This window comes from Amycolatopsis stemonae, from assembly GCF_054781455.1.
On record NZ_BAAGUJ010000005.1, the window covers coordinates 489,207 to 682,165 of the forward strand.

At 72.7% G+C, this 192,959-nt stretch carries 184 protein-coding genes, 2 tRNA genes and 1 pseudogene (1 of these 187 only partly in view); 103 read left to right on the forward strand and 84 right to left on the reverse strand.

Features of this window, described 5'->3' with window-relative positions; genetic code table 11:
- From ACYVLJ_RS21745 to ACYVLJ_RS21755, 3 genes are all read left to right on the forward strand, one after another.
- Window positions 1-811: the 3' portion of a hypothetical protein gene (locus ACYVLJ_RS21745; protein WP_460440045.1), read on the forward strand. Its footprint begins 650 nt before the window's first position; only the last 811 of its 1,461 coding nucleotides appear in the window; its start codon lies beyond the left edge, outside the window; its stop codon occupies window positions 809-811.
- 22 nt (window positions 812-833) lie between these two features.
- Window positions 834-1,700: an amidohydrolase family protein gene (locus ACYVLJ_RS21750; RefSeq protein WP_460440046.1), complete on the forward strand. Its 867-nt coding sequence runs from the start codon at window positions 834-836 to the stop codon at window positions 1,698-1,700.
- A gap of 92 nt (window positions 1,701-1,792) precedes the next feature.
- Window positions 1,793-2,440 (forward strand): GTP pyrophosphokinase, encoded by a 648-nt coding sequence (locus tag ACYVLJ_RS21755; RefSeq protein ID WP_451981224.1) that lies wholly within the window; start codon window positions 1,793-1,795, stop codon window positions 2,438-2,440.
- A 1-nt stretch (window position 2,441) separates the two neighbouring features.
- Here the strand turns inward: ACYVLJ_RS21755 and ACYVLJ_RS21760 are convergent, their stop codons facing one another.
- Window positions 2,442-3,083 (reverse strand): TetR/AcrR family transcriptional regulator C-terminal domain-containing protein, encoded by a 642-nt coding sequence (locus tag ACYVLJ_RS21760; RefSeq protein WP_451981227.1) that lies wholly within the window; start codon window positions 3,081-3,083, stop codon window positions 2,442-2,444.
- Complete coding sequence (locus ACYVLJ_RS21765; RefSeq protein WP_460440047.1) at window positions 3,080-4,381, reverse strand: cytochrome P450; 1,302 nt, start codon at window positions 4,379-4,381, stop codon at window positions 3,080-3,082. Before ACYVLJ_RS21765 ends, ACYVLJ_RS21760 begins: the two co-directional genes overlap by 4 nt.
- Before the next feature lie 75 nt (window positions 4,382-4,456).
- Here ACYVLJ_RS21765 and ACYVLJ_RS21770 point away from each other — a divergent pair.
- Window positions 4,457-4,822, forward strand: a pseudogene (locus ACYVLJ_RS21770) (ester cyclase); the annotation flags it as partial.
- A 49-nt stretch (window positions 4,823-4,871) separates the two neighbouring features.
- Here the strand turns inward: ACYVLJ_RS21770 and ACYVLJ_RS21775 are convergent.
- On the reverse strand, window positions 4,872-5,843 hold the full coding sequence (locus tag ACYVLJ_RS21775) for an EamA family transporter (protein WP_460440048.1): 972 nt from the start codon (window positions 5,841-5,843) through the stop codon (window positions 4,872-4,874).
- Between the two features lie 68 nt (window positions 5,844-5,911).
- Between ACYVLJ_RS21775 and ACYVLJ_RS21780 the strand changes: the two genes are divergently transcribed.
- On the forward strand, window positions 5,912-6,769 hold the full coding sequence (locus ACYVLJ_RS21780) for a LysR family transcriptional regulator (protein WP_460440049.1): 858 nt from the start codon (window positions 5,912-5,914) through the stop codon (window positions 6,767-6,769).
- Here the strand turns inward: ACYVLJ_RS21780 and ACYVLJ_RS21785 are convergent.
- The gene (locus ACYVLJ_RS21785; RefSeq protein ID WP_460440050.1) at window positions 6,757-7,407 is read right to left on the reverse strand and encodes a DUF998 domain-containing protein; all 651 of its coding nucleotides are present in this window, start codon (window positions 7,405-7,407) and stop codon (window positions 6,757-6,759) included. The genes ACYVLJ_RS21780 and ACYVLJ_RS21785 overlap by 13 nt on opposite strands.
- A gap of 209 nt (window positions 7,408-7,616) precedes the next feature.
- Here ACYVLJ_RS21785 and ACYVLJ_RS21790 point away from each other — a divergent pair, with 209 nt between their 5' ends.
- A complete protein-coding gene (locus ACYVLJ_RS21790; protein ID WP_460440051.1) occupies window positions 7,617-10,076 on the forward strand; it encodes a M14 family metallopeptidase in 2,460 nt (819 codons plus the stop codon).
- Window positions 10,077-10,138: 62 nt separating this feature from the next.
- On the opposite strand, the gene ACYVLJ_RS21795 is transcribed toward ACYVLJ_RS21790, so the two are convergent.
- The 6 genes from ACYVLJ_RS21795 to ACYVLJ_RS21820 form a co-directional block, all read right to left on the reverse strand.
- Window positions 10,139-10,759 carry a LysE family translocator gene (locus ACYVLJ_RS21795; protein ID WP_451981244.1) on the reverse strand — a complete coding sequence of 207 codons (621 nt, stop codon included), beginning with the start codon at window positions 10,757-10,759 and terminating at the stop codon, window positions 10,139-10,141.
- 292 nt (window positions 10,760-11,051) lie between these two features.
- Complete coding sequence (locus tag ACYVLJ_RS21800; protein WP_460440052.1) at window positions 11,052-12,146, reverse strand: J domain-containing protein; 1,095 nt, start codon at window positions 12,144-12,146, stop codon at window positions 11,052-11,054.
- Window positions 12,147-12,559: 413 nt separating this feature from the next.
- Window positions 12,560-14,143, reverse strand: a complete 1,584-nt coding sequence (locus ACYVLJ_RS21805; protein ID WP_460440053.1) for an acyl-CoA synthetase family protein — start codon at window positions 14,141-14,143, stop codon at window positions 12,560-12,562.
- 170 nt (window positions 14,144-14,313) lie between these two features.
- Window positions 14,314-15,030 carry a type 2 periplasmic-binding domain-containing protein gene (locus ACYVLJ_RS21810; RefSeq protein ID WP_460440054.1) on the reverse strand — a complete coding sequence of 239 codons (717 nt, stop codon included), beginning with the start codon at window positions 15,028-15,030 and terminating at the stop codon, window positions 14,314-14,316.
- A 48-nt stretch (window positions 15,031-15,078) separates the two neighbouring features.
- Window positions 15,079-16,077, reverse strand: coding sequence for an aldose epimerase family protein (locus tag ACYVLJ_RS21815; protein WP_460440055.1), 999 nt, complete (start codon window positions 16,075-16,077; stop codon window positions 15,079-15,081).
- Between the two features lie 68 nt (window positions 16,078-16,145).
- Window positions 16,146-17,384 carry a helix-turn-helix domain-containing protein gene (locus ACYVLJ_RS21820; RefSeq protein ID WP_460440056.1) on the reverse strand — a complete coding sequence of 413 codons (1,239 nt, stop codon included), beginning with the start codon at window positions 17,382-17,384 and terminating at the stop codon, window positions 16,146-16,148.
- Between the two features lie 222 nt (window positions 17,385-17,606).
- On the opposite strand from ACYVLJ_RS21820, the gene ACYVLJ_RS21825 reads away from it, so the two are divergent.
- From ACYVLJ_RS21825 to ACYVLJ_RS21855, 7 genes are all read left to right on the forward strand, one after another.
- On the forward strand, window positions 17,607-19,601 hold the full coding sequence (locus tag ACYVLJ_RS21825) for an MMPL family transporter (protein WP_460440057.1): 1,995 nt from the start codon (window positions 17,607-17,609) through the stop codon (window positions 19,599-19,601).
- Window positions 19,598-20,977, forward strand: coding sequence for an MFS transporter (locus ACYVLJ_RS21830; RefSeq protein ID WP_460440058.1), 1,380 nt, complete (start codon window positions 19,598-19,600; stop codon window positions 20,975-20,977). The genes ACYVLJ_RS21825 and ACYVLJ_RS21830 overlap by 4 nt, the downstream gene beginning before the upstream one ends.
- 92 nt (window positions 20,978-21,069) lie before the next feature.
- Complete coding sequence (locus ACYVLJ_RS21835; RefSeq protein WP_460440059.1) at window positions 21,070-22,773, forward strand: fatty acyl-AMP ligase; 1,704 nt, start codon at window positions 21,070-21,072, stop codon at window positions 22,771-22,773.
- Window positions 22,770-28,892 carry a beta-ketoacyl synthase N-terminal-like domain-containing protein gene (locus tag ACYVLJ_RS21840; RefSeq protein ID WP_460440060.1) on the forward strand — a complete coding sequence of 2,041 codons (6,123 nt, stop codon included), beginning with the start codon at window positions 22,770-22,772 and terminating at the stop codon, window positions 28,890-28,892. The genes ACYVLJ_RS21835 and ACYVLJ_RS21840 overlap by 4 nt, the downstream gene beginning before the upstream one ends.
- Window positions 28,892-30,460 carry an acyl-CoA carboxylase subunit beta gene (locus ACYVLJ_RS21845; protein WP_460440061.1) on the forward strand — a complete coding sequence of 523 codons (1,569 nt, stop codon included), beginning with the start codon at window positions 28,892-28,894 and terminating at the stop codon, window positions 30,458-30,460. Before ACYVLJ_RS21840 ends, ACYVLJ_RS21845 begins: the two co-directional genes overlap by 1 nt.
- Window positions 30,461-30,471: 11 nt before the next feature.
- A complete protein-coding gene (locus ACYVLJ_RS21850; RefSeq protein WP_460440062.1) occupies window positions 30,472-31,440 on the forward strand; it encodes an alpha/beta hydrolase in 969 nt (322 codons plus the stop codon).
- A gap of 31 nt (window positions 31,441-31,471) precedes the next feature.
- Window positions 31,472-32,683 carry a lipase family protein gene (locus tag ACYVLJ_RS21855; RefSeq protein WP_451981281.1) on the forward strand — a complete coding sequence of 404 codons (1,212 nt, stop codon included), beginning with the start codon at window positions 31,472-31,474 and terminating at the stop codon, window positions 32,681-32,683.
- 51 nt (window positions 32,684-32,734) lie between these two features.
- On the opposite strand, the gene ACYVLJ_RS21860 is transcribed toward ACYVLJ_RS21855, so the two are convergent.
- Together ACYVLJ_RS21860 and ACYVLJ_RS21865 are read right to left on the reverse strand one after the other, a co-directional pair.
- Entirely contained in the window at window positions 32,735-33,379 is a 645-nt protein-coding gene (locus ACYVLJ_RS21860; protein WP_460440063.1) for an alpha/beta hydrolase family protein, read from the reverse strand.
- A 132-nt stretch (window positions 33,380-33,511) separates the two neighbouring features.
- Entirely contained in the window at window positions 33,512-34,177 is a 666-nt protein-coding gene (locus tag ACYVLJ_RS21865) for a TetR/AcrR family transcriptional regulator (RefSeq protein WP_460440064.1), read from the reverse strand.
- A gap of 69 nt (window positions 34,178-34,246) precedes the next feature.
- Here ACYVLJ_RS21865 and ACYVLJ_RS21870 point away from each other — a divergent pair, with 69 nt between their 5' ends.
- On the forward strand, window positions 34,247-35,413 hold the full coding sequence (locus ACYVLJ_RS21870) for a helix-turn-helix domain-containing protein (protein ID WP_460440065.1): 1,167 nt from the start codon (window positions 34,247-34,249) through the stop codon (window positions 35,411-35,413).
- Window positions 35,414-35,417: 4 nt separating this feature from the next.
- Here the strand turns inward: ACYVLJ_RS21870 and ACYVLJ_RS21875 are convergent, their stop codons facing one another.
- Both ACYVLJ_RS21875 and ACYVLJ_RS21880 read right to left on the reverse strand, forming a co-directional pair.
- Window positions 35,418-36,464, reverse strand: a complete 1,047-nt coding sequence (locus ACYVLJ_RS21875; RefSeq protein WP_460440066.1) for a hypothetical protein — start codon at window positions 36,462-36,464, stop codon at window positions 35,418-35,420.
- Between the two features lie 42 nt (window positions 36,465-36,506).
- Entirely contained in the window at window positions 36,507-37,361 is an 855-nt protein-coding gene (locus ACYVLJ_RS21880) for an SDR family oxidoreductase (RefSeq protein ID WP_460440067.1), read from the reverse strand.
- A 118-nt stretch (window positions 37,362-37,479) separates the two neighbouring features.
- Here ACYVLJ_RS21880 and ACYVLJ_RS21885 point away from each other — a divergent pair, with 118 nt between their 5' ends.
- The 8 genes from ACYVLJ_RS21885 (at window position 37,480) to fgd (ending at window position 44,086) form a co-directional block, all read left to right on the forward strand.
- The gene (locus tag ACYVLJ_RS21885; RefSeq protein ID WP_460440068.1) at window positions 37,480-37,884 is read left to right on the forward strand and encodes a winged helix-turn-helix transcriptional regulator; all 405 of its coding nucleotides are present in this window, start codon (window positions 37,480-37,482) and stop codon (window positions 37,882-37,884) included.
- 175 nt (window positions 37,885-38,059) lie between these two features.
- Window positions 38,060-38,827: an SDR family oxidoreductase gene (locus tag ACYVLJ_RS21890; protein WP_451981302.1), complete on the forward strand. Its 768-nt coding sequence runs from the start codon at window positions 38,060-38,062 to the stop codon at window positions 38,825-38,827.
- Window positions 38,824-39,702 carry an SDR family oxidoreductase gene (locus ACYVLJ_RS21895; RefSeq protein WP_451981305.1) on the forward strand — a complete coding sequence of 293 codons (879 nt, stop codon included), beginning with the start codon at window positions 38,824-38,826 and terminating at the stop codon, window positions 39,700-39,702. Before ACYVLJ_RS21890 ends, ACYVLJ_RS21895 begins: the two co-directional genes overlap by 4 nt.
- A complete protein-coding gene (locus ACYVLJ_RS21900; protein WP_460440069.1) occupies window positions 39,702-40,442 on the forward strand; it encodes an enoyl-CoA hydratase/isomerase family protein in 741 nt (246 codons plus the stop codon). The genes ACYVLJ_RS21895 and ACYVLJ_RS21900 overlap by 1 nt, the downstream gene beginning before the upstream one ends.
- Entirely contained in the window at window positions 40,432-41,295 is an 864-nt protein-coding gene (locus tag ACYVLJ_RS21905; protein WP_460440070.1) for a CoA transferase subunit A, read from the forward strand. The genes ACYVLJ_RS21900 and ACYVLJ_RS21905 overlap by 11 nt, the downstream gene beginning before the upstream one ends.
- Window positions 41,292-42,023 carry a CoA-transferase subunit beta gene (locus tag ACYVLJ_RS21910; protein ID WP_460440071.1) on the forward strand — a complete coding sequence of 244 codons (732 nt, stop codon included), beginning with the start codon at window positions 41,292-41,294 and terminating at the stop codon, window positions 42,021-42,023. The genes ACYVLJ_RS21905 and ACYVLJ_RS21910 overlap by 4 nt, the downstream gene beginning before the upstream one ends.
- Window positions 42,020-43,075 carry an NAD(P)H-dependent flavin oxidoreductase gene (locus ACYVLJ_RS21915; protein WP_460440072.1) on the forward strand — a complete coding sequence of 352 codons (1,056 nt, stop codon included), beginning with the start codon at window positions 42,020-42,022 and terminating at the stop codon, window positions 43,073-43,075. Before ACYVLJ_RS21910 ends, ACYVLJ_RS21915 begins: the two co-directional genes overlap by 4 nt.
- 6 nt (window positions 43,076-43,081) lie before the next feature.
- The gene (gene fgd / locus ACYVLJ_RS21920) at window positions 43,082-44,086 is read left to right on the forward strand and encodes a glucose-6-phosphate dehydrogenase (coenzyme-F420) (protein WP_451981320.1); all 1,005 of its coding nucleotides are present in this window, start codon (window positions 43,082-43,084) and stop codon (window positions 44,084-44,086) included.
- On the opposite strand, the gene ACYVLJ_RS21925 is transcribed toward fgd, so the two are convergent.
- The 3 genes from ACYVLJ_RS21925 to ACYVLJ_RS21935 are packed head-to-tail and all read right to left on the reverse strand — an operon-like array spanning window position 44,087 to window position 47,150.
- Window positions 44,087-45,238 carry an acetyl-CoA C-acetyltransferase gene (locus tag ACYVLJ_RS21925; RefSeq protein ID WP_460440073.1) on the reverse strand — a complete coding sequence of 384 codons (1,152 nt, stop codon included), beginning with the start codon at window positions 45,236-45,238 and terminating at the stop codon, window positions 44,087-44,089. It abuts the gene before it with no gap.
- Between the two features lie 8 nt (window positions 45,239-45,246).
- Entirely contained in the window at window positions 45,247-46,008 is a 762-nt protein-coding gene (locus tag ACYVLJ_RS21930; protein ID WP_460440074.1) for an SDR family oxidoreductase, read from the reverse strand.
- Window positions 46,005-47,150 (reverse strand): acyl-CoA dehydrogenase family protein, encoded by a 1,146-nt coding sequence (locus ACYVLJ_RS21935; RefSeq protein ID WP_460440075.1) that lies wholly within the window; start codon window positions 47,148-47,150, stop codon window positions 46,005-46,007. Before ACYVLJ_RS21935 ends, ACYVLJ_RS21930 begins: the two co-directional genes overlap by 4 nt.
- An 82-nt stretch (window positions 47,151-47,232) precedes the next feature.
- Between ACYVLJ_RS21935 and ACYVLJ_RS21940 the strand changes: the two genes are divergently transcribed.
- From ACYVLJ_RS21940 to ACYVLJ_RS21965, 6 genes are read left to right on the forward strand one after another with little or no spacing between them, the layout of a single operon-like run.
- Window positions 47,233-48,762 carry a FadD3 family acyl-CoA ligase gene (locus ACYVLJ_RS21940; protein ID WP_451981332.1) on the forward strand — a complete coding sequence of 510 codons (1,530 nt, stop codon included), beginning with the start codon at window positions 47,233-47,235 and terminating at the stop codon, window positions 48,760-48,762.
- Window positions 48,759-49,601, forward strand: a complete 843-nt coding sequence (locus ACYVLJ_RS21945; protein WP_460440076.1) for an enoyl-CoA hydratase — start codon at window positions 48,759-48,761, stop codon at window positions 49,599-49,601. Before ACYVLJ_RS21940 ends, ACYVLJ_RS21945 begins: the two co-directional genes overlap by 4 nt.
- Window positions 49,601-50,731: an acyl-CoA dehydrogenase family protein gene (locus ACYVLJ_RS21950; RefSeq protein ID WP_460440077.1), complete on the forward strand. Its 1,131-nt coding sequence runs from the start codon at window positions 49,601-49,603 to the stop codon at window positions 50,729-50,731. The genes ACYVLJ_RS21945 and ACYVLJ_RS21950 overlap by 1 nt, the downstream gene beginning before the upstream one ends.
- Window positions 50,728-51,645 carry an acyl-CoA dehydrogenase family protein gene (locus ACYVLJ_RS21955; protein WP_460440078.1) on the forward strand — a complete coding sequence of 306 codons (918 nt, stop codon included), beginning with the start codon at window positions 50,728-50,730 and terminating at the stop codon, window positions 51,643-51,645. Before ACYVLJ_RS21950 ends, ACYVLJ_RS21955 begins: the two co-directional genes overlap by 4 nt.
- Window positions 51,642-52,658 (forward strand): acyl-CoA dehydrogenase family protein, encoded by a 1,017-nt coding sequence (locus ACYVLJ_RS21960; protein WP_460440079.1) that lies wholly within the window; start codon window positions 51,642-51,644, stop codon window positions 52,656-52,658. The genes ACYVLJ_RS21955 and ACYVLJ_RS21960 overlap by 4 nt, the downstream gene beginning before the upstream one ends.
- Window positions 52,659-52,713: 55 nt before the next feature.
- Entirely contained in the window at window positions 52,714-53,799 is a 1,086-nt protein-coding gene (locus ACYVLJ_RS21965; protein WP_460440080.1) for a hypothetical protein, read from the forward strand.
- Between the two features lie 42 nt (window positions 53,800-53,841).
- Here the strand turns inward: ACYVLJ_RS21965 and ACYVLJ_RS21970 are convergent, their stop codons facing one another.
- The 3 genes from ACYVLJ_RS21970 to ACYVLJ_RS21980 all read right to left on the reverse strand — a co-directional run bounded on the left by ACYVLJ_RS21970 (window position 53,842) and on the right by ACYVLJ_RS21980 (window position 57,732).
- On the reverse strand, window positions 53,842-55,656 hold the full coding sequence (locus tag ACYVLJ_RS21970) for a flavin-containing monooxygenase (protein WP_460440081.1): 1,815 nt from the start codon (window positions 55,654-55,656) through the stop codon (window positions 53,842-53,844).
- Between the two features lie 90 nt (window positions 55,657-55,746).
- Window positions 55,747-56,922, reverse strand: coding sequence for a sigma-54-dependent transcriptional regulator family protein (locus ACYVLJ_RS21975; protein ID WP_460440082.1), 1,176 nt, complete (start codon window positions 56,920-56,922; stop codon window positions 55,747-55,749).
- A 66-nt stretch (window positions 56,923-56,988) separates the two neighbouring features.
- Window positions 56,989-57,732: a sigma-70 family RNA polymerase sigma factor gene (locus ACYVLJ_RS21980; RefSeq protein WP_451981357.1), complete on the reverse strand. Its 744-nt coding sequence runs from the start codon at window positions 57,730-57,732 to the stop codon at window positions 56,989-56,991.
- An 83-nt stretch (window positions 57,733-57,815) separates the two neighbouring features.
- Between ACYVLJ_RS21980 and ACYVLJ_RS21985 the strand changes: the two genes are divergently transcribed.
- Both ACYVLJ_RS21985 and ACYVLJ_RS21990 read left to right on the forward strand, forming a co-directional pair.
- On the forward strand, window positions 57,816-58,496 hold the full coding sequence (locus ACYVLJ_RS21985) for a TetR/AcrR family transcriptional regulator (RefSeq protein WP_460440083.1): 681 nt from the start codon (window positions 57,816-57,818) through the stop codon (window positions 58,494-58,496).
- A gap of 81 nt (window positions 58,497-58,577) precedes the next feature.
- Window positions 58,578-59,573 (forward strand): TerC family protein, encoded by a 996-nt coding sequence (locus tag ACYVLJ_RS21990; protein WP_460440084.1) that lies wholly within the window; start codon window positions 58,578-58,580, stop codon window positions 59,571-59,573.
- Here ACYVLJ_RS21990 and ACYVLJ_RS21995 read toward each other — a convergent pair.
- A complete protein-coding gene (locus ACYVLJ_RS21995) occupies window positions 59,553-59,969 on the reverse strand; it encodes a VOC family protein (RefSeq protein ID WP_460440085.1) in 417 nt (138 codons plus the stop codon). The genes ACYVLJ_RS21990 and ACYVLJ_RS21995 overlap by 21 nt on opposite strands.
- A gap of 22 nt (window positions 59,970-59,991) precedes the next feature.
- Here ACYVLJ_RS21995 and ACYVLJ_RS22000 point away from each other — a divergent pair, with 22 nt between their 5' ends.
- Window positions 59,992-60,639, forward strand: coding sequence for a GntR family transcriptional regulator (locus ACYVLJ_RS22000; protein WP_460440086.1), 648 nt, complete (start codon window positions 59,992-59,994; stop codon window positions 60,637-60,639).
- Here the strand turns inward: ACYVLJ_RS22000 and ACYVLJ_RS22005 are convergent, their stop codons facing one another.
- Window positions 60,640-61,362: a TetR/AcrR family transcriptional regulator gene (locus ACYVLJ_RS22005; RefSeq protein WP_460440087.1), complete on the reverse strand. Its 723-nt coding sequence runs from the start codon at window positions 61,360-61,362 to the stop codon at window positions 60,640-60,642.
- 94 nt (window positions 61,363-61,456) lie between these two features.
- On the opposite strand from ACYVLJ_RS22005, the gene ACYVLJ_RS22010 reads away from it, so the two are divergent.
- The 3 genes from ACYVLJ_RS22010 to ACYVLJ_RS22020 all read left to right on the forward strand — a co-directional run bounded on the left by ACYVLJ_RS22010 (window position 61,457) and on the right by ACYVLJ_RS22020 (window position 65,251).
- Window positions 61,457-62,971, forward strand: coding sequence for an FAD-dependent monooxygenase (locus ACYVLJ_RS22010; protein WP_460440088.1), 1,515 nt, complete (start codon window positions 61,457-61,459; stop codon window positions 62,969-62,971).
- A gap of 388 nt (window positions 62,972-63,359) precedes the next feature.
- Window positions 63,360-64,178 carry a DUF427 domain-containing protein gene (locus ACYVLJ_RS22015; protein ID WP_460440089.1) on the forward strand — a complete coding sequence of 273 codons (819 nt, stop codon included), beginning with the start codon at window positions 63,360-63,362 and terminating at the stop codon, window positions 64,176-64,178.
- 59 nt (window positions 64,179-64,237) lie between these two features.
- Complete coding sequence (locus ACYVLJ_RS22020) at window positions 64,238-65,251, forward strand: zinc-dependent alcohol dehydrogenase (RefSeq protein ID WP_460440090.1); 1,014 nt, start codon at window positions 64,238-64,240, stop codon at window positions 65,249-65,251.
- Here the strand turns inward: ACYVLJ_RS22020 and ACYVLJ_RS22025 are convergent.
- Window positions 65,248-66,798 (reverse strand): adenylate/guanylate cyclase domain-containing protein, encoded by a 1,551-nt coding sequence (locus ACYVLJ_RS22025; protein WP_460440091.1) that lies wholly within the window; start codon window positions 66,796-66,798, stop codon window positions 65,248-65,250. The two genes, ACYVLJ_RS22020 and ACYVLJ_RS22025, sit on opposite strands and share 4 nt — an antisense overlap.
- Before the next feature lie 172 nt (window positions 66,799-66,970).
- Here ACYVLJ_RS22025 and ACYVLJ_RS22030 point away from each other — a divergent pair, with 172 nt between their 5' ends.
- Window positions 66,971-67,876 (forward strand): AurF N-oxygenase family protein, encoded by a 906-nt coding sequence (locus ACYVLJ_RS22030; protein WP_460440092.1) that lies wholly within the window; start codon window positions 66,971-66,973, stop codon window positions 67,874-67,876.
- A 1-nt stretch (window position 67,877) separates the two neighbouring features.
- Window positions 67,878-69,338 carry an FAD-dependent oxidoreductase gene (locus tag ACYVLJ_RS22035; RefSeq protein ID WP_460440093.1) on the forward strand — a complete coding sequence of 487 codons (1,461 nt, stop codon included), beginning with the start codon at window positions 67,878-67,880 and terminating at the stop codon, window positions 69,336-69,338.
- 3 nt (window positions 69,339-69,341) lie between these two features.
- On the opposite strand, the gene ACYVLJ_RS22040 is transcribed toward ACYVLJ_RS22035, so the two are convergent.
- The 10 genes from ACYVLJ_RS22040 to ACYVLJ_RS22085 form a co-directional block, all read right to left on the reverse strand.
- The gene (locus tag ACYVLJ_RS22040; RefSeq protein WP_451981392.1) at window positions 69,342-69,869 is read right to left on the reverse strand and encodes a pyridoxamine 5'-phosphate oxidase family protein; all 528 of its coding nucleotides are present in this window, start codon (window positions 69,867-69,869) and stop codon (window positions 69,342-69,344) included.
- Window positions 69,870-69,871: 2 nt separating this feature from the next.
- Entirely contained in the window at window positions 69,872-70,372 is a 501-nt protein-coding gene (locus ACYVLJ_RS22045; RefSeq protein ID WP_460440094.1) for a winged helix-turn-helix transcriptional regulator, read from the reverse strand.
- Between the two features lie 74 nt (window positions 70,373-70,446).
- Entirely contained in the window at window positions 70,447-71,586 is a 1,140-nt protein-coding gene (locus ACYVLJ_RS22050) for a M20 family metallopeptidase (protein ID WP_460440095.1), read from the reverse strand.
- Complete coding sequence (locus ACYVLJ_RS22055) at window positions 71,583-72,569, reverse strand: ketopantoate reductase family protein (RefSeq protein WP_460440096.1); 987 nt, start codon at window positions 72,567-72,569, stop codon at window positions 71,583-71,585. The genes ACYVLJ_RS22050 and ACYVLJ_RS22055 overlap by 4 nt, the downstream gene beginning before the upstream one ends.
- Window positions 72,562-73,338: an SDR family NAD(P)-dependent oxidoreductase gene (locus ACYVLJ_RS22060; RefSeq protein ID WP_460440097.1), complete on the reverse strand. Its 777-nt coding sequence runs from the start codon at window positions 73,336-73,338 to the stop codon at window positions 72,562-72,564. Before ACYVLJ_RS22060 ends, ACYVLJ_RS22055 begins: the two co-directional genes overlap by 8 nt.
- On the reverse strand, window positions 73,338-74,624 hold the full coding sequence (locus ACYVLJ_RS22065) for an MFS transporter (protein ID WP_460440098.1): 1,287 nt from the start codon (window positions 74,622-74,624) through the stop codon (window positions 73,338-73,340). Before ACYVLJ_RS22065 ends, ACYVLJ_RS22060 begins: the two co-directional genes overlap by 1 nt.
- Window positions 74,621-75,505, reverse strand: coding sequence for a polysaccharide deacetylase family protein (locus ACYVLJ_RS22070; RefSeq protein ID WP_460440099.1), 885 nt, complete (start codon window positions 75,503-75,505; stop codon window positions 74,621-74,623). Before ACYVLJ_RS22070 ends, ACYVLJ_RS22065 begins: the two co-directional genes overlap by 4 nt.
- On the reverse strand, window positions 75,502-76,509 hold the full coding sequence (locus ACYVLJ_RS22075) for an Lrp/AsnC family transcriptional regulator (RefSeq protein ID WP_451981415.1): 1,008 nt from the start codon (window positions 76,507-76,509) through the stop codon (window positions 75,502-75,504). The genes ACYVLJ_RS22070 and ACYVLJ_RS22075 overlap by 4 nt, the downstream gene beginning before the upstream one ends.
- 71 nt (window positions 76,510-76,580) lie before the next feature.
- Window positions 76,581-77,519: a carbohydrate kinase family protein gene (locus ACYVLJ_RS22080; RefSeq protein WP_460440100.1), complete on the reverse strand. Its 939-nt coding sequence runs from the start codon at window positions 77,517-77,519 to the stop codon at window positions 76,581-76,583.
- On the reverse strand, window positions 77,516-78,187 hold the full coding sequence (locus ACYVLJ_RS22085) for a class II aldolase/adducin family protein (RefSeq protein WP_451981421.1): 672 nt from the start codon (window positions 78,185-78,187) through the stop codon (window positions 77,516-77,518). Before ACYVLJ_RS22085 ends, ACYVLJ_RS22080 begins: the two co-directional genes overlap by 4 nt.
- Window positions 78,188-78,240: 53 nt before the next feature.
- Here ACYVLJ_RS22085 and ACYVLJ_RS22090 point away from each other — a divergent pair, with 53 nt between their 5' ends.
- The 4 genes from ACYVLJ_RS22090 to ACYVLJ_RS22105 are packed head-to-tail and all read left to right on the forward strand — an operon-like array spanning window position 78,241 to window position 80,602.
- The gene (locus ACYVLJ_RS22090) at window positions 78,241-78,849 is read left to right on the forward strand and encodes a TetR family transcriptional regulator (RefSeq protein WP_460440101.1); all 609 of its coding nucleotides are present in this window, start codon (window positions 78,241-78,243) and stop codon (window positions 78,847-78,849) included.
- A 10-nt stretch (window positions 78,850-78,859) separates the two neighbouring features.
- Window positions 78,860-79,657: a thymidylate synthase gene (locus ACYVLJ_RS22095; protein WP_460440102.1), complete on the forward strand. Its 798-nt coding sequence runs from the start codon at window positions 78,860-78,862 to the stop codon at window positions 79,655-79,657.
- Window positions 79,654-80,112 carry a dihydrofolate reductase gene (locus ACYVLJ_RS22100; RefSeq protein WP_460440103.1) on the forward strand — a complete coding sequence of 153 codons (459 nt, stop codon included), beginning with the start codon at window positions 79,654-79,656 and terminating at the stop codon, window positions 80,110-80,112. Before ACYVLJ_RS22095 ends, ACYVLJ_RS22100 begins: the two co-directional genes overlap by 4 nt.
- 1 nt (window position 80,113) lies before the next feature.
- Window positions 80,114-80,602, forward strand: coding sequence for a hypothetical protein (locus ACYVLJ_RS22105; protein WP_460440104.1), 489 nt, complete (start codon window positions 80,114-80,116; stop codon window positions 80,600-80,602).
- On the opposite strand, the gene ACYVLJ_RS22110 is transcribed toward ACYVLJ_RS22105, so the two are convergent.
- Window positions 80,577-81,641 carry a DmpA family aminopeptidase gene (locus ACYVLJ_RS22110; protein ID WP_460440105.1) on the reverse strand — a complete coding sequence of 355 codons (1,065 nt, stop codon included), beginning with the start codon at window positions 81,639-81,641 and terminating at the stop codon, window positions 80,577-80,579. The two genes, ACYVLJ_RS22105 and ACYVLJ_RS22110, sit on opposite strands and share 26 nt — an antisense overlap.
- Entirely contained in the window at window positions 81,638-82,240 is a 603-nt protein-coding gene (locus ACYVLJ_RS22115) for a TetR/AcrR family transcriptional regulator (RefSeq protein WP_460440106.1), read from the reverse strand. The genes ACYVLJ_RS22110 and ACYVLJ_RS22115 overlap by 4 nt, the downstream gene beginning before the upstream one ends.
- 120 nt (window positions 82,241-82,360) lie before the next feature.
- Between ACYVLJ_RS22115 and ACYVLJ_RS22120 the strand changes: the two genes are divergently transcribed.
- A complete protein-coding gene (locus ACYVLJ_RS22120; protein WP_460440107.1) occupies window positions 82,361-83,740 on the forward strand; it encodes an APC family permease in 1,380 nt (459 codons plus the stop codon).
- Window positions 83,741-83,792: 52 nt separating this feature from the next.
- Here ACYVLJ_RS22120 and ACYVLJ_RS22125 read toward each other — a convergent pair whose 3' ends face one another.
- The 4 genes from ACYVLJ_RS22125 to ACYVLJ_RS22140 all read right to left on the reverse strand — a co-directional run bounded on the left by ACYVLJ_RS22125 (window position 83,793) and on the right by ACYVLJ_RS22140 (window position 86,862).
- Window positions 83,793-84,338 (reverse strand): snapalysin family zinc-dependent metalloprotease, encoded by a 546-nt coding sequence (locus ACYVLJ_RS22125; RefSeq protein WP_460440108.1) that lies wholly within the window; start codon window positions 84,336-84,338, stop codon window positions 83,793-83,795.
- Between the two features lie 152 nt (window positions 84,339-84,490).
- Window positions 84,491-85,048 (reverse strand): TetR/AcrR family transcriptional regulator, encoded by a 558-nt coding sequence (locus tag ACYVLJ_RS22130; protein ID WP_460440109.1) that lies wholly within the window; start codon window positions 85,046-85,048, stop codon window positions 84,491-84,493.
- A 1-nt stretch (window position 85,049) separates the two neighbouring features.
- Window positions 85,050-86,537 carry an MFS transporter gene (locus ACYVLJ_RS22135; protein ID WP_460440110.1) on the reverse strand — a complete coding sequence of 496 codons (1,488 nt, stop codon included), beginning with the start codon at window positions 86,535-86,537 and terminating at the stop codon, window positions 85,050-85,052.
- Between the two features lie 73 nt (window positions 86,538-86,610).
- On the reverse strand, window positions 86,611-86,862 hold the full coding sequence (locus ACYVLJ_RS22140) for a hypothetical protein (protein WP_460440111.1): 252 nt from the start codon (window positions 86,860-86,862) through the stop codon (window positions 86,611-86,613).
- A gap of 237 nt (window positions 86,863-87,099) precedes the next feature.
- Between ACYVLJ_RS22140 and ACYVLJ_RS22145 the strand changes: the two genes are divergently transcribed.
- Window positions 87,100-87,330: a hypothetical protein gene (locus ACYVLJ_RS22145; protein ID WP_451981456.1), complete on the forward strand. Its 231-nt coding sequence runs from the start codon at window positions 87,100-87,102 to the stop codon at window positions 87,328-87,330.
- Window positions 87,331-87,475: 145 nt separating this feature from the next.
- Here ACYVLJ_RS22145 and ACYVLJ_RS22150 read toward each other — a convergent pair whose 3' ends face one another.
- Window positions 87,476-88,645, reverse strand: a complete 1,170-nt coding sequence (locus ACYVLJ_RS22150; RefSeq protein WP_460440112.1) for an ROK family protein — start codon at window positions 88,643-88,645, stop codon at window positions 87,476-87,478.
- A 137-nt stretch (window positions 88,646-88,782) separates the two neighbouring features.
- On the opposite strand from ACYVLJ_RS22150, the gene ACYVLJ_RS22155 reads away from it, so the two are divergent.
- From ACYVLJ_RS22155 to ACYVLJ_RS22165, 3 genes are read left to right on the forward strand one after another with little or no spacing between them, the layout of a single operon-like run.
- Window positions 88,783-90,225, forward strand: coding sequence for an APC family permease (locus ACYVLJ_RS22155; protein WP_451981462.1), 1,443 nt, complete (start codon window positions 88,783-88,785; stop codon window positions 90,223-90,225).
- Entirely contained in the window at window positions 90,222-93,092 is a 2,871-nt protein-coding gene (locus tag ACYVLJ_RS22160; protein WP_460440113.1) for a glycoside hydrolase family 2 protein, read from the forward strand. Before ACYVLJ_RS22155 ends, ACYVLJ_RS22160 begins: the two co-directional genes overlap by 4 nt.
- Window positions 93,089-93,979 carry an ROK family protein gene (locus tag ACYVLJ_RS22165; RefSeq protein WP_460440114.1) on the forward strand — a complete coding sequence of 297 codons (891 nt, stop codon included), beginning with the start codon at window positions 93,089-93,091 and terminating at the stop codon, window positions 93,977-93,979. Before ACYVLJ_RS22160 ends, ACYVLJ_RS22165 begins: the two co-directional genes overlap by 4 nt.
- Before the next feature lie 47 nt (window positions 93,980-94,026).
- Here ACYVLJ_RS22165 and ACYVLJ_RS22170 read toward each other — a convergent pair whose 3' ends face one another.
- The 6 genes from ACYVLJ_RS22170 to ACYVLJ_RS22195 form a co-directional block, all read right to left on the reverse strand.
- Entirely contained in the window at window positions 94,027-95,238 is a 1,212-nt protein-coding gene (locus tag ACYVLJ_RS22170; protein WP_460440115.1) for an MFS transporter, read from the reverse strand.
- A gap of 61 nt (window positions 95,239-95,299) precedes the next feature.
- Complete coding sequence (locus tag ACYVLJ_RS22175; RefSeq protein WP_460440116.1) at window positions 95,300-96,295, reverse strand: LacI family DNA-binding transcriptional regulator; 996 nt, start codon at window positions 96,293-96,295, stop codon at window positions 95,300-95,302.
- A 57-nt stretch (window positions 96,296-96,352) separates the two neighbouring features.
- Window positions 96,353-97,390 carry a hypothetical protein gene (locus ACYVLJ_RS22180; RefSeq protein ID WP_460440117.1) on the reverse strand — a complete coding sequence of 346 codons (1,038 nt, stop codon included), beginning with the start codon at window positions 97,388-97,390 and terminating at the stop codon, window positions 96,353-96,355.
- Window positions 97,387-99,669, reverse strand: coding sequence for a hypothetical protein (locus ACYVLJ_RS22185; protein WP_460440118.1), 2,283 nt, complete (start codon window positions 99,667-99,669; stop codon window positions 97,387-97,389). The genes ACYVLJ_RS22180 and ACYVLJ_RS22185 overlap by 4 nt, the downstream gene beginning before the upstream one ends.
- The gene (locus ACYVLJ_RS22190; protein ID WP_460440119.1) at window positions 99,666-100,934 is read right to left on the reverse strand and encodes a hypothetical protein; all 1,269 of its coding nucleotides are present in this window, start codon (window positions 100,932-100,934) and stop codon (window positions 99,666-99,668) included. Before ACYVLJ_RS22190 ends, ACYVLJ_RS22185 begins: the two co-directional genes overlap by 4 nt.
- Before the next feature lie 31 nt (window positions 100,935-100,965).
- Entirely contained in the window at window positions 100,966-101,706 is a 741-nt protein-coding gene (locus tag ACYVLJ_RS22195) for a Crp/Fnr family transcriptional regulator (protein ID WP_460440120.1), read from the reverse strand.
- A gap of 213 nt (window positions 101,707-101,919) precedes the next feature.
- Between ACYVLJ_RS22195 and ACYVLJ_RS22200 the strand changes: the two genes are divergently transcribed.
- Entirely contained in the window at window positions 101,920-102,414 is a 495-nt protein-coding gene (locus ACYVLJ_RS22200; RefSeq protein ID WP_460440121.1) for a hypothetical protein, read from the forward strand.
- A 13-nt stretch (window positions 102,415-102,427) separates the two neighbouring features.
- On the opposite strand, the gene ACYVLJ_RS22205 is transcribed toward ACYVLJ_RS22200, so the two are convergent.
- Window positions 102,428-103,114 (reverse strand): Crp/Fnr family transcriptional regulator, encoded by a 687-nt coding sequence (locus ACYVLJ_RS22205; RefSeq protein WP_460440122.1) that lies wholly within the window; start codon window positions 103,112-103,114, stop codon window positions 102,428-102,430.
- A gap of 112 nt (window positions 103,115-103,226) precedes the next feature.
- On the opposite strand from ACYVLJ_RS22205, the gene ACYVLJ_RS22210 reads away from it, so the two are divergent.
- The gene (locus ACYVLJ_RS22210) at window positions 103,227-104,879 is read left to right on the forward strand and encodes a peptide-N4-asparagine amidase (protein WP_460440123.1); all 1,653 of its coding nucleotides are present in this window, start codon (window positions 103,227-103,229) and stop codon (window positions 104,877-104,879) included.
- A 130-nt stretch (window positions 104,880-105,009) separates the two neighbouring features.
- Window positions 105,010-106,287, forward strand: coding sequence for a cytochrome P450 (locus tag ACYVLJ_RS22215; protein WP_460440124.1), 1,278 nt, complete (start codon window positions 105,010-105,012; stop codon window positions 106,285-106,287).
- 38 nt (window positions 106,288-106,325) lie between these two features.
- On the opposite strand, the gene ACYVLJ_RS22220 is transcribed toward ACYVLJ_RS22215, so the two are convergent.
- A complete protein-coding gene (locus ACYVLJ_RS22220) occupies window positions 106,326-106,952 on the reverse strand; it encodes an alpha-ketoglutarate-dependent dioxygenase AlkB family protein (protein ID WP_460440125.1) in 627 nt (208 codons plus the stop codon).
- Between the two features lie 33 nt (window positions 106,953-106,985).
- Window positions 106,986-107,561 (reverse strand): dihydrofolate reductase family protein, encoded by a 576-nt coding sequence (locus ACYVLJ_RS22225; RefSeq protein ID WP_460440126.1) that lies wholly within the window; start codon window positions 107,559-107,561, stop codon window positions 106,986-106,988.
- Between the two features lie 216 nt (window positions 107,562-107,777).
- On the opposite strand from ACYVLJ_RS22225, the gene ACYVLJ_RS22230 reads away from it, so the two are divergent.
- The gene (locus tag ACYVLJ_RS22230) at window positions 107,778-108,380 is read left to right on the forward strand and encodes a hypothetical protein (protein ID WP_460440127.1); all 603 of its coding nucleotides are present in this window, start codon (window positions 107,778-107,780) and stop codon (window positions 108,378-108,380) included.
- Between the two features lie 21 nt (window positions 108,381-108,401).
- On the opposite strand, the gene ACYVLJ_RS22235 is transcribed toward ACYVLJ_RS22230, so the two are convergent.
- Window positions 108,402-109,337 carry an RluA family pseudouridine synthase gene (locus ACYVLJ_RS22235; protein WP_460440128.1) on the reverse strand — a complete coding sequence of 312 codons (936 nt, stop codon included), beginning with the start codon at window positions 109,335-109,337 and terminating at the stop codon, window positions 108,402-108,404.
- A 16-nt stretch (window positions 109,338-109,353) separates the two neighbouring features.
- Window positions 109,354-109,746: a DUF5313 domain-containing protein gene (locus ACYVLJ_RS22240; RefSeq protein ID WP_460440129.1), complete on the reverse strand. Its 393-nt coding sequence runs from the start codon at window positions 109,744-109,746 to the stop codon at window positions 109,354-109,356.
- A 56-nt stretch (window positions 109,747-109,802) separates the two neighbouring features.
- On the opposite strand from ACYVLJ_RS22240, the gene ACYVLJ_RS22245 reads away from it, so the two are divergent.
- Window positions 109,803-110,240, forward strand: a complete 438-nt coding sequence (locus tag ACYVLJ_RS22245) for a MarR family winged helix-turn-helix transcriptional regulator (protein ID WP_451981498.1) — start codon at window positions 109,803-109,805, stop codon at window positions 110,238-110,240.
- 35 nt (window positions 110,241-110,275) lie between these two features.
- Window positions 110,276-111,157 carry an LLM class oxidoreductase gene (locus ACYVLJ_RS22250; RefSeq protein WP_460440130.1) on the forward strand — a complete coding sequence of 294 codons (882 nt, stop codon included), beginning with the start codon at window positions 110,276-110,278 and terminating at the stop codon, window positions 111,155-111,157.
- Between the two features lie 7 nt (window positions 111,158-111,164).
- Here ACYVLJ_RS22250 and ACYVLJ_RS22255 read toward each other — a convergent pair whose 3' ends face one another.
- A complete protein-coding gene (locus ACYVLJ_RS22255) occupies window positions 111,165-112,679 on the reverse strand; it encodes an MDR family MFS transporter (RefSeq protein ID WP_451981504.1) in 1,515 nt (504 codons plus the stop codon).
- 125 nt (window positions 112,680-112,804) lie between these two features.
- On the opposite strand from ACYVLJ_RS22255, the gene ACYVLJ_RS22260 reads away from it, so the two are divergent.
- Window positions 112,805-113,965, forward strand: coding sequence for a DUF1015 domain-containing protein (locus ACYVLJ_RS22260; protein ID WP_460440131.1), 1,161 nt, complete (start codon window positions 112,805-112,807; stop codon window positions 113,963-113,965).
- Here the strand turns inward: ACYVLJ_RS22260 and ACYVLJ_RS22265 are convergent.
- Together ACYVLJ_RS22265 and ACYVLJ_RS22270 are read right to left on the reverse strand one after the other, a co-directional pair.
- The gene (locus ACYVLJ_RS22265) at window positions 113,962-114,885 is read right to left on the reverse strand and encodes a squalene cyclase (protein ID WP_460440132.1); all 924 of its coding nucleotides are present in this window, start codon (window positions 114,883-114,885) and stop codon (window positions 113,962-113,964) included. The genes ACYVLJ_RS22260 and ACYVLJ_RS22265 overlap by 4 nt on opposite strands.
- Window positions 114,885-115,391: a DinB family protein gene (locus tag ACYVLJ_RS22270; protein WP_451981513.1), complete on the reverse strand. Its 507-nt coding sequence runs from the start codon at window positions 115,389-115,391 to the stop codon at window positions 114,885-114,887. The genes ACYVLJ_RS22265 and ACYVLJ_RS22270 overlap by 1 nt, the downstream gene beginning before the upstream one ends.
- Before the next feature lie 55 nt (window positions 115,392-115,446).
- Between ACYVLJ_RS22270 and ACYVLJ_RS22275 the strand changes: the two genes are divergently transcribed.
- From ACYVLJ_RS22275 to ACYVLJ_RS22285, 3 genes are read left to right on the forward strand one after another with little or no spacing between them, the layout of a single operon-like run.
- Window positions 115,447-116,526, forward strand: coding sequence for an ATP-dependent DNA ligase (locus ACYVLJ_RS22275; protein WP_451981516.1), 1,080 nt, complete (start codon window positions 115,447-115,449; stop codon window positions 116,524-116,526).
- On the forward strand, window positions 116,523-117,527 hold the full coding sequence (locus tag ACYVLJ_RS22280) for a DNA polymerase domain-containing protein (protein WP_460440133.1): 1,005 nt from the start codon (window positions 116,523-116,525) through the stop codon (window positions 117,525-117,527). The genes ACYVLJ_RS22275 and ACYVLJ_RS22280 overlap by 4 nt, the downstream gene beginning before the upstream one ends.
- Before the next feature lies 1 nt (window position 117,528).
- Entirely contained in the window at window positions 117,529-117,975 is a 447-nt protein-coding gene (locus tag ACYVLJ_RS22285; protein WP_460440134.1) for a GNAT family N-acetyltransferase, read from the forward strand.
- 1 nt (window position 117,976) lies between these two features.
- On the opposite strand, the gene ACYVLJ_RS22290 is transcribed toward ACYVLJ_RS22285, so the two are convergent.
- On the reverse strand, window positions 117,977-118,258 hold the full coding sequence (locus ACYVLJ_RS22290; protein WP_460440135.1) for a hypothetical protein: 282 nt from the start codon (window positions 118,256-118,258) through the stop codon (window positions 117,977-117,979).
- A 67-nt stretch (window positions 118,259-118,325) separates the two neighbouring features.
- Window positions 118,326-119,336, reverse strand: coding sequence for a CobW family GTP-binding protein (locus tag ACYVLJ_RS22295; RefSeq protein ID WP_451981528.1), 1,011 nt, complete (start codon window positions 119,334-119,336; stop codon window positions 118,326-118,328).
- Between the two features lie 442 nt (window positions 119,337-119,778).
- Between ACYVLJ_RS22295 and ACYVLJ_RS22300 the strand changes: the two genes are divergently transcribed.
- The 3 genes from ACYVLJ_RS22300 to ACYVLJ_RS22310 all read left to right on the forward strand — a co-directional run bounded on the left by ACYVLJ_RS22300 (window position 119,779) and on the right by ACYVLJ_RS22310 (window position 122,920).
- On the forward strand, window positions 119,779-120,930 hold the full coding sequence (locus ACYVLJ_RS22300) for a nitric oxide synthase oxygenase (protein ID WP_460440136.1): 1,152 nt from the start codon (window positions 119,779-119,781) through the stop codon (window positions 120,928-120,930).
- 110 nt (window positions 120,931-121,040) lie between these two features.
- Window positions 121,041-121,547: a flavodoxin domain-containing protein gene (locus tag ACYVLJ_RS22305; protein WP_451981534.1), complete on the forward strand. Its 507-nt coding sequence runs from the start codon at window positions 121,041-121,043 to the stop codon at window positions 121,545-121,547.
- Window positions 121,548-121,624: 77 nt separating this feature from the next.
- Window positions 121,625-122,920 carry an MFS transporter gene (locus tag ACYVLJ_RS22310; RefSeq protein ID WP_460440137.1) on the forward strand — a complete coding sequence of 432 codons (1,296 nt, stop codon included), beginning with the start codon at window positions 121,625-121,627 and terminating at the stop codon, window positions 122,918-122,920.
- Window positions 122,921-123,077: 157 nt separating this feature from the next.
- Here the strand turns inward: ACYVLJ_RS22310 and ACYVLJ_RS22315 are convergent, their stop codons facing one another.
- The 3 genes from ACYVLJ_RS22315 to ACYVLJ_RS22325 all read right to left on the reverse strand — a co-directional run bounded on the left by ACYVLJ_RS22315 (window position 123,078) and on the right by ACYVLJ_RS22325 (window position 126,034).
- Window positions 123,078-123,599 (reverse strand): STAS domain-containing protein, encoded by a 522-nt coding sequence (locus ACYVLJ_RS22315; protein ID WP_451986164.1) that lies wholly within the window; start codon window positions 123,597-123,599, stop codon window positions 123,078-123,080.
- 566 nt (window positions 123,600-124,165) lie between these two features.
- Window positions 124,166-124,825, reverse strand: a complete 660-nt coding sequence (locus tag ACYVLJ_RS22320) for a response regulator transcription factor (RefSeq protein WP_460440138.1) — start codon at window positions 124,823-124,825, stop codon at window positions 124,166-124,168.
- Between the two features lie 9 nt (window positions 124,826-124,834).
- Window positions 124,835-126,034 carry a sensor histidine kinase gene (locus tag ACYVLJ_RS22325; protein ID WP_460440139.1) on the reverse strand — a complete coding sequence of 400 codons (1,200 nt, stop codon included), beginning with the start codon at window positions 126,032-126,034 and terminating at the stop codon, window positions 124,835-124,837.
- 157 nt (window positions 126,035-126,191) lie between these two features.
- Here ACYVLJ_RS22325 and ACYVLJ_RS22330 point away from each other — a divergent pair, with 157 nt between their 5' ends.
- Complete coding sequence (locus tag ACYVLJ_RS22330; protein WP_451986158.1) at window positions 126,192-126,803, forward strand: MmpS family transport accessory protein; 612 nt, start codon at window positions 126,192-126,194, stop codon at window positions 126,801-126,803.
- An 83-nt stretch (window positions 126,804-126,886) separates the two neighbouring features.
- On the opposite strand, the gene ACYVLJ_RS22335 is transcribed toward ACYVLJ_RS22330, so the two are convergent.
- Entirely contained in the window at window positions 126,887-128,383 is a 1,497-nt protein-coding gene (locus ACYVLJ_RS22335) for a sialidase family protein (protein ID WP_460440140.1), read from the reverse strand.
- A gap of 569 nt (window positions 128,384-128,952) precedes the next feature.
- On the opposite strand from ACYVLJ_RS22335, the gene ACYVLJ_RS22340 reads away from it, so the two are divergent.
- Window positions 128,953-129,438 (forward strand): PadR family transcriptional regulator, encoded by a 486-nt coding sequence (locus ACYVLJ_RS22340; RefSeq protein WP_460440141.1) that lies wholly within the window; start codon window positions 128,953-128,955, stop codon window positions 129,436-129,438.
- A 62-nt stretch (window positions 129,439-129,500) separates the two neighbouring features.
- Window positions 129,501-130,532, forward strand: a complete 1,032-nt coding sequence (locus tag ACYVLJ_RS22345) for a class I SAM-dependent methyltransferase (protein ID WP_460440142.1) — start codon at window positions 129,501-129,503, stop codon at window positions 130,530-130,532.
- Window position 130,533: 1 nt separating this feature from the next.
- Here ACYVLJ_RS22345 and ACYVLJ_RS22350 read toward each other — a convergent pair whose 3' ends face one another.
- Window positions 130,534-131,853: a M14 family metallopeptidase gene (locus ACYVLJ_RS22350; RefSeq protein ID WP_460440143.1), complete on the reverse strand. Its 1,320-nt coding sequence runs from the start codon at window positions 131,851-131,853 to the stop codon at window positions 130,534-130,536.
- Between the two features lie 196 nt (window positions 131,854-132,049).
- On the opposite strand from ACYVLJ_RS22350, the gene folP reads away from it, so the two are divergent.
- The gene (gene folP, locus ACYVLJ_RS22355; protein ID WP_460440144.1) at window positions 132,050-132,919 is read left to right on the forward strand and encodes a dihydropteroate synthase; all 870 of its coding nucleotides are present in this window, start codon (window positions 132,050-132,052) and stop codon (window positions 132,917-132,919) included.
- Window positions 132,916-133,656: a pyrimidine reductase family protein gene (locus ACYVLJ_RS22360; protein WP_460440194.1), complete on the forward strand. Its 741-nt coding sequence runs from the start codon at window positions 132,916-132,918 to the stop codon at window positions 133,654-133,656. Before folP ends, ACYVLJ_RS22360 begins: the two co-directional genes overlap by 4 nt.
- 63 nt (window positions 133,657-133,719) lie before the next feature.
- On the opposite strand, the gene ACYVLJ_RS22365 is transcribed toward ACYVLJ_RS22360, so the two are convergent.
- The gene (locus tag ACYVLJ_RS22365; RefSeq protein ID WP_460440145.1) at window positions 133,720-139,188 is read right to left on the reverse strand and encodes an ATP-binding protein; all 5,469 of its coding nucleotides are present in this window, start codon (window positions 139,186-139,188) and stop codon (window positions 133,720-133,722) included.
- Window positions 139,189-139,482: 294 nt separating this feature from the next.
- The gene (locus ACYVLJ_RS22370; protein ID WP_451986144.1) at window positions 139,483-139,722 is read right to left on the reverse strand and encodes a hypothetical protein; all 240 of its coding nucleotides are present in this window, start codon (window positions 139,720-139,722) and stop codon (window positions 139,483-139,485) included.
- Between the two features lie 530 nt (window positions 139,723-140,252).
- On the opposite strand from ACYVLJ_RS22370, the gene ACYVLJ_RS22375 reads away from it, so the two are divergent.
- The 3 genes from ACYVLJ_RS22375 to ACYVLJ_RS22385 all read left to right on the forward strand — a co-directional run bounded on the left by ACYVLJ_RS22375 (window position 140,253) and on the right by ACYVLJ_RS22385 (window position 143,073).
- Window positions 140,253-140,579 (forward strand): hypothetical protein, encoded by a 327-nt coding sequence (locus ACYVLJ_RS22375; protein WP_460440146.1) that lies wholly within the window; start codon window positions 140,253-140,255, stop codon window positions 140,577-140,579.
- 100 nt (window positions 140,580-140,679) lie between these two features.
- A complete protein-coding gene (locus ACYVLJ_RS22380) occupies window positions 140,680-142,197 on the forward strand; it encodes a CehA/McbA family metallohydrolase domain-containing protein (protein WP_460440147.1) in 1,518 nt (505 codons plus the stop codon).
- An 87-nt stretch (window positions 142,198-142,284) separates the two neighbouring features.
- On the forward strand, window positions 142,285-143,073 hold the full coding sequence (locus tag ACYVLJ_RS22385) for a hypothetical protein (protein ID WP_460440148.1): 789 nt from the start codon (window positions 142,285-142,287) through the stop codon (window positions 143,071-143,073).
- Window positions 143,074-143,219: 146 nt separating this feature from the next.
- On the opposite strand, the gene ACYVLJ_RS22390 is transcribed toward ACYVLJ_RS22385, so the two are convergent.
- The 3 genes from ACYVLJ_RS22390 to ACYVLJ_RS22400 are packed head-to-tail and all read right to left on the reverse strand — an operon-like array spanning window position 143,220 to window position 145,925.
- Window positions 143,220-144,239, reverse strand: coding sequence for an NAD(P)-dependent alcohol dehydrogenase (locus ACYVLJ_RS22390; protein WP_460440149.1), 1,020 nt, complete (start codon window positions 144,237-144,239; stop codon window positions 143,220-143,222).
- Window positions 144,236-144,910 (reverse strand): iron-sulfur cluster assembly protein, encoded by a 675-nt coding sequence (locus ACYVLJ_RS22395; RefSeq protein WP_460440150.1) that lies wholly within the window; start codon window positions 144,908-144,910, stop codon window positions 144,236-144,238. The genes ACYVLJ_RS22390 and ACYVLJ_RS22395 overlap by 4 nt, the downstream gene beginning before the upstream one ends.
- A gap of 1 nt (window position 144,911) precedes the next feature.
- Window positions 144,912-145,925 (reverse strand): amidohydrolase family protein, encoded by a 1,014-nt coding sequence (locus ACYVLJ_RS22400; RefSeq protein ID WP_460440151.1) that lies wholly within the window; start codon window positions 145,923-145,925, stop codon window positions 144,912-144,914.
- Window positions 145,926-146,089: 164 nt separating this feature from the next.
- On the opposite strand from ACYVLJ_RS22400, the gene ACYVLJ_RS22405 reads away from it, so the two are divergent.
- The gene (locus ACYVLJ_RS22405; RefSeq protein ID WP_460440152.1) at window positions 146,090-147,562 is read left to right on the forward strand and encodes a sigma-54-dependent transcriptional regulator family protein; all 1,473 of its coding nucleotides are present in this window, start codon (window positions 146,090-146,092) and stop codon (window positions 147,560-147,562) included.
- Here ACYVLJ_RS22405 and ACYVLJ_RS22410 read toward each other — a convergent pair.
- Window positions 147,537-148,754, reverse strand: a complete 1,218-nt coding sequence (locus ACYVLJ_RS22410; RefSeq protein ID WP_460440153.1) for an MFS transporter — start codon at window positions 148,752-148,754, stop codon at window positions 147,537-147,539. The two genes, ACYVLJ_RS22405 and ACYVLJ_RS22410, sit on opposite strands and share 26 nt — an antisense overlap.
- Before the next feature lie 81 nt (window positions 148,755-148,835).
- Here ACYVLJ_RS22410 and pdxR point away from each other — a divergent pair, with 81 nt between their 5' ends.
- Window positions 148,836-150,248, forward strand: a complete 1,413-nt coding sequence (gene pdxR, locus ACYVLJ_RS22415; protein WP_460440154.1) for an aminotransferase-like domain-containing protein — start codon at window positions 148,836-148,838, stop codon at window positions 150,246-150,248.
- On the opposite strand, the gene ACYVLJ_RS22420 is transcribed toward pdxR, so the two are convergent.
- A complete protein-coding gene (locus tag ACYVLJ_RS22420; protein ID WP_460440155.1) occupies window positions 150,173-151,606 on the reverse strand; it encodes an MFS transporter in 1,434 nt (477 codons plus the stop codon). The genes pdxR and ACYVLJ_RS22420 overlap by 76 nt on opposite strands.
- A gap of 81 nt (window positions 151,607-151,687) precedes the next feature.
- Window positions 151,688-152,158, reverse strand: a complete 471-nt coding sequence (locus tag ACYVLJ_RS22425) for an SRPBCC family protein (RefSeq protein WP_451986122.1) — start codon at window positions 152,156-152,158, stop codon at window positions 151,688-151,690.
- A gap of 160 nt (window positions 152,159-152,318) precedes the next feature.
- Between ACYVLJ_RS22425 and ACYVLJ_RS22430 the strand changes: the two genes are divergently transcribed.
- Together ACYVLJ_RS22430 and ACYVLJ_RS22435 are read left to right on the forward strand one after the other, a co-directional pair.
- Window positions 152,319-152,834, forward strand: a complete 516-nt coding sequence (locus ACYVLJ_RS22430; protein ID WP_460440156.1) for a bifunctional nuclease family protein — start codon at window positions 152,319-152,321, stop codon at window positions 152,832-152,834.
- Window positions 152,835-152,875: 41 nt separating this feature from the next.
- Window positions 152,876-153,817, forward strand: a complete 942-nt coding sequence (locus tag ACYVLJ_RS22435; RefSeq protein WP_460440157.1) for a sigma-70 family RNA polymerase sigma factor — start codon at window positions 152,876-152,878, stop codon at window positions 153,815-153,817.
- On the opposite strand, the gene ACYVLJ_RS22440 is transcribed toward ACYVLJ_RS22435, so the two are convergent.
- On the reverse strand, window positions 153,814-154,293 hold the full coding sequence (locus tag ACYVLJ_RS22440) for a DUF2087 domain-containing protein (protein ID WP_460440158.1): 480 nt from the start codon (window positions 154,291-154,293) through the stop codon (window positions 153,814-153,816). The two genes, ACYVLJ_RS22435 and ACYVLJ_RS22440, sit on opposite strands and share 4 nt — an antisense overlap.
- Before the next feature lie 131 nt (window positions 154,294-154,424).
- Here ACYVLJ_RS22440 and ACYVLJ_RS22445 point away from each other — a divergent pair, with 131 nt between their 5' ends.
- From ACYVLJ_RS22445 to ACYVLJ_RS22480, 8 genes are read left to right on the forward strand one after another with little or no spacing between them, the layout of a single operon-like run.
- Window positions 154,425-154,868 carry a MarR family winged helix-turn-helix transcriptional regulator gene (locus ACYVLJ_RS22445; RefSeq protein ID WP_460440159.1) on the forward strand — a complete coding sequence of 148 codons (444 nt, stop codon included), beginning with the start codon at window positions 154,425-154,427 and terminating at the stop codon, window positions 154,866-154,868.
- The gene (locus ACYVLJ_RS22450) at window positions 154,865-156,253 is read left to right on the forward strand and encodes an MFS transporter (RefSeq protein WP_460440160.1); all 1,389 of its coding nucleotides are present in this window, start codon (window positions 154,865-154,867) and stop codon (window positions 156,251-156,253) included. Before ACYVLJ_RS22445 ends, ACYVLJ_RS22450 begins: the two co-directional genes overlap by 4 nt.
- On the forward strand, window positions 156,246-156,842 hold the full coding sequence (locus tag ACYVLJ_RS22455) for a cysteine hydrolase family protein (protein ID WP_451986110.1): 597 nt from the start codon (window positions 156,246-156,248) through the stop codon (window positions 156,840-156,842). The genes ACYVLJ_RS22450 and ACYVLJ_RS22455 overlap by 8 nt, the downstream gene beginning before the upstream one ends.
- 10 nt (window positions 156,843-156,852) lie before the next feature.
- Window positions 156,853-158,472, forward strand: a complete 1,620-nt coding sequence (locus ACYVLJ_RS22460) for a fatty acyl-AMP ligase (RefSeq protein ID WP_460440161.1) — start codon at window positions 156,853-156,855, stop codon at window positions 158,470-158,472.
- The gene (locus ACYVLJ_RS22465) at window positions 158,465-158,722 is read left to right on the forward strand and encodes an acyl carrier protein (RefSeq protein ID WP_451986106.1); all 258 of its coding nucleotides are present in this window, start codon (window positions 158,465-158,467) and stop codon (window positions 158,720-158,722) included. The genes ACYVLJ_RS22460 and ACYVLJ_RS22465 overlap by 8 nt, the downstream gene beginning before the upstream one ends.
- A gap of 1 nt (window position 158,723) precedes the next feature.
- On the forward strand, window positions 158,724-159,041 hold the full coding sequence (locus tag ACYVLJ_RS22470; protein WP_451986104.1) for a hypothetical protein: 318 nt from the start codon (window positions 158,724-158,726) through the stop codon (window positions 159,039-159,041).
- Window positions 159,041-162,193: a WXG100 family type VII secretion target gene (locus ACYVLJ_RS22475; protein WP_460440162.1), complete on the forward strand. Its 3,153-nt coding sequence runs from the start codon at window positions 159,041-159,043 to the stop codon at window positions 162,191-162,193. Before ACYVLJ_RS22470 ends, ACYVLJ_RS22475 begins: the two co-directional genes overlap by 1 nt.
- Window positions 162,194-162,201: 8 nt before the next feature.
- Window positions 162,202-162,585, forward strand: coding sequence for a hypothetical protein (locus tag ACYVLJ_RS22480; RefSeq protein WP_451986100.1), 384 nt, complete (start codon window positions 162,202-162,204; stop codon window positions 162,583-162,585).
- Between the two features lie 19 nt (window positions 162,586-162,604).
- Here the strand turns inward: ACYVLJ_RS22480 and ACYVLJ_RS22485 are convergent, their stop codons facing one another.
- Window positions 162,605-163,429 carry a class I SAM-dependent methyltransferase gene (locus ACYVLJ_RS22485; protein ID WP_460440163.1) on the reverse strand — a complete coding sequence of 275 codons (825 nt, stop codon included), beginning with the start codon at window positions 163,427-163,429 and terminating at the stop codon, window positions 162,605-162,607.
- Between the two features lie 40 nt (window positions 163,430-163,469).
- Between ACYVLJ_RS22485 and ACYVLJ_RS22490 the strand changes: the two genes are divergently transcribed.
- A complete protein-coding gene (locus tag ACYVLJ_RS22490) occupies window positions 163,470-165,038 on the forward strand; it encodes a glycoside hydrolase family 13 protein (protein WP_460440164.1) in 1,569 nt (522 codons plus the stop codon).
- Between the two features lie 87 nt (window positions 165,039-165,125).
- Window positions 165,126-165,308, forward strand: coding sequence for a hypothetical protein (locus tag ACYVLJ_RS22495; protein ID WP_460440165.1), 183 nt, complete (start codon window positions 165,126-165,128; stop codon window positions 165,306-165,308).
- 5 nt (window positions 165,309-165,313) lie between these two features.
- On the opposite strand, the gene ACYVLJ_RS22500 is transcribed toward ACYVLJ_RS22495, so the two are convergent.
- Window positions 165,314-166,234, reverse strand: coding sequence for a carbohydrate kinase family protein (locus ACYVLJ_RS22500; RefSeq protein ID WP_460440166.1), 921 nt, complete (start codon window positions 166,232-166,234; stop codon window positions 165,314-165,316).
- A gap of 218 nt (window positions 166,235-166,452) precedes the next feature.
- Here ACYVLJ_RS22500 and ACYVLJ_RS22505 point away from each other — a divergent pair, with 218 nt between their 5' ends.
- The 4 genes from ACYVLJ_RS22505 (at window position 166,453) to ACYVLJ_RS22520 (ending at window position 168,131) form a co-directional block, all read left to right on the forward strand.
- Window positions 166,453-166,836, forward strand: a complete 384-nt coding sequence (locus tag ACYVLJ_RS22505; RefSeq protein ID WP_460440167.1) for an STAS domain-containing protein — start codon at window positions 166,453-166,455, stop codon at window positions 166,834-166,836.
- 59 nt (window positions 166,837-166,895) lie between these two features.
- Complete coding sequence (locus ACYVLJ_RS22510; protein WP_451986088.1) at window positions 166,896-167,636, forward strand: ANTAR domain-containing protein; 741 nt, start codon at window positions 166,896-166,898, stop codon at window positions 167,634-167,636.
- A gap of 267 nt (window positions 167,637-167,903) precedes the next feature.
- Window positions 167,904-167,976 (forward strand) — tRNA-Leu (locus ACYVLJ_RS22515).
- Between the two features lie 84 nt (window positions 167,977-168,060).
- Window positions 168,061-168,131, forward strand: a tRNA-Cys gene (locus tag ACYVLJ_RS22520).
- A 59-nt stretch (window positions 168,132-168,190) separates the two neighbouring features.
- On the opposite strand, the gene ACYVLJ_RS22525 is transcribed toward ACYVLJ_RS22520, so the two are convergent.
- Complete coding sequence (locus ACYVLJ_RS22525; protein ID WP_460440168.1) at window positions 168,191-168,412, reverse strand: hypothetical protein; 222 nt, start codon at window positions 168,410-168,412, stop codon at window positions 168,191-168,193.
- 59 nt (window positions 168,413-168,471) lie between these two features.
- On the opposite strand from ACYVLJ_RS22525, the gene ligD (ACYVLJ_RS22530) reads away from it, so the two are divergent.
- The 7 genes from ligD (ACYVLJ_RS22530) to ACYVLJ_RS22560 all read left to right on the forward strand — a co-directional run bounded on the left by ligD (ACYVLJ_RS22530) (window position 168,472) and on the right by ACYVLJ_RS22560 (window position 172,618).
- Window positions 168,472-169,395, forward strand: a complete 924-nt coding sequence (gene ligD, locus ACYVLJ_RS22530) for a non-homologous end-joining DNA ligase (RefSeq protein WP_451986084.1) — start codon at window positions 168,472-168,474, stop codon at window positions 169,393-169,395.
- Window positions 169,396-169,630: 235 nt separating this feature from the next.
- Window positions 169,631-170,035, forward strand: coding sequence for an STAS domain-containing protein (locus ACYVLJ_RS22535; protein ID WP_460440169.1), 405 nt, complete (start codon window positions 169,631-169,633; stop codon window positions 170,033-170,035).
- Between the two features lie 56 nt (window positions 170,036-170,091).
- Entirely contained in the window at window positions 170,092-170,511 is a 420-nt protein-coding gene (locus tag ACYVLJ_RS22540) for a DUF6292 family protein (protein ID WP_451986080.1), read from the forward strand.
- A gap of 32 nt (window positions 170,512-170,543) precedes the next feature.
- The gene (ligD, locus tag ACYVLJ_RS22545) at window positions 170,544-171,536 is read left to right on the forward strand and encodes a non-homologous end-joining DNA ligase (RefSeq protein WP_451986078.1); all 993 of its coding nucleotides are present in this window, start codon (window positions 170,544-170,546) and stop codon (window positions 171,534-171,536) included.
- A complete protein-coding gene (locus ACYVLJ_RS22550) occupies window positions 171,533-171,721 on the forward strand; it encodes a hypothetical protein (RefSeq protein WP_460440170.1) in 189 nt (62 codons plus the stop codon). The genes ligD (ACYVLJ_RS22545) and ACYVLJ_RS22550 overlap by 4 nt, the downstream gene beginning before the upstream one ends.
- Entirely contained in the window at window positions 171,718-172,182 is a 465-nt protein-coding gene (locus ACYVLJ_RS22555) for a GNAT family N-acetyltransferase (RefSeq protein ID WP_460440171.1), read from the forward strand. Before ACYVLJ_RS22550 ends, ACYVLJ_RS22555 begins: the two co-directional genes overlap by 4 nt.
- A 94-nt stretch (window positions 172,183-172,276) precedes the next feature.
- Window positions 172,277-172,618: a DoxX family protein gene (locus ACYVLJ_RS22560; protein WP_460440172.1), complete on the forward strand. Its 342-nt coding sequence runs from the start codon at window positions 172,277-172,279 to the stop codon at window positions 172,616-172,618.
- Here ACYVLJ_RS22560 and ACYVLJ_RS22565 read toward each other — a convergent pair.
- Together ACYVLJ_RS22565 and ACYVLJ_RS22570 are read right to left on the reverse strand one after the other, a co-directional pair.
- Window positions 172,576-173,433 (reverse strand): alpha/beta fold hydrolase, encoded by an 858-nt coding sequence (locus ACYVLJ_RS22565; protein WP_460440173.1) that lies wholly within the window; start codon window positions 173,431-173,433, stop codon window positions 172,576-172,578. The two genes, ACYVLJ_RS22560 and ACYVLJ_RS22565, sit on opposite strands and share 43 nt — an antisense overlap.
- The gene (locus ACYVLJ_RS22570) at window positions 173,430-174,452 is read right to left on the reverse strand and encodes an alpha/beta hydrolase (protein WP_460440174.1); all 1,023 of its coding nucleotides are present in this window, start codon (window positions 174,450-174,452) and stop codon (window positions 173,430-173,432) included. Before ACYVLJ_RS22570 ends, ACYVLJ_RS22565 begins: the two co-directional genes overlap by 4 nt.
- 151 nt (window positions 174,453-174,603) lie before the next feature.
- Between ACYVLJ_RS22570 and ACYVLJ_RS22575 the strand changes: the two genes are divergently transcribed.
- From ACYVLJ_RS22575 to ACYVLJ_RS22585, 3 genes are read left to right on the forward strand one after another with little or no spacing between them, the layout of a single operon-like run.
- Window positions 174,604-175,254 carry a hypothetical protein gene (locus ACYVLJ_RS22575; protein WP_460440175.1) on the forward strand — a complete coding sequence of 217 codons (651 nt, stop codon included), beginning with the start codon at window positions 174,604-174,606 and terminating at the stop codon, window positions 175,252-175,254.
- Complete coding sequence (locus ACYVLJ_RS22580; protein WP_460440176.1) at window positions 175,254-175,805, forward strand: DUF6529 family protein; 552 nt, start codon at window positions 175,254-175,256, stop codon at window positions 175,803-175,805. Before ACYVLJ_RS22575 ends, ACYVLJ_RS22580 begins: the two co-directional genes overlap by 1 nt.
- 10 nt (window positions 175,806-175,815) lie before the next feature.
- The gene (locus ACYVLJ_RS22585) at window positions 175,816-176,247 is read left to right on the forward strand and encodes a Rieske (2Fe-2S) protein (RefSeq protein ID WP_451986062.1); all 432 of its coding nucleotides are present in this window, start codon (window positions 175,816-175,818) and stop codon (window positions 176,245-176,247) included.
- Here ACYVLJ_RS22585 and ACYVLJ_RS22590 read toward each other — a convergent pair.
- Entirely contained in the window at window positions 176,244-177,779 is a 1,536-nt protein-coding gene (locus ACYVLJ_RS22590) for a hypothetical protein (protein ID WP_460440177.1), read from the reverse strand. The two genes, ACYVLJ_RS22585 and ACYVLJ_RS22590, sit on opposite strands and share 4 nt — an antisense overlap.
- Window positions 177,780-177,917: 138 nt before the next feature.
- Here ACYVLJ_RS22590 and ACYVLJ_RS22595 point away from each other — a divergent pair, with 138 nt between their 5' ends.
- Window positions 177,918-178,832 (forward strand): DUF3800 domain-containing protein, encoded by a 915-nt coding sequence (locus ACYVLJ_RS22595; protein WP_460440178.1) that lies wholly within the window; start codon window positions 177,918-177,920, stop codon window positions 178,830-178,832.
- Here the strand turns inward: ACYVLJ_RS22595 and ACYVLJ_RS22600 are convergent.
- Entirely contained in the window at window positions 178,822-180,186 is a 1,365-nt protein-coding gene (locus ACYVLJ_RS22600) for a serine/threonine-protein kinase (RefSeq protein ID WP_460440179.1), read from the reverse strand. The genes ACYVLJ_RS22595 and ACYVLJ_RS22600 overlap by 11 nt on opposite strands.
- Before the next feature lie 87 nt (window positions 180,187-180,273).
- Between ACYVLJ_RS22600 and ACYVLJ_RS22605 the strand changes: the two genes are divergently transcribed.
- Entirely contained in the window at window positions 180,274-181,176 is a 903-nt protein-coding gene (locus ACYVLJ_RS22605) for a bifunctional helix-turn-helix transcriptional regulator/GNAT family N-acetyltransferase (RefSeq protein ID WP_460440180.1), read from the forward strand.
- A complete protein-coding gene (locus ACYVLJ_RS22610) occupies window positions 181,176-182,081 on the forward strand; it encodes an SIR2 family protein (RefSeq protein ID WP_460440181.1) in 906 nt (301 codons plus the stop codon). Before ACYVLJ_RS22605 ends, ACYVLJ_RS22610 begins: the two co-directional genes overlap by 1 nt.
- Here the strand turns inward: ACYVLJ_RS22610 and ACYVLJ_RS22615 are convergent.
- The 3 genes from ACYVLJ_RS22615 to ACYVLJ_RS22625 all read right to left on the reverse strand — a co-directional run bounded on the left by ACYVLJ_RS22615 (window position 182,053) and on the right by ACYVLJ_RS22625 (window position 184,210).
- Window positions 182,053-182,619, reverse strand: a complete 567-nt coding sequence (locus ACYVLJ_RS22615) for a TIGR03086 family metal-binding protein (RefSeq protein WP_451986050.1) — start codon at window positions 182,617-182,619, stop codon at window positions 182,053-182,055. The two genes, ACYVLJ_RS22610 and ACYVLJ_RS22615, sit on opposite strands and share 29 nt — an antisense overlap.
- Window positions 182,620-182,781: 162 nt before the next feature.
- On the reverse strand, window positions 182,782-183,237 hold the full coding sequence (locus ACYVLJ_RS22620) for a group II truncated hemoglobin (RefSeq protein ID WP_451986048.1): 456 nt from the start codon (window positions 183,235-183,237) through the stop codon (window positions 182,782-182,784).
- Between the two features lie 40 nt (window positions 183,238-183,277).
- A complete protein-coding gene (locus tag ACYVLJ_RS22625; RefSeq protein ID WP_460440182.1) occupies window positions 183,278-184,210 on the reverse strand; it encodes an NAD(P)/FAD-dependent oxidoreductase in 933 nt (310 codons plus the stop codon).
- 77 nt (window positions 184,211-184,287) lie between these two features.
- Between ACYVLJ_RS22625 and ACYVLJ_RS22630 the strand changes: the two genes are divergently transcribed.
- The gene (locus ACYVLJ_RS22630; RefSeq protein WP_451986044.1) at window positions 184,288-184,872 is read left to right on the forward strand and encodes a helix-turn-helix domain-containing protein; all 585 of its coding nucleotides are present in this window, start codon (window positions 184,288-184,290) and stop codon (window positions 184,870-184,872) included.
- Here the strand turns inward: ACYVLJ_RS22630 and ACYVLJ_RS22635 are convergent.
- Window positions 184,869-185,864, reverse strand: coding sequence for a sigma-70 family RNA polymerase sigma factor (locus ACYVLJ_RS22635; RefSeq protein WP_460440183.1), 996 nt, complete (start codon window positions 185,862-185,864; stop codon window positions 184,869-184,871). The genes ACYVLJ_RS22630 and ACYVLJ_RS22635 overlap by 4 nt on opposite strands.
- Before the next feature lie 5 nt (window positions 185,865-185,869).
- Window positions 185,870-186,355, reverse strand: a complete 486-nt coding sequence (locus tag ACYVLJ_RS22640) for a GNAT family N-acetyltransferase (protein WP_460440184.1) — start codon at window positions 186,353-186,355, stop codon at window positions 185,870-185,872.
- An 18-nt stretch (window positions 186,356-186,373) separates the two neighbouring features.
- Here ACYVLJ_RS22640 and ACYVLJ_RS22645 point away from each other — a divergent pair, with 18 nt between their 5' ends.
- The 3 genes from ACYVLJ_RS22645 to ACYVLJ_RS22655 all read left to right on the forward strand — a co-directional run bounded on the left by ACYVLJ_RS22645 (window position 186,374) and on the right by ACYVLJ_RS22655 (window position 190,061).
- Window positions 186,374-186,946, forward strand: coding sequence for a cupin domain-containing protein (locus ACYVLJ_RS22645; RefSeq protein WP_460440185.1), 573 nt, complete (start codon window positions 186,374-186,376; stop codon window positions 186,944-186,946).
- 234 nt (window positions 186,947-187,180) lie between these two features.
- Window positions 187,181-188,374: an elongation factor Tu gene (tuf, locus tag ACYVLJ_RS22650; RefSeq protein ID WP_451986034.1), complete on the forward strand. Its 1,194-nt coding sequence runs from the start codon at window positions 187,181-187,183 to the stop codon at window positions 188,372-188,374.
- A gap of 196 nt (window positions 188,375-188,570) precedes the next feature.
- Complete coding sequence (locus ACYVLJ_RS22655; protein ID WP_460440195.1) at window positions 188,571-190,061, forward strand: rhamnogalacturonidase; 1,491 nt, start codon at window positions 188,571-188,573, stop codon at window positions 190,059-190,061.
- Window positions 190,062-190,152: 91 nt separating this feature from the next.
- Here ACYVLJ_RS22655 and ACYVLJ_RS22660 read toward each other — a convergent pair whose 3' ends face one another.
- Window positions 190,153-190,368 (reverse strand): hypothetical protein, encoded by a 216-nt coding sequence (locus ACYVLJ_RS22660; protein WP_451986032.1) that lies wholly within the window; start codon window positions 190,366-190,368, stop codon window positions 190,153-190,155.
- An 82-nt stretch (window positions 190,369-190,450) separates the two neighbouring features.
- A complete protein-coding gene (locus tag ACYVLJ_RS22665; protein WP_451986030.1) occupies window positions 190,451-190,834 on the reverse strand; it encodes an OsmC family protein in 384 nt (127 codons plus the stop codon).
- A gap of 75 nt (window positions 190,835-190,909) precedes the next feature.
- On the opposite strand from ACYVLJ_RS22665, the gene ACYVLJ_RS22670 reads away from it, so the two are divergent.
- On the forward strand, window positions 190,910-191,809 hold the full coding sequence (locus ACYVLJ_RS22670) for an acetaldehyde dehydrogenase (acetylating) (RefSeq protein ID WP_460440186.1): 900 nt from the start codon (window positions 190,910-190,912) through the stop codon (window positions 191,807-191,809).
- Window positions 191,806-192,831, forward strand: a complete 1,026-nt coding sequence (gene dmpG / locus ACYVLJ_RS22675) for a 4-hydroxy-2-oxovalerate aldolase (RefSeq protein WP_460440187.1) — start codon at window positions 191,806-191,808, stop codon at window positions 192,829-192,831. The genes ACYVLJ_RS22670 and dmpG overlap by 4 nt, the downstream gene beginning before the upstream one ends.
- Window positions 192,832-192,959: the final 128 nt, after the last annotated feature.

The following is a 192,959-nucleotide window of genomic DNA, read 5'->3' on the forward strand; positions in this document are numbered from 1 at the left end:
CGCGGCGAACCAGAACGCCGCCGACCAGAATGCGGCAGCCGAGCAGGCGTGCGCGGTGGTCCAGAAATGCCTGACCCAGGCCACCGGCGCCAACGGCATGGCCGACCAGCAGGGCATGGCCAACCAGAACGGTGCATCCGACCAGAACGGCATGGCGGCGCAGAACGGCATGGCCGACCAGAACGGTATGGCGAACCAGAACGGCATGGCCAGCCAGAACGGCGCGGCGGACCAGAACGGTATGGCGAACCAGAACGGTATGGCCAGCCAGAACGGCGCGGCGGACCAGAACGGTATGGCGAACCAGAACGGTATGGCCAGCCAGAACGGCGCGGCGGACCAGAACGGTATGGCCAGCCAGAACGGCGCGGCGGACCAGAACGGTATGGCGAACCAGAACGGCATGGCCAGCCAGAACGGCGCGGCGAACCAGAACGGCACGGCGGACCAGAACGGCACGGCGGACCAGAACGGCACGGCGGACCAGAACGGCATGGCGGACCAGAACGGCATGGCCAACCAGAACGGTGCATCCGACCAGAACGGTATGGCCAACCAGAACGACATGGCCGACCAGGGCAACGCGGCCCAGAACCAGGCCGCCGAGCAGAACTGCGCGTCCGTCCTCGACTGCGTCTCCCAGGCGTCCGCCGATCCGAACGCGGCCGCCGGCCAGCAGGGCATGGCCACCGAACAGAAGCAGCAGAAAGCCAAGGGCAAGGCCGACAAGAACGCAGCCGCAGCGGCCGCGGTCAAGTGCGTCGCGGCGGCCTCGGCCTCGGCCACCGCGACAGCCACTGCCGGCAAGTAAGCAAGCAGGCACACTAGGCGGCGTGGAATTCGCCCCCGAGCGGAAGTACGCCCGCTGCCCCGGCCCGGACCCGCGGCCTCGCGCCCCGGTCCGGGTCGTGGTGCCGCCCGGCTCCGTCGACACCCACGCGCACGTCGTCGGGGAACGCGGGTTCGTCGAAAACCGCAGCTTCACCCCGCCGGCCGCCGCCGAAGCCGACTACCTCGCGATGCTTGACGCCACGAGCATGACCTACGGCGTCCTCGTGCAGGTCAGCGTGCACGGCACCGACAACTCCCTCCTGCTCGCCACGCTCCGGGCGAACCCCCGCCGGCTGAAGGGCGTCGCGGTCGTCGACCCCGGTGCCGGTGACCGTGAACTGGCCGAACTCCACGACGCGGGCGTCGTCGGGCTGCGGATCAACACCCTGACCGGCGGCGGCGTCGGGTTCGCCGCGCTGGATCGGCTCGAAGCCGTCTGCCTGGAGCACGGCTGGCACCTCCAGCTGTTCACCGACCCCGAGACGCTCGAACCCCACGTCCGGCGCCTGGGCCGGCTCCGCGTGCCGTACGTGCTCGACCACCTCGGCGCGCCCGACCCGGCCAAGGGCACCGGCGTGGTGCGGGACCTGGTCGCCGACGGTGCCTGGGTCAAGCTCTCCGGCGCCAACCGGCTCGCCGACCCGCCCTACGCCGAGACCGTGCGCCTCGCCTGGGAGCTCGTCGAGGCGGCGCCGGACCGGTGCGTCTACGGCTCCGACTGGCCCCACGTCGGCTTCTGGGGCCCGATGCCGAACGACGGCGACCTCGTCGACCTGCTGGCCGACTGGGTCCCCGACCCCGCCACCCGCGACGCGGTCCTCGGCGCCAACGCGCGCCGGCTCTACGGCTTCCCTGACCCGATCCGGTGACGGGCGGGAACTCGCGGCCGCCGGTGATCGTTGACCGGAGGGAGCGCAGTAACCTGGTGCGCGCCCACGACCGACGACAGCACGAGGCTTCAGTGACCACCGATCCGGCGGCCGAGGACCTGCGGGAGGCGGCCGACGAGCTCGCCGTCGCCGGACAGCTCCCGCGGTTCCTGCTGATGTACAAGTTCGCCATCGAAGAGCTGATGACGAAACTGCGGATCCTCAGCGAGGAGTTCGACTTCGTCCACCGGCACGACCCGATCGAGCACATCACGAGCCGGGTCAAGCGACCGGAAGCGATCAAGGAGAAGGTCCACCGCCGCGGCCTCGGCGACGACTGGATCGCCGCCGCGCACGTCCTCGACGACATCGCCGGCATCCGCGTCGTCTGCCCGTTCGTCTCCGACGTGTACGAAGTCGCGCGCATGCTCACCGCCCAGGACGACGTGGAACTGTTGCGCACCAAGGACTACATCGCGCGCCCGAAGCCCAACGGCTACCGCAGCCTGCACCTGATCGTCCGCATCCCGGTGTTCCTGTCCGACCGCGTGGAGAAGGTCAAGGTCGAGGTCCAGCTGCGCACCATCGCGATGGACTTCTGGGCCGCCGTCGAGCACAAGCTGTCGTACAAGTACGCCGACAGCGTCCCGGAGGACTTCGCGGGCGAGCTGGCCGCGGCGGCGAAGACCGCGGCGGACCTCGACGCCCGCATGGCCGCGCTGCACGAACGCATCCGCTGAGTCACGGCGCGAGGGCGTCCAGCAGGATGGCCAGCCCGAACTCGAACTCCGCCTCGTGGTCGCACACCGCGAGGTACGGCGCCGCCGCGGAAACGGCCGGCAGCCCGGACCCCTCGAGGTCGGCGAGCCGGCCCCGGTCGCCGGTGCCGCTGAACGTCGGCGCGGCGTCGACCTCCCGCATCAGCGTCCCGATCAGGAACGCCAGCACCGCCCGCAGCCCGTGCACCGCGCGCTCCGGCGGGTAGCCCGCCGCCAGCAGCGGGCCGAGCACGGCTTCCACCGGCGCCAGCGCCGTCATCGACGCGAGCCGTCGGGTCAGCACCAGCTGGGCCGCGCGCGGGTGGTCGAGCATCGCGGCCCGGAACCCGTGCGCCAGCGCGGACATCGTCTGCCGCAGGTCCGTCCCCGGTGCGGGCGCGGGGATCGCGGCGAGCAGGACCTCGGCGATGCCGTCCAGCAACGCGTCCTTGCCGTCGACGTGGTTGTACAGGCTCATCGGGTCGACGCCCAGCCGGCGCGCGAGCTTGCGCATGCTCACCGCGGCAAGGCCTTCTTCGTCGACGAGCGCGAGCGCTTCCCGCAGGATGCGGTCCCGGGACAGGACGTCCGCGTCCTTGGGCGGGCGCCCCCGCCTGGTCGTCACGAGGTGAGCACCGCGGGCAGGCTTTCGTAGCCGCGCAGGATCCGCGTCTCACGGCGGCGGCCGCCGGGCAGCACGCGCAGGCCGGGGAACCGCTCGAAGATCGTGCGCAACCCGATCTCGCCCTCCATCCGGGCCAGGGAGGCACCCAGGCAGTGGTGCCGTCCGGCGCCGAACGACACGTGGTCGCGCGCGCCGGAGCGGGTGACGTCGAAGACGGCCGGTTCGGTGAACACCCCCGGGTCGCGGTTCGCGCCGGCCAGCACGGTCGTGACCAGGGCTCCGCGCGGCAGCGGCACCCCGGCGACCTCGGTGGCGCGCGTCGCCAGCCGGCCGGTCAGCAGCACCGGCGGGTCGTAGCGCAGGACCTCCTCGACCGCGTTGCCCCACAGGTCCGGCCGCTCGCGCAGCACGGCGAGCTGCCCGGGGTCGCCGGCCAGCAGAGCGATGCCGCTGCCGAGGAGGTTGACCGTCGTTTCGAAGCCGGCCGCCAGCACCAGGCCCGCGGTGGACTTCAGCTCGGTTTCGGTGAGGCCGACGCCGTCGTCGCGGGCGGCGACGAGCTTGCTGAACAGGTCGGTGCCGGGGTGCCGGCGCAGGTGCTCGAGGTGTTCGCCGAGCCACGTGTCGAACTCGGCCAGCGCGACCTCGACGTCGCGGAAGGTGCGCCAGCCCAGGCCGAGGTCGAGGCTGGGGGCGGCGGCCCCGCCCAGCGAAAGCACCTTGCCGAGGTCGGACGGCGGCACGCCGAGGATTTCGCTGATCACCGTCACCGGCAGCAGGCCGCAATAGGACTCGACGAGGTCGAGCGGCTGCCCGGGATCGAGCGCGTCGAGCAGGCCGTCGGCGATCTCCTGGACCCGCGCGCGCAGCTGCTCGACGGCCCGGACGGTGAACACGCCGGTGACGAGCTTGCGGTACCGCGTGTGCTCGGGCGGGTTGACGGCCAGCAGCGACGGCGGCCGCACCGGGTGCAGGTGCTCGCCGGCCGACCACTCGATCAGCCGGCCGAGGGGCGAGCCGTCGGAGCCGACCACGCCGACGCGGAAGTCCTCACTGGACAGCACTTCCCGGACCGCGGCGTGCGTGGTGGTCATCCAGCCGAAGCGGGTGCGGGCGAGCGGCCCGGCGGCGCGGATCTCCTCGAACAGCCCGGTCAGGTCCCGGCCGTCGGCCGCCGCGACCACCATCCGGCCCTGCAGGTCGCCGCGCTTGGCCTCGCGGCGCAGGACGGCCCGGGGGAGCGCGTGGCCGAGGCTCCACCGGACGACGGGCTTCACCCTGGTCAAGGCTCCGGTCATGGCTTCCCCTCCGGTCGGCGTGTCTACAGTGTAGGTTATCGTCGGTTACCTACACCGTAGATTTAAGGGAGTGCGATGACCGAGTTCGACATCCCCGCCCCCGAGGTCCTCGCGGCGCGGCAGAAGCTGGTGCTCGACCACTTCCGCGACGAGGTCGCCCAGGACTGGGACGCGACGCTCTCGACGTTCCCGCACCCGCACTACGAAGTGATCGCGACCATGACGGTGCACGACGGCGACCGCGCCGTCCGCGGCTACTACCACGACACCCGCGTCGCGTTCCCCGACCAGCACCACGAGCTGATCGCGCTGCGCCACAGCGCGGACGCGGTCGCCGTCGAGTTCTGGCTGCTGGGCACGCACCTCGGCCCGCTCGGCGCGATCCCGCCGACGGGCTCGGCGTTCCGCGTGCGCATGACGGCCTACTTCGTCTTCGACGGCGACGAGAACCTCGTGTGCGAGCGCATCTACTTCGACACGCTCTCGATGCTCAAGCAGTTGATCGGCGGGGTGGACAAGAAGAACCCGAAGAACTGGCCGTTGCTGCTCCGGGTCGCGCGCGGCTTCCTGGCGATGTCGGGGGAACGGCCGGACCCGCGGCTGACGGAGACGACGGAACCGGTCCTGCGGCAGGTCTGACCACCGCGACGACGTTGACCACGACGATCACGCCGGTCGCCGCCCAGGAGAGCGCGTCGAGGCGCTGGCCGAGGACCACCCAGCCGACCAATGCGGCCAGTACCGGGTTCACGCTCATCACCGTGCCGAACACCGAGGCCGGGACCTGCCGCAGCGACAGCAGGTCGGCGAGCATCGGGACCGCCGACGACAGGACGCCGGCGGTCACCGCGGCCAGGACCGCGCCCACGCTCGGGCGGTGCGCGACCATCGCGAAGACGCCGACCGGCAGGTACGCCAGCCCGGAAGCGCCGGCGGCGGCCGCCGAGCCCGCGACGCCGGGGATGCGGGCCCCCACCGCGCGGTTGAGCAGTATGTAGCTCGCCCAGCACGCCGCCGCGAGCAGCGCCAGGCCGATGCCGAGGTAGTCCGTGCTCGGCCGCGGCCGCACCAGGACCACCACCGCGGCCGCCGCGACGAGCGCGCAGAGCAGGTCGCCGCGGCGCCGCGACCCGGCGAGCGCGACGCCCAGCGGGCCGAGGAACTCCAGCGTCACGGCCAGGCCGAGGCCGATCCGGTCGACCGCGCTGTACAGCGCCAGGTTCATCGTCCCGAACACCAGCGCCAGGGTCAGCACGAGCCGCCACTGGGCCGCGGTGAACCCGCGCAGGCGCGGTCGCCCGGTCGCCAGCAGCACCACGGCCGCGACCCACTGGCGGACCGCGACCACCCCGGCCGGCCCGAGCTGCGGGAAGGCCAGGGCCGCGACGGACGCGCCCACCTGGTTGGCCAGCCCACTGCCCGCCATCAGCGCCGCACCGCGCCACCGTCCTTCGTTCGCCATGCCCCGACTATCAGCCCGGTTCATGCATACGCAAAATGCATCCGACACGTCGGCTATACGCTGGACGTATGGATGCCTCGCTGGAGCTGCGCCACCTGCGGCACTTCGTCGCGGTCGTGGACACCGGGAGCTTCACCGACGCCGCGATCGAGCTGGGTGTCTCGCAGGCCACGGTGTCGCGGACGCTGCTCGCGCTGGAGCGGGTCCTCGGGGTGCGGCTGCTGCACCGCACGAGCCGGACCGTCGAGCCGACCACGGCCGGCGTGACGGTCCTCGCCCGGGCCCGGGTGCTGCTGGCCGACGCCGAAACGCTCGTGCACGAGGTCACGACCGGCCACGCCCGGCTCCGGCTCGGGCACGCGTGGTCGGCGGTGGGGCGGCACACCACGGAGTTCCAGCGGCGCTGGCAGGACCGGTACCCCGACGTCGAGCTGCAGCTGGTCCGGACCAACACGGCGACCGGGGGACTGGCCGAGGGACGCTGCGACCTGGCGGTCGTCCGCACCGCCGTGGACAGCCACAGGTACGCGCACGTGCTCGTCGGCCGCGAACGCCGGTACGTCGCCCTCGCCTCGGACGACCCGTGGGCGCGGCGCCGCGTCATCCCGTTCGCCGAACTCGGCGAACGCACGCTCGTCGTCGACCGGCGCACCGGGACGACGACGCCCGACCTGTGGCCCGAAGGCGCGCGCCCGGCGGTCGAGTACACCCACGACATCGACGACTGGCTGGCGGCCATCGCGACCGGGCGCTGCGTCGGCGTCACCCCCGAGGCGACCGCGGCGCAGTACCGCCGCGACGGCATCCGCTACCGGCCGCTGCGCGACGCGGACCCGGTGCCGGTCCGGCTGATCTGGCGCCACCGCGACGCGCACCCGGCGACGCACCTGGCCGCCGCGTTGCTGACGGAGCTCTACCGCGGCTGAGCGCGGGCCGGCGCCACCAGGGTGCCCAGCGCCACCAGTTCCGTCAGCGCCATCCCGCGTTCCACCAGGCCCAACGGGATGAGCGTCCACCAGCGGCCGCCTTCGACCGCGGCCACGACGACCGCGCCGAGGATCACCGCGAACCAGCCCAGCGACGCGACCGCGAGCACGCGGGCCAGCAGCCGGCGGCCGGGGGAGTCCGGGAACGCCGTGCGCGAAGCGACCAGCACCGCCAGCGGGAGCGCGACGAACGCCACCACGCTCGCGATCCGGTGCAGTGTGCCGCCGAAGTCCGCGCGCGAGACCGTCGCCCAGTCCGGTTTCGGGAAGGCCACGATCACCAGCAGCCCGACCGTCCACAGTGCACCCAGGACGGCGGCGGCCGCCGGCAGCCGCCGCTCGTGGTGCAGAGCCGCGAGCCCCGCGGCCGAGCCGAGCGCGACCAGCACCACGGCGAGGTCGAACACCCACTTGTGGTCCGACAGCCCGTATTCGCTGATGGTGCGGCGGGTCGCGCTGATCTCGTCGGTCGGCGGGATCACCTGCAGCAGCAGCACCAGCGCGGCGCCGAGCACGAGCGCCGCGATGCCGCTCAGCGAGACCGCGACCGGCGTCCGTCGCGCAGGGACCGTGACCATGAACCGACAGTAGCCGACGCCGGGTTGAACTCCCGGTGAAATGTCCTTTTGGGTGGCCAAAGGTGTCAAGACGGGGTGAAGGCTGTACGACTTACGGCGGTTACCGGAGCCGGTTTTCGTCCATTACGGTCACTCGCTACCGGTACGTCCGTGCTGTGCCGGCCTCGTCAAGGAGGTCTTTGCCTGTGGGGAATTCACCAAGAAGACTGGTGCTGACGGCGTCCGCCGTCGCACTGGCCGCGGCGTTCGTCGCGTTGCCGTCCGGCACCGCCGGCGCGGCGCAGAACATCCTGCGCGCCGACAAGTCGGTGCCGCGCTCGTGCTTCGCGAAAGTGCTGCCCAAGGGCACCTCGGGCACCGACCAGCGCGAAGTGACGTCCACTGTGGACGGCCTGGTCCAGGCCCGGCTCATGGCGGCGTCGGGCGTCGAAGGCGACTGGGACATCGCCGTGTTCGACAAGGCGACGGGCGGCGTGGTCGCCGCTTCCGCCGCGTTGCGCACCCACGAACTCGCCGAAAGCTTCGTGAAGAAGGGCCAGCAGCTGGTCGTCCAGGGCTGCCGCTACGGCGGCTCGGCCGACCGGGCCCAGCTCGGCGTCGACTTCCTGGCGCTGACCCCGCAGGGCACGCCGACCAGCGCGCAGAAGGCGCAGCTGGTCCGCGTGCAGACCCCGACCCGCGCCGACAAGACCAAGCTGACCGGCCTGGGCCTCGACGTCACCGAGAAGGGCGACGCGACCGGCGTCGAGGTCGTGCTGGCCGATGACACCGACCGCGCCACGCTCGCCAAGAGCGGCCTCAAGTCGACCGTCGTCACGGCCGACCTCTCCGCCAAGTCCGTCGCCGACGCGAAGGCCGACCGCGCGTACGCGGCCGCGACGCCCAAGTCCGTGCTGCCCTCGGGGCGCACCAGCTACCGCCACCTCTACGACTACGAGTACGAGATGAAGGAGCTGGCCCGGGCCAACCCGAACCTCGTCTCGGCGTTCACCATGCCGGAGTCGACCTGGGAAGGCCGCGACGTCATGGGGCTGGAGATCGCCACCGACGTCAAGAACCTCACCGACGGCAAGCCGATCGACTTCACCATGGGCGTGCACCACGCCCGGGAGTGGCCGGCCGGCGAGCACGTCATGGAGTGGGCGTACGAGCTGATCAACGGCTACTCCCACGACAACCAGATCCGCGGCTTGGTCGGCAGGACACGCAACATCGTCGTGCCGATCGTCAACCCCGACGGCTTCGACATCTCCCGCGAAGCCGAGCCCAAGGGCGACTTCACGCGCTTCGACTACGAAATGAAGCGCAAGAACTGCAACGTCAGCGACTCGCCGCCGCAGTACGCCACCGGCGTCTGCAAGGCCAACCCCGCCGGCCGTGTCCGCGGCACCGACCCGAACCGCAACTACGCCGGGTTCTGGGGCGGCAGTGGCGCCGAGATCGCCTGGAGCGGCGACACCTTCCGCGGCTCCGCGCCGTTCTCCGAGCCGGAGTCGCGCAACATCCGGTCGATCGTGTCGAACCGCCAGGTGACGAACCTGATCACGTGGCACACCAACGCGGCCCTGGTGCTGCGCCCGCCGGGCGTCGCCGACGTGCGGCCGCCGCTGGAGGAGCCGGTCTACAAGGCCCTCGGCGACAAGATGGCGTCGCGCAACGGCTACACCAGCGAGCCGAGCTGGGCGCTCTACGACACGACCGGCACCACCGAGGACTGGTCGTACTGGGCCACCGGCGGCTGGGGCTTCACCATCGAGGTCGGCGGCGCCGGCTTCCACGAGGCCTACGAGACGGCCGTCGTCGCCGAGTACGCCGGGCTGGCCCCGACGACCGGCGCGGGCAAGGGCGGCAACCGCGCCGCGCTGCTCGACATGCTGGCCAACACCGCCGACCCGCAGGCGCACTCGACGCTGATCGGCTCGGCGCCGAAGGGCTACCAGCTGAAGCTCCACAAGACGTTCCAGACGCCGACGTCACCGGTGATCCAGGCCGACGGCACCACCAAGCCGCCGATCTACGTCACCGACAACCTGAACTCGACGTTCACGACGACCGGCGGCCGGTTCGCGTGGTCGGTCAACCCGTCGACCCGGCCGTACGTGGCGGGCCGCTACGGGCGCGACCCGCAGGGCCCGGCGCAGCAGGGCTTCGGGGTGACCAACCCGGCCGGGGTGCCGCCGATCAACCAGAACTACCCGGCGGACCCGGCGGGCGACACGTTCACCTTCCACGTGAACGGCCTGCCCCAGGTCGACAACGGCAAGTTCAGCGTGAACATCAACTGGAAGAGCAGCTCGACCGACTGGGACCTGTTCGTCTACGACTCGGCGGGCAACCTGGTCAGCTCGTCGGCCAACGGCGGCACGACCTCCGAGCACGCCGTGCTGTTCGACCCGCCGGCCGGCGACTACAAGGCGGTGGTGGTCAACTACGACCAGGCCGACCCGAACGCCGTCGACGACTGGACCGGCGACGTGTCGTTCGCCTCGCCGATCCCGCCGACGTACGGGCCGAAGGAGGCCTACCAGCTGACCTGCACGTCGCCGAAGGGCAAGCTGGTCGGCGTGGCGGACGTGTACGCCGACCGCGGCCAGACGGTCGACGTCGGCGAGGTCTGCACGGCGTCCGCGCACGCGCAGAAGCAGCGCGCCTCGGGCGGGGCTCGGTAGCCGGTTTCTCGTTCGTGAAGGCCTCCTCGCTCGCGCGGGGAGGCCTTCACGGCGTTACGGCGTTACGGCGTTACGGCCAAGGCGACGCCGAGGACGACGAGAACGGTGCCGACAACGCGGTTGAGGGCGGGCTTGGCGCGGGCGTACCAGCGCTGGGTCGCGGGAGAGGAGAAGAGCAGGGCGACGCTCAGGTGCCAGCCGGTCGAGGCGACGACGATGAGCCCGACGGCGGCGGCTTTGACGGCCGCGGGTTCGGCCGGGGGCAGGGTCGCGGTGAGCACGCTGCCGAAGAACGCCGCCGCCTTCGGGTTGGTGAGATTGCTGACCACGCCCCGGCGGAAGAGCGCCGCGGGCCGCCGGTCCGGCGTGCCGTCGTCGCCCGGCTCCTCCGGTGCCCGGGCGCGCCACCACAGCCGAACGCCCAGCCAGGCGAGGTAACCGCCGCAGACCACGCGAAGAGCCGTCGCCAGCCAGGGTGCTCCGGCCAGCACGGTTCCGAGCCCGAACACGGCAACGGCGGCCAAAGCCCCACCGGCGGCGACCACCCCGAGGGCAACGGCCACGGCAGCGCGCCGCGTCCCCGCGGCGGCGGTGTGCGCGATGAGGACGAAGTTCGGCCCCGGCGAGATCGCTGCCGGGAGGTAGGCGAGCAGCACGGTGCCGAGGGTGGCGACGGAGTTCACAGGGCCTGGCCGGGCACGCAGGTGGGGGACACGCACCCCAGCCTGACACGGCGGCCGGAGTGTCCTGTCGTGGCCTGCACCTCTAGCGCGCGGGCACGGCCGCCGAAGAGTTCGCCCGCAGCCCGCAGCCCGCAGCCCGCAGCCCGCAGCCCGCAGCCCGCAGCCACTCTGCCCGCCACAGCTGCCGGAGCGCCGTCCCGCGGCCTGCGTCGGAAGCTGCCCTGCCTGGCACGGCCGCCGAAGTGCGAGCAGCCCGCACCTCAAGCCGCGCGGGTACCGACGAGCGCGCACCTCAAGCCGCGCGGCCGCCTCCGCCGACTACCTGGTCGCGCATGGTCCGCAGCGCCGCGTGGTCCACAGTGGACGGTTCCGCCGCGAGCCATTCGCCGATCTCGTGCAGGAACTCCTCCGGGGTCATCGGGGCGGTCGGCAGGTCGGCCGGGTCGGCCGTGGTCAGCTCGCCGCTGCGGCTCGGGTACACGATCATCGCGCCGCGCAGGGACACTCCCGGCAGCAGCTCGCGGTAGGCCGCGAGGCTCTCCGCCAGCCGGCTGCCGCCGCCGCGGAAGGGGCGGCCGTTGCGCAGCAGGCGGCCGTCCTCCGCCGTCTCGTAGTGGCCTGGCAGCCACAGCTTCGACTCGATGAGGACCAGGCGCTTGCCGCACAGCACCGCGTGGTCGACGTCGGCGAACACCGAACCGGGCCAGGCCAGGCCGTGGAAGATGCGGGCGCCCGGCAGCCGGGTCAGGTAGGTCTCGAGCAGGTCGGCCGTCAGCCGCTCGGCCAGCTCGTCGCGCTCGGTGCCGGGCGCGCCGAACACGGTGCGGCCGCCGAACTCCTCGGCGTACGCGTCGCGCGCCTTGCTCGCGCGCAGGTACCCGCGGGCCAGCCGTTGGACGAGCACCGCGGTCCCGGCGGTGAGCAGCAGCCAGACGATGAGCACCGGGGTGCTGAACCCGACGCCGGTCACCAGCGGCAGCAGCACGAGCACCATCCCGCCGACCGCGGCGACCACCGGCGTGTGCCCGGGCCCGCGACGGCGGCCGTGGCGCATCCGCGTGTCCTGGCCGGCGAAGTGCCACCAGCTGAGGTCTTCGGCGTCCAGCTCCGGCAGGTCGGGGACGAAGCCGGGCTCATCGCCGAAGCGCCGCCGGGGCCGCGGCCGGACCGGGACGGGCACGACGGTCGCGCCGCCGGAGTCGTACCGCGCGCGGGCGACCGGGTCGCTCAGGACGTCGTAGGCCTCGCGGAGCAGCCGGAACGTGCCGACCGTGCCGCCGCCGTCCGGGTGCATGGTCTTGGCCAGCCGGCGGTAGGCCGTCTTGACGTCGGCCGCCGTGGCATCCCGGCGGACGCCGAGCACCTCGTAGTAGTCGACCTCGGGCACGCTGGCGTTCACCTCCGGATGGCTGCGCGAAGACTTTATGGGGTCGCGGCGCGGGGTTCTCCACCGGCTCCGCGGCGCGTCGGGGTGATGCTCCTCCGGTCCAGGTCAGGGCGGTGTCCGGAGTTTTACCGCTGACCGCCGGAGGTTCCGGCCGACGCCCGGGTCGGCGGTCACGGAGAGGCCAGGGGGCGGTTTCCGTGGTCCGTGAGTGTCCATTGAGGACGGAATGTCGCCCGGAAGGGGGTAACGGGCGGGGTTACCGCGGTCGCTGTGACGTTCCGTAGCCGGAATTCAGCCGAAGAGACGCGAACAAGTGTTCGAATACACGGCTACGATGGAGACATGTCCCCGGCACCCCACGAACGTGACGGGCCCACCGCCACCCCACCTCGGCAGCGGGCCCGTCACCCCCGTCACCGCTCGCGCAGCAGGTATCGCTGCAGCTTGCCGCTCGCGTTGCGCGGCAGGGCGTCGATGAACCGCACCCGGCGCGGGTACTTGTACGGCGCCGCAACGGCTTTAGCGTGCTCCTGCAGGGTGTGCACGAGGTCCGGGCCCGCGGTGGCGCCCGGCCGCGGCACGACGAAGGCGGTCACGACGGCACCGCGGTCCGGATCCGGGGTGCCGACCACCGCGCACTCCTCGACGTCCGGGTGCGTCAGCAGCACCTCCTCGACCTCCGGGGCTGCGATGTTGTAACCGGAGGAGACGATCATGTCGTCGCTGCGCGCCACGAACCGGAAGTAGCCGCCGGGCTCGCGGACGTAGGTGTCGCCGGTCAGGTTCCAGCCGTCGCGCACGTAGTCGGCTTGCCGCGGGTCCTCGAGGTAGCGGCAGCCGGTGGGGCCCCGCACCGCGAGCAGCCCGGGCGTGCCGTCGGGCACCGGCGTGCCGTCGAGGTCCAGCACGGCGGCGCGGAAGCCGGGCACGACGGTGCCGGTCGTGCCCGGGCGGACGGCGTCGTCGGCCGCGGAGATGAAGACGTGCAGCATCTCCGTGCTGCCGATGCCGTCGATGAGCGGCCGGCCGACGACTTCGCGGTACTGCTCGGCCACGGCGGCGGGCAGGGCTTCGCCGGCGGAGACGGCGCGGCGGACCCCGGCGAACAGGGGGCCGTCGCCGGAGCCGAGGATCGCGCGGTAGGCCGTCGGCGCCGTGAAGAGCACCGTCACCGCTTGCTCGGCGACGATCGCGGCCAGTTCCCGGGGCGTGGCGCGCTCGAGCAGGAGCACGGACGCGCCCGCGTGCAGCGGGAACACCAGCAGCCCGCCCAGGCCGAAGGTGAAGGCCAGGGGCGGGGTGCCGCAGAAGACGTCGTCCGCCGTGGGCCGCACGACGTGCCGGGAGAACGTGTCGGCGATGGCGAGCAGGTCGCGGTGGAAGTGCATGGTCGCCTTGGGTGTCCCGGTGGTGCCGGAGGTGAAGGCGAGCAGGGCGACGTCGTCGGCGGCCGTCGGCACGTCGGCGAAGGCCGCCGGGTGCCGCGCGCAGCGTTCGGCGAGTTCGGTGCCGTAGGCGACGACGGGCAGCCCCGGCGGCAGCTCGCCGAGCAGGTGCTCGTCGCACAGGGCGACGGCCGGCTGCGCCCGGTCGGCGATCTTGTCGAGCTCGCGGCGGCGCAGCATCGGCATCGTGGAGACGGCGACCGCGCCGGCCTTGAGGACGCCCAGCCAGCACGCCGCGAGCCACGGCGTGTTGGTGCCCCGCAGCAGCACGCGGTTCCCGGGCACGACACCGAAGTCGGCGGTGAGCACGTGCGCGATCCGGTTGGCGCGCGCGAGGACTTCGCCGTACGTCCAGGTCTCGGCGGGCGAGCGCAGGCACGGCCGGTCGGCGCCGAACCGCTCGACGGCGCCGTCCAGCAGTGCGGTGGCGGCGTTGAGCCGGTCGGGGTACCGCAGCTCGGGGAGGTCGAAGACGAGCCGCGGCCACTGTTCGAAGGGCGGCAGCCGATCACGGCAGAACGAGTCGGTGTGCGCGCTGGCGGTAAGCCTCATCGCAACTCCTCGGGTCGGCATCGCCCTGCACCAGGAGAAACGTAGCACTCGTTGCGACCGTCGAGAAGACGCGATAGCGCATCCATGACGGCGGCGACGAGCAAGCGAGACCGCTCCGTCGGCGGGAGACCGCGCACAGTGACAGGGGCGCCCCTGCCGGTCCGGGAGGCTCAGTCGGTCGCGGGCGGGGCGACGGTCGCGCCGGCCTGGCCGGCCCGGCGCAGGGAGTCGGCGACGAACCCGGCGGCCTTCAGCTCCTCGACCAGGTCACGCAGGAACGCGACGGTCTCGGGCTGCCGGGCCGGCGTCGTCGCGACGGCCTGCTGGATCTGCATGAACCGCTCGTCGATCACCCGGGTGCCCGGGTGTGCGGCGGCGTAGGCGGTCATCGGCTGCCGGATCCCGGCGGCCACCTCCAGGCCCTGTTCCTCGAACGCGACCACGCCGTCCGCGCCGCGCACGACCGTCGCGTGCGCCAGCGTCCGCGTGAGGAACAGGTCGTAGGCGGACCCCTCCTTGACGCCGACCCGGACACCCGGCTGGTCGACCTCGGCCGGGGCCGACAACGCGGAGCCGTCCGGGACGACGTACACGCCTTCGATGACCACATACGGCGCGGTGAACGCGACCTGCGCCGCCCGTGCCGGTTCGATCGCCAGGAAGCAGAGGTCGGCGGCGCCCGACGTCAGCGCCTCGAACGACTTCCGCGCCGCGTCGAAGCAGGCGAACTCCACCGGCACGCCGAGCCGCGCGGCCACCTCGCGCGCGAGGTCGACGGTGACGCCGCCGGGCGCCGCGGGCGTCCCGTTCGCGAGCACCGGGTTCCCGAGGTTGATCGCGGCGCGGAGCACCCCGGTGGGCGCGAGGTCGGCAACAAGGTTTCCCATGATCGGCGAGGGTAACGGCGAACGCCGCGCTCCCGGGCCGGGTGTTGCTCACGCCACCGGCGGCTCGTCGGCCGTGGTCAGCTCGAACTCCGTCTCCTGGTGGTAGACCTCGCCCGGGCGCAGGACCGTGCTCGGGAAGTCCGGCCGGTTCGGCGAGTCCGGGAAGTGCTGGGCCTCCAGCGCGAACCCGGCGCCGCGGTGCGGCAGGCTGCCGCCCGCGTAGAACTGCAGTCCCGGCTCGGTCGTCCGCATCGTCAGCAACCGGCCCGACGTCGGCTCCCACGCCCGCGCGGCGTACGGCGCGCCGTCGTCGAGCACCCAGTTGTGGTCGTAGCCGTACTCGCCGATCCGGGCGCCGCGGCGGAAGTCGAACGGCGTGCCCCCGACCGGCGCCGGGTCGCCCTCCGGGATGAGGTCCGGGCCCGTGGGGCAGTAGCGGTCCGCGGCGATGGACAGCCAGTGCGCGGAGACGTCGCCGGTGCCGGCCAGGTTCCAGTACGTGTGGTTGGTGAGGTTCACGACCGTCGGGGCGTCCGTGGTCGCGCGGTAGGTGATGCGCAGCCGGTGGTCGAGGCGGTAGGTGACCTCGGTGGTGAGCCGGCCGGGGAAGCCCTGGTCGCCGTCCGGGCTGACGAGCGTGAGCCGCAGGCCGCCGGGGACCGGGGCCGCCGACCACACCCGCGTGTCGAACCCGGCGGGGCCGCCGTGCAGGCAGTTCTTCCCGTCGTTCGCCGGGACCCGGTGGAGGACGCCGTCGAGGACGAACGCGCCGCCGGCGATCCGGTTCGCGAACCGGCCGATCAGCGCGCCCAGGAAGACGCGGGCCGCGCCCGGCCGGTTGCCGGCGACGTAGTCGTCGAGGCCGGGGTGCCCCAGGACCACGTTGGCGGCCCGCCCGGTGCGATCGGGTGCTTCGAGCGACTGGACGACACCGCCGTAGTCGAGGACGCGGACGGTGAGCCCGCCGGGCCGGCTGAGCGTGTAGCGGTGGACGTCGGTGCCGTCGACGCGGCCGAAGGGCTCCCGCGTGACTTCGGTCTGGGTCATCCGCGCATCCTCCCGCGCTGTTAGCGCTAACAGCATGCGGGAGCGCGTGTCGCACGGTCAAGACCCGGTCAGTGGCCGGCTTCCCGCGGCTGCGTGCCCAGCAGCTGGTGCGCCCGCAGCGCCATCTGGATCTCCAGGCGCTGCGCCGGATCCGCCAGCCGGTCGCCGAAGAGCCCGCTCAGCTGGCTCACGCGGTACCGGACCGTCTGCGGGTGGATGCCCAGCGCCTGCGCGATCTCCGGCGTGCTCCCGTTGTGCTCCAGCCAGCTCAGCAACGTCTCGGCCAGCCGGACCTGCTGCTTCACCGTCAGGCTCGCGAACGGCGCCAAGGTCTTCGCCGACAGTTCGTCGAGCAGGAACCGGTCCAGCAGCAGCCAGTGCGTCGCCAGGTGGTCGGCCGTGTGCGTCACGGCCCCGTCGCCGGCCACGCCGCGGCGGACCAGGCCGAGCGTCCGGCGCGCCCACAACGCCGACGTCGCCGCGTCCGCCGGCCGCACCCGCGGGCCGACCGCCGCGCGCCAGCCGCCGAGCCGGCCTTCGAGGCCGCGCAGGTCGCGCTCCGGGTTCGGGGTCAGCAGGCACGGTTCGGTGCCTTCCAGGTCGAGCAGCACGTCGTCGGCGACCTGGGGCGCCGGGGCGAGGTGCTGCTCGGTGCGCGGGTCGAGCGCGACGACCGTGACCCACTCGGGCATCGTCCACTTCGCGGCCTTCGCCATCGTCGCGATCGTCGCGGGCGACGACGGCGGCGTGGCCAGCAGCAGTTCGAGCAGCCGGCGGCGACGGCGTTCGAGCGTGCCGGTCGCCATCGCCTGCGCGAGTGTGTACCCCTCCACCGAGTAGGACGAAATCTCTTCCACGTAGGCGAAAATCGCCTCCGCGCCGACGCACAGGACGGCCGCCGGGAAGCGGTGGGCCTGACCGAGCTCGGCGATGTACCGCCACGCCGCCCGGCCGCCGGCGCGGTAGGCGGCCTGCAGCGAGTTGAGGCTGCCGCCGTCGTGGTGAACGCGCTTTCCCACGTCCAGGAACAACTTCGGCCAATCGTCCTCTGTGGACCCGACGTCGTCGATGCTGTCGATGCAGCTGACGACCGCCTGCTCGATGGCCAGCACGATCATCTTCCCGAACTCGCCTTCGAGGGGCTTGGCGTATTCGGGCACGGCCCGCTGGATCTCCTCGAGGATCCGCCGCGCGAGGGGGTCGGCGTGCGGCCGGAACCGCCGCGCGAGCTCGGCCGGCAGCGAGCACCACAGCTGCCGCGCCCGGCCGGTGCCGCGGGGGTGGGGGACGGTGATCGTCCAGGTCATGGCCACCCCTTTCCGCATCGGCGCGAAGGTCATGTACGCACACGGAAACGAGATCCGCAACCGCCGGACGCCGTTCTGTCATCTGCGGACCAAGGGGTGCGCGCGGATTTGTCACGTGGCCGACAAGCGGCGGAACACTCACCGCCGCAAGGGTTTTCGCGATTCGATTTGTGAAGCCGGACGGTATCTTCGCCGCCCTTTTCGTTGTTAGCGTGATCAACCATGACGTCGGTCGTTGCGTGGTGTTTCCGCCGGTCCGGGGCGGTCGTCGCGCTGTGGCTGACGCTCCTGGCCGGGCTCGGTTTCGCCGTGCTGCACACCGGCGCGGCCTTCCGCGACACCGTCGACCTGCCCGCCGCGGACAGCACCGCGGCGGCGAATCTCTTGCGCGGCACCGGCACCGAAGAACACGTCGTCGTCCGGGCGCCGGACGGCCCGGTCGACACGGGCCCGGGACGAGCCCGGCTCGACGCGCTGGCCGCCCGGCTCGCGGCGCTCCCGCACGCCGTCGCGGTCGGCCCGCCGCCCGGCCGGGTGTCGGCCGACCGGCGGACCGCCGTGCTGCCCGTGCGGTTCGACGCCCCGGCCGCGGACCTCGGCCAGGGCACCGCGGACGCCTTCGCCGACGTCGTCCGCGACGCCGGCGGGCTGACCGCCGGCGCGTCGGGCGAGCTCGCCGCGATGACGGCGGTCGCGCCGGACCTGGGCAACGCCGGGATCGGCCTGCTCGCCGCGGCCCTGGTGCTGCTGGTGACGTTCCGGTCGCCCGCCTGCGTCGTGCTCCCGGTCGTCACCGCCTCGGTTTCGGTCGGCTGCGCGCTCGCGGCCGTCACGCTGTTGTCGCACGTCATGACCGTGCCGAAGATCAGCACCGAGATCGCCGCGCTGCTCGGGCTCGGCGTCGGCGTGGACTACGCGCTGTTCGTGCTCACCCGCTACCGGCAGGGCCGCCGCGAAGGCGCGGAACCGGCGTCGGCGCTGGTCATGGCCGCGGCGACATCCGGCCGCAGCGTCGTCTTCGCGTGCGTGACCGTCTGCGTGTCGCTGGCGGGCATGCTGACCGTCGGCCTGTCGTTCCTCGACGGCATCGCCGCGGCCGCCGCGGTTTCCGTGCTGCTGACCGCGTCGGCCGCGCTGACGCTGCTGCCCGCGTTGCTGCGCCCGGCCGCGCACCGGATGCGGGCCGGGACCGACAGGCCCGGTGGCCGCTGGGCCCGGCTCGCGCGCTCGGTGACCGGCCGGCCGGGCCCGTACACCCTCGCCGCGCTGGCGGTCGTCGGGGTGCTCGCGCTGCCGGTGACCGGGCTGCGGCTCGGCGTCCCGGACGCCGCGCTCGACCCGCCCGGGAGCATCACGAAGACCGCCGCGCACCTGCTGGACGAGGGGTTCGGCCCGGGCGCCGGGGCTCCGCTGCTGGTGACCGGCACCGGCGACGCGTCGCTGGGCACGCTCCGGGAAGCGCTGCTCGCCCGCGCCGACGTCGGCCCGGCCACGGCCCTGCCCGGCGGTGGCTGGCTGCTCACGGTCACCCCGCGCACCGCGCCCGGCGACCCGGCCACCGACGAGCTGCTGACCTGGACCCGGGCGATGGCCACCACCGTCGGCGGCCCGGACACCCACGTCGGCGGGCTGGTCGCCGCGCGCGCCGACTTCTCCGCCGCCATCACCGCGCGGCTGCCCCTGTTCCTGCTCAGCGTGGTCGGCATCTCGGTGCTGCTGCTCGCGTGGGTGTTCCGCAGCGTGCTGATCCCGCTGACCGCGGCGGTGATGAACCTGCTGACCGCGGCCGCGACGACGGGTGCGGTGGTGGTCACCTTCGGCGGCCCGGTCGAGCCGTACCTGCCGGTGTTCCTGTTCGCCGGGCTCTTCGGGCTTTCGATGGACTACGAGGTCTTCCTCATCGCCCGGATCCAGGAGGCGTGGCGCCGCCACGGTGACACGCGGGCCGCGGTCGTCGACGGCGTCGCGGCGACCGGGCGGACCATCACCGCGGCCGCGCTGATCATGGCGCTGGTGTTCGGGGCGTTCGCGTTCGTGGACGCCCGGGTCGTGCGCGAGGCCGGGGTCGGGCTGGCCGTCGCGGTGCTCTTCGACGCCGTCGTCGTCCGGTGCGTGCTGGTCCCGGCCGTGATGGCCCGCCTCGGCGAAGCCAACTGGTGGTTCCCGCGCCGCCGGCCGGCCGCGGCCGCGCGCGAGCCGGCGGGGAGCGCGCGATGACGCGGCGGACGCTGGTGGTGATCGCGCTCGGCGCGTTCGTCACGACCCTGGACAACACGATCGTCGCGGCGGGCGCGCCGTCCATCGCGCGGGACCTGGGCCTGGACCTCGGTTCGGTGCAGTGGGTCGCGCTCGGCTACATGCTCCCGTTCGCCGGGCTGCTCCTGGTGGCGGGCACCCTCGTCGACCGCTGGGGCCGCCGCGCGACGCTGGTGGCCGGGCTGCTCGCGTTCGGCTTCGGCGCGGTCGTCGGCGGGCTGGCGGATTCGGCCGGCCTGCTGGTCGCGGCGCGGGTCGTGCAGGGCGCCGCGGCCGCGTTCCTGGTGCCCGGCCTGCTGAGCCTGCTGCGCTCGAACCTCGACGCGCGGGGCCGGACGCTCGGGGCCGCCGTCTGGACGGCGTGCCTGGCCGCCGCGCTGGCCCTCGGCCCCGCACTCGGCGGGCTGCTGAGCGAATACCTCGGCTGGGGCTGGATCTTCTTCGTCAACCTCCCGTTCGTGGCGGCGATGCTCGTCCTGCTGCCCGGAACCACCCCGCGCGGCCGGAGCCCGGGCGGTCCCCGTCCGCCCGTCGCGGCGATGGCGGTCGTGACGGCGAGCTCGGTCCTGCTCACCGCCGCGCTCGTCGAGCTGGGCTCGCACCCGGCAACCGGAAGCGCGCTGCTCGCCGCCGGTGCCGCGCTCGGTGCGGGTTTCGTGGTCCGGGAACGGCGGGCGCGGGCACCGCTGGTGCCCATGGCCCTGACCGGCAACCGGGTGTTCGCCGGTTCCCTCGTCGTCCAGGTGCTGTGGGGCCTCGGGGTCTCGGGGATCGTGTTCTTCACCCCGGTGCTGCACCAGGAGTTCCTGGGCCTCGACCCGGTCCGGGCCGGGCTGCCCCTGGTGCTGGTCGCGGTCGCCGTGGTGGCCGCGACACCGGTGGTGCCGCGGGCGGTGTCGGCCCTCGGTCCACAACGGACGGTCGGGGCCGGGCTCGCCGTGGTCGCCACCGGGCTGCTCGCCCTGGCCGCGGTGAACCACATCGCGGCCCTCGCACCGCGCGCGCCCGCCCTGGTGCTGATCGGCGCCGGGTCGGCGTTCACGACGCCGCTGACGTCGCACGCGCTGGACGTCGTGGCCGAAGGGCAGTCGGGCACGGCTTCGGGGCTGCTCACCGCGTCCCGCGAGCTGTCGAGCGCGCTGGGTGTCGCGCTGGTCGGCGCCGTGCTGACCACCGTGCGGACGCTGCGGCTCGACGCGGGCGCACCGCCCGGCCAGGCGCTGGCCGGGGGTTACACGGCGGGCCTGCTCGCCGCGGCCGGACTGACCCTCGCCGGGGCGCTGCTGGCCGTGCGCGGCACAACTTCGTCGCCGCGTGACAACCGTGCGGTGCCGTAATCCGGTTGCCGGTGAGTACCGGAAGCCGCTCGATTGACAACCCGCCGGGCCCGGCTCTTCACTGCGCCGGTAAACGCTATCTGCGAGGAGCCATGGAAACCCTTTCCCAGCCGGTTCCCGTCACGGGAGAAACCGCCGAAGAACGTGCTTCGTTCGCGACTCTGCTCGGCCATTGGGCGCGCGTTCTCGGCGACGAAACCGCGGTGACCCACCTGGACCACCGCGCCGCCGCGGACGGCCGGGCGGTCACGCTCACCTGGCGCGAACTCGACGAGCGGGTCGGCTCGGTCGCCGTCCGGCTGGCCGGACTGGCCCGGCCGGGGGAGCGTGCGGCGGTGCTGGCCGGGCAGTCCGCCGACTACGTCGTGGCGTTCCTCGGCGCGATCCGCGCGGGCCTGGTCGCCGTGCCGCTGTTCGCGCCCGGCCTGCCCGGCCACGAAGGCCGGCTGACCGCGGTCCTCGCCGACTGCGCACCGCGCGTGGCGCTCACGACCACCGGCGCGTTCGACGCCGTGCGCGCGTTCGCCCCCGGGGTGCCGGTGGTCGCCGTCGACGCGGTCGCGCCCGCGGCAGCACGGGAATGGCCCTCGCCGGACCCGGACGCCCCGGCGTACCTGCAGTACACCTCCGGCTCGACGCGCTCGCCCGCCGGAGTCGTGCTGACCCACTGCAACGTCCTCGCCAACGCGCGTCAGGCGTGCGCCGCCTACGGTGCCGAGACCCGGACGACCTCGACCGTCAGCTGGCTCCCGTTGTTCCACGACATGGGCCTGATCCTCGGCATCGGGGCACCGATGGCCGGCGGGCTGGCGTCGGTGCTGATGGACCCGCTGGCGTTCCTCGAACGGCCGTCGCGGTGGCTGCGCGCGCTCTCGGCCAGTCCCGGCGCGATCAGCGCGGCGCCCAACTTCGCCTACGCCTACTGCGCTTCCCGCGTGTCCGAGGCCGAAAAGAGCTACCTGGAGCTGAGCCGGGTCGTCTCGCTGATCAACGGCAGCGAGCCGGTGCTGCCGGCGACGATCGCCCGGTTCCAGGACGCGTTCGCCGAGTGCGGGCTGCGGCCCGAGGTGCACCGGTCGTCCTACGGCCTGGCCGAGGCGACGGTGCTGGTGTCCGTGACCGACGCCGGAAAACCAGCCCGGCAGGTGACCTTCGACCGCGACCGCTTGGCCGCCGGGGTCGCGGTTCCGGCGCCGTCCGGCACGACGCTCGTCTCGTGTGGACGGCCGGCCGGGCAGCGGGTCCGGATCGCCGACCCGGCGACCGGCGAACCGGCCGTGCCGGGCGAGGTCGGCGAGATCCGGGTGAGCGGCCCGAACGTCGGGCGCGGCTACTGGGGACGGGACTCGACCGGGACGTTCGGCCTGCCGCCGCTCGACCCGGACACCGGCGAGGGCTGGCTGGCGACCGGGGACCTCGGCGTGCTCTTCGACGGCGAGCTGTTCGTCACCGGCCGGCTGAAGGACCTGGTCGTCGTCGACGGCCGCAACCACTACCCGCAGGACATCGAGCAGACGGCCGAAGCGCACCCGGACGTCCGCCCGCATTCGGCGGCGGCCTTCGCGATCGCCTTGCCGGACGGGGAAGCCGCGGTGGTTTTCCTGGAGCGCGCGAAGAACTCCGACGCCGACATCGCCGCGATCGCCGGGGCGGTGCGGGCGGCGGTGTCGGCGGGGCACGGCCTCGGCCTGCACGACGTCGTCGTCCTGGCACCCGGTTCCGTGCCGCGGACCTCCAGCGGGAAGATCAGCCGGGCGCGCTGCCGGGAGTCCTACCTGGACGGACGGCTCGGATGAAGCGCGCCGGCGAGATCCGCGCGTGGCTGCTCGACCGGCTCGGCCCGGTGGACCTCGACCGGCCGCTGCACGAAACCGGACTGTCCTCACGGGACGCGACGGTGCTGGCCGCCGACCTGGGCCGGTTCGTCGGCCACCCGCTGGAACCGACGCTGGTCTGGCAGTACCCGACGATCACCGCGCTGGCCGGTCACCTGTCCACAGTGGAGTCGACCCAGGCGTCGGTACCGGAGCTCCCGGCCGGGGAACCGATCGCGATCATCGGACTCGGCTGCCGCCTGCCGGGCGGGATCGACTCGCCGGAGTCGTTCTGGCGGTTCCTCGACTCCGGTGGCGACGCCATCGGTGAGGTGCCCGAGGGACGCTGGGAGACCGTCGCCGACGTGCCGTCGCGGGGTGGTTTCCTCGACGACGTCGCCGGTTTCGACGCCGCGTTCTTCGGCATCACACCCCGCGAAGCCGAGGCGATGGACCCGCAGCAGCGGATCCTCCTGGAGGTCACCTGGGCGGCGCTGGAGCACGCGGGCATCCCGCCGACCGGGTTGCGGGGCAGCCGGACCGGGGTGTTCGTCGGGTTGTCGGCCACGGAATACGGCTCGCTGACGATGACCGATCTCGCGGGCGTCGACGTCTGGTCGGGCACCGGCGCCGCGGCGAGCATCGCGGCCAACCGGCTGTCGTACCTGCTCGACCTTCGGGGGCCCAGCCTGACCCTGGACACGGCGTGCTCGTCGTCGCTGGTCGCGGTGCACCAGGCGGTGCAGAGCCTGCGCCGCGGCGAGAGCGACGTCGCACTGGCGGCCGGGGTCAACGTGCTGGTGTCACCCGGCATCACCGCGGGCTTCCACCGCGCGGGCGTGCTCGCCGCGGACGGCCACTGCAAGCCGTTCGACGCGGACGCCGACGGCATCGCCCGCGGCGAGGGGTGTGGCGTGGTGGTCCTCAAGCCGTTGCGCGCGGCCCGCCGGGCGGGGGACCGGGTGCTGGCGCTGATCCGCGGCAGCGCGGTGAACTCCGACGGCCGGTCCAACGGCCTGACGGCCCCGAACCCGTTGGCCCAGGCGGACTTGCTGCGATCGGCCTACGCGGTGGCGGGCGTCGATCCGTCCTCGGTGGACTACGTGGAGGCGCACGGGACGGGCACCCCGCTCGGCGACCCGCTGGAAGCGGGAGCGCTGACGGCGGTGCTCGGCCGCGAACCCGGCCGGCCGCTGCTGCTGGGCTCGGTGAAGAGCAACCTGGGCCACCTCGAAGGGGCGGCCGGGATCGCGGGGCTGCTGAAGGTCGTGCTGGCCATGACCCACCGGCGGCTGCCGGCGAGCCTCCACTTCCGCACGCCGAACCCGCACATCGACTTCACCGGGTTGCGGGTGGTGACCGAGCCGGCCGACTGGCCCCGCTACTCGGGAACGGCGCGCGCCGGGGTGTCGGCGTTCGGCTTCGGCGGGACCAACGCGCACGTGGTGGTCGAAGAGTGGCCCGCCGCGTCGTTCCCGCCGCGGGGCGTGGACGGGCCGCAGGTGTTCGCGGTGTCGGCCCGATCGCCGGAGGTGCTGCGGGCCCGGGCGGGCGAGCTGGCGGACTGGGTGGCGGCGTCGGAGGTGCCGTTGGGGGCGGTCGCCTCGACGCTCGCCCACGGGCGGGACCACCTGCCGGTCCGGGGCGCCGTGGCGGGGGAGGGACGCGACGAGGTGGTGGCCGCGCTGCGGGAGCTGGCCGCCGGCCGCGGGCCGCTCGGCGCGCCGGCCCCCGAATCCGGGATCGTGTTCGTCTTCTCCGGCTACGGCTCGCAGTGGCCCGGCATGGGCCGCCTCCTCCTGCGGACCGAACCCGCCTTCCGCGCCGAGGTCGAGACGCTCGATCCGGTCTTCCGCGAGGAAACCGGCTCCTCCCTGACCGACATCCTCGCACCCGAAGACCTCGCCACCACGCAACTCGCCCTCTTCGGCATGCAGCTCGCGCTGGCCGGGCTGTGGCGCGCCCACGGCGTCATTCCGGCGAAAGTCCTCGGGCACTCGATGGGCGAAGTCGCCGCGGCCGTGGTCGCCGGGGCGCTGTCGGTCGTCGATGGGCTGCGCGTCATGACGACTCGGGCCCGGCTGCTCGCCGAACTCGACGAGACGGGCGACGGCGCCATGGCCGTCGTCGAGTTGAGCGCGGCCGAGCTGGCGCAGTTCCCCGACGTCACCGTCGCCGTCTACGCGTCGCCGACCCAGTGCACCGTCAGCGGTGCCACCGACCAGGTCGAAGCCCTCGTCGAGCACGCCGAACGCCTCGGCAGGCTGGCCCGACGGCTCCCCGTCGGCGGGGCCGGGCACTCCGCCGCCGTCGACGCCGTCCTCGGCCGGTTCCGCGCAGCACTCGACATCACGCCCGGGGAACCGGAAATCCCCTGCTACACCACCGTTCTCGACGATCCACGCGAGACGCCCGCCTTCGACGTCGAGTACTGGGCCGCGAACCTGCGCCGCCCGGTGCGGTTCAGCCACGCCCTCGCCGCCGCGGCCGCGGACGGGCACACCGTGTTCGTCGAGATCTCGCCGCACCCGGTCGCGGCGGCGGCGATCGAGCAGACGACCGGCGTCGCCTGCCTGCCCTCGGCGAGCCGCCGGACCGACGAGCGGACCGCCTTCCTGACCAGCCTCGCCCGGCTGTACGTCCAGGGCCGCCCGGTGCTGGCCGCCCGGCCGCGGACCCTGCCGGTCGACCTGCCGGGGCCGGTCTGGCAGCACCAGCGGTTCTGGCCGAAGCCGCGGGCGCACGCCCGAGGCGTCCACCCGCTGCTGGGTGTCCACATCGACCACCCGGGCGGCCACCTCTGGCGCGGGGACGTCGGCACCGCCGCGCTGCCGTGGCTCGCCGACCACACCGTCGCCGGGAAGCCGGTCTTCCCGGCCACCGGCTTCCTCGAACTCGCCCTCTCCAGCGGCAACCGGATCCGCGACCTCGAACTGCGCGAGGTCCTGACCCTCGACGAGCACACCGAAGTGACGACCGGCCTCAGCGGCACCGAGCTGACCGTGCACGCCAAGTCCGCGCAGGGGGAGTGGGTCCGCCACGCCACGGCACGGGTCGAGGCGGGCGGCACGCCGTCGGAGCCCTTCGGCGAGGTCACCGGCGAACCCTTCGACCTCTACCGCGTCCTGGCCGAGCTGGGCCAGGACTACGGTCCGGCCTTCCGCGGCCTGCGCCGGGTCGTGGCGGCGGACGGCCGCGCCTCGGCGTCGATCGCGCTCCCCGAGACCGACCACCCCGCGTACGTGCTGCACCCCGCGCTCGCCGACGCCTGCCTGCACGCGCTCGCCGCGGCCGTCGGCGCGTCGGACGCCCTCTACCTGCCGCTCACGATCGGCGAAGTGCTCGTCGCGGGCGAGCCGCGCCGCGGGGTGCGGGTGGACGCCGTCCTCACCGAAACGGACCCCTCCGGAGACGGCCTGCTCGGCAGCGTCCAGCTCGTCGACGCCGACGGCGTCGTCCTGGTCGAGTTCCGTGACGTCTACTGCCGGCGGTACCGGGACGCGGCCCTCGAGCGGCTCCTGTTCGAAGGCGCCTGGCAACCCGCCGACCTGCCCGCGGCGCCGGACCACACCGGCGACTGGGCCACGGTGTCCGAAGAGGACAGTGCACCGCCCGGTGCCGGCGGTGCGGTGGCCGTGGTGTTCGCCGCCGGGTCCACTCCGGACCCGGCGCGGGCCGCGCGACGCGTCACCCGGCTGTCCGAGATCGTCGCCGAGCTGGCCGGACGGCCGGTGCCACCCCGGTTGTGGCTGGTGACGACCGGTGCGCAGGCCGTCGAACCCGGCGAACCGGGTGATCCCGATCAGGCCGCGCTGCGCGGGCTGGTCCGCGTGCTCGCCTTCGAACACCCCGAGCTGCGCGTCAGCACGGTCGACTTCGACGCCGGGCCCGACCCGGCCGGGCTGTGGGCCGGGCAGCTGCGCGAGGAGGTCCGTGCGGACGGGCCGGACGACGAGGTCGCCTGGCGCGAGGGCGTCCGGCACGTGCGGCGGCTGGTCCGCCCGGAGCCGGGTGACGTCGTGCGCGAGCCGGTCCGCGACGGCGCCTACGTCATCACCGGCGGCCTCGGGGGCCTGGGCCTGGTCGCGGCGAAGTGGCTGGCCGCACGGGGTGCGACGCGCGTGGTGCTGAACAGCCGTCGCGGTGCGCCCGCCCCGGACCTGGGGATCGACGTCCGGGTCGTGGCCGGTGACGTCGCCGGGCCCGGCACGGCCGAAGCCCTGGTCGCGGCCGCCGTTGACGGCGGGGTGCCGCTGCGCGGGGTGCTGCACGCCGCCGGGGTACTGGCCGACGGCGCCGCGATCGGCCTCGACACGGCCGCGGTCGACGCCGTCTGGCGGCCGAAGGCGCTGGGCGCGTGGCGGCTGCACGAAGCGACCGCCGGGCACGACCTGGACTGGTGGCTGGTGTACTCCTCGGCGGCCGCGCTGTTCGGCTCGCCGGGCCAGGCCGCCTACGCGACGGCGAACGCGTGGGCCGACGCCCTCGTCGCGTGGCGGCGGGCCCAAGGCCTGCCCGCGGCGACGATCGGGTGGGGTGCCTGGGGCGAGGCCGGTGCCGCGGCCGGGTCCCGCAACCCCGTGCTCGAGCCGCTCGGCACCGAGGAAGCGCTCTCGGCCCTGGACGCCGTGCTCGCGCGCGACCGCGCGACGACCGGCGTGGCCCGGGTCGCCGCCGAGACGGTGCTGGAGCTGTTCCCGCGGCTGGCCGATCGCCCGTTCTTCGCGTTGTTCGCCCCGCGCACCGGACCGTCCCCTTGGGACGGGATGGAGACCTTGCGCGACGCCACCCCCGAAGCCGCGCGGACCGCCATCGCCGACCACCTGGCCGGGCTCATCGCCGGGCTGCTGGGCTACCCCGACGTCGACCGGCACGTGCCCCTGACCCGGCTCGGCCTCGACTCCCTCTCGGCGATGCGGGCGCGGGGCGCGGTGGAACGCGACTTCGGCCTGCCGCTGCCGATTCCCCTGCTCCTGCGAGGCGCGAGCCTGGCCGAACTGGCCGGGCACCTCGCCGAACAGGCCGGGTTCGGACCGGCGCGGGCGGAGCCGGTGACCGCCGGCCCGCGCGACCCGGCCGAGCGGTGGGTCGCCCGGCACTGGCAGGCGGAGCTGGGCGGGCCGGAACCCGGCGTGCACGACGACTTCTTCGCCACCGGCGGGGATCCCGAACGCGCCCGGCGGCTGCGGGCGGTGTTCGCGGAGCAGCTCGGCGCGGTGCCCGCCGTGGAACGGCTGTTCGCCACGCCGACGGTCGCCGCGATGGCCGACCTGCTGCGCGCGGAGCTCGAAGGCCACGGCGGTGGCCCGGTGCGGCTGCTGCGCGACGGCGTCGCCGAGCCGGTGTTCCTGTTCCACCCGGCGGGCGGCCCGACGAGCGTGTACCGCGAGCTGGTCCGGCTGCTGCCGGAGGGACACCCGGTGTACGGGTTCGAGCGCATCGACGACGAGGACACGGTCGAGGCCAAGGCCGCCTGCTACACGGAGCTGATCCGGGAGATCCAGCCGGCCGGCCCGTACCGGCTGGGCGGCTGGTCGTTCGGCGGCTGCCTGGCCTACGAGACCGCGCGGCGCCTGGACGGGCCCGTCGACCTCGTGTTCCTCATCGACACCATCCTGCCGCTGCCCGCGTCCGGCAAGCCCGCGGACCTGCTGCTCGACCGCTTCGACCGGTTCGCCGAGCACGTTTCGCGCACGTACGGCGTGCCGTTCGCGATCCCGCGCGAGGAGCTGGCGTCGTTGCCCGAGGACGCCCAGATCCGCTGGGTGATGGACCGCCTCGCCGAGCAGGTTCCCGACCTCGGGGCCGGCGTCCTGCGGCACCAGTACGAGTCCTATGTGGACGCCCGGGTGGCGGAGCGCTACCAGCCACAGCCCTACGACGGACGGGTGCTGCTGCTGCGCGCGCAGGACCCGCACCCGCTGACCACGACGCTCGACCCCAGGTACCTGCGCACCGACGACGCCCTCGGCTGGGACGCGTTCTGCGGCGCCCTCGAGGTGACGCGGGTCCCCGGTGACCACGTCTCGATGATCGATCCGCCGCACGTGACGGCGCTGGCCTCGGCCCTCGCCGCGCGTCTCGGGGCGGGGGTGCGGTGATGGACGAATCGACCGCGTTCCGCATCGCCGACCTCGCGGCCAGACAGGACGAAGCCGTCCGGATCGCCGAGAAACGCGCCGTCGACCGGCAGCACGCCAAGGGCAAGCTGACCGCGCGCGAACGGATCGGCCTGCTGCTCGACCCCGGGTCGTTCGTCGAGCTGGACCAGTTCGCGCGGCACCGCTGCGCGGAGTTCGGGATGGACGCCAACCGGCCCTACGGCGACGGCGTCGTCACCGGGCACGGCACGGTCGACGGCCGTCAGGTGTGCGTCTTCTCCCAGGACTTCACCGTCTTCGGCGGCAGCATGGGCGAGGTCTCCGGCGAGAAGGTCCTCAAGGTGATGGACCTGGCCATGTCGCTCGGCTGCCCGGTCGTGGGGATCAACGACTCCGGCGGCGCGCGCATCCAGGAAGGCGTGGTCTCGCTGGCGTACTACGCCGAGCTGGGCCGGCGCACCGCCCACGCGTCCGGGGTCGTCCCGCAGATCTCGATGATCATGGGCCCCTGCGCCGGCGGGGCCGTCTACGCCCCGGCCATCACCGACTTCACCGTGATGGTCGACGAGACGGCGCACATGTTCGTCACCGGCCCGGACGTCGTCGAGGCCGTCACCGGCGAGCGGGTGACCGCGCAGGAGCTCGGCGGCGCGGCCGTGCAGAGCGAGGTCGCCGGCAACGCCCACCACCGGGCCGCCGACGAGCGGGACGCCGTCGAGTGGGTCCAGACGCTGCTCGCGTACCTGCCGGCGAACAACCTCGACCCCGCGCCGGAGTACGCCGACGACACCAGCCCGGCCGTCACGGCGGCCGACCTCGAGCTCGACCGGCTGGTGCCGGACTCGCCGAACCAGACCTACGACATGGCCGAGCTGATCGTCCGGCTGGTCGACGACGGCGAGTTCACCGAGGTGCACAGCGCCTTCGCCGCCAACATGATCTGCGCGTTCGGCCGGGTGCAGGGCCGCACGGTCGGCATCGTCGCGAACCAGCCCCGCCACCAGGCCGGCGTGCTCGACATCGACGCTTCGGAGAAGGCCGCCCGGTTCGTGCGCTTCTGCGACGCCTTCTCGATCCCGCTGCTCACCCTGGCCGACGTCCCCGGCTACCTGCCGGGCCGCGACCAGGAACGCGGCGGCATCATCCGCCGCGGCGCGAAGCTGATCTACGCCTACTCCGAAGCCACCGTGCCGAAGGTGACCGTCGTGGTCCGCAAGGCCTACGGCGGCGGCTACGCGGTGATGGGCTCGAAACACCTCGGCGCCGACGTCAGCCTGGCCTGGCCGACCGCGGAGATCGCCGTGATGGGCGCGGAAGGCGCGGTGCAGGTGCTGTACCGGCGCGAGCTGGCCGGGCTGCCCCCGGAACGGCGGGCGCTCGCCCGGCGCCGGCTGACCGACGAGTACCGCAAGCGCCACACGGGACCGTACCTGGCCGCCGAACGCGGCTACGTCGACCAGGTCGTCACGCCGTCGCAGACCCGGCTGCAGGTCGCGCGCGCCCTGCGGACCCTGCGCACGAAACGGCAGACCCTGCCGGCCAAGAAGCACGGAAACATCCCCCTGTGAAGGAGACTTCGATGAGAGCCGTCCTGCTGATGCTGGCCGTCGTGGTCCTGGTCGCGAGCGGCGTCACGGCCGCCCAGGCGAGCACCGCCGTGGCCGACGACGGCGCGAAGGTCGTCGAGGAGACCTGGCTCGACGCCCGGACGGTGGACCTGAAGATCGACTCCCCGGCGCTGGGCACCACCGGGATGGTCCGGCTGATCGTCCCGGCCGGCTGGGCGGCGCAGCCGGGCCGGACGTGGCCGGTGCTGTTCCTGCTGCACGGCTGCTGCGAGCCGGTCGACTACAAGTCGTGGGACCAGTTCACCGACGTGAAAGCCTTTACCGCCGACAAGGACGCGCTCGTCGTGATGCCGACGGACGGGCCCGCCGGGATGTACACGAAGTGGTGGAACTTCGGCCTGTCCGGCAAGCCCGACTGGGACACCTTCCACACCGCCGAGGTCCGCCAGATCGTCGAACGCGGCTACCACGGCGGCACGCGCCGGGCGATCGCCGGGCTCTCCATCGGGGGCTACGGCGCGATGGCGTACGCGTTCCAGCACAAGGGGATGTTCGCCGCGGCGGCGTCCTACAGCGGCGTGCCGAACACGCTCTTCCCGGGCATCCCGGTCTGGATCATCGGCATCCTGGCCCGCGCCGGGATCTTCAACTACCTCACCCTGTGGGGCGACTCGTTCGGGATGCAGCCGATCTGGTCGTCGCACAACCCGTACGACCACGTCGACGCGCTGCGCGGCACCGCGCTCTACCTCTCCTGCGGCAACGGGCAGACCGGGCCGCTCGACCCGCCCGGGCAGTCCGACGTGCTCGAGCCGTCGGCGCTGCTGTCGTCGCAGAGCTTCACCGACAAGCTGCGGCAGGCCGGGATCCCGGCGACCGTCGACTACTACGGCCCGGGCACGCACAGCTGGCCCTACTGGCAGCGCGCGCTGCACAACTCGTGGCCGGTCCTGGCCGGCGGGCTCGGCCTGCCGGCGTGAGCGCATTCCCGTTCCCCTCGAGGAGGTTGTGGTGAAGACCGTCCTGTTCCGACGGATCCTGCCGGCGCTGCTCGGCGTCTCGCTGGCGGCGCTGGGCGTGGTGGCCGCGAGCCCGCCCGCCGTCGCCGCGGCGCCGATCCTGCCCGGGCCGTTCGACGACTCGTTCTACACCCCGCCGTCGCCGCTGCCGGCCGGGAAGCCGGGTGACGTGCTGCGCTGGCGGCCCTCGGTGCCGCTGCTGAACGTCGCCAACGCCGACGCGTGGCAGGTGATGTACCTGTCCACCACCGCACTGGGCCGTCCGGACGCGGTGACCGGCACCGTCCTCGTGCCCAAGGGGGCGGACCCGGCCAAGGCGCCGATCGTCGGGTACGCCGTCGGCACGCAGGGCCCGGCGTTCAAGTGCACGGCGTCGAAGGCGATGGAGCGCGGCACGCTCTACGACCAGCCGGCGATCAACGATTCGCTGTCCAGCGGCTACGCCGTCGCGGTCACCGACTACGAGGGCTATTCGCCGGCGACGGTGCCGACCTACATCACCGGCCAGTCCGAAGGCCCCGCCGTGATCGACTCGGTCCGGGCGGCGCAGAACCTGCCCTCGGCCCGGTTGTCGAAGTCGGCGAAGGTGATCTTCCAGGGCTACTCTCAGGGTGGCGGCGCCTCGATGTGGGCGGGGGAGAAGCAGCCGACCTACGCGCCGGAGCTGAACACCGTCGGCGTCGTCGCCGGGGGTGTCCCGGCGGACCTGACCGAAGTCGCGAAGGGCCTCGACGGCTACATCGGGTTCGGGTTCCTGGCCTTCGCCGCGGTCGGGCTGGATGCGGCCTATCCCGATCTGAACCTCGATTCCTACCTCAACGACACCGGCCGCCGGCAATTGGGCGACGCCGAGAAGAACGCCTGCGTCGCGGAACTGCTGCTGAACTATTCCTTCAAGAAGATCAGCGACTACACGACGTCCGATCCGCTGAACACGCCCCAGTGGCAGGCGCGGCTGGCGCAGAACAAGCTGGGCGCGAACCCGCCGCGGGTTCCGGTGTTCCAGTACCACGCGAGCACCGACGAGATCGTCAACACCCCGCAGGCGGAGACACTGCACCGCACGTACTGCGCGGCCGGTGTCCGGGAGCAGTGGCAGACCTACGTCTCCGACCACGCCACGGGAATTCTCGCCGGGAACGCGGATGCCCACCAATGGATCGTGAAACGCTTCGCCGGAGATCCCGCCCCCGCCAACTGCTAGCGCCCGTCCGTGAAGGCCACATCGAATCCTCGACGTGGCCTTCACGGCAAGTCAGAACTCGCTCGCGGCGAAGGCGGCCGCGTCGGCGGCGTCGCTGCCGTAGCTCAGGTGGGCCAGGAAGTCGATGCCGCCGGACTGGCAGACCGGGTCGCCGTCCGCGCAGTAGTCCTTGGTGCGGCTCTGGTAGGTGCCGGTGACCTGACGGCCGGTCGCGCGGATCGGGTTGCCGAACAGGAGCACCGCCGCGATCCGCGGGGCGAGCTCCGCCGGGATGGTCGCGACGATCGGGCCGCCGACGAGCGCGCCGTCGCTGCTGACGCCGATCGAGTTGTCGACGACGTTGGCGCCCTGGGAGTAGCCGACCAGGACGAACCGCTGCTGCGGGCACGCCGCCGCCTGCGTCTTCACGTGGTTCACCAGGTCCGTGTTTCCTTTCTGGACCGAAGCGGGCTCGCCGAGGTCGGCGGGGTAGTCGACCCGGTAGCCGCTGGTCGATCGGGGCCGCAGCTGGTTCCGCAACGCCTGGTACACGGGGTCGCCGACGATGACGCCCAGCGTCCCGGGTTCGAACGTGCCGCGGGCGACGGGCACGTCGACGTCGGTGCACGGCGCGGCCGACGCCGCGGGTGCGGTGGCGACGGCGAGCCCCGCGGCGGCGAACCCGATCGTGGTGACGGTGGAAAGCAGACGGCTCATGGCTGATCACACCTCTGGTGGGAAAACCGGAATGTCCGCAAACGCTTTCCCGAAATGCGCGCCAAGGCAAGAGGCTGTTTCCGGCGACGGTGATAATTGTTTTCGCGGTGACAACCAGTCCGATGTGGACGCTCAGGTGGCGCACTGCCCGGCATCGACGTGGTCCAGCAGCGCCGGGTCGAGCCCGCGCAGCGCGGCCATCACGAACCCGGTGGCCAGCTCCCCGGCCGCGATCGGGTCGACGCCGGGGGAGTGCGAGACGTGCATCGCGGCCCGGCCGACGAGGCCGACCATCATCGCGGCGAGCAGCTCGGCGCCGGGGCCCGGCGTGCGGCCGTGGGCGACCAGGTGCGCGCGGACCTGGTCGACGACGTGCGTGGTGACGGTGTCCGCCAGTGCGCGGCGCTCGTTCGACATCTCGTCGACGGCCGAGTCGAACACCATCCGGAAACCGTCCGGGTGCGCGCTCGCGTAACTGAACATGGCCATCACGGCGAGCCGGACGCGCTCGGCCAGCGGGCGCGGGCTCGCCGTCTCGTACGCCGTGAGCACCCAATCCCGCAGTGCGGCGACCTCGCGGGAGACGGTTGCGCGGAACAGGGCGGCTTTGTCCCCGAAATGCGCGTAGAGCGTCGGTTTGGTGGAGTCGGCGCGTCCGGCGATCAGGTCCATGGTCGCCTGCGCGTACCCGCGCTCGGCGAACACCGCGCGGGCGGCGTCGAGCAGTTCGCCGTCGGTGGGCCGGGCGGCCGGGCTGCGGCGAGTGCTGGATCGATCAGGGGAACTCCGCCGGCTCATGAAGGTGTAGCTTACGGTTCCCCTGCTTTACTGCTCGGTAAAGCAGGTTCTCCCCGGGGAGGAAACCTGGTGTCCGGCGACAGTGCTCGGCAGCCCGTCCCGGTGACGGCGGAGGTGTCCGGACGGGCCGAGCTCGCGGCCCTCATGCGTCCGGCCGTCCCGGCGCTGGTGGACTGGATCGTCCGGGAGGTGTGGCGGGCCGTCCCGGGGTACGCGCGGCACGGCCGGGTGACCCGCCGCGGCGTCGAGTGCGCGGTGGTCCTGTTCGTCGACTTGGTCGAGGACCCGCTCGCCCCGAAGGACCGGTTGCACGAGACGTGCCGGCGGCTCGGCGCGGGCGAGGCGCGCGAGGGCCGGACGCTCGACGACCTCCAGACGGCCTACCGCGTCGGCACCCGGGCGGGCTGGCGCGGGATCATGCGGCTGGGGCGGCGGCACCGGCTGTCGTCGGCGGTGATGGCGCGCCTGGCGGAGATGCTGTTCGGCTACGCGGACGAGCTGGCCCGGATGTCGGGCCGCGGGCACCGCGAGGTGCAGGCCGAGCTTGACGGGACCCGCACGGGCCTGCGCCGCCGGCTGCTGCGGTTGATGACGGGTCCGGTGGCGGTGACCGAGGAGGTCCTCGCCGACCTCGCGGCGGCGGCCGGCTGGCCGGTCCCGCGCGAAGTGGCGGCCCTGGCCCTGGAGTCAGCCGCTCCCTTCGTGCCGGGGTTCGACGTCCTGGCCGACCTCGAGCCACCGCACCCGTACCTGCTGGTGCCGGCTCCGGTGGACCCGCGGCTCTGCGCCGGCCTCGGTGTCCGGGTGGCCGTCGGTCCGCCGGTCCCGCCGCCGGCCGCGGCGCATTCCCTGCGCTGGGCGCGAACGACGGCACGGCTGGTGGCGGACGGCGCGCTGCCGGACGTCCCGGTGACGTGGTGTGCCGAGCACCTGACGACGTTGTGGCTGCTGTGCGACGCCGCACTGGCGGACCAGGTGGGCCGGCAGGAGCTGGCCCCGCTGGACCGCTTCCCGGAGCGCACGCGCCGCCGCCTGGGCGAGACCTTGCTTTCGTGGCTGGAAAACGGCGGCAATTCGGAACGGATCGCGGTGGCCCTCGCGGTGCACCCCCAGACGGTCCGCTACCGGGTCCGGCAGCTGAAGGAGGCATTCGGCGAGCGGCTGGCGGACCCGGAGGCGAGGTTCGCGATGCAGGCGGCGTTGCGTGCTTCGGCGTTGCGTTCCCGGGGCGCGTGAACCCTCAGGCCGACCGGAACAGCAGGACGTCGTTCACGCTCAGCGTGCAGCCGGACGGGCCGCCGGTGGGCAGCGACTGCGTGAGCCGGACTTCCGGCGCGCCGGGGTGCAGGAAGCCGTGGTACGGCAGGGCCCACCGGGCCGGCCGGACCGGTGCCGCGGTCGCCGAGAGAGCCAGCTGGAGCGGCACGGACAAGACCGGGTCGGCCCGCACCGTCACCGTCACGTCGAGGGCGCCGGCCGGCCGGACCACCACGCTGTTCCACCACACCGAGAGCGGCCCGATCCGGATCGGGCCGGGCCCGGCCGGGCGGAGCTCCAGCCGGCCGGCCGTGCGCAGGCGATCGTCGTCGTCCTCTTCGGGCTCCAGGAAGTCCGAGCCCGGCTCGAGGGCGCGGACGGCCCCCACGGCCTCGGTGAGGTCGGCCGCCTCGGCCAGCAGGTCGAGGGCGAGCTCCACCACCTCCGAGGCGGCGTCGAGGATTTCGTCCGCCAGCTCGTCGATTCGCTCCTCGCGCCGCGCTCGGAAGACCGGCCGGCCCGACCGCCCGAGCTGCTCCCGCGCGCGTTCGTAGGCCGCGGGTCCGACCACCGGCATCGCGCCGATCAGGGCTTCGAACGCGGACTTGTTCAGCAGACCCCACGCGACGCGGGCCGTCTCCCGCCTGCCGAGCGCGACCGCGCACAGCACCAGGTACCGCTCGGCCACCGCGACCTGCAGCGGCGTCCGGGCCGAGGCGCCGGCGTCGCGGAACAGGTCACGGGCGCGGACCAGCTCGTCCGCCCGGACGCGCGGGTCCCTCGTCGTGCCCGCGTCGAGCAGGGTCCGCAAGCCGGCTCCGATCGCGGCCGAGTACCGCTGCTCCAGCACCTCGTCGAGCCGGCCCTCGATCGCGGACAGCTTCTCGCCCAGCCTGTCCTCGCTCGCCGCCAGCGCGCCCACCAGCTCGGCGGACACGCTGCCGAGCTCCTGGTTGCCGGTGAGGGCGCCGATGACGCCGGAAACCCCGTACTTCGCGGCGATCATCGTGATCGCGGTCAGCGGCTCCACACGGAGCAGCCTAGAGAACCGGGGCGCCCGGCGTGCGCGGCTTCAGTTCTTCAGCAACGCCGCCACGGACTCGGCGAGCGGGGTGGTCGGCCGGCCGATGAGCCGGCTCAGGTCGCCGCTCGACGAGCTCAGCTCGCCTTCGGCGATGCCGCGGTCGGCGTCGGCCAGCATCGCCGCGACCGCCTCCGGCAAGCCGGCCTCGACCAGGACGCGGCGGTGCTCGTCGGCGGAGAGGTTCCGGTAGGTGACGGGTTTGCCCGCCGCGGCGGAGACGGCGGCCGCGAGGTCGGCGTAGCTGAAGTCCTCGTCGCCGGCCAGCTCGTACACCCGGCCTTCGTGGCCGTCGCCGGTCAGGACTTCGACGGCTGCCTCGGCGAAGTCGATCCGCGGGACGGCGCCGAGCCGTCCCTCGCCGGCGCTGCCGGCGAACGACCCCGTCGCGACGGCCTGGGCGATCGCCTGCGTGTAGTTCTCGGTGTACCAGCCGTTGCGCAGGAACGTGAACGGCACGCCCGACGCGCGGATGAGCTCTTCGGTGGCCTTGTGGTCCGGCGCGACGAAGATCTTCGTCGTGTCGGCGGCCAGGACGCTGGTGTAGGCGAGGTGGCGCACGCCCGCCTCGCGCGCGGCGTCGACGACGGCTTCGTGCTGGGCCAGCCGCTGGCCGGGCGTGCTGCCCGAGACGAGGAGCACCTTGTCCGCCCCGGCGAAGGCCGTGGCGAGGCTCGCGGGGTCGTCGTAGTCGGCCCGGCGCACCTGGACGCCGCGCGCCGCGAACTCGGCGGCCTTCTCCGGGTCGCGCACGGCCGCGACCACGTCGGCGGCCGGCACCTTCTTCAGCAGGCCTTCGACGACCAGGCGGCCGAGCTGGCCGGTGGCACCGGTGACCACGATCATCTGCGTCTCCTCGCTCTTGGGCTACTTACCTGCAGAGTGTACTAACTTTGAGAAAGTGCCAACTGTTGGTGAGCGTCGTCACCTGGGATTCGGTGGCCGGGGAGGTACCGTTGAGGGCATGAGCGCGGCGCCGGAGTGGCTGGACGAGCACGGACAGGTCGTGTTCGACGTCTTCGCGCAGGCCTGCACGTCCCGCGCGACGCTCGAGCACATCACCGGCCGCTGGGGCATCCTGGCGATGGCCGCCCTCCACGACGGCACGCTGCGCTTCAACGCGCTGCGCCGCCGGGTTTCCGGCGTCAGCGAGAAGATGCTGGCCCAGACGCTGCAGGCACTCGAGCGCGACGGCTTCGTGCACCGCGAGGCCCAGCCGACCATCCCGCCGAAGGTCGAGTACAGCCTGACCCCGCGCGGCCGCCGGACCGCAGGGCTGCTGCTGACCCTGATCCAGGACGTCGAGGGCCAGATGCCCGAGGTGATGGAAGCCAACGCGAAGTACGACGCCGCGAAGCGCGACTCGTAACGCGTTCTAGTTCGCGTGGAGGAGCCGCACGGCTTCGAGCTGGGGATCGCTGAGCAGGGCGTCGATCAAGGTCGTCGGTCCGGCGACCGTGTCCGTACATCGCCTTGAGTACCCGCGCAGCGTCCGTTGTGCCGCCGACCTTGCCCAAAGGTGGAACGTGTTCTAGTTTTGAGGCGTGAAGACCGATCTGGGCCTGGCCGGCACCGTGGTGCTCGTGACCGGGGGCGTCCGCGGGGTCGGCAAGGGCATCGCCGACGTGTTCCTCGCCCACGGGGCCCACGTCGTCGCCTGCGCGCGGCACGAGACCCCGACCGCGGCCGAGTTCGCGCGGTGCGATGTCCGCGACGAGACCCAGGTGAAGGCCCTGGTCGACGGCATCGTCGCGAAGCACGGCCGGCTCGACGTCGTCGTCAACAACGCCGGCGGGGCCCCCTACGCCCCCGCCGCGGACGCGTCGCCGCGGCTGCACGAGAAGGTCGTGCAGCTCAACCTGCTCGCGCCGCTGCTCGTCGCGCAGCACGCCAACGCCGTCATGCAGCGGCAGGACGGCGGCGGGGCGATCGTGATGATCTCCAGCGTCAGCGGCACCCGCGCGTCGCCCGGCACCGCGGCCTACGGCGCCGCGAAAGCCGGGCTCGACAACCTCACCGCCAGCCTTGCCGTCGAGTGGGCGCCGAAGGTGCGCGTCAACGCGCTCGACGTCGGCATGGTCCGCACCGAGCAGGCCCACCTGCACTACGGCAGCGAGGCCGCGGTCGAGGCGGTCGGCAAGACGGTGCCGCTGGGCCGGCTCGCCGAGCCCGAGGAGGTGGGCGCCTGCGCCGCGTTCCTCGCCTCCGGCCTGGCTTCCTACGTTTCCGGCGCCACCCTGCGCGTCCACGGCGGGGGTGAGGTCCCGGCGTTCCTCGCCGCGGCCGACGTCAACCACCAGGAGGATTCGTGAGCAGGTTGTGCCAGGACCGCGTGGTCGTCGTGACCGGCGCCGGCCGCGGCATCGGACGCGCCCACGCGCTGGCCTTCGCGGCCGAGGGCGCGCTGGTCGTCGTCAACGACGTGGACGGGGACGCGACCGCCGAAGTCGTCGCGGAAGTCGGGGAGCGGGGCGGGAAAGCCGTCGCGAACACCTCCGACATCGCCGACTGGACCGGCGCGAAACAGCTCGTCGACACCGCGCTGGAGAACTTCGGCCGCCTCGACGTCCTGGTCAACAACGCGGGCTTCGTGCGGGACCGCATGCTGGTCAACCTGGCCGAAGACGAGTGGGACGCGGTGATCCGCGTGCACCTCAAAGGCCATTTCGCGCCGCTGCGGCACGCGGCGGAGCACTGGCGTGCCGAGGCGAAGGCGGGACGGACGCCGCGGGCCCGGGTGATCAACACCAGTTCGGGCGCCGGACTGCTGGGCAGCGTCGGCCAGGGCAACTATTCGGCGGCGAAGGCGGGGATCGCCGGACTGACCGTCGTCGCCGCGGCCGAGCTGGCGCGCTACGGCGTGACGGTGAACGCGATCGCGCCGGCCGCGCGGACCCGGATGACCGAGGCGGTGTTCGCCTCGATGGCGCGTCCGGACGAGGGTTTCGACGCGATGGCGCCCGAGAACGTCTCGCCGCTGGTCGTCTGGCTGGGCAGTGAGGAGTCCGCCCACGTCACGGGCCGCGTCTTCGAGGTCGAGGGCGGCAAAGTGGCCCTCGCCCAGGCCTGGCGGCACGGCCCGGAGACCGACAAGGGCGACCGCTGGGACCCGGCCGAACTCGGGCCGGTCGTCGCCGGCCTGCTCGAGCGCGCGCCCGAGCCCGAACCCGTCTACGGAGCGAGCTGATGGGCATCCTCACCAAGCGCGACGCCCACGTCGAGGTCGTCACCGTCGACTTCCCCCCGGTCAACGCGCTGCCCGTGCAGGGCTGGTTCGATCTGGCCGAGGCGATCAAGAAGGCCGGCGAGGACCCGGATGTCCACGTCGTCGTCCTGCGCGCGGAAGGCCGCGGCTTCAACGCGGGCGTCGACATCAAGGAGATCCAGCGCAGCGCGGGGTACGACGCGCTCGTCGGCGCGAACAAGGGCTGCTACGCGGCTTTCGGCGCCGTCTACGACTGCGCCGTGCCGGTTGTCGCCGCGGTGCACGGTTTTTGCCTCGGCGGCGGCATCGGGCTGGTCGGCAACTCCGACGTCGTCATCGCCGCCGACGACGCCACCTTCGGCGTCCCGGAAGTCGAGCGTGGCGCCCTGGGTGCCGCGACGCACCTGGCCCGGCTCGTGCCGCAGCACCTCATGCGCACCCTCTACTTCACCGCCCGCACCATCACCGCCGCCGAGCTGCACGCGCACGGTTCCGTCTACCAGGTCGTGCCGCGCGCGGAGCTGGACGACGCCGCACTGGCCGTCGCGCGGGACATCGCGAAGAAGGACCCGCGGGTCATCCGGGCGGCCAAGGAGGCCCTGAACGGCATCGACACCCAGCAGGTGCACCGCAGCTACCGCTTCGAGCAGGGCTTCACCTTCGAACTGAACCTGCTCGGCGCGTCCGACGAAGCCCGCGAGGAGTTCTTGAATGGCCGATAAGCGCACCACCGCCGACGAGGTGGCGGCGGAGCTGAAGGACGGCATGACGATCGGCATCGGCGGCTGGGGCTCGCGGCGCAAGCCGATGGCGCTGGTCCGCGCGATCCTCCGGACACCCGTTCGCGACTTGACGGTGGTCTCCTACGGAGGTCCCGACGTCGGTCTGCTGTGCGCGGCGGGCAAGGTCAAGCGGGTGGTGTTCGGGTTCGTCACGCTCGACACGATTCCGTTCGACCCGTGGTTCGGCCGCGCCCGCGAGACCGGCGCGATCGAGGTCACCGAGTACGACGAGGGCATGTTCGGCGCCGCGCTTTCGGCTGCGGCGCAACGGCTTCCGTTCCTGCCGATGCGGGCCGGGCTCGGCTCGGAGGTGATGCGCGCCAACCCGGACCTGCGGACCGTGCGCTCGCCCTACGCCGACGGCGAAGAGCTGGTCGCGGTCCCCGCACAGCACCTCGACGTCGCGCTCGTGCACCTCAACCGCGCCGACGCCCGCGGCAACGCCCAGTACCTCGGCCCGGACCCGTACTTCGACGACCTGTTCTGCCTGGCCGCCGAGAAGAGGTTCGTCTCGGTCGAAAAGGTCGTCGAGACGCCGGACTTGCTGGCGGGCGGCCCGGTGCAGTCGCTGCTGCTCAACCGCGGCGCGGTCGACGCCGTCGTCGAAGCCCCGCGCGGCGCGCACTTCACCACGGCGGTGCCGGACTACGGCCGGGACGAGCGGTTCCAGCGCCACTACGCCGCCTGCGCCAAGGATCCCGAGGCCTGGCCGGGCTTCGCGGACCGGTTCCTCTCGGGAGACGAGCGGCAGTATCTGTCCGAAGTGGACAAGTTCGAGGCGGAGGCGGCATGAGCGCGACCCGGGCCGAGATCGCCGTCGTGGCGGTGGCCGAGCTGTTCCGCGGCGACGGCGAGATCGTCGCCAGCCCGATGGGCCTGGTCCCGCAGCTGGGCGCGAAGCTCGCGCGGCTGACGTTCGCGCCGGACCTGCTCATGTCCGACGGCGAGGCGTACCTGGTCACCCCGGACGGCGAAGTCGAGGGCTGGCAGCCGTTCCGCAAGATGCTCGACACGATCGTCCCGCACGGCCGCCGGCACGTCGTGATGGGCGCCAACCAGGTCGACCGCTACGGCAACCAGAACATCTCCGCCATCGGCGACCACGCCCGGCCGAAGAAGCAGCTGCTGGGCGTGCGCGGCGCGCCCGGAAACACCGTCAACCACCGCACGAGCTACTGGGTGCCGCGGCACAGCACGCGCGTTTTCGTGGACGCCGTCGACGTGGTTTCCGGGGTGGGCTACGACAACGCGGCGAAGGCGGGCCCGTCGGCCGAGAAATACCACGACGTCCACCGGGTGGTCACCAACCTCGGCGTGTTCGACTTCGCCACGCCGGACCACTCGATGCGGGCGGCGTCGCTGCACCCGGGCGTCACCCGCGAAGAGGTCGAAGCGGCGACGACGTTCCCACTCGACTTCACCGGCACCGGGACCAGCCGCGAGCCCACCGGCGAAGAGCTGCGGCTCATCCGGGACGTGCTGGACCCGAAAGCGTTGCGCGACAAGGAAGTCCTGGCGTGAAGACCGCGCTGACCGAGCTGGCCGGGATCGAGCACCCGGTCGTGCAGACCGGGATGGGCTGGGTCGCCGGCCCGCGGCTCGTCTCGGCGACGGCCGAAGCGGGCGGGCTCGGCATCCTGGCCTCGGCCACGATGACGTACGCCGAGCTGGAAGCGGCGATCGCGGAAGTCAAGAAGCGCACCGAGAGGCCGTTCGGCGTCAACCTGCGCGCGGACGCGACGGACGCCGGAGACCGCGTCGACCTGCTGATCCGCGAGGGCGTCAAGGTGGCGTCGTTCGCGCTGGCGCCGCGCAAGGAGATGATCGCGAAACTGCGTGACCACGGGATCGTCGTGGTGCCGTCGATCGGCGCCGCGAGGCACGCCGAGAAGGTCGCCGCGTGGGGCGCCGACGCCGTCATCGTGCAGGGTGGCGAAGGCGGCGGGCACACCGGGGGAGTGGCCACGACGCTGCTGCTGCCGTCCGTGCTGGACGCCGTCGACATCCCGGTGATCGCGGCCGGCGGGTTCTTCGACGGCCGCGGGCTCGCCGCCGCGCTCGCGTACGGCGCGGCGGGCGTCGCGATGGGCACGCGGTTCCTGCTGAGCAAGGAGAGCACGGTCCCCGACGAGGTCAAGCGCGTCTACCTGGAGCAGGGGCTCACCGGGACCGTCGTCACCCGGCGCGTCGACGGCCTGCCGCACCGCGTGCTGCGCACCGAGCTGGTCGACAAGCTGGAGCGCACCGGGCGGATCCGCGGCCTCGCGCAGGCCGCGCGCAACGCCCTGCGCTTCCGGAATATCACCGGACTGTCCCCGGTTGCCATGGTCAAGGAAGGCTTCGCGATGAAGCACGGCAACGCCCTGACGTGGAGCCAGCTGGTCATGGCGGCGAACACCCCGATGCTGTTGCGCGCCGGGCTGGTCGACGGCCGCACGGACGCGGGAGTGCTAGCGTCGGGGCAGGTGGTGGGCATGATCCACGACCTGCCCACGGTGGCCGAGATCGTCGAGGGCACGGTGGCCGAGGCGGGTGAGATCCTTCGCCGCCTGGGCCGGGAAACGGGAGGATGAGCGAGGGTGGCGCTGAAGGTCGGTTACAAGGCGTCCGCGGAGCAGTTCGGGCCGCGGGACCTGGTGGAATACGCCGTGCGCGCCGAAGAGGTCGGCCTCGACTCGGTGTGGGTGTCCGACCACTTCCTGCCGTGGCGGCACGAAGGCGGGCACGCGCCGTGGGCGCTGGCCTGGATGCCGGCGGTGGCCGAGCGGACGAAGCGGGTGCAGATCGGCACGAGTGTGCTGACCCCGACGTTCCGGTACAACCCGGCGGTGATCGCCCAGGCGTTCGCGACGATGTCGCTGCTGTCCAACGGCCGCGTGATCCTCGGCGTCGGCACCGGTGAGGCGCTGAACGAGATCGCCGTCTCCGGCCGCGAGTGGCCGGAGTTCAAGGAGCGTTTCGCGCGGCTGCGCGAGTCGATCAAGCTGATCCGCGAGCTGTGGACCAGCGACAACGTGAACTTCAAGGGCGACTACTACGAGCTGGTGGACGCCAAGATCTACGACCGGCCGGAGCAGCCGGTGCCGGTGTACGTCGCCGCGGGCGGCCCGGTGGTGGCCAAGTACGCGGGCCGCGCGGGCGACGGGTTCATCTGCACCTCGGGCAAGGGCATGGACCTCTACACCGAGAAGCTGATGCCCGCGGTGAAGGAGGGCGCCGAGGCGGCCGAGAAGACCGTCGAGGACGTCGACCGGACCATCGAGATCAAGCTGTCCTACGACCGCGACCCGGAGAAGGCGCTGGAGAACACCCGGTTCTGGGCGCCGCTGTCGCTGTCGGCGGAGCAGAAGCACACGGTGTCCTCGGCCGAGGAGATGGAGCGGCTGGCCGACGAGCTGCCGATCGAGCAGGTCGCCAAGCGCTGGATCGTGGCGTCCGACCCGGACGAGGCCGTGGCGCAGATCAAGCCGTACCTGGACGCGGGCCTGAACCACCTGGTCTTCCACGGCCCGGGCCACGACCAGGAGCGCTTCCTGACCCAGTTCGGCGAAGACGTGCTGCCGAAGCTGCGCGCCCTGGGCTGATCACAGCCGTTCGATGATGGTGACGTTGGCGGTCCCGCCGCCCTCGCACATCGTCTGCAGGCCGTAGCGGCCGCCGCGGCGCTCCAGTTCGTGCAGGAGCGTGGCCAGGAGCTTCGTCCCGGTTGCCCCGATGGGGTGGCCGAGGGCGATGCCTCCGCCGTTCACGTTCACGCGGGACGGGTCCGCGCCGGTCTCGTCCAGCCACGCCAGCACCACGCTGGCGAACGCCTCGTTGACCTCGAACAGGTCGATGTCGTCGATGCCGAGCCCGGTTTTGCGGAGGGCCTGCGCCGTCGCCGGGATCGGGCCGGTCAGCATCCACACCGGGTCCGCCGCGCGCACCGACAGGTGGTGGATGCGGGCCCGCGGCTTGAGACCGTGTTCCTTCACGAACGCTTCCGACGCCAGCAGAGCCGCGCTCGCGCCGTCGGAGATCTGGCTCGCCACCGCCGCCGTCAGCCGGGAGCCTTCGCTCAACGGCTTCAGGCCGCGCATCCGCTCCACCGACGTGTCCCGGCGCGGCCCCTCGTCGTGCCGGAAGTCGTCGACCGCCGCGGTCTCCGCGTCGAACCGGCCTTCGTCGATGGCGGACAGGGCCCGCTGGTGGCTGCGGAACGCGTACTCCTCCATGGCTTCCCGGCTGATGTCCCAGTGCTCGGCGATCATGTCCGCGCTGCGGAACTGCGACACCTCGACGCTGCCGTAGCGCTCCTGCCAGCCCTTCGACCCCGAGAACGGGTCCTCGAAGCCGTACTCGCGCCCGGCGAGCATCGCCGCGCTGATCGGGATGCGGCTCATGTTCTGCACGCCGCCGGCCAGCACGAGGTCCTGCGTCCCCGACATGACCGCCTGCGCCGCGAAGTGCACGGCCTGCTGGCTCGACCCGCACTGCCGGTCGACCGTCACCCCGGGCACGTGGTCGCCGAACCCCGCGGCCAGCCACGCGGTCCGCGCGATGTTGCCGGACTGCGGGCCCAGGGTGTCCGTGCAGCCGAGGATGACGTCCTCGACGAGGTCCGGGTCGACGCCGGCGCGGTCGACGACCGCCTGGATGACGTGCGCGCCCAGGTCCGCGGAGTGCCGGCCGGACAGGGCGCCGCCGCGCCGGCCGACCGGGGTGCGGACCGCGTCGAGCAGGAAAGCTTCGGGCACGGCAACTCCTAGGGGTGCTGGCTGCTGACGGAGACGACTTCGCCGGTGAGGTAGCTCGCGTAGTCGCTGGCGAGGAAGACCATGACGTTGGCGACCTCCCACGGTTCGGCCGCGCGGCCGAACGCCTCGCGTTTCGTGAGGTCCTCGAGGAGTTCGTCGCTGGTCACCTTCGCGAGGAAGGGGTGCATCGCCAGGCTGGGCGCGACGGCGTTGATCCGGACGCCGTGCTCGGCCGCGTCGAGGGCCGAACAGCGCGTCAAGGCCATCACCCCGGCCTTCGCGGCCGCGTAGTGCGCTTGACCGGCCTGGGCGCGCCAGCCGATGACGGACGCGTTGTTGACGATCGCCCCGCCGCCGCCCTGCGCGACGAACTGCTTCAGCACCGCCCGCGTACACCGGAACGTGCCGGTCAGGGTGATGTCCAGAACGCGGGACCACTCGTCGTCACCCATCTCGAGGACGGACTTCGTGCCGCCCAGCCCGGCGTTGTTGATCATCACGTCGACCCGGCCGAAGTGCTCGGCCGCGCCGTCGACGAGCGCCTGGACCTGGTCTTCCCGCGTGACGTCGCACGGGATGGCGTGCACCGCGCCCAGCTCGGCGGCCTTCTCCTTGAGCCGCCGTTCGTGCCAGTCGCTGATGACGACCTGCGCGCCCTCCTCGAGGCACCGCTTGGCGACGGCCGAGCCGATGCCGGTCCCGGCCGCGGCGGTGACCACCACGACCTTGCCGGACAACAGGTCGTGGCCGGGTGGGTAGTGGGGGATCACGGTCGGGCCTCCCGGGGCAGGCCGAGCACGCGCTCGGCGATGATGGTGCGCTCGATCTCGTCCGAGCCGCCGTAGATCGTGTCGGCACGGGTGAACAGGTACAGCCGTTGCCAGTCGTCCAGCTCGCCGCCCTCGGCGGTCAGCGAACGCGCACCCCGCGCGCGCACGGCCAGCTCGCCCAGGCCGCGATGCCACTGCGCCCACAGCAGCTTCCCGACGGCGACCTCCGGCCCGGCCGGGCGCCCGAGCGTCCTCAGCGCGTGCGCGCGCAGGACCCGCAGGCCGATCCGGGCGCGGGTGAGGTCGTTGCGCAGCAGCGGGTCGTCGTACGTGCCGAGCCGCTGGGCCTCGGCGACGATGTCGTCCAGTTCGCGGCGGAAGCCGATCTGCTGGCCGAGCGTCGAAACACCGCGTTCGAACCCGAGCGTGGCCATCGCGATCTTCCAGCCGTCGCCGGGCTCGCCGACGATCAGGCCCGCGTCCGTGCGGGCGTCGTCGAAGAACACTTCGTTGAACTCGGACGTCCCGGTCAGCTGCTGGATCGGCCGGACCGTGACGCCGTCCTGGCGCAGCGGCACCAGCAGGTAGGACAGCCCGTGGTGGCGCCGCGACCCCGGTTCGGTGCGCGCCACGACGAAACACCAGTCGGCCACGTGGGCCAGGGAGGTCCAGATCTTCTGGCCGTTGATCACCCATTGGCCGTCGCGCACGACCGCCGACGTCGAGACGGCGGCGAGGTCGGATCCGGCGCCGGGCTCGGAATAGCCCTGGCACCAGAGTTCCTCGACGGCGGCGATCTTCGGCAGGAACCGTTCGCGCTGCCCGGGTGTGCCGAACGCGATGAGCGTCGGGCCGAGCAGCTGCTCGCCGATGTGGTTGACGCGCGCGGGCGCGCCCGAGGCCGCGTACTCCTCGTGGAAGGCGACCTGCTCGTCCAGCGAAAGTCCGCGCCCGCCGAACTCGCGCGGCCAGCCGACGCAGGTCCAGCCCGCGGCGGCCAGGTGCCGTTCCCAGGCCAGGCGCAGGTCGAAGGCCTCGTGCTCGCGTCCCGGGCCGCCGAGGCCGCGCAGGTCCGCGAACTCGCCGGTCAGGTTGTCCGCGAGCCAGCCCGCGACCTCGCGGCGGAATCGCGTCGGTTCCACGCACGCCTCCTTGCTGCCGGGCCCGTCCGGGACCTAGGGTAATGAGAACACGTTCTAGTTTGCCGGTCCAGAGGAGGGTGTGGTGGGACAGACCACGATCCCGGCCGTCGTCCGCGATGCCGCAGCGAAGTTCGGCACCGCGGAGGCACTGGTCGACGGCGGCGTCCGGCTCGGATTCGGCGCTCTTCTGGAACGTGTTCAGACGGTCGCGCGGGCCTTCGCGGCCCGGGGCGTCGCGCCCGGCGACCGCGTCGCGATCAACCTCCCGAACACCCACCACTGGGTCCTGACGGCCCTGGGCGCGCTCTACGCGGGCGCGACGCTGGTGCCGGTCAACACCCGGTTCACCGCCGCCGAGACCGTCGACCTGCTGGTCCGCAGCCGCGCGAAGGCGCTGGTCGTGGCCGCGGACTTCCTGGGCGCGGACCGGCACGCGGCGATCCGCGACACCGGCACGGCGCTGCCGGACCTCGGCACGGTCGTCCGGGTGCCCCTGGCGCAGCCGCACCGGGACGTGGCCGGCACGCTGGGCTGGGACGAGTTCCTGGCGGAGGCCGAAGGCGTCACGGCGGCCGAAGCCGAGGCGCGCGCGGACGCGGTCAAGCCCGACGACGTCAGCGACATCCTCTTCACCTCGGGCACCAGCGGCCGGTCCAAGGGCGTGCTGTCGGCCCACCGGCAGGCGGTCGACGTCGCCGCGGCGTGGGCGGACTGCGGCCGGGTCACCGCCGAGGACCGGTACCTGGTGATCAACCCGTTCTTCCACAGCTTCGGCTACAAGGCCGGGATCCTCGTCGGGCTGCTGACCGGCGCGACGATCGTGCCGCAGGCGGTGTTCGACGTCCGGGCCGCGCTGGCCGTGATCGAGCGCGAGCGGATCTCGGTCCTGCCCGGCGCGCCGACGATCTTCCAGTCCCTGCTGCACGAACGCCGCGGCGATCTCCCGTCACTGCGGCTGGCCGTCACGGGCGCGGCGACCGTGCCCGCGTCGCTGGTCCGCCGGATGCGTGCCGAGCTGGGCTTCGACATCGTCCTGACCGCGTACGGGCTCACGGAAGCCGTGGTGGTGACCATGTGCCGGCCCGGCGACGACGCCGAACTGGTGGCGAGCACGTCCGGCCGGGCCACCGCGGGGTTCGAGGTGGCCGTCCAGGGCTCGCCGGGCGAGGTCGTGGTGCGCGGGCCGAACGTGATGCTCGGCTACCTCGACGACCCCGAGGCGACCGCGAAGGCCGTCGACGAGCAGGGCTGGCTGCACACCGGCGACGTCGGCGAGCTGGACGGCGCCGGCAACCTGACCATCACCGGCCGGCTCAAGGACATGTACATCTGCGGCGGCTTTAACGTCTACCCGGCCGAGGTCGAGCACGCGCTGACCGAGCTGGAGGGCGTCCGCGACGTCGCCGTCATCGGCGTCCCGGACGAGCGGCTCGGCGAGGTCGGCAAAGCGTTCGTCGTCGGGGAAGGACTGACCGCGGACGACGTGATCGCGTTCTGCCGCGACCGGCTCGCCAACTACAAGACCCCGCGGTTCGTCGAGTTCGTGGACGAGCTGCCCCGCAACGCTTCCGGCAAGGTGCTGAAGCGGCTGCTCAGTGAGGAGAAGGCATGAGCGACGTCGTCCGCTACGAACGCCGCGGGCCGGTCGCGGTGGTGACGATGAACCGGCCCGAGTACCGCAACGCCCAGAACTCGGCGATGACCTACGCCCTCGACGACGCCTTCGCCCGCGCGGTCGACGACGCCGAGGTCAAGGTGATCGTGCTGGCGGGGGCGGGCAAGCACTTCTCCGCCGGGCACGACATCGGCAGCCCGGGCCGGGACGCGGACCAGTCGTTCGACCGCCGCGCGGTGATGTGGTGGGACCACACCGACCGCGCCGGCGGGGACCAGCGGTTCGCCCGCGAGTCCGAGGTCTACCTGGGCATGTGCCGGCGGTGGCGGGAGATCCCGAAGCCGATGGTCGCGAGCGTCCAGGGCGCGTGCATCGCGGGCGGGCTGATGCTGGCCTGGGTGTGCGACCTGATCGTCGCCGCCGACGACGCGTTCTTCGCCGATCCCGTGGTGCGTATGGGGATTCCGGGTGTGGAGTACTTCGCGCACCCGTGGGTGCTGGGGCCGCGCGCGGCGAAGGAAGTGCTGTTCACCGGCGAGCGGTTCACGGTCCAGCAGGCCAAGGAGTGGGGGATGGTCACCCGGATCGTCCCGCGCGCGGAGCTGGAGCAGCGGACCATCGAGCTGGCGGAGAAGATCGGCGGGATGCCGCAGTTCGGGCTGGCGCTGGCGAAGAAGGCCGTCAACCAGGCCGAGGACCTGATGGGCCTGCGGTCCGGAATGGACTCCGTGTTCGGCCTGCACCACCTCGCGCACGCCCACAACGCGGAGACGTCGGAAGACTCGCTCGGCGGGCAGTCCGCGCGGTCGATGCGCGACGCGGACAAGGGGGCTTGATGGACCTCGACATCGACGAGGCCTCCGCCGCTTTCCGCGACGAGGCACGGGAATGGCTCAGGACGCACGTCCGGGCGTTGCCGTCGATGGACACCGCCGAGGGCTTCGCCGCCCATCGCGAGTGGGAGGCCGAACTCGCCGACGCGCGCTGGTCGGTTGTGTCGTGGCCACGCGAATACCACGGCCGCGACGCGTCGATGCTGCAGTGGCTGCTGTTCGAGGAGGAGTACTACGCCTCGGGGGCGCCCGGCCGGGTCGGCCAGAACGGCATCTTCATGCTCGGGCCGACCCTGTTCGCGCACGGCACGCAGGAGCAGCGCGACCGGATCCTGCCCGCGATGGCGACCGGTGCGCAGGTCTGGGCGCAGGCGTGGTCGGAACCCGAGGCGGGCAGCGACATCGCGGCGTTGCGCAGCACGGCGGTCCGCACCGACGGCGGCTGGCGGCTGTCGGGCCAGAAGACCTGGAGTTCCCGCGCGGCCTTCGCCGACCGCGCGTTCGGTCTCTTCCGCACGGATCCCGACGCCCAGCGCCACCACGGTCTGACGTACTTCATGGCCGACCTGCGTGCCGACGGCGTCACGGTCCGGCCGATCCCGCAGCTCGACGGCGAGCCCGGGTTCGCCGAGATCTTCTTCGACGACGTCTTCGTGCCCGACGAAGACGTCATCGGGGAGGCCGGGCAGGGCTGGCGGGTCGCGATGACGACGGCCAACAACGAGCGCGGCCTGTCCCTGCGCAGTCCCGGCCGGTTCCTCGCCGCCGCCGACCGGCTCGTGGACCTCTGGCGCTCGGAAGGCGCACCGGAGTCCACCAGGGACCGGGTCGCCGACGCGTGGATCGGGGCCCGTGCCTACCAGCTCTACACGTTCGGCACGGTCAGCCGGTTGCAGGACGGCGGTGCGCTGGGCCCGGAGTCCAGTGTGAACAAGCTCTTCTGGTCGCGTTTGGACGTTTCCCTGCACGAGACCGCGCTCGATGTCCTGGGCCCGGCGGCCGAGACCGACCGGGGCTGGGTGGACGGCTACCTGTTCTCCCTCGCCGGCCCGATCTACGGCGGCACCGACCAGATCCAGCGCAACACGATCGCCGAGCGGCTGCTGAACCTGCCCCGGGAGGCCCGCCGATGAGGTTCCAGCTGTCGCCGGAACAACGCCAGTTCTCGGCGTCCCTGCACGACTTCCTGGCCGGTGCGGACACGGCGGCGGTCGCGCGCGCCTGGGCCGCCGGAGAGCCCGACCGCGGCCTGAAGCTCTGGCGCGGCCTCGCCGAACTCGGCGTCCCGGCCCTGCTGGTCGACGAAGACCTCGGCGGTTCGCTGGTCGATGTCGTCGTGGCGTTCGAAGCACTCGGCTACCACGCCGTGCCCGGCCCGCTGGTCGAGACGGCCGCCGTCGCGCCGTCCGTGCTGACCGGCGACCGGCTCACCGCGCTCGCCGAAGGGGACCTCCTGGCCACGGTCGTCGCGCCGCCGGAAGTCCCCCTGGCCCTGGACGCCGACGTCGCCGGCGTGGTCCTCGACCTCGACGAGGGCGAGGTGTCCGACGTCGCGATCGAGCTCGTGCGATCCGTCGACCCGGCCCGGCGGCTGTTCCGGATCACCGGCACCACCCGGCCCGCGGCCGCCGACCCGGTGGCGTTCGACCGCGGCGTCCTGGCCGTGTCCGCGCAGTTGCTGGGCGCGGGCCAGTGGCTGCTCGACGCGTCGGTCGCCTACGCGAAGCAGCGCAGCCAGTACGGCCGGGCCATCGGCGAGTACCAGGCGGTCAAGCACCTCCTCGCCGATGTCGTGACGCAGCTCGAACTCGCCCGGCCGCTGCTGTACGGCGCGGCCGTCGCCGGGGACACCTTCGCCCGGGACGTCTCCGCGGCGAAGGTCATGGCCGGCGACGCCGCCTACCTCGCCGCGCGCACGGCCCTGCAGGTGCACGGCGCCATCGGCTACACGGCCGAGCACGACCTCGGGCTGCGGCTGACCAAGGTGCGGGCCCTGGCCGGCGCGTGGGGGACCGGGGCGTTCCACCGGGCCCGGGTGCTGCGATGACCGACCCCCTGGAAACCGAAGAGGCCGTCGCCCTGCGCGAGGCGGTCCGCGCCCTGCTGACGCGGCGATCGGGTCCGGAGGCCGTCCGCGCCGCGATGGAATCCCCGCTCGGCTACGACGACAAGCTGTGGTCGACGCTCTGCGAACAGATCGGCGTCGCCGCCCTCGCCGTTCCCGAACGGTACGGCGGCGCGGGCGCCGGACTCGCCGAGGCCTGCGTGGTCCTGAGCGAACTCGGCCGGACGCTCACCCCCGCGCCGATGCTGGGCTCCGCCGTGCTGTGCGGGGAAGCGGTGCTGCGCACCGGGAACGACGAAGCCTGCGAACGGCTGCTGCCGGGCATCGCCGCGGGCACGACCCTCGCCGCCCTCGCGTGGTCCGACGAAGCCTGGTCGCCGGGCTTGACCGCGTCCGGCGCCGGCCTGGACGGCCGCGCCCACTACGTCCTGGACGGCGACCTCGCGGACGTCCTTCTGGCCGTGGCGCGCACTTCCGACGGCTTGGGGCTGTTCGAAGTGCCGCTCGACGGCGTGCGCCGCGAGCGCGTCACAAGCCTGGACCCGACCCGGCGGCTCGCCGTGGTCGAGTTCTCGTCCACTCCCGCCCACCGCCTCGACACCGCGGGGTTCGACGAGTCCCTGTGGGACACCGCGGTGATCGCCGTCGCCGCGGAGCAGGTCGGTGCGGCCGGCCGCGCGCTGGAACTCACGGTGGAGTACACGAAGCAACGCCGTCAGTTCGGCCGCGCGATCGGGTCGTTCCAGGCGCTGAAGCACCGGATGGCCGACGTGCACGTCCACGTCGAAGCGGCGCGGTCGGCGTTGTACGCGGCCCTGGCCGACGGGGACGCCGAGGCCGTCATGACCGCGAAAGTCGTGTGCGGCGAAGCGTTTTCGCACGCGGCGGCGGAGATGATCCAGCTCCACGGCGGCATCGCGATCACCTGGGAACACGACGCCCACCTGTACTTCAAGCGCGCCCACGGGACGGCGCGGCTGTTCGGGACTCCGTAACCACCCCGCCTATCCCCGGGTGTCCTCGAGTCTCCGACAGAGCAGGAGTTCGAACGTGGCACCGAGAATCACCCGGGCGCTGGGCCTGATCACCGCACCGGTCGCGCTCGCGGCCGCCGTCGCGCTGGCACCCCCGGCGCAGGCGGCCGGACCCGTCCACTACACCGTCACCTTCATCGGCTCGAAGAACCTCCCGTTCGGCAACGCGCCGTTCGGCATCAACGCGGCCGGCCACACCGCCGGCCTGGGCACCTTCCGCGGCAGCGGCCAAACGGCCTACCTCGGCACCGGCCCGGCGCAGCTCACCAGCCTGCCGGGCCTGGACACCACCGACCCGGACCTGGCCACCGCGACCGAAGCGTTCGGCCTCAACGACAGCGATACCGTCGTCGGCACCGCGTACCTGAACTTCCCGATCCGGCAGGACGCGGTCGTCTGGCACGGCGGCGTGCCGGCCGACCTGGACATCCCCCTCCCCGGCGACGAGGAGATCCACGCCGTGGCGATCAACGACGCCGGCCAGATCGCGGGCAGCGGCCTCGACACGGGCAAGGCCTGGCTCTACCAGAACGGTTCCACCACGATCCTGCCGGACCTGCCCGGCGGGCAGGTGGCCGAGGCCTTCGGCATCACGCAGGACGGCCAGGTGCTGGGCGTCGCGTCCGCGACCACCGACACCCACCACGCCGAGGCCGTCGCCTGGCGCACCGGCACCGTCGTCCCGCTGGGCAGCCTGGCCGGCAGCACGTGGTCGGAAGCGCACGCCATGAACGCCGCCGGGATCGCGGTGGGGGCCGCCGGGTTCAACGGCGACGAGTTCGCCCCGCGCCACCCGGTGCTGTTCGCGCACGGCCAGGTCACCGACCTGTGGCCGGACCTGGGCGGCAGCACCTCCGGCACGGCGTTCGCCGTCAACTCCGCCGGCACGGTCGTCGGCGACGGCCGCGACGGCTGGGTGTACTCCGGCGGCGTCCGGACCGATCTGGACCGGCTGATCCCGGCGAACGCCGGCGTCACGATCACCGCGGCCTGGGCGATCAACGACGCCGGCCAGATCGCCGCGACCGCGCACCTCAAGAACGGCACCACGACGCAGCGGACCCCGGACTACGCGGTCCTGCTGACCCCGGTGACCGGCTGACCCGGCGGGGGTGCCGTCCGCCCGGACGGCACCCCCCTCCGGTCAGCTCAGGTGATGGCGTTCCTGCAGGCCGTACACCGGCGTCGGGATGCCCTCCGCCCGGGCTTTCAGCTGCAGCGCGAGGTAAAGCGAGTAGTGGCGCGACTGGTGCAGGTTGCCGCCGTGGAACCACAGCCCGTCCTGCCGGGTGGGCTTCCACATGTTCCGCTGCTCGCCCTCCCACGGGCCCGGGTCCTTCGTGGTGTCCGAGCCCAGGCCCCAGACCTTGCCGACCTTGTCCGCGACCTCCTGGCTGATCAGGTCGGCGGCCCAGCCGTTCATCGAGCCGTAGCCCGTCGCGTAGACGACCAGGTCGGCTTCCAGCTCGGTGCCGTCCTCCAGCACCACGGACGTCTCGGTCAGCGACGCGACCTGGCCGTGCGCGAGCTTGACCTCGCCGTCGGCCACCAGGTCCGCCGCGCCGACGTCGATGTAGTAGCCCGAGCCGCGGCGCAGGTACTTCATGAACAGCCCGGAGTCGTCGTCGCCCCAGTCGTGCCGGAAGCCCGCCGCTTCGAGGCGGTCGTAGAACTCCTGGTCACGCTCCTTGATCGCGGCGTACACCGGCTGCTGGAAGGTGTGCATGATCCGGTAGGGGAGCGAAGCGAAGGTCAGGTCCGCCTTCTGCGTCGTCATGCCGGCGGCCAGTGCGCGCTCGGAGTACAGGTCGCCCAGGCCGAGGTCCATCAGCGAGTCGGACTTCACGATGTGCGTCGAGCTGCGCTGGACCATCGTGACGTCGGCGCCGGCCTCCCACAGCGCGCCGCAGATGTCGAACGCCGAGTTGTTGGAGCCGATGATCACGGCCTTCTTGCCGCGGTAGGCGTCCGGCCCGGGGTGCCGGGAGCTGTGGTGCTGCTCGCCGCGGAAGCGCTCCTGCCCGGGCAGCACGGGAACGTTCGGCTTGCCCGACATGCCGGTCGCCAGCACGAGCTGCTTCGGCTTGAGGACGACTTCTTCGCCGTCGCGGTCGAGGACGACCGTCCACTCCTGGGTTTCCTCGTCGTAGGCGGCGCTCTTGCAGGTCGTCGACGACCAGTAGGTCACCTCCATGACCTTCGTGTACATCTCGAGCCAGTCGGCGATCTTGTCCTTCGGCGCGAACACCGGCCAGTTGCGCGGGAAGTCGAGGTAGGGCAGGTGGTCGTACCAGACGGGGTCGTGCAGGCACAGCGATTTGTACCGGCCGCGCCACTGGTCGCCCGGCCGGGCGTACCGGTCGACGACCACGTGCGGCACGCCCAGCTGGCGCAGCCGGGCCCCCAGGGCGATCCCGCCCTGCCCGCCGCCGATGACGACGACGTACGGCTGCCGCGCCGTGCCCAGCTCGGCGGCCTCCGCTTGCCGCGCTTCGGACCAGGTGACGCGCTCGCGGTTGACGCCGTGCTCCGCGCCCTTCGGCCGAAGCGTGCCTTGCGGTTCCTCGTGGCCCTTCAGCTCGTAGAGCGTCGTGAGGAACGTGAACGCGCCTTCGTCGGTGAGCCGCAGGTGCCCGCGGCCGCGCCCGGCCGCCGTTTCGAACCCGATCCACGCCTCGACGACGCCGTCGGACTCGGTGGGTTCTTCGGTGGCGTGGAACCCGGTCGCGTCGGCGCTGTCCATCGTGGCCAGCAGCAGGTCCTTGACGCCGTCCCGGTTTTCGACGGTCTTGAGGTTCCAGGTGAACGCGACCAGGTCCCGCCAGAACGACGTCGTGGCGAAGAGGGCCGCGGCCCGGTCGGCGTCACGGGCCGCGAGCGCGGCCTCGAAGTCGGCGAGCCAGCCGTCGACGCGCTGCCGGGCGCCGAGGGTCGCGGCCGGTTCGAGGGTCTGGGTCATGAGCGGACCTCCCCGTCTCGGGCACCGTCGTCGTCGGCGGCGCGTTCAGGGCAGCCAACCGCGCCGGCCCGGGCCGGCGTAAGGGTTGCCCTAAGGTTGCAACAGCACGACGTCGACGCCGGGGGCGATCCGGTACGGGCGGGCCAGCAGCAGGCCGCCGACGAGCTTGCGCAGCCGCGACAGCTCCGCGCGCACGGTCACCAGGTGCGTCCGGTCGCCGTAGAGCGTCTCCGACAGCTGTGCGGCCGACACCCCGGCCCGCCCGGCCGTCGCGATCAGCCGCAGCAGCTCGGCCTGCCGCCGGCCGAGCGGGTGCGTCCACTGCGCGGAGCCTTCGACGATCGCGCGCGGCGGGTCGAAGGCGAGCGTGAGCTTCAAGGTCTCGCCGCCGGCCGGGCGCAGCAGCCAGCCGCCGGGCACCGGTTCGGGTTCGCACGCCCCGATCCCGCGGACCGCGACCGGCATCCCGTGCCGGGGCGCGGCCACCCGGTCGATCCCGGAGACGCCGCTCTGCGCCGCGACCCACCCGTGGTCGTCGACGACGAGCCCGGGCCCGCCGCCGAGCACGTGCCCCGACAGCTGCCGGAGGCCTTCGAGCCGCGCCTCGTGCCGCTGGTGCAGCACGGCTTCGGCCAGCCGCACCGACGTCCCGACCAGGGCGACGGTCATCGGGTGGACGGTCTCGGCCGGCCCGCTGACGTCCACGATCCCGAGCAGCTCGCCGGTCCGCGGGTCGTGCACGGGGTAGGCGGTGCAGGCCCAGGCGTGGTGCGAGCGCACGAAGTGCTCGGCGGCGAACATCTGGACGGGCGCGGCCTCGGCCAGCGCCGTCCCGATGGCGTTGCTGCCGATCGCGGGCTCCGACCAGGTCGCGCCCTCGGTGAAGCCGAGCGAGTCGGCGCGGTGCCGCACCCCGCGCGCCCCTTCGCGCCAGAGGACGACCCCGTCGGCGTCGGTGACGACCATCAGGTGGTGGGCGTCCTCGGCGACCGACGTCAGCGCGCCGCGCAGTTCGGGGAGCACTTCGTTGAGGCGGCAGACGGTCCGCCGCCGTTCGACTTCGGCGGCCCCGACGGGATCGGGCGCGGGCGGCCGGTCGGGATCGACACCCTGCGCGGCGACGCGCCGCCAGGACCGTTCGACCAGCCGGCGCGGCGCGATCCGGGGCGCGCGCCCGGCCAGGACGGCGTCGTGGATGCCCGCGAGCAGGCGGGCGTGCCCGGCCACGTCGGTGCCGGGCCGGACCGCGCAGACTCCTTCGTCCACCGCCACCTCCTGGGCCGGGCCCCCACGGTAACCCCGCGCACCGGGGGCGGGGCAACCTCGGCGCACCTACCCGGTGAGGCGGACCGCCGATCCGGGCAGCTCGCGGTTCGCCTCGTCCAAGCCGCTCACGACGGTCCGGCAGGAGCCGCAGCCGGCGATGTGGTCGGCGACGACGCTCGCCCGGCGCGGTGACAGCCCGCCCCGGACCCACGCCCCCAACCGCCGGCGCGGCTCGCGGCAGACCGGCTGCTCGGCGTCGGGCACCTGGACCTGCAGGTAGGCCTGCCGCAGTCCCTCCCGCGCGCGCATCGCCAGCGCCGACACGCTGTTGGGCGTCAACCCCAGCAGCGGCGCGGCTTCCGTCGGCGAGTCGCCTTCGGCTTCGGTCCGCCAGAGCACCGTGCGCCACCGGCCGGGCAGGGTGCAGTAGGCCGTCCAGACGAGGTTCTCGTTCGACCGGTGCAGGGCCAGTTCCTCGGCGCCGCTCGAGGACGTCTCGGGGACCGTCTCGCACAGTTCGACGCGGCTGCGCTGCCGGCTCCACCGCGAGACGAGGTTGCGCATCGTCACGACGAGGTAGGGCCGGAGGTCGCCGTCCGGGCCGCCACCCGCGCGCACCACGGCCAGCACCCGGGCGAACGTCTCGGCCACCAGGTCGTCGCGCTCGGCGGGCTGCCTCGCCCACGCCGCGGCCGTCCGCCGCAGGGGCCCGGCGTGCCGCCGGTACAAGGCGCCGCACGCGTCGAGCTCGCCCGCGCGAAGGGCGGCGAGCAGCTCGGCGTCCGACAGTTCCTCGGCGACAGTTCCCATCGGTACTCTCCGCGACCAGCCGGCACCCAAAGTAAGAGGTACGGCAGTGTACGCCATAGGGGTCCGCCGGTACACTCCAGCCGATGACGTCGACGGACACCCCGCGACGACCCGACGGCCGCGCCGCGCGGTGGGCCGGCCAGCGCGACCGCCGTCGCCGCGAGTTCGTGGAAGCGGGGCTGCGCGCGATCGCCCGGCACGGGCCCGAAGTCTCCACCGAGCAGATCGCCGACGAAGCCGGAGTGGCCCGCACGCGCCTCTACCGGCACTTCGACGACGCCGCCGACCTCCAGGAGGCGATCGCCGCCCGGGTCGCCGAGCTGATCACCGCCGAGTTCGCGCCCCTGTGGCACCCCGGCGGCACCCCGATGGAGCTGATCCGCACGGCGATCGGCGCGCACACCCGCTGGCTGGCCGAGCACGGCGCGTTCTACCGCTACCTGACCAAGCACGCGATGTCCGGCTCCCGGGACGTCTTCGCCGACGGCAAAACCGCCATCGCCCGTCAGCTCGCGATCGTCTTCGAGCACTACCTCGCGCTGTTCGGAGTGGACACCCGCGTGGGCGAAGCGGTCGCGTTCGGGCTCGTCGGCCTGGTCGAGTCGAGCACGTCGCGCTGGCTGGAGAGCCCGCGCGGCGTCGAACGCGCCGAACTGGCCGCGCTGCTGGCCCGCTGGGTGTGGGGGATCGTCGACGACACCCTGCGCGCGGGCGGCATCCGGCTCGACCCGCACACCCGGCTGGCCGCCGCGCACCTCGGCTGAAGAGTCCACTGTGGACTCCTGGTGCGGGTTCGCGTTCCGCCCCTTACGATCGCGGCAAGGACCGGGGAGCGGGGGACGGGGATGGGTGTCGGCACCTGGCTGGTCACGATCGGCGTCGTCCTGGCGTTGCTCGCGCTCGACCTCGTGGTCGCCGCGCTGCGGCCGCACCGGGTCGGGTTCGGCGAGGCCGTCGCGTGGTCGGTGGGCTACATCCTGGTCGCGGTGGCGTTCGGCGTCTGGCTGACGCTGGCCCACGGCGGTGAGCTCGGCACCGAGTACTTCGCCGGCTACATCGTCGAGAAGAGCCTGTCGGTCGACAACCTTTTCGTGTTCGTGATCATCATGACGACGTTCGCCGTCCCGGAGGAGCACCAGCACAAGGTGCTCACCTTCGGGATCGTCCTCGCGCTGGTCATGCGGGCGGCGTTCATCGCCCTCGGCGCGACGCTCCTCGCGCTGTTCTCGTTCATGTTCCTGCTCTTCGGGCTGCTGCTGATCTACACCGGCGTGCAGCTGTTCCGGCACCGCGACGCCGACCCCGACATCGAGCACAACGTGATCGTCCGGACGGCCCGGCGGCTCCTGCCGGTCTCCGACGCCTACGACGGCGGCCGGCTGCTCACCCGCACCGGCGGCCGCCGCATGGTGACGCCGCTGGTCGTGGTGCTGGTCGCGATCGGCGGCGTCGACCTGCTGTTCGCGCTGGACTCGATCCCGGCGGTCTTCGGCGTCACGGACGAGCCGTACGTCGTCTTCGCCGCGAACGCGTTCGCGCTGCTCGGCCTGCGGGCGCTGTACTTCCTGGTCAAGGGCCTGCTCGACCGGCTCGTCTACCTCTCCGCCGGGCTCGCGGTGATCCTCGCGTTCATCGGCGTCAAGCTGATCCTGCACTGGGCGCACGTCGACGTCGACGCGCGCGTCCCGGAGATCGCGACGCCGGTCAGCCTGGCGGTGATCCTCGGCGTCCTGGCCGTCGTGACGGTCGCCAGCCTGGTCAAGACGCGGCGCGACCCGGCCGCGAAGGCGCACCCGGGCTCGCTGCGCGCGCCGGACGCCTCAGACCGCGAACACCTGTGAGTCGTCGGCGAACGCCTTGAACTCCAGGGCGTTCCCGGCCGGGTCGAGCAGGAACATCGTCCACTGCTCGCCGGCCTGGCCTTCGAAGCGCACGTACGGCTCGATCACGAACTTCGTCCCCGCCGCGCGCAGGCGGTCGGCGAGGGACTTGAACTCCTCGACCGTGAGGATCAGGCCGAAGTGCGGCACCGGCACGTCGTGGCCGTCGACCGGGTTGTGGACGCGCTCGCGCCCGCCCGGCGCCAGGTGCGTCACGAACTGGTGGCCGTGCAGGTTCCAGTCGATCCAGGTCTCGGCGCTGCGGCCCTGCTCGAGGCCGAGGGTCCCGCCGTAGAAGGCGCGGGCGGCGGCCAGGTCGTCGACGGGCATGGCGAGGTGGAAGCGAGGCCTGATCATGTCTTGATGTTAACATTGCGACATGAACAGGCAAGTGGCTCCGGCGCGGCGCCGGGGACTGGCCGACGAGGTCGCCGACCGCATCCGGGACGCGATCTTCGACGGGGGCTACGCGCCCGGCAGCCAGCTGCGCGAAGTCGAGCTGGCGGAAGCGCTCGGCGTCAGTCGCGGGCCGGTGCGGGAGGCACTGTTCAAGCTGGAGCGCGAAGGTCTCGTCCGCGGCGAATGGCACCGGGGCACCACGGTCACCGCCCTGTCCGACGAGGACGTCGCCGAGCTGGACAGCCTGCGCGCGGCCCTGGAGCAGCTCGCCGTCGGCCTGGTGGTGGACCGCGCGCCCGACCTGGCGGCGGTGGACGCGGTGGTGCGGCGCATGGAACGGGCGGCCGACGAGCACGAGATGGTGCGCTGCGACCTCGACTTCCACGACGCCGTCTACGCCGCGGCCGGCCACCGCCGCCTGCGGGAGGCCTGGGCGGCGATCCGGTCGCAGGTGCACCTGTTCCTGCTGACCCGGATCGGCGTCGAGACCGACGGCTACCTGGCCGCGATCCCCGCCGAACACCGGCAGCTCGCCGACGCCCTGCGCGCGGGTGACCGGGACGCGGCGCTCGAGCTGTTCGCGACGCACCGCCGCCTCGCGTTCGACCTCCTCACCGGGCGGTCCTGATCACGACGGCAGGTGGGTGGCGATCCCGGCCAGCACCCGCTCCAGCCCGGCTTCGAAGCCCCGGTCCAGCCGGTCGGCGGCGTGCGGCAGCTCGGCCTCGACCATCACGCGGGTGAAGCGCGGGTAGAACCCGCTGTCCACGATCATCGGACCGTATTCGCCTTCGCGTTCCATCCACTGGTCGTGGCTCAGCCCCGAGCGGCGCGCCGCCTCCTGGTCGGCCAGCTCGCCCAGCACGTGCCCGAGGACGAACGCCGAGAGCGTGCCGAGCGCGGCGAGCATCTCGTCGGTGTCCAGGTCGACGTCGTCGAACGCCGAAAGCGTCAGCTCGCGCCAGTGCAGGCTGTGCGGTCCGTGGATCGCGCGGCCGGCGAGCACCGCGGGGAACCACGGGTGCCGCAGCGCGACGTCCCGCAGCAGGCGGGCGATCGCGCGCAGCCCGTCCCGCCAGCCGGCGGGCAGGGCGGTGCCGCGCAGCTCGCCCATGACCTCGTCGCCCATCAGCTCCAGCACTTCGTCCTTTTTGGACACGTAGCGGTAGAGGGAGGTCGTCCCGGCGCCGAGTTCGGCCGCGACTCGCCGCATCGAGACGGCGTCGAGGCCCTCGGCGTCGGCGATCCGGATCGCGGCGAGGGCGACGTCTCGCCGGGTGCGGGCGGGCTTCGGGCCGCGGGTGCCGTGCTCGGGACGCAGCCAGAGCGGCGGCTGGTCGTTCGCCGGCACCGCTCACCTCCTTCGGTATTGCGAACACTGTACCCAGTTCGCTACCGTGGTGTTACTGAGCACGCTGTGCCCGGGTTTCGATGGGGTGGGGGAGATGGACTTCGACGTCGTGGTGGCCGGGGGCGGCCCGGTGGGCCTGCTGCTGGCCGGTGAGCTTCGGCTGGGCGGGGCCCGGGTGCTGGTCCTGGAGCGGGAGGCGGAAACGCCGCGCTCGCGGTTCGGCTCGATGGGTGCGCGGTCGCTGAACACGCCTTCGGTGCACGCACTGCACCTGCGCGGCCTGCTGCCCGCCGTCGAGCGGGCGGCGGTGATGTGGGTCGGCCCGGACACGCTGCCGCCGCCCGGCGCGCCGGTGGGGGACGTGTTCGCCGGGCACTTCGCGGGGATCGGCATCCGCGCCGCCCGGCTCAAGCCACCGGGTCCGGGCGAGGAGTTCTTCGGCGCGGGGGTGATCAGCCAGGCTGACCTGGAGGAGATCTTCCGGTCGTGGAGCGGGGCCGAGGTGCGCCGCGGCGTCGCGCTGACGGGGTTCGACGCCGACGACGAAGGCGTGACTGTCCACACCGGACAGGGCGAGGGCCGCGCCGGCTGGCTGGTGGGTGCCGACGGCGGGCGCAGCACCGTGCGCCGGCTGGCCGGGATCGCCTTTCCGGGCGTGGATCCCGTCTTCACCGGACGGCAGGCCGTGGTGGACCTCGACGACCCGGGGAAGCTCGTCGCCGGGGACTGGCAACACGGGGAGCACGGCTCGTACGTCGTCGGCGGCTGGGGCGAGGGCGACGGCCCGCCCCGGGTGCACACGGTCGAGTACGCCGTGGCCGAAGACCGGGACGCGCCGGTCACCGCCGAGGAGGTCCAGGCGAGCCTGCGGCGGGTCAGCGGCACGGACGTCGCGGTCACGCGCGTCCACGTCGGCACGCGCTACGCGGACACGACCCGGCAGGCCGAGACGTACCGGGCGGGCCGGGTGCTGCTGTGCGGCGACGCGGCCCACGTGCACTCGCCGGCCGGCGGGCAGGGGCTGAACCTCGGCCTCGGCGACGCGGTCAACCTCGGCTGGAAGCTGGCGCTCGTCGCACGGGGTCTCGCGCCGGAGTCCCTTTTGGACACCTACACGCCGGAGCGGCACCCGATCGGCGCGTGGGTGCAGCGGTGGAGCCTGGCGCAGACGGCGCTGAGCACCCCGCGCGGCCCGCGGGCGGAGGCCCTGCGCGCGGTGGTGGCCGACCTCCTCGACACCCCGGACGGCGCGACCCACGTGGTCTCGAGCATCAGCGGCGGCTGGCAGCACTACGACCTCCCGGGCGAGTTCCCCCTGATCGGCCACCGGGTGCCGGACCTGGCCCTCGACGACGGAACGACCCTGGCGACCCGCTTCCGCGACGCCCGCGCGGTGGTGCTCGACGCAGGGGTGGGCGCTTCGGCCGTCGCTGCGGAGTGGGGGACCCGCGCGCGGGCCGAGACGGCACGCCCGCTGGCATTCCCGGACCAGCCGCTGGCGGCATTGATCCGTCCGGACGGCTACGTGGCCTGGGCAGGAGTCGGCGATCTCGACGAGACGGCGTTGCACGAGGCGATGACGACCTGGCTCGGCCCGGCCGGTCGTTGACCGGGCGGGGGTTGGCGACCTTGGCGGGTGGGTGTTGCACGAGGCGATGACGACCTGGCTCGGCCCGGCCGGTCGTTGACCGGGCGGGGGTTGGCGATCTCGGCGGGTGGGTGTTGTGCGGCTATGAGGGTTTGGCTCGGCCGGCCGGTCGTTGACCGAGGCTGGTGTTGGCGACCTCGGCGGGCGGGTGTCTGGCTCGGCCTGTCCGGTCGTCGAGTGTGGGCGGTGAACTCGGTGTGAGGGCGTTGCGCGACCCGGCTCGGCCCGGCCAACCGTTGACCGCGGCGCTCGGCGGTACGGGGGTGGGTGACCTCGACGAGACAGCGCTGCGCGAACCGGCTCGGCCCGGCCGTTGACCGCGGCGCCCGCCGGGGCGGATCGTGGACCCATGGCGACACGCATGGGAGCGCGGTTCACCGGGGACCTGGCCCGGCTGCGGTACGAACCGGTGGCAAAACGGGTCCGGGCGGTCGCGGGTGGACGGACGTTCGCCGACTCGCGGCGGGCCGTGCTGGTCTGGGAGCCGAAGCGGGTGGTGCCCTCCTACGCGGTGCCGGAGCCCGACCTGCGAGCGACCCTGACCGCCGCGGACGGCGAAGGGGCGCCGGAACACCCGGTGCGGCTGGCCGAGGGCGGCCCGCCGGTCCTCGACCCGCGGACCGCCTTCGCCGTGCACACCTGCGAGGGCGAGCCGCTGACCCTGGCCGCGGACGGCGTGACCCTGCCGGGCGCCGGCTTCCGGCCCGCCGATCCCGACCTGGGCGACCACGTCGTCCTCGACTTCGGCGCCTTCGACGCGTGGCTCGAGGAGGCCGAGCCGATCGTCGGCCACCCGCGGGACCCGTTCTCGCGCATCGACATCCGGCGCAGCGACAGCCGGGTGCGGATCGAGGTGGACGGCGTGGTCGTGGCCGACTCGACGGCGTCCCGCGTGCTCTTCGAAACCGGCATCACGCCGCGCTACTACCTGCCGCGCGAAGACGTCCGGATGGACCTGCTCACCCCGTCGGACACGCGCACCACCTGCGCCTACAAGGGCCACGCGACGTACTGGTCGGTGGGCGGGCAGCAAGACCTGGCCTGGACCTACGACGAGCCCCTGTCCGACGCGCGCGAGATCGCCGGGTACATCGCCTTCCTCACCGAACGCGCCGACGTCGTCGTGGACGGCGAGCGCCGGCCCCGGCCGGTCACGCCCTGGTCCTAGGGGACCGGCAGCAGGTCACGCGCGGCCGGTCACCGGGCCGGGCGTGCGAGCATTCAGCCATGTCTTCGACCATGCGTGCCTTCGTGCTCACCGGCCCGCGGCGGGGTGAAGTGCTCGAGGTGCCGGTGCCCGAGCCCGCCCCGGGCGAGGTCGTCGTCGACGTCGACCGGGCCGGGGTCTGCGGCACCGACGTCGAGTTCTTCACCGGCGAGATGGCCTACCTCCACCAGGGGCACGCCGCCTACCCGATGCGGCTCGGGCACGAGTGGGCCGGCACCGTCTCGGCCGTGGGCGACGGCGTGGACCCGGCCTGGCTCGGCCGCCGCGTCATGGGGGACACCATGCTCGGCGACCGGACGTGCCGCCGGTGCCGGCGCGGCCACCAGCACACCTGCGAAAACCGCCAGGAGGTCGGGATCCGCGGCGGGCGGGCCGGGGCGCTGGCCGAGAAGCTCGCCGTGCCCGCGTGGTCGTTGCACCCCCTGCCGGACTCGGTCGACGCCGTGCTCGGCGCGCTCGTCGAGCCGGGCGGGAACGCGCTGCGGGCGGCGCGGGCCGCTGGTGCCGGCGAGGGTGACCGCGCGCTGGTGCTGGGGCCGGGCGCGATCGGGCTGCTTTCGGCGATGTTCCTGCGCGCGGCGGGCGCCGAAGTGCACCTCATGGGCCGGGAGGGCGACGTCTTCGCCCGCGAACTCGGCTTCGCGCACGTGTGGACCCGCGAGACCTTGCCGGATCGGGCCTTCGACGCGGTCGTCGACGCTTCGGGCGCGGTCGAACTGCCCGCCCTCGCGGCCGAGCTGGTGGAACCGGCGGGCCGTGTCGTCTACATCGGACTGTCCAGCCGGCCCAGCCTGCTCGACACCCGGGCACTGGTGATGAAGGACGCCACCGCCGTCGGCGTGCTGTCCGCGTCGCCGGGGCTGGCCGACACGATCGCCGCCTACGCCACCGGGGCCGTCGACCCGCGGCCGCTCGTCGCGGCGACCGTCGGGCTCGACGAGGTCGGCGCCGTGCTCGCCGGGACGCACGACGCCGGGCCCGCCCCGAAGATCCACGTCGACCCGCGGCTCTAGCGGGGGGCCGCCAGGGTCGTCGGGCGGCTGCGGCCGCGCAACGTGACGTCCTCGGTCGCGGTCCACCGCCCGGCTTCTTCCGCGGCCGCGGCTTCGACCGCCGTCCACGACGCGAGGAGCCGGCGGGGGGCGTTCTTCGCCAGCTCGGTCAGCCGGGCGGCCTCGTTGACCGGGTCACCGATCACGGTGTACTCGAACCGGCGCGGGTCGCCGACGTTCCCCGCGACCGCGTCGCCGGTCGCGACGCCGATGCCGGCCGGCCCGTCCGGCACCTCGAGCGCCAGCCGCCGGGCGATCGCCCGGCCCGCGGCGAGCGCGCACGTCGCGTGGTCCGCCAGCTCCGCGGGCGCCCCGAAGACGGCCAGGGCGGCGTCGCCGATGAACTTGTTGACCAGCCCCTGGTGCCGGTCGACCTCGTCGACGACCACGGCGAAGAACCGGTTGAGCAGGCCGACGACCTCCTCGGGCGGGCGGCTCGCGGCCAGCGCCGTCGACCCGACGAGGTCGACGAACAGCACCGACACCGTGCGCACCGAGCCACCGAGCTCCGCGGACGAGCGCATGGCCTCGACCGCCACCTCACGGCCGACGTGGCGGCCGAACAGGTCGCGCATCCGCTCGCGCTCGGCGAGCCCGGCCGTCATGTCGTTGAACCCGGCCTGCAGCAGGCCGAGCTCGGTGCCGTCGTAGACGGGGATCTCGACGGCGAAGTCCCCGGCCCGCACGCGGCTCAGCGCGTGCCGGACCGAGGAGATCGGGCTGACCACGGCGCGGGCGGTGAACACCGTGACCAGCAGCCCGAAGCACAGCACGACCAGGCCGAGCGCGATCACCGACACGGCGAGCTTCGTCGTTGAGACGTCGCCGCGCACCCAGGCCAGCGCCGCGGTGACGACCAGCCCGGCCACCGGCACCCCGGTGCCCAGGCACCAGAACAGCAGCATCCGCAGGTTGACGCCGCCGCTGAGCGGGCGCGGCGGCGCGGCCCCGGCCAGGGCCCGCGCCGCGTAGGGCCGCAGGGCGAACTCGCCGAAGAGGTAGGCGATCGCGCACACCACGACGCTCGCGAACGCGACGACGAGGAACACGGTCAGCGCGACGGCGGGCTGCCGGAGCACGGCGATCGCCGCGAACACCAGCGTCGCCAGGCCCCACAGGACGGCCTGCATGAGCGTCAGGCGCAGCGGGACGCGCAGGCTGGCGGCGCGTTCGGCGTCGGTCGGGGCCCGGCCCTCGGCCGCCCAGCGCAGCGTCCGCAGCGCCCCGCGGGTGCCCCACAGCGTGCCGACGACGACAGCCGCGACGACGTAGACCGGGACCGCGATCGCCGTGACCCGCACGAGCTCGCCGGACATGCCCGGCGCCGGCATCAGCAGCGCGGCCAGGCCGGCCACGACCAGCGCGCCGATGACGTTCGTGGCGATCAGGGTGGCGGTCAGCAGGCGCTGGACACGGCGGCGCAATACGGTGGCGTCCTGGTCGAGGGGCCCGAGCAGCCCGGAGCCGAACGGCCCGGACCGGGCGGGGGTGTGACTGCGTGAGGGCACCGGTTCCTGCCGATCGACGCGAACGAGTGAACAACTGTACACCGAAACTTTAGCGGTTCACGCCGGGACGATGGCCTGCGCCGCGCCGGTAGGCGACGGGTGTGCACTCGAACCGATATGTGTTACGGTTGGTAACAGTGAACTCGGGTAACACCTGACGAGGAGGTCGGCGATGACCAGCATCAGCGAACGCGAGGCGGCGACGGACCGCGAGACGACCGCGCGCCGGCTGCTGGAGTCGTCGGAGCTGCTCTCCTACGACCCGGTCAAGGAAGTCGACTGGGAGACGCCGCTCGACACGGACTACCACGGCGCGAGCCCGGAGTGGAGCTCGCTCTACGGCACGTCCTACTGGGCCGAGATGACGCCGGAGCAGCAGCGCGAGCTGACCCGCCAGGAGGCGGCGTCGGTGGCCAGCACCGGGATCTGGTTCGAGATGATCCTGCAGCAGATGGTGCTGCGGGACTTCTACGCGAAGGACCCGACCGACCCGGCGTTCCAGTGGGCGCTGACCGAGATCGCCGACGAGTGCCGGCACTCGATCATGTTCGCCCGCGGCGCCGCCAAGCTGCGCGCGCCCGCCTACCGGCCGCGCCGGTTCGTCGTCGAGCTCGGCCGCGTCTTCAAGGCCACCGCGACCGGGGAGGCCGCCTACGCGGCGATCCTCGTCGCCGAAGAGGTCCTCGACGTCATGCAGCGTGACTGGATGCGCGACGATCGCGTCGTCCCGTTCGTGCGCACCATCAACAACATCCACGTGGTCGAGGAGTCGCGCCACATGAAGTTCGCCCGCGAGGAGACCCGCGAGCGGCTCGAAGGCGCGGGCTGGGTGCGGCGGCAGGTCAACGCGCTCGTGGTCGCGATCGCGTCGTACTTCATCGTCACCAGCATGGTGAACGGCAAGGTCTACGAGAACGCGGGGCTCGACGGCAAGCGCGGGCGCCGCGAGGCGAAGGCCAACGAGCACCACAAGTCGATGCTGCGCTCCAGCTGCAGCGGGCTGATGGAGTTCCTGCACTCCGCGGGGCTGCTCACCAAGCCGTCGCTGTGGTTCTACAAGCGCGCGAACCTGATCTGACATGGCCTTCGCGATCACGCAGACCTGCTGCGCCGACGCGTCCTGCGTGTCGGTCTGCCCGGTCAACTGCATCCACCCGGCGCCGGGCGAGCCGGACTTCGGGACCACCGAGATGCTCTACATCGACCCGGGCACGTGCATCGACTGCGGGGCCTGCGCCGACGCCTGCCCGGTCGACGCGGTCTTCCCGGCCGGCGACCTGACCGGGCCGCTGAAGGCCTACGAGGAGATCAACGCCGGGTACTACGCGGAGCGGGACGTCCTCGCCGAAGCGACCGTCGCCCCGAACTTCCACCGCTGGTCGCCGCCGGAGTTCAGCCGGATCCTGCCGAGCGACTTCACGGCCTTGGACGTCGCGGTCGTCGGCAGCGGCCCGGCGGGCATGTACGCGGTCGAAGACCTGTTGCTGCACACCAACGCGCGGGTCACCCTCGTCGACCGGCTGGCCACGGCCGGCGGCCTGATCCGCTACGGCGTCGCGCCCGACCACCCGTCGACGAAGAAGATCGGCGAGACGTTCGCGCGCTTCCACGACCACCCGCGGCTGCGGCTGCGGCTCGGCGCCGAGGCCGGGCCGGACCTGGCCGCACGGCACGACGCCGTGATCTACGCGGTCGGGGCCACCGAGGCTCGCCCCCTCGGCATTCCCGGGGAAGACCTGCCCGGCAGCCTGCCGGCCGCGACGGTGGTCGGCTGGTACAACGGCCACCCGGACGTCGCCCCGGCCGCCGTGGACCTCTCGGCCGAGCGCGTGGTCGTGGTGGGCACCGGCAACGTCGCCCTCGACATCGCCCGGATCCTGACGGCCGACCCGGAGGCCCTGGCCGGCACGTCGCTCGCTCCGCCGGCGTTGGCCCGGCTTCGCTCGAGCAAGGTCCGCGAAGTCGTCCTGCTGGCCCGGCGCGGGCCCGAAGACGCCGCGTACACGCAGTCCGAACTGCTGGCCCTGGCGGCCCGCGGCGACCTCGTCGTCGACGCGCACGACCCGCGGACCGCCGCGGCGATCGACGCCGGCGACGGGAAGGCCGCGCTGCTGCGGGGCCTGCCGCGCGAGCCGGTCGACTGGTCGTCCCCGCCGCCGGACGGCGCTCGCCGGGTCGTCCTGCGGTTCCACTCGGCGCCGCTGGAGTTCACCGGCGACACCGAGGTCCGCGGCGTCCGGGTGACCGGCGACGTCGAGATCACCGCGGGCCGGGTCGTGCGGGCGGCCGGCTTCCGCGGCGCCCCGGTGCCGGGCCTGCCGTTCGACGAAGCGACCGGCACGGTCCCGAACACCGCGGGCCGCGTCGAACCGGGCACGTACGTGGCCGGGTGGATCAAGCGCGGACCCTCGGGCGGTATCGGCGCGAACAAGGCGTGCGCGCGCGAGACGGTCGGCGCGTTGCTCGAAGACGCCGTCGCCGGCCGGCTGCGGTCGCGCGGCCCGCGGCGCGGGCTGGCGAAACTGCTCGGCCGCGCCTGAGTTTCAGGGCCGGTGGCTGGTGTGGGTGAACTCCACAGTGGACAGCATCGAAGTGTCCGATGTGGAGCGCCGGCGGCCGAAGGCCAGTACCTTCGCCGGTTCGACCGCGTAGACGACGGCCTCGTGGCCGGACTGGCGGAAGCCGTCTTCGGTCGCTTCGTAGTCCCAGCTGCCGTCCCACTTCTCCAGCCACGCCTTGGCGAGCCGTTCCAGCGTGCGCTTGTCGGCGACCCGCCGGGCGACCCCCTCGACGACGACGTCCAGGGCGTCGTCCCACGAGTCGCGGCCGGTGGTCAGCACGACGTTCGGGTTCGCGGTCAGGTTGAGGTACTTCTGCTCGGTCTCGCCGGTGGCGAAGTGGACGGCGCCGTCGAGCCAGACGGCGACCAGCGGCGTCACGTGCGGCCGGCCGTCCGCGCGGACCGTCGTGAGCCAGCTGATCTGCGCGTCTGCCAGGGCCTTCGTGGTTTCGGCCCAGCCGGTGGCCGTGGCGCCGGGGTCGCTGAACCGTTCGTCGAGCCGGGTTTCCATCGTCACTCCGTTCGGTCGGCCACGGCGGCCGCGTAGGCGGCCTCGAGGCGCGCGGCGACGGTCGGGCCGTCCGGCGCCTCCCCGTGGCGGGTACCGAGGTGGGTCTCGCGCAGTTCGTCCATGAAGGCCTCCCACAGCGGGGGACCGCCGGCGACGAGCACCCCGGCCCGGGCGGCGTAGGCGTCGCCGGCCGGCAGGTGCCGGACGCCCCACGCGCTGAGCTGCACCAGCACCGGGACCAGGTCGATCGCCCGCTCGGTCAGGCTGTAGGTGACCTTCTGCTTGTGCGAAGGATCGCCGGCCCGCGTGAGCAGCCCGTGGTCGACGAGCACCGCCAGCCGGTCGGCCAGCACGTTGGACGAAATCCGCTCTTCGCCGCCGAGGAACTCGCGGAAGTGCCGAGCCCCGCCGAACACGACGTCACGCAGCACGAGCAGCGTCCACCGGTCGCCGAAGATCTCCAGCGACAGGTTGATCGGACACCCCGACCGCGCGTCACGCACTGATACCACCTCGCAACTGGTTGCATTACGAGAGCAGTATGCGCCGTCGCCGACCGGTTGTAAACCGAGAGCGGTTATCCGGCGAGCCGGTGCAGGACGGCGGCGGCCAGCGCGGTGCGCTCCAGCATCCCGGTGACGCTGATGTGCTCGTGCCGCGCGTGCGCTCCGTCGCCGACCGCGCCGAAGCCGTCCAGGACCGGGTGGCCCAGGGCCGCCACGAAGTTGCCGTCGCTCGCGCCGCCGACCGAGCACTCCCGCAGCGTGACGCCCAATTCCGCGGCCTGCTCGCGGGCCACTTCGTACAGCTTCGCGATCGGTGCCGACCGTTCCATCACCGGCCGGTTCCAGCCGCCGGTGATCTCGAGGGTCGCGCGGGGGTCGGTCGCCTTGAGGGCCGCCAAGCCCGCGTCGATGCGGGCCGCCTCGGCGGCGCTGGACACGCGGACGTCGATCTCGCCCGACGCCGCGCCCGCGATCACGTTCTGCCGGGTGCCCCCGGTGACCACGCCGACGTTCACCGTCGTGCCGGCGTCCGGATCGGACAGTCCGTGCAGCGCCAGGACCGCCCGCGCCAGCTCGTCGATCGCGCTCGCGCCCTTGGCCGGATCCAGCCCGGCGTGGGCCTCGACGCCCTTCGCGTGCACCTGGAACAGGCCGACGCCCTTGCGCGCCGTCTTCACCGCGCCGTCGGCGCTCGCCTCGAACACGAGCGTCGCCCGGGTGCCCGCCGCGGCCTCTTCGATCACCGGGCGCGACGCCGGGCTGCCGATCTCCTCGTCGCCGTTGAGGACCAGCCGCACGGCCGGGCGGGGCAGGCCCGCCGCGTCGAGCGCGCGCAACGCCCACACCGCGTGCACCAGCCCCGACTTCATGTCGAAGATCCCCGGCCCGGTCGCCCGGTCACCGGCCACGGTGAACGGCCAGTCCGCGAGGGTGCCGAGCGGCCACACCGTGTCGTAGTGGCACAGCACCAGCACCGGCTCGCCGCGGCCGGGAAAGTCGTAGACCTTGATGTCGCCGTGCCGGCCGCCGTCGACGTCCCGGACGGCCGCGGGTTCGCCCAGCCGCTCGCGCAGCCAGCCGTCCACCCAGGACAGTCCCGCGTTCAGGGCGGCCTTGTCGTCGCTGGGGGTTTCGATGCCGACGTACTCGGCGACGTCGGCCAGCAGCTCGTCGCGGTGCGCGGCCACCCACTCGTGCAGTTCCCGGATCACAGGCCTCGCTCCAGTTCGGTCAGGTGGTCTTCGGACATCGCGACGACACCGGTTTCGACCTCACGCAACCGCGCCAGCATCGCGCGCAGCAACGGCACGTCCGCCTGCGCGAGGACCGGCGCGTAGTGGTGGTGCACCTCGACCGGCCGGTGGCGCACGGCGATGTCGCGCCAGATACCGCTGCGGTCCTTCGGCTGGGTGCGCAGCCACGCGGTGAGCCGGTCGGTCGCCTCCTCGCGGCCGGGCGCGCCCGGCAGGTACGCGGCGGGGTCGAACTGGTCGAACGCCTCCAGCGTCCGGTCGCCGGCCGCGGTGAGGACTTCGGCCGCGAGCGCGTGCATGAGCGGGCGGTGCCGGTCGATCAGGTCGGCCATCGGCGCGTCGGCGAGCGCGGTCGTGGTGAGCATCGCGCCGAAGCCCAGCTTGGCCCACAGGTACCCCTCGACGTTGGCCGTCGCCTTCGCCGGGCCCCAGGCCTGCAGGTCCGCGACGACCTCCTCGACCCGGCCGGTGATCCGCCCGTCCGGCTCGCCGACGACGAGCGCGCCGAGACCGCCGTCGCGCACCACCCCGGGCTCGACGACGTCCGCGAACAGGTTCACGAACGCGCCGACCGTCCTTTCCGGACCGACGCGGCCGGCGATCAGCGGTTCGTTGAGCCCGTTCTGCAGGGACACGACGAACCCGTCCTCGGCCAGCCGCGGAGCCAGCCAGGGCAGTACGTCTTCGGTGGCTTGCGCCTTGACGGCCAGGAGCACCCGGCCGAACACCGGCGGGGCCGCGTCCGGCACGAAGGCGGGCAGCTCGACGGTCTCGTCGCCCTCGGGGCCGCGCAGGGTGAGCCCGCGGTCGCGGATCGCCGCGACGTGCGCCGGGTCGGCGTCCACGATGGACACCGGGTGGCCGGCCCGCGCGAGGTGGAACGCCAGCGTCCCGCCGATCGCGCCGCCGCCGACCACTGTGTACGAGCGCCGGTCAGACATGCCCTTCCTTTCCTTGCTGGACGGTCGTTTCCCCGGCCCAGTGCAGGGGCAGCCCGGCGGCGCCCGCGGTCGAACCACCGTCGACGCGCAGAACCGCGCCGGTGATCCAGGCCGCCTCGGGGCCGGCGAGCCAGTACACGGCGTCGGCGATCTCGCGCGGCTCGCCACGGCGCCCGAGCGGGTTCACCGACACCGCCGCCGCATATGCCTCCGTGACGGGGTTCGCGTCGCTGTCCACGGTGACGAACCCCGGGCTGACGGCGTTGACGCGGATGCCGTGCGGGCCCAGCTCCACCGCGCAGGCCTTGGTGACCATCTCCAGTGCGGCCTTCGACGTCGCGTAGTGGGCCGCGCCGGGCCGGGCCCGGGTCGCCGCGCCGGAGGAGATGTTGACGACCGCGCCGGTGGTCCCGGCCGCGGCGTGCATCCGTCCGAACGCGACCGTGGTCAGCAGCGCGGCCCGCACGTTCACGTCCTGCACGCGGTCCCAGATCGCCGCGGTCATCTCCAGCAGGGGAGTGGCGGGGTAGATCCCGGCGGCGTTGACCAGGACGTCGACCGGCCCGGCCCGCTCGACGAGTCCTTCCGCGTACTCGGCGTCGGCGAGATCGCCGGGCAGTTCGACGGCGTCGCCCAGCCTCGCGGCCACCGTGGACAGTTCGTCCGGGCGGACGTCGGACAGCACGAGCCGGTCACCCGCGGCGGCGAACCGCCCGGCGATGGCGGCGCCGATCCCGCCGCCGGCCCCGGTGACGAGCACGGTCCGCACTACAGCACCTTGCCCTTCGTCTCCGGCATGGTCAGGTACACCGCGACGCCGATGAGCGCGGCGACCGCCACGTAGATCCACACCAGGTTGCCGAGGTGGTGCGCGTTCAGCCAGGTCGTCACGTACGGCGCGGTGCCGCCGAAGATTGCCACGGAGAGTGCGTACGGCAGGCCGATCCCGGTCGTGCGGACCTCGGGCGGGAACTGCTCGGCCATGACCACCGCGCAGTTCGCCGAGTACCCGACGATCAGCACCAGGCCGACCAGTTCGATGACGAAGACGCTCCAGAAGCTGTTGCCCAGGAAGTGGAACGCGGGCCAGGCGAAGACCACGAACCCGGCGGCGAACGCCGTCATCGTCGCCTTGCGCCCGAGCTTGTCCGACAGCAGGCCGCCGAAGGGCAGCAGCGCGATGAACACGACCATGGCCAGGGTGTTGGCCAGCAGCGCGGTCTTGAGCGGGATGCCGGTGGCCAGGTGCGCGTACGCGGGCATGTAGGAGACCCACACGTAGTAGATCAACGTCCCGGCGATCGTCACCCCGGCCACGCGCAGCGCGGCCCGCGGGTGGTCGCGCAGCATCGCGACCAGCGGGTTGCGCCGCGGCTTCGCGCCGAGCTTGCCGAAGGCCTCGGTCTCGTGCACCGACACCCGCAGCCACAGGCCGACCAGGCCGAGCAGCCCGGCGAGGCCGAACGCCAGCCGCCAGCCCCAGCCGTGCAGGGCGGCGTCCGACAACGTCGAGTTGAGGATCGTGCCCATCAGCGCGGCCAGCAGGGAGCCGAGCCCGACCGAGACCTGCTGCCACGAACCGGCGAACGCGCGCCGCCCGGGCGCGGCCGACTCGATGAGGAACGCCGAGGACGAGCCGAACTCGCCGCCCGCCGAGAAGCCCTGCACGAGCCGCGCGAGCAGCAGCACGATCGGCGCGAGCACGCCGATCTGCGCGTACGTCGGGCAGAGCGCGATGACGATCGACGCCCCGGCCATCAGGGAGATGGTGAGGGTCAGGCCCTTCTTGCGGCCCTTGCGGTCGGCGTACGCGCCGAGCACGGCGCCGCCGATCGGCCGCATCACGAACCCGACGGCGAACACGGCCAAAGTGGACAGCAAGGCCGTGGTTTCGCTGCCACTGGCGAAGAACTGGCCGGCGAAGACCGGCGCGAACGTGGCGTAGACGGCCCAGTCGACCCATTCGACGGTGTTGCCGACGGCGCCGGCGACGATCGCCTTGCGCTGCTGCGCCGTCAGCCGGTGGGAGGCGACGGCGGTGTCCACTGTGGTCATGGCTGCTCCCGCAGGACGTGGTCCACGATCCGGGCGTGCGTGGCGTACCAGACGTCGTGGCCGGAGATGTGGTCGAGGAGTTCGGAAAGGACGGTGAGGCGCGAGCGGTGCCCGATGATGTGCGGGTGCATGGTGAGCTGGAAGATGCCGCCGTCGGCGAGCGCGGCGTCGAACTCGTCGCGCCAGATCGTCAGCACGCCGCGCGGCGGGGTGTAGGGCCGCAGGGACGCGAACCGGTCCATCATGAAGTACGGCGCGTCGTCGCGGATCCACTCGACTGGCAGCTCGACGACGCCGGTGGGCTCGCCGTGCTCGAGGATTTCGTAGCAGTCGTCGTCGGCCATCAGCGACGAGTCGTACTTCAGGCCCAGCTCGCGGGTGATGGCGAGGGTGTGCGCGGAGAAGTCCCACGACGGTGTCCGGATGCCGACCGGCCGGGTGCCCGCGAGGCGTTCGAGGACGTCGGCGGCGCGGAAGGCGAGGTCGCGTTCTTCGGTCTCGGTGAGCGCGGTGTTGCGCTCGTGGATCCACCCGTGCAGCGCCACTTCGTGCCCGTCGTCCACATAGGACTTGACCTCGCCCTCGTGCAGCAGCGCCGAGACGGCGGGCACGAAGAAGGACGCGGGGGCGTTGTGGCGCCGCAGAAGGTCGAGGATCCGCGGCACGCCGACGCGGGCGCCGTATTCTCCCTGGGCCAGCTTGCCGGGCAGCACTTCACCGTCGCGCAGTGCGGGGGTCTCGTGGTCGGAGTCGAAGGACAGCGCCACGGCGACCTTGGCGCCGCCGGGCCACGACGCCGGGCGCAGCGGGCGCCCGGCCCGGACGTGCTCGACGTGCCCCCGCCACGTCGCTTCGTCCCAGAGCCACGGCTGGTCGGTCATGCTTCCTCCAAGCTGGCGGCGGGGGTCGGGGCCCACGCGCGCTTGAGCGTCGAAACCTGCAGGGTCACGTCGGCTTCCCGGAGCCCGGGCAGCGCGCCGACGACGTCGGTGGTGTGGCGGTACAGCTCGCCGTAGTGGCGCAGCACGATCTGGCCGACCAGGTTGAACCGGCCGGTGGTGGCGCTCAGGTACTTCGTGCCGGGGTGCGCGGCGAGCTGCTGCCCGGCGCGGTCGAGCTCACCGGGGACGATCGAGAGCCAGAGCATGAACTCCAGCGCGTAGCCGAACATCGCGGGCTCGGCGAGCGTCCGGAACCGCAGGCAGCCGCGCCGCACCAGCGAGTCGACCCGGCGGGCCACAGTGGACTCGCTCGTGCCGACCTGTTTGGACACCTCCTTGAACGGCAGCCGCCCGTCCTCGCCGAGCGCGGCGCAGAGGGCGAGGTCCACTTCGTCGAGCTGCTCGGGCGGCCGCTCCCAGTGCTGCTCCTCGAACGGCCGGACGTCGCCGCCGCGCAGGTCGGTCGCGGCCTCGGGGGTGAGCTCGCCGGAGTCCCAGTCGTGGTTGGAGGTGAAGGTCCGCATCACGGCGAAGGTCTCGGCGTCCCGGATCGCTTCGGCGGCGGGGAAGCCGTTCTCCTGCAGGCCGGCGATGTCGGCGTAGGAGGGCAGGACGAACTCGGCGGAGCAGTCGGCACTCCCGGCGAGCACGGTCGCGTACCGCACGTCGGGCCGGGCGGCGAGCGCGTCGGCGACCGCGGCGGCGGCACCGGGACGGCACTTGAGCCGCGCGAGGACGGGGACGCCGAGCCCGCAGCGGAGGACGTCGACGACACCGATGACCCGCAGCCGCCCGCTCTCGGTGAGCTTTTCGGCCCGCCGGAGCACGGTGGACTCGCTGGCTCCGACGTGCCGCGCGATGGCCCCCCACGGCGCCCGGCCGTTGAGCTGCAGGGCCGCGACGATCCGCCGGTCCAGCTCGGTGGTCTTGCCTTCGTTCTGCACAGGACGCATCCTGAATGCAGGAAATCGTCAAGTCAAGGGGTCGCGATGCAGGAAAGCTGCAATCCGGTCGATCAGTCCAGTGGGAGCGTCGGGGTCGACGCGGCAAAGGCGTCGGCCGCGGCCAGGTCGAACTCGCCGTGGTCGCTGCCCAGCCCCCGGGCCACCAGGGCCGCCGCCGCGCAGCCGAGCACCGCCGCCTCGCGCGGCGACCGGCCCAGGCCCGCGCCCCGCAGGAACCCGGCCGAGAACGCGTCGCCGCAGCCGGTCGTGTCGACCACCGGAACCGCGTACGCCGGGACGGCGATCGTTTCTTCCGCCGTCACCACCAAGGCGCCACGCGCGCCCCGGGTCACCGCCACGCAACCGACGCCCCGCTCGAGCAACGTCCGCGCGCCGTCTTCGAGGGTGGGTGCGCTCGTCAGGCCGAGCACCTGGTCCTCGTTGGGCAGCAGGTAGTCCAAAGAGGACAGCACCGGGTCGATCCAGGCGAGCACGCCCGGGTCGCCGGGGGCCAGCAGGTCCGCGGACGTCACGACGCCCGCCGCGAGCGCCGGCGCCAGGAGTGACGCCGCCTTCGCGCCGCCCATCAGCTCCGGCCCGCCCAGGTGCAGGTGGGTGACGCCGGAAAGGTCCGCCGCGAAGTCCGACGGCTCGTACGTCAGGTTCGCGCCGGGGACGTGGAAGGCGGGCCGGCTGCCGTCGGGGCGGATCGGGAGGACCGACGCCGACGTCTGGACCTCCGCGCGCCGCCGCACCAAAGACGTGTCGACGCCGTACCGCGCGAGCATCGTCAGCAGCAGGTCGCCGACCGGGTCGGTGCCGACGGCGCCCGCCGTGCGGACCTCCGCGCCGAGCTTCGCCAGCGTCACCGCCGTTCCCGCGGCCGTGCCGGCCGGTCCGAAGCGGATCTGCTCGACCAGCGCCGCACCCTGCCCTTCGGGAATGGCCTCGACCGGCCGGACCTGCACGTCGAGGACGTGCGCTCCGAGCGTCACGACCGTCTGCGTCACCGGTCCTCCAGGCGCCGCGGCCGGCCGTACCCGCGCTGCGCCGCGGCGGTCACGACGGCTTCCTGCTGGAAGTCGTCCAGCACCCGGGGCGCGCCGAGCGTCGCGGCCCGCACGTACAGGCCGCACGCCCACTCCAGCAGCAGGGCGTTGTCCATCGCCGCGTCCAGCGTCGGGCCGTAGGCGATCGCGCCGTGGTTCGCGAGCAGTGCCGCGGTCTTGCCCTCGAGGGCCGTGAGCGTCGCCGTGACCAGCTCCGGGGAGCCGAACACCTCGAACGGCGCGACCCGGATCGAGCCGCCGAGGGCGAGCTGCTGGTAGTGCACGCACGGCAGTTCGTCGAGCACGAGGGCCACCGCGGTGGCGTGCGGGGAGTGCGTGTGCACCACCGCGCCCGCGCCGAACCGCCGGTAGATCCCGAGGTGCAGGTCCAGTTCCGAGGTCGGCGCCAGCTCGCCGGCGACGACCGCGCCGGCCAGGTCGACGACCGTGACGTCGGCCGGGGTGGCCGCGCCCAGCACGACGCCCGTCGCGGTCACCGCCACGTGGTCGCCGGTCCGGGTGCTCACGTTGCCCGCGGTCCCGATCAGCAGGCCCTCGCCCGCCAGGCCGGTGCTGGCCCGGGCCACCGCGCGCCGCGCCTCGTCGAGGGTCGAACTCCCCACTGCCATGGCCCGAGGCTAGGATAGATCCGAATCAAAGTCACGTTCAGGTTTGAGGTGTGATGAGCGAACCGCGGCTGCGCCGCGTGCCGCGGCAGGAGCGGTCGCGGCAGAAGCTGGCCAAGGTGCTCGAGGCAGCCGACCGGCTGCTCGCGGAGGACGGCGTCGAGGCGCTGACCACGACGCGCGTCGCCGCCGCGGCCGGCGTCTCGGTCGGGGCGCTGTACCAGTACCTGCCGGACCGCGACGCCATCACCGAAGCCCTCGCCGACGGCTACCTCGCCCGTCTCGAAGACCTCATGACGGCTTTCGCCGCGCAGGCGGCGCAGGAGACCTGGGACGACCCCGTCGGCCTGCTCGTCGACGCCTTCGCCGCGCTCTACCGCGCCGAACCCGGCTTCCGCGCCCTCTGGCTCGGCCGCGGGCTCACCGAGGCGACGCGCGAAGCCGACCGCGCGCACAAGGCCGTGATGGCCACCGGCGTGCACCGCGTGCTCGTCGCGCAGGGCCTGCTCCGCGACGACGACCACGCCGCGACCGCGTGCCGCACCGCGTTCCTCGCCGCCGACGCCGTCATCCAGGAGGCGTTCCGCGCCGACCCCGACGGCGTCGCCGCGCTGCTCGACCAGCTGAAAGCCATGCTCCGGGCCTACCTCGCGACGCTCGTCTAGGCTCGCGGGCATGCCCGACACGCAGTACGAAGACCTGCTCAGCCACGTTCTCGACACCGGCGCCCGCAAGGCGGACCGGACCGGCACCGGGACGCGATCGATCTTCGGGCACCAGCTGCGCTACCGCCTGGCCGACGGCTTCCCGCTGATCACCACGAAGAAGGTCCACTTCCGCTCGATCGCCTACGAGCTGCTGTGGTTCCTGCGCGGGGACTCGAACGTCGGCTGGCTGCAGGAGAACGGCGTCACCATCTGGGACGAGTGGGCCGCGCCGGACGGCGACCTCGGCCCGGTCTACGGCGTCCAGTGGCGGTCCTGGCCGACGCCGGACGGCGGGCACGTCGACCAGATCGGCGAGGTGCTGCGCACCCTGCGCGAAAACCCGGACTCGCGGCGCATCATCGTGTCGGCGTGGAACGTCGCGGACATCCCGCGGATGGCGCTGCCGCCGTGCCACGCGTTCTTCCAGTTCTACGTCGCCGACGGCGAGCTGTCCTGCCAGCTGTACCAGCGCAGCGCGGACCTGTTCCTCGGCGTGCCGTTCAACATCGCGAGCTACGCGCTGCTGACGCACATGATCGCCGAGCAGGTGGGGCTCGGTGTCGGCGACTTCGTGTGGACCGGCGGCGACTGCCACATCTACGACAACCACGAAGAGCAGGTCCGCAGGCAGCTCGCCCGGGACGCGCGGCCGTTCCCGGCGCTGAGCCTCAAGCCGGCGGACAGCCTGTTCGACTACACCTACGAGCACATCGCGCTCGACGGCTACGACCCGCACCCCGGCATCAAGGCCCCGGTGGCGGTGTGATCGGCCTGATCTGGGCGCAGTCCGCGAACGGCGTCATCGGCCGCGACGGCGCGCTGCCGTGGCACCTGCCGGAGGACCTGAAGCACTTCCGCACGGTGACCTCGGGGGCGACCGTCCTGATGGGCCGCCGGACGTGGGAGTCGCTGCCGCCGCGGTTCCGGCCCCTGCCGGGGCGCCGCAACGTCGTGCTGTCGCGGACGCCCCAGGACGGCGTCGAGACGTTCCCCGAGCTGGCCCCGGCCCTCGCGGCGGTCTCGGGCGACGGCTGGGTGATCGGCGGCGCGGCCGTGTACGAGGCGGCACTGCCGTTCGCGGACCGGATCGTGGTCACCCAGCTGCGGGAAACCTTCGAGGGCGACACGCGCGCGCCGGACGTCGGCCGCGAGCCGGACGCCACGGGGGAGTGGCAGGAGTCGTCGACCGGGCTGCACTACCGGTTCCTGACCTGGGGATAGCGTGCGCAGTCCCGAACACCTGGCCGCCGTGCTGCGAGAACGGGCCTACGGCAGCATCACCTGCCTGAGCACCCTGCTCCTGCTCGCCGGGCGGCTCGGCGAACCCCTGAGCGGCTGGGCCGCGCTGCTCGACCTCGCGATCGCCACCGGCGGGATCTGGGCCGCGAGCCTGTTCGCCGAGTACGTCTCGCACCTCGCCCTGCACGACGCCGACGGCGAACGCGCCGACGTCCGCCTGCTGCTGCGGGCGAGCGGTCAGATCCTCGAAGCGGCCGTGCTGCCCGCCGTCCTGCTCGTCGCGGGCGCGCTCGGCGTGCTCCGGCTCCGGACCGCGATCTGGGCGAGCGTCTGGCTGCTCGTGGCCGAGATGGGCCTGTTCGCCCTGCTCGCCGTGCGCCGCACGCGCCTGCCGTGGTGGAAGCAGCTGCTGCTCGTGGTCGTGCTCGTCGGGCTCGGCCTGGGCGTCATCGCCCTGAAGACAGCGCACTGAGCGCGGCGGGTACGCGGTGGCCGAGCCGCCCGGTCGTCTCACGGCCGGCCGCCAGGGCGTTGAGCACGGCCTCCTCGACGACCTGGACGACGGCTTCGAAGAACGGGTCGAGCCGGCCCCACGGCACGAACCGCAGGCTTTCGTACTCGGCTTCGGCCGTGCGGGGGAACGTGCTCGTGAGCGCGCCCGGGTTCGCCGTGCTGAAGGCCAGGAACAGGTCGCCCGAGAAGTGCGAGCCCGTCGTGCCGGTGCGGGCCAGGCCGAGCGGGACGCGGCGGGCGAGCGCGGTGCACTGGCCGGGCAGCAGGGGCGCGTCCGTCCCGAGCACGACGATCACCGAGCCCGCCCCGGCCGGCGCCGCCCAGTCCTCCATCGGATTGTCGTCCGTCAGCGAGAGTCCCACGGGTGAGCCGGCGACCGTCAGCTCGCGGCGGCTGCCGAAGTTGGCCTGCACGAGCGCGCCCACGGTGTACTCGTCCGCGCCGTGGGCGACGACCCGGGACGCCGTGCCGGTGCCGCCTTTGAAGCCGTAGCAGGTCATCCCGGTGCCGCCGCCGACCGAGCCTTCCTCGAGTGCGCCGGACCCGGCGGCGTCGAGCGCGGCCACCGCGTGTCCACTGTGGATGGTCGGGGCGTTGATGTCGTTGAGGTAGCCGTCCCAGGTCTCGGCGACCACCGGGAGCAGCCACTCCGCGGCGACGTCGGGGCGTTCGCGCACCACCCAGTCGATCACGCCGCGGTGGCACGGGCCGACGGCGTGGGTGTTGGTGATCAGCACCGGCAGGCTCAGTGACCCGGTCTCGGCCAGCCACGCGGTGCCGGTCATCTCGCCGTTCCCGTTGAGGGAGAACGTCCCGGCGGCGCACGGCACGGCGAAGTCCGCCCGGCCGCGGGGGAGGATCGCGGTGACGCCGGTGCGCACCGCCTCGCCTTCGACGAGCGTCGTGTAGCCGACTTCGACGCCGGGGATGTCGGTGAGCGCGTTGTGCGTGCCGGGCCGGCCGGGCAGCGTGATGCCCAGGTCGCGGGCACGGGTCATGACAGGTCCTCCCGGGTGGTGGCGGTGCGGGCGTAGGAGAGCAGCATCGCTTCGGCGGTGGCGCGTTCGAGCGTCGGCACGGCCTGGGTGAGGTGCAGGCCGTAGCCGTCTTCGAGGGCGACGAGGTTGCGTGCGATCGCCACGGCGTCGGCGGTCAGGGTGAACTCGCCGCTCGCCGCGCCGGCTTCGAGGATGCCGGTGTAGATCCGCACCTGCCGTTCGTACAGCGAGATGTGCCGGGCGGCGTAGGCCGGGTCGCGCCGCGCGATCGTGCCGAGTTCGTAGAGCAGCACGCAGAGTTCGTCGTCCGGCCCGGTGGGCAGGCCGCTGCGGATCGTCGCCACCAGCCGGTCACGCGGCGAGCCGCCCGCCGCGGCCTGCTCGCGCGTGGTGCAGAACCGCTCGACGGCCTCGTGCTGCACCTCCCGCAGCAGGTCGGCCAGGGTGGGGAAGTAGTAGAGCACCGAGCCGGACGACAGGCCGGCGCCGTCGGCGATGTCCCGCAGCCGCAGGTTGAGGACCCCGCGTTCGACGACGGCGCGCCGCGCCACGGCGATCAGCTCGGCCCGCCGCTCGGGGGCCCTGCTCGGTCGTGCCATGCCGGTCATTCTTCGAAGGATCTTCGGAAAAAACAAGCCCTTGACTTGTCTGCCTGGAGCGCCTTTGATGCGTGGTCACCTGGTTGTTCGAAGGAGCTTCAAAGAACTGGAGGCCCGCTCGTGACCACCCCCGCCCTCCGCCGCGGCCTGCGCACCCTCGGCACCCTGCTCATCACGCTCTCGGCGATCAGCCCCGCGTCGTCGGTGTTCATCATCGCGCCGGGGGTGCTCACCGGCGCCGGGACCGGCGCGTTCCTGAGCTTCGCGGCCGCCGCGGTCGTGGGCGTGTTCATGGCGTTCGTCTACGCGGAGCTCGCCTCGGCCTTTCCGCTGGCGGGCGGGGAATACGCGATCGTCGCCCGCACCCTGGGGCGGCTGCCCGGCTTCGCCGTCCTGGGCCTGATGATCATCACGCAGGTGCTCATCGTCGCGGTGATCGCACTCGGCGCCGGGACCTACCTGAGCGTGCTGTGGCCGGGCCTGCCCGGTCCGGCGGTCGCCGCCGCGACGTGCGTGCTGGCCGCCGTTGTCGGCGTCTTCGACATCAAGCTCAACGCGTGGGTCACCGGGATCTTCCTCGCCATCGAGATCCTGGCGCTGGTCGTGGTCAGCGCGCTCGGCCTGATCCACCCCGCGCGGCCGTTCACCGACCTGGTCGCGCACCCGGTGGCGGCCGACGGCAGCCCGGCGACGGTCGGCGCCATCGCGATCGCGGTGGCCGTGGCGATGTTCGCCTACAACGGCTACGGCTCGGCGGTCTACTTCGGCGAAGAGACCCAGGACGCGCCGCGCAGCCTGGCTCGCGCGATCCTGCTCGCGCTCGGCATCACGGTGGTCGCCGAACTCGTCCCGGTGACGGCGGTGCTGCTGGGCGCGCCCGACCTCGGGCAACTGTTCGGCGCGGAGAACATGTTGTCCGCCTTCATCTCCGCCCGCGGCGGCAGCACGCTCGACACGGTGCTCAGCCTCGCGGTGGCGCTCGCGATCATGAACGCGGTGCTGGCGATCGTGCTGATCAGCTCCCGGCTGGTGTTCAGCAGCGGCCGCGACCGCGCCTGGCCCGGCGCGGTCAGCCGGGCCCTGGCGGCGGTGCACCCGCGCTTCGGCACGCCGTGGGTGGCGACGGTCGGCACGGGGGTGGTGGCGGCGCTGCTCTGCTACGTCGACGCCCAGGTGCTGCTGGTGGTGACGAGCACGTCGATCGTGGCGGTCTACGCGGCCCTGTGCCTGGGCGCGATCAACGGCCGCCGCACCGGCGCGACGGCGCACGCGGGGTACCGGATGCCGTGGTTCCCGGTCGCGCCCGTGCTCGCGCTGGTCGTGCTGGTGTTCGTGGTGTACCAGAACGTGCTGGACCCGGCGGTGGGCCGGCCGAGCCTGATCGTCACGGCCGCGATCATCGTGCTGGCGTCGGCGTACTACGCACTGGTGCTGCGCCGCCGCGGCGGCTGGCGCCTGGCCGAGCCGTCGCCGGCGGCCGAAGAACCTGCCCGCGACTGACGGGGAAACGGCCCCGGGTGCTCGCCCCGGGGCCGTTTCAGTGAAGCGTGAGTCAGAAGCCGTAGATCCGCTGTTCGGCCTGCTTGGTCGCGACGAGACCGTTGGCCCACAGCGAGTTCACCCGGCTGCGTTCGGTGGCGTTGGGGACCGCGTTGGTGCAGGACGGGCCGGGGCCGCCGCCGGACATCAGCTCCGAGCACGGGCCCGAGTAGTGGTCCGGCAGCCCGAGGGCGTGGCCGGTCTCGTGCGCCGCGATCCGGGTCGGGTTGTACTGGCGGGCCTGGGTGTAGTCGATGAAGATGGTGCCGCTGCCGTGCCCGTTGGTCTGGGCGTAGGAGCCGCGGGGGTCGTTGCCCTCGGTGTAGCGCAGGCTCGCGCCGGAGTTGCTCTCGACCAGCCTGACGTTGGTCACGCTGCGGTTCCAGTTGGCGGCGCCGGCGTTGATGACCGACCGGAACGACGGCGCGCTGGCGGTGCTGTAGTAGACCGTCGTGACGGCGGCCTCCTGCGAAGTGGCGGCGACCGCGGTACCCGCGGCGACCGGGGTAACGGCCAAGGCGAGCGCAACGGCGCCGGCCAGGGCGAACTTCCTCGACATCGGAAGACTCCTCGTGGGGGACGGGGATTTGCCGGTTTTGCGCGCGCTGTCGAAAATTTACCGGTTGTTCCCCGTCCCGGGAGCCGACTTCCGTAGGGGCCGTGGAGTGGTGATTTCCCAATACTGACAGCGGGTTGACAAAGAGGCCGGGGTCAGGGCTCGAGGGTCATCGCGATGAGCTGCTCTTCCAGCTTCCGCGCCGCCGCCACCTCGAGGCCGACGCCCCACAGCGGGGCCGTGCTCGCGCCGTCCGCGGCCGCGATCACCAGGGTGACCACGTGGTCCGGGAGGCCGTCCTCGCGGAGGTCGTCGTTCCACTTCTCCGCGTCCGCGCGGGCGATCTCCGCTATCTCGGGGATCGAGATCAGCTGGGCGACCAGGGCGATGTTCTCGCGGACGGCCACCTCGTCGTAGGAGGTGTCCAGGGACGCCCGGACGTACGCGCGGGTCAGGCGGCCCGGGGCCCGGTCCGCCGGGTCGAGGGCGGCCAGCACCTCCGCGCGGTAGGTGTCGAGGATGTCCTGGGCGAGCGTGCGCACCAGGGCGTCCTTGGCCGGGAAGTGGTACAGCAGACCGCCTTTCGACACGCCCGCCGCCTTCGCGATGTCGTCGAGCGACGCCGAGATCCCGCGCGTGCGGATGACCGATCCGGCCGCGTCGAGCAGGGCCCGGCGCGTCTCCTCCGGGCTGCGCCCGGCCTTGCGAGGCATGTCAGTCCTTTCCGGACGGAATGGTCCGCCAGGCGATCACCGCCGCGATCGCGGTGACGACGGCGGCCGCGACGGACGTTACCTGCATGGCGCCGGTGAACGCTTCGCGGGCGGCCCGCGCCAGGTCCGAAGCCGGGTCCAGGACGGTCATCGCGCCGGCGAGGGAGTCCCGCGCCGCCGCGGGGACGTCCGCGGGCAGGAACGCGCGGTACACCACGGTCACCACCGAGCCGAGGACCGCGATGCCGAGCGCGGCACCCAGCTCGTACGCGGTTTCCGAGATCGCCGACGCCGCACCCGCCTTGTCGCGCGGGACGGCCGAAAGCACCGAGTCGACGGTCAGGGTCAGGGCCAGCCCGACACCGAGCCCGACCGGCAGCAGGGCCAGCGCGAGCCAGCCGAAGTGCGACGCCCGTTCGGTCACCGCCACCAGCAGCAGCCCGAGCGCGGCGACGCCGAGCGCGGCCGCGACCGCGCGGCCCTTGCCGAGCCGCGCGACGACCACGCCGACGGCGGCGACGACCACGATCGAGGCCAGCGTCGCCGGCATCTCGGCGAGACCGGCCTGCATCGGGCTGAACCCGCGCACCAGCTGCAGGTACTGGGAGAAGAAGAACAGCAGCCCGGTCAGCGCGAACACCGAGACGAAGTCCGCGAGCACGGCCCCGCTGAACGCGCGGTTGCGGAAGAGGGCGACGTCGATCAGCGGGTGCGCGGCCCGCCGCTGCCGGCGGACGAAGGCCGTCCCCGCGGCGAGCCCGAGCGCGGCCGCGACCGCTGCCGGTGTGTCGATCCCCGAGCCGACGGCGTGCTTGACGGCGTAGACGAGCGGGACGATCGCGGCCATCGACAGACCGGCCGAGAGCAGGTCGAACGGGCCCGGGTGCGGGTTCTTCGACTCGGGCAGCAGCAGCGCGCCGGCCACCAGGAACCCGGCGACGATCGGCACGTTGATCAGGAACACCGAGCCCCACCAGAAGTGCTCGAGCAGGGCGCCGCCGACGAGCGGCCCGAGCGCGATCCCGCCGCCGGACCCGGCCGACCAGATCGCGATGGCGCGGGTGCGCTCGCGGGGATCGGTGAACAGGTGCCGGATGAGCGAGAGCGTCGACGGCATGATCGTCGCGGCGGCGATGCCGAGCAGCAACCGGGCGACGATGAGCACGCCGGCGGTGGGGGAGAAGGCGGCCAGCGCCGAGGCCAGCCCGAACGCGGCGGTCCCGAGCAGCAGGACCTTCTTGCGGCCGAACCGGTCGGCGAGGTTGCCCGCGGTGACCAGCAGCCCGGCCAGGGCGAGGGAGTAGATGTCGCCGATCCAGAGGATTTCGGTGGCGCTCGGCGCGAGCTCGCGCGTCAGCGAGGGCACGGCGAGGTAGAGCACGGTCCCGTCGACCGCGAGCAGCAGGACGGCGCCGACGAGGACGCCCAGCGCCGCCCAGCGGCGCCGGTGGCTCAACGGCTCGATGGCGGAGGGAAGGGTCGTCGTCATGCCAGTTACTATACCGTCTGGACGGTACAGTAATGCGGCGAGACGCATCACACCTCGTCGACTGCGCTGCGGGTCAGTGCCGGTTGAGCTCTTCGGCCAGGATCAGGTCGACGTGCACGGCCGCGTGGCCCAGGACGCGCCGGGCGGCGGCGAGGGCCGTCAGGGCGACCAGCACGCTCGTCCCGACGAGCAGGCCGCCGACGGAGTCCCCGGGGATCACGGCCGCCACCGAGGCGGCGACCAGGACCGGAGGCCACCACCGGGCGGGCAGGGCGTGGCGCGGGCGCCGGAGCCCGGCTCGCGTGGGGTGCCGGTGCAGGCCCATTTCGCCTCCGATCCGCCATCGGGTGGTCCTGCATCATGACTGACCGGATCATGACGCGTTACCGGGTATTCGCGTTCCGTACACGTTCGCGCGAAATCTCCGTCTAACGGCCCAGTCGTCCGTGCTGACGGTGGTGGGCTCCGAGGGTGTCATCACCGCATCGGGGCTCGCATGAGGGCCGGCGGAGTGATACAGCGAACGCGGTCCGCCGGTCGCCGCCGCGCCTAAACTGGAGGTATGACGGCGGAAGACCTCATGATCGAGTTCGCCCTGACGCGTCTGGACCACCCCGACCTCGACCTGGAGGACCTGGCCGCGCTGGTCGTCCGCCGCGGGGGCCTGGAGCGGGAACTGGAGTTCGCGGCCCGCAACCTCGCCGACCGCGACGAACTGCGCGGCGCGACCTTCCCGACGGCGGTGGAGTACGTGTTGCGGGTGGTCCTGACCCTGCGAGGCCCGTCGGACTGAGCTGCGGCGCGACCATGCCTGCGGGGGACCTTGCCCGCTGGGCGCTGCAGGGCGCGACTTTGCCCGCGACGGCCTTGCCCGCGGCGAGTTCGCGGCCGGGCGGGTGCGTACCGCCGCCGATCGTGACCCCGCGGGAACCGTCGGACTAGGCCTCGGCCGCGCGCCGCAGGCCCCGGCGGTCGAACACCAGGTCCCGGGCCGTCCCCAGGGCCGTGGCGATCGCTCCGGCCAGGACCGCGTCCTCGCCGAGCTGGCCGGCCACGATCTCCGGCACCACCGGGACCGTCGCCGCGAGCGCTTGCCGCATCGGTGCCACCAGCAGGTCCGCGTTGCCGCCGATGCCGCCGCCCAGCACGATCAGGCGGGGGTCGAGCACCGCCGTCACCGCCGACACCACGTACGCCAGCTTCTCCGCCTCCTCCGAGACGACCTGCAGGGCCCGCGCGTCCCCGGCGCGGGCCAGCCCGAAGACGTCCTTGGCCGAACGCGCCCTCGTCAGGCCCAGCGCGTGGGCCGCCTCGACCACCGCCTGGCCCGCCGCCGCCGTCTCCATCGGGCCCGGACGGCTCTGCGCCGCGCCCGCGGGGAGCGGGCCGAACGGCAGGTCCGCGATCTCGCCCGCCGCGCCGTGGGCGCCGCGGAACAGCCGGCCGTCCACCAGCAGGCCCATGCCGATGCCCGTGCCGACCGTCAGGCACACCAGGACGTCGACGCCCAGCGCCGCCCCGAGGGCGTGCTCGCCCACCGCGCACAGGTTCGCGTCGTTCTCCACGACGACGTCCGAGCCGGCGCCCGCCAGGGCCGCGACGAGCTCGTGCAGCAGCCCGCGCCGCTCCCAGCCCGGGAGGTTCGGCGCGCGGTGCACCGTCCCGGTCGCCGGGTCCGGGACGCCCGGCGTGCCGACCACCGTCGAGACGACGTCGTGGGCGCTCAGCCCGGCCGAGGCGATCGCGCGTTCGACGGATTCGCTTACGGTGCGCACCAAAGCGCTCGCGGAGCGGCACCGGTTGGGCTCGTCGAGCCGCGCGACGATGCTGCCTTCGAGGTCGGCCACGGCGATCCGGATCGCCCGCCGTCCGATGTCGACGCCGACGACGTGGCCCGCGTCCGGCGCGGCCTGGTAGACGACCGCCGCGCGGCCCGGTCCGGCCAGGCTGTGCCCGGTGGTTCGGACCAATCCGTGCTGCTCCAGATCGAGGAGTGCCTGTCCCACCGTCGGTTTCGACAGTCCGGTGTCGGCCGCGATCTGCGGCCGCGTCGCCTCGCCCTGCGCGCGCAGCCGGTCCAGGACCAGGCGCTGGTTCAGCGCCCGCATGTTCGCCGGTGTTCCTACCTGCGGCCCGTTTTGCCCCACACATCCTCCTGCGTTGCCGCAAGTTTACCGGCGGAACCCTTCCGGCCCACCACGTTCTATGTTAAGAAACTTTACTAACTACTGGACGGAGGCACGCCGTGAGTTCACCCACTCGTTCAGGGGACCCCGGAGCGGCGGTTCCCGCGCAACCGGCCCTTGAGCGCAAGATCGGCCCGCTGCAGGCGACCGCGATCAACATGACGCAGATGTGCGGAATCGGCCCGTTCGTCACGATTCCGGCCATGGTCGCCACGATGGGCGGCCCGCAGGCGATGTTCGGCTGGATCATCGGGGCGATCGTCGCGCTGGCCGACGGGCTCATCTGGGCCGAGCTCGGCGCCGCGATGCCGGGCGCCGGCGGCACCTACCTGTACCTGCGCGAGGCGTTCCAGTACCGCTCCGGGCGGCTGATGCCGTTCCTGTTCGTGTGGAGCGCGGTGCTGTTCATCCCGCTGATCATGTCGACCGGCATCATCGGCCTGGTCCAGTACCTCGGCTACCTGATCCCCGGCGTCACCGACGACGCGGGCACGACCCCGCTGGGCAAGATCATCGGCGTCGCCATCACGCTCGTCATCGTGGCCGCGCTGTTCCGCAAGATCGGCCAGATCGGCAAGCTCACCACGGTCCTGTTCGTGGTCATGCTCATCGCCGTCCTCACCACGATCGTCGCGGCGTTCTCGCACTTCAGCGGCGCGCAGGCGTTCGCCTTCACGCCCGGCGCGTTCAGCTCGGCCGGTGACGGCACCTTCTGGGGCGGCCTCGGCGCCGGCCTCATCATCGCCATCTACGACTACCTCGGCTACAACACGACGGCCTACCTCGGCGGCGAGGTCCGCGAGCCCGGCCGGACGATCCCGCGCTCGATCATCTACTCGATCCTCGGCATCATGGGCCTCTACTTCCTGCTGCAGGTGGGCGTCCTCGGCTCGATCCCGCTCGACGAGCTGAAGAGCGCGACCTCGGTCGCCTCCAGCGTCCTCGAGCAGGCGTGGGGCACCGTCACGGCGAAGGTCGTCACCGTCTTCATCGTCGTCGCGGCCATCGGCTCCGTGTTCGCCGGCCTGCTCGGCGGCTCGCGCGTGCCCTTCGAAGCCGCACGGGACAAGGTGTTCCTGCCGATGTTCGGCAAGCTGCACCCGAAGCTGAACCTGCCGACCGCGGGCGTGCTCACCATGGGCGCCATCACGATCATCGGCTCGCTGTTCACGCTGACCGACGTCATCAACGCCGCCGTCGCCACCCTGGTCATCATCCAGTCGCTGGCCCAGGTCGCGGCGATCTTCACGCTGCGCCGCCGCCAGCCGAACCTGAAACGGCCGTACAAGCAGTGGCTGTGGCCGGTGCCGACGCTGCTCGCGCTGGTCGGCTGGGTCTACATCTACGTCTCCGCGACCTGGCTCTCGATCGGGCTGTCGCTGGGCTGGATCGCCGTCGGCGCGCTCGCGTACCTCGGCTACGCGAAGGCCGAGCACACCTGGCCGTTCGGGCCCAAGGAGATCAAGGAAGCCTTCGCCGGCACCGAAGGAGCCCCGGCATGACGAAGAAACTCGCCGCCATCGCCGCGTTCCTCCTGGTCCCCGGGGTGCTGAGCGTGACCGCGCCGGCTTCGGCGCAGGAGCCCGCCCAGACCGGCGTCGCGAAGCCGCACGGCCTCAGCACGATCGGCCTGCAGGGCTGGCAGGTGCTCACCACTGCGAACGTCAAGGACGGCGGTGACCAGGTCTCCACGCCCGGCTACGCCACGAAGGGCTGGCTGCCGGTCAAGCCGGACGACGCGGGCGCGCCCGGGACCGAGATCACCGCACTCGTCCAGAACGGCAAGTGCCCGGACGTCTTCTACTCCGACAACATGCGCAAGTGCTTCGGGTACGTCGACAAGCTCGGCCCCGTCGTCACGAAGCCGTTCTCCGACCCGTGGTGGTACCGCACCGACTTCACCCCGGACATCAAGGCCGGCCAGCACGCGAAGCTGACCATCCCGGGCATCGTCGGCGAGGGCGACGTCTGGGTGAACGGCAAGCTCGTCGCCACCAAGGACGTCGTGAGCGGGGCGTTCGCCGGGCACACCTTCGACGTCTCGAAGCTGGTGAAGCCGGGCAAGAACACCCTGGCGATCAAGGTCTACCCGAACAACCCGCTGAAGATGTACACCCTCGACCAGGTCGACTGGGGCCAGATCCCGCCGGACAACGACACCGGCATCCAGTTCGCGCCGACCCTGCAGGTCGGCGACGCGCTCACCGGCGACAACGCGCACGTCGTGCAGGACAACGCGCCCGACCTGTCGAGTTCGAAGCTGACGGTGAAGGTCGACGTCACCAACGACACGGCCACCGCGCAGACCGGCGACGTCGCCGCGACGATCACCCCGCCGTCGGGCGCGCCGGTCGTCGTCCACCAGCGCGCGACGATCCCGGCCAACACCAAGCAGACGGTCACGTTCGCGCCGGTGAAGATCGCGCAGCCGAAGGTCTGGTGGCCCTATTCGATGGGTGACCAGCCGCTGTACACGCTGAGCACGGCGGTTTCGCAGGACGGCGTGCTGTCGACGTCGTCGAAGAGCACCTTCGGCATCCGCACGGTGACCTCGCGCCTGGTCGGGAAGTCCGCGCCGCTGCCCGCGGGCGCGCGGCAGTTCACCGTCAACGGCAGGGACTTCGTGTTCCGCGGCGGCGGGTTCGCCCCGGACCTGTTCCTGCGCTACGACTCCGCCGACACCGCGCACCAGATCGCGCTGATCAAGAACATGGGCCTGTCCGGCGTCCGGCTCGAGGGCCACGACATGCCGCAGGACTTCTACGACCAGGCCGACCGCGCCGGCCTGCTGGTGATCGGTGGGTTCATCTGCTGTGACGCCTGGCAGCCCGACACCGCCGCGCAGCTGGGCGAGCGGGACCTGCGGATCATCCACGACTCGTCGGTCAGCATCGCGCAGCGCGAACGCAACCACCCCAGCGTGTTCAACTACGGCTGGAGTGACAACGAGCCGTTCCCGAACCAGGAGGAGGCCGTCCTCAGCGCCTTCAAGCAGGAGGACTTTCAGGTCCCGGTGATCGCCTCGGCGGAGTACAAGAGCACGCCGACACTGGGCAACTCGGGGGAGAAGGAAGGCCCGTACGACTGGGTCCCGCCGTCCTACTGGTACGACACCTCGCACTTCGACGCCTCCGACGACAGCCGCACCAACGCGGGTGGTTCGTGGGGCTTCGCGAGCGAGCAGAGCGCCGGGCACACCGTGCCGACACTCGACTCGATCAAGCGGTTCCTCTCGCCGGCCGAGCAGGCGAAGCTGTGGCAGGACCCGGCCTACAACCAGTACCACGCGAACTTCGAGCCCGACCACGGCGGTTACGCGTTCGGCACGCTGTTCACGCTGGACCAGTCGATCACCCAGCGGTACGGGAAGTGGAACTCGCTGAAGTCCTATGTGGACCTGGCGAACATCGCCAACTACGAGAACACCCGCTCGCAGTTCGAGGCGTTCCTGCACCACTCGACCGACCGGAACAACCCGTCGACCGGCGTCGTCTACTGGCAGCTGAACAAGGGCTGGCCGACGCTGCTGTGGTCGCTCTACAACGACGACGGCGACCAGGCGGGCGCGTTCTTCGGCGCGAAGAAGGCGAACAAGCCGCTGCACGCGATCTACGGCTACGACAACGGGTCCGTTACCCTGGACAACCTCGGCGCGGCCACCCAGTCCGGGCTTTCGGTGCAGGCCCGCGTGCTCGACACGGCGGGCAAGGTGCTCGACGACCAGACGGCGTCCGGGCTCTCGCTGGGTTCGCAGGGCGTGCGCACCGGGGTGCTCAAGCCGAAGGTGCCGGCCGAGACGAAGGCGCCGGCGCCCGCACAGGTCTACTTCGTCGAGCTGCAGGTCAAGCAGGGCGGGAAGGTCGTCGACCGCAACGTCTACTGGCTCTCGACGCAGAAGGACGTCGTCGACTGGGGCAAGACGCTGGGCAACCCGCAGGCGACGCTTGCGCAGTACGGCAACCTGCAGGCCCTGCAGAACCTGCCGAAGTCGCAGGTGAGCGCGGTCGCGTCGACGCGTTCGAACGGCGGCGACACCGTCACCACGGTGACCGTGACCAACACGGCGAAGACGCCGGGCGCGGCGTTCTTCCTGCGGGCCGACGTCCGCCGCGGCACGCCGGACGGGCACGAGGGACCGGGCGACAACCAGCTCGTGAACGCGACCTGGGACGACAACGACATCACGCTGTGGCCGGGTGAGTCGCAGACGCTGACCGTCACCTACAAGGCGTCCGACCTGCGTGGCGCGGCGCCGGTGATCAGCGTCGACGGGCTGAACACCGGCCGGATCGTGGTGCCGGCGGCCGGCGGGTACGGCCACCACGGGGACGCGGCCGTCGCGCCGCAGATCGAGGGGATTCGGGAGTGACTGAGGAACGGGTTCTCGGGATCGACTTCGGCGGCACGAAGGTGGCGCTGGGGCTCGCCGGCCACGACGGGACCCTGCTGGCCACGCGCCGGCTGGACACCGACGCGCAGGCGGGGGCCGAGCAGGTGGTGGTGCGGGCGCTCGCCGGAGCCAGGGCCCTCCTGGCCGAGGCGGGCGAAGCCCCCACCGCGATCGGCGTCGTCAGCCCGGGGATCGTGCTGCCGGACCGCATCCTGCTCGCGCCCAACGTGCCGGGCTGGGAGCAGCTGCGCCTGGCGGAGCTGGTGGCCGCGGAGTTCCCGGCCGTGCCGGTCTCGGTCGGCACGGACGCGAAGGCGGCGGCCTTGGCGGAGTGGCGGTGGGGTGCGCTGGCCGGGGCCGACCCGGCGGTGTTCCTCTCGCTGGGCACCGGCATCGCGGCGGCGGTGCTGGTCGGCGGCCGGTTGCTGACCGGCGCCAACGGAGCTGCGGGCGAGATCGGGTACAACCTGCTCTCGCCGCAGGACACCGAGGGCTTCGCGAGCGGAGCGGCGCCGCTCGAGGAAGCCGTCGGTGGGCGTGGGCTGGGCGGCCGGGCGAGCACGTTGCTCGGCCGTCCGGCTACCGCCGGCGAGTTGTTCGCCCTGGCCAAGGAAAACGTCGAGGCCAAGGAGCTGGTGACGGCGGCGCTCGACGAGCTGTCCATGCACGTGGCCAACCTGGCGATCGCGCTGGACCCGCAGCGCATCGCGGTCGGCGGCGGGCTGGTGCGCTCGGCGGACGTGCTGCTGCCGGCCCTGGCGGACCGGCTCGCGCACGCGGTGCCGTTCCCGCCCGAGCTCGTCTCGGCGCGGTTCGACCAGGACGCGGCACTGCTGGGCGCGGTGGCGCTGGCCCTGGGCGGTTAGGCGTCCGGGTGGCGTGCCGGTGCCCCGACCCGGTGCGCCACCCGGCTTCAGCCCGTGGCCTCGGCCATCGCCAGCTCCGTCCGGCGGAACGCGGCGGGGGAGAGCGTGAACCACACGAGCACGGCGCTGACCGCCTGGACCGCCGCCGCGACCACCCAGACCGCGCGCAGGCCGAAGTGCGCCGCGACGAAGCCGCCGGTCAGCGCGCCCAACGGCGTCAGACCCCAGGCCAGCGCCCGGTGGCTGGTCAGGACCCGGCCGAGGAGCGCGGCCGGGGTGAAGCGCTGGCGGCTGGACTGCGAGCAGACGTTCCACAGCAGCACGGTCGCCGTCAGGGAGATCAGCACGACTCCGATCAGGGGCGGCCACGGCGGCAGGACGGCGAGCAGCAGCTGCGCCACCACCCCGAAGCTCTGCCCGATCCGCATCGACCACGAGTAGCCGATCCGGGCCACGACCTGCTGCACGACGAACGACGAGGCGATCCAGCCGAAGGCCAGGCACGCCAGCAGCAGGCCGTAGCCGACCGAGCCGACGTGCAGGACCTGCGTCGCGTACAGCACGAACATCGAGGTGCCCGCGCTCGCGGCGAACGAGCCGAGCGCGACGTTGAGCGTGATCGACCGCAGCAGCGGAGTCCGCACCAGGTGCCGCAGCCCGGCCGAAAGGTCCCGCAGCGGATGGGTGCTCGCGGCCACCACGGACTTCGACGGGATGCGGCGGGTCAGGAGCACCGCGAGCAGCGCACAGGCCGCGGCGAGCCAGGCGGGCGCCCCGGCACCGGCGGCGATCAGGAACCCCGTCAGCGGCGGCACGACGAACTGCACGACACCCCGGTCGATCACCTGCAGCCGAGCGTTGGCGTGGGCGAGGCGGTCCGGCGGCACGATCTCCGGCACGAGCGCCCCGCTGGCGCCGTCCCCGAGCACCTGCGCGGTGGTGACGACGAAGGCGACGACGAGCAGCACGGGCAGGCTGAGCAATCCGGCGGACGCGACCACGGCGAGCACGACGGCGGCCCCCACCTGCACGGCGTAGGCCCAGGCGAGCACGGCGGTCCGCCGCACGCGGTCGATGAGCACCCCGGCGAAGAGCGACAGCAGCAGCCACGGCGCCTGCCCGGCCACGTTGACCAGCGAGATCTCGCGAGGATCAGTGGTGACCGAGACGGCGAGCAGCGGAAGCGCCGCGAGCATCAGCCCTTCGGCGGCCGAACCCGACACCGCGACGGCCTGCAGCCGCACCCACCTGTCCGTCACGCGCGCGCCCCCATGGCCGACAGTCTTTCACGCGCCGGCAAACGATTTTCGTGACGTAATTTCAGCGGCGCACGCGGGTCGACTCGCGGACGACCAGTTCCGGGGCGAACACCACTGCCTGGCGTTCCACCGTCGTGTCCGCCGTCTCGGCCAGGAGGAGTTCCGCCGCCGTGCGGCCGAGGCGCTGGGCCGGCTGGCGGACCGAGGTCAGGGGGACCGCCGCCGCGCCGGCGAACTCGATGTCGTCGTAGCCGACGATCGCCATCTCGTCCGGGACGCGGACGCCCGCGCCGACCATCGCCTGCAGGACGCCGAGGGCCAGCAGGTCGTTCGCGCAGAACACGGCCGTCGGGCGGGGGATCGTGCCCAGCAGGCGCGCTCCCGCGTCGCGGCCCGAGGAGACGTCGAGGCCGATCGCCTCCAGGACCGTCAGCTGTACCGCCGAGCCGTCCAGCGCCGTGCGCAGGCCCTGTTCGCGGTCGCGGCACTGGGCGAGGATCGCGGGGCCGTTGACGAACGCGATGTGCCGGTGGCCGGTCTCCAGCAGGTGGCGGGCCGCGAGCGCGCCGCCCGCGATGTCGTCCACCGCCACGGAACTCGCCTCGGACGTGGGGGCCTTCCGGTCGACGAAGACGTACGGCGTGCCGCTGCGGCGGAACGCGCGCAGGGCCTCACCGGACGTCGCGACCGGGCTCAGCAGCACCCCGCGGACCCGCTGCTCGGCGAACATCGCCAGGTAGGACGCCTCGAGGTCGGGCCGCTGGCCGCTGTTGCAGGTGATGATGTTGAGGCCTTCGGCGTGCGCGGCCTGCTCGGCCCCGCGGGCGACGTCGACGAAGAACGGGTTGCCGAGGTCGAGCACGAGCAGCCCCATGATCCGGCTCCGCCCGGCGCGCAGCTGCCGCGCGGACTCGTCGCGCACGTAGCCGAGCTCCTCGATCACCGACAGGACCCGGTTGCGCGTGGCCGCCGCGACGACGTGCGGCCGGTTGACCACATTGGACACCGTGCCGATCGAGACGCCCGCGCGCCTCGCGACGTCCTTGATGCCGACCACCGCACCCCCTCGCCGAGAAGGCGTCAGGCTACCACGGTGCTGAAACGTTTCAGGGCACTACCCGGCCGGTGGTGGTGGAGGTCCGGACGTCGATCCGTTCTCCCGTCCGCCGAGCGAACCGGAAGGCGGGGAACCGGTGAACGACAACTGGCGCGCCTCGTCCGTGCCGGAGATGACCCGGTTGATCGAGACCTTGAGCCACTCCAGGGTGACCCGGACCTGGTCGTCGATCTGCCACCGGTCGAGGGCGTCGGAGGCGAGCAGCTTGCTGATGAAGTCGAAGACCTGCCGCCGGTGCGTGTCCCGTTCGCCGACCAGCGCCTGGACCACCGGGGCCACCTGCTGGGGGTTCTGGGCCAGCTGGAGCGCGAACTGGTCGATGTCGCCGCCCTCGATCAACGTCTTGAACGCCTGGACCTCGGAGGCCAGCCGCCGGTTGTGCTCGGTCTGCTTGTCGGTCCGCAAACGCACGAGCACCCTGGTCCACAGGCCGTGCTCGTGCTCGAGCCAGGTGTGGTCGAACCGGGCACCCGCTGCCTTCTCCGCGGCTTCGACGTCCCCCACCCGCAGCGACCGCGTCTCTTGCCGGAGCCGCTCGAGCAGCAGCGGGACCAGCACCCGGCGAACGTCCGTGACACCTTCTCGCACGACGAGCGCGGGGTCGGCGACCCGCCACTGCACGTCGACCGTCGCCCGGAAGACGAACGTGTCGCCGGCGCTCGGCAGCGTGATGCCCAGCGTCAGGCGGCGCAGGGACATGTCGACCTCGTAGAGGCTCCGGAACCCGCCCCACAGCATCTTGGCCAGGCTCGGCTGCCGCCCGCCCTCGAAGGTCGTCAAGATGCCTTTCTTGTCAGCGAAGACCGTCGTCGTCCACGGGCGTGCCGGGGCGCGGCGGATCAGGAAGTCCAGCCGCCCCACCCGGTACTCCCCGACCAGGGGCCTGTAGTTGGAAGGTTCGATGGTGCGGACCTCTTCTTCGGGAAGGCCCTCCTGCTTCGCGTCTTCTCGCCAGTTCGGTTCCGGCTTCCCGGGTGACTGCGCTTCCTCGGGCGGCGCTGCGGACTCACCCTGCTTTTTCTTCTCGTCACTCATGCCAGCGAATACCTTTCCCTCCGGGCGCGGACCGCGTCTTCCAGCCGCGCCGCGACCTCGGGCCGCAGCGGGTCGGCCCAGTCCTGCTGCAGCCTCTCGATCAGGTGCCTCAGCCGCAGTTCGTCGCTTTCCGCCTCGATTACGTAGGGGAGGAACCGCGCCAGGGTTTCGAGGCATTCGTCGTCGCGTTCGGCCACGCGGATCCACTTGCTGATGAACTGCTTGGCGATCTGCCCGCCGGCGCGGGCCCGCAGCGACTGGCGCAACAGGTCGGCGATCGGCTCGGTCAGCGCCGGCTCCTGCCATTGCAGGGTCAGCAGCAGCGGCCACTTCTTCGCGGCTGCCGGGACCTGTGGCCGTTCGCCGCTCACCGAGATCGTCAGGTAGGAGAGTTCGAACCCGTAGAGGTCGGTCAGGTGGTCCATCGCGGACAGCGCGAGACGGCGAAGGCTCGTGCGATCACTCCGGATCCACTGGCCGAGACAGTCGAGCACCGGCTGGATTTCCCCGAACGCCAGCAGTTTGGCGATGCTGAACCCGGCGGTCGAGACGACGTCGTCTTCGTCGGGGCTGGTCCACGCCGAACGTTCCGACGGGGTGCCGAGGATGCGCAGCTCGTCGAGCGACTCGGTGACACGTCGCCGGCCGAGCGTGAACCCGTGGGCAGCCGCCGCCGTCCAGCGCACGGGGGTGCGGCCGGTGCGGCACCAGCCCCGCAGCCACTTCCGGATCTTCGGCTCGAGGTCCTCGTTCTGGGCGGCCACGTCCAGGGCGATCGCCGCGGACGTACGCCGCTGCGCCGTGTTGTTCTTGCCCGGTGCGGCGACCGCACCGGGTTCGATCATCTTCGTGAAGCCGTAGACGAAGTCGAGGCCGCACAGGAACCCGGTGGCCTGGGCGGCGCGGACCCAGACCAGGGGCCACTGGCTCTTGCACAGCTTGGTCAACCACGAGGCGATGGCGTCCCGCATGCGGTGGTGGTTCTCCCAGACGTACTTGAGGACCGCGCTGGGATACCGCTCGTCGTGGAAGACCAGCAAGGGCATGGACACCAGTTCCTGCCCGATGGTGGTTTGACCGTCGATCATCTTGGCACGCAGGGAGGGCAGGCGGTTGTCCTGGTCGTCGGAGAACAGGGAGATGCGCCGCGTTCCGCTGGCGCCGGTCGCCTTGACCAGCCGTCCGGCCAGTCGCCGGGCCGCGTCGGCGACGATGTCGTAGGGAGATTTGTTGAGAACCGCCAACGCGATCCTGAAGGCGGCGAGGCGCAGCGCTTCGTCCCGTTCTTCCACTGACAAAACCGCTTGAAGTTCGGCGAACCATTCGGCGACCTGGATCGACACGGCCGCCGCGGCGGCACGCTCCACGTCTACCTGCGTGATCAAACCTCGCGCGTGCTGGGCCAGCAGGGCGGCCATCCGGACGGATTCAAGGGGGCGTGGACAGGGTCCCAGCGCCTTGGCCACCCAGTCCGCGTCGAGCATTCCGTGCCAGCGGTTCTCGAATTCCTCGTCGTCGTCCGTGCGGGCTTCGTGCGACAGGTTCTTCTCGAGCAGTTTTCCGGCGTCAGGCGCCGAATAGTCGAAGGCATACTCTCCGAAGACGTCCAACGGGCGAGGGTCGGCCCCGACGACCAGGACGCAGTACGACCGGTGCTCCCTGAACAGTCCGTGCAGCTTGTCGAGATGCGCTTCGGAGAGGGAACCCGCGATGCGGCGCGGGACCTCGGCCACGTAACCGGCATCGTCTTCGGGCAGTCCGGCGTCGGTCAGGGACTTGACCGTGTCGCCGCTGTCGAGGCGGAAAACGCGATCGGGGGCGAGACTGTCGAGGAGGTGGACGGCAGTGGTGTACCGGCCGGTTCCCGGCTGCCCTCGCAACAGCAGAACCCGGTTGACCTTGAGAGCCTCGAGCATCTTCGAGTGCCCGGAAACCTCGAGGTAGCGGTTCCGGACCCAGATCAGGACTTCTTCGCGCACCGGCCCGGACCGGCGTGACACCGCCTGCCCGACGAAGATCTGAGTCCGGTCGCCGACCTGGAAATCCCTGAATTCTCCCCGGCCGATCGACACGCTGTACTGGTTGACTTCGCGGGAAAAGTAGGGCTGGCCTTCGACGTAGGCACTGGTGACACCGCGGTTCTCGTCACCCAGCAACCGGTCGGCTTCGTTCTTTTCGGTGGGGCCTGGTCCGGCCTTGGCGTCGGCTCCCTTGCTGCCGGACGTTCCCGCGCTGTCCGATTTCCCCGGTGTCGAAGACGCGTCCGATGTGTCGGTCATCGCGGCCGACCGTCAAGGCCATGGACGTCGCCGAAGATGAACGGGGCGGTGAACGTGCCCTGGCCGATGGCCGGAGAGTTGTTTCCGAAGGTGGTGACGGAGCCGGCCGCGCCGGCGCCGGGCCGGACGGTTTCGGGCTGCTCGGAGCCGGGCGCGGGGCGTGCTTCCGGGGGCACCGAGTACCCTGGAACCCTGATCCAGCACCCTGTTCCGGTTTCCGTCTGCCGGTAGGACTCCGGGAACACCAGGCGACCACCCCGCCGCACGACCGCCTGGTACGCCGGGTCGGACACCGCGACGACGAGGCGGCCCGCCGGCGCCCACGCGAGGAGGCGGCAGGTCACGTCCGAACCCGCGAGTTCGACGGCCTCAGCACGGGCGACGGCCGGGTCGGCGTCCAGCGCGACGCCGACTGCGAGCCGGGTGCCGGGGAACCGGGTGGCGACGGCTTCGCGGAGGTGCTCGACCCAAGTCCCGGCCAGGAGCGTGCCGGGCAGGCCGGCGGGCACGTCGAGGGCGATCTGCTCCCCGGTGTCGGTAGTCCGCGCGGGCAGGGGCGTGCCGACCGCTTCGAACGACTTGGCGGCGACCTCGTCGAAGAACCCTGGCGGCGGCTGACCGGGACCGGCGAACCGCAGGCCGACCGCGAGCGCGCCGAGATGGGTCCGCAGACGCTCGCGGGCGACGCCGGGCACGTGAAGCCACGCTGTGGTGAAGAACCGCTTCGCGGGCTCCGCCACTTCGACGCGGACGAGGTCGTCCGCCGACAATGACGTGTGGCGTTGCTCTACCGAATCGAAGATCGGTTCTGAGACGGCGAGGACGAGGTTCGCGTCAGGAAACGCCTCGAGAACGTCCCGAACGATCCGGGCGTCGCGGATGCGGCAGACGTGGACCGGCGCCGTTCCGGCGAGGCCAAGGTCCCCCGGAATGATCACGCCGTGGTGGACCGCCACCCGCAGCCGGAGCCGGGCCGGGAATTGCCGGTCGTGGTTGTACCGGCCGAGCCACTCGTCCAATTCGCGGACGAAGGGCCCGACCACCTTCGGCTCGGCGTTCGCGTCGGTGATCGGCGTGAACAGGCCGTCACCGGCGTCCTGCCGTTCCCACCGCCCGGGGTCGAGTCCACTGCGTTCCGCCGCGTGCCGGACCGCCGTCGCGAGGGCCCTCTGAAGCTCGCGCTGCTGCTGGTCGTCACGCGTTCCGTAACGCCAGGCGTCCAAAGCGAGAAGAAGCGTTCGGGAGAACTGTTCGTCGTCCGCCACGGGGACCTCCGGTGGTCGATTCCGCGTTCGCCTAACTCTGAGCCACGTTCGCGCCGCCGACCCCGTACTGATACGGGTTTGCTCCGGCCGAGCCGCTGAACCGGAGCAGAGCAGGCAGATCTCCGACCACGATGCGTCGATATTCCCGCCGCAGCACACCCAGCCGGTGTAGCTGGTGCGTGGTCTTTTCGAACGTGCTCAGCGCGACACCGGCGAGCGACGCGATCTCGGCTTGGGTGAGGGAGGCGTCGAGGATCCAGCTGTCGCCGGTGCGAACGCCGTGGCGCTGGACGATCTCGGCCAGCACCCGGCCCACCCGCATCGGCGCCGGGCAGGTGAGAACCTCGGCGCGGCGGCTGTTCGCCCAGTGCAGCCGGGTGCTCAGCGAGCTCGAAACGGCGCGCCACACATCCGGATGGCGGTCGAGGAACTCGTTGAGCTGGGTCTTGCCGACGAGCTTGGCCTGCACGGTGGTGCAGGTCAGCACGTTGGCGGAGCGGCGCCGCCCTTCGAAGACCGACATCTCACCGAGGATGTCGCCGGGCCCGCGCAGCGCGAGCAGCACCGGTCGGCCGAATTCGGTGTCGACCACGACCTTGAGCGTGCCCGACAGCGGCACAAGCACGTGGTGGCTCTGCTCGCCCTGCCGGATCAGGACTTGCCGCGGGCGGTAGGTCACGGCAGTCCCCAGGGCCAGCAACGCGTTTCTGGTGCGCGTGCCCAGCAACCCGAGCACCGAATCCGCAGGCCAATCCTGTCCCTGGTTCAGCATTACCCCCGATGTCCGACCGCTCGTGTCGCGGCGCGTGCGCGCGGTGTTACGTCAGGGAACTCCGGCGGCGTGGCCGTCACCACATCGCAGGACGGTTTGTGCGGTGGGGCGGGAAACCATCGCGTGACGGGGTGGACGGACCGGCTCGTCCGGATGCTTGTGCCGGCGAGAAAGGAGAGCGGGATGCACCCGACAACGAGAAGAGGTGTTCCGGTGTCGGACGCTGTGCAGGAGCTGGGCACCACCTTGACCACGGTGACGTCGTTCCAGGGCGCGGTTCACCACGCGGACGAGAAGGCGAGGACCGTCGTCGCCGTGCACAGCACGGTAACGGCGCTGGTGGCGGCGCAGCTGACCTTCCTGTCGGCCACCCATCCGGCGCCCGCGCTGAGGACCGTCGTGCTGGTGATCTTGGCGTTCTTCGTCGCCGGCTCGATTTTCTCGGCTTACCAGCTGGTGCAGGCGCTGCGGCCGCGGATCCAACGGCCGGCCGAGCCCAACCGGTTCGCCTTCCCGAGCGTGGCGGGCTCCACCGGGACTGTCGCCCCGGTGTCGGCACGGCAGCAGTGCGCCGAGGCGCAGCAGGTCGCCCGGCTGCTCGCGGATCTGGCGATGCGCAAGCACCGCCACGTCCGTCGTGCCCTGGCCGGCACGGGTGTGCTCCTCATCTGCGGTCCCGTCCTGCTTCTGGTGATCGGGTTCTCGTAACGGTTCGGCAGGTTCACGCTTCCGCGACCGTCTCGAGCCGGGCGTGGTCGAGGACGACTATCCGCCGGTAGCCGGTCCGGACCAGGCCGGCGCGGCGGAAGCCGGCCAGTGCCCGGTGCACCGTCGGCTCGGCCGCGCCGACCAGGCCGGCCAGTTCGGGCTGGGTGAGGGCGACGCCGATCTCCACGCCGTCGCGGGTCGCTGTTCCGTAGGCCGTGGTGAGTTCGAGCAGCACCCGTGCCAGGCGGATCCGCACCTCGCGGCTGCCGAAGTCGACGCGCCGCCGGGTGGCCCAGCGCAGCTTGGCGCCCACGCTGCTGCCGACCGCGACCGCCGCCTCCGGGTGGCCGGCGAGGAACCGGTGGAACTCGGCCTGAGTGATGAGACGAGCACGGACACGGCCCGCACAGGTGACGGTCGCCACCCGCGGATGGCCGTCCAAGCTCGCCAGTTCGCCGATCAGCTCGCCCGCCGCGCGAATCGCGAGCAACGCCAGGTGGCCTTCGGGCGTCGTGGCCGTCACCTTGACGCAACCGTCCAGGACCAGGAACGCGTGTGAGGTGGTGTCGCCCTCCCGGAGCAGCACGTGCCCGGGCGGGAACGCGCGCGGGATGCCCAAGTCGAGGAGGGCCGCTCTCGATGCCGCGGGCAGCTTCGCCAGAAAACTGCCCGGTGGGAAGATTCCGTTCAGGCCACTCACCGCAGTCCTCCTCGCCCGGTCGGAATGGTACGGACCCGTGCGGGGGATCCCCAGCCGCGGAGTTGTCCGATTTCCGACGTTCGGCGGTGGGACGGCGGGATAGGGTCCCTCCGTGCGGATCTTCACGATCGTCCTGTCGCTGGTGCTGACGTGGGTGCTCTCCGGGGCGGTCGCTTCGGCGGATCCCGTGCTCGAACACGACACCGACGACCCGGTGGTGGCCGCGCCCGCGGTGACCCGGCCGGACACCGCGCACTGCAGTGTCACGCTCGCGGATGCCTTCCGCTCCAACGCCGCCGACGGCACGCCGCAGTTCTACGAGGGCACGCTCGCGCCGCCGAAGGCCTGTCCCGGCCCGTGGGCCAAGGTCGTCATGGACCAGACCGTGACCGTCAGCGGGCGGCAGTACGACCGGATCGGCGACCTGCGGATCGGCGCCACCGAAGTCTGGTGGGGGACCACCGAGGAGCCCAGCGGTGAGGGCAACCGGCCGATCACGTACCACTTCGACAAGGACCTGACGCCGTACTCCGCTCTTCTGCGCACGCCGCAGCCGTTCCACGGCGGGATCGAGAACTACAACTCGCCCGTGTACACCGGGGTCTACGCCCAGACCGTGACGCTCACCTACTACCAGGCCGACCGCCGGCACCCCGCGCCCGAGACCGCCGACCACGTCGCCGGGTTCGGGCACGTCGACGCGACGCCCGCGGCGCCCACCGTGCACTTCGGCGCGAAGGACCTGCCGCGCAACATCACCCGCGCCTACCTCGAGGTCACGCTCGAAGGCCACGCCTGCGACGAGCAGTGGTTCGACGACGTGCCGGACGACGTGTCGGCGAAGTACCCGGCGGCCGGGCTGTGCGGGAAGGGCCCGTACCGCGAGGCGAACTTCGCGATCGACGGGACGCCCGCCGGCAGCGCGTTCACGTTCCCGCACATCTACTCCGGCGGGATCGTGCCGCAGCTGTGGCGGCCGATCGTCGCGATCGACACCTTCAGCCTGCACGCCGAAACCTACGACATCACGCCGTTCGCGGGCCGTCTCGTGGACGGCGGCACTCACGACATCTCCTTCTCCTTCCCGGACATCGGCGGGGAATTCACCGTCGTGCCGACCCTACTGCTCTACACCGACAAAAACGCGCCGCAGACGTCCGGTGCCCTGACCCGGCACGACGTCGCCGCGGCGCCGGCGCGGCAGACGACGGTGAAGGACATCGAGGACGGCGTGAACGTGACTGTCACGGCGAAGCGCGACGACGTGACCGCGGGGTACGTCGACACGTCCGCCGGGCGCGTCTACACCCGGGTCGAGCGCACCCGCGACTACCGCAACAGCGACGACGTCACCGGCGGCGGCTTCACCCAGCACGTCGTGCAGGCCGACGCGGGTGAGCAGACATCGACGTCCACTGTGGACGGCCGCGTGCGGTCGGCCGCCCGGCACACCTGGTCCTACCCGCTGACCACGGACGCGACGGCGACCATCACCGACGACCAGAACCTCCGCATCTCGGGCTCGGCCGAGATGACGCAGATCCTGGGCGACCTCACCGGCGACGGCCGCGGCTGGTGGCCGGTCCGCGCGTCCCGGGAGTGGCTGACGTCGTCGGGCGTGCTGGCCCGCACGAACGGCGTCAACACGGAGGCGGACGGCAGTTCGCGGACGTCGTACTCGGGCACGGACGACGCCGGCCGGCCGTACTTCCACTACGTCGCCGGCGAGCACGGGCGGATCACGGAGAACCGGGCGAGCCGCTGAGGGGGCCCGGAAGACCGCCGGCAGCACACCTCGTCCTCGGACGCGCGGTCCATCGCGGCCGAGGCGGGCCTTGGTGAGACCCGTCTCGCCGTGCCTCACCCGATCGGGCTAGTGCGGTAGTGTCGGAGCCATGGGGAGTCTCCGCTCACGGGTCCTCGGCTGGGTCGGGCGCCGGTACCTCGCCCGGCAGTCGAAAAAGGGCTTCGACCTCGAGAAGATGTCGTCCATCCTGCCCGAGTCGGCGCTGCTGCCGCTGAAACGCGACGGCCTGGACCCGGTCCCGGAAATGGCCGCGAGCCGGGCCGAGGCACCGATCAGCAAGCTCGACCTGCCGTTCGGGATGAACGCCTGGTTGGTCACGGGTTACGACGAAGCGAAAGCCGTCCTCGGCAAGGCGACCGGGTTCTCGAGCGACTTCGGCAACCTCGTCGGCAACGCGGGCGTCACGGCGGACCAGAACCCGGGCGGCCTCGGCTTCGCGGACCCGCCGGTGCACACCCGGCTGCGGAAGCTGCTGACGCCGGAGTTCACCATGCGCCGGCTCTCCCGGCTGACCCCGCGCATCGACGAGATCGTCGCCGAGCAACTCGACGCGATGGCCGCGGCCGACGGCCCGGTCGACCTGTGGCAGGCGTTCGCGCTGCCGATCCCGTCGCTGACCATCTGCGAGCTGCTCGGCGTGTCCTACGAGGACCGCGAGGACTTCCAGCGGCTGAGCACCGCGCGCTTCGACCTCTTCGGCGGTGCGGGCGCGTCGCTCGGCGCGATGTCGGAGTCGCTGACCTACCTGCTCGACATCGTCAAAAAGCAGCGCGAAGAGCCCGGCGACGGCCTGCTCGGCATGCTGATCAAGGAACACGGCGACGAGATCGACGACCGCGAGCTGGCCGGCCTGGCCGACGGCGTGCTCACCGGCGGCCTGGAGACCACGGCGAGCATGCTCGCGCTCGGCGCGCTGGTGCTGCTGCGCGACGAGAAGGCGTTCGAAGCCGTCCGCGGCGACGCCGACTCCGTGCACCGCTTCGTCGAGGAGCTGCTGCGGTACCTGACCGTGGTGCAGATGGCGTTCCCGCGCTTTGCCAAGGAGGACATGGAGATCGCCGGCGCGCGGATCACCGAGGGCGACATCGTGCTGGTGTCGTTGTCGGCCGCGGACCGCGACCCGAAGCTGGGCCCGGACATGGAGAAGTTCGACGCGACCCGCGACCCGACGTCACACCTGGCCTTCAGCTACGGCATCCACCGCTGCATCGGCGCCGAACTGGCCCGGATGGAGCTGCGCACGGCGTACCCGGCGCTGGTCCGCCGGTTCCCGAAGCTGCGGCTCGCGGTGCCGGAGGAGGAGCTGTCGTTCCGCAAGGTGTCCATTGTGTACGGTCTCGACGAGCTGCCGGTGCTGGTGGACTGACCCTCGGGCCTCGATGACCAGCGCGCCGTCGACGGCGGTCAGTTCACCCCGCGGGGCCGGAACTGGATGCTGATCCGCGGCCCGACCGGCTTGGCCGTCTTCGGTACCGCGTGCTCCCACGTCCGCTGGCAGCTGCCGCCCATCACGAGCAGGTCGCCGTGGCCCAGGGGGCGCGCCAGCGTCTTGCCGCCGCCGCCGCGTGGGCGCAGTGCGAGGGTGCGGGCCGCGCCGACCGAGAGGATCGCGATCATCGTGTCCTCGCGGGCGCCGCGGCCGATGCGGTCGCCGTGCCAGGCCACGCTGTCGCGGCCGTCGCGGTAGTAGCACAGGCCCGCGGTGCGGAACGGTTCGCGCAGCTCCCGCAGGTAGTGCTTGCTGAGCGCGTCCCGCGCCGCCGTCAGCACCGGGTGGGGCAGCGGCACGTTCTCGCGGTAGTAGCTCAGCAGGCGGGGCACGGCGACGACGCGGTCGTACATCTTCCGCTTCTCCGCCTGCCACGGCACGCCTTCGACCAGCGCCGCGAACAGCTCGTCGGCACCCTCCAGCCAGCCGGGCTGGACGTCGACCCACGCGCCCGAGCCGAGGTCGGTCCGCTCGGGCGCGAGAGGGCGCAGCGACAGGGAGCCCTGGGTGTCGAACAGTGAAGACTGGAGGCCCGGGTTCATGGCCCCAGTCTACACCAAGATCGAACACCTGTTCTAGTGAATGACGTCGTAGACGAGCTTCTGGATGCCGTTCGAGTAGGTCTCGCTCTCCAGCACCTTCAGGTTCTGCTTGGCCTTGTCCGTGGTGCTGAACAGCCGCTTGCCCGCGCCGAGCAGGACGGGGAACACCAGCAGGTGGTAGCGGTCGACCAGGCCGGCGTCGGCCAGCGCGCGGTTCAGCGCGGCGCTGCCGTGGACGATGATCGGGCCGCCCTCGGTCTCCTTGAGTGCGGCGACGTCTTCGAGCGAGCGCAGGATGGTGGTCTCGCCCCAGTTCGTCACCAGGTCCTCGTCCTTGAGCTTCGTCGACACGACGTACTTCGGCATCGCGTTGTAGCCCGGGAACTCCTCGGTCATGCCCGGCCACACCGGCGCGAACGCCTCGTAGCTGACCCGGCCCATCAGCATCGCCGTGGCTTCGCCCTGCTCACGGCCCTTGAGCTCGTAGGCCGCCGGGTCGAACTCGATGTCCTGGAAGGTCCAGCCGGCGTTGCGGTAGCCGGTCTCACCGCCGGGGCCTTCGACGACGCCGTCCAGCGAGACGAAGGCGGTGGTGATCAGGGTGCGCATGGGTGCTCCTCGGGTGCTCGTGCCGTGCTTTCACGAGTGTGTCGAACGGGCACCGCCGGATTCGACACCGCCGCGCGGAAAACTTCCGACGCACCACGCACGGGGGAAGTGGGTCTTGTCCGCGGCCGCCCGGACTCGTACAGTCACAGCCACGTCGGGCAAAGGTCTGAACCTGTGTCCTGCCACCGCCGCCTCGAGTGATACAGGAGGTTGACGGTGCGCAGACTACGCGGCGCGGGGGTCCTCGCGGCGGCCGTGGCCGGGCTCGCGGTGCTCGCCCCGAACGCGGACGCCCAGGTCGGCGACGGGTCCTGGACAGCGGACTCGCCGGGCTTCACCACCCAGGAAAAGGGGTGCGGGGCCGTCTCCGGCCTCACCTTCAAGCTCACCTGCTCGACGGGCAGCGGTGAGCAGCGGGCGGAACGCCGCTACGACACCTACACCGGCGGCACCCACCAGTTCGAGGGCTCCTTCAAGATCACCAGCATGTCCGGCTCCCGGATCAGCCTGAAGCAGACGTTCCGGGACGGCTCGAACGCCGGCCCGTACTTCCTGCTGGCCGTGGAGAAGGGCGGCCGGATGTACGCCGTCGAAGGCGGGGCGACGCTGGGCAGCGGCGCGACCGTCGGCACGTCGGTGCGGGTCAACACGATCAACCAGGTCGGCAGCTCGCACAAGGTCTACATCAACGGCTCGCTGAAGCAGACGATCTCCAGCCCGGGCGGCAGCTACTACGACAAGTTCGGCACCTACCGAACGTCCAGCGGCGCGGGGCCGATCACGGTGACGTGGAGCGGCATCAAGTTCTGGCACAAGTGATGCGCGCGCGGCGTCCCCGGGTCACGCCGGGGGCGCCGCCCACGCGTCCGGGTCGTCCCACGCGGACAGCCGGAGCCCGCTGGTGAACCGGCGGTGCGCGCCGGTGACCGGGTCGTCGAAGTCGAGGACCTTCGCCAGCAGCTGCAACGGTTTCGTGAAGTCGCCGAGGGGCTTCTCCCGCAGCTGCGGGTAGAAGTCGTCGCCGAGGATCGGGATGCCGAGGCCGCTCAGGTGCACGCGCAGCTGGTGGGTCCGGCCGGTCGACGGCGCGAGCCGGTAGCGGCCCAGCCCGTCGCGGTGCTCGATGAGCTCGACGTACGTCACGGCGTTGACCGGCCCGGGCTCTTCGCGGGCGGCGAGCACGCCGCGTTCCTTGACGATCCGGCTGCGGACCGTCCGCGGCAGCGCCAGCGCCGGGTCGTGCGGCGCGATCGCCTCGTACTCCTTGTGCACCCGGCGGTCCCGGAACAGCGTCTGGTACTTCCCGCGCAGCTCCGGCGTGATCACGAACATCACCAGTCCCGCCGTGACGCGGTCGAGGCGGTGCGCGGGGGACAGGTGGGGCAGGTCGAGGTCGCGGCGCAGGCGGACGAGGGCCGTCTCGAGGATGTGCTGCCCGCGCGGGATGGTCGCCAGGAAGTGCGGCTTGTCGACGACCAGCAGGTGCTCGTCGCGGTGCACGACGCGGATGGCGAACGGCACCGGGACTTCGTCCGGCAGGTCGCGGTGGAACCAGACGAACGAGCCGGGCTCGTAGGCCGCGTCGACGCCGAGCGGCCCGTCGATGCCGTGGATGCGCTCCTCGCGCAGCATCTCCTCGATGCGGCCGGGCGCGACGCGCGGCAGGCGGTCGACGAGGTGGGCCAGCAGCGTCGGCCACTCGCCCTCGGGCAGTTTCAGCCGGGCGGGGTCCAGCCCGTGGCGGGGCGGGATCGGGGGCCGGAGCTTGCGTCTCATCGTCCCCCGACTGTAGCTAACCCTCGGACGGGTTCCGGTAGCGCGCGAGGTAACGGGCGGTGATCTCGGCGTTCTTCGCTTCGGCGGCCTCGGCGCGGATGCTGCGCCCGGTGTTGTGCGGGAAGCCCTGCCGGCCGAGCCGGTGCTCGACGCTCTCCTCCATGTACGCGCACGAGTAGAAGTACGCGACGAGCGCCGCCATCAGGACCAGCGAGAGCCGGAGCCAGATCGAGCCCGGCAGCAGCAGCCACACGGCGCACAGCGGCACGATGCCGACGGACCGCTGGAGCACGTAGCGTGCCCGCCAGTGCTTCGACGTCGCGTCGTGCAGCGCCCAGTCGTTGTAGCGGTTCGGCAGCCGTACACCGACGGCGTAGCCGAACCAGCGGAGTACACCCGGTCGTTCCATGACTCTCATAGTACACTAACGATTAGTGCGCTAATCATTAGTGTTAGGATCGCGACATGGTCGACCTGGGTGAAGACCCGCTGAAGCTGGACCGGCAAGTGTGCTTCGCGCTGTCCGTGGCGTCGCGCAGCGTGATCGGGATCTACCGGCCGCTGCTGGAGCCGCACGGCCTGACCCACCCGCAGTACCTGGTGATGCTGGCGCTGTGGGAGCGTTCGCCGCGCTCGGTGAAGGACCTGGGCACGACGCTGCGGCACGAGCCGGCGACGCTGTCGCCGCTGCTCAAGCGGCTGGAGGCGCTCGGGTACGTCACACGCAGCCGGAGCCGGACGGACGAGCGGCAGCTGACCGTCGAGCTGACGGAGTCCGGGCGCGCGCTGCGGGCGGAGGCGGAGAAGATCCCGTACCAGGTGGTCGAAACGCTGGGCATGGACGTCGCCGAGCTGGAGGCGCTCCACGGCGTGCTGACCCGGGTCATCGACGCGACCGCCTGAGGAATGCCTCGCCGGCCGGCCGGGTTGTGCACGGTGTGCTGAAGATCAGGCTGGGCGTCGCACCGGCGGCGGGGACCGGGCCGGGCGAGTTCGCCGGGCTCGCGCAGCGGCTCGAAGCGGCCGGCGTCGACTCGCTGTGGCTGTCTGAGCTCGTGTATTCACCCGAGGTCGACCCGATGATCGGGATGGCGCACGCGCTGGCGCGGACGTCGAAGCTGAAGGTCGGCACCGGCGTCGCGATCCTGCCCGGCCGTCACCCGGTGCTGGTCGCGAAGCAGCTGCTCACGCTGGCCGGGCTCGCGCCGAAGCGCGTGCTGCCGGTGTTCGGCCTCCGCCCGGCCCGCGCGGCCGAGCACGACTTGTTCCCGGTCCCGGCGGGCCGCCGCGCAGCGGTGTTCGACGAGTCCTTGACGCTGTTGCGCCGCCTGCTGGAAGAGGACTCCGTGTCGTTCGACGGCGCCTTTTTCCAGGTTTCCGGCGTTTCCCTGGGCCCGCGCCCGGCGAAGCGCCTGGACGTCTGGCTGGGCGGCTCGGCACCGGCGGCCCTGCGCCGCACGGGCCGTCTCGCGGACGGCTGGCTCGGCAGCTTCCACACGCCGGCCCAGGCCCGCGACGCCCGCATCGCGATCCAGGAAGCCGCGGCGGAGGCCGGCCGCGAGATCGAAGAGGACCACTTCGGGCTGAGCCTGGTGGTGGCCGATCGCGGGGTGCCGCCCGAGCTGGCCGCGGTGGCGTCACGCCGGGCCCCCGGCGTCCCGGTGCCGGATCTGATCGCGACTAGCTGGGCCGAGGCCCGACGTCTGGTGGAGCAGCACATCGAGGCGGGCCTGTCGAAGTTCGTGATCCGGCCCGCGCACGGGGACTTCGACGGCTTCCTGGAGAAGTTCCAGGCCGAGCTGGTACCGCTGCAGAACTGAAGCCCGGCTAGAACTCCAGCTGCTCCGCCTTCCGCGGCATGAGCAGCAGCGCCACGACCGAAACCGCCGCCACCACGAGCAGGCCGATGAACACGTAGTGGGTCGCCTCCGCCAAGGCGCCCCGGACGAACGTCGCGACCGGTGAGTCCGCGTGGCCGCCCAGCACCAGCGACGTCGCGTCCACCGACGGCGGCAGCTTGCCCGCCACCTCGGCCGGCGGGGAGGCGAAGCGGGAGGCCAGGGTCGCGTTGGCGATCGCGCCGAAGACCGCCGCGCCCACCGCGCTGCCCAGGGACCTGCTGAACAGGTTCGTCGCCGTCACCACGCCGCGGCGGTCCCAGCCCACCACCGACTGGACCGCCACCAGCGTCGGGCTCGACGTCAGGCCCAGGCCGATCCCGAGGACGAACGCCGCCAGCGCCGCCGCCCACAGGGTCGACGTCGCGCTCAGCGACGCCACCAGGGCCGCGCCGCCGATGACGAAGACGCTGCCGATCAGGGACGTGTCGCGGAAGCCGATGCGCAGGTAGATCTTGCCCGCCAGGGACGCCGCGATCGGCCAGCCGACCGTCAGCGCGGCCACCGCGAACCCGGCCAGCAGCGCGCCCGCGCCGAGGACGCCCTGCGCGTACGTCGGCAGGTACGACGTCAGGCCCATCAGGACCGCGCCGACCACGACCGCCAGCAGGTTGCCGCCCACCAGGATCCGGCGGGTGAACACCCACAGCGGCAGCACCGGCTCGGTCGCGCGCTTCTCCACCAGCACGAACGCGGCGAGCAGCACCGCGCCCGTGACGAAGATCGCCACGCTCGGCACCGAGCCCCACGCCCACGCGACGCCGCCTTCGAGCAGGCCCAGGATCACCAGCGAGCAGCCGACCGTGAGCAGCGCCGCGCCCGTGTAGTCGACCTTGTGCGCCTTGCGCTCCACCCGCTCGGCGAAGTTGCGGTGCAGCATCAGCGCGGCGATCGCGCCCAGCGGCAGGTTGATGAAGAAGATCCACCGCCAGTCCAGGTACTCCGCGAACACGCCGCCCAGGGTCGGGCCGACGACCGACGCGATGCCCCAGACGCTCGCGACGTAGCCCTGCACCCGGGCGCGTTCCTCGACCGTGTAGAGGTCGCCGATCACGGTCATCGACATCGGCTGGATCGCGCCCGCGCCGATGCCCTGCACCGCGCGCGCCGCGATCAGCACCGGCATGCTCCACGCGGCGCCGCACAGCACGGACCCGACGAGGAATGCGGCGATGCCGAAGAACATCACCGGGCGGCGGCCGAGCACGTCGGCGAACTTGCCGTACAGCGGGACGGTCACCGCCTGCGTCAGCAGGTAGACCGAGAACAGCCAGGGGAACTGCGAAAACCCGCCCAGGTCGCGGACCACCGACGGGACGGCGGTCGCGATGATCGTGCTGTCCAGCGCGACCAGGGCGGTGCTGAGCATGACCGCGATCAGCACGGGCCCGCGTTCCGAGCGGAAACCGACCCCCTTCGCGCTGGTGGCGGCGGTGGTCGTCATCGGCGGGGTGCTCCTCGAGGCGGTCACGATCGGGGTCAACTACTTTGCTGCCCTAAGCATTCCATCCGGCGTGGCCGCACCCCAGTGAATTTCCGTCAGCGTGCTCTTCCCGGAAGATGGGTGGGATGAGCAGCTGGATCCGGCCGATCGGCCAGGGGTGGGTGGTCCGGGACGCGGTGCCGGGGCCCGACGTCGACGAGTTCGCCGAGCCCGACCGCGTGGTCGACGCCCTGGCCGCCGCCGGCGCAGCCGACAGCCTCCTGGCCGTGCAGCATCCCGCCCGCACGCCCGCGGCGCTGGCCAGGGGGCTCGACCTGGCCGGCGCGGTCCCGGTCGCCCGGGCCGTGCTCGAACGCCTCCGCAAGCGGTTCTACCGGCCGGTGCGCGAGATCGTCGCGCCCTACCGGATCGAAGGGCCGGACGGCGTGGCGCTGGGCCTGCTCTGCCTGGTCGACCCGGCGGCGGTGACCGACGAGGGCGCCGCGCGGGTCCGGCACACCGAGGACGTCTACGCCGACGTCGTGGCCGAGCGGGCCGCCGTGCTGGCGGGGCTCGGGTGCGCGACCAGCGCGGCGATGCTCGTCCCGGCCTCCGGCGGTGACGTGCTGACCGAGCAGGTCGAACGGGCCTGCGCCGGGCTCGGGCTGCCCGATCTGTCCACTTCGGACGCCGCGGGGCGGCGGCACGAGCTGTGGGTGGTGCCGGCGGGCGCGCTGCAGAACCGGCTGCTGGCCGCGGTCGCCGCCGCCGACCTGCTGGTGGCCGACGGCAACCACCGGGTGGCCGCGGCCTCGGCGGCGGGCCACGGCGCATTGCTGGCCCTGGTCACCGCGGGCCCGCACCTGCAGATCGGCGCGATCCACCGGGTGCTGCGCAGGACCGGCCTCGACCCGGAGGAGCTGGTGTCGCGCTGGTGCGCGGCCGGCCTGGACGTCCGCTACGACGAGCACGCCGTCCCGGTCACCGGCGAGGCGGTGGTCCGCGCGGGCGCGGTCGTGCTGCGGATCCCCCTCCCGGTCCCGGCCGGTCCCGGCCCGGTGATCGACCACGAGATCGTCGAGCGGGTCCTGTTCGACGAGGCGCTCGGCGTGGACCCGGACGGGCCCTGCGTGCTGCCGCTGCCCGCCGGACGTCCGCTGCCGCCCGACGCGGACGCGGTGGTGCTGCTGGCGCCGGTGCGGTACGCGGACGTGCTGGCGGTGCACGCCGCGGGACGGCGGATGCCGCGGAAGGCCACGTACTTCACGCCGAAGCCGCGCAGCGGGCTGGTGCTGGCGGCGCTCTAGCGGGCCTCCCACCAGTTCAGGACCCGGGTGCCGAAGAGCGTCAGCCACTTCGACGGCTCGCCGGGCGGGACGTCGACGTCGAACCAGACCCGGCCCTGGTGCCGCTCGGTCTGCAGCCACGTCCCGTCCGGCCGGCGCGCCGCGCGGACCAGGTCGACCGCCTCCGCCAGGCGCGGGTCCGGCCGGTCCGCGTCGCGGAAATAGGACACGGCGTTCAGCGCGTCGTAGTGCCACCGGATCGGGTACGAGAACTCGCCCAGCCAGGACGCGATCGGCTCGCCCGTGGACAGCCGTCGCAGCAGGTGGCGCTCCAGCAGGTACTCCTCGCCGGCCAGGCGCGCGGCCCGGGATTCGGGCGTGCCGCCGGTGGCGGTCTCGAACGCGAGCAGGCCCTTCAGCGCGTTGAGCGTCGAGTGGACCGACGAGCGCGCCGCCCCCTCGACCCACTCGCAGTTCCAGCCGCCGTCGGGGAGCCGGTGCCCGGCGAACCACGACGCGATCCCCGAGACGTCTGCGCCGAGCCACACCCCGTTGGCCAGCGTCCACGCGTTGATGCAGCAGTCGACCTCGCCGTCCCAGTAGGGCAGGTTCTCGTACTCCCAGCGGCTGTTCTCGGCCAGCAGCCCGGCGGTCCCGGCCAGGGCCGACGCGTCGACGCCCCACTCGCGCAACGAGTTCAGCGTCCACGTCGTCGCCGTCCAGGGCTGGGCTTCGCCGCCGCGGAAGCCCGCCGGAAAGAACGCGCCGCCCGCCCACTGGCCGTCGGGGTCCTGCAGGCCCAGCAGCCGGGCGCCGAACCCCTCGGTGGCGACCCGCGCGCGCGTCGCTTGCCAGACTTCGGGGGGCTCGCCCGCCAGGTCGCGCTCGACCTGCCAGCGCAGGGCCGGGTCGGAGTCGAGCAACCAGGCGAGCAGGTCCATCACGCCCCCGTGACGCCGTCGATCGCTTCGCGCAGGAAGTCGGCGTGGCCGTTGTGCCGTGCGTACTCGTGGATCATGTGCAGCATGACCAGGCGCAGGGAGACGTCTTCGCCCCAGCGCGCCTGGTACCCGGTGACGTCCAGGGACTCGGCCGCTTCTTCGATCTTCCGCGATTGCTCCACTTCGGCCTGCCACGCTTCGAACGCCTCGGCGCGCGTCGAGGCGCTCGCGTCGTAAGCGGCCTGGAAGTCCCCTTCGGCCGACCACCGCAGCGGGACGTCTTCGGCGTTGATGACCCGCCGGAACCAGGTGCGCTCCACCTCGGCCATGTGCCGGACCAGGCCGAGCAGGGACAGCGTGGACGGCGGGCTCGACGCGCGGCGGAGGTCCTCGTCGGACAGTCCGTCGCACTTCATGGCGAGCGTGGCGCGGTGGAAGTCGAGGAACGTGCGCAGCATCTCGCGCTCGCCGCCGGTCAGCGGCGGTTCGGGTCGTTCGGTGGTCACCGGACAGTGTCTATCACGCCCGGAAATGTCGGTGGGGTCATTTAGGATCGCCGGCGTGGACCTGCCCGTGATGCCGCCCGTGCGGCCGATGCTCGCGAAAGCCGTGCACGACGTGCCCCGTGACCCGGGACTGCTGTACGAGCCCAAGTGGGACGGCTTCCGCTGCGTCGTGTTCCGCGACGGCGACGAGATCGAGCTCGGCTCCCGCAACGACCGCCCGCTGACGCGCTACTTCCCGGAGCTGGTGGAGCTGCTGGCGGCCGCGCTGCCGCCGCGCTGCGTCGTGGACGGCGAGATCGTGCTGGTCACGCCCGCGGGGCTCGACTTCGAGTCGCTGCAGCTGCGGCTGCACCCGGCGGCGTCGCGCGTGCGCAAGCTCGCCGAGGAGACGCCGGCCAGCTTCATCGCCTTCGACCTGCTCGCCCTCGGCGACACCGACCTCACCGGCGAGCCGTTCCGCGAGCGGCGCAAGCGGCTCGAAAGCATCCTGGGCACCGAGGCCGAGGGCCTGCAGCGCGTCCACCTGACCCCGCTGAGCGACGACCCCGCCCAGGCCGAGGACTGGTTCACCCGGTTCGAGGGCGCGGGCTTCGACGGCGTCATGGCCAAGCCCGCCGACCTGCCGTACGAGCAGGACAAACGGGTCATGTGGAAGGTCAAGCACGAGCGCACGGCCGACTGCGTCGTCACCGGGTTCCGCTGGCACAAGGACGGTGAAGGCATCGGCTCGCTGCTGCTGGGCCTGTTCGACGACGAAGGCGTGCTGCACCACGTCGGCGTGGCCAGCAGCTTCACCAAGAAGCGCCGCGCCGAGCTGGTCGAGGAGCTGGCGCCGCTGCGCGAGAACGCCCTCGAGAACCACCCGTGGCGGTCCTGGGCCGAATACGAGCCCGAACCCGGCCGCCGCCCGGGCGCGATGAGCCGGTGGGCGCCGCAGAAGGAGCTGTCCTGGGAGCCGCTGCGGACCGAGTGGGTCGCGGAGGTCCGCTACGAGCACCTGCAGGGCGGGCGGTTCCGGCACGGCGGCCGGCTGGTCCGGTTCCGGCCCGACCGCACCCCGGAGTCGTGCACGTACGCGCAGCTCGACGAAGCACCGCCGGCCGAGCTGGCGAAGCTGTTCGGGGAGGCGCGATGAGCGAGGCGGTCCTGCTGGACGTCGACGGCGTCGAGGTCAAGATCTCCAGCCCCGGCAAGGTCTACTTCCCCGAGCGGGGGGAGACGAAGCTCGACCTCGTCGAGTACTACCGCGCGGTCTCCGGGCCGCTGCTGGCCCGGCTCGGCGGGCGCCCGCTGCTGCTGGAGCGCTACCCGGACGGCGCCGGCGGCAAGAACTGGTACCAGAAACGCGTGCCCAAGAGCGCGCCGCCGTGGCTGAGCACGACCGTCGTGTCCACGCCGAACGGCACGACGAGCGACGCCCTGGTCGCGAAGGACCTGGCGCACATCCTGTGGGCGGTGAACCTCGGCTGCCTGGGCTTCCACGTCTGGCCGTACCGCGCCGACACGCCCGAGGTCACCGACGAGCTGCGCGTCGACCTCGACCCGTCGCCGGGGATCGGCTTCGACGAACTGCGCGAAGCCGCCGTGCTGACCCGGGAGTTCCTGGCCGGGCACGGCATCGAAGGCCACCTGAAGACGTCCGGTTCGCGGGGCCTGCACCTGTACGTGGTGCTCGAACCGCGCTGGGACGGGTTCCAGGTGCGGGCCGCGGCCGTCGCGCTGGCGCGGGCGCTGGAGCGGCGGCACCCGGAGAAGATCACGGCGCAGTGGTGGAAGGAAGAACGCGGCGCGCGCGTGTTCGTCGACTTCAACCAGAACGCGCCGCACAAGACGGTGTTCGGTGCCTGGTGCGTGCGGCCGCGGGTGGGCGGTCAGGTGTCGACGCCGATCGGCTGGGACGAACTGGACACCGTGGAGCCCGACGCGTTCACGGTGAGCACCGTGCCCGCGCGGGTGGCCGAACGCGGCGATCCCTGGGCCGGGGCGGGGGAGCGGCCGCAGTCGATCGCGCCGCTGCTGGAAATGTCCGAAGTGGACATGGCGAACGGGCTGATGGACGCGCCGTGGCCGCCGGTGTACCCGAAGATGCCGAACGAGCCGCCTCGGGTCGCGCCGAGCCGCGCGAAGAAGGCGTGAAGTGGCGACCGTCGCGGAGTGCCCGGCCGACGACGGGTTGCTGCTGGCCCTGATCACCGCGATGACGGCCGAGCTGGTCGTGGTCTACGACCTGCCGTCGGACGCGCGGCCGCGGCCGCTGGACCCGGCCAGCCGCTACCTGCTCGCCCGCGAAGGCGCGCGGGCCATCGGCTGCTGCGCGGTGGAACCCGTCGGACCCGGGGTGTTCGAGCTGAAGCGCATGTTCGTCGCGCCGGACGTGCGCGGCACCGGCGTGTCGAGCGCGCTGGTGGCCGAGTCCGAGCGGCTGGCCCGCAGCGGGGGAGGTGTCCGGCTCCGGCTGGAAACGGGCGCCCGCCAGCCGGCGGCGATGCGGCTGTACGAACGAGCGGGGTACCGGCGGGTGCCGAACTTCCCGCCCCACGAGGGAGATCCCGAGTCGGTCTGTTACGAAAAGCGGCTGGCTTAGCTCAGAGACCCAGGTCCAGCGAAAGCTGTCCCATGTCCGCTTCGGCCGTCGCGAGCCGGACGCCCGCCGGTGGTGCCGGCAGCGTCGCCACGCACGCGGGACAAGGTGCCACTTCGGACGTCGTCAGGTCGACCGGCTTCCAGCTGCGGGACTCCCGCTCGCCGCAGGCCGAACGCCGGTAGCGGAGGTCGCCGGAGCGGGTCATCAGGTGGGCCAGGGGGACGTCTTCGGGCAGCACGCCGACCAGGTACCAGCGTGGTGCGCTCACCGCGGTGGTCGTCATGGCCGCCAGTGTCCGTCGAAGCGCGCCGGAAGCCGTGCGTTTGCCGATCTTCGGCGTGGCGGCCTCGTCAGGCCTCGTCGGGCAGGTACCGCAGGACGTGCAGCAGGCCGCGCTCGTCGACCGCCGAAGGGTCCGGGGCCACGCAGTCGCCGAGCTCGGCCAGCACGGCGTCGGCGTCGATGCCCGCGCCGATCAGCACCAGCTCGGTGCGCCGGGGCTCGCCGGACGGCCACGCCGAGCGCTCCAGCTGCACGAATCCGCCGACGGTGTGCAGGTGGAAGCGCGATCCGGCGTTGAAGTCGGCCTGGCCCTTCATCCGGTAGAGCCCGGCCGGCCGCCGCTCCAGCCAGTCGACGAACGCGCGGGGCGCCAGCGGCGTCCCTGCGGTGAACGTGACCGTGTCGTAGTGGGCGTGCAGGTGCCGTGAGTGGTCGTGGCCGTCCTCGCGCAGGTCGTCGAAGGACAACTGGCCGGCGCGCTCGCCGCGGGGTTCGGGGTCGAAGAACAGCCGCGGGTCGACGCGTCCGTGCGAGGTGACCAGCAGCGGGCGGCCGGGCGCCAGCTCCTCGACGGTCGCCGACACCTTGGCCAGCGCGTCGGCGGGCACGCGGTCGGCCTTGTTCAGCACCACGAGGTCGGCCAGCCGCAGGTGGCCGGCCAGCTCGGGGTGCCGCTCGCGCGCGGCCTCGAACTCGGCCGCGTCCACCACCTCGGCGAGCCCGCCGTAGCGGATGTCCGGGTTTTCGCTGGCGATCATCAGCCGGATCAGGTCGCGGGGCTCGGCGATGCCGCTGGCTTCGACGACGATCACGTCGATGCCCGCCTCGGGGGAAGACAACCGCCCGAGCATCGCGTCCAGCCCGCTGGCGTCGACGGCGCAGCACAGGCAGCCGTTGCCGAGGGAGACCATCGTGTCGACCTGGCCGGCGACGGCGAGCGCGTCGACGTTCACGCTGCCGAAGTCGTTGACCACCACGCCGACCCGGGCGCCCTCGCGGTTGGCGAGCAGGTGGTTGAGCAACGTCGTCTTGCCCGCGCCGAGGAACCCGGCGACGAGGACCACGGGGATCCGGCTCACGAAAACGTCCCTCCTCTGCCGATCACCGCGACTCTAACGCCGGCGCGGCGCCGGCTCATACACGGGTGACCGCCGCCGGGAAAGGCCGTTCGTCGCAACCCCACGAAAAGACGCAGGCGGGCGCGCGGAAACGGATCTTGCCGGTTTTCCCGCGTGCGGGTGATCCAATTCCGGAAAATGCGCTGCGCCATGTCCGGATAACGCTTGGTAGCAGATATTTTCGTGACGTTTTCCCTGGGAGGGAAGCTTTTCCGGGTGGCCGGCGATGTCGCTCTTGACGGATGGATTGCGCGGTGCCGGGTGCGGAGTACTCTCCCCGGCCTGGCCGGAGGTGCGGATTTCGCAGTCATCTCCGGCCTCGCCTGTTCGCGACGAGCATCGGAGGAACCGTGGACCTACGCATCGGGGCGCAGATCACGATTTCGGAGAGTGGGGAGGCGCGATGACCGTTACACCCGAGCGGGTGACGTCCGGTCCGCCGATCTACCAGCGTGTCTCGGTGGAGCAGGCGGTCAATTCCGCGGAAGCGGAGGAATTCCTGGACCGGATGTTCGCCGAAGGCGCGGCCGAAGAAGGCGACCGGTTCGAGACCCGGCTCGCCCGGATCCGCGCGGAAATCGCCGAAACGGGCACCTACCGGCACACCGCGGCCGAGCTGGCCTACGGCGCGCGCGTCGCGTGGCGCAACTCCGCGCGGTGCATCGGCAGGCTCTACTGGAACAGCCTCCGGATCCGCGACCGGCGTCGCGTCACCGACCCCGCCGCGATCGCCGGCGAGTGCGTGGCCCACCTCCGCCAGGCCACCCGCGGCGGCCGGATCCGCCCGACCGTCACGATCTTCGCCCCGGACACGCCGGACACGCCCGGCCCGCGCATCCACAACGAACAGCTGATCCGCTACGCCGGGTACCGCCTGGACGACGGATCCGTGCTCGGCGACCCGCGCTACGCCGACTTCACCGAGCGGGTGCGGAGACTCGGCTGGCGCCCGCCCGAGCGAAGAGGGTCCTTCGACGTCCTCCCGCTGCTGGTCGAGGCGGACCGTGGCGACCCGTGGCTGTTCACGATCCCCGCGGACGCCGTCCTGGAGGTCCCGCTGACCCACCCCGACCACCGCTGGTTCGCCGGGCTCGGGCTGCGCTGGCACGCCGTGCCCGCGATCAGCAACATGCCGCTGGAGATCGGGGGCGTCACCTACCCGGCCGCGCCGTTCAACGGCTGGTACCTCGGCACCGAGATCGGCGCGCGCAACCTGGCCGACGAAGCGCGCTACGACCTCCTGCCGGTCATCGCCGAGCTGATGGGCCTGGACACCGCGAACGAGCGCACCCTGTGGCGCGACCGGGCGCTCGTCGAGCTGACGCTGGCGGTGCAGCACTCGTTCGACGCCGCGGGCGTGACGATGGCCGACCACCACACCGAGTCGCAGCGGTTCCTGTCCCACCTGGACCGCGAGGAGCGGGCCGGGCGGCGGTGCCCGGCCGACTGGAGCTGGATCGTGCCGCCGGTCTCGGGTGGTCAGACCGCGGTGTTCCACCGCTACTACGACGAGCCCGACCCCGGCGAGCGGCCGGCCTTCCTGTCACCGGACTGAGCTGCCGCGGGTACTCGGATGCCCACGCAGAGCAACGGGGAAGCGCCCGTATGGCGGATCGTGCCCGGCCCACGGCGCAGTCCGGCCCGGCAAGGCCGACAATGGTGCGCATGACCGCAGTCCTCGTCGCCTACGCCGGGCGCCACGGCGGAACCCGGCAGATCGCCGAGGTCATCGCCGCCGAGCTCGGCGAAAGCGGCCTGAGCGTGGACGTGCGCGACGCGGCCGACGTGGCCACCGTGGACCACTACGCGGCGGTCATCGTCGGCAGCGCGCTGTACTACCACCGCTGGCGGCCCGAGGCCGTCCGGCTGCTGGAGCGCAACGCGCGGGCGCTCGCCGAACGCCCGGTCTGGCTGTTCCACAGCGGGCCGTGCGGTCCCGGCACGGCGGGCCACCAGGTCAGCCTGCCGGCGAAGGTGGCGCTGCTGGCCGCGCGCATCGACGCGGAGCGCACCGCCACCTTCGGCGGCAGGCTCGACCCGGCGACCGTGCGCGGCCTGATCCCGAAGCTCATGGCGTCCGGGCACCGCGCGGGCGACTTCCGCGACTGGGACCGGATCAAGGCGTGGGCCCGCGACGTCGGCCGCCGGGTGCGCACGCGCGTCGCCCTGTGACCCTTGCCCGCACGGGGTGGTGGGTGCTAGACCAGCCCTGAGGTCTACCGGTGAAGAACCGACGGGACGGGGCAAACGTGACGGATCGGCAGGCGGCGTCCGCAGCAGGCAAGAAAGCGCTTACTTCCGATCAGCGCAATGCGTTCCTCGCGGCGCTGCTCGGCTGGAGCATGGACTCGTTCGACTACTTCCTCGTCGTGTTCGTCCTGGCCGACATCGCCAAGGACAAGTCGTTCGGCGCGACGGCGACGCAGCTGGCGTTCATCACCACGGCGACGCTGGTGATGCGCCCGGTCGGCGCGCTGCTGTTCGGCCTCTGGGCCGACCGCGTGGGCCGGCGCGTCCCGCTGATCGCCGACGTCCTGCTGTACTCGGTGGCGGGCCTGCTGTGCGCGTTCGCGCCGAACTTCACCGTGCTGCTGATCCTGCGGTTCGTCTACGGCGTCGGCATGGGCGGCGAGTGGGGGCTCGGCGCCGCGCTGGCCATGGAGAAGATCCCGGTGGCGCGCCGCGGGTTCTTCTCGGGCCTGCTGCAGGTGGGCTATTCGATCGGCTACCTGCTGGCCGCGCTGGCGTACCTGCTGTTCCACTCGGCGCTGAACCTGGAGTGGCGCTGGATCTTCGTGCTGAGCATCTTCCCGGCGCTGATCAGCCTGCTGATCCGGGCGCGCGTGCGCGAGTCGGAGGTCTGGGAGGCCACGCGGGAGAAGCTGCGCGTGACGCGGACGTCGGTCAAGGACATCCTGCTGAACCCGAAGGTGATCCGCCGCTTCGGCTACCTGATCCTGCTGATGACGGCGTTCAACTGGATGAGCCACGGCACCCAGGACGTCTACCCGAGCTTCTTGAAGGCCCACGAAAACGGCGGCGCCGGGCTCAGCGCGTCGACGAGCACGTGGATCGCGGTGCTCTACAACGTCGGCGCGATCATCGGCGGCCTGACGTTCGGCACGCTCTCGGAACGCCTGGGCCGGCGGCGGACGATCGTCACGGCGGCCGTGCTCGGCCTGCCGGTGATCCCGATCTTCGCCTTCGACCACGGCGCCGGGATGCTCGCGCTCGGCTCGTTCCTGATGCAGGTCATGGTGCAGGGCGCGTGGGGCGTGATCCCGGCGCACCTGACGGAGATGTCCCCGGACGCGATCCGCGGCTTCTACCCGGGCGTGACCTACCAGCTGGGCAACCTGCTCGCGGCGCTGAACCTGCCGATCCAGCAGGCGATCGCGGAGTCCCACGGGTACACCTCGGCTCTCCTGTGGACGGTGGTGCCGGGGCTCGTGGCGGTCGCGGTCCTGACGGCGATCGGCAAGGAGGCCAAGGGGATCAGGTTCGGCGAGTCGGCGGTGGCGACGGCACCGGCGAGCGCGAACTAGCGATCCGGGCGGGGACCGCCCGCGCACACGCGGCCGGCCCGGCGTGCGTGGTGTCGACGCCGAACGTGAGCCAAGGATCGGGCAGCTCTGCCCCGCAGGGCACGGGCCATCGCGGTCTTGGCGGCGCTCGACGTGCCGTCGAGCACGACCACCCGGGTCACCGGGGTGTCTTCAGCCGGTCCAGGAGCTCGAGCCACTCGATCGCGGCCGTGGGCGTGGGGTGGATCGGCAGGGCCGCGCCGAGGCCGAGTGCGTCGACCGCCCGGCGGACCACCGGGGCGCAGCCCGCGATCGCGAACGCGACGCCGGCCTCGTGCGCGTCGCCGGTGGCTTCCAGGAGCACCGCCAAGCCGCGCGCGGAGCAGTGGGCCGCGCCGGTCAGGTCCAGGACCAGGACCCGCGGGGCCAGCCCGATCTCCTCGGCGAGGCGGCGCTGCAGCCGCCGTCCGCCGGTCATGTCGATTTCGCCGCCAACGGCCAGGGTGGTGACCTCGGCGGTCGCCGTCACGGTCATCGTCATCACGGGATCCGGCTCTTCGCCCATGCTCGCGTAGTGGCGGGCCATCAGGGCGTCGATGTCCAGGCCGGCGGGGTAGGGCACCGAATCGATCTTCCGGGCCCACGCGCGCAGTCCGTCGATCACCTCGCGGTGTCGTGCGTCGTCCTCGGGCCAGACCATACGTAATACATCGCTCACCGAGGCCAAGACGCAACAGTCATGTCACCCGCTCGGCCCAAAGGTCTTCCCGAACCGGTGAAAGATCATCGGGTTCGCGCCTGCGCCGGTCCGGTCCTCAGTGGGGTCAGAGCCGGGACAGCCACGGATGGCGTCGCGAGTACGTGCCGCCGATCACTCCCGGAAGTCCGTTTCGTCCTTCTCTCGCGGGTCCTTCGCCGTGGAGTACAGCGGGATCTCGGCCCGCAGACAGGGAATCGCGCCTGCGACGCCGAGCTTCGCAATCGGCCGGCACCGGCCGAGGGCCGGCACCAGACGTCGTGCACCGCCGGCCCCAGCAGCTCCCCGGCGGCCCACGGCCGGAGCGTCCCGGGCGGATCCGCGGCCCACCACTCCCAGCCCGCCAGCGCCCGTTGCACGCCGAGCTGGTCGCGCGGCGGCACCAGCACGTCGACGTCCCCGTGCGGCCGTCGCCAGCTCGAGCGCGAACCCGCCGGCGAGCCACCACGGCACGCCCACGGGGTCGAACAGGGCGCGAACCTCGGCCGGCGACGCCGGCTCCCACCCGGTCACGGGCTGACGAGCCCGGCTTCGTAGGCGAAAATCGTCAACTGCACGCGGTTGCTCACGTCGAGCTTCGCGAACGTGCGCGTGATGTGCGTCTTCACCGTCGCCTCGCTGAGGAACAGCTCCGCCGCGATGTCGGCGTTCGGCTTGCCCTGCGCGACCGCCGTGACGACCTCGCGTTCGCGGCCGCTCAGCAGCTCCAGCTTCGCCAGGGCGCGGGCGCGGCGCGGGTTGGCGCGCGCCGCGACGAACTGGCCGATCAGCTGCTTGGTCGTGCGGGGCGAGAGCATCGCGTCGCCGCCCGCCACCACGCGGACGCCTTCGATGATCTCCTGTGGCGAGCCCTCCTTGAGCAGGAAGCCGCTCGCGCCCGCGGCGAGCGCCTCGAAGACGTACTCGTCGAGGTCGAACGTCGTCAGGATCAGCACCTTCGGCGCCCGCGGCTGGGCCAGCACCGCCGCCGTCGCGGCGAGGCCGTTCATCCGGCGCATCCTGATGTCCATGATCACGACGTCCGGCGCGTGCCGGGCGACCTGCTGCACCGCTTCGTCGCCGTCGCCGGCCTGGCCGACCACTTCGAGGTCGGGGGTGCTGCCGAGGATCATCGACAGCCCGGTGCGGACCAGCGGATCGTCGTCGACGAGCAGTACGCGCACGCTCACCCGCCCATGCTAGGGGGCGGCGGGGACCCAGGGGAGCGAGGCCCGGAGGACGAACGTCCTTTCGTCGGCCCGTCCGGCGCTGAGCGTGCCACCGAGGAGCGAGATCCGCTCGTTGACGCCGGTGAGCCCGGTGCCGGAACCCGGCGACGGCACCGGGACCGGCGGCAGCGCGTTGACGACTTCCAGGACGAGCCCGACACCCGGGCCGCCGCGCACCGTCACGTCCGCGGGGGCGCCCGGCGCGTGCCGGAGCACGTTGGTGAGCGCCTCCTGGAGGATCCGGTACGCGGCCGTGCCGAGCGGTGCCGGGGCCGTCGACGCCTGGTCGAGCAGGATCGTCACGTTCACCGGGAGACCGGCCTGTCGCGCGCCGACGACGAGGTCGGGGATGTCGGCCAGCGTCGGCTGGGGTGGTTCCGCGGGGCCGCCCTGCGGCCGGTCGGCGAAGCCGGAGCCGCGCAGGACGCCGATCACCTGGCGCAGGTCGTCGAGCGACTGCCGGGCGGTGGTCCGCACGGTCTTGGCCGCCTCCGCCGCGTCCGGGGTCGTGCTCGTGGTGACTTCGAGCGCGCCCGCCTGCAGGGAGAGCAGCGAAAGCCGGTGCCCGAGGACGTCGTGCATCTCGCGCGCGATCCGCGCCTGCTCTTCGCGGCGGGCCACCTGGTCGCGCAGGGCCGCCTGCTCGGCGGTCCGGCGGCGCGTCTCGGCCACGCTGTGGCGGACGACGCCGAGGGTGAGCGGGATCGCCGTGTACACGGCCGCGGTGAGCAGGATCCCGGTCACCTCCACGCCGGTCGTCTCGGTCGAGATCCACGCCTCGGAAATGGACAGGTCCGCGACCCGGCCGACGTCGCGCCACACCGCGAGCGCGGTCGCGGCGAACACCAGCGTCGTCGCGCTCCAGCGCCACCAGCCGGTGAACCGCGTGGTGAGCGCGGCGAGAGCGATCAGGGCGGCCAGCGAGTCCGCGCGCAGCAGGAGCGGTGGCACGATCGCGATGCCGGTGACGAGCAGCGGCCAGCGGTGCCGCCAGACCAGCATGATCGACGCGCCGACCCCGAAGAACCAGCCGAGCAGCGCCCCGGCCGTGGGCGCCAGGTCGTCGGTTCCGGGCAGGCTGATGTCGATCGCGAGGTTCGCGAACCCGGTCACCAGGCTCGCGGCGACCGCGAACACGGTGCACACCACGCCCAGCACGGACCGTCCCATGCGAGAAAGAGTACGGGCGGGCGCCTCAGCCGTTCCGCCGGTTCGGTACCGCGGTGGTGACGACTTTCGTCGTAGGCGGACGAGGCCCGCGGACGACGCGGACCCGGTCGCGCCGCTGGTTTCCTGCTCGCCGTCAGCAGAGGCGAAAGGAACCCCGATGACCGACTACACCCCGCTCCAGCAGCCCGTGGCGCCGCGGGCCGTCGTGCCGCCGCGCAACGGCCTCGGCACGGCCGGCTTCGTCCTCGGCCTCGTGGGGCTGGTGTTCTCGCCGATCCCGATCGTCGGCGTCGTCGCCTGGCCGCTCGTGGTGGCCGGCCTGATCCTGTCGGCGGTCGGCTTCGCCCGGGTCCGCGCCGGGAAGGCCACCAACAAGGGCCTGGCGATCGCGGGCATCGTCGTGTCGGTGCTCGGCCTGGTGGTGAGCGTCCTGTGGGTCGTGGTGATCGGCAAGGCCATCAGCGACGTCAACGACCAGGCCACGCAGCACCACACCATCACCTACGAAGTGACCGGCGACGCGAAGACCGCCAGCGTCGACTACAGCACCTTCGACGAGCACACCATCCTCGTGAACACCGAACTGTCGGCGCCGGTCCCGTGGACCAAGACCGTCGAGGCGAAGGGGTTCCTCGAAGGCGCGCAGTTCGCCGCGACCACCGGTCCCGACGGCGGCACGATCACCTGCAAGGTCGTCGTCGACGGCAAGCAGACCAAGACGGCGACCGCTTCGGGCCCGCTCGCGGTCGCCAGCTGCACCGGCTTCTGAACCGCCCGTCGCCGCCCGGGCGAGGGGGCCGGGCGGCGGGGGCGAAGGGTGGGACCCGGCCAGGGGGCGGGTCCCACCCGGGGTCAGCCGCAGTGCTCGAACCCGCTGGTGGCGGACTGGCCGCCGGCCGTGCCGCCCCACTGCACGCACTTGCCCGCCGCGGCCGCCTTGACCGGGCCGGCGAACCAGGAGAACGAGCCGGAGTCGGTGGCCCGCGCCGACCCCTTGACCTCCAGGAAGGCCGACGTCGCCGTGGCCGTGCCGGCGGAGTCGTTCTTCATGGTGCTGACGCAGTTCTGGCCGTTGGCGGCGTTGTAGGACAGGTAGACCGTGCCGGCCGTGCCGAGCGTCTGCTGGTCGATCACGCCGTAGCCGGCCCCGCACGCCGGGGCGCCCAGCGCGGCCTCGGTCACCGTGGCGTAGCGGATGGTGTCGTTGGCGTGGAACTCCGGGCCGGCCTCGAACAGCACACCGACCGAGGACTGCGACAGCTGAACCATGTCCGAGTAGGCCGCGTCCTGGCCCCACACGAGCACGCTGTCGGCGGTGCCGGTCCAGTTGGCGCCTTCGTCGAAGGACGAGTGGACCCGCAGCTCCTTGCGACGGTCGCAAGTGGACGGTCCGGCGAAGACGATCCGGTTGTACTTGCCGCCGGTGTCGGTGGCGCTCATCCGCGCCGTCGACCCCTCGACGGTCGGGGTGACGAGGTCGGTGGCGAAGGCGAACTTCGAGCTGAACGTCGCGCCGCCGTCGGAGCTGATCGCGGCCGCGCGGTTGTGCGTGCCGTCCGCGACGCACTTGTCGTCGCTGTTGGCGTCGTTGCGCGCGGCGGCGTAGACCCGCCCGTCGCGCAGCTCGGTGACGCTGATCTCCTGCGGGTTCATCGTGGTGTTCGTGTACGTGTCGGTCCCGCCGCGGTGCCAGGTGGCACCCTGGTCGTCGCTGTAGATCAGCGAGCCGGTGTTCGCGGTGCCGATGGTGTAGCTCATCCCGGCGACGAGCCGGCCGGCGTGCGCACCACGGGTCAGCACGATCCCGTGCGAAGGGCCGGTGGCCAGCCAGCCGGGCGCGCTCGCGAAGCCGAGCTCGGTGGTGAGCGTTTTCGGTGCGCTCCAGGTGTTTCCGTTGTCTTCGCTGAGGGACACCCGCGGGATCCGGCCGCACTTCGGGTTCGTGTAGCACTGCATGGTGGACAGCAGCACGATCCGGTTGCTGCCCGGGATGACGATCGGCGCCGGGTTGCCCTTGGTGTCGCCGTACGCGGTGATGACGGTCTTCAGCGCGCTCCACGTCTTTCCGTTGTCGGAAGAGCGTTTCATCACCAGGTCGATGGCGCCGAGGTCGGCGCAGGTGCTGTCGCCGCCGTTGCGGCCTTCGGCGAACGCGAGCAGGTCGCCGTTGTTCGCCTTGACGACGGTGGGGATGCGGTAGCAGTCATGGCCTTCGGTGTTCTTGGTGAACACCAGGGTGCTGGCGACGTCGGCCTGTGCGGTGGCGGCGCCGACGGCCGCCGGAACGGCCACGGCGGCACACCCCAGCAGTCCGGCCAGCAGGCCTCCGGCGATCCGGGTGATCTTCACGGTAGGGGCTCCCAACGGATTCGTTCTACGTCCTACGTCTCGGCGACAGCGTCGATGCGGCCCGTACAAGACCCGTACAACCCGGCGTATAACGACCTATACCTTGCCGGAAGGGAAATTCCCGGTGAACGCGGCGGCGGTTGCGGCCGACCCAACGGCGATATATCGTCGAGGTGTCGGCGATACGGTGACGGAAGGGGATGGTCATGGAGATGAGCGCAGGAGCACGACGGGTGTTCGGCGGCTTCGGGGGCGGCGAGGAGCACGGTTTCGCTGGTCGTGCCGGGTTCGGTCACCCGGGCTTCGGGCACGGGGTGGGTCCGGGCGGGCACCACGAGCACGGCCCGCTGAGGCACCCGGGGCACCACCTGGGCGACCACGAGCCGCCTGGCTGCGAGGACTGGGAAGCCGGCCCCGACCTGGCGCGAGGCGGCTTCCCGCCCCCTCCACCGCGGCCGCCCCATCCGCCGCAGCCGCCGGGTGGGCCCGGGTTCCCCGGTTTTCCCGGTGGGCCCGGCTCCTTCGGGGGACCTGGCGGGTGGTTCGGCGGGGGCGGTGCCTTCCAGCGGGTGCAGGAGTTCCGGGGCGGGCGCGGGCCGAGCCGGCCGGTGCGGCCCGCCGTGCTCGCACTGCTCGCCGAAGAACCCATGCACGGCTACCAGCTGATGCAGGAGATCCGGCGCCGCACGCACGACCGGTGGCGGCCCAGCCCGGGTTCCGTCTACCCGATTCTGCAGCAGCTGGAGGACGAGGGTCTCGTCCGCACGGCCGAGACCGGTGGCCGCCGGGTCGCGGAGCTGACCGACGCCGGGCGGGAGCACGTCGCCGGGCGGGAAGCCGAGTTCGCCGAGCTCTGGGCCGAACCCGAAGAGGAGCCCGGCGCCGACCGCTTCGCCACCCTGTGGCACGCGCTCGGGGAGCTCTCGGGTGCCACCGCGCAGGTCGGCCAGGCCGGCACCGACGCCCAGGTCGCCGAGGTGAAGAAGATCCTCGCCGACGCGCGCCGCCGGGTGTACGCCGTGCTGGCGGACGCCGGCCTCGAAGACGAGGACTGACCGCACCCGCCCGGCAGATTGTCCACATCGGACGGTCTGCCGGGCGGGTAGGCTCCGGTCGCATGGAGGAGAAGGACTTCGCGGCGCACCTGACCGCCACCATGACCGGCAGCGCCCTCACCATGCTGATCGGCGTCGGGCACCGCACCGGGCTGTTCGAGGCCGCCGCCCGCGGGCCCGCCACCAGCGCCGGCCTCGCCGAACGCGCCGGGCTGCACGAACGCTACGTGCGGGAATGGCTCGGCGCGATGGTCACCGGCGGCATCTTCACCCTCGACGCCGGGGAGTACACCTTCCCGCCGGAGCACGCGAAGTTCCTCCTCGGGGACACCGCGGCGAACCTCATGCCGTCGCTGCTCACGCTCAGCGCGTTCACCGGCGTCCTGCCCGAGCTGGAGCGCAGCTTCGCCGAGGGCGGCGGCGTCCCGAGGTCGGCGTACGGGCCCTACCTCGAAACCCTGGGCGCGAAGACCGGCGACAGCTGGAAGCACGTCTACCGCGAGCACCTCGTCGACGGCTTCTTCGGCGCGGTCCCCGGCCTGAAGGAGCGGCTCACGGCGGGCGTGCGCGTGCTCGACCTGGGCTGCGGCACCGGGAACGCCATCGCGGTCGCCGCCCGGGCCTTCCCCGCGTCGCACTTCACCGGGCTCGACATCAACGAGAGCGTCGTCGAGCAGGCGAAGGAAACCGCGCACGGCCTGCCGAACGCCGGCTTCGCCGTCGGGGACGCCGCCGAACTGACCGGCGAATACGACGTGATCACCGCGTTCGACGCCGTCCACGACCAGGACCGGCCGGACGTCGTGCTGCGCCGGGTCCGTGGCGCCCTGCCGGACGACGGCCTGTTCTTCATGGTGGACACCAACTTCTCCAGCCACGTCGAGAAGAACGTCGGCAACCCGCTGGCGGCGCTGTGCTACTCGATCAGCCTGATGTACTGCACGACGACGTCGCTGGCCAAGGGCGGGGCCGCGCTGGGCGCGATGTGGGGCACCGAGAAGGCGCGGGAAATGCTCGCGGACGCGGGGTTCCGGCACGTCGACGTGCTGGATTCCCCGCGTCCGCAGAACTGCGTCTACGCCTGCCGGCCCTGACTCACTGCTGGTACGGCGCCGCCGCGGCCTTGGCGGCGGTGATCAGCGCACCCTTGTTCTTCGGCCAGAACGTGCTGTCGACGCAGGAGTACTTCGGCAGGAAGCCGCCGCAGCTGCCGCTCGACCCGCCGACCTCGAACGTCACGCTCGCGACGCCGAGTTCGCCGTAGGTGAAGTCGTCGGTGGTGCCGCTCGTGTCGTAGCCGACGGTTTCCTCGTTGGTGCCGACCAGGTAGCCGTTCGACGCCGCGTACTTCGCGCCGAGCTTGCGGTACTGCGCGTCATTGGGCGAGGTGGCCTGGGTGAAGCCCCACGGGATGATGATGTCGTTGCCGTAGCTGTGCAGCGTGATCATCGTGCCCTTGGCCGTCGCCGGCGCGGGGTCGTTGTTCCCGGTGCCGCGCTGGTCGGGGAAGATCGCTCGGGCCAGCTTTTCCAGTGCCTGCGTCTCGGGCTCGGACCCGGCGCTCACGCCCTGGTAGGTCTCGGCGCAGGGGGAGTTGGAGTCGCCGCCCCACTTGAACGTCGAGTTGCGGTTGAGGTCGATGCCGATGTTCGTGCCGGTGCAGCCGCCGCGGGTGTTGTCGGCGTTCTTGCGCTGCAGCTTCGGCGAGTTGCCGCCCGAGGCGACGATGTCGACGCCGTCCGGGTTGGCGATCGGAACCACCCACACCTCGGTGGTGTCCAGAATGGACTTCGCGGTGGCGTCGGTGGCGTAGCCGTCGGCCAGGTAGTCGATCCAGCGCCAGGCGAGCTCGCCGGTGGACAGCTCCCGCGCGTGGATCTGGGCCATCAGGAAGAACTTCGGCTTCGGCGACGTCGTCGAAAGCGTGCAGTCGCCGGCCTGCTTCTTCGTCAGGCAGAGGGCCTGGACGTCGTGGCCGCCCTGGCCCTTGGTCTTCTTCCACGACTGGCCGATCGTGTACTTCGTGGCCAGGTCGGGGTGGGCGGCGGCGACCGCGGCGAGGTGGTTCTCGTGCGCGGTGACCGTGCGGTACCCGCCGTAGAAGGTGTCCGCCGCCAGGGAGTTCGCCTGCGCGGGGAGTTCCTTGTAGACGGTGTCGAAGAACGACGCGCGATATCCCAGCGTGCGCAGTTTCGCCGCCACCGACGGCCCGCCGACGACGAGCGCGGCGCCCGCGTCGCCCTCCTCCACGTCGAAGCCCGCCGCGGCCAGCGCCTGGGCCTGGGCGGTCGTGGCCGGCACCCGCCAGAACACCGGGGTGTCGGCCGGCTGGGCGGCCGCCGTGCCGCCGGCCAGCGTGCTGAGCAGGACACCGGCCGCCGCGAGGGCGAGCCGGGACAGGGACCTTGACGCCATCGGAGGATCTCCTCACGCCGCGACGGATGGGCGCCGGCACCGGGAACCCGCGGTCACCGGATCGGCACGCACAGTGTGTCGGCGGGGACAAACCCGGCACACCCCCGAAAGTCGCGAAACCGGTCGCGGCCGGTCCCGCGCCCGCGTCCTCACTATGCTCGGAAGCAGCCAGGGCCGATCTCGAAACGGAGTGCGCATGCCGATCCACGACCTCGTCTTCCGGGGAAGACGCCTCACCAGCGACCACGCGATGGTGATGGCGATCGTCAACCGGACTCCGGACTCGTTCTACGACAACGGCGTGACGTACGAGGAAGACCGCGCGAAGGCGGCCGTCGGCAAGGCGCTCGAAGACGGCGCCTCGGTGATCGACATCGGCGGCGTGCCCGCCAGCCCCGGCCCCGAGGTCACCGTCGCGGAGGAGCTCGCCCGCGTCGTGCCGACCGTGGAGTGGATCCGCGCGGCCTTCCCGGACGTCGTGATCAGCGTCGACACCTACCGCGCCGAGGTCGCCGACGCCGTGTGCCGCGCGGGCGCGGACCTCATCAACGACAACTGGGCCGCGTACGAGCCGGAGATCCTCGACGTCGCCGCCGAGCACGGCGCCGGGTACATCTGCGCCCACGTCGACGGGCTCGACCCGCGCACGGACCCGGTGAAGCCGCAGTACGACGACGTCGTGGCGTCGGTCGTCGCGGACACCACGGAACTCGCCGAACGGGCGGTCGCGAAGGGCGTCCCGCGCGAAGGCGTCATGATCGACCCCTGCATCGACTTCTCGAAGAACACCTACCAGTCGCTGGAGGTGCTGCGGAACGTCGACAAGCTGGTGGCCACCGGGTGGCCGGTGCTGATGGCGTTGTCCAACAAGGGAGTCGTGGGGGAGACGCTCGACGTCCCCATGGACGACCGGGTCACCGGGACCCTCGCGGCCACGGCGCTCGCGGCGGCGCACGGCGCCGCGATGTTCCGGGCGCACCAGGTCCGCCAGACGCGGCAGACGGTCGAGATGATCGCCAGCATCCTCGGCGACCGCCCGCCGAAGAACGCGGTGCGGTGGCTGTGATCCGGCAGATCTGGCCCCCCGAGGACGTCCGCGAACTCGGCACCGGGGACCTCGAAGAGCTCTACCGCTTTCCGGACGCCGAGAAGTGGCTGGTCGTCAACTTCGTGGCGAGCACGGACGGCGCGATCACCGTCGGCGGCCGGTCCCGCCCGCTCTCGACCGACCCCGACCGGGTGGTGTTCAAGCTGGGCAGCGACCTCGCCGACGTCGTCCTGCTCGGCGCCGGGACGGCGGTGGTCGAGGAGTTCGACGGCGTCCACCCGGATCCGGAGACGGCGGACCGGCGCCGCCGGCACGGGCTCGAGCCGATCCCGCCGATCGCGGTCGTCACCACCGGCGCGAGCCTGCCGCCCGACGCACCGGTGATCACGGGCGCCGCGGTGCCGACGATCGTCGTCACCAGCGAGCGGGCCCCGCAGGACCTGCGCGACGCGTGGAAGGCGGCGGGTGCCGAGGTGGTCGTCGCGGGCGAGGGCGAGGTGGCCCTCGACCTGGCCGTGGCCGCCCTGACCGCACGCGGCTTCCGGCGGATCGACTGCGAGGGCGGCCCGAAGCTGTTCGCGTCGCTGGCCGAAGCGGGCCTGGTCGACGAGTTCCGGCTGACGGTCGCGCCCTACCTGGTGGCGGGAACAGCGGACCGCGCGGCCGTCGGCGGCGCCTTCGACCCCCTGGAGCTGAAGCTGGCCACGGTCCTGACCGACGGCGCGAGCTTGCTCACGCGCTACCTGGTGCCTTAGCGCGGGCTGCCTTGTCGTGAGTGTTCAGGGCGGCGCCAACCGCCCTGAACACTCACGACAGCGCTACTTCTTCAGGCCGTGTTCGATGGCCTCGATGATCCGCGGGCGCAGCTCGGCCGCGCTGATGATCGCGTCCACCGAGCCGACCTCCACCGCGCGCTGAACGCTGTGCACGCGGTCGAACTCCGCCGCCACTTCGCTGACCTTCTCCGCGCGGACCGACGACTGGACCTCGGCCAGCTTCGCGTTCAACGCGGCCCGCTCGGCCGCGCCGGCCGCCGAGACCTGGGCCTGCAGGTCCGTCACGCGCGGGTCGTTCGCCGTGCGCTTGTTGACCTCGCCCGCGAACACCACCGCGGCCGCCGGGGCGCCGCCCAGCACCGAGGCGAACGAGCCCTCCAGCGCCAGCACCGTCATGTTCGGGTTGAGCGCCTTGGAGAACACCACGAACGCGCCGCCGTGGTAGCGGGAGATCACGGTGAACACGATCGGGCCCTCGAAGTTGACGATCGCCCGGCCGATCTCCGCGCCGTACTCCAGCTGCAGCTTGCGCAGCGACTCCGGGGAGCCGTCGAACCCGGAGAGGTTCGCCAGCACCACGAGCGGCCGGTTGCCCGACGCCGCGTTGATCGCGCGCGCCGTCTTCTTCGACGACCGCGGGAAGAGCGTGCCCGCGGTGAACGCGTCCGGGCCGTCGGTGGGCGGGAAGCCGCGGCGGGGCACCGAGCGCGACTCGATGCCGATCAGGCAGACCGGGCGGCCGCCGATGTGCACGTCCTGCACCGCGGAGGTCTCCGCGTCCGCCATGCCCGCCCAGCGCTCCAGCACCGGGTGGTCCTGGTCGGACAGCGCACGCATCACCGTGCGGATGTCGAACGGCTTCTTGCGGTCCGGGTTGTGCTCGGCCGAGAAGATCTGGCCCACGTTCGTGAAGTCGCTGCCCACGACCGCGTGCGGGAACGGTGAGACGTCGCGGTCGACCGGGTCGGTCGTCGCGACCTGCCGTGGCCCGGTTTCGCCCGGCGCGACGTAGGTGTGTTCGTAGTGCGCCATCAGCACTTCGCGCGCGGCCGGCAGGTTCGGCGCCCAGTACTGCGCCTGGCCGTTCGGGCCCATCACGCGGTCGTAGCCGCCGATGCCGAAGTTGTCCTCGGCCGAGACGCCGCCGGAGAAGTCCAGCGCCTGCTTGCCGGTGAGCACCATCGCCGAGTCCGGCGTCATCACCAGGATGCCCTTGGTGTGCATGAGCATCGTGGCTTCGGCGTTCCAGTACGGCTGGGCGCCGACGTTGATGCCGCCGACGACGATGTTGATTTCGCCGCCGTCCTGGGTGAAGGTGACGATCCGCTTGAGCGCCGCGGCGACCCAGTCCATGTTCTCGGTGCCCGAGGACATCGAGATCCGCGCGCCCGCGGACACGGCGAACCACTCCAGCGGGACGCGCATCCGCTCGGCCAGGTCGAGGGCCGCGATGACCCGCGAGCACTCCGGCTCCGACAGCGCACCGAGCGCCTTCGTCGGGTCGCCGAGCAGCACGACGCGCGTGACGCCGCCGGGGTGCCGCTCGGTCGGCGTCGTCACGACACCGGCGACGATCGCCGCCGTGTTCTGCCCCTTCGGCCGGTCGACCGGCACCAAGGCACCGGCCTCGTCGAAGTCGTGCTCGACGAAGGTGCCTCCGGGGCCGGCGAGCAGGTCGGTCAGCTCATAGGGGTAGACCGTGCCGCGGCGGGCCGCGCCCAGCACCTTGAGGCGGTAGGCGTCCAGCGGCTTCACCGGCTCGGTCGACGGCGTCTCGAGGTGCAGCTTCGCGCCGTGCCCGGGGTCGAACGCGACGCGGACGGCGAGCTCGGTCAGCTTCCCGGCCTCGGTGCGGCGTCGGGCCAGGAACTGGACCTCCTCCAGCCCGGCGCCCACCGACGTCGGCAGGATGCGCTGGACGAGCGTGTTCAGCTCCTCGGTCGTCAGGTCGGTCGGCGGCCAGACGTACATCATGATCCGGTTGGTGTCGAACCGCTTGTTCTGCGGCCGCTGCGCCTGGATGTTCCGGATCGCGGCGAGACACGCGGTGACGGCGTCCTCGAGCGCGGGCAGGGCGACCAGGCGGCCGTCGGCCTCGCGCAGCGGCGTCAGGTCGCGGACCTGGCCCATCGCGATCAGCCGCTCGTCGGCCGGGTTCGTCTTGGCGACGGCCTTGAAGAGGTAGATCTCTTCGTCCGCCGACGGCAGCCGGGTGAGGTCGAACTCGGCCAGCCGCTGCAGCTGCAGGCGCTGCGCGATCTGCGGGTGCAGGCCGCGGATCAGCCGGTCCTCCGCGAAGCCCGCGTCGTCGCGCCGGAACGTGAAGTGGTGGTGCATCACCGCGCCGCCGGTGCCGGCCACGGTGATGACGATCCGGCGGACGCTCTCCGGGACCACGTGCTCGGCCAGCAGGGCGCCGAGCCGCTCGGCGGTCGCGTCGACCTCCGGCTGGTCTTCCCAGCGCACGTACAGGTCGGCGACCACGCCTTCGGTGGCCACCTCGCCCAGCGCGCGCAGGGCGTCGGGCAGGGCGGCGAAGTCGACGGCGGTGGTGACCAGCGGCAGCGCGCCGTCCGGGGTGTCCAGGGACGCGGTCAGCCACCGGCAGCCGGCGGCGTCGCGCACGGCGACGCCGGACAGCCGGCGGTTGCCGTAGTAACGGCGGGTCAGCACTTCCAGCAGCGGCGCGTGGTCGCGGCCCGGGCGGCCGATGCGCTGCCCGAGCAGCCGGACGAGCGGCTGCGAGCCGGTGATCATCGCCTGGATCCGCTCGGCGCGGTCCGGCGCGTCCGGGTGCTGGTCGAGGTAGTGCAGCTCGGTGCGGACGGCCGCGTAGACCTCGGCGCGGTGGCGGCGCAGCAGCGGCTGGGCGAACCAGCGGAAGACGACGCCGCGGGCGAGGTCGGAGACGGCGGGGAAGCGCACCTGCGTGGCTTCGATGAGGTGCTCCAGGGTGAGCCCGGCGCGTTCGCGCAGCGCCTCCACCGGCGCCGCTCCGGCGAGCCACAGCCGCAGCAGCTCGGAGACGACCGCGACGTCGGCCGAAGTCCGTTGCTGCGCCAGGAAGATCCGGAACACCGCGGACTCCAGCTCCGGGGTGCGCTCCAGGTCGGTGACGCCGTAGTGGGCCAGCACCTTCGACAGCTTCGCCTGGAAGCCCTCGGTGACGCCCGCGCGCTCGACGTCGAGGCTCTGCAGGTAGCTGTGGAAGTACTCGCGGGGGCTGTGCACCGGGCCGTCGGACTCGGCGTCGGCCTCGCCGCCCGGGGTGTTGCGGGTCAGCTCGGACAGGTCGGCGAAGACGGTCAGCAGCTCCAGCTCGCCTTCGACCGGACGGCCGCCGAGCTCGGCGCGGGCGGCGGTGTAGGCCGCCAGGACGCGCTTGCGCTCGGCCGGGTCGACGTCGAAGCCGAGCAGCAGGCTGCGCAGGTCCTGGAGACCGCGCTCGACGCGGGCTTCGGCGGAGACCCCCGCGGGCTCGGCGGGCAGCTCGATCTCGACGGTCTCGGTCTCGGTGGCCGCTTCGTCCTCGGTGTCGTCCTGCAGCGGCTCCAGGCGCATCAGCGGCGCGCCCGTCTCGACCTGGCTGCCGACCGACACCGGGCACTCGCGGACGCGGGCGCGGAACGGCGCGCGCAGCACCGTCTCCATCTTCATGCTCTCCAGCACGAGGATCGGCGCGTTCGCCTCGACCTCGTCGCCGACGGCCAGCGGCGTGGCGACGACCAGCGCGGGCGCGGGGGAGCGGACGACGCCGCCTTCGTCGCGGCTGACGCGGTGGGTGACGCCGTCGACCTCGACGAGGTGGATCGGGCCGTGCGTGGCCGAGACGAGGCGGAAACGCTCGCCGTTGACCAGGATCTGGCCCGTGTGGGCGTCGAAGCGGTTGATCTCGACGTCGGCGTGGTGGACGTCGGCCCCGGCCGAAACACCGACCCGGAACCGCTTTTCGCCGACGCGGGCGACGCTGACGCGGTAGCCGACGCCGCGGAGCTTGAGGTCGAGCGGGCGGCCGCTCTCGTGCTGGACCTGCGGGCGGCCGCCGTGCGCGGTGGACAGCAGCCGCTGGACGGAGGCTTCTTCCTCGTCCTGGTAGGCCTCGATGGCGGCCGCGGCGAGCGCGACGGCGGAGTGGCGGTGGGTGACCAGGCGGCCTTCGGCGCGGACGCGGTCGATCCAGCCGGTGTCGGCGCTGGCGTCGATCACCTCGGGCTGGTCGAGCAGGTCGAGCACGAAGCTCTTGTTGGTCGCGCCGCCGTCGATGATGACGGTGGTCTCGCCCATCGCGCGGCGCAGGCGGCCCAGCGCCTCGTCGCGGTCGCGGCCGTAGGCGATGATCTTGGCGATCATCGAGTCGAAGTCGGCGGGGATGCTGTCGCCCTCGCTGACGCCGGTGTCGACGCGGATGCCGGGCCCGGCCGGCAGGGCGAGCCGCGAGATGCGGCCGGGGGAGGGCGCGAAGTCGCGGTCGGGGTCTTCGGCGTTCAGGCGCGCCTCGACGGCGTGGCCGCTCTCGGCCGGCTGGTCGCCTTCGAGCTTGCCGCCGTTCGCGACGTGCAGCTGCAGCCGGACCAGGTCGGTGCCGGTGGTGATCTCGGTGATCGGGTGCTCGACCTGCAGGCGGGTGTTGACCTCGAGGAAGGCGAACAGCCTGTCGCCCGGGTGGTAGAGGAACTCGACGGTGCACGCGCCGCGGTAGCCGACGGCCACGGCGAGCCGCTCGGCCGACGCCTTCAGCTCGGCGGTCTGCTCCGGCGCGAGGACCGGCGAGGCGGACTCTTCGATGATCTTCTGGTTGCGCCGCTGCACCGAGCAGTCGCGGACGCCGAGCGCCCACGCCGTCGCGCCGTCGGAGATGACCTGGACCTCGACGTGCCGGGCGCCGGTGACCAGGCGCTCCAGGAACACGACGCCGGAGCCGAACGCGCGCAGGGCTTCCTGGCTGGTGCGCTCGTAGGCGTCGGCCAGCTCGTCGGCCGAGGCCACCTTGCGGATGCCGCGCCCGCCACCGCCGGCGGTCGCCTTGAGCATCAGCGGATAGCCGATCCGGTCGCCGGCCTTCAGGGCGTCTTCGAGCGTCGCGACCTCGCCGCGGCTCCAGGGCGCGACCGGCACGCCGACCTCTTCGGCGATCAGCTTGGCGCCGATCTTGTCGCCGAGCTTGCGCATCGCGTCGGCGCTCGGCCCGACGAAGGTGACGCCGACCTTTTCGCACAGTTCCGCGAACGCCGGGTCCTCGGCGACGAAGCCCCAGCCGACCCACGCGGCGTCGGCCTTCGTCTCGACCAGGGCCCGCTCGAGCTTGGCCAGGTCGAGGTACGGACGCGCCGCGGCCGGACCCAGGTCGTAGGCCACGTCGGCCTCACGGACGAACGTGGCGGTGCGATCGGCGTCGGTGTAGAGGGCGACCGTCTCGATCCGCGTCCCGGTTTCCGCCGACAGATCCCGGACGGCGTGGATGAGCCGCATCGCGGCCTCTCCGCGGTTGACGATGGCGACACGACTGAACACCGGCTGAGCCTCCCAAGTACCCACGCACAGAAGGCGACGCACCTGTCCTGGAGCGTCGCCTGCACCTGTCTACACCCTGCTGGATTACCACCGGGTAGACCACTGTCCGCCATGGCGCATGCCGAGGCGGCTGAGTTGTGGGAACCCCACAAAAAGCGACCCGCGCCACACTGCGGGGGCCGTGATTCTCGCGAGGACTGCCACAAAGCACGGTGCGTAGCCTACGACGGAAACCGGTAGGGAAACCCCCGGTGAAGCGCCGGTACGGGACCCTTGTTCCCGGGTCTGTCGGGCTCAGGACGCCAGGAGGACGTCCGACTCCAGCACGTGGCCCAGCTCGTGGCGCTCGGCCTCCGAAAGCGGCACGGCGGCGACGCTGCAGCGGCCGTCCGGGCCCGGGGCCGTCGTGATGGCCAGCACCGGGCGCCCGTCGATCTCGCGCAGGGTCACCCGGCCGCCGCACGAGAGGTCCACCGTGACCCCGGGCCGTTCGCGATACCTGCCCAGCCAGCGGCTGACGAAGTCGAAGGTCATCGCGGTCTCCCCTCGGTCCGGGCACTCCCCTTGAAGCACAGGTGTCACCGGTTAATGCCCCGGATACACGTAGTTCACACCCCCTGCGGGTGAAAAGTCAGCGAGGACCGGCCGGGTTCGTCACGAATTTCGCAGCGTCCGGCCGGTTTCCGCCGGTCACGACGGTGAACTGGGCGGATCGCCGTCAACCCCTGCTTGACCCGCGGCCCCGGTGGTCGGCACGAGAACGGGCCGGCACCCCCCGACGCGGTGCCGGCCCGTCCGCCCCGGTGCACCGCCGTCCCTCTCGGCGGGCACGCGCTGTGACGCTACAAGCGCATCCGCCGAAAATCGCCGGATGCGTTGCGGTCCCACACCTTCAGCCGAATTTTTTCAGGGCTGCACCGATTCCGTGGCCCGTTCCCGGTCACGGCCGGTCGTCAGCCGGAACCGGCCACAGTGGACATCCCGGCGGCGGGCAACGATCCGGAACGGCGCACGCTCGCGGACGTTCCCCGCCGCGGCACCCCGGTTCGCGCCATGATGGCGGGATGAAACTCGGGCACCTGGCGACGACCGCGCGCGACCTCTTCACCGCGAAGCTCGTCTACGGCGAACCGGTGGACCGTGAAGGCACCATCGTGATCCCGGCCGCCGCGGTCTTCGGCGGGGGAGGCGGCGGCGCGGACGACAACGGCGCAATGCCGGTGCGGGAGGGCGCCGGGTTCGGGGTGTTCGCCCGGCCCGCCGGGGCGTTCGTCGTGCGGGGCGGGACCGTGACCTGGGTGCCCGCCGTCGACGTGACGCGGCTGGGGATCGCCGCCGCCGTCACCGTCGTCGCGCTCGCCAAGATCCTCGCCCGGCGCGCCGGGTCCTGACCGGCAGGGGCCGCCGCACGCCGAAAGTTCACCGCCGGTTCCTTGTCGGCGTTCGCGTTCGCCGCCTAGCGTCGGGGCGTCTTTCGATGCGGAGGTACGCATGAGTTCTGGGGACTTCAGCCGGCGCACCCTGCTGCGCGCGAGCGGCGTGGCCGCGGCCGGGGCGGCGATGGGGATGCTGCCCGGCGTCGCGTTCGCCGACCAGCCGGGCGGCACCGGCACGCAGACCAGGACCGTCACCGGCACCTTCAAGCCGGACATCCCGGACTGGTACTACCTGCCCGTCGACGTGCCGCGCGGGGTCAAGCAGATCGACGTCGTCTACTCCTACGACCGGCCGGCGGTGCCCGCCGGTACCCGCGGTAACGCCTGCGACATCGGGATGTTCGGCCCGGAAGGCCACGAACTGGGCAACGCCCGCGGCTTCCGCGGCTGGTCCGGCGGCTTCCGCGACCGGTTCTCGATCAACGCCGGCGAGGCGACGCCCGGTTACCTCGCCGGCCCGGTGAATCCGGGCCGCTGGCACGTCGTCCTCGGCCCGTACACCGTCGCGCCGCAGGGCCTGAACTACCGGGTCGACATCACGCTCACCTTCGGCCCGGACGCCGCGCCGTTCAAGCCGAACCCGGCGCCGGAGTCCGCGCCGGCCCGGGAGCGGGGCCGCGCCTGGTACCGCGGCGACGGCCACCTGCACACCGTCCACTCCGACGGCCGCCGCACGCCGGACCAGCTGGTCGCCGACGCGCGCGCCGCCGGCCTGGACTTCATGATCTCCACCGACCACAACACGTCCAGCTCCCAGCTCGTCTGGGGCGACTACGCGACCGACGACCTGCTGATCCTCAACGGCGAAGAAGTCACGACGCGGTCGGGGCACTGGCCCGCGATCGGGCTGCCCGCCGGGACCTGGATCGACTGGCGCTACCGGGCGGCCGACCCGCAGGACTTCCGCCGGTTCACCGACCAGGTGCACCGCGCGGGCGGCCTGGTCACCGCGGCGCACCCGTTCGCCAACTGCTTCGGCTGCACCTACGAGTTCGCGTACGAGATCGCCGACCTCGTCGAGGTCTGGAACGGCCCGTGGACCCAGGACGACGAAGCGAGCGTCATCCACTGGGACGGCCTTCTGCGCGGCGGCCGGTTCATCCCGGCGATCGGCGACTCCGACGCGCACAACCCGGACCAGCGCGTCGCGCTGCCGCACACCGTCGTGTACGCCGACCGGCTGCGCCGCCAGGAGCTGCTGGCCGGGCTGAAGGCCGGCCGGTCGTGGCTGGCGGAGTCGTCGGCGGTGAACCTGGACTTCACGGCGTCCGGCAGCGGCCGCACGGCGGGCATCGGCGAGCGCCTGCCGGTGGGGATCGGGACCCCGGTGACGGTGCGCGCGGTGGTGGGCGGCGTCCCGGGGACGACGGTGACGTTCCTGGACCAGCTGGGCCCGGAGCACACGGAGACGGTCGGCGACTCGGGCGCGGCGACCGTGACGTGGACCACCTACCCGCGGTACTCGCGCTGGGTGCGCGTCGAGGTCCGCCGCCCGTCCGGCGGCCCGAACACGAGCCAGCCGAACGCCATGGTGGCGATGTCGAACCCGATCTTCCTCGGCGTCGGCCACTGAACCTCCGCCCGTCGTCCCGCGTCCTGCTTTTGGCAGACTGGGGCGAACGGGTGAAGGCGAGGCAGGGTGCGTGGTTGTGGCCTGAAGGTGGCCATCTTCCTGGGGGCGGTCGTCGTGCTGACCGCGGGGATCGTCGTGGTCGTGGTGCTGTCGCGCAGCCCGGTCCGCACGCCGGGCTGCACGGTGGCGCTGCCCGGGCAGACCGCGTACACGTTCACGCCCGAGCAGACCGGCAACGCCGCGACGATCTCGGCCGTCGGGACCAAGCTGGGGCTGCCGCCGCACGCGGCGACGGTCGCGCTGGCCACGGCTCTGCAGGAGTCGAAGCTGCGCAACCTGGAAAGCGGTGACCGCGACTCGGTCGGGCTGTTCCAGCAGCGGCCGAGCCAGGGCTGGGGCACGGTCGCGCAGCTGCGCGACCCGGTCTACGCGTCGACGGCGTTCTACCAGAAGCTGGAGAAGCTGCCGGGCTGGGAGACGCTGCCGATCACGGAAGCGGCCCAGGAGATCCAGCGTTCCGGCGTCCCGGACGCGTACGCCCAGTGGGAGCCGCAGTCCCGCGCGCTGGCCGCGGCGTTCAACGGCCAGTTCCCGGCCGCGCTGACCTGCCGCAACCTGACCCTGGCGGCCCCGGCGGACATCGCCGCCGCGGCCACGGCGGAGCTGGGCACGGCCAAGCTGAGCGGCGCCCACCCGGCGGCCCAGGGCTGGACGTACGCGACCTGGCTGGTCGCCCGGGCGGAGGCGCTGGGCGTCGACAGGGTGAGCTTCGCCGGCCAGAACTGGACGGCGGAGTCCGGAGCCTGGGCCCAGGATTCCGCCGCCGGCCCGGACCTCTCACTGCACCAAGCCCCGGCGGCCCGGCAAAGCCAGTGACCCGACGGGCCTCACGCGTGATCAGAGAGGCATCACGCGTGTCTGGAGGGGCATCACGCGTGATTGGCGGGGCATCGCGGTGATGCCCGTCCGATCACGCGTGATGCCTGCTGGATCACGCGTGATGCCTCTTCGCGCACGGGTCGTCAGGGCACGAGGATGGCTCGGCCGCGGATGCGGCCGTTGTCGAGGTCGTCCAGCGCGGCCTGGAAGTCGTCCAGGGCGTACTGGGCCGTGTGCAGTTTGACGCGGCCCTGCGCGGCCAGCACCATCAGCTCGCACAGGTCGTTGTACGAGCCGACCAGGTTGCCGATCAGGTTGATCTCCGTCGAGATGATGTCGATCGTCGGGACGTCGATGTTCTCGCCGTAGCCGACGACGTGGTAGTCGCCCGCGCGGCGCAGCATCGCGATGCCGTCACGGGTCGCGCCGCCTTCGCCGACGAAGTCGATCACCGCCTCCGCGCCGTGGCCGTCGGTGAGGTCGAGGACCTGGGAAACCGGCGAGCCGGTCACGCCGTGGTCGGCGCCGATCGACAGCGCCAGCTTCACCGCGTCCGGGTTGCGGTCCACGACGATCAGCTCGGCCGCCGAGATCGCCTTGAGCACCTGGATGCCGATGTGCCCGAGCCCGCCCGCGCCGATCACGACGCACTTGTCGCCCGGACGCAGGCGCCGCGCCGCCTTCGCCGCCGCGTGGTACGCCGTCAGGCCGGCGTCGGCCAGCGCCGCGACGTCGGCCGGTTCGAGGGCGTCGTCGATCTTCACGACGCTGCGCGCCGACGTCTTGAGGTACTCCGCGTAGCCGCCCGCGGTGTCGATGCCCGGGAACTGCGACTGCTCGCAGTGGACGTCGTCGCCGAAGCGGCACGCCCGGCACAGCCCGCACGTGATCAGCGGGTGCACGATCACCTTGTCGCCCTCGGCGACGTTCGTGACCGCGCTGCCGACCGCGTGCACCCAGCCCGCGTTCTCGTGCCCGATCGTGTAGGGCAGGGTGACGCCCGACTTCTCCTGCCACTGGCCTTCCAGGATGTGGAGGTCGGTGCGGCAGACCCCGGCGCCGCCGATCCGGACGACCACGTCGTACGGCCCGGTGACTTCCGGCTCGGGAACGTCGGTCATCCGCAGAGGCGCGTCGTACCCGACGACCTGGACCGCTTTCATGCTGTTGCCTCCATGGGGGTTTCGGGGTAGCGGGTGCGGAGCAGCCCGCGGCAGAAGTGGGAGTTGCCTTCGATCGAAATGCGGACCGACCGGGCGAACCGCAGCCGCAGCGGGATTTCTTCGCGGGGGAACGGGGTGCCGTCGTGGTCGACCAGGACCGGCGACGACGGCTCGCCGGGCAGCCCGAGCGCCGCTCGCCGCCGCAGCAGGGCCGCGGACGCGGGCACCTCGGGCAGGTCCGCGAGGGTGACGCCGTGCAGGTCGACGTCCTCGTCCGCGCGCAGCAACACGGTCAGGGCGCGTTCCATCGCCGCCTGGTGGGCCTTGCGGCGGAAGATCTCCCGCAGCTCTTCGAGGTCCTGGTCGGCCTCGTGGCCGAACGTGCCGCGGTAGCCCGCGTCCGCGGCCAGCCCGGCGTTGATCAGGTCCGAGTCGTGGTGGTCGTCGAGTTCGACCACCACTTCGGTGGTCCACGGCAGCGCGGTCAGCGCGTCCTTGGCGTCCGACGCCATCAGGTAGGCGAAATTCGGCGCGCAGAACGACGTCGGCAGTCGCAAGTGGACGGTCACCCGCCCGCCGTCGACGTCGAGCGACTTGACGAAGCCGAGGTCGGTGATGGGCTCATCGAGCTCGGGGTCGAGGACCGCGTCCAGCGCGGTGTAGGCGTCCATCTCAGGCCACCGATACGGCCTGGGTCTCGACCGGCGCGAGCCGCAGCTCCTCGGGCACCGGGATGTCGTACAGCGCCGCCGCGTTGAGGCCGAGGATCTTCTTCTTCTGGTCGACGGTCAGCGGCGCGTACTCGGGCAGGTCCTCCGGGATCTGGAAGTCGACGAACCGCTCGACCAGCCACTTCGGCGTCCAGATCGCGTAGTCGCTGGAGAACTGGATGCGGTCCTCGTCGAGCCAGTACAGCAGCTCGCCGATGATCTGCGCGAAGTACTTCGGCCGGGTGTGGATGAACGGCATCGCCACCGCGAGGCCCGCGTGGACGTTCGGCTCCTGCGTCGCGATCCAGCAGAAGTCCTCCAGCCGCGGCAGGCCGCAGTGCTCGACGACGAAGGTGAGGTCGGTGAAGTCGGTGGCCACGTGGTCGACGTCGGCGACGTCGAAGGCGTCGCGGTCCAGCGGCCGGATCGTCGGTCCCTTGTGGACGTGGATGTTCTTGATGCCCAGCTCCTGGCAGGCCTCGAAGTACTTGTACGTCCACTTGTCGTCGAGCTTGTAGCCGCGCGAGTCGCCCTGCCACTCGGCCGTGTAGAGCTTGACGCCCTTGAGGCCGAACCGCTCGGCGTCGCGCCGCAGCCGGTCGATGCCGGCCTGCTCGAACCGCGGGTCGAAGTTGTGGTTGTAGGTCAGCTTGTCCGGGTGCTTCTGCTGGAGCGCGAAGGCTTCTTCGGTCTGCCCGAAGCCGGTGTTGTAGAACGCGCCGAGGTGGGCGGGCTGGAAGATCGCGTGGTCGACGTAGCCGTTCTCGAACAGGTCGCGCATCAGCCGCTCGCCGCCCTGGTAGAGGTAGTCCTCGTAGGGCCACACCTCGGACTCCGGGCTGAGGTTGCGGTGGTAGTCGTAGAAGCAGTCGATGAACTGCTTGCCGTGGATGGTGCGCTGGTTCTCCGGGCGGGCGTCCCAGAGGGCCACGTGGGCGTCCACGATGAAGTAGTTCTCGCCGTCCTTGCTGTACATCCGGATCCCTCCACGTCTTCGTGTGTGGCTGGGACGGTAGGGACGTCGGCGCTGGTCAGGGACCCTTCGCGTGTCTCAGTTTGAGACAGCGGGCGTCGTCGTCGCCGGGCCGGACGACGTACGGTGGAGGAGTCCGGCGCAGAGCCGCGTCCCGGGAGGTCCAGGTGGAGAACCCGCAGGTGCACGTCACGCGGTCGTTCGACGCGCGCGCGGGAGCCGCCGCGATCGCGCCCCGGCTGCGGGCGTCGTGGCAGCGCAGCGAACGCTACGGCGTGCCCGAGGACGAGGTCCTGCCGGTGTTCTCCGGCGCGGTCGACACCGGCTCCCTGCTCTACGAATGCGGCAGCGAGGTGCTGCGCGGGCTGCAGGCGACGCTGGCCAACGAGCCGATCAGCCTGATGATCACCGACAGCGAAGGCCTGGTGCTGAGCCGGCTGTGCACCGACGCGTCGATCAACCGCTCGCTCGACCGGGTGCACCTGGCGCCCGGGTTCTACTTCGCGGAGAGCAACGCGGGCACGAACGGGCTCGGGCTCGCCCTCGCCGACCGGGCGCCGTCGCTGGTCCGGGCGGGTGAGCACTACTGCACCGACCTGCGCGGGTACACGTGCGCGGCGGTGCCGGTGCTGGACCCGCTCACCGGCGCGCTCGCGGGCAGCGTCAACCTGACGACCTGGTCCGAGCAGTCCTCGGAGCTGCTGCTGGCGCTCGCGCAGGCCGCGGCCGGGAACACGGCGGCGCTGATGCTGGCCCGCGCGTCCGGGCGCACCGCCCGGCCGACCCCGCGCGGCGAGGTGTTCCGGGTCTACGCCGACCGCGTCGACCCGGGCACGCTGCCGCGGCTGTCGCCCGCCTGGACGACCGCCGTCGGGGAAGCGAAGGCGGCGTTCCGGGCCGGGCGCGTGGTCGCGGTCGTCGGCGAGCCCGGCGTGGGCAAGACGGCGCTGGCGTCGCTGGCGCGGCGGGAGCTGCGGCCCCGCGAGCGCGTCCTCAACGCGCGCCCGCCGGCGCCCGACGACGTCGACACGTGGCTCACGCTGTGGACGCCCGAGCTGGCCAAGGACGGCACGTGCGTGATCGTGTCGGGGGTGGAGGGCCTGCCCGCGTGGGCGGCGGAGGAGCTGGCCCGGCGGTTCGCCGAGGCCGGTGCCGACGGGCCGCCGCCGTTCGTGCTCACCGCGGAGGACGCCGGGTCGGTGCCGCCGGCGCTGCGGCCGCTGGTCGACCGGGTGGTCGAGGTCCCGGCGCTGCGGTTCCGGCCGGACGACGTCCTCCCGCTGGCCCACCACTTCGCCCGGCGCGACCGGGGCCGGGACGTCACGTTCACGTCGGCGGCGTCCCGCGCGCTGACGGCGTACGAGTGGCCGGAGAACGCGAAGCAGCTTCGCCGTGTGGTGCGCGAAGCGGCGTCGCGGTCGGACGTGATCGACACCGCGCACCTGGCGGCCGAGATCTTCACCGGCGTCGGGCACCGGCTGAGCCGGTTGCAGGCGCTGGAGCGGGACGAGATCGTCCGCTGCCTCTCGGAGCCGGGCGCGACCGTGGTGCAGGCGGCGGGGAAGCTCGGCATGGGCCGGGCGACGCTCTACCGGAAGATGGCGCAGTACGGCCTCAACGCGCGGCAGCTGAAGTCGTGACCCGCGAGGCCTGCGCCCAGCTGACCGCCGGGCCCATCGCCCAGCCCGCGGCCAGGAAGACCGCGCCCAGCAGCAGCCAGCCGGCCAGGCCCCAGCCGACCACGACCGTGGTCAGCAGCACCGGCCCGAGCGCGCGGGCCACCGACACCCCGGTCCCGAAGAACCCCTGGTACTGGCCCTGCCGGTCGGCCGGTGCGAGGCCGAAGCCGATCTCCCAGGTGCCCGCCGACTGCAGCATCTCGCCGAACACCTGGATCAGCGCGCCCACCACCAGCACCCCGAAGGCGACCCACGGCGAAGTCCCGGCCGCCGACAGCGCGAACGCCACGCAGGAGGCGAGCAGCAGGACACCGGAGCGGCGGACCATCCGCGCCGCCGCGCCGAGGCTCGCCAGCCGTCCGGCGACGCGGACCTGGAGCAGCACCACGACGACCGTGTTGAGCACGAACAGCGCGGACACCGCCCAGCCCGGCGCGGCGGTCCGTTCGACGATCCACAGCGGGATCGCGACGCTCAGCAACGGCATGCGCAGCAACAGGAGCGCGTTGAGCAGCGTCACCAGGGCGTACGGCCGGTCGCGCAGCACGGCCAGCTTCGGCTCGCCGGTGCGTGGATCCGACAGCCGCGGGACGGCCGGGAGCCGGTGCAGCAGCAGGGCCGTCGCGACGAACGCGGCGGCGTCGAGCACGAAGACCGTCAGGTACGCCGGGGCGGTGTCGGCCGAGAGCGCGAGCCCGCCCAGCCCGGCACCGACCGCGAGCCCGGCGTTGCCCGCCGACTGCAGCTGGGCCCGCACGCGCGTCCGCCGCTCCGGGTCGGCGAGCGTGGCCAGCAGTGCCTGGCGGACGGCGGCCTGCCCGGTCTGGCAGGTGCAGTAGAGGCAGGCGGCGAGGACGTACGGCAGCGGCGTGCGGACGAAGAGGAACGTCAGGATCGCCACACTCGTCGCCAAGGCCAGCAGGACCGCCGAACCGCGCGCGCCGTGGCGGTCGGCGAGGTGGCCGATCGGCACCCCGGCGAGCGTGCCGACGGTCCAGCCGAGCGTGAGGCCGAGCCCGACCTGCGCCGGGGTCAGGCCGACGATCCGCGTGAAGAACAGCACCGAGCAGGTCAGGAAGGCACCGTCGCCGAGCGAGCCGGCCAGCTGGGCGGCGGCGAGGAAGCGGCTGGTGCGGTCCTGGATCAACGTCATGCGAGCAACGTTAGAGCCCCACTTGGCCCGATCCCAGATCCAATTCCGTCGAATCGGATTGGGCCAATGTAGGCTCGCCGGATGGACTTCCACGTCAGCCTGGCCGGGCGCGGCGACCTGTCCGTCCGGATCTACCGCCAGCTGCGCGACGCGGTGCTGGACGGCCGGCTGCGGGCGGGGGAGCGGCTGCCCCCGACACGGGAGCTGGCGCGGCGGCTCGCCGTCTCCCGCAACACCGTGGCGGTCGCCTACGACCGGCTCACCGCCGACGGGTTCCTCACCGGCCGCGTCGGCGCCGGGACGTACGTCAGCGGCTCGCTGCCCGCGCGCGTCCGGTCCCGCACGGCGCCGTCGGCACCCGGGCCGCGGCCGAAGGCGATCTGGCGGTCGCTGCCCTCGCCGGTCGTCCCGGCGGCGGCGCCGGAGTACGACTTCCGGGTCGGCATCCCCGACGCCGCGCTGTTCCCCCTCGAAACCTGGCGGCGGCTGGTCGCGCGCGAACTGAGGGCCGCGGCCGGGTTCGCGCACTACGCCGACCCCGGCGGTCACCCCGGCCTGCGCGCGGCGATCGCCCGGCACGCGGGCGTTTCGCGCTCGGTGCGGGCCGACGCCGACGACGTGCTCGTCACGCAGGGCGCGCAGCAGGCCCTCGACCTGCTGTGCCGGGTGCTGCTCTCGCCGGGCGACCGGGTGGCCGTCGAGGAACCCGGCTACCGGCAGGCGAAACTGCTCTTCGCGTCCCACGGCGCCGAAGTCACGGGCGTGCCGGTCGACGGCGAAGGCCTCGACGTCGAAGCGCTGCCGCCGAAGACGAAGCTGGTGTACGTCACGCCTTCGCACCAGTTCCCGCTCGGCACGCCGATGTCCCTGGCTCGCCGCACGGCGTTGCTGGCGTGGGCCGAGCGAGCGGACGCGGTCGTCGTCGAGGACGACTACGACAGCGAGTTCCGCTTCTCGGACCGGCCCCTGGAACCGTTGCAGAGCCTGGACCGCGCGGGGCGCGTCGCGTACGTGGGGTCGTTCTCGAAGACGCTCCTTCCCATGCTGCGCCTGGGTTTCCTGGTCGCACCCGCGTCACTCCGCGACGCGCTGCACCACGCCCGCCGGCTCACGGACTGGCACGGCGACGTCCCGGCGCAGGGAGCGCTGGCGCAGTTCATCGACGAAGGGCTGTTCGCCCGCCACATCCGCCGCGCGACGAAGGTGTACGCCGAACGGCACGAGCGTCTGGTGTCCGGTTTGGACGGTGCCTTCGCGGGCCGGCTGGCGGTGGTCCCGTCGGCGGCGGGCCTGCACCTGTGCGCCCGCGCCGACGTCGACCTGGAGCCGGTCGCCGCCCGGGCGTCGGCCGCGGGGGTGGCGGTCCAGACGCTTTCCGACCTGTGCGGCGGCTACCCGGCGCCGGGGCTGGTACTCGGCTACGGCTCGATCCCGGCGGACCGCATCGACGCGGGGCTCGCGGCACTCGACAGGGCCTGGGGCTCCACGAAGTGATCCGTGCGGCGCCGGGCCGCGATCAGCAGCCCGCCCGCCGACGTCGCCACCGCGGTCGCCAGGACGAGCAGCCAGCCGTGCCGGAAGCCGGTCAGGTCCGGCGTCCCGGCGAAGACGGCCACCAGCACGGCCGTGCCCAGCACCGTCCCGATCTGCCGTGTCGTGTTGACCATCGACGAACCCGCGCCCCAGCGGGCCGGCGGCAGGACCGTGCCCACCACCCCGGACAGGCTCGGCAGGATCAGCCCGACGCCGATGCCCGTCAGCAGCTGTCCCGGCAGCATCGCCCCGGCGTAGTCGCGCACGGAACCCATGCGCAGCAACCAGATCAGCACGCCGGCGCCGAACGAGACGCCGCCGAGGGCGACCACCGGGCCCGGGCCGAAGCGGTGCACGAACCGGCCGCCCAGGATCGAGACCGGGACCACCATCGCCGGGCCCGGCGCCAGCGACAGCCCGGCCACCAGCATCGAGTCGTGCCAGACCGACGTCAGGAAGAGCACGTTGCCGAACAGCATCGCGGCGAACCCGGCCGCGAAGACGCCCGTCGTCACGCACGCCAGCCAGAGCGTCGGGACGCGCAGGGCCGGCAGGTCCAGCACGGGCACCGCGTGGCGCGCCGAGCGCAGCGGAACCCACGCCAGCGCGACCACGGCGACCGCGAACGCCAGCAGCACCGGCCTCGCGCCCCAGCCGTGGTCGGACGCCTCGACCAGCGCGTAGGCCAGCGCGCCCACCCCGGCCAGGAGACCCGCCGCGCCGAGCAGGTCGGGGACGCCGCTCGAGGTGTCCCGCGACTCGCGAAGCACCCGCGGCCCGGCCAGCAGCGTCAGCGCGCAGATCGGCAGGTTCACCAGGAACACCCAGCGCCAGGACGCCTCGACGAGCAGGCCGCCGACGGGCGGGCCGAGGGCCGCGGCCGCCGCGCCGACCGACGCCCAGACGCCGACCGCCATCGGCCGCCGGTGGGCCGGGAACGCCGTCAGCAGCAACGCGAGCGACGTCGGCATGACGAGCGCGGCCCCGATCGCCTGCACCGCGCGGAAAGCGATCAGCACGGGGATCGAGGGCGCCACCGCGCAGGCGGCCGAGGCGAGGGTGAACACGGCGACGCCGAGGAGGAACAGGCGCTTGCGGCCGTACCGGTCGGCCAGCCGCCCGGCCGGGGCGAGGCAGGCGGCGAACAACACCGTGTACCCGTTGAGCACCCACGAGAGCGTGGCGAGGTCGTCGCCGGGGAAGGCGGCCCGGATCCCGGGGAACGCGATGGTGACGATGAACGTGTCGAGGCTCGCGAGGAACGCCGCCGTCGAGACGACCAGCAGCACGAGCCCGGGCTTCGGCGCGGTGTCGGGCATGACCCTCCTAGGTTGGAAAACTCAACCTAGCCCGAGAGGGTGGGTCTCAACAAGAGACTGACCAGTTCGGCGCGACCTACGTCACGCCGCCGCCGCGTGGTCTTCGGCCCGGGCCTTGAGCGCCGCGAGGGTGTGCTCGATCGACCGGACGTTGTACCCGGGCCGGTCGGCGCGGCCGGTGACGCGCGGGCCCATGAACTTCCGCACGACCCAGCTGCCGATCCGGTACCAGTTCTCGGTCACCCGGCACCCCTGCGCCGTCGGGGTCAGCACGTACTCCCACCGCGACACCCGCGACCCGATCGGCGTCCGCACGTCGAAGGCGAAGCGGCGGCTCTCCTGGAACGCCACGACGCGAACCCGGGTCCACCACTGCAGGTCGCCGTTGCGGTTGCGGCCGCGGAAGCGCGCGCCCGGGCCCGGCTCGTCCAGCCAGCGGCCGCCGACGTTCTCCGGGCTCAGCTCGCCCATCCGCGGCAGGTCGGTGACCCACGACCACACCGTTTCCGCGGCGACCGGAACGTCGATGCTGCGCGAAATCGTCGGCTCCACGCCCTCGACGGTGACAGCGCCCGGACACGCCCGGCAAGGCGTCACGGCGAAGTCCGCAGCGGAGGAGAGCGGACGGTGAAAATTCCGCAGCCGGAAACGGGTTGCCGCGCGTGCGAACTGGGTACCCCGCGCGCGAGGATTCCGTTGGACGGAGGGTGGGGTGGTCAGCATGATCCCGATCGAAGTCGTCGGGATGGCCGTTCCGGTGCCGGGGGAGGCGCCCCTGATGCTCCTCCGCGAGCCGGAGGGGGCCCGTCGCTGGCTGGCGATCATGATCGGGTACGGCGAGGCCGAAGCGCTCGTGCGCGCGCGGGAGCAGGTCGCACAACCCCGCCCGGGCACGATCGAGCTCCTCGGCGACGTGCTCGCGGCGTTCGGCCAGGGCGTCGCCGCGGTCGAGCTGACCGAGGTGCGGGACGGGATCTTCTACGCCGACCTCGTCCTCGCGTCCGGTACGCGCGTGTCGGCCCGCCCCAGCGACGCCGTCGCGCTCGGCCTGCGCCAGGGGGCGCCGATCAGCGTCGCCGAAGAGGTCCTCGACGTCGCGTCCGTGCAGCTCGAGGTCGAGCACGAGACCGAAGGACCGGCCTCCGACCTGCTCGACACCGAGGCCGAGGTCGCCCGGTTCCGCGCCGAGCTCGACGGCCTGCGCCCCGAGGACTTCGACGACCTGTAGCACCGGCCCGTCCGCCGGTACATTCTCCGGCGGGAGGGACGATGAGGCAGGATTTCGTGACCCGCACCGAGCCGCACCGGCGTGAGCTCCTGGTGCACTGCTACCGGATGCTGGGCTCGGTGCACGAGGCCGAAGACCTGGTGCAGGACACCCTGGTCCGCGCGTGGAAGGCGTGGGAGAGCTACGACTCCGCCCGCGCGTCGGTGCGCACCTGGCTCCACCGGATCGCCACCAACGTCTGCCTGACCGCGCTGGAAGGCCGCGCGCGGCGGCCGCTGCCCTCCGGGCTCGGCCAGGCGAGCGAGGACCCGGGCGCGCCGCTGACGCCGTCGTTCGAGATCCCCTGGCTGCAGCCGTTCCCGGACGCGCGCCTCGACGACCCCGGCCTGCGCCTGGCCCGCCGCGGCACGCTGCGCCTGGCGCTGCTCGCGGCGATGCAGACGTTGCCGCCGAAGCAGCGCGCGGTGCTGAGCCTGCGCGACATCCTGGAGTTCAGCGCGGCGGAGGTCGCCGGCTTCCTCGACACGACGCCCGCGGCGGTCAACAGCGCACTGCAGCGCGCCCGCGCGAGCCTCGGCGACCTGTCGGCGGACGAGGTCCCCGAGCCGGCCGACAGCGCGGTCGAGGCGGTCCTGGACCGCTACGTGCGGGCGTTCGAGCGCGCCGACGTCGCGGGCCTGGTCGAGCTGCTGACCGGCGACGTCGTGATGGAGATGCCGCCGGTGCCGCTGTGGTTCCGCGGCCGCGAGAACTACGGCCGGTTCCTGGACCGCCTGTTCGCGATGCGCGGCCCGGACTGGCGCATGACCCGCGCGGCGGCGAACGGCCAGCCCGCGCTGGTGGCGTACTGCCGCGACGAAACGGGGCAGTACCGGCTGCACACCGTGCAGGTGTTCACGGTGACCGGGGCGGGCGTGGCGCACAACGTGGTGTTCGCCGATCCCGCGGTGCTGGCGTTGTTCGACCTGCCGGCCGTCGTCTAGCCGGCCGCGCGGGTTTCGGCGGGACGGCCGTAGGTGCGGCCGTCGTTGCTGCGCTGCAGCAGGCCTTCGTCGACGAGGTAGCGGCGCAGCGTCGCGTGGTCGTCGTGCACCATCGTCAGCTTCTCGCGGACGTCCCGCTCCGTGTAGAGCCGGCCCGGTTCGAACCGCTCGGCGAGGTGCTCGAGCAGGGCCCTCCGCCGCTGGGGCGCGCGGGGGATGCCGACCAGGCGGCCGTGGCTGAACAGGGCTTCCAGCGGGTCGGCGGGGGCCTTCGCGAGCGCGTCGCGGAAGACCTCGGGCACGGCGTGGTAGCGGTCGCCGGCCGTGGTGACGAGCCCGGCTTCGAGCAGCCGCTTCGCGAGCTTGGCCGGGACCTCGCCGGCCGCCAGCCCGCCGGGCGCCGTGCAGATGCGGGCGAAGAGCTCGAGGCGTCCGGGGTCGGCCAGCGCGGCGACCAGTGCGGAAGGTACGGGCATGGTGCGGACGGTACCCGGACCCGTGCCGCCGGTGCACGGGCTTTCCACTGTGGACACCGGCGGCGCGGCCGGAGCCGGCGTGCTCGTCCCGAAAATTTGACAGTCATAACTGATAAGCCTAGCCTGTCGATATGGCTTCGAAGACGGTTCCCGCATCGGCGGTCGCGGCCGCGCAGACGCTGCGCGTGCTCGTCGGCAGGCTGCGGCGGAAGATGATGGACGCGACGCAGGTCGGCGACCTGACCTCCGCGCAGGCCTCGGCGCTGGCCCGGCTCGCGAAGCTGGAGCCGACGACGGCGAGCGTGCTGGCCGGCGCCGAGCGCGTGCGGCCGCAGTCGATGGCGGCGACGGTGGCCGCACTGGAGAAGCTCGGCCTGGTCCGCCGCGAGGACGACCCGGCGGACGGCCGCCGCCAGCTGATCCACTTCACGCCCGAAGGGCGCGCGTACGGCCAGGGCGCCCGCGCGTCGCGGGAGGAGTGGCTCTCCCGCACCCTCGCGCAGCGGCTCACCGAGGACGAACTGGCCGTGGTCAACGAGGCGCTGGCGCTGCTCGCCCGCGTCGTCGAACCATGACGACGCGGGACCGGGTCCGCGACGGCTTCGACCGGAAGCTGCTGGCCCCGCTCGTCTCGGGCGCCGTGCTCAACCCGGTCAACTCGACGATCATCGCGGTCGCGCTGGTGCCGATCGGCGTCGCGTTCGGGCAGCCGGCGTCGGCGACCGCGTGGCTGATCTCCGCGCTGTACCTGGCGACCGCCATCGGGCAGCCGGTGACCGGGCGGCTGATCGACCGGTACGGCCCGCGCCGCCTCTTCCTCCCCGCGACGGCCCTGGTCGGGCTGGCGGGCGTGATCGGCGCCCTGGCACCGAACCTCGCCGTGCTGATCGTCGCGCGGGTCGTCCTCGGCTTCGGCACGTGCGCCGGCTACCCGGCGGCGATGCGGCTCATCCGCGACGAGAGCGACCGGACCGGGCGCGACAGCCCGGCGTCCGTGCTCACCGTGCTGGCGACCTCCACCCAGACGATCTCGGTGATCGGCCCGGCGCTGGGCGGCCTGCTCATCGGCGTCGGCGGCTGGCGGGCCACCTTCGCGATCAACATCCCCATCGCCCTGGTCGCCTTCGTCCTCGGCGCCCGCCGGTTCCCGAAGGTCGCGAAGCCCGCGAAGACGGGCTCGTTCGACCTCGACTTCCCCGGCATGGCGTTGTTCGCCGGCACGCTCGTCGCGCTCCTGCTGTTCCTGATGCACCCGGGCGCGGGGGACTGGTACCTGCTCGCGATCACCGTCGTGGGGGCCGCCGGCTTCACCGTGCGCGAACTGAAGCACGCCCACCCGTTCATCAACCTGCGGCTGCTCGGGCGCAACGGCCCGCTGCTGCGCACCTACGGCCGCGCGCTGCTGGCGTACGTCGTGGCGTACAGCTTCCTCTACGGCTACACGCAATGGCTCGAGCACGGCCGCGGCCTGTCCGCGGCGGAAGCCGGGCTGGCCACGCTGCCGCTGTTCGCGACCGGGATCGCCGTGTCGCTGTTGACCGGGCGCCGCGAGGCGGTGCGCGGCAAGCTCGCCGTCGCCGCGCTCGGGCAGCTCGCCGGCTGCGCGCTGCTGCTGACCCTGGACGGGGCGGCGCCGGTCTGGCTGCTCGTGGTCGTCGCGCTCGTGGCCGGGGTGCCGCAGGGGCTGAACAGCCTCGCGCTGCAGAACTCCGTCTACCGCCAGGCGAACCCCGACGACATCGGCGCGTCCGCCGGCCTGCTGCGCACCTTCGGCTACCTCGGCGCGATCGTCTCTTCCGCGCTGCAGGGCGCTTTCTACGGCGCCGCCGCCGACACCCGCGGGCTGCACGACCTGGCGCTGCTGCTCGTCGGCATCGGCGTGGTCTTCCTGCTCGTCACCGTGTTCGACCGTTCCCTGTCCCGACGCACCACCCGAACCGAGAAAGAGACCGATGACTGACACCGCGCTCGACCCGAACCGCACGGCCCTGCTCGTGATGGACTACCAGGAGGGGATCGTCGGGCAGCTGCCCGACACCGGCCCGCTGCTCGACCGCGTCGCCGGCGTGGTCGAGGACGTCCGCGCGCGCGGCGGGCACGTCGGCTGGGTGCGCGTCGCGTTCGAAGACGCCGAGTTCGACGCGATCCCCGGGACCAGCATGTTCGCCCGGTTCACCGCGGCCGCCGAGATGCGGGACGCGATGCGCGCCGACGCCCCGGGCACGCAGATCCACGCCCGGTTCTCGCCGCGGCCCGAGGACGTCTCGGTGCGCAAGATCCGCGTCGGCGCGTTCTCCACCACCGACCTCGAACAGCAGCTGGAAAAGCGCGGGGTCACGACGCTCGTCCTGGCCGGGCTGAGCACCAGCGGCGTCGTGCTGAGCACCGTCCGCGAGGCGATGGACCGCGACTACCGGATCGTCGTCCTGCGCGACGGCTGCGGCGACCGCGAGCAGGAGACGCACGACTTCCTGACCGGCACGCTGTTCCCCCGCACCGCCACGGTCGTGGACGTGGCCGGGCTGGGCGGGCTCTGGGCCGTCCAGTAGGTTGCCTGGCGTGACGGTGCCCGAAGACGTCCTGCGCACCTCGATCGTGGAGCGGCTGTTCGCGCGGGCGAACGACGAGCGCCCGCTGTTCACCCACCAGGACCACACGCGCGGCGTCGAGCACACGCTGACGTGGGCCGAGTTCGCCGCGCGCGTCCGCGTGGTGGCGGGCGCCCTGCGCGAGGTCGCGGCGCCGGGGGAGCGCGTCGCCATCCTCGCCGGGCAGGAACTGGCCTATCCGCTCGCGTTCTTCGGCGCGCTGGCCGCCGGGCTGGTCGCCGTTCCGCTGATGCCGCCGGGCACCGCCGCGCAGGCCGAGCGGCTCGCCGGCGTGCTGGACGACTGCGGCGCGCGGGTGTGGCTGACGTCGTCGGCCGCGGCGGACCGGGTCCCCGGCGGCGGTGCCGTCGTCGTGGTCGACGAGCTGACCGGGCCGGGCACCGACCCGGTGCCGGCCGAGCCGGAGAGCCCCGCGTACCTGCAGTACACGTCGGGGTCGACGCGGGAGCCGGCCGGCGCGGTGATCCCGCACCGGGCGATCGTCGCGGCCTGCTGGCAGGGCAGCCGGGCCTACGGCGTCGACGAGGGCACGACGTGCGCGGGCTGGATCCCGTTCTTCCACGACATGGGCCTGATCCAGCTGCTGTGCCTGCCGGTCTTCGCCGGCGGGCGGGCGGTGTTCATGGCCCCGGCCGAGTTCGTGCACCGGCCCCGGCGGTGGCTGCGGCAGATGGCGGACCACCCGGCGGTGTTCACCGCCGCCCCGAACTTCGCCTACGACCTCGCGGCCGACGCCGGTGCCGGGGACGACCTCGACCTTTCCGGCGTGCGGGTCGCGCTCAACGGAGCCGAACCCGTCCGCCCGCGCACCGTGGACCGCTTTCTCGAGGTCTTCGGCCCGCACGGCTTCCGGCGCGAGGCGTACCGGCCGTCGTACGGCCTCGCCGAAGCCACCGTGTACGTCGCCAGCGCGGGACCGGAAGGCCCGCGTGGCGCGAAGTTCGACCGCGAAGCCCTCGCGCAGGGCCAGGCCGTCGAAACCGTCGACGGACCGGAGCTCGTGTCCGTGGGCCGCCCGGTCGGGCAGCTCGTCCGGATCGTCCACGAGGGACACGAGCAGCCCGAGGGCGCGGTCGGCGAGATCTGGGTGCACGGCCCGAACGTCGCGACCGGCTACTGGGGCCGCGGCGACGCCGGCGCGTTCGGCGGCGTCCTCGACGGCCTGGGCGGCTGGCTGCGCACCGGCGACCTCGGCGTCGTGCACCGCGGCGACCTCTACGTCACCGGCCGGCTCAAGGACCTCATCGTCGTCGACGGCCGCAACTTCCACCCGCAGGACATCGAGGCCGCCGCGGGCGAGGCCCACCCGGCGGTCCGCCGCGACCGCGTCGCCGCGTTCGGCGTCGCCGACGAGAACGGCGAGGGCGCCATGGTGGTCGCCGAATGGGCGCGCGACGCCGACGCGGACGTCAAAGAGGTGACCCGGGCGGTGCTGCGCGCGGTGTCGCGGGAGCACGACCTCACGCTCCGTGCGGTACGTCTGGTCCCTTCCGGCGGACTTCCGCGCACTTCCAGTGGCAAGGTCGCCCGGTCGGCCGCGCGGGCACGTTATGGTGACTTCCGTGGGTGATCACCGCGCCGAGGTCACGAAGGTCGTCAGCGACACCTTCCGGCTCGACCCGGCCCTCGTCGAGCCCGACGCTCCCCTGGAGGAGCTGGGCATCGACTCGAAGGGCCGGATCAAGCTCCTGGCGGCTTTGGAGGTCTACTACGGCGTGACGATCGACCTGGACCAGCTCGACCGGTTCACGGACGTGGGATCCGTGGCCGACGTGCTCGCGGAAGCCCTGGCAACAGGCGGACCTGAGGAGAGGCGCTGACATGAGCGGCGGGGGGTACACCGCGACGACGGAAGCGTTGTCGACGGCGTCCAAGACCATCGGTGACCTGGCGGAGCACCTGCTGGACGACAACCCGGACCTGCAGAACTCGCTGGTGACCGCCGAGAAGTTCGGCCGGGCGCACACCGCGCACGGGGAGAAGTACGCGACCGGCGCGAAGGCGCTGTGGGCCGCGGTCTCCGGGTACAGCAGCACCCTGGGCTCGTTCGGCACCAACCTCGGCACCGCCGGGTCGAGCTACAGCACCAACGAAGACAACCAGGCGGGCGCGATCACCAACGCCGGAGGCTCGCTCTGATGGCGAAGAAGTGGAGCGAAGTCAAGGCGATCCTGGACGACCCGAGCGTCCCCGCCGCGCAGAAGAGCACGCTGATCAGCAGCTGGCTGCGCGAGAACCCGCCTCCGCCGCCGTTCCTGGCCGACCAGGAACCGGACGACATCAAGGAGAAGCGGAAGGAAGCCGACAAGTACGCGAACGCGTACAACGCCAACCCGCTCTTCGCCGGGCAGTCGGTCGACGAGGCCTACGACAAGGCCAAGTCCAGCGGTGACCAGAACAGCTACAACGAGGACCAGGAAAAGAAGGCCGTCGACGACGGCAAGGCGAAGCTCGACGACACCAAGCCGCCCGCCGCGGGCGAAAACGGCGGCGACTCGACCGGCACGAAGACATCCGACGAGATCTTCGACGCCGCCGCGCCCGCGCTGAAGCTGTTCGAGACGTTCGGGTCGCTGCTGGCCAAGATCCCGGACGACTGCCGCGGCAACACCCGCGCGCTCGACCTCGACAAGGACATCCGCACGCCGTTCGACGAGCAGCGCGGGATCAGCTTCAAGGACTTCGTCGACGACGCCGCGCACTTCAAGACCGGCTCCGAGACCGTCGACCGGACCGTGCAGGACACCGGCTCCCAGCTGGGCACCCTGTACAAGACGTGGAGCGGCGCCGGCGCGGACGCCGCGTCCGACACCTACAACGACAAGATCCAGCCCAAGGCCGCGAAGCTGTCCCAGACGCTCGGCAACGCGAGCGAGGCGACGCTCAACACCGCGACCACGGTGTTCCAGCTGTGCAAGGGCAAGGCCGACGCCGTCATCGGCATGTACACCGACCTGGTCGGCAAGGCCGACTACACGATGGCGCAGAAGGTCGTCGCGGTCGCCAACGGCGAGCACGGCAACGAGTCGGACCTGGCCCAGATCGCCGGCTGGATGGACCTCAACTTCGGCACCAACCTGGTCAAGACCCTCAACGACCAGGGCTGCTGCGACGGCGACGAGATCAAGAAGCACGGCCAGGACCTGGCCAAGCAGTGGATCCAGAACCAGTTCAACCCCGACATGTGGGACCGGCTCTACAAGGGCTTCGAGAAGACCTGCAAGGACACCAAGGACCTGGTCGACCAGGCCTACGACGCCCTCGACAAGGTCATGGGCGCCATCAAGAACGAGTTCGAGGGCGTGTCGATGCCCGGCGGCTCGGGCTCGGGTGCGCCGGGTGGCGGCGGTCCCGGTGGGTCGGGTTCCGGCTCGGGCTCGGGTGGCTCGGGGTCTGGGTCCGGCTCGGGCTCGGGTGGCTCGGGGTCTGGGGCCGGCTCCGGTTCGGGGTCCGGCTCGGGTGGTTCGGGTTCCGGTGGTTCGGGTGGCCAGGTGCCGCCGATTCCCGAGGGCGGCTCCGGTTCCGGTTCCGGGATCCCCGGTGGTGGTTCGGGCTCCGGCGCCGACCTGCCCAGCGGGGCGGGCGGTGACACCGGTGGTGGCTCGGGCTCCGGGACCGGCGGTGGTGGGGGTTCGGTGCCGCCGATCCCGGACGTGTCCACCGGCGGCGGGTCCGGCTCGGGCGGTGGGTCCGGTTCGGGCTCCGGGGCGGGTGGTGGCGGTTCGATGCCGTCGATCCCCGATCTGTCGACCGGATCCGGTGACGGCGGTGGGTCCGGCCTCGGTGGCGGATCGGGTTCCGGCTCGGGTTCCGGTTCCGATGACACGAAGCCGTCGTCGGTGCCGCCTCCGTCGTCCAGTGGTCAGGACGAAGCGGCCGCGGCCGCCGAGGCGGCCAAGAAGAAGGCGGCGGACGCGCTCAAGGAGTTCAGCGGTCCCGGCATCCAGACCGACTCCGGCGCCGGCGCGGGCGGTGGTTCGGGTTCCGGGCTCGGCGGCGCCGAAGGCCTCGGCGGCGGCGGTTCCGGCTCCGGTTCCGGCGGGGGCTCGGGCTCCTCCGGCGACGACGGCAAAGCCGCGGCCGAGCAGGCCGCCGAGGACGCCAAGAAGAAGGCAGCCGACGCGCTCAAGGAGTTCAGCGGCGACGGCATCAAGACCGACCCCGGCAGCAGCGGCCTCGGCGACACGGGCACCGGCACGGACGGCGACCTTCCCGGGGCGGACAAGAACGGCGACGGCAAGCCGGACGGCCTTCCCGGGGCGGACAAGAACGGCGACGGCAAGCCCGACGGCCTGCTCGGCGACGACGGCAAGGACGGCGACGGCAAGGGGGACGACACCCCCGACACGCTGAAGGTCAAGCAGGGCGACAAGACCTTCGAAATGACCGAACCCGACCACGACGGCAAGATGGACATCAAGGTCGGCGAAGGCCACGGCGACCCGAAGGACTTCAAGCTCGACTGGTCCGACGGCACGGCCAAGGCCGGCGACGGTCCACAAGGGACGGACGGCGCCTACCACCCGGGTCCGGACGGCAAGATCCACATCCAGGACGGCGACCTCAAGATCACGGCCGAGCGCCCCGACGGTCCGGACGGCCCGACGACGGTGACCGTCGACGACGGCAAGGGCACCCCGACGACCTACACCCTCGGCGAGGACGACAAGAAGCCGGCCGACGCCCTCGGCGACACCCCCGGCAAGAAGCTCGACGACGACCTGCCCACCCACCGCGGCACCCTCGAAGACCTCACCCCGGGCGGCGACCACCCCGGGGCGGCCTCGCACGGCGGCGACCACCCCGGGGCGGCCTCGCACGGCGGCGATCACGGCGGTGACCACGGCGGGGCGGGCTCGCACGGCGGCGACCACCCCGGGGCGGCCTCGCACGGCGGAGGCGGAGGCGGGGGTCTCGGCGCGCACGGTGGCGGCGTGAGCATTCCTTCGACGTCCGGCTTCGAGCCGGCGGGCGGGGGCGGTCTCGGGGACACGCCGACGTCCGGCGGCGCGCACACCGGTGCCGGTGTCGGGGCGGCCCAGCCGCAGCCCGCGGCCGCGTTCGCCCAGGCGGCCGCTCCGGCGGGCGCGGCCGGGCAGTCGATGGCGGGCATGCCCGGCATGGGCGCGATGGGGGCCGGCGCGCACGGCGGCGGCGGGGGAGACAGCGAACGCCGCTCGCCCGCCTACCACATCGAGGGTGCCCTCTTCGACAACCTCGGCGAGCCCGGCCGGCGGATCATCGGCTCGCTGAACGACGACGAAGACCCGCCGTCCGCCCGGACCTGGTAGGAGGACGCATGACCGACATCACCGGGATGAAGGCCGAGCTGGACGGCCTGGTCCGCGAGCAGGCCGAGCGCCGGGCCTTGCGCGAGCAGCGCGGCGAGGAGATCAAGGCCCAGTCGCACGAGTACATGACCAAGCAGGTCCAAGCGGCCGAGCGGTACGTCATGCACCGCCGCGAGCTGGCCCAGCGCAAGACGAAGTCCGGCTGGAGCACCGACCGGTCGAACGCGGAGCCGCCGTCCGCGTTCGACGGGGAGGAGTACTCCGCCGCGGGCGAGGCGCCGCCGTTCGCCGCGGCGCCGCCGCGACCGTCCACAAGGGACGACGCGGGCCGGCGCGCCCGCCGGCCGCGGGCGGCCGAGGAGGACGACGACTTCCAGAACAACCCCTGGTAGCCGTCGTCCACAGTGGACGTCACCGCCGCCAGAGGTCGACGGCGATCTCGCGCAGCTGTTCGGCGAACACGCCGTCCGGGCTCGCGTGCCTCAGCAGCCGCCGGAGGTCGGCCTCGAACTCCGCGCGGCGGTCGCCGAACAGGTGCGGCGCCGAGCTGGACAGCGAGAACACCGTCGCGACGACGTCGTCCTCCGTGCGGGTCACGACCCGGCCCGGGACCTCGAACCGCCGCGGTCCGGTGAACCCCGCGGCCCGGTAGATCTCGCTCTCACCCGCGGGCGTGCCGTCCGGCAGCCCGCCCCGCCCGGCGCGCCGCACCGGGCCGAGATACGCCCGGACGAGCGCCGCGATCGCGTCGTTCGGCGGCACCGGGTGCGGCAGCGCGTGGTCGCCCTCGACGCCTTCGTGGGTCGTCGCGTGCACGTGGGCGCAGACGCCGTCGGGCGCGAGCATGCCGCGCACCGCTCCGGCGACGCGCGGCCGGTCGAACCAGTGGAACGACTGGGCGAAGGTGACCAGCCGGAACGTCCCGAGGCCGGCGGGCAGCTCCTCGGCGCGCCGGTGCACCCACCGGCAGGTCGCCACCCCCGCCGCGGCCGCGAGGCGGCCGGCCTCGCCGAGCATGTCCGCGTCGGCGTCGACCCCGACGGCCTCGGCGAACGACCCGGCCAGCAGCAGGGTCAGCGACCCGGGCCCGCAACCGACGTCGAGCAGGCGTCCCGAACCGTCCAGGCCCAGCTCGGTGGCGAACGCCGCGGCCAGCTCCGGGGGATAGGCCGCGCGGCCGCGGGCGTAGTAGGCGGCGCTGCCCGCGTACAGCGACGGGTCCCATTCCCAGGTCACGTGCTGCAGCGTACGGCGGTGATCGCGATACTCGGGTGTCATGGACTCCGCGAACTGGTGGCGCGACGCCGTTGTGTACGAGGTCTACCCGCGCAGCTTCGCCGACGCGAACGGCGACGGTACCGGGGATCTCGCGGGCCTGCGCGCCCGCCTCGGCTACCTGGCCGACCTCGGTGTCGACGCCGTGTGGACGACGCCGTGGTACCGCTCGCCGATGGTCGACGGCGGCTACGACATCGAAGACCACCGGGCCGTCGACCCGCTGTTCGGCACCGACCAGGACGTGCTCGACCTGATCGCCGAGGCGCACCGGGCGGGCCTGCGGCTGCTGATCGACGTCGTGCCGAACCACACCTCCGACCGCCACCCGTGGTTCCGGGCGGCGCTCGCGGGCGGCCCCGAACGGGCGCGGTACCACTTCCGGCCCGGTCGCGGCGACGACGGTGAGCTGCCGCCCACCGACTGGCGCAGTGTCTTCGGCGGCCCGGCGTGGACCCGTGTGGCCGACGGCGAGTGGTACCTGCACCTGTTCGCCCCGGAGCAACCGGACCTGAACTGGGAGAACCCCGAGGTGCGGGCCGACTTCGAGGACCTGCTGCGGTTCTGGTTCGCCCGCGGGGTCGACGGCGTCCGCATCGACGTCGCCCACGGCCTGCGCAAGGACCCGGCCTTCCCCGATCTGGGCGCCGATGACGAAGAGATCGCGCAGCCGCCGGACCGCGACGCGCACCCGCACTGGGACCTCGACGGCGTGCACGAGATCTACCGCTCGTGGCGGAGGGTCGCGGGCGAGTTCGGCCCCGACCGGGTGTTCGTCGCCGAGGCGTGGGTCGACCGGCCGGACCGCCTCGCCCGCTACGTCCGCCCGGACGAGCTGCACACCGCGTTCAACTTCGACTTCCTGCGCTGCGCCTGGGACGCCGGGGCGCTGCGCGACGTGATCGACCGGACCCTCGAAGCGCTGGACGCGGTCGGCGCGCCCGCGACCTGGGTGCTGTCCAACCACGACGTGGTGCGGCATGTGACGCGGTTCGGTCCCGGCCTCGAGCTGGGCACGCGGCGGGCCAGGGCCGCACTGCTGCTGATGCTCGCGCTGCCGGGCGGCGCGTACCTCTACCAGGGCGAAGAGCTGGGGCTGGACGAGATCGAGGACCTGCCGGAGGAGGTGCTCGCCGACCCGACGTGGGAGCGCTCCGGCCACACCCGCCGCGGCCGCGACGGCTGCCGGGTGCCGCTGCCGTGGTCGGGCACCGAGCCGCCGTTCGGGTTCGCCCCCGACGGGGTGCGGACCTGGCTGCCGCAGCCCGCCCGCTGGGCCGCGGCGACCGCGGAGGCGCAGGCGGCCGACCCGGGGTCGATGCTCTCCCTGTACCGGGCCGCCCTCGCCGAGCGCCGGGAGCACCCGGCGCTGGGCGACGGGACGATGACGTGGTCGCCCGCCGCGCCCGGGGTGCTGTCTTTTGTGCGGGAACCGGGTTTCGCGTGCGTGGTGAACCTGTCGGGCGAGCCGTTCGAGCTGCCGGACGGGGCTCGGGTGCTGCTGTCGAGCGGGCCGCTGGACGGCGACCGCGTGCCGCCGGACGGCGCGGTGTGGCTCGGCGGGCGCTGAGCGGATTCCGGCCGGCTGGGCTGGTGTGAAGCGCGGATCGCCGGGGTATCCGGTCGCGTTCGCCGTCGCCGAGCCGGAGGTCACCCGATGCCTGCTGCACGACCGCCCGCCACCGACGTCGTGGCCTTGGCGTTGAAAGTCCTGGTGGCCCAGGGGATGACGGGCGCGGCCGCGCAGCGGACCCTGATCTCGATGGCACAGGAGCGCGGCGTGGCGGTGCGGCACTGCGCGGCGCTGGTCCTGGCCGCGGTCGACGGGCGCGCGAGCTGAGGACCTCAGGCGTGGACGGCCTCGAGCCGCCGGGGCGCCAGCCGGTCGAGCGCGGGACGGGACAACCGCGGCCGTCCGCCGGCGTGCCGGGTGGTCGCCGCGGCGGCCGCGACCGCCTGGCAGGCCGCCGTCTCCAGCGGGCGGCGGCGGGTCAGGGCCGCGGTCAGCGTCGCGACCAGCGCGTCTCCCGCCCCGGCCGGGTCGACGACCTCGGTTTCGTGCGGGACGAACCACGAGCCCTCCGGCCCCGCGAAGAGGTGCCCGCGCCCGGGCACCTCGAGCACGACCAGCGACGGCCCCCGCTGCCGCAGCTCGGCCGCGGCGCGGTCGCCGCCGGCGACGTCGTCCACCGGGTGGCCGGTGAGCCGCTCGGTCTCGGGGCCGTCGGCGCGGACGACGTCGGCGAGCGCGAGCAGGTCGGCGACGGCGTACTCGTCCCGGGGCGCGCCGTCCAGGACCACGCGAGTCCCCGCCCGGTGGGCGAGGCGGGCCGCCAGCAACGCCGCCGGAGCGGGCTGCCGCAGCTGGACGATGACGGAGCCGGCGGCCGAGATCGGCGCGGCCGCGGCCCGCACGTCCGCCTCGGTGACCAGCGTCTCCGGCGGGACGTGCTCGATGTGCCGGTGCCGGCCGTGGCCGTCCACCATGTCGACGAGCAGGGCCGTTTCGACGCCGGGCCGGCGGGTCACGTGCGCGGTGCCGATCCGGTCGGCGCGGGCCAGCGCGCACAGGGCGTCGCCGACGCGGTCCTGGCCGACGACGCCGACCAGCGAGACCGCCGTCCCGAGCTGGCTCAACGCCACGGCCTGGTTCGCGCCCTTCCCGCCGAGCAGCTCCTGCCGGTCCCGCACCGGCGCCGGTCCGTCCGGGGCGCCGATCACCAGATCACGGGCGATTTGCCCGACGACGACGACTTCGCTGAACATCACCGGTACCACCGCTCGGTCATGGCGCCTCCTCTTCGGCTGGCGAAGATCGGCTACCCGGCCCGAACCGGGAGATAAACCGCACGTTCGGGTCGACGTGCGCGCCCGGGACGCGGAACCGGGCGTTTCCCCGGCGCCGGTTTGGGTATCAAGACCCAGTCCTTGATCACCCCGCGGCGACGCCGGCCCCGCGCCGGCGCGGAAGGCGTGCCGAACCCGTGTCCCCGACGACCCCGGTCCCCACCCGGTCCGCGCCGCTCACGGCGCGCCGGACGGAGTACCGCCCCGGCCTGCTGGTGCTGACCCTCGCCGGGGAGATCGACGCCCTGACCCTGCCGATCCTGGAACGCGAGCTGGCGACGGTCCCGCCCGGCACGACGGTGGTGGACCTGAGCCACGTGGCGTTCCTCGGCCTGGCCGGCGCGCGGGCCCTGGCCGCCGCCGCGGAGCGCGCCGGTGCCGAGGGCAGCCGGTTCGGGGTGGTGGCGAACAGCCGGACCCTGGCGCGGCTGTTCCGGATCACCGGCCTGGCGGAGGTGGTCCCGATGTTCGCGTCCCTGTCGGACGCGCTGCGGGAGCTGCTCGCGGTCGCCCGGCCCTGATACGGCCGGCCGCGGAGTGGGTACCCGGAAGTGATCGGTTCCCGGCGGGAGGAGCGCACATGGACCGGCCGGAGGCCGCCGCGACGGCTTCACCACGGCTCGACGAAGTCACCGGGGCGCTCGAAGCCCTGAGGGCCGTCCTGGGGCAGGAGGACGACTTCCGGATCCTCCTGCGGCACGTGTGCCTGCAGGTGCGCCAGGCCGTCCCGGGCGTCGACGAGGCGTCCGTGACGCTCGTGGGCGGGGACGAGCCGCACACGGCGTCGTCGACCGCGGCCGTCGTCACGGACCTCGACGACGACCAGTACCGCGTCGGCGACGGCCCGTGCCTCGAGGCGGTCCGCAGCGGCAAGATCGTCCGTACCCCGGTCGCCGGCGCCACGGAACGCTGGCCCGCCTTCGCCCGCGGCGCACGGGAGGCGGGCTTCGGCAGCTTCCTCGCCGCGCCGCTGGTGGCCGACGAGCGCTACTCGGGTGCGGTCAACTGCTACGGCCGCCAGGACGACGGCTTCGCGGAGATCGAGGCGCAGCTGCTCGAGCTGTACACGACCGCGGTGGAGGCGGTGTTCCGCGTCTACCACCGCTACGTCAAGGCCCGCGAGACGGCCGAGCACCTGCGGACGGCTTTGACCTCCCGCGCGGTCATCGACCAGGCGAAGGGCATGCTCATGGCGATCCGCCGGATCGACGCCGACGCCGCGTTCGCCCTCCTCGTCGGGCAGTCGCAGCGCGAGAACGTGAAACTGCGCGAAGTCGCGACGCAATTCGTCGCCCGCGTGGTTTCCAGTGGCGTGGTGTGAATTCCCGGCGATAACCGATTGACGGCGGCGCGGGGCCGGGTGCATGCTGACCGCACACCACTTCGGCGAGGAGAAGTCATGACGAGCACGCGGGCGAACCGGCGGCGGGCACTCGCCGTCTGTTCGTGGTGCGCGCGGCTCGCCTGCCTGCCGGGTGGCGCGAGCTCCCCACCGTGACGGGAAACCGTCGCGTCCGGGAGCCGCCCCCTCGGGAAACCGAGCCGGGCGGTTTTCTTTTTGCCGCGCCTTTCTTTTCGCGGCTCTTTCGCCCCTGTAGCCCAACGGGAGAGGCAACGCGTTCAGAACGCGTCCAGTCCAGGTTCGAATCCTGGTGGGGGTACGAGAAAATGCGGGAGACGCGCCGGAGCGCAGGTGATCCTTGCACGATCGCCGGGGAGGGTTCGACCCCCTCGTCTTCCACTCCGGCCCACTTCACGACGGTCGTGCGACGGCCTGCAAAGCCGTCCGGTCCGGGTTCGACTCCCGGGTGGGTCTCCGGTCGCCGCGGCCGGGCGCCGGCGCTCGGCGCCCGGCGCCCGGCGCCCGGCCGCGGCCTACTCGCGGCGCCCGAGCGCCTTGGCCCGGTCGTGGGCCCACCTGGCGAGCACCACGCCGATCGCCGTCGCCACCACGTAGCCGATCAGGGCCCCGGCGAACCCCGCGTCCAGCCAGCCGAGCAGCCCGGTGTTCCCGTGGTCGACCAGCAGGCGGATGGCGCCCTGGGCACCCAGCACCGTCAGGACCGCCCCCAGGATCTGCAGCACGTCGAACTTCACGATCTCCCCTCCCGTTGTTGATACGAGCGTATCATAACTTTGGGTGATAGCGTGGCGGTGTGGCGGGGAGCCGGATCACGGTGCAGGTGGGCGAGCGGCAGCTGACGCTCTCGAACCTCGAAAAGGTGCTCTACCCGCGGCACGGGTTCACCAAGGGCGAGGTGCTCGACTACTACACGCGCATCGCGCCGCTGCTGCTGCCGCACATCCGCGACCGCGCCATGACGTTCGTGCGGTTCCCCGACGGCGTCGACGGCGGCTCGTTCTTCGAGAAGAACGTCTCCCGGCACGCGCCCGGCTGGGTCCGCACGGCGCGCCTGGAGGTCGGCGGCGGCCGCGGCAAGGAGCACGAGATCGTCGACTACCCGCTGATCAACGACCTGCCCGAGCTGGTCTGGGCGGCCAACCTCGCCGCGCTCGAGCTGCACGTCCACCAGTGGACCGTCGAGCCCGGCGACGAGCGCAGCACCCCGGACCGGCTCGTGTTCGACCTCGACCCCGGCCCCGGCGCCACGGTCGTCGACTGCTGCCGCGTGGCCGAGCGGCTCCACGACGTGCTCACCGGCGACGGGCTGACCCCGGTCGCGAAGACCAGCGGCTCCAAGGGCATGCAGCTCTACGCGGGCGTCGTGACCACGGACCCCGGCGAGACGTCGCAGTACGCGCGGGCCCTGGCCGAGCGGCTCGCCGCGGAGACGCCGGACCTCGTCGTGGCGCGGATGACGAAGACGCTGCGGCCGAACAAGGTCTTCATCGACTGGAGCCAGAACAACCCGTTCAAGACCACGGTGGCGCCTTACTCGCTTCGCGGGCGCGACGAGCCGACGGTGTCGACCCCGGTCACGTGGGACGAGGTCCGGGCCTGCCGGCACGTGACCCACCTGCGGTTCACCGCCGACGAGGTGCTCGACCGGGTCGAGGACGTCGGCGACCTCTTCGCCGAGCTGGACCGAACGCGCGTACCCATTCCTGCGTTCGGCTGAATTTCGGATTTCGCAATTCACCGGCGAATCCGCTCCGGTTCCCGTCGGCGCTCCACGACGGTGAGAAGGAATGGTTCCACCAGGCGATTCGGACCGTCCTTTGTGGAGCACTGCACGTGCAGACGGCCGTGTCGGTGCACGGCCCGACGGCCGGGCGGATTCAGTTGTGCGCCAAGCTGGACGAAGTGGGTACCGTCTACGCGTAAACCACCATCTTGAGCCGCCGGAGCCGGTCATGAAGATCCAGAAACCGCCGCGGCTGTCGCGAGCCTTCGGCCGTTCCGCGGCGGGCGCGTGGTGCGAGCCGTTTTCGGTGACCACACTGTTCCCCGGCGACCGCACCACCCTTCTCGTGGTGGTGGGTGACATCGATCTCGCCACCGTCGCCATTTTTGTCGAATGCGTCGAAACGGCGGTGAAACCGGGGGACGCGGTGGTCGTCGACCTCGGCGGCGTGACGTTCTGCTCCGGTGTCGGCCTGCGGGCGCTGCACCAGGTGCAGCAGAGCGCCGACGAACTGGGCGTGCCGCTCGCGTGGGTGGTGTGCACGCCGTCGATGTGGCGGGTGCTGCGGGGGACCGGGGTCGCCGGCTTCTCCTGCTACCGGGATCGGGCCGACGCGCTGGCGGCGCTCGGGTGATCCGCTTCGAACGGCCGCGCAGGGTGCGCGGCCGGGGTCCGGGAGAAGGGAAACGGGTGTCCGGCCTGATCGACACCGATCTGGAGTTCTGGTTCCAGCGCGGCCTGCGCGCGTACCTCGGGGAGGTGGCCGGGGCGCTCGGCTGCGGCTTCGAGTCCTGCACCGTGGACGTCGACGTCCCGGTGTCGGCCTACGTCGCGGTGGACTGGCGGCTGCGCCGGTTCCCCGAGCGCGACGTGGCGCTGCTGTGGGACGAGGTGCACGGCTGGGCCGTCGCGGTCGAGGCGGCGTGCGGGGAGGAGATGATCGTGCTGGCCTACCTCGGCGGCGCCGACATCCTGCCGGAGCCGTTCGTGGTCGTGCGGTTCCTGGCCGCGCTGCGGGCCGGCGACCTGGCACCCGACGGACCCGGCTCACCCGTGCTGCGCCGCGCCGGCCGCCACCAGGAGCTGCTGCCGTTGCTGCCGGCCGGGTGACGCGCCGGGCGTCGATCCTCCACACTGGAGCGATGGGGACGATGCCGGACGCGGTGGCGCCGATGCTGGCCGTCGACGGGCCGCTGCCGGACGACGACCACCACGGCTACGAGTGGAAGTGGGACGGGTTCCGCGGCTGCGCGCGGGTCGCCGACACCGGCGAGGCCCGGATCACCAGCCGCAGCGGCAGCGACCACACCCACCGCTACCCCGAGCTGCAGGACGTCTTCGGGCCGGCGATGGGCGGGCACGCGGTGGTGCTCGACGGCGAGGTCGTCGCGCTGAACGCGGCCGGCCGCCCGGAGTTCGAGCTGATGCAGCGCCGTGCGATGCACGAGCCGACGGCGAAGCTGCGAGCCGAGGTCCCGGTGGTCTACTTCGCCTTCGACCTGCTGCGGGTCGGCACGGAGTCCCTGCTGGACCGGCCGTACGAGCAGCGGCGCGCGCTGCTCGCCGAGCTGGTCCGCCCCGAGGACGGCCGGCTCGTCGTGCCGCCGTGGTACACCCGCGCGGACATCACGCCGGACCAGCTGCTGGCGACGGCGGCCCAGCACGGGATCGAGGGCGTCGTCGCGAAGCGCCTCGACGCGCCGTATCTGCCGGGCGCCCGTTCGCCGCTGTGGACGAAACGAGCGCTGACCCAGACCCGCGAGGTCGTGGTCGGCGGCTGGCGGACGGGCGCCGGCCGCCGCACGGGCACGCTCGGCGCGCTGCTGCTCGGCGGCTACGACGACACGGGCTCCCTGGTGTACATCGGCGACGTCGGCACGGGCTTCACCGACGACGCCCTCGACCGCCTCCGCGACGTGCTCACCCCGCTGTCCCGCGAGGACTCCCCGTTCGTGAACGAGCTGCCCCGCGACCGCGCCCGCGGCGCCCACTGGGTGGAGCCGGAGCTGGTCGGCGAGGTGGTCTTCCGCCGTGTGACGCCGGACCTCCGGCTGCGCCACACGTCTTGGCGCGGCTTGCGTCCCGACCGGAGCCCGGACGAGGTGGGCGTGCCGAAGCCGACGGGAACATCGTGACCACGTCCGCGTGGCTGGCCGAGACGGTGCGGGAGTTCGCGTCGCTGCGCGGCCGGCGGGTCGAGCGGTGGAGCGGCGTGGAGATGGCGTTGCGGGAGGAAGTGCGCGTTATCGGCGCGCGGCCGATCGCGTTTCCCGGACCTCCTCCCGTCGGGACCTCGCCGGCGCCGGCGGGCGCGTCGTGACTCCGTTCGTTCGCCTGGTCGAGATCACCGACGAGAACCGGGACGCCGTCTGTGCCCTGCGCGTGCACCCCGGGCAGGAGCGGTTCGTCTCGTCGGTGGCGAAGTCCTTGGCGGACGCCGCGAGCACGCCGGAAGCCGAGCCCTGGTACCGGGCCGTCTACGTGGGGGACGAGCCCGTCGGGTTCGTGATGCTCAGCTGGGACGTGCCGCCCGGCCGGCCCGGCATCCTCGGGCCGTACTACCTGTGGCGGCTGATCGTCGACGCGCGGTACCAGGGGCGGGGGATCGGCCGGGCCGTGCTCGCGCAGGTCGTCGCGCTCGTGCGGGCGGACGGCGCCACCGAGTTGCTGACCAGCCACCAGCCGGGCGACGACGGGCCCGGGGCGTTCTACCGGAAGCTCGGGTTCGTCCCGACCGGGGAGATCGACGACGGCGAACCGGTGCTGCGGCTCGTGTTGTGATCGCGGTCACGGCCGGTCACATCGACCCGGTGGGTGGAGTCGTGGGGGTGACGGACCCGGAGCACCGGCGTCCGCAAGCCCTGGAGGAGTTCCGATGTCCACCGCTTACGTGATCGTCACCCTCGTCGGCGCCGCACTGGCCGGGTTCTCGGCCGTCTCGGTCTTCACCCGCGCGAAGTGGGTCGTGGAGCCGATCACCTCCTACGGCGTGCCGGAGGCGTGGTGGCCGTGGCTCGGCACGGCCAAGGCGGCCGGTGCGCTGGGCCTGGTGGCCGGCCTGGTCTGGCCGCCGATCGGGATCGCCGCGGCGATCGGGCTGGTGCTGTACTTCCTCGGTGCCCTCGTGACCGTGGCCCGCGCGCGGTCGTACGGGCACCTGGCGTTCCCGGTGATCTACCTGGCGCCGGCGGTCGCGTCGCTGGCGCTGCTGTCCTGACCGGCGAGCCAGGTGAGCGCGTCGGCGGCCTGGTCCAGCACGGAGAGGTGCCCGTCGCCGGGGGAGAGCCGCAGCTCGGCGGCGGGGCACCGCGCGGCCAGCCACTTGCTGTGCCCGGCGGGGATCATCCGGTCGTCCTCGCCGTGCACGAGCAGCACCGGCGCGGTGATGGCCGCCGGGTCACACCCCCACGGCGCGACGTAGGCGAGGTCGTCGTCGATGAGCCCGACCGCGCCGAGTGCGGGCCGGACGACGTCGTCGAGCCAGGCCCAGGATCCTTTGAGGGCGGCGAAGTCGGCGCTGGTGAAGACGTCCGGATCGAACTCGGCGGACGCCTCGTACTTCTCCTTGGCGGCCCGGCCGTCCGCGGCGGCACGCAGGGACGCGGCACTCCCGTCGGCCATGCCGTCGAACCAGCCGCCGACCTCGAACGGCGCGACGGCGGCGAGGCTCGCGACGGCCGTCACGCGATCCGGCAGCAGCGCGGCGGCGGCGAGGGCGTGCGAGCCGCCCCCGGAGTGCCCCATGACGGCGAAGCGCTCGATCCCGAGAGCGTCGGCGACGGCGGCGGTGCACTCGGCGGCGTTCCCGATCGTCCGGCCGGGCAGCTGCGTGGAAGTGCCGTAGCCGGGCCGGTCGTAGGACACCCAGCGCACACCGAGCCGTCCGGCCGGCGGCAGCAGCGGCCCGGGCGGCGCCCCGAGGTTGGGCGTCCCGTGGTGCCAGAAGACGGTCAGCCGCGCGGGCCCGCCGGTGTCGTAGACGTGCAGGGAGCGTCCGTCCGGCAGGGCGACGTCGGTCTCGAGGACGTTCACCGGGCCAGCTTCCCGGCCAGCCAGGCGAGCGAAAGCGGGTACCGGTAGTCGATCGCTCCGTGGCCGGCGTCGAACAGCTCGAAGTGCAGCCGCTCCTCCGGCAGGCCCGCCTTGAGGACCTCGGCCCGGAAGGCCTCCGCGCCGACGTCGAGGAAGTACTCGTCGCTCGTGCCCGCGTCGATCCACACCGCTCGCCACGACTGGACCGCCGGGGCGCGGGACGGGACCATGCGGACCGGGTCCCAGTCCAGCCAGCGTTGCCAGACCTCCGGGCGCAGCACGCCCGTCGCCGGGTCGAACGGCAGTTCCGGGGTTCCGTCCGGGCGCGGCGAGAAGCACGCCGAGACGCCGAGCAGCTGCAGCAGTGTCGGGTCCGCCGGGTGGGTGAACGCGGGGCGCGAGCGGAAGTCCGCCCACCACGCGTGGATGTCCTGGTCGTACTCGCGCAGGGCCCGGACCGCCTTGCCGAAGTCCGGGACGTAGCACAGTTCGTACAGCGAGTCGCCCGCGTGGGTCGCCAGGGCGCCGAACAGGTCCGGGCGCAGCATCGGGGTGATCATCGCGCCGAAGCCGCCCGACGACTTTCCCGCGATCGCGCGGGATTCGCGGTCCGGGATCGTCCGGTAGCGCGCGTCGACCCACGGGACGATCTCGTCGCACAGGTACGAGTGGTAGCGGCCCGTGCCCGGCGAGTCGACGAACTGGGAGCCGCCGTACGCGGTCCACGCGTCGACGTACACCACGACGCAGCCCGGGGCGCCGTCCGCGAAGACCGCGTCGGCCGTCTCGACGAACGGCTGGCGGAACGGCGTCCGGTTGGCCCACATCGCCAGGTGCCCGGTGTAGCCCTGGATGACGTACACGGCCGGGTACCGCTCGTCGCCGTCGTCGTAGCCCGGCGGGACGTACACCCACAGGGGCCGCTCGTGCGGGTCGCCGAGCGGGTTGTCCCGCAGCAGCGCGGAGTCCACGGTGTGCCGGTCGAGCCGGCCGGCGAGTTCGCCGTCCCAGGGCAGCATGCGGCCAGTCAACCACGCCGAACCGGTTGCAGGGGCTAAGCGATACCTCTTTTCCGCGCGTAGCGTTGAGCCGCTTCGGCCCGACAGCCGTGTTATGGGCGCGGTGGTGGGTCAGGGGAATGCGGGGAAGACCATGAAACATCCTGGGCCGTTGTTCACACTGCTCGCCGGCGTCGTGCTCGCCGGCGGCATCGGGATCGTCAACCTGGCGACCGGGACCGGCGCCGCGCCGGTCGCCGGCGCCGCCGACGCGGCCGCCGTGAGCACCACGGCCGGGCCGCCCCCGAAACCGACGTCGGAGGCGCCGGGAGCCGAGGCGCCCGCGCGGGCCGACTACGCCGGGCGCGTCACCGGCGGCGGCGCGTCCGTCGCGGTCTCGGTGCGCGACGGCCACGCCATCGCCTACCTCTGCGACGGCAAGAAGGTCGAAGCCTGGCTGCAGGGCGTCACGGCCGGCGGGAAGCTGGACCTCAAGGGCGCCAAGAACTCCAGCCTGACCGGTAGCTACGACGCCGCCTCGGTCACCGGCACGGTGACGGCCTCGGGCCGGACCTGGCAGTTCACCGCGCCCCCGGCGAAGAAGCCCGCGGGCCTCTACCGCGCGACGCCCAAGGTGAAGGGCAAGGCGGCCAAGGTCGGCTGGATCGTGCAGCCCGACGGCAGCCAGGTCGGCGTCCTGACGACCGGCGAGGACTCGGCGGCCGCCCCGGCGCTCGACCCGGCCGCCGGCACGGCGACCGTCGACGGCGCGCCCGTGACCGCCGAGGCGATCAGCGGCCTGGCCGGGACCGGTGACTTCTGATGAGCGCCCCCGCGGCCGGCAACCGCGCGGCGGTCGCGCTCCTGGTCCCGCTGGTGGTCGGCGCCGTCGTCTCGGTGGTGCTCGGCGTCTACGGGAACCTGCACACGCCGACCGGCGTCGCGGTGAACATCGCCGGATTCTCGAGCGCGCAGTCGGTGAAGGCGTGGCTGGCCACCGTCGTCGTCGTGCTGGCGCTCGTCCAGCTGGTCTCGGCGCTCGCGATGTACGGGAAGCTCGGCCGCACGGTCCCCGCGTGGGTCTCGCCGGTGCACCGCTGGTCCGGCCGGCTGGCGTTCCTCGTCTCGATCCCGGTCGCGCTGCACTGCCTATACGCGCTCGGGTTCCAGTCGTTCGACACCCGGGTCCTCCTGCATTCGTTGCTGGGGTGTTTCTTCTACGGCGTGTTCGTCGCGAAGATGTTGCTGCTGCGCAAGGACAATGCGCCCGGCTGGTCGCTGCCCGTCGTCGGCGGGCTCGTCTTCACCGCGCTGGTCGGCCTGTGGCTGAGCGCGTCATTGTGGTTCTTCACCCAATCCGGCCTGAAGTTCTGAGGGGACGATCGTGGGCAACGACGAAGTGGAGCCGGGGGTCGCGCGCCGGACGGCGCTGGCGGTCGTCGGCGCCGGGCTGGTGGCCGGCTGCAGCACCTACGGCGGCAACTCGGGCAGTGCGACGTCCGCGGCCGCACCCCCTGCCGCGGCCGCCGGGACCGAGCTGGGCGCGGCCGCCGACGTCCCGGTCGGCGGCGGCAAGGTGTTCGCGGACAAGCAGGTCGTGGTGACCCAGCCGGCCGCCGGGACGTTCGAGGCCTTCTCGGCGGTCTGCACGCACCAGGGCTGCACCGTCGACACCGTCGCCGGCGGCACCATCAACTGCCCGTGCCACGGCAGCAAGTTCAAGATCGCCGACGGCTCGGTCGCGAACGGCCCGGCCACGCAGGCGCTGGCGAAGAAGTCCGTCACCGTGACCGGCGGCAAGATCACCTTGGCCTAGGTGTAGGCCTTCGCGACGGTCTGCCCGTCGACTGTCCACACCGGACTCGACTGGTCCGGGGCGCCGCGCAGGACGGTCCGGCCGTCCGCGCAGGCGTACCGGACGGCCGGGTCACCCGAGACCGCCAGGCACTGCAGGCCGTTCTCCAGTGTGAGCAGGAAGGGGTCGGCCGTGCCGCCGTCCTGGGGCGTGGCCGGCAGCGCGCCGGTGTAGCCGAGCAGCACGGCCTTCGTCGCCGACGTCGGGCAGACGACCTGCGGCCGCGTCCCCGGCGCGGCGAAGCACGGGTCGTAGGTGGTGTCGCCGGTCGTGCAGCGGTAGGCGTCGTGCCGGCCGGACACCGCGGAAACCGCACCGCAGGTGCCGGACGCGCGGGTCGTCGTGGCGCCGGTCCTCGGCCGGTACTCGACGGTCTGGGTGAACCGCTGCGCGCGGCCGGTGGTGAGGGGGACCTCGAGCGCGGGACCGGCCGTGGCGAGGCCGCTCGTCACCGGCCCCGCGGGGAGGAACCGCCTGACGACGTCGCCGCCGTCCGGGTGGCACGGCGCGAGTGCCGCCCAGACGTCACCGGCCACCTCGGCGAACGGCCGGTCCGCGGCGTAGTGGGCGGCCCCGGCGTCCGCGGCGCAGGTCAGCACGGCCGGCGCCGGGCCGGGGCCGCCGGCCAGGCCGAACAGGACGGCCGCGCGGTGCGCCGCCGCGGCCAGCGCCGTCCCGAGGGCCGGGCCGGGCTCCGCCTGGCCGCGCAGGGTCGCGGGCAGGCTGCCGAACGGGACGTCGTAGGTGACGGCGGAGCCGGGCCAGAGCAGGTCGCGCTGGCGCGGGCGGCCGAACAACTGCACGGCGGACGTGCTCTCGGCCGTGGTCCGCGCGGTGGGCTCGGGCCAGCCCGGCGGCAGGGCGAGCCGGTAGGGAACGCGCGCGTTCGAGGTCAGGGTGATGCTCGCGCGGCCGTCGGCGGCGGTGGCGCACGCCCACACCGGCGCCGCCGGATCGGGCTCGCCGACGTCGACGGTCACCCCGGCGGAACTCGCCGGACGGCCGGCGCAGTCCGGCCGCGGCGCCGGATCCGGCACGACCTCGCGGCCGAGCGCGGCGAGGTCGAGCAGCCCGCCCCAGAAGCCGCCCGGCTGAGCCACCACCGCCACGATGCTCCGGGTCGCGGGGTCGTAGCCGGCGGGGACGAGCCGGGTTCCGTCGGCGATGACGACGACGGGCGCGAACCCCGGCGGCGGCGCGGCGGGCACCGAAATCCTCACGTGCGGCGGAAGCCCGTCGAAGCTCAGCTCCGCGCCGCCGCCGATCCGCCGCGTCAGCGGCGCCGGGGAGCGCGGTTCCGCGGCCGGGCGCACCGACACGCGCGTGCCCGCCGGAGCGACGACCTGGATCCCGGCGACCGCGACCGTCCCACCCGGACCGGCCGTCTCCGGCGGGAAAACCCGTTGCCGCACGAGGACCGCGGCTCCGCCCAGCAGCAGCACGACCACGGCCGCCACGAGGGCGAGCCGGGCGGGCCGGTCGTTGGTGGCCATTCGACGCCTCCCAGAACACCTACTCTTCCCGAGTCACCTGACCCGGCATGGTCGTTACCTGCCGTGGCCCAACCGTGACCGCGCCCGGGCGCCGGTAATCGGTCGCCGCGGCCCGGCGGGTCTGGCACCATCGCACTCGTGAGCCCGGTCGAGATCGCCTGCGACGAGTCGGGCTCGGAGGGCGAAAACCTCGTCGGCGGCGAAACCGACGTCTTCGCCCACGCCGGTGTCCGGCTGACCCCGGCGGCCGCGCGCGCCTGCGTGGCGGAGATCCGCGACCGCATCGGCTCGCCCGCCGAGGAGTACAAGGCGAACCACCTGCTGCGCGCCAAGCACCGCCGCGTGCTCGAGTGGCTGCTCGACCCCGGCGGCCCGCTGGCCGGGCACGGCCACGTGCACCTGACCGACAAGACGTTCTTCGCCGTGCGCGCCGCGGTCACGCTGCTGGCCGAGCACGGCACCGACGTCATGGCGCGCACGCTCCACCGCCAGGGTCCGGCCGCGTTCGGCCGCGACCGCTGGGCGTACTTCCTGGCCGCCTTCACCAGCGTGCTGCGCCTGCGGCCCCGGCGTGGCGTGACGACGTCGCCGGAAGAGTTCTTCGCGCTGGCCCGGGAACTCGCCGGCGAGGGCGAAGCCGGGGAAATCATGCGCCTGCTCAGTGCAGGTGCCGAACGCGTGGCCGCCTACCGCGCCCGCCTCGAGACCGACCCGGGCCTGGTGCCGGTGCTGGACCCGCTGGTGCCCGCGGTGGCCCACACGGTCCGGCACTTCAGCGCCGACGGCACTCCGGTCGCGCTGGTCCACGACGAACAGCTCGTCCTGACCGGCGAACGCGTGCTGCAGCTCAAGGCGGCGCTCGGGCAGCGGCTGGCCGGCGTCCGGTTCGTCGACTCGCGCTCCGACGCCCGCGTGCAGGTCGCCGACTTCCTCGCCGGGGTCGCCCGCCGCATCGCTTCCGACGAGCTGAACGGGCGCGGGGACGCCCGCCTGACCGGCCTGCTGCGGTCCTTTGTGGACACGAACTCCGTGTGGAACGCGCTCAGCAGTTGATGACCTGCGTGGGCGGTGTCGTGTTGTCGAGCCGCTTGACGTAGGCCCCGGAGCTGCGCCGCGCGCACGCCGCGTCCTTGGTCGCGAACGGCCCGCTGTAGACGGCGTAGACGTCGGCGCCGTTCACCCGCTGCCGCAACGAGCGGCAGCCGGTCGTCGGCGTGTGCAGGTAGCCCGCGCCGGGGTGGGCGTCGAGGAAGCCCTGGACGTCGGCGCGGTAGCGGACCGGGGTGATGGCGGAGCCGAGCACCACGACGTACGAGCCGTCGCACGCGGGTGTGGTCATCGGGGTCGCGAGGCCGAGATCCGGGCCGCTCGCGACACCCGAGGCCACCGGCGTCGTCGTCACGGGCGGGGCCGGAGGAGGTGTCGTGCCGGCCGGGGCCGGGGGTTTGAGCACCGCGGACCACCCGATGACCGCTGCGAGGGCGACCACGGCGGCCCCGGCCACGAACCAGGGCGCCTTCGACCGCCGCCGGACCGGGGGTGCGGGCGCCGGTGGTGCCACCCGCGTGGCCTGCCGGGTCGGGGAACCGCTCGTCCCGTGGAGCGCGGCCCGGGCGGCGTCCGCCAGTTCCGTGACGCTGCCGAAGCGCTGCGCCGGTTCCTTCGCCATGCCCCGCGCGATCACGGCGTCGAACGCCGCGGGCAGCCCGGGCCGCAGCGCGCTGGGCCGCGGTGGCGGCCGGTGCAGGTGGGCGCCGACCAGCGCCGCGGCGGTGGTCGCCGCGAAGGGCTTGCCGCCGGTCAGGCACTGGTGCAGCACGCAGGCGAGCGAATACACGTCGACGCGGTGGTCGATCGGCGCGTCCGTGAACCGCTCGGGCGCCATGTAGTCGAGGGTCCCGACGGCGCCGCCGGTCGCCGTGAAGCCGCTCCCGGGCCCGGCCGCGCGGGCGATGCCGAAGTCGACGAGGTAGGCGAACCCGCTCGCGCCGACCAGCACGTTCGACGGCTTGACGTCCCGGTGCACCAGGCCTTCGGCGTGCGCGGCGGCCAGGGCCTGGGCGACCTGCCCGACGACGTCGACCGCGTCGGCCGGCGCCAGCGCGCCGCCGGTGGTGAGCCGGGTGCCGAGGTCGCCGCCGTCGACCAGCCGCATGTCGAGGTAGAGGCGCCCGTCGATCTCGCCGTAGGCGTGGATCGGGATCACGTGCGGCTCGCGCAGCCGCGCCACCGCGTGCGCCTCCCGGCGGAACCGCTCCTGGAACTCGTGGTCGGCGGCGAAGTCCGGGGCGAGCAGCTTGAGGGCCACCACGCGGTCGTGGCGGGTGTCGAAGGCGCGGTGGACCTCGCCCATGCCGCCGCGGGCGATGAGCGATTCCACGCGGTAGGGCCCGAACTGCCGGCTCACGCGCTTCCCTCCACCAGGCATCCGGATACCGGGTAGTCGTGCCGCCCGCCGTGGCGTTACACGCCGATAGCTGACTAAAGTCAGAGAATGGACCGCGACCTCGTGGACGGCGTCCGGCGGTTCACCCGGACGGTCACCCAGCGCGCCGGCGCGCTCGACGACGCCTTCCTCAGCCGCGACCGCCCGCTCGGCCAGGCCCGCGTGCTGTGGGAGATCGGCGCGGCCGGGCTCGCCGTCCGCGAGCTGCGGTCCCGGCTCGACCTCGACTCCGGCTACCTCAGCCGGCTGCTGCGCGGGCTGGAGCAGGACGGCCTGGTCCGCGTCGAGCCGGGCGACGGCGACGGCCGCGTCCGCGTCGCGCGGCTCACCGAGGCCGGCCTGGCCGAGCGCGCCACGCTCGACCGGCTGTCCGACGACGCGGCCGCCACGCTCCTCGCCCCGCTGTCCGGCGGCCAGCGCACCCGGCTGGTCGCCGCGATGGCCGAGGTCGAACGCCTGCTGACGGCCTCCGCGGTCGATGTCGCCCCGCTCCCGCCCGGGCACCCGAAGGCCCGGGCCTGCCTGCGCGCCTACTTCGCCGAGCTCGCCGAGCGGTTCGACGACGGCTTCGACCCCGGGCTCAGCATCTCCGCCGCCGACGACGAGATGACGCCGCCGGCCGGCGTCCTGCTCGTCGCGACGCTGCACGAAGAGCCGGTCGGCTGCGGCGCGCTGAAGGTCCATGGCGACGCGCCCGCCGAGGTCAAGCGCATGTGGGTCTCGCCGGCCACCCGCGGCCTCGGGCTGGGCCGGCGGCTGCTGACCGAGCTGGAGGCGTACGCGGCCGCGGAAGGCGTCCGCACGCTGCGGCTGGAGACGAACCGTTCGCTCGGCGAGGCCATCGGCCTGTACCGGGCGGCGGGCTACCGCGAGGTCCCGGCGTTCAACGACGAGCACTACGCCGATCACTGGTTCGAGAAACACCTGCCCGGCCCACGTACCCTGGCCTAGTGCGGACTCGCCCCACCCTCAGCTGGACGTCGCCGGACGCGCCGCTGCCCCGGACGTCGAGCCTCGACGAGCTGACCGAGGTCGTCGCCCGGCGGCGGGTCGCCGTGCTCAGCGGCGCCGGGCTGTCGACCGAGTCCGGGATCCCCGACTACCGCGGCGAAACCGGCAGCCTGCGCCGGCACACGCCGATGACCTACGACGAGTTCGTCACCAGCGCCGAAGGGCGGCAGCGGTACTGGGCGCGCAGCCACCTCGGCTGGCGCACGATCGCCCGCGCCGACCCGAACGACGGCCACCGCGCGGTCACCGCCCTGCGCGAAGGCGGCTACCTCGGCGGCGTCATCACGCAGAACGTCGACGGCCTGCACCAGGCGGCGGGCGTCCCGGACGCCGTCGAGCTGCACGGCAGCCTCGACCGCGTGATCTGCCTCGGCTGCCGCCGCACCAGCCCGCGCGCCGAGCTGGACCGGCGCCTGCGCGCGGCGAACCCGGCGTTCGACGGCGCCGCCACCCGGATCAACCCGGACGGCGACGTCGAGCTGGCCGAGGACGTCGTGCGCCGGTTCACGCTCGTGCCCTGCGTGGAGTGCGACGGCGTCCTCAAGCCGGACGTGGTGTTCTTCGGCGAGAACGTGCCACGGCCACGCGTCGAGCACTGCTACCGGCTGGTCGACGACGCCGGCGCGCTGCTCGTGCTCGGCTCGTCCCTGACGGTGATGTCCGGCCTCCGGTTCGTCCGCCACGCGGCGGCCGCGGGCAAGCCCGTGGTGATCGTGAACCACGGCGAAACCCGCGGCGACCGCTTCGCGTCGGTGCGGGTCGACCGCCCGCTGGGCCGGGCGCTCACCGAGCTGGCGGCGCGGCTGGACTGCGCCGTCAGCGAGGATCGCGGCCGAAGCGCGTGAGCACGCGGTCCTGCAGCGACGCGCCCGGCGCGTCCGCCACCGGCTCGGCGAAGAACCGCGGCCCCAGCGTGAGCCCGGCGAAGATGGCTTCGTAGTCCTCGTCGATCCACGCGACCAGACCGGGATCGAGCGTCTCGTCCGCGCCGAGGGCCCGCGCGAGGTCCCAGGTGTGCACGACGCTGTCCGCGGTCCGCATCGCCAGCGCGCGCCGCCCGGTCAGCTTGCCCGGCGGGTAGTCGAGGACCTGGTCCAGCACGCTGTCCTCGGCGAACACCGCCGCGAACGCCCGGACCGAGTCGGTGAACGCCGTGACCGGGTCGTCCCCGAGCGCGTCGGCGTCGCGCATGGCCCGGAACTCGTCGCGGCTGCAGCCGCGGGTGAGCTCGATGTAGTTGAGGTTGCCGCGGGTCATGTGGTTCACCAGCGTCCGCACGTCCCACTCGGGGCACGGGGTTGGCGCGCCCCAGCCGTCCGGGGCGACCGTGCGGAGGTGGCGTTCGAAGTCCCGGCTGGCGACGAGGAAGCGGTCGAGGAGCATGGTCTCCACTCTGGCGCAGCGCGGTGCCCCCGCGCACGCGGGATCCGGCCGTCGTGGACGAGCCGGCCCGGGCGGGTTGGGGGGTAACGCGCCCGGGGCCGGCTCTGCGACGGACCTCCACAGCCGGTCGTTGCTCACAAGACGCGGCGGGCGCCCCCGGCGTTACACCGGCTGCAACCCGGTCCACGACCAGTGCGGCACGGAAAGCCCCGCGGGGACGTCCTCGGCCGGTCCGGGGTAGGTGAGCACCTCGGCCACGGCCCATTCCATGTAGGACCGCAGGGCCGCGCGGAACTCGGGATCGGCGGGCAGGCCGGCGTCGTCGGCGGCCCGCACGAAGCAGTCGACGAACCGGCGGCCGAGGTCGGCCATGTCGCCGTTGCCGGCGTGCAGCCGCAGCATCGCCGAATGGTCGCCGCACTCCTCGGAGAACCGCGGCGGCCCGCCCATGACCTCGGCCCAGTACCGCGCCAGCCGCTCGACGTGCCGCGGGTGCTGTCCCGGGTGCGAGAACGGGTGGTTCAGCTCGGGATCGGCCAGGCAGCGCTCGTGGTGGGCGGCGGCCAGCGCGAGGAACGCGGGGTCGCCGCCGGCGAATTCGTACAACGTCGGACGCACACGCCGAGCCTGGCACGGCCGGCCGCCCGGCGCCAGGACGTCAGCGGGCCGCCGCGGCCGCGCGCTCCGCCGCCGGGGTGAAGCCCCCGAACGCGTCGACCGCCCGCCGGACGTCTTCGCCCACGAGGTCGTGGTTGAGCGCACCGGCGGCGGCCGCGCCCTGGGCCGCGGCGATGATCACGGTGGCCCGCGCGTCGACGACGTTCCCGGCCGCCCAAAGCCCCGGCACGTTCGTCCGGCCCATCGCGTCGGTCTCTTCGTAGCCGAGCCCGCGCATGAGCTCGTCGTGCGCGACGGTCTTCGTCCGGACGAACAGCGCCACCCGCGGCACGAACCGGCTCCCGAGCTCGACGCCGGTGAGGTGGCCGTGTTCGCGCCTGACGGCCGTCACAGTGCCTTCGACAACCCGGACACCCCGGGCGTCGAGGCGCACCCGGTCCTCTTCGGACAGTGGTTCGGTGTGCGCGAAGTAGACGACGTCCGGCGACCACTGGCGCACCAGGAGCGCGTGCTCGACGCTCGCGGGTTCGGTGCCGAGCACGCCGAGCGGCCGGTCGCGCACCTCGTAGCCGTGGCAGTACGGGCAGGTCACCACGTCGGTGCCCCAGCTTTCGCGCAGCCCGGGGATGTCCGGCAGGTCGTCGTGGACGCCGGTCGCGAACAGCACGCGCCGGGCGGTCGGCGTCCGGCCGCTAGCGAGCTCGGCCGTGAAGCCGTCTTCGAGCCGCACCACCTGGTCCTGGACGAGCTCGACGCCGTAGCCGGTGAGCTCTTCGCGGCCGATCTCGAGCAGGTCCGACGGCGGCAGGCCGTCGCGGGACAGGAACCCGTGCATGTGCGACGCCGGGGCGTTGCGCGGCGAACCACCGTCGACGACCAGGACGCGCCGCCGCGCCCGGCCGAGCATCAGGGCGGCGTTGAGGCCCGCGGCGCCACCGCCCACCACCAGGACGTCATAGCTGTTTTCGGTCATGCCGCCACCCTGAACCCGGCTTCGCGATTCCGACAACAAATGTTGCCGTTTCCGGGACAAGCGCGTTTCCTGGAGGCATGACCGACGCGATCACCCAGGCCCTGGCCGAGGTCGGCCCCCGCCTCAAGCGGGTCCGCACCCAGCGGCGGGTCACGCTGGCCGACCTCTCGACGGCCACGGGCATTTCGAAGAGCACGCTGTCACGGCTGGAGTCCGGCCAGCGGAAGCCGAGCCTCGAGCTGCTGCTGCCGATCGCCCAGGCCCACCAGGTCCCGCTGGACGAGCTGGTCGGTGCCCCGGAGGTCGGCGACCCCCGCGTCCGCCTGACCCCCCGCCGCCTCCCGCGGGCCAACGGCGCGACGATGACGGTCCTGCCGCTGACCCGCCAGCCGGGCGCGCCCCAGGCGTTCAAGATGATCCTGGAACCGGAGACGGGCGAGCCGGACCCGCAGGTGCACGAAGGCTACGAGTGGCTGTACGTCCTGTCGGGCCGCCTGCGCCTGGTCCTGGCCGACCGCGACATGACCCTGGGCCCGGGCGAGGCAGCGGAGTTCGACACCCGGTTGCCCCACTGGTTCGGCGCGGTGGGACGGCCGGCGGAGATCCTCAGCCTGTTCGGGAAGCAAGGGGAGCGGCTGCACCTGCGGGCGAAGTCGCGTTAGTCGGTGCTCGTCAGGTCCAACTCCGCGGCCAGGCCGAACCCCGCGTACATCGCCGGGTCGAGGAAGCCGGTGATCTCCGCGATCCGGTCGTCTCGCAGTGTCAGCACGTTCACGCAGCCGATGCGGAACACGCCGTCCGGGTGGCGCTGGTAGCACGCGAACGCCGGCTGGCCGCTCGCCCGCAGCGGCACCAGCCGCCACGGGGTGGCGAACACGGTGCCGGACAGGAAGCGGGCGACGTCGTCGCGGCCGTCGAACCAGGCGGGCAGCGGTGGCATCGTGAAGCGGGCGTCGTCGGTGAGCAGCTTCAGCAACGCCGGGACGTCCGCGCGCTCCCACGCGGCGACGAAGTCCGCCACCAGAGCGCGTTCCGCGTCTTCGCCGAGGCTGCGCAACGTCGCCTGCTGGCTCCGCGACGGTGCCTGCCGGTTCAGGGTGGTCCGGGCCCGTTGCAGGGCGCTGTTCACCGACGCGACCGACGTGTCGAGCGCTTCGGCGACCTCCGCAGCGGAAAACGCGAGCACCTCGCGCAGGATCAGCACCGCCCGCTGCGTGCCGGGCAGGTGCTGCAGCGCGGCGACGAACGCCAGCTCGACGCTCTCGCGCAGCTCGAAGCGGCGCTGCGGATCCCAGTCGTCCTCGGGGTACGGCTCGACGAACGCCTCGCCGTCGACCGGGTCGGCGAGCGGGTCGCCGGGGTTCGCCGCCGGGTGGTGGTCGCGGGGCAGCAGGCGTTTCGGGCGCTGCTTGATCAGCTTCAGGCAGGCGTTCGTCGCGATCCGGTACAGCCACGCGCGCACCGAGCTGCGGCCCTCGTAGCCGGCGATACCGCGCCACGCCCCGAGCAACGCCTCCTGCAGCGCGTCTTCCGCGTCGTGCAGGGCGCCGAGCATCCGGTAGCAGTGCGCGCGCAGCTCGCTCTGGTACGGCCGCACGAGCCGGTCGAACGCGTCCCGGTCGCCCCGCGCCGCGGCCTGCAGGTCCGTTTCCACGGCCGTCAGCCTAGATCGCGCTGCATCAGGAACGTGTCGAGCCAGCGGCCGTGCTTGAACCCGACGCGCCGCAGCACCCCCGCGTCGGTGAACCCGGCCGAGCGGTGGAGGGCGCGTGACGCGTCGCTGCCGGAGTCGACGACGACGGCGATCGCCTGCCGGGCGCCCGCGTCGGCGCAGCGCTTCAGCAGTTCGTCCAGGAGCCGTCGTCCGTAGCCCCGGCCGGTGGCTTCCGGCGCGAGGTAGATCGTGGTTTCGACGGTGTGCCGGTACGCCGGCTTCGGCCGCCACGGCGTGGCCAGCGCGTACCCGAGGATGCGCCCGTCGGTCAGGACGAGGAACGGCAGCTCGCTCTCGCGGATCTTCGCGCGCCACTGGTCCGCGGTCGGCGGAAGGGTCTCGAACGTGACGACCGAATCGGTGACGTACGGCGCGAAGACGGCCGCGATGCGTTCCGCGTCGGCCTCCGTCGCTTCCTCTATAGTGGACATGATCTGTATTATAGGGGAATGATTGACCCCGTGAGCCTCGGCCGCCGCCTGCACTCCCTGCGGGCCGACCGCGGTCTGGCGCTGAGCGCGCTGGCCGCGGAAGCCGGCGTGAGCGTCAGCATGCTGTCGGCGATCGAGCGCGGCGAGAAGACGCCGACGGTGGTGGTGCTGTCGCGCATCGCCGACGGCCTCGGGCTGTCGTTGTCGCGGCTGCTCGCCGACCTCGAGACGGACCGGGTGGTCGTCCGGCGCGCGGCGGAGCAGGACCACATCGCCGAACCGGGCGGCTGGCACCGCACGGTGCTCACCCCGGTCGTCCCGGGCGTCAACTTCGAATGGATCCGGACCACGCTGCCACCGCGGTGCGACGCGGGCGACTTCCCGGCGTACGCCCCGGGTTCGCACGAGTTCGTCACGGTCGCGTCGGGCACGCTGTGGCTGGGCGTCGGATCGGCGGAGTACGTGCTGGCGGCGGGAGATTCGCTGTACTTTCCCGCCGACGTAACGCATTCGTACGCGAACCGCGCCGACGAACCCTGCGAGTACCACGTCGCCGCGCTCGTGATGCGCCCGCGTTCCGCGCGTCCGTAGGGAAAACCGGATGACACCGTGACCGCCGCCGTGCGAACCTTCCCGGCATGTTCCCCGTGTCCGATCGCGCGACGCTCGCAGGCTCGTCCCTGCCGAGCGCCGGTTCGGCACGGCTGAGCGGCGCTCGAAGCTGACCCTTCCCCGATTCCCCTGTCCTGCCGCGGAACCGCCGGGGGAGGGTCGCCACGCTCGCCCGGTTTCGCGCGCATTCACCTCTCAGCACAGGGAAATCCCATGACCAAGCAGCAGTACGTGCGGACCAAGCCGCACCTCAACATCGGCACGATGGGGCACGTCGACCACGGGAAGACCACCCTCACCGCGGCCATCACCAAGGTCCTCGCCGAGCGGGAGCCCGGTGGTGCCAACCACTACGTCGCCTTCGACCGCATCGACCGCGCGCCGGAGGAGGTCGAGCGCGGCATCACCATCACCATCGCGCACGTCGAGTACGAGACGCCCACCCGGCACTACGCGCACGTGGACATGCCCGGCCACGCCGACTACGTCAAGAACATGATCACCGGTGCGGCCCAGCTGGACGGCGCCGTGCTCGTGGTCTCGGCGCAGGACGGCGCGATGCCGCAGACCCGGGAGCACGTCGTGCTGGCGCGCCGGATCGGGGTCGAGCACCTCGTCGTCGCGCTCAACAAGGCCGACCTCGCCGACGACGAGGACCTGCTCGACCTCGTCGAGCTCGAGGTGCGCGAGCTGCTGACCCGCTACGGCTTCGACGGCGACGCCGTGCCGGTGGTCCGCGTGTCCGGGCTGCGCGCGCTCGAGGGCGACCCGCTGTGGACGCAACGGATCCTGGACCTGCTCGCCGCCGTCGACGAGCACGTTCCGGTGCCGCCGCGCCGGCTGGACCTGCCGTTCCTGATGCCGATCGAGAACGTCCTGACCATCACCGGCCGCGGCACCGTCGTGACCGGCGCGGTGGAGCAGGGCACCCTCGCGGTCGGTGAGGCGGTCGAGGTGATCGGGCTCGGCCCGGCCGTCGCGAGCGTGGCCACCGGGCTCGAGACGTTCGGCAAGCCGATGGAGCGCGCCGAGGCGGGGGACAACGCCGCCGTGCTGCTGCGCGGGGTGAAGCGCGGCGAGGTCCGGCGCGGCCAGGTCGTCTGCCTGCCGGGCAGCGTGCGGCCGCACACGCGGTTCCGCGCGGACGTCCACGTGCTGTCGGCGGCCGAGGGTGGCCGGCGGACGCCGTTCGCGGCGAACTACCGGCCGCAGTTCCACTTCCGCACGAGTGACGTCGTCGGAGTGGTCACGCTCGACGACGGCGTCAGCGTGGTCCGGCCGGGCGAGGCGGCTTCGCTGACCGTGGAACTCGGCCAGCCGGTCGCGTTGAGCCCGGGCCTCGGGTTCGCGATGCGCGAAGGCCGCCTCACGGTGGCCGCGGGCACCGTGCGCGAGGTGCTGGACTGAAGATCGGGCTCGTCCCCGTCCCCGGGCGGGGACGAGCTTGACTCATCGGATGAATCTTCCTAGCCTGAGTCACATCCCGATCCGCCGTCGGGAGCGCCGCGAGGTGCTTCCGCCATGGCGATTTCAGGGAGCAGACGTGGGTAGATCGGTGAGCCGCCGGCAGGCGGTCACCTGGGGTGCGGCGGGTGCTGCCGCACTGCCATTCGTCGGATCACCGGCCGCCGGAGCCGAGGAGCTCTCGCAAGGCGGCTTCTTCGACGTCACGAAGTTCGGCGCGAAGGGTGACGGCCGCACCATCGACACCGCCGCGATCAACCGCGCGATCGACGCGGCCGCGGGGCGCGGCGGGACCGTGTACTTCCCGGCCGGCACGTACGCGAGCTATTCGATCCACCTCAAGAACAACGTGGCGCTGTACCTGGGGGCGAACGCGACGATCCTCGCGGCCGCCCCGGCCGGCGGCAAGGGGTACGACCCCGCCGAGCCCGGCGCGGGCAACCCGTACCAGGACTTCGGGCACAGCCACTGGCACAACAGCCTGATCTGGGGCGAGAACCTCGAGAACGTCACCATCGAGGGCCCGGGCAAGATCGACGGCAAGGGGCTGGTCGCCGGCGGCAGCGCGGAGTCCGTGCCGCTCAACGGCAACAAGGCGATCGCGCTCAAGCTGTGCCGCAACGTCGCGATCCGCGACATCACGATCGTCAACGGCGGGCACTTCGGCATCCTGCCGACCGGCGTCGACAACTTCCGCATCGACGGGCTGGTGATCGACACCAACCGCGACGGCATCGACATCGACTGCTGCAAGAACGTCCGCATCGCCAACACGACGGTGAACTCGCCCAACGACGACGCGATCGTGCTGAAGAGCTCGTACGCGCTGAACCGGGTGCGCGACACGGAAAACGTGACCATCGACAACTGTTTCGTCAGCGGCTACGACCTGGGCACGCTGGTGGACGGCACGTTCAAGACGGCGTCGTACGGGCGCACCGGCCGGGTCAAGTTCGGCACCGAGGCCAACGGCGGGTTCCGCAACATCGCGATCTCGAACGTGGTCTTCGAGTACTGCCGCGGCCTGGCGCTGGAGACGGTCGACGGCGGCTGGCTCGAGGACGTGACGATCAGCAACCTGACCATGCGCAAGGTCCAGATGCCGCTGTTCCTCCGCCTGGGCGCGCGGATGCGCGGGCCGGCGGGCAGCCCGGTCGGCTTCCTGCGCCGGGTGAGCATCAGCGACGTGACGACGGTCGACGCGGATCCGCGCTATCCGTCGTGCATCGCCGGGATCCCGGGTCACCCGATCGAAGACGTCAAGCTGAGCTCCATCCGCCACCACCTGGCGGGCGGCCTCACCCCGGGCGACGCGGTGCAGAACCCGCCGGAGCTGGAAACGGCGTACCCGGAGCCGTCGATGTTCGGCACGTTGCCGGCGTACGGGTTCTTCTTCCGGCACGCGCGCGGGATCAGTCTGGACAATGTGGACGTCCACTTCGGAGCGCAGGACACCCGGCCGGCGTTCGTGGTGCGCGACGTGGCGGATCTCGACGTGCACCACTGCCGCGCGGACAAGGTCGAGGGAACCCCGACGTTCGTGCTGGACGGCGTGGACGACTTCCGCGTGAGCGACGGCCGCCCGGTGCCGGACGCCCGGGTGGAGCACGCGGACCACCAGGAGCTGTGAGCCTGCCCGGGCCCCGGCGCCGCCGCGGGGCCCGGCGCGGCCGCCCGACCACCGGCGACTCCCGCGCTGACGGCGCTGCCGCGGGCCGGGCTCAACGACCCCGCAACCGGGGCCGCGCCAGGCCGATCGTCGCGAGGACGATCAGCGCCACCGCCGCCACGCCCGCGACCACCGACAGCACCGGTACTCCCGAGTCCGTTTCCGTCATCGTCAGCACGCTCGAAAACAGCAGCAGTGCACCCGCGGCCAGGTTGAGCCAGCACAGCGGGGCGGTCGCCGGGATGAAGCGCCAACGTCGCTCGGCCATCGAACCCTCCTCGATCAAGCTTCTCCTCGAAGCTGCCCCGATCGGGAGTCGATCAAACCGGCACCCGGCGCCCGCGAAGGCGTCAGGGCGCGCGGTGCACCGGGGCCCCGGCTCGCAGCGCCCGCGGGATCTCGGCGACGGCGTCGACGACCTCCAGCAGCCGCGCGAGGTCCTCGGCCGGCGCCGTCGAGTCCAGCTCGACGGCGTAGGTGATGCCGGTGGAGGTCCACGTCGTCGTGTCGAAGCCGCCGGAGGCGCGCACCCGGGCGCCGGCGAGTTCGATGCCGAGCTGCCCGGCTTCCCGGTACAGGTCGTTCAGCACGCAGCCGGCCGCCGCCAGGTTCAGCAGGTGACCGCCGGTGAACTCGGTGTCGACGCTCACGCCCGGATCCGTCCAGCGGTGGGGGAACCGCACGCCTGTCTCGCTGCGCAGGGACCCCGCGCCCGCCACGACCTCGAATGCCATCGGACCAGTGTCGACGTTCCACTGGTCGGAACACAAGGCTGTCATCGGCACCGAGCGCGGTGCGACGGTCGGAGCATGGCTCCCGTGATGGCGGCGATCGTCGGCCCCGGCAACATCGGCACCGATCTGCTGGCGAAGCTGCGACGCAGTGAAGTTCTCGAAGTCGGTTACATGGTCGGCGTGGTCGAGTCCGACGGGCTCGCGCGCGCCCGGGCGCAAGGGATCGCGGCGTCCGCGGAGGGGGTCGACTGGCTGTTGCGGCAGGACCCCCTGCCGGAGCTGGTGTTCGAGGCGACGTCGGCGAAGGCGCACGCCGCGAACGCCCCGCGGTACGAGGAAGCCGGCATCCAGGCCATCGACCTGACCCCGGCGCACCTCGGCCCGATGGTGTGCCCGCCGGTGAACCTCGGCACCCACCTCGACGCGCCGAACGTCTCGATGATCACCTGCGGCGGCCAGGCCACGATTCCCATGGTGCACGCGGTTTCCCGGGTGACGCCGGTGCCGTACGCGGAGATCGTCGCGTCGGTGGCGTCGCGCGGCGCGGGCCCGGGGACGCGGGCGAACATCGACGAGTTCACGCGCACGACGTCGCAGGCGGTGGCCGAGATCGGCGGTGCCGGGCGCGGCAAGGCGATCATCATCCTCAACCCGGTCGAACCGCCGATGATCATGCGGGACACGGTGTTCTGCGCGATCGGGCCCGGCGCCGACCGCGACGCGATCACGGCGTCGATCCACGCAATGGTCGACGAGGTGCGCAAGTACGTCCCCGGCTACACGCTGCGCGCGGACCCGCAGTTCGACGACGCGCGCGAGGACTGGGACGGCCACGCCCGCGTCGGGATCTTCCTCGAGGTCCGCGGCAACGGCGACTACCTGCCCGAGTACGCCGGGAACCTCGACATCATGACGGCTGCGGCCGCGCGGGTCGGAGAGCTGATGGCGCAGGCCAAGCAGGAGGTGTCCGCATGAGCCGGTCCGAACTGAAGCACGACGTCCGGATCGTCGACACGACGTTGCGCGACGGCAGCCACGCGATGGCCCACCGCTTCACCGAGCAGCAGGTGCGCGACACCGTGCGCGCGCTGGACCGCGCGGGTGTCGAAGTCATCGAGGTGACGCACGGCGACGGTCTGGGCGGTTCGTCGTTCACCTACGGCTTCTCCGCCGTCGACGAGCTGAAGCTGATCGCCGCGGCCCGCGAAGAGGCTAAGCAGGCCAAGATCGCCGTGCTGCTCGTGCCGGGGATCGGCACCGCCGAGGACCTCCGGCGGGCGTTCGACGCGGGCGCGAAGATGGTGCGCGTGGCCACGCACTGCACCGAGGCGGACGTCTCGCCGCAGCACTTCGGGCTGGCGCGCGAACTCGGCATGGAGACCGCAGGGTTCCTCATGATGGCGCACCGGACGCCACCGGAGGACCTGGCCAAGCAGGCGCGGATCATGGTCGACGCGGGCTGCCAGGCGGCGTACGTGACGGACTCGGCCGGCGCGCTGCTGATGCACGAAGCCCGGGCACGGTTCGAAGCGCTGGTCGCGGAGGTCGGCGACACGGCGTGGGTCGGCTACCACGGCCACCAGAACCTCTCGCTCGGCGTCGCGAACTCCGTCCTGGCGTACGAAGCGGGCGTCCGCTACATCGACGGCTCGCTCTGCGCGCTGGGCGCGGGCGCCGGCAACTCGCCGACCGAGGTCCTCGCGGCGGTGTTCGACCGGCTCGAGATCGACACGGGCCTCGACGTCGGCGCTCTGCTCGACGCGGCCGAGGAGGTCGTGCGGCCGTACCTGAACCGCTGGCCGAAGATGGACCGCAACGCGATCGTCCAGGGCTGGGCCGGGGTGTACTCGAGCTTCCTGCTGCACGCGGAGCGCGCGGCGGAGCGGTACGGCGTTCCGGCCCAGGCGATCCTGCGCCGGTGCGGCGAGCTCGCCCTGGTGGGCGGTCAGGAGGACATGATCATCGACGTCGCGGTGACGCTGGCCGCGGAGGGCTAACTGTTCTGTCCGGGGAGGTTGCGATCGTGGCGACACGTGACCGGATGATCTTGGCATAAGGGAGGGCCTCCGGGTTCGGTGTGGATTGCGACGTCTACACCGATCAACGGAGGCCCTCGTGACCCACG

Excerpts from the sequence above, each read along its gene's own strand:
- ACYVLJ_RS21765 (WP_460440047.1), bottom strand. The coding sequence starts at position 4,381 with ATGACCGGAGCCTTGACCAGGGTGAAGCCCGTCGTCCGGTGGAGCCTC.
- ACYVLJ_RS21775 (WP_460440048.1), bottom strand. The coding sequence starts at position 5,843 with ATGGCGAACGAAGGACGGTGGCGCGGTGCGGCGCTGATGGCGGGCAGT.
- ACYVLJ_RS21780 (WP_460440049.1), top strand. The coding sequence starts at position 5,912 with ATGGATGCCTCGCTGGAGCTGCGCCACCTGCGGCACTTCGTCGCGGTC.
- ACYVLJ_RS21785 (WP_460440050.1), bottom strand. The coding sequence starts at position 7,407 with ATGGTCACGGTCCCTGCGCGACGGACGCCGGTCGCGGTCTCGCTGAGC.
- ACYVLJ_RS21805 (WP_460440053.1), bottom strand. The coding sequence starts at position 14,143 with ATGAGGCTTACCGCCAGCGCGCACACCGACTCGTTCTGCCGTGATCGG.
- ACYVLJ_RS21810 (WP_460440054.1), bottom strand. The coding sequence starts at position 15,030 with ATGGGAAACCTTGTTGCCGACCTCGCGCCCACCGGGGTGCTCCGCGCC.
- ACYVLJ_RS21815 (WP_460440055.1), bottom strand. The coding sequence starts at position 16,077 with ATGACCCAGACCGAAGTCACGCGGGAGCCCTTCGGCCGCGTCGACGGC.
- ACYVLJ_RS21820 (WP_460440056.1), bottom strand. The coding sequence starts at position 17,384 with ATGACCTGGACGATCACCGTCCCCCACCCCCGCGGCACCGGCCGGGCG.
- ACYVLJ_RS21825 (WP_460440057.1), top strand. The coding sequence starts at position 17,607 with ATGACGTCGGTCGTTGCGTGGTGTTTCCGCCGGTCCGGGGCGGTCGTC.
- ACYVLJ_RS21830 (WP_460440058.1), top strand. The coding sequence starts at position 19,598 with ATGACGCGGCGGACGCTGGTGGTGATCGCGCTCGGCGCGTTCGTCACG.
- ACYVLJ_RS21835 (WP_460440059.1), top strand. The coding sequence starts at position 21,070 with ATGGAAACCCTTTCCCAGCCGGTTCCCGTCACGGGAGAAACCGCCGAA.
- ACYVLJ_RS21840 (WP_460440060.1), top strand. The coding sequence starts at position 22,770 with ATGAAGCGCGCCGGCGAGATCCGCGCGTGGCTGCTCGACCGGCTCGGC.
- ACYVLJ_RS21845 (WP_460440061.1), top strand. The coding sequence starts at position 28,892 with ATGGACGAATCGACCGCGTTCCGCATCGCCGACCTCGCGGCCAGACAG.
- ACYVLJ_RS21850 (WP_460440062.1), top strand. The coding sequence starts at position 30,472 with ATGAGAGCCGTCCTGCTGATGCTGGCCGTCGTGGTCCTGGTCGCGAGC.
- ACYVLJ_RS21860 (WP_460440063.1), bottom strand. The coding sequence starts at position 33,379 with ATGAGCCGTCTGCTTTCCACCGTCACCACGATCGGGTTCGCCGCCGCG.
- ACYVLJ_RS21865 (WP_460440064.1), bottom strand. The coding sequence starts at position 34,177 with ATGAGCCGGCGGAGTTCCCCTGATCGATCCAGCACTCGCCGCAGCCCG.
- ACYVLJ_RS21880 (WP_460440067.1), bottom strand. The coding sequence starts at position 37,361 with ATGATCGTGGTCACCGGTGCCACCGGCCAGCTCGGCCGCCTGGTCGTC.
- ACYVLJ_RS21885 (WP_460440068.1), top strand. The coding sequence starts at position 37,480 with ATGAGCGCGGCGCCGGAGTGGCTGGACGAGCACGGACAGGTCGTGTTC.
- ACYVLJ_RS21900 (WP_460440069.1), top strand. The coding sequence starts at position 39,702 with ATGGGCATCCTCACCAAGCGCGACGCCCACGTCGAGGTCGTCACCGTC.
- ACYVLJ_RS21905 (WP_460440070.1), top strand. The coding sequence starts at position 40,432 with ATGGCCGATAAGCGCACCACCGCCGACGAGGTGGCGGCGGAGCTGAAG.
- ACYVLJ_RS21910 (WP_460440071.1), top strand. The coding sequence starts at position 41,292 with ATGAGCGCGACCCGGGCCGAGATCGCCGTCGTGGCGGTGGCCGAGCTG.
- ACYVLJ_RS21945 (WP_460440076.1), top strand. The coding sequence starts at position 48,759 with ATGAGCGACGTCGTCCGCTACGAACGCCGCGGGCCGGTCGCGGTGGTG.
- ACYVLJ_RS21950 (WP_460440077.1), top strand. The coding sequence starts at position 49,601 with ATGGACCTCGACATCGACGAGGCCTCCGCCGCTTTCCGCGACGAGGCA.
- ACYVLJ_RS21955 (WP_460440078.1), top strand. The coding sequence starts at position 50,728 with ATGAGGTTCCAGCTGTCGCCGGAACAACGCCAGTTCTCGGCGTCCCTG.
- ACYVLJ_RS21960 (WP_460440079.1), top strand. The coding sequence starts at position 51,642 with ATGACCGACCCCCTGGAAACCGAAGAGGCCGTCGCCCTGCGCGAGGCG.
- ACYVLJ_RS21970 (WP_460440081.1), bottom strand. The coding sequence starts at position 55,656 with ATGACCCAGACCCTCGAACCGGCCGCGACCCTCGGCGCCCGGCAGCGC.
- ACYVLJ_RS21980 (WP_451981357.1), bottom strand. The coding sequence starts at position 57,732 with ATGGGAACTGTCGCCGAGGAACTGTCGGACGCCGAGCTGCTCGCCGCC.
- ACYVLJ_RS21985 (WP_460440083.1), top strand. The coding sequence starts at position 57,816 with ATGACGTCGACGGACACCCCGCGACGACCCGACGGCCGCGCCGCGCGG.
- ACYVLJ_RS21990 (WP_460440084.1), top strand. The coding sequence starts at position 58,578 with ATGGGTGTCGGCACCTGGCTGGTCACGATCGGCGTCGTCCTGGCGTTG.
- ACYVLJ_RS21995 (WP_460440085.1), bottom strand. The coding sequence starts at position 59,969 with ATGATCAGGCCTCGCTTCCACCTCGCCATGCCCGTCGACGACCTGGCC.
- ACYVLJ_RS22000 (WP_460440086.1), top strand. The coding sequence starts at position 59,992 with ATGAACAGGCAAGTGGCTCCGGCGCGGCGCCGGGGACTGGCCGACGAG.
- ACYVLJ_RS22010 (WP_460440088.1), top strand. The coding sequence starts at position 61,457 with ATGGACTTCGACGTCGTGGTGGCCGGGGGCGGCCCGGTGGGCCTGCTG.
- ACYVLJ_RS22015 (WP_460440089.1), top strand. The coding sequence starts at position 63,360 with ATGGCGACACGCATGGGAGCGCGGTTCACCGGGGACCTGGCCCGGCTG.
- ACYVLJ_RS22020 (WP_460440090.1), top strand. The coding sequence starts at position 64,238 with ATGTCTTCGACCATGCGTGCCTTCGTGCTCACCGGCCCGCGGCGGGGT.
- ACYVLJ_RS22030 (WP_460440092.1), top strand. The coding sequence starts at position 66,971 with ATGACCAGCATCAGCGAACGCGAGGCGGCGACGGACCGCGAGACGACC.
- ACYVLJ_RS22035 (WP_460440093.1), top strand. The coding sequence starts at position 67,878 with ATGGCCTTCGCGATCACGCAGACCTGCTGCGCCGACGCGTCCTGCGTG.
- ACYVLJ_RS22040 (WP_451981392.1), bottom strand. The coding sequence starts at position 69,869 with ATGGAAACCCGGCTCGACGAACGGTTCAGCGACCCCGGCGCCACGGCC.
- ACYVLJ_RS22055 (WP_460440096.1), bottom strand. The coding sequence starts at position 72,569 with ATGTCTGACCGGCGCTCGTACACAGTGGTCGGCGGCGGCGCGATCGGC.
- ACYVLJ_RS22065 (WP_460440098.1), bottom strand. The coding sequence starts at position 74,624 with ATGACCACAGTGGACACCGCCGTCGCCTCCCACCGGCTGACGGCGCAG.
- ACYVLJ_RS22070 (WP_460440099.1), bottom strand. The coding sequence starts at position 75,505 with ATGACCGACCAGCCGTGGCTCTGGGACGAAGCGACGTGGCGGGGGCAC.
- ACYVLJ_RS22085 (WP_451981421.1), bottom strand. The coding sequence starts at position 78,187 with ATGGCAGTGGGGAGTTCGACCCTCGACGAGGCGCGGCGCGCGGTGGCC.
- ACYVLJ_RS22090 (WP_460440101.1), top strand. The coding sequence starts at position 78,241 with ATGAGCGAACCGCGGCTGCGCCGCGTGCCGCGGCAGGAGCGGTCGCGG.
- ACYVLJ_RS22095 (WP_460440102.1), top strand. The coding sequence starts at position 78,860 with ATGCCCGACACGCAGTACGAAGACCTGCTCAGCCACGTTCTCGACACC.
- ACYVLJ_RS22110 (WP_460440105.1), bottom strand. The coding sequence starts at position 81,641 with ATGACCCGTGCCCGCGACCTGGGCATCACGCTGCCCGGCCGGCCCGGC.
- ACYVLJ_RS22115 (WP_460440106.1), bottom strand. The coding sequence starts at position 82,240 with ATGGCACGACCGAGCAGGGCCCCCGAGCGGCGGGCCGAGCTGATCGCC.
- ACYVLJ_RS22125 (WP_460440108.1), bottom strand. The coding sequence starts at position 84,338 with ATGTCGAGGAAGTTCGCCCTGGCCGGCGCCGTTGCGCTCGCCTTGGCC.
- ACYVLJ_RS22130 (WP_460440109.1), bottom strand. The coding sequence starts at position 85,048 with ATGCCTCGCAAGGCCGGGCGCAGCCCGGAGGAGACGCGCCGGGCCCTG.
- ACYVLJ_RS22135 (WP_460440110.1), bottom strand. The coding sequence starts at position 86,537 with ATGACGACGACCCTTCCCTCCGCCATCGAGCCGTTGAGCCACCGGCGC.
- ACYVLJ_RS22140 (WP_460440111.1), bottom strand. The coding sequence starts at position 86,862 with ATGGGCCTGCACCGGCACCCCACGCGAGCCGGGCTCCGGCGCCCGCGC.
- ACYVLJ_RS22145 (WP_451981456.1), top strand. The coding sequence starts at position 87,100 with ATGACGGCGGAAGACCTCATGATCGAGTTCGCCCTGACGCGTCTGGAC.
- ACYVLJ_RS22150 (WP_460440112.1), bottom strand. The coding sequence starts at position 88,645 with ATGCGGGCGCTGAACCAGCGCCTGGTCCTGGACCGGCTGCGCGCGCAG.
- ACYVLJ_RS22160 (WP_460440113.1), top strand. The coding sequence starts at position 90,222 with ATGACGAAGAAACTCGCCGCCATCGCCGCGTTCCTCCTGGTCCCCGGG.
- ACYVLJ_RS22180 (WP_460440117.1), bottom strand. The coding sequence starts at position 97,390 with ATGAGTGACGAGAAGAAAAAGCAGGGTGAGTCCGCAGCGCCGCCCGAG.
- ACYVLJ_RS22185 (WP_460440118.1), bottom strand. The coding sequence starts at position 99,669 with ATGACCGACACATCGGACGCGTCTTCGACACCGGGGAAATCGGACAGC.
- ACYVLJ_RS22195 (WP_460440120.1), bottom strand. The coding sequence starts at position 101,706 with ATGCTGAACCAGGGACAGGATTGGCCTGCGGATTCGGTGCTCGGGTTG.
- ACYVLJ_RS22215 (WP_460440124.1), top strand. The coding sequence starts at position 105,010 with ATGGGGAGTCTCCGCTCACGGGTCCTCGGCTGGGTCGGGCGCCGGTAC.
- ACYVLJ_RS22220 (WP_460440125.1), bottom strand. The coding sequence starts at position 106,952 with ATGAACCCGGGCCTCCAGTCTTCACTGTTCGACACCCAGGGCTCCCTG.
- ACYVLJ_RS22225 (WP_460440126.1), bottom strand. The coding sequence starts at position 107,561 with ATGCGCACCCTGATCACCACCGCCTTCGTCTCGCTGGACGGCGTCGTC.
- ACYVLJ_RS22235 (WP_460440128.1), bottom strand. The coding sequence starts at position 109,337 with ATGAGACGCAAGCTCCGGCCCCCGATCCCGCCCCGCCACGGGCTGGAC.
- ACYVLJ_RS22240 (WP_460440129.1), bottom strand. The coding sequence starts at position 109,746 with ATGGAACGACCGGGTGTACTCCGCTGGTTCGGCTACGCCGTCGGTGTA.
- ACYVLJ_RS22245 (WP_451981498.1), top strand. The coding sequence starts at position 109,803 with ATGGTCGACCTGGGTGAAGACCCGCTGAAGCTGGACCGGCAAGTGTGC.
- ACYVLJ_RS22255 (WP_451981504.1), bottom strand. The coding sequence starts at position 112,679 with ATGACGACCACCGCCGCCACCAGCGCGAAGGGGGTCGGTTTCCGCTCG.
- ACYVLJ_RS22260 (WP_460440131.1), top strand. The coding sequence starts at position 112,805 with ATGAGCAGCTGGATCCGGCCGATCGGCCAGGGGTGGGTGGTCCGGGAC.
- ACYVLJ_RS22265 (WP_460440132.1), bottom strand. The coding sequence starts at position 114,885 with ATGGACCTGCTCGCCTGGTTGCTCGACTCCGACCCGGCCCTGCGCTGG.
- ACYVLJ_RS22280 (WP_460440133.1), top strand. The coding sequence starts at position 116,523 with ATGAGCGAGGCGGTCCTGCTGGACGTCGACGGCGTCGAGGTCAAGATC.
- ACYVLJ_RS22290 (WP_460440135.1), bottom strand. The coding sequence starts at position 118,258 with ATGACGACCACCGCGGTGAGCGCACCACGCTGGTACCTGGTCGGCGTG.
- ACYVLJ_RS22300 (WP_460440136.1), top strand. The coding sequence starts at position 119,779 with ATGACCGTTACACCCGAGCGGGTGACGTCCGGTCCGCCGATCTACCAG.
- ACYVLJ_RS22305 (WP_451981534.1), top strand. The coding sequence starts at position 121,041 with ATGACCGCAGTCCTCGTCGCCTACGCCGGGCGCCACGGCGGAACCCGG.
- ACYVLJ_RS22315 (WP_451986164.1), bottom strand. The coding sequence starts at position 123,599 with ATGGTCTGGCCCGAGGACGACGCACGACACCGCGAGGTGATCGACGGA.
- ACYVLJ_RS22325 (WP_460440139.1), bottom strand. The coding sequence starts at position 126,034 with ATGGGACGGTCCGTGCTGGGCGTGGTGTGCACCGTGTTCGCGGTCGCC.
- ACYVLJ_RS22330 (WP_451986158.1), top strand. The coding sequence starts at position 126,192 with ATGACCGACTACACCCCGCTCCAGCAGCCCGTGGCGCCGCGGGCCGTC.
- ACYVLJ_RS22345 (WP_460440142.1), top strand. The coding sequence starts at position 129,501 with ATGGAGGAGAAGGACTTCGCGGCGCACCTGACCGCCACCATGACCGGC.
- ACYVLJ_RS22350 (WP_460440143.1), bottom strand. The coding sequence starts at position 131,853 with ATGGCGTCAAGGTCCCTGTCCCGGCTCGCCCTCGCGGCGGCCGGTGTC.
- folP (WP_460440144.1), top strand. The coding sequence starts at position 132,050 with ATGCCGATCCACGACCTCGTCTTCCGGGGAAGACGCCTCACCAGCGAC.
- ACYVLJ_RS22370 (WP_451986144.1), bottom strand. The coding sequence starts at position 139,722 with ATGACCTTCGACTTCGTCAGCCGCTGGCTGGGCAGGTATCGCGAACGG.
- ACYVLJ_RS22375 (WP_460440146.1), top strand. The coding sequence starts at position 140,253 with ATGAAACTCGGGCACCTGGCGACGACCGCGCGCGACCTCTTCACCGCG.
- ACYVLJ_RS22380 (WP_460440147.1), top strand. The coding sequence starts at position 140,680 with ATGAGTTCTGGGGACTTCAGCCGGCGCACCCTGCTGCGCGCGAGCGGC.
- ACYVLJ_RS22390 (WP_460440149.1), bottom strand. The coding sequence starts at position 144,239 with ATGAAAGCGGTCCAGGTCGTCGGGTACGACGCGCCTCTGCGGATGACC.
- ACYVLJ_RS22395 (WP_460440150.1), bottom strand. The coding sequence starts at position 144,910 with ATGGACGCCTACACCGCGCTGGACGCGGTCCTCGACCCCGAGCTCGAT.
- ACYVLJ_RS22400 (WP_460440151.1), bottom strand. The coding sequence starts at position 145,925 with ATGTACAGCAAGGACGGCGAGAACTACTTCATCGTGGACGCCCACGTG.
- ACYVLJ_RS22410 (WP_460440153.1), bottom strand. The coding sequence starts at position 148,754 with ATGACGTTGATCCAGGACCGCACCAGCCGCTTCCTCGCCGCCGCCCAG.
- pdxR (WP_460440154.1), top strand. The coding sequence starts at position 148,836 with ATGGACTTCCACGTCAGCCTGGCCGGGCGCGGCGACCTGTCCGTCCGG.
- ACYVLJ_RS22420 (WP_460440155.1), bottom strand. The coding sequence starts at position 151,606 with ATGCCCGACACCGCGCCGAAGCCCGGGCTCGTGCTGCTGGTCGTCTCG.
- ACYVLJ_RS22435 (WP_460440157.1), top strand. The coding sequence starts at position 152,876 with ATGAGGCAGGATTTCGTGACCCGCACCGAGCCGCACCGGCGTGAGCTC.
- ACYVLJ_RS22440 (WP_460440158.1), bottom strand. The coding sequence starts at position 154,293 with ATGCCCGTACCTTCCGCACTGGTCGCCGCGCTGGCCGACCCCGGACGC.
- ACYVLJ_RS22445 (WP_460440159.1), top strand. The coding sequence starts at position 154,425 with ATGGCTTCGAAGACGGTTCCCGCATCGGCGGTCGCGGCCGCGCAGACG.
- ACYVLJ_RS22450 (WP_460440160.1), top strand. The coding sequence starts at position 154,865 with ATGACGACGCGGGACCGGGTCCGCGACGGCTTCGACCGGAAGCTGCTG.
- ACYVLJ_RS22455 (WP_451986110.1), top strand. The coding sequence starts at position 156,246 with ATGACTGACACCGCGCTCGACCCGAACCGCACGGCCCTGCTCGTGATG.
- ACYVLJ_RS22470 (WP_451986104.1), top strand. The coding sequence starts at position 158,724 with ATGAGCGGCGGGGGGTACACCGCGACGACGGAAGCGTTGTCGACGGCG.
- ACYVLJ_RS22475 (WP_460440162.1), top strand. The coding sequence starts at position 159,041 with ATGGCGAAGAAGTGGAGCGAAGTCAAGGCGATCCTGGACGACCCGAGC.
- ACYVLJ_RS22480 (WP_451986100.1), top strand. The coding sequence starts at position 162,202 with ATGACCGACATCACCGGGATGAAGGCCGAGCTGGACGGCCTGGTCCGC.
- ACYVLJ_RS22490 (WP_460440164.1), top strand. The coding sequence starts at position 163,470 with ATGGACTCCGCGAACTGGTGGCGCGACGCCGTTGTGTACGAGGTCTAC.
- ACYVLJ_RS22495 (WP_460440165.1), top strand. The coding sequence starts at position 165,126 with ATGCCTGCTGCACGACCGCCCGCCACCGACGTCGTGGCCTTGGCGTTG.
- ACYVLJ_RS22500 (WP_460440166.1), bottom strand. The coding sequence starts at position 166,234 with ATGTTCAGCGAAGTCGTCGTCGTCGGGCAAATCGCCCGTGATCTGGTG.
- ACYVLJ_RS22510 (WP_451986088.1), top strand. The coding sequence starts at position 166,896 with ATGGACCGGCCGGAGGCCGCCGCGACGGCTTCACCACGGCTCGACGAA.
- ACYVLJ_RS22535 (WP_460440169.1), top strand. The coding sequence starts at position 169,631 with ATGAAGATCCAGAAACCGCCGCGGCTGTCGCGAGCCTTCGGCCGTTCC.
- ligD (WP_451986078.1), top strand. The coding sequence starts at position 170,544 with ATGGGGACGATGCCGGACGCGGTGGCGCCGATGCTGGCCGTCGACGGG.
- ACYVLJ_RS22560 (WP_460440172.1), top strand. The coding sequence starts at position 172,277 with ATGTCCACCGCTTACGTGATCGTCACCCTCGTCGGCGCCGCACTGGCC.
- ACYVLJ_RS22570 (WP_460440174.1), bottom strand. The coding sequence starts at position 174,452 with ATGCTGCCCTGGGACGGCGAACTCGCCGGCCGGCTCGACCGGCACACC.
- ACYVLJ_RS22580 (WP_460440176.1), top strand. The coding sequence starts at position 175,254 with ATGAGCGCCCCCGCGGCCGGCAACCGCGCGGCGGTCGCGCTCCTGGTC.
- ACYVLJ_RS22590 (WP_460440177.1), bottom strand. The coding sequence starts at position 177,779 with ATGGCCACCAACGACCGGCCCGCCCGGCTCGCCCTCGTGGCGGCCGTG.
- ACYVLJ_RS22605 (WP_460440180.1), top strand. The coding sequence starts at position 180,274 with ATGGACCGCGACCTCGTGGACGGCGTCCGGCGGTTCACCCGGACGGTC.
- ACYVLJ_RS22615 (WP_451986050.1), bottom strand. The coding sequence starts at position 182,619 with ATGCTCCTCGACCGCTTCCTCGTCGCCAGCCGGGACTTCGAACGCCAC.
- ACYVLJ_RS22625 (WP_460440182.1), bottom strand. The coding sequence starts at position 184,210 with ATGACCGAAAACAGCTATGACGTCCTGGTGGTGGGCGGTGGCGCCGCG.
- ACYVLJ_RS22630 (WP_451986044.1), top strand. The coding sequence starts at position 184,288 with ATGACCGACGCGATCACCCAGGCCCTGGCCGAGGTCGGCCCCCGCCTC.
- ACYVLJ_RS22640 (WP_460440184.1), bottom strand. The coding sequence starts at position 186,355 with ATGTCCACTATAGAGGAAGCGACGGAGGCCGACGCGGAACGCATCGCG.
- ACYVLJ_RS22645 (WP_460440185.1), top strand. The coding sequence starts at position 186,374 with ATGATTGACCCCGTGAGCCTCGGCCGCCGCCTGCACTCCCTGCGGGCC.
- tuf (WP_451986034.1), top strand. The coding sequence starts at position 187,181 with ATGACCAAGCAGCAGTACGTGCGGACCAAGCCGCACCTCAACATCGGC.
- ACYVLJ_RS22660 (WP_451986032.1), bottom strand. The coding sequence starts at position 190,368 with ATGGCCGAGCGACGTTGGCGCTTCATCCCGGCGACCGCCCCGCTGTGC.
- ACYVLJ_RS22665 (WP_451986030.1), bottom strand. The coding sequence starts at position 190,834 with ATGGCATTCGAGGTCGTGGCGGGCGCGGGGTCCCTGCGCAGCGAGACA.
- ACYVLJ_RS22670 (WP_460440186.1), top strand. The coding sequence starts at position 190,910 with ATGGCTCCCGTGATGGCGGCGATCGTCGGCCCCGGCAACATCGGCACC.
- dmpG (WP_460440187.1), top strand. The coding sequence starts at position 191,806 with ATGAGCCGGTCCGAACTGAAGCACGACGTCCGGATCGTCGACACGACG.